Consider the following 227469-nt stretch of genomic DNA (forward strand, 5'->3'; position numbering starts at 1 on the left):
CACGCGCACACGGTGCCCGCCGGGGACGACGCCGTGCTCGTCCGCGTCGCGCAGCGCGGAGAGGACCGCCCGGTGGGCGGGGCGGCCCGGTGAGTGCGTGGCGACGACGACGTCGACGGCGGGTCCGTTCACGCCAGCCCCGAGAGCCGGGCCTGTGTGGCGAACTCCGGCTCGGCGGCGACGACCTCGTCGAAGCTGCCCCGTGCGGCGATCGTGCCGTCGGTCATGAAGCACACCTGGTCGGAGTGGCGCACCGTGGAGAGGCGGTGGGCCACGGCGATGACGGTCACCTGGCCGTGCAGCTCGCGGATGGCGCGGGCCACGGCGTCCTCCGTGGTGGTGTCCAGCGCCGAGGTCGCCTCGTCGAGGACCAGCACGAGCGGGTCGGCGTAGAGGGCCCGGGCGATGCCCAGGCGCTGGCGCTGCCCCCCGGACAGCGCCAGCCCGCGCTCGGCGACCCGGGTATGGAGCCCGCCGCGCTCGCGGACCACCTCCAGCAGCTGCGCCCGGGCCAGGGCTCGCTCCACCGCGTCCTCGTCGAGGTCCTCCCCCCAGGTGAGCGCGACGTTCTGGGCGATGGTGCCGTCGAAGAGGTTGACGTCCTGCGGGACGTAGCCGACGCGCGAGCGCCACGCGGCGAGCACGTCGGCCAGCGGCTGGTCGTCGATGCGGATCTGGCCCTCCTGCGGCACGAGCAGGCCGAGGAGCACGTCGACCAGCGTCGACTTGCCGGCTCCTGAGGCACCCACGAGGGCCACGGACGACCCGAGCGGGATGTCCAGGTCCACCTCGCGCAGCGCCGGCTCCCGGGACCCGGGGTAGGTGAAGCCGACCCCGCGGAGCGCGAGCAGCGACGGGTCCTGCGGCAGCGGCTCCTGCCCGAGCCGCTCGGCGTCCTCCACGTAGCCGCGCGCCTCCAGGATGTCGCTGATGACCGCCTCGGCGTGCGGCAGCGTGCTCGAGGTCTGGGTCATCACCGACTGGAACCGGTTGACGCTGGGGATCATCCGCATCCCGGCCACCGCGAAGAGCGCGATCGCCTCGAAGGCCTGACCCGCCCCGCCGAGGAGGAACGCCATCCCCCCGACGAGGGCGAAGCCGAGCACCAGGCCGGTGTCGGTGACGAACTTGGGGACGGAGTTGAGGAACATCAGGTTGGTCCGCGCGCGGACGGCGTGCACCCGGTTGGCGTGCACCTCGTCGGCGACCTCCTGCGCCTTGCCACGCAGGGTCACCTCCTTGAGCGCCCCCATCATCTCGGTCATCAGCCCGGCGACCTTGAACGAGTAGTCGCGCCCGACCCGGCCCGCCACGACCGCGCGCGGGGAGATCACGACGTACATCAGCACGGCCAGGCCCCCCAGGTAGGCGAAGGTCATCAGCGCGGTCAGCGGCTGGGCCACCAGGAGCACCACCAGCACCGCACCGAAGGTGGCCAGCTCGGCGGGCAGCGAGGCCGCCGGCAGCAGCAGGCCGGTCGTGGTGTTGGCGATGCCGACGTCGGCCAGGCGCACGAGCTGGGCGGTGTTGCGCTTGAGCCGCTCGGTCCACGGCGCCCGGATGTAGGCCCCGAAGAGCCGGTCGCCGATGACCAGGTCGTAGGCGCCGAGGCGCCGGGACACCGCCCACTGCAGCGCCAGGGTGGCCAGGCCCTTGAGCACCACGAGGAGGGTGATGCCGCCCAGCAGCCAGGGGTAGCCCTCCGGGGGCACCTCGCCGAGCAGGGGGATGGTGACCGGCCGGTCCTGGACCATCGGGGCCAGCGTGAGCGCCAGCAGCGAGAGCGCCAGGATGTCCACGACCGCGAGCAGGCTCGAGAGCACGGCATACCCGACGAGGAACCAGCGCGTCGAGGGAGGCAGCAGCGGCAGCAGCCGGCGCAGCGCGCGCAGCAGCCTGATCACGCGCACCGCCTCGTCATGCGGCCCATCGTAGGCTGCTGACGTGGCCGAACCGCTGAACGACCTGCGCCGGCTGGCCTGGGCCGCCCTGGCCCGGATGCCCCGCCCCGTGCGTGACCTCGCCACGGCGCCGGTGCGCCGCCGGGCCGACGGGGAGCTGCGCGCGCTGGCTCCCATGCGGCCCGCGGAGCGGGCCCTCTACGTCGGTCCCTGGAACACCGCGGGCCAGGCCTGGGAGTGGGCCCGGGCCGCCGAGCAGCACCTGCCCGGCACGGCCGCGCAGAACCTCTGGGCGCAGCGGTCCCTGACCCAGGCCCACTACGGCTTCCGCGCCGACCACCGGATCTCGGCCCTGGCCCAGCGCGGTCGGGTGCGCGAGATCCACGGCGAGCGGGTGCTGCGCGAGGCGACCCACGTGCTGCACGAGTCGGGCCGACCGGTCCTGGCCGACTTCCACGCCGCCTCGATGCTCGACGACCAGCCGGCCCTGCGCCGGGCCGGGGTCTCCTCCGCGGTGCTCTACCACGGTAGCGAGATCCGGGACCTGCGCGAGCACGCCGAGCGCTACCCGGACAGCCCGTTCCGTCGCCCCGAGCGGGCGTGGGGTGACTACCTGCGCACCCTGCAGCGCATCGTGGAGAAGAACCGCGCCGACCTGGCCCGCTGGCACGATGCGGGCGGCGGCCCGGTGCTGGTGTCGACACCGGACCTGCTCGACTTCGTCCCCGGCGCGCTCTGGCTTCCGCTCGTCGTGGACGTGGACCGTTTCGCCCGCGCGGCGCAGGAGGCGGCCGTCGAGCCGCTCGCGCGCGACCGGCCCGTGGTGCTGCACGCGCCCTCCAACCCGCTGCTCAAGGGCACGGACGCGGTGGAGGAGGTGCTGAGCGGTATGGAGCGCGACGGGCTGGTCGAGTACCGCCGCCTCAGCGGGGTCCCTCACGCGCAGATGGCGGGCTTCGTCGCGGACGCCGACGTCGTCGTCGACCAGGTCGTGCTGGGCAACCCGGGGGTCCTGGTGGCGGAGGCCCTCGCCGCCGGCCGCCTGGTCGTGGCCCACCTCTCCGAGGAGGTGCGCGACCGCTTCGCCGCTGGCCTGCCGGTGGTGGAGGCGGGGCCGCAATCCCTGCGCGAGGTGCTCGGGCAGGTGCTGGCCGACCGTCCCGCGCACCAGGCGGTCGCCGCCCGGGGCCCCGGATGGGCACGCGAGCACCACGACGGCAGCAGGGCGGCGCGGGTCCTCGCCCCCTGGCTCGGCGCCGCGTCAGGGACCGGCTGACCCCCTCCCGGTCCTCAGCCGGACCGGCGCCGCCACCAGCGGCGCCGGGGACGGGGCTCGAGCGGCTCGACCACCGTGACCTGCGGCTCCGGCGCCGGCGCGGGGCGGGCGGCGCGCGCGGCACGCCAGGCCTCGAGCGTCTCCTCGACGTCGACCCGGCCGACCACCGGTGGCGGGTGGGGGCCCACGTGGGGCCGCCGGCGGTCGGCGAGCACCCGGTCGTTGAAGTCCTCGAGCCGCTGCCGGACGGCGGCCTCGTCAGGCAGGTCCAGCAGGGAGTCCGGGAAGGCGGCCTTCTCCCGGCGCAGCTGCATCACGCCCGGCAGCGCCTCGGACAGGTCGAGGTTCTCCCGCTCGATCAGCCCCCGCACCCACCAGTCGGGATCGGTGCGCACGTCGACGTCCTGCAGCGGCCTGCCGGCCCCGGGCAGGTCGTCGAAGGCGCCCTGGCGCTGCGCCTGCTGGATCTGCTGGTCGACCCAGGTGGCGACGGCGTTGGCCGTCCGTGCCGCGGACGGGCGTGGCCGCACGCCCTGGTCGGCGAGCTGGTCCTCGGCCCGCGGGGCACCCGGACGCTGTCCCGGACGGCCCCACGTGGGGCCCTGCTGCTCGTCATCGGTCATACCGGCCTCCTCCCTCTCCAGGGTAGGACCCGCGCCGAGGGCGCGCCCGTCCCGGCGGCGCGCCGCCGGTGCCCGGCTCCGCGCGGCCCGCGCGACCTTGTGGCCCGGCCCGCGGCGGCGCGATCATGAGAGCGGAGGAAGGACGCGCGTGGGCGACGGCAGGGTGTTCGCGGACCGCCGGGAGGCTGGCCGGCTGCTCGCCGCCCGGCTGGGGCACCTGCGTGGGCGCGACCCGGTCGTGCTGGGTCTGCCCCGCGGCGGGGTGCCCGTGGCCGCCGAGGTGGCGCGCGTCCTCGGGGCGCCGCTGGACGTGCTCGTCGTCCGCAAGCTCGGGGTGCCGACCCAGCCCGAGCTGGCCATGGGAGCGGTCGGCGAGGACGGCACCGAGGTGCTCGACCGGATGCTCATGACCCGGGCGGGGGTTGACGAGGCCCAGCTGGCCGCGGTCGAGCGCCGGGAGCGGGCGGTGGTCCGCGAACGCGCGGAGCGGCTGCGGCGGGGCCGCCCCGCGATGGACCTCACCGACCGGCTGGCGCTGGTCGTCGACGACGGCGTCGCGACCGGTGCCACGGCGCGCGCCGCCTGCCAGGTCGCCCGGCACCGCGGTGCGGCCGAGGTCGTGCTGGCGGTGCCGGTGATGCCCGCCGGCGCCGAGGACGGCCTGCCGGAGGCGGACCAGGTCGTCTGCGTGGAGGCGCCGCGCAGCATGCGTGCGGTCGGCGCGTTCTACCGCGACTTCACCCCGACCACGGACGAGGAGGTGACGGCCCTGCTCGCCGGGCACCCCGGCTGAGGCCTCAGGCCTCCTCCGCCCCCTCGGGCAGCACCACCGCCGCGGCCCGGCGGCCGGTGGCGGACAGGCTGCGGTGCTCGCGGACCCACGCGACGCGGCGTGCCGCATCGGCGGTGCTGTGCGGTTCCCGCCCGGCGCGCACGGCGCGGAGCATGGCCGCCGCGACCTGCATGACGTCATACCCCACCGCCTCGCCCAGGTCGTGCGCGGCGACGTCGGCAGCGGCGGGGCCCGGACCGGCGAAGACGACCGGCGTGCCGCAGGCGAGGGCGGCGATCACCTTGGTGGGGTAGGCGAAGTCGTAGCCGACACCAGGCCGGACCGACACCAGCGCGGCGGCGGCCCCCCGCTGCCAGGCGGCAGCCTCCTCGACCGGGGCGAGCGGCCGCAGCTCGAGCGCGCCGCGCGGCAGCTCGTCCGCGACGCGCCGCAGCACGGGCCAGGACGATCCCTGCCCGAGGAAGACCAGGCGGGCCCCGGGCTCCTCGCGGACCACCTCGCGCATGGCCTCGGCGAAGATCTCGGCGCCCTGCCACTCCGAGGCCGTCCCGGCATAGACCAGGTATGGCGTCGCCGGCGCCTCGGGGTGCCGCGGACCGTCCGGCGTGAAGACGTCGGTGTCGATGCCGTTGGGCACGACCGTCACGGGCGTGTCACCGCCGGCGATGGCCCGCACCCGCTCGGCGACCCCCTCCGAGACGGCGACGACGTCGCGCGCCCCCCGCAGGGCGAACCGCTCGACCCACCTCATCGCGGTGACGACGGGCGCCGGCGCCCCCATCGACGCGGTGGCGTCGGACCAGACGTCGGCGGCGTAGTAGACGTAGGGCACGCGGTCGTGTCCTCGCGTGCGGCCCGGCAGCGCGCGGACGCCCAGCGCGACCCGGGTGACGGCGCCGGTCGTGGGCGGAGGCTCGACGACCACGACGTCGGGGCGCCGCGCCCCCAGCAGCCGCAGCGCGAGCGGCAGGTCGAAGGACAGGTAGGGCAGGTAGCCGCGCACGTAGCCCGTCGCGTCCCGCAGCGCGGGCCACCGCGACACGGTGACCCCGTCGGGGGCGGGCGCAGGCCGTCGGCCCGCGGCTCCACGCGCGCGCAGGGCCGGGGGCGGCGTCGTGGTGAGCACGCCGACCCGGGCCCGCCCGGACAGCGCTCGGACCAGCGCCCCCAGGCGGAAGGTGGCCGCCGCCGACTCCGGCGCGTAGATCCGGCTCACGAGCAGCACCCGGGGGCGGGCACCGGGCCGACGGGCGACCTGCACGTGGGCGGTCAGATCGTGACGGTCTGGCCGGTGGCGGCGGAGGCGAGGATGGCCTCGACGACCTCGAGGGTGTGCACGCCCTCGGCCATGGAGACCACGTCGGAGGGCCGGCCCCACAGGGCGTCGCGGAAGTTCTCCTGCTCGGCGCGCAGCGGCTCCCGGCGGGCGATGGCATAACGCACGGAGTCGCCCTCGGAGACGCCGCGGAACTGCCGGTCGGTCTCCCACTGGGACCGCACGTCCCCGTTGGCGATGAACGTCAGGTCACCGGTCAGGGTGTTGGCCACGAACGCGCCCAGCTCGCCGGTGACCACGGTCTGGCGCACCTTCAACGGGCTGAGCCAGTTGACGGTGTGCGCCACGATCACGCCGTTGGCCAGCCGCCCGGTCGCGACCACCATGTCCTCGTGCTCACGCCCCGAACGATGCGTCACCTGTCCCGAGACCCGCTCGTACGGCGAGCCGGCCAGCCACGCGGTCAGGTCGATGTCATGGGTGGCCAGGTCCTTGACCACGCCCACGTCGGCGATCCGCCCCGGGAACGGGCCCTGCCGGGAGGTCGTGATCTGGAACACCTCACCCAGCTCACCCTCGGCGATCCGACGCCGCAGCTCCAGCAGCGCCGGGTTGCACCGCTCCACATACCCCACCGCACCGACCAGGCCCGCACCCTCGAACGCCTCGGCGACCCGCCGGCCCTCGGCGACCGTGGCCGCGATCGGCTTCTCCACCATCGTGTGCACCCCGGCCTCGCACAGCGCCAGGGCCACCTCCTCGTGCAGATAGGTCGGCACCGCCACCATCGCCGCGTCCAGCCCCGCCCCGATCAACGCCGCCACGTCCGGGAGCACCTCCAGCCCGCCGGCGACCCCGTGCCGGTCACCGACCGGGTCGGCCACCGCGACCAGCTCCATCCCCTCCACCTCACGGATCACCCGCGCGTGGTGGCGGCCCATCGAGCCCAGCCCGATCAGCCCCATCCGGACCGTGCGACCCTCCTGGACCACCCCGGCCATGTCCATCGGCTCGCTCGCCATCAGGCGCCCGCCCCGACCACCGCGTGCACGGCCGCGGCGATCCGCTCCAGGTCACCCTCCGAGAGCGAGGGGTGCACCGGCAGGGAGATCACCTCCGCCGCCGCGCGCGCGGTCTGGGTCAGCTCACGCTCCGGGGCGAACCGCGCCAGGGAGACCAGCTCGTGGTTCGGCGTCGGGTAGTACACCCCGCACCCCACCTTGTGCTCCTCCCGCAGCGCGGAGACCACCCGGTCCCGCTCCGCACCCGAGGCACCCTCGACGCGGACCGTGTACTGGTGGTAGACGTGCGTGCAGCCCTCGCGCACCGGCGGGGTCACGACCACATCACCCAGCGCCGCATCCAGCCACGCCGCGTTCGCCTGCCGCTGCTGCGTCCAGCCCCACACCTTGCCCAGCTGCACCCGCCCGATCGCCGCGTGGATGTCGGTCATCCGGTTGTTCAGCCCGACCACCTCGTTGGCGTACTGCTTCTCCATCCCCTGGTTGCGCAGCAGCCGCACCCCCCGCGCGATGTCCTCGTCCGCGCACGCGACCATCCCGCCCTCGCCGGAGGTCATGTTCTTCGTCGGGTAGAGGCTGAACATCGCGAACACCCCGAAGGAGCCCACCGGGGCCCCGCCGTAGGACGCCCCGTGCGCCTGCGCGGCGTCCTCGAACAGCTGCAGACCGTGCTCGGCCGCGACCGCGCCGAGGCCGTCCATGTCGGCCGGATGACCGTACAGGTGCACCGGCATCACCGCCGCCGTGCGCTCGGTCACCGCCTCGGCCACGCTGGCCGGGTCCAGGTTGAAGGTGTCCGCGCTGATGTCGGCGAACACCGGCGTCGCCCCCGTCAGCGCCACCGCGTTGGCGGTCGCCGCGAACGTGAACGAGGGCACGATCACCTCGTCCCCCGCACCGATCCCGGCCGCCAGCAGCCCCAGGTGCAGCCCCGAGGTCCCCGAGTTCACCGCCACGCACGTCCGACTACCCACCAGGACCTGCGCGAACTCCGACTCGAACGCCGCCACCTCCGGGCCCTGCGCCACCATCCCCGAGCGCATCACCCGGTCCACCGCCGCCCGCTCCTCATCACCGATGATCGGCTTGGCCGCAGGGATCAGCGGCAGCTCGGTCGTGGGTCCAGTCATCAGTCGTCACCTTCCATCGTCAGGGTCCCGCGGTGCTCGTGGTAGAGGGTGCCACTCGTGGGGCACCGCCACTCGCCAGGGGTCGTGGTCTGCTCGAGCGGGTGGCCCGCACGGCCGACCCAGCCCACCTGGCGGGCGGGCACGCCGACCACGAGCGAGTAGGCCGGGACGTCGCGCGTGACGACCGCGCCGGCAGCCACCGTCGCCCACGGGCCGACCGTCACCGGTGCGACGCACACCGCGCGGGCCCCGATCGAGGCGCCCTGGCCGATGGTGACGCCCACGGCGTCCCAGTCGGAGGCGCTCTTGAGCGAGCCGTCGGGGTTGATCGCCCGGGGGAAGGTGTCGTTGGTCAGCACCGCCGCGGGTCCGACGAACACCCCGTCGGCCAGCTCGGCCGGCTCGTAGACCAGGGCGTAGTTCTGGACCTTGCAGTGGTCGCCCAGCCGGACGCCCGTGCCCACGTAGGCCCCGCGCCCGATGACGCAGCCCTTGCCCAGCACCGCCCCCTCCCGCACCTGGGCGAGGTGCCAGACGGAGCTTCCGTCACCGACGGTCGCCTCCGGCGACACGTCGGCGCTGTCCACGATACGAGTCGTCACACCACTCCTAGATCGGGGCGTTGCCGGTCATCCCGCGACGGGTGCGGGACAATGTCGGGTATGACCTTAGCTGCTCGGCTCGACGACGCCTGGTTGGTCGTGCCGCTGTTCAACGAGGCGACGGTCATCGAGGGGGTCGTGCGCCGCGCGCGCCACACCTTCCCGCACGTCGTCTGCGTCGACGACGCCTCGACCGACGACTCCGCCGCCCGAGCCGAGGCCGCCGGGGCGGTCGTCGTGCGCCACCCCTTCAACCTCGGTCAGGGCGCCGCCCTGCAGACGGGTATGCGGTACGTCCTCGAGGCCACGGATGCGGCATACCTGGTGACCTTCGACGCCGACGGACAGCACCGGGTCGAGGACGCCGCGTCGATGGTCGAGCGGGCCCGCGCCGAGGACCTGGCGGTGGTCTTCGGCTCCCGCTTCCTGGACGACCGCACCCGCCCGGGCCTGCTGAAGAAGCTGGTGCTCAAGGCCGCCGTCTTCGTCACCAACCAGCAGACCGGCATGCGCCTGACCGACGCGCACAACGGCCTGCGGGTGCTGCGGCGGGACGCCGCGTCGGCGCTCGACCTGCGGCAGAACCGGATGGCCCACGCCACCGAGATCGTCCTGCAGCTCGGGCGCACGGGTCTGCCGTGGGCGGAGCATCCGGTGCACGTGCTCTACACCGACTACAGCAAGGCCAAGGGCCAGTCGCTGATCAACTCGGTGAACATCCTCGTCGACACGCTGCTCAAGTGAGGGAGGCGTCATGCTCGACCAGCCGCTGATCAAGATCGTCCTGCTCGTCGCCGTCGTGGTGGTCACGGCGATGCTCAACCGCTCCACCGCCGACTCCCGCCACCAGGCCGTGCGGCGCCTGCTGCTCGTGGGGTTCGTGCTGCTGGCGGCCGCTGCCGTCCTCTTCCCACGGCTGCTGACCCAGGTCGCGCAGTTCCTCGGCGTCGGCCGCGGCGCCGACCTGCTCCTCTACGGTCTGACGGTGGTCTTCCTGGGCTACGTCGCCTCCTCCTACCGCCGGATGCGGCACATGGAGCAGCAGGTCACGACCCTCGCCCGCGAGCTCGCGCTGCGGGCCGCGGTCCACGACACGACAGAGCACCCGCGGGCCTCGCCCCCGCCGCCAGCCGACGGCTGAGGGCCGACGCGCTACAGGTGCTGGAGGAGGGTCCGGAACACGTGCTCGCTCGCGGCGCTGACGATCCCGCCCGGGCGGGCGCGCGGGCCGTACGCCTCGCCCTCGGTGGTGCCGGCGAAGCCGCCCACCTCGGTGAGCATGAGCGAGCCCGGCACGTGGTCCCACGGCATCGTGCCGCGGTAGACGAGCCCGTCGCAGGCACCGGTCGCCAGCTTGGGGTAGTCGATGCCGCAGCTGACCCAGGTGAGCTCGAGCGGACCGACCGGGCCGAGCATCGTGCCGATCATCCGGCGCGCCGAGGTCCGGACGTCCCAGCTCTGCGGCGCGCGGGACGCACCGTCGAGCTCCGGCACCCGGACGCCGTTGCACCACAGCCCGGCGCCGCGCTCGGCCACGTAGGCCAACCGGTGCTGCGGCTGCCAGATCCAGGCACGGACGGTCACGCCCCCGCGCACCTCCGCAGCCATCACCGCGTGGTCGGCCGAGCCGTGCACGAAGTTGCGCGTCCCGTCGACCGGGTCGACGGTGAAGGCGTGGTCGGCGGCCCGGAACTGCTCCAGCAGCCCGGCGTCGTCGGCATAGGCCTCCTCCCCCAGCACGAGCGCCTCCGGGTAGGCGGCGCGCAGGGCGGCGGTGATGATCACCTCGGCCTCCCGGTCGGCGACGGTCACGAGGTCACCGGGATGGGTCTTGGAGGACACCTCCTCCTCGGTGAGCGCGCGGAAGCGTGGGTCGATGACCTCCTCGGCGGTGTCCTGCAGGAGGGTCAGCACGGCGTCGGTGTCCAGGGGCACGCCGCACAGCCTGTCACGGCCGGGCGCGCCGGCGTCAGCCGCGGGAGGGCTTGACCGCGATCACGGGCACCGTCGCCTCGATCAGCACCTGCTGGGCGGCCGACCCCAGGAGCAGCTTGCCCACCGGGGAGCGGTGCCGGATGCCGATCACGATGCAGCTGGCCCCCGTCCGCTCGGCGAGGTCGAGCAGCTGGCCGACCACGTCGTCCTGCCCCTCGTCCGGCCGCACCACGGTCGTGGTGACGCCCTGCGCGACGGCGTCCTGGTCCGGCTCCTCCGGCCCCATGGCGAAGACGACCACGTCCTCCCCGCCCCGGCGCGCCGCCTCCTCGCCCGCGGCGGCCAGGGCTGCGCGGCCCTCCTCGGTCGAGGTGTGCGCCACCATCACGGTCATCAGCGGCCCTTCCTGCTGCGCCCGCGCCGTCACCGACGGCACCTGGCCATCGTAGGCGTCCGGCCCGCAAAAACCCGTTGCGTCGCGTCACCGGGCACCGACATCCTGTTCGCGAGCGCACGGCATACCGCCGGTGCCCCGAGGAGGAAGGAGACGCAGATGTCCGTCGCTGTCCGCGGCCTGCCCGCTGCCCCTCTCCTCTTTCCTCCCAGGAGCACCGTTGCCCCTTCCGCAGTCCTCCCCCTCCGCGGGTGACCTCGACCCCTTCTTCACCTTCGACTACCGACCGATCGACGAGCCCGACGCGGCCGCCGGTGACCGCCGGCCGACCACCTACTGGGACGTCGAGCGCGGCGACCGCGGGCCGGAGCCACGCCCCGAGTGGGTCGTCGTGGACGCCGGTGCCGTCGACACCGAGCTCGGCGTGCTCAAGACCGGCAAGGAGGCGGACGTCTTCCTGCTGGAGCGTGCCGCCGAGCTGACCGGCGAGACCGCCCTGATGGCGGCCAAGCGCTACAGAGACTCCCACCACAGCTCCTTCCACCGCAGCACGGTCTACACCGAGGGCCGCGGCGTGCGACGCAGCCGCGACCAGCGGGCGCTCGCCAAGGGCACCGCCTACGGCCGCGAGGTCGCCTCCGGCATGTGGGCGCGCGCCGAGTGGCAGGCGTTGTGCACGGCCTGGTCCGCGGGCGTGGCCGTCCCCTACCCGGTGTCCGTCCAGGGCACCGAGCTGCTGCTCGAGTTCCTCGGGACGCCGGACGGGGTCGCCGCGCCCCGCCTGGCGCAGGCCCGCCCGGAGCCGGACCTGCTCGAGCACTGCTGGCAGCAGGTGCGCGAGATCGTCCTCGGCCTGGCCGGCCTCGGCTGGGCGCACGGGGACCTGTCCCCCTACAACCTGCTGCTGCACGAGGAGGTCGTCGTCGCGATCGACCTGCCGCAGGTGGTCGACGTCGTCGCCAACCCCTTCGGCACCCAGCTGCTCCACCGCGACTGCGCGGTCGTGGCGGCCTGGTTCGCCGGACGGGGGTATGCCGCCGATGGCGAGGCGCTCTTCGCCGAGGCCGTCACCGAGGCGCTGTAGGCCGTACCGGGCGAGGGCGGGCCCGGCACGGTGCCGGGCCGCCTCGCCCTCGTCGTCAGGCCAGCTCGGCCGTCAGGGTGATCTCCGTGCCCGTCAGCGCCTGGGACACCGGGCAGCCGACCTTGGCCTCCTCGGCGATGCGCCGGAAGTCCTCCTCCCCGATGTCCGGGACCTGCCCGTGGACGGTGAGATGGATGCCGGTGATGCCCTCACCACCGACGAAGGAGACGTCGGCCCGCGTGTCCAGCTGCGTGGGCGGGGTGCCGTTCTTGTCCAGCATGTTGGACAGCGCCATGGAGAAGCACGCCGCGTGCGCGGTCCCGATGAGCTCCTCAGGGTTGGTGGTGCGCTCCCCCTCCTCGGTGCGCCCCTTCCACGTCATGTCGAAGCTGCCCAGCCCGGAGGTCTCCATCCGCGCCGTGCCGGAGCCCTCGAACAGGCTCCCCTTCCAGGTCGCGCTGCCCGTGCTCACCTTGGGTGCCATCTGCGTCCTCCTCCTGCCCGGCCGGGCCGTCCGGCCGCGCTCCCATCGTGCCCTCCGGAGCGCGGTCCTGCCACAGCACCGGCCTCAGGACAGCGCGGCCACCGACTCCGAGTCGGCGGCGAGGTCGCGCTCCAGGCGCGTGCGCTGCTCCTCGGTGAGGTCGACGACCTCGAGCCCGCGACGGGTCGCCTCGACCACGGTCCGGGCCTGGTCGGCACGGATGAGACCCAGCCGCAGGGCGTGCGCAGCCGCCCCGGCGTAGGTGTCGAAGACGTGCACCCCCTGGGCCGCCCACTCCTCCCGCTGCTCCTGCGTCAGGTCGGTGACGTTGTGCAGCAGGGTCGCGACGATGTGGTCGGGGTCGATCCGGTGCATCTCGGCACCCACCTGCCCGTCGGCCTGGCCGCTGTCACCGATGAAGACCATGCGGCACTCGGGGAAGAGCTGGCGGTCACGGTGCATGTTCTGCAGCTTGCGCTCGGCCATGACGGTCTTGGTGTGCAGGTTGAGCAGCGACCCGCCCAGCACCGAGTGCGGCGGCAGCCCGAGCTCGGAGAGGTTGTTGCGGGTGTACTGCTCGACCAGCCCGCGCGGCCCCCCGGGGCGGGCGGTGACGAAGGTCAGGTCACCGGCGCGGCCCGGCTCCTCGGCGGCGCCGTCGTCGAGCGCGTGCAGCAGCTCGACGACCCCGGGGTAGATGGTGCCGCGGGGATAGCGGTCGTCGTGGATCGCGCACGTGAGGGTGTCGTCGATGTCGCACAGCACGCGCAGGTCGGAGGTGGGGTCGACGAAGGCCTGCTCGGCGAAGTGCCGCAGGAGCCGTTCGCGGAGGTCCTCGTCCAGGTCGTCGAAGACGAGGTGCTCGAGGTCGTGGTGGTCCTTCGTGGCGTTCAGCCGGTATTTCAGGTCGTGGAACGGGGCCCCCTCCAACGACACGAGCAGGTCGGTGACCAGCTCCTGGTGGTCGCGCGCCATGCCGCCCTGGTGCAGCGCGGAGATGACCAGGGCGACGGAGTCGGTGGACAGCTCGCCCACCCGCTGGCGCAGCAGCAGGTCGAGCAGCTCGGTGCGGTGCTGGGCGCCCCAGAGGTGGTCGTCGACGTCCCCGACCACCGTGTCGACGTCGAGGTCGGCCAGGACGGCGTCGAGCTCTCCCTCCAGCGTGTCGCGCAGGACGCGCAGGACCTGGGCCTCCGCCCGGGTCCCGGTGCGCCACCCGTCGGTGAGGCTGATGATCTGCTGCGCGCGCGGGTCCATGGGGCTCCTGGCCAGGGTGGGGAGGACGGGTCAGCGGGCCACGTCGAGCGCCCCGGGGAGCACCGTGACCCGGGCCCCCACGATATCGGGGACCACGTCGCCGTCGACCTGGGCCAGCACCGGCTCGGGGGCGTCGACGACCAGCTCGCGCCCGGTGCGGTAGCGCAGGGCGGGGTGGTCGCCGGGCGTGACGCGGCCCATGCCCGTCACGGCGATGCGGCCCCAGTCGAGCAGGGTGCGGGGCGAGACCAGCACGGTATGGAGCAGGCCGTCGTCCAGGTGCGCACCCGGCACCACGCGGATGCCGCCGGGCAGCCGCGCGGCGTTGACCGCGAGGACGGTCCACAGCGGGCCGGCGTGCACACGCTCGCCGTCGACGACCAGGCGTAGCGCGTGCCCCGGCCGGCCCAGCCGCAGCACACCGGGAAGGAAGTAGGCCAGCCAGCGCACGTTGGCCTTGTGCGCGGGGCGGACCGCGGCCAGGGTGGCCGCGTCGTGCCCGACACCGGCGACGACGAGGAAGGCGTGCTCCGAGACACCGCCCGTCGCGCTCGTCAGCCGGGCACGGCCCAGGTCGGTCGGCCGGGCGCCACCGGTGACGGCCCGCCGTGCGGCCTCGCGCACGTCACCGACCGGCAGCAGGGCGCTGCGGGCGAAGAGGTTGGCCGTGCCGACGGGGACGACCCCCAGGGGGACGCGGTGCGAAGGTGAGGACTGCAGAATCGCCAGGGACAGTGCCCCGGCCACCTCCCGCACCGTCCCGTCGCCACCGGCGACGACGACGCGCTCGACCCCGCGCGCGACGGCATACCTGGTCTGCGGCCCGCCCGGCTCGTGCGGCGTGGTGGAGAGCACGAGGGGCTCGCCGAGGCCGGCCTCCTGCACGGCGGCGCTGACCGCACCCACCGCGTGGTGGGCGGCGCGCGAGGAGGGGTTGACCACGAGGGCGAGGCGGGTCACGGTGCTGGCGCGCGGCCGGGGCTGTCGACCGGCACGGGTCGGGTCAGGCCAGGCGGGAGACGAGCGAGGTGGCCACCGGGTCGGCGGTGAGGCCGACCCGGTCGAGGACCTGGTCGCGCGAGCCGTGGTCGAGGAAGGCGTGCGGCAGCCCGTAGGCGTGCACCGGGACGTCGACACCGGCGTCGGCGAGGGCCTGGGCGACCCGGTCGCCGACGCCGCCCACCAGCCCGTCCTCGATCACGGCGACCGCGCGGGCGGCACGGGCCAGGTCGACGAGGTCGGCGCTGACGGGGAGCACCCAGCGGGGGTCGACGACCATGACGCTGCGTCCCTGCGCGGCGAGCTTGTCGGCGACCTCCAGCGCCGTGGCGGCCATCGCCCCGACGCCGACCACGAGCAGGTCCACCCCCTGGTCGGCGTCGTCGCCGGCGGGGTCGACGTCGCGCAGGACGTCGACCTGCCCGGCGGTGCGCACGGCCTCGAGCGGCTCAGCCACCGTGCCCTTGGGGAAGCGCACGACCGTCGGGGCGTCCGCTACGTCCACGGCCTCGCGCAGCGCCAGCGCGACCTGGTGACCGTCGCGGGGCGCGGCGACCCGCACGCCCGGGACCAGGCCGAGCAGGCGCAGGTCCCACATGCCGTTGTGGCTGGCGCCGTCGGTGCCGGTGACCCCCGCGCGGTCGAGCACGAAGGTCACGCCCTGGCGGTGCAGGGCGCAGTCCATGAGCAGCTGGTCGAAGGCCCGGTTGAGGAAGGTGGCGTAGACGCACACCACCGGGTGCAGGCCGGCGTAGGACAGGCCCGCCGCCATGGTCACCGCGTGCTGCTCGGCGATCCCGACGTCGAAGACGCGGTCGGGGAAGCGCTCGGCGAAGGGCTGCAGGCCCACGGGGATGAGCATGGCGGCCGTGAGCGCGACGACGTCGTCACGCTCCTTGCCCAGGCGCACCAGCTCGTCGCTGAACTCGTCGGTCCAGCTGCGGCCCGACAGCTCCAGGGGCAGGCCGGTCTCGGGGTTGATCTTGCCCACGGCGTGGAAGCGGTCGGCCTCGTCCGCGGTGGCGGGGTCGTAGCCGTGGCCCTTCTCGGTGATGGCGTGGACCAGGACCACGCCGCCGAAGTCGTGGGCGCGGCGCAGCGCGGTCTCCATCGCCTCGACGTCGTGGCCGTCGACGGGCCCGAGGTACTTCAGGCCGAGGTCCTCGAACATGCCCTGCGGGCTGACGATGTCCTTCAGGCCCTTCTTCATCCCGTGGAGGGTCTCGTAGACCTGGCGGCCGACGACCGGGGTCCTGTTGAGCTGGCGCTTGCCCCACATGAGCACGTTCTCGTACTGCGGCTTGGCCCGCAGGGAGGCGAGGTAGTCGGCCATCCCGCCGCGGGTGGCGGCGTAGGAGCGTTCGTTGTCGTTGATGACGATGATCAGCGGCAGGTCGCGGTGCTCGGCGATGTTGTTGAGCGCCTCCCAGACCATGCCGCCGGTCAGCGCACCGTCACCGATCACCGCGACCGTGTGGCGGTCGGTCTCACCGCGCAGCTTGCGCCCGCTGGCGATCCCGATCGCCCAGGACAGGGAGGTCGAGGCGTGGGAGTTCTCGATCACGTCGTGGTCGGACTCGGCCCGGGAGGGGTAGCCGGACAGACCGCCCTGCTTGCGCAGCGAGGAGAGGTCGTGCCGGCCGGTGAGCAGCTTGTGCACGTAGCCGATGTGGCCGGTGTCGAACAGGATCGTGTCGCGCGGGGAGTCGAAGACGCGGTGCAGGGCGATGGTGAGCTCGACCACTCCGAGGTTGGGGCCGAGGTGGCCGCCGGTCCGGGAGACGGAGTGGATGAGGTAGTCGCGGATCTCGTCCGACAGCTGGTCCACCTGGGCCGGGGACAGCCGCTTGAGGTCGCTCGGCCCGCTGATGGTGCGCATGAGTGCCACTGCTGTCGTCCTTCTCGTCGTCTCGACCACGTCGGCGCCTGAATCCTCGCCAGTGTAGGCGCCGCACGCTGGGGAGTCGCTGTGCGAGGCGGCTCTACCGCAGGGGGGCCCGCAGCCGCAGCGCCTCCAGCAGCAGCCCGGCCGCCCGGTGCGCCGCCCGCAGCCGCAGCCCCTCACGGGCGAGCGAGTCGAGCACGTCGCCGAGGCTGCCCGGCGGCAGCACCGGCCCCAGCTCGGGGCGCACATCGCGCCAGGCGCCGCGCATCGCGTCGAGCTGGGCCTCCAGGTGCCGGGTGGCCACCCACGCCAGGGCGGCGGGGTGCCGGCGCCAGGCGTGGTAGGCCCGGTAGTCGGCCGGGCACTGGTCCAGCAGCCAGGACACCGCCGCCTGCTCCCACCCCGGCACCCCGGCCGGGGGCACCCGGTCCGGCCAGCCAGGAGGTCCGCTCATGCGAACAAGTGTACGACTCGATGTCGACGCCGGCACGGGACGCCTGCGCCGGTGCACCATGGGCACATGGCCAGACCCCAGCCCGACGCCCCGCCCCGGCTCCCCCGCAAGGCCTACGAGGCCGAGCTGTTCCGGCTCCAGGGCGAGCTCGTCAAGCTGCAGGAGTGGATCCGCGAGACGGGCCGGCGCCTCGTGGTCGTCTTCGAGGGCCGCGACGCCGCCGGCAAGGGTGGGGCGATCAAGCGGGTCACCGAGTACCTCTCGCCCCGGCAGACCCAGATCGTGGCGCTGCCCGCCCCCACGGAGCGGGAGGCGACGCAGTGGTACTTCCAGCGCTACGTCGAGCACCTGCCCGCCGCCGGGGAGATCCGGCTGTTCGACCGGTCCTGGTACAACCGCGCGGGCGTCGAGCGGGTCATGGGCTACTGCACGCCCGAGGAGCACCGGCGCTTCCTGCACCAGTGCCCGATCTTCGAGCGGATGCTCGTCCAGGACGGGATCATGCTGCGCAAGTACTGGTTCTCGGTCTCCGACGCCGAGCAGGAGCGCCGGTTCCGCTCCCGCCTGGAGGACCCGATGCGGCGCTGGAAGCTGTCCCCCACCGACCTGGAGAGCCTGACCCGGTGGGAGGCCTACAGCCGGGCCAAGGACGAGATGTTCGTGCACACCGACATCCCCGAGGCACCGTGGCTCGTCGTCGAGAGCGACGACAAGCGCTCCGCCCGCATCAACATGATCGCCCACCTGCTCTCGAGCATTCCCTACGAGGAGGTCGACCTGCCGCGGCTCAGGATGCCCGACCGACCGCCCTCGACCGGCTACGTCCGCACGGACCGGTCGCTACAGACCGAGGTGCCCGACCACGCGGCTGCCCTGGCCTCCCGGGCGGGACGGGGCAGGGCGCCGAAGCACCGTGAGGACCTCGGATGACACGTCCGGGCATCACCGGCGTCAGACCCACCCGACTCCGAGGTTAGGCTTGCCTCACCACCCGCTGCCAGGAGAGCACCGACCATGACCGACGTCCCGACGACCTCCTCGACCGCCCGCACCGCCCTCGTCCAGACCCCGACGCCGGGCCGCTGGGCCAAGCAGCTGGCCTCCCACCTGGGGCGCCCCGGCAAGATGTCGGTCGAGCCGACCTCTGCGGGGCCCCGGCTGTCGATGACCTTCGACGGCGTCGAGACAGCGTGCCTGATGGACACGTCCGCACCGGACGTCCTGGCGCTGCACGCCACCGCCGGCGACGAGGCCGCGCTCGACCGGATGACCCAGGTCGTCGGCTCGCACCTGGAACGGTTCGGCGAGAAGGCCGGCCTGCAGGTCGTCTGGGCCTGAGCCTCGCGGCGACCCGGCGTCGCCTCTAGGAACCCACCGGCGCACGGGTCACACTGGAGGTCCCGCACGTCCCGCACGTCCCGCCCGGCCGAGGAGGCACAGCATGACCACCGTCGACCTCAACTGCGACCTCGGGGAGGGCGCGACCGAGGCCGTCCACGGTGGCGACGAGGCGCTGCTCGGCGTCGTGACGAGCGCCAACGTCGCGTGCGGCTTCCACGCCGGCGACCCCTCGACCATGCGGGTCCTCACGGCCCAGGCGGTGGCCCGGGGGGTCGCGATCGGCGCGCACGTCGCCTACCGCGACCTGGAGGGGTTCGGCCGCCGCTTCGTCGACGTCCACCCGCACACGCTGCGGGACGAGGTCGCCTACCAGATCGGTGCCCTGGCCGCGTTCGCCCGGATAGCGGGCGGCGCGGTCACCTACGTCAAGCCGCACGGCGGCCTCTACAACGCGATCGTGACGCACGAGGAGCAGGCCGCCGCGGTGGTGGGGGCGGTCGCCGACTACGACCCCTCGGTGGTGCTCATGGGGCTGCCCGGCTCGGCCGTGCTGCGCCTGGCCGAGCAGGCGGGCCTGCGGACCGCCCACGAGGCCTTCGCCGACCGCGCCTACACGCCCGAGGGACATCTCGTGCCGCGCTCGCAGCCCGGCGCCGTCCTGCACGACCCGGCCGAGATCGCGCGCCGCTGCCTGGCCATGGCCACCGGTGAGCCCGTGCCGGACGTCAACGGTGACCCCCTGCTCCTGCGCCCGCACTCCATCTGCGTGCACGGCGACACCCCTGGCGCCCTCGCGATCGCCCGCGCGGTGCGGCGGCTCCTGGAGGAGTCCGGTGTGCGTCTGGCGCCCTTCACCCGGCCGGCCTGACCGTGCGCATCCTCCCCAGCGGGACGGGGGCCCTCCTGCTCGAGCTGGACAGCCTGACCGAGGTGCTGCAGCGGTATGCCGCGCTCCGCGAGTCGGGCCTGCCCGTGCTCGACCTCGTGCCCGCGGGCCGCACCATCCTCGTCGTCGCCGACCGCGGCGCGGACCTGACCGACCTCGCCGCCCGCGTGCGCGAGGTGGAACCGGTCGAGCACACCCGGGTCGAGGCAGCCACCGTCGAGGTGCCCGTGCGCTACGACGGGGAGGACCTGGCCGCGGCGGCCGGCCTGCTTGGGTGCACGCTCGAGGAGCTCGTGCGCCGCCACCGCGAGGAGCGCTGGACCGTCGCCTTCTGCGGCTTCGCCCCCGGGTTCGGCTATCTCACCGGGTCCCGGTTCGACTGGGACGTGCCCCGACGCGCCACGCCGCGGACCAGCGTGCCCGCGGGCTCCCTCGGCCTGGCCGGGGAGTTCACCGGTGTCTACCCGCGCAGCTCCCCCGGCGGCTGGCAGCTGATCGGCCGGGCGCTCGTCGACGTCTTCGACCTGGACCGAGACCCACCCGCGCTGCTCGTGCCCGGTGCCCGGGTGCGTTTCGTGGAGTCGACGTGAGCACCCGCCGCACGACGGTGACCGTCGTCGAGGCCGGCCCGCTGACCACCGTGCAGGACTTCGGCCGTCCCGGCCTGGCCGCGATGGGGGTGAGCCGCTCGGGCGCCTGCGACCGGGCCGCCCACCGCCTGGCCAACGCCCTCGTCGGCAACCATCCCACGCTGGCCACCCTGGAGGTGACCCTCGGGGGCCTGGCCCTGGAGGCGGCCAGTGACGTGGTGGTCGCCACCGCCGGGGCGCGCTGCCCGGGAGCACCGCACGCCGCACCCTTCGTGCTGCGCGCATCCCAGCGCCTGACCCTCGGGCAGCCGGCTGCCGGGCTGCGCTCCTACGTCGCCGTGCGCGGCGGCATCGACGTGCCGCCGGTCCTCGGCAGCCGGTCGACGGACGTGCTCTCCGGGCTGGGCCCGAAGGTCGTCGAGGCCGGCGACGTGCTGCCCGTCGGCACCACCGACCGTCCCGTCCCGGGGGTCGACGTCGCCCCGGTGCCGGTCCCCACGCTCGGGCCGCTGGTCGTCCCCGTCCAGCCCGGGCCCCGGCGCGACTGGTTCGAGGACAGCGCGTGGTCCGGGTTCCTCTCGGCGAGCTTCACGGTCGACAGCAGGTCGAACCGCATCGGCGTCCGGCTCGCCGGGCACCCGCTCCCCCGTCGCCGGCAGGGCGAGCTGACGAGCGAGGGCATGGTCCGCGGCGCCGTGCAGGTGCCGCCCTCGGGTCTGCCCGTGCTCTTCCTCGCCGACCACCCCGTGACCGGGGGTTATCCCGTGATCGCCTACGTCGACGACGCCGCGGTCGACCGGTGTGCCCAGCTGCGCCCCGGCCAGCAGGTGCGCTTCAGCGACCGCCCCGCCCGGTGACGCACAGCGCTCCCGTCGGCGAGGTTCGGCTGAGACCGGCGTCAGGCAAACCCGTGACGGGCCAGGGGCCCGCTCAGCTCACGCTCCTCGTAGGACAGGTGCGACAGCAGGGTGTCGGTGAGCAGGTCGACGCTGTGCGCGAGCTCGTCGAGGGCACCGCGCCCCGCCTGCCCGTAGGCGTCCTGGGCGGCCAGCGCGACGAGCGCCCGGTCGAGGCGGTCGAGCACGTCCGCGATGACCTCGTGCTCCTCCTCGAGCCGGTCGAGCACCGGCCCGACGGTCGGCTCCGCCCGCCGTAGGTGCGGGAAGACCGACCGGTCCTCGAGCGTGTGGTGCCCCGTGACGGCACGGCAGTAGGACTGGCAGAACGCGCCGAGCGTCCAGGCGTTCTGCCGCATGGCCATGGTGTTGATCACCGACCGGGCCTGGCCGACCTCGAGATGGCCACGCCGCACCTGGTCCACGACGTCGCGGACCCGGGCCAGCTCTCCGCGCAGGTGGTCGTGGACGTCGATGAGGTGCTGGGGTGCTGCGAGCCGCTCCGGAGGGTATGCCGCAGGTGCGCCTGGCGGGGTGGGCGCGCTGGGGCGGGACGGCTCGTCCCAGTCGAGCCGGCCGGTGAGCCGGGTGCCGTCGTCGGGCGTGGGCCGGACCTCGCCCCCGAGCGGCGCCGTGGTGACGCCGGAGGCGGGACGGCCCGCCCCTCCGGGGAGGACGGTCTTCTCGGGGCCCGCCCCGGTGGCACCCGACCGCCCTGCCTCGACCAGGTCCCGCAACGCTGGCCCGACCTCCTCGCCGAGCACGCGCACCGTGTCGGCGTCGTCGGTGGCCAGGATGAAGGTGGACATCCCGTGACCCAGCGCCAGCTCGGCGAGCTGCTCGGCCCAGTCGGCCGCGCTGCCGTGGAGCCCGCCGCTGCCCCGTTCGCCGGTGCCGAGGCGACCGTGGACGTTGTAGAGGCGCACGACGTCCTGGGGCGCGCGGCCCGCCCGCAGCGCTGCCTCGTCGATCCGGGCGTTGGCCTCGCCCAGCCCCTCGGGCGGCAGGTAGGCCATGCTCGGCAGCCAGCCGTCGGCGAGCCGCCCGGTGACCCGCTGCATGCGAGGGCCGTAGGCCCCGACCCAGAGAGCCGGGTCACCGGCCGGCGCCGGGCCGGCGTGCAGCCCCCTCACGCGGTAGTGCTCGCCGTCGACGCGCACCGACCCTTCGCCGCGCCATACCTGCCGGATCACCTCGACCGCCTCGACGAGCGCGTCCACGGCCTCGCCGGGGGCGCGCCGCGGACCGCCCGCGGCGACGATCGCGTCCCAGAAGGCCCCCGTGCCGAGCCCGAGGTCGGCGCGCCCGCCCGAGAGCAGGTCGAGCGTGGCGACCGCGCGGGCCAGCACGACGGGCTGGCGCAGGGGCAGGCTGGCCACGTTGGGCCCCACCCGCACGCTGCTGGTGCGCGCGGCGATCCACGACAGCAGCGTCCAGGTGTCGACCTGGCGGGCGTTGTAGGGATGGTCCTGGACGGTGACGAGGTCGATGCCCGAGGTGTCGGCGACCACCGCCAGCTCGACCGCCCGGTGCGGCGCTGCGGCGTCCGGGGTGGGGAAGATGCCCAGCCGGATGTCGTGGCCGTAGTCGGTCATGACGGTCAACCTACGGCAGTCAGGAGCCGGCGACGGTGACCCGGATGAGGTTGGCCCAGGGGTCCTCGAGGGAGACCGTGCGACCGTCGTCGACCGAGCGCACGCCGAAGTGGCGCATCCGTTCGGTGAGCTCGCCCACGTCGTCGCTGCTGGGCAGCTCGATGTCGACCTGGCCCAGGCCGAGGGTGGAGAAGCGGCGCCCCGCCCCGCGGCTGTTCCACACGTTCATCGCCATGTGGTGGTGGTAGCCGCCCGCGCTGACGAACAGCGCCTGGTTGCCCAGCTCGGCGGTCGTGTCGAACCCGAGACGGTCGACGTAGAACTCCTTGGCGGAGCGGGTGTCCCCGACCGAGAGGTGGACGTGGCCGACGACCGCGTCGCTGCTGCCGGGCACCTCGAGGGCCTGAGGCGTCAGGTGCTCGCGGAGGAAGTCGTTGGGGTCGAGGTAGAGGGTGGCCATCTCGACCTGCCCGTGGACCCAGCTCCACTGGGTGCGGTCACGGTCCCAGTAGAGCTCGATGCCGTTGCCCTCGGGGTCGTCGAGGTAGAACGCCTGGCTGACCAGGTGGTCGGCGCTGCCTGTGAACCGCTGCGGCGCCTGCTGCGCGACCGACGCCAGCACGGCGGCCAGGTCGGTCTGCGTCGGGAAGAGGATCGCGGTGTGGAACAGCCCGGCCGACCCGGGGGCCGCGTGCCGCAGCTGCGGGCTGTGCCGGAGGATCACGACCGGCGTCGTGCCGCGGCCCAGGGTGACGACGGGCCCGTCCTCCGACAGCACCTGCAGCGTGATGACGTCGCGGTAGAAGGCGGTCATGCCGGCGAGGTCGGCGACGTCCAGGGTCACCGGCCCCATCGCCGTGTCGGCGGCGAGACGATCGGGGCGGGCGGTGGGTGCGGTCATGGTGGATCCTCCAAGATGTATGACGTGTCACCTAGTCTAACGCAGGTGCCAGGGCCGCCCATTCCCACCGCTCCCGGACGCGACGACGCCCCGCCGGACGACGAGGTCCGACGGGGCGTCGCGGAAGGTCGTGCACCGCCCGGTGAGGGGCGACGCGTCGCCTCAGGCGTTCACGAGGGAGCGCAGGACGTACTGCAGGATGCCGTCGTTGCGGTAGTAGTCCGCCTCACCGGGGGTGTCGATGCGGACCACCGCGTCGAACTCGACGGTCTCACCGGACTCCTTGGCGGCGGAGACCTTGACGGTCTTCGGCGTGCTGCCCTCGTTGAGAGCGGTCACCCCGGTGATCGAGAAGGTCTCGGTGCCGTCCAGGCCGAGCGACTCGGCGTTCTGGCCCTGCGGGTACTGCAGCGGCAGCACGCCCATGCCGATGAGGTTGGACCGGTGGATCCGCTCGTAGGACTCGGCGATGACGGCCTTGACGCCGAGCAGGCGGGTGCCCTTGGCGGCCCAGTCGCGCGAGGACCCCGAGCCGTACTCCTTGCCGGCCAGGATGACGAGCGGGGTGCCCTCGGCGGCGTAGTTCTGCGCCGCGTCGTAGATCGTCTCCTGGGGGGCGCCGTCCCGGGTGAAGTCCCGGGTGAAGCCACCCTCCACCCCGTCCAGCAGCTGGTTCCTCAGCCGGATGTTGGCGAAGGTGCCACGGATCATCACCTCGTGGTTGCCGCGGCGCGAGCCGTAGGAGTTGAAGTCCTTGCGCTCGATGCCGTGCTCGGACAGGTAGCGGCCCGCCGGGCTGTCGGCCTTGATGGAGCCCGCCGGGCTGATGTGGTCGGTCGTGACCGAGTCACCCAGCTTGGCGAGCACGCGCGCCCCGGAGATGTCCTCCACCGGCGCCGGCTCGGCCTGCATCCCCTCGAAGTACGGGGGCTTGCGCACGTAGGTCGAGTCCTCGGCCCACTCGAAGGTGTCGCCGGCCGGGGTGGGCAGCGACTGCCAGCGGTGGTCGCCGGCGAAGACGTCGGCGTAGTCCTCGGTGAACATGTCGCTGCTGATCGAGGTCGCGATGGTGGCCTCGACCTCCTCGGCCGCCGGCCAGATGTCCTTGAGGAAGACGTCCTGCCCGTCGGTGTCCTTGCCCAGCGGCTCCGCCTCGAAGTCGAAGTCCATGGTCCCGGCCAGGGCGTAGGCGATGACCAGCGGCGGGGAGGCCAGGTAGTTCATCTTCACGTCCGGGTTGATCCGGCCCTCGAAGTTGCGGTTGCCCGACAGCACCGAGACCACCGCCAGGTCGGCCTCGTTGACGGCCGTGGACACCTCGTCGATGATCGGGCCGGAGTTGCCGATGCAGGTGGTGCAGCCGTAGCCGACCAGGTGGAAGCCGAGCTTCTCCAGGTAGGGCGTCATGCCGGACTTGTCGAAGTAGCCGGTGACCACCTTGGACCCGGGCGCCATCGAGGTCTTCACCCACGGCGGCACGGTCAGACCCCGGTCGACGGCGTTCTTGGCGAGCATCGCGGCGGCCATCATCACCGAGGGGTTGGAGGTGTTGGTGCACGAGGTGATCGACGCGATCGCCACGTGGCCGTGGTCGATCTGCACCTGCTGCCCGCCGATGGAGGCCGGCGTGGGGTGGCTGGCGCGGTCGCCGTTCAGCAACCTGGAGTGCTCCGGACGGCCCGCCTCCTCGGACTCCTCGTGCGCGTCGTGCGAGGGCGAGTCGGAGGCAGGGAAGGTGTCCTGCAGCTCCTGGTCGACCGAGCTCTTCACGATGCCGTTGCCGTCGACGACGTAGTTCTGCAGGTCGGCGCGGAACTGCTTCTTCGAGGCGGACAGCGAGATGCGGTCCTGCGGGCGCTTGGGGCCCGCGATGGAGGGCACCACCGTCGACAGGTCCAGCTCGAGGAACTCGCTGAAGCGGGGCTCGGGGCTGTTCTTGTCCAGCCACATGCCCTGCTCCTTGGCGTAGGCCTCGACCAGGGCGACCTGCTGGTCGGAGCGACCCGTCAGGCGCAGGTAGTCCAGCGTCACGTCGTCGATGGGGAACATCGCCGCGGTGGAGCCGAACTCCGGGCTCATGTTGCCGATCGTGGCGCGGTTGGCCAGCGGGACCTGGGCCACCCCCTCGCCGTAGAACTCCACGAACTTGCCGACCACGCCGTGGTCGCGCAGCATCTCGGTGATCGTCAGCACCACGTCGGTCGCGGTCGCACCGGCCGGGATGGAGCCGGAGAGCTTGAAGCCGACGACACGCGGGATGAGCATGGAGACCGGCTGGCCGAGCATGGCCGCCTCGGCCTCGATGCCGCCGACGCCCCAGCCGAGGACGCCCAGGCCGTTGACCATCGTGGTGTGCGAGTCGGTGCCTACGAGAGTGTCGGGGTAGGCAAGGAGCTCACCGTCGACCTCACGGGTCATGGTGACGCGCGCCAGGTGCTCGATGTTGACCTGGTGCACGATGCCGGTGCCCGGGGGCACGACCTTGAAGTCCTCGAACGCGGTCTGGCCCCAGCGCAGGAACTGGTAGCGCTCCCCGTTGCGCTCGTACTCGATCTCCACGTTGCGCTCGAAGGCATCCGGGCGGCCGAAGACGTCGATGATCACCGAGTGGTCGATGACCAGCTCGGCCGGGGCCAGCGGGTTGATCCGGGTGGCGTCGCCGCCGAGGTCGGCCATCGCCTCGCGCATCGTGGCGAGGTCGACCACGCACGGCACCCCGGTGAAGTCCTGCATGATGACGCGCGCGGGGGTGAACTGGATCTCGGTGTCCGGCTCGGCGTCCTGGTCCCAGCCGGCCAGCGCGTTGACGTGGTCGGCCGTGATGTTGGCGCCGTCCTCGGTGCGCAGGAGGTTCTCCAGCAGCACCTTCAGCGAGTAGGGCAGCGTGTCCGCACCCTCCAGGCCACCGATGCGGTAGATGCCGTAGCTCTGGCCACCGACCTCCAGCGTGCCCTTGGCACCGAAGCTGTTCGGGTTCGTGCTCACGTTCGCTCCTTCGACTCGCCGTGCGATTTATCTCGACATCAAGATATCTGACCGGGCGTCCGGAGGCAAAACTCCGACACGCGCACCTCGCGACCATCCTGCCGCATGGTCAAGCCGGGCGCAGGGCCGCCCACCGCGGGCGCAGCCGTGCTCAGCGGTCGGCGGGCCGCAGCAGGGCGAGGCACTCCACGTGATGCGTCATCGGGAAGGCGTCGAGCACCCGCAGCCCGTGGAGCTCCAGCCCGTGCTCCCGCGCGATGCCGACGTCGCGGGCCAGCGCGGCGGGGTCGCAGGCGACGTAGACGACGGCCCGGGGGCCCAGCGCCACGAGCGCCTCCATGACGGTCCTCCCCGCGCCGGTGCGGGGCGGGTCAAGCACCACGAGGTCGACCGTCTCCCCCGCCGTCACCAGCTGGTCGAGGGCGCGCTCGGTCGGCACCGCCTCGGCCCGCGCCCAGGGGTATGGCGTGAGGTGGCGTGCGGCGGCCTCCGCCGCCTGCCGGTCCGCCTCGACCGCCAGCACCGACCCCGTGACACCGACACGTTCGGCGAGCGGGACCGCGAACAGGCCGACACCGGAGTAGAGGTCCAGCACCCGCTCCCCCGGCCCCGGGTCCAGCCAGGCCAGCACCTGCTGGGTGAAGGTGCTCGCGGCACCGGGGTGCACCTGCCAGAAGCCGCGGGCGGACAGGGTGAACTCGTGCTCACCGACCCGCTCGGTGACCTCCGGGACCGGGCCGACGGGCACCGGCGGCCCAGACCGGCCGCGGGGGCTGTGGTCCCTGCCCGGCTGCCCCGGGCCGCGCGGACGCCGTCTGCCCCTGCGGTCCCGTCCACGCCCCGCGCGCTGCGGGGGCCCCAGCGGCACGACGACCGGGTCGCCCGTCGCCGGCGCGACCACGTCGAGGCCGACGACGCCCTCGGGGACGGGCTCGCCGAGGACACCGGCAGCGACGACCCGCTCGTCGGCGATGAGGCAGTCCTGCACGGGCAGGACCTCGTGGGAGCGGTGCACCCGCAGACCCGGCAGGCGCCCGCCCCCGCCCGCGGCGACGGCGAGCTCGACGCGCGTGCGCCACCGCAGACCCTCGGCATCACCGGGGACGGGCTCGCACACGACCTCCTCGAGCTGCGTCCCGGCGAGCCGCCGGAACTGCTCCTGGACGACCTGGGCCTTGAGGGTCCGCTGCTCGGCCAGCGCCACGTGCTGCCAGTCGCACCCGCCGCACAGGCCCGGCCCGGCGTAGGGGCAGGGTGGCTGCACCCGCGCCGCCGAGGCGGTCAGCACCTCGACGGCGTCGGCCCGCACGAAGCGCCCGCCCCCGCCGACCTCGGTGACCTGCGCGCGCACCCGCTCCCCGGGCAGGCAGTGCCGGACGAACAGGACGAGGCCGTCCTCCTCCCGGCGGGCGACGCAGTGCCCCCCGTGGGCGACCGCGCCGACGTCGACGGTCAGAACGTCGCCGACCGCGGGCACGGCCGGGTGCAGGGTCACGCCCCGGTCCCGTCCCCGGGCTCGGCGGGGCGCCGCTGCGGCCCCTTGTGCTCGTGCTCGTGCTGGACGTGCGCCTGGAGCATCCGCTCCGTCACGTCGTCGGACCCGTCGGCCGTCTGCACGGTGCGCCCGGTCGCCAGCAGCATCCCCATGACGACGACCGCCACCAGGTAGGCCGGCCAGCCGAGCGCGACCTTGGCCACCCCCAGCCAGGCCACCTCCCCGGCCAGGTAGAGCGGCAGCATCACGGCCACCCGCACGGCGAACAACGCCACCAGCACCCAGGTCAGCCGGCTGCAGACCGCCACCAGGCCCTTGTCCCGGCGCCAGGCCGTGGGGCGCTCGGCGTAGTCGGGGTCGCCGATGGCCACGATAAAGCCCACGAGCGGCCAGCGCCCGAGGATCGAGACGACGGCAGCCACGCCGTAGAGGGCGCTGGTGATGATGCCCGGCAGGAAGGCGTCCTCGGCCTGCCCGGAGCGCAGCGCGAAGAACGCCGCGACGGCCGTGGCCACCAGCGCCGAGCCGAGGAACCGCCAGGACCCGCCCACGAACCGGCGGACCACGGCCATCACGACGAGCAGCGCGCCCGAGGCGAGGACGGCCGTGCGGACGGAGTCGGTGAGCACCCAGGTGAGGACGAACGCGACCGTCGGCAGGGCGGTCTCGAGCGAGCCGTACCACCCGCCCAGGGCGTCGCTGACGCGGCGCCGGATGACCTGCTCGACGGTGACCTCGGCGTTCGTCACGGCGCTCACGTGAACTCGGGGTTGCTGGGCGCCTTGGGGGCGTCCGGGACCTCCGGGGGGCGATGCCGGCCGGCGTCGGCCGGCGGGCCGGTCGGCGCGCTCGGGGAGACGCCGCTGACAGCGGTGGCGTCGGCGCTGCGCAGCACCTGGGTCGGGCGCGCACCCTGCTCGGCGGCGGCCTTCTGCGCCGCCTCCCGGCGGGCCTGCGCCTGCTTGGCCGCGGCCTCCACCACACCCTCCGGTGCGGTCAGCTCGAGCAGCTCGCGGGGCGGGCGCGGCTCGTCACCGCGCCGCACGACCGTGCCGCGCAGGAAGGTGAGGATGGGCCGCAGCTGCGCGTCGTCGGTGGCGGCCGGCCCGTTGACGACCACGCGCAGGAACCACCGGGGACCGTCGATGCCCAGAAAGCGTGCCGGCTGGAAGGCCACGCGGCCGTCGGGTGCACGACCGGGCATCCGGGCGCGGATCTCCTTGCCCAGCACCCCCTGCACGACCTCGGCGGCGCCCCCGGCCTCGACGAGGCCGCGGGCGATGTCGGGACGCAGCTCGTCCCACAGGCCCAGAGTGCGGGGCGCGGCGAACACCTGCAGCTGCGCCTGAGAGGCGCCGAAGCCGAGGGTGGCCCCGACGACCCGGCCGCTGCCCTGCTCCAGGTCCAGCCGCATCTGCATGCCCGGCACCGCCGGCAGCCGCAGCGCGCCCAGGTCGATCCGGCCGTCGAGCTCGGGCCACTCGGCCACGTCGTAGGGCCCGTCACCGGCCCGGTCCCAGGCGCGGTCGACGCCGGGCTCGCCCTCGGCGGGCTCGGGGCGCACGGCGTCGAGGTCCTCGGGCTCCTCCGTGAGGGGCTCGCGCTTCTTACGGCCAAACAGTGCCACGGGCGGGTCAGTCCTTCGGTCGGTTCGGGTGCGGGTGCGGGGCTGCGGTGCCGCTGTGGCCGTGCCCGCCCTCACCCCGCTCGGACGGGGGCAGCTCGTCGACGACGTCGAAGACGGGCGTGGCCACCTGCTGCACGACGAGCTGGGCGATACGGTCGCCCCTGCGCAGGGTGAACGGCTCGGCGGCGTCGGTGTTGACCAGGTTCACCAGGATCTCGCCGCGGTAGCCGGCGTCCACGGTGCCCGGGGCGTTGACGATCGACACCCCGTGCCGGGCGGCCAGCCCCGAGCGGGGGTGGACGAAGGCCGCATACCCGGGCGGCAGCGCGATCGCCACACCGGTCGGCACCAGGGCACGCTCCCCCGGTGCGAGCGTCCGGTCCTCCCGGGCGTGCAGGTCCACGCCGGCGTCGTCGGGGCGGGCCTGCCGCGGCACCGGCAACCCGCCGTCCAGGCGCCTCAGGGCGACGTGGACGGTGTCGGTGGTGCTGGGCTGGGCAGGAGGCATCGTCAACGAGGGTACGCCCCGGCCACCGGGGTGGCCGAGGCGCGCGGGGCCGCCGGGGTCGACGACCGGGGGGCGGTCACGACGCCGGTCAGGCCGCACACTCGGTGCAGACCGGCAGTCCGCCGACCTCCTTGGCCAGCTGGCTGCGGTGGTGCACCAGGAAGCAGCGCGAGCAGGTGAACTCGTCCTGCTGCTTGGGCAGCACGTGCACCGACAGCTCCTCGTTGGACAGGTCCGCGCCGGGCAGCTCGAAGCCCTCGGCCTGCTCGGTCTCGTCGACGTCGACGCTGCCGGACGACTTGTCGTTGCGGCGGGCCTTCAGCTCCTCGATCGAATCCTCGTTGAGCTCGTCGTCCGTCTTGCGCGGGGCGTCGTAGTCCGTCGCCATCCTCATCCTCCATCGGTACCGGGATCGTGCGTCTAGCCGTCCAGAACGCACGGGGGCCCGGATTTGTGCCCGGTCCCTGCAGACCGCCCGTACGAGCGTGTCGGCCCGGATTGTGCCCTATCCCGCAGGTGCCGCGCGAACCGGGTCGCCGCGAGTCGCGCGCGGCGCCTCGGTGCGGGTCACCCCGGCAGCTCGGCCGCCGTCAGCGCAGGGTCGCCCGCCTCCAGGCGAGCCAGCTCGGCACGGACCAGGGCGTGGGCGGACGCCCCGGCGGCCACCACCATCGCGCGCGAGGGCGCGCTGCCCTCCGCCAGCCCCGACACCACGCCGCCGGCCTCGGTGACGACGAGCACCCCCGCCGCGAAGTCCCACGGGTGGGTCCCCCACTCGAAGTAAGCGTCCACCCGCCCGGCCGCGACGTGACACAGGTCGAGGGCGGCGGCGCCCATCCGGCGCAGGTCGCGCACCCGGGGCAGCAGGTCGACGGTGACGGCGGCCTGCCCCTCGCGGCGTCCACGGTCGTAGGAGAAACCCGTGGCGAGCAGCACCTGGCCGAGGTCGTCGACGTCGGTCACCTCCAGCCGCTCGGGCGGCCGGTGCTCCAGGGTCCCGTCGTGGGCGACGCGCCGCAGGTAGGCGCCTCCCCCTGCCCGGGCGTGGAACAGCTCGCCGGTCGAGGGGTTGACGACGGCCCCGGCCACCGGCGCCCAGGCACCGGCCCGGGAGGGGTCCCCGACGACGACCGCCACCGACACCGCATACGCGGGGAGCCCGTAGAGGTAGTTGACGGTGCCGTCGATCGGGTCCAGCACCCAGGTCAGGCCGGTGGTCCCCGGCGAGACCCCGGCACCCTCCTCGCCCAGGACCGCGTCGTCGGGCCGCTCCGCGGCGATGCGCTCGCGCAGCAGCGCCTCGGCCCGCTCGTCCATCACGGTGACCACGTCGAGGTCGGTCGACTTGGTGCGGTGCACGTCGATGCGCGCCGGTCGCCCGGCGCCGATGAGCCGGCCGGCCTCCAGCGCCATGGCGACCGCCAGGCGCTCGAGCGCGGCCCGGTCCTCCTCCGGGACCCGGAGCGGGTCGACGCTCCCGGCCCCTCTCGCGCTCCTTGGCGCTCCGGGCCTCGCTCGTCCCTCGCTCGTGTCCTCACGCACGTCGTCGCCGCTCATGCCCTCTGGCGCGCTCCTTGGCGCTCCGGGCCTCGCTCGTCCCTCGCTCGTGTCCTCACGCACGTCGTCGCCGCTCATGCTCAGTCCGTCCCGCAGGCGGCCGGCTTGGCCACCCGCAGGTTGGGGCAGCACCCGGGTCGGCACACCGACGGGCGCGGCTCGTCGCCGGGCCAGCAGGGCGGGGCCACCATCTCGCCGCGGGCCTCGGCGGCCCGCTCCAGGACGAGGTCGACAAGGCCGGAGACGAACTCGGCGTCGGTGCCCACGGTGGGCACGCGCGACAGCTCGATCCCGACCTCCTGCGCGGTCTCGACCGCCTCCGTGTCGAGGTCGAAGACGACCTCCATGTGGTCGGAGACGAAGCCGATCGGCGCCAGCACCACGTGCCGCACGCCGCGTGCGGCCAGGGCCCTCAGGTGGTCGTTGACGTCCGGCTCGAGCCACGGCTGGCTCGGCGGGCCGGAGCGGGAGCAGTAGGTCAGGTCGTGCTCGAGCTCCACCCCGAGGGTCGCCCCGACCTCGCCGGTGATGGCGTCGGCCAGCTGCAGGTGCTGGGTGGAGTAGAGGTTGCCCTCGTCGTCGCCGGGCCCGGAGGTGTCGTCCATGGTGACCGGCAGGGAGTGGGTGACGAACACCAGGTGCGGCATGCCGCCGCCCTCCATCACGGAGCGGGCCGCCTCGGTCACCAGACGGGCGTTCGCGCGGGAGAAGCCGGGGTGGTTCCAGTACTGGCGGACCTTGTCCACGTTGACCGTGCGGCCCTCCGCCGCCAGGGTGTCGATGGCCGCGGCGATGTCCTCCCGGTACTGGCGGCAGGAGGAGTAGCAGGAGTAGGCGCTGGTGGTGACCGCCAGCAGCCGGGTCATCCCCTCCTCGTGCGCCTGGCGCAGGGTGTCGTCGAGGAACGGCTCGGAGTTGCGGTTGCCGAAGAGCACCGGCAGCGTCAGGCCGCGCCGCTGCATCTCCTGGCCCAGGGCCTCGATGAGGGCACGGTTCTGGTCGTTGATCGGGCTGCGGCCGCCGAAGTGCAGGTAGTGCTCCGCCACCTCCTCGAGCCGCTCGTCGGGGATGCCACGCCCGGCGGTCACCCGGCGCAGGAAGGGCATGACCTCCTCCGGACCCTCCGGGCCGCCGAAGGAGGTGAGCACCACGGCCTGGTAGGGGAACAGGCGGCTGTCCTCCTCCTGCTGCAGGCTCTCCTCGAGCTCGGCGACGACCTCGTCCTGGGCCTGCGCCACCGGGTCGACCGGCGGCACCCCAGCGGTGCCGGCCGAGGTCGTGCCCTCGGGGCCGACGGGCACCTCCTCGGGACGCGGCTCGGCCGGGGGCTGGGCATCGGTGGGGTGGTTCACGGGCGTGCTCCTTGCTGTGGGGCGGTGGGGACCTGCAGGTCGAGGACGATGGCGGCGACCCGGATGCCGAGGACGAGCAGCACGGCGGACCAGATGACGACGAAGGAGAGCACCTCCAGCTGCGCAGCGACCACGACGACGGTCGCGCCCAGGAGGGCGGGCACGGCATACACCTCGCGGCGCAGCACCTCCGGCACCTGCCCGACGAGCACGTCGCGCAGCGCCCCGCCGCCGACCGCGGTGATCGCGCCGACGAGGATGCACGCGAGCGGCGGGGCACCCAGCAGCACGGCCTTCATCGAGCCCGAGACCGCGAAGACGGCCAGGCCGACGGCGTCGAGGTACTTGACCGCGCGGCCGATGACGCCCAGCCGCAGCTGCGGCCTGCGGCGGCGCAGGTCGACGAGGAAGGGGTGGGCGACCACGACGACGAGCCCGGCGGCCAGGACGGTCCCGAGGTACCACGGCTCGAAGATGCCCGGCGGCGGGACGTCGCCGAGGAAGACGTCACGGATGATGCCGCCGCCGAGGCCGGTCACCCAGGACAGCACCGCGATGCCGAACAGGTCGAGCCGGGCGCGCAGGCCCACGAGGCCGCCGGAGATCGCGAAGGCGAAGATGCCGATGACGTCCAGGGCGAGGCTCAGGTCGGCGTGGGCGGTCAGCATGGCGTTGTCAGCGTATCCCGCGGCCCTGCCGCGCGGGCGGCGTGCCGTCCCGGCGCGGACCCTGCCGGGTGGCACAGTGGGTGTCCATGCAGGAGCTTGAGTTCGCCGAGCGTGACGAGGGTGGCCGCCTGGTGGTCGTGGCCCAGGACGGGACCCGGTATGCCGTGCCCGTCGACGACCGGCTGCGCGCCGCCATGCGCCCGCGCCGCCCGGCGGGGACGGCCGACGGCTCGCCGTCCGCGACCGCCACGCCACGGGAGGTCCAGGCCATGATCCGGGCGGGTCAGACCGCCGAGGAGGTGGCCACCGCCACGGGCTGGGAGATCGCGCGCGTGCGCCGCTTCGAGGGCCCGGTGCTGGCCGAGCGGGAGCACGTCGTCGGTCTGGCCAAGGCGGCGCACGTGCGGGCGCAGGGCCGCACCGACGGCTCGCACACCCTCGAGCGACGGGCCCGTGAGCGGCTGCAGAGCCGCGGCGTGCCGCCGTCGGACACCCGGTGGGACGCCGCCCGGACCGGGGGCCAGGGACCGTGGACCGTGGTGGTCTCGTTCGTGGCCGGTGGTCGGGAGCGCCAGGCCACCTGGCACTACGACGTGCAGGACCGGTCCATCGAGGCGCTCGACGACGAGGCCCGCTGGCTCAGCGAGGACGAGCAGGCGCTGCCCGGCGGCCTCGCCGGGCATCCGCTCCTGGGCACCAGCCACGCCGAGGACGAGACAGCCGACCTCATGGCCACGATGCGCGAGCGCCGCCAGGCACGCGGCCGTCGTCACCGCCGGCCCGACGCCACCCGCGTCGAGGAGCGGGTCAAGGAGGCCGGGATCGACAACGAGCCCCTGCCCCTGGAGGACCTGCAGTACGACCCCAGCACCATGGGCGATCCGCCCGCCGCGCACCCGCGAGGATCTGCCCCCGAGGCCCCCGCTCCGCTGACCCCGGTCGAGGACGACGCGGACGAGACCGAGTCGCTGCCCGTGGCCGGCTCCGACGCCGCGGACGGCGCGCCCGCACGGCCCTCACGACGGGAGCGGCGTCGGCTGCGGCTGCCCAAGCTGCCGCCCGTGCTGGGCGACCCCGACGAGGAGAGCGAGGACGGCGACGGCCCTGCTCCCGAGACCGCCTACGCCCGCACCCACGACCCCGACGAGGTCACCTTCGAGGAGTTCTTCGGCGCCGACGACGAGCTCGAGGACGCCGAGCTCGAGCACGCCGACGCCGAGCTCGAGGACGCCGAGGAGCAGGGCCTGCACCTCGTCGAGGTCGAGGACGAGGACGAGGACGAGAACGAACGGTCCGCCGACGCGGAGGACGCCACGGCCGAGGGCGGCCAGGACCCCGAGCCGGACACGCAGGACGCAGACGTGCCGGACGGCCCCGTGGACCCGGAGGAGACCGACGATGCCGACGTGCGGCCGCTGCGGACCGCCGACGAGGCGGGCCAGGACGAGGAGGTCGCCGTCGAACCCGTGGGCGCGGGACGGCGCAAGGGTCGCCCGAGCGTGCCCAGCTGGGACGACATCATGTTCGGCGGCGGCTCCCGGCGCGGTTGAGCCGGCGGCGGCCCTCGTCGGTCACGCCTCCCTGAGCTTGGCGACCATCTCGTCGAGCCCGCGGCGGGCCGACGCCTCCGCCTCCCGGACCCGGTCGTGCATGGCCCGCGCGGCCTCCAGCGCGGCGGTGGCCCGACGCAGCGACTCCCGGCACGCGTCCACGCCGGACTCGTGCTGCTCGCGCTCGGCGGCCCGGTCGTCGTGGAACCCCTGCACCTCGGCGGCGGCCAGCTCGACCGCCCTGTCCAGCAGGAACCGGTAGGAGGTCCTCACCTTCTTCGGCGTCGTCTTGCGGCCGAGCGCCTCGACCTCCTCGCGCACCGAGTCACGCATGAAGGGCAGCGGGTCGGAGGTGTAGCCCCGCTCGGCCGCCGCGCGCTCCGCGCGGGCAAGCTGCTCCTGCGCCTGCGCCACCTCCCGCTCAGCGTCCCGCAGGGCGGTCGTGGCAGCCTCCCGGTGCGGCGCGAGACGCGTCCCCAGGGCGTAGAGCAGCTCCTCCGGCTCCCCCGGGGACAGCGCGTCGGCTGTCGAGGTCCTGCCCGCGCCCGGTCGGTCCTGCTCAGCCACACCCGCACACCTCATACCTCTGGCTCATCGCCACCACTGTCTCATCCGCCCGGGGACCGCGGCGGGCTGGGCACCGGGCACAGGTCGAGGTCGAAGGGCAGCACGTCCGGCGACAGCGCCTGGGCCCGTGCGGCGGAGGCGTTCATCCGGCGCATGTAGTGGCGCCGGCAGAGCATCTCGTACTCGACCAGCGGCGTCGTCCCGTCCGGCCCGGCGACGTCACCGACGACGACCTGCTCGCCCTCGACCACCATGACGCCGTCGACCACGCGCGCGTTGACGGTCGCGGCCTTGCCGCACCAGCACAGCGCCTGCACCTGCAGCTGCTGGGTGCGGTCGGCGAGCTCGATGAGGCGGCGCGACCCGGGGAACAGCTCGGTGCGGAAGTCGGCGGTGATGCCGAAGGCGAAGACGTCGACACCCATCTCGTCGACCAGGCGGGCCAGCTGCTCGACCTGGTCGGGGGTGTAGAACTGGGCCTCGTCGCAGATGAGGTAGTCGACCTTGCGCCCCGTGGTGACCTGGGCCGTGACGAAGTCCCAGAAGTCCAGGTCGTCCCCGACCTCCAGCGCGGACTTCGTCAGCCCCAGCCGTGAGGAGAGCACCGCCTCGCCCGACCTGTCGTGCTTGGTGAACAGCAGCCCCGCCCGCCCGCGCGTGGAGTGGGTGTGGTCCATCTGCAGCGCCAGGGTCGACTTCCCGCAGTCCATGGTCCCGGTGAAGAAGACGAGCTCAGCCACCCGGGCAGTCTACGAGGCGGGCGGCCGTGACCGACCGGCAGTCCGCCCCCGCGTTCAGACCTGGTGGACCAGCAGCGGGATCGCGGTCTCGGCCTCGGTGACGCTGCCGTGGTGGCCCTTGAGGCGCAGCACCTCCGGGCGCAGCGACCGGGAGTCGAGCACGGTGCCCTGACCAAGCATCGCGACGACGACCTCGCCGATCCGCTGCGCGTAACCCTCGCGGACGGGGCCGAACCACCCGGCCTCGATCGCCTCCTCGCGCCGCAGCACGAGCGCGCCCTCCCCCAGCTCCTCGCGCCACGTGGCGACCACGTCGTCGATGGCACCCCGCTCGCACCAGGCCTGCGGCGCCCGGGGCTCGCCCGCCAGCAGCCGCACGCCCGCCTCCAGCACCTCGTCGACGGCCAGGTCGCGCCGCTGGAGGACCGGCGCCTCGACCATGCCGTGGTCGGAGGTGACGACCACCACGGTGCCCTCAGGCACCCGTTCGGCGAGACCGGCGACGAAGGCGTCGACCGCCTCGACCGCCTCGCCCCACTCCAGGGTGTCCGGGCCGTGGACATGACCGGCCTTGTCGACCTCGTCCCAGTAGGCGTAGACGAGGGCCCGTCCCCGGCGTCCGGCCTGACCGAGGGCGTGCAGCACGCCGTCGGTCCGCTCCTCGACGGTGTCGGCCGGCAGGTAGGCACCGCCGCGCTGGGCGGCGCGGGTGAAGCCGGAGGTCTCGAACATGGCGCGGGAGACCGTGGTGGCGGTGACGTTGCGCCGGCCCGCCTCCTGCAGCAGCGTGCGCAGCGGCTGGTGGCTGTGCGGGTCGGGCCCGTCCCGCCACCCCAGGTGGTTGAAGAGCCGCTCGCCGCGCAGCGCGGTCTGCCACCCGATGATGCCGTGGTCACCCGCCCGGCGGCCGGTCCCCAGGCTCGTCAGGCTCGTGGCGGTGGTGGACGGGAACCCGCAGTGGGCCACGGGCACCGGCGAGGTCATCGTGCGCAGGAACGGCGCGTGGCCGGTGCGGCGCTCCAGCTGCCGGGCGCCGAGCCCGTCGACGAGGACGACCACGACGCGCCGGGTGGCGGGCAGCGACCACGTCGGCTCCGGGATGTCGGGGGGCAGCCCGGCCCCCAGCGCGACGAAGGCGGCGGGCAGGACGGAGGCCAGCCCCTCCCCGGGGCCGGGCGGCTGGTAGAGCGCCGCGGCTCGGGCGACCTGCGCCGACGTGGGCGCGCCGGTGGGCCCGGGTCCGGCGTGCACGCTCAGCGTCCGAGGCGGGCGGACAGCTCCTGGGAGAAGGTGAGCGCCCGCTCCAGCTGCTCCACGCCGTCGGCGTCGGCCGAGACCCGCAGCGAGATGTCGTCCCCGGCCACCGTGCCCTCGTAACCGTGGTCGCCCTCGCACTGGGGGTCCTCGCACATCGCCGGGACCAGGTCGACGCGCGCGACCGCGCCCCAGCCCAGCGTCAGCGTGACGGCCCGGCCCTCGAGGCTGCCGTCATAGGTCTCCGGGTCGGCGACGACGTGCGTGAGCATGACCCCCCGCACCTGGCGCAACGGGACCGTCTCGCTCGTCGCGGTCGCCATCCGCTGCCGCTCCGGGCCCTCGTGGTCGTCGGCGTGGGCGATGACCAGCCGCCGGTCGGTGAGGACGAGCACCGTCAGGTGGTTGCGGACCGCCTGCTCGTCGAACGTCGTCTCGGCGTGGACGAGGTGGGCGACGACCTGGTCGCGCCCCACCGCGGTGACCACCACGTCGTGGACGACGGCCGGCAGGTAGCCGGCGTGCTCGATGTCGGCCACGAGGGAGTCGGGCAGGGGGGACCTCAGTCGACGGACCATACGGCCCATCGTGCCACCTGACCGCGTCACGACAGCATCGCCCGCCGCTCGGCGTCGGTGCGGGTGGGCGCCGGGGCGATCTGGACCGAGGCCCCCAGCACGTCGACCCCGTCCTGGTGGGCCATGACCGGGTTGAGCCGGAGGGAGGCGATCTCGGGGTGGTCGTCGGCCAGCACGGAGACCCGGGCGATGAGGTCGTAGAGGGCGCCGTGGTCCACCGGCATCGCCCCCCGGTAGCCGTCCAGCATCGGCGCGGCCCTGATCGAGGTGACCATGTCGACGATGTCGACGTCGGTGAGCGGCGGGAACCGGCTCGACATGTCGCCGAGCAGGTCGATCGGCACCCCGGCGACACCGAAGCCGACGACCGGGCCGAAGAGCGCGTCCTCGGTGCTGTGGACCTCGACCGCCACCCCGCCGGGCGCGGCCATCCGCTGCACCGCGATGCCCTCGGCACCCACCGGCTCCATGAGCGCCCTGAGGTCACGGTATGCGGCGCCGACGGCCTTGGGGTGGCGCAGCCCGGTGCGGATCCAGCCCTGACCCGGCTGGTGCTGCAGCAGGGGGGAGGTCGCCTTGAGCACGACCGTGCCCTTCATCTGCCGGTAGACCTCGACGGCCTCCTCGTCGGAGTGCACCGGGACCGAGGACCACACCTCGATGCCGTAGGCGGCCAGCAGGGCGGTGGTCTCCTCCTGCGGCAGCGCCTCACCACGGGGCGAGCGCTGCAGCACGGTGGCCACCAGCTCGTGCACCGTGCGCCGGTTGATCCGGTCCGGGCGCACCCGCGTGCCGCGGTCGCTGCGCAGCCAGTCGGCATACCGGGTCGCCGACGCCAGCGCCCGCACGGCGTCCTCCGGTGTGGCGTAGGTGGGCACCGCCCCGCCCGGGCTGACGCCCCGCATGCCGAGGAAGTTGGCGACGCAGGGCTTGCCCCGGCCGGCCACCGCCGCGCCCACCGCCTCGACCACCTCGGGGTCGATCGAGGCCACCGGCGGGATGAAGCAGGCGACGAGGGAGTCCACGTCGTCGCGGGCCAGGGCCTCCTCGACGACCCTGCGGAACTCCTCGACCCGGGCCTCGGCGTTGACGCTGACCGGACCGTGCACCACCTCCATGCCCCACGACAGGGCGGCGTCGGCGGCGAGGGAGCCCAGCGCGTCGCTGTTCGTCACCACACCCACGCGGCGCCCTCCGGGCAGCGGCTGGTTGACGACCAGCTGGGCGACGTCGAAGAGCTGATGGGTGTTCTCGACCCGGATCACTCCGGCCTGCTTGAGCATCTGGGCGAAGGCCTCGGGCCGCTCGTGCGTGGCCCGCACCCGGTGCCCCCGCGGCGTGCCGAACTTGCCCACGCCCGACTTGACGACGATGACCGGCTTGACCGAGGAGAGCTTGCGGGCGATGCGGGAGAACTTGCGGGGGTTGCCCATCGACTCCAGGTAGAGCCCGACGGCGCTGGTGGCGTCGTCGTCGAGCCAGTACTGCATGAGGTCGTTGCCGGAGATGTCGACACGGTTGCCGGCCGAGGCGAAGGTGGAGATGCCCAGCCGGCGACGCTGGGCCGAGGCGAGCACCGCCACCCCCAGCGCCCCGGACTGGGCGAAGAGCCCCAGCCGCCCGTGCGGCGGCAGGTGCTCGGGAGCGGCGAGGGAGGCGTCCAGCGCCACCTCCGGGTCGTTGTTGATCAGCCCGAAGCTGTTGGGCCCCAGCACCCGCATGCCGTAGCTGCGCGCCCGGGCGAGCAGACCCTGCTGCAGCTGCTCCCCCTCCGGGCCTGCCTCGGCGAAGCCCTCGGAGGCGACGACCAGCGCCTTGACGCCCGCGTCGGCGCACTCGTCGACGATCCCGAGGACGTCCGTGGCCGGCACCGCGATGACGGCCAGCGCGACCCCGCCCTCGATGTCGCAGACGGTCCGGTGGGAGGGCAGCCCACCGATGTCGGTGCCCGGCTCCGCCCGGTTGTTCACCGCGTACAGGGCACCGGTGTAGCCCCCGGCGACGATGTGCTCCAGGAAGGCCCGCCCCACGGTGTCGCTGCGCCGGCTCGCCCCGATGACCGCGACCGAGGCGGGGTGCAGCACCTGCCGCACGGAGCGGGCCTCGGAGCGGTGCTCCCGCGACATGCGCACCGCCCGGGAGGCGTCCGTGGGCTCGATGTCGAAGGACACCGCGATGACCCCGTCGTCGAACTCGTGGGAGGCGTCGTAGCCGGCGTCGCGGAAGACGCCGATCATCTTGCGGTTCTGCGGCAGCACGTCGGCGACGAAGCGGCGCACCCCTGCCTCCCGCCCGATGTCGGCCAGGTGCTCCAGCAGGACCGAGCCGATGCCACGGCCCTGGTGGTGGTCGGAGACGTTGAACGCGACCTCGGCGACCTGGCCGCCGCGCTCGATGCGGTCGTAGCGTCCGATGCCGGCGATCTTGTCGCGGATCGTCATGACGAGCGCGACCCGGTCGACGTAGTCGACGTGGGTGAAACGGTGGACGTCCTTGTCCGAGAGACGCTTGATGGGGGCGAAGAACCGCAGGTAGATGGACTCCTCGGACTGCCCGGCGTGGAACTCGTGGATGAGCTCGGCGTCGTCCGGGCGGATCGGGCGCACGTGCGCGACCATGCCGTCGGCCAGCACGACGTCGGCCTCCCACTCCTGGGGGTAACCGGGGGGCAGTCCGTCCTGCTCGGTCATGGGCCAACTATGGCAGGTGGGAGGGTGCGGGGGTGGTGACGCCCCGGGTCCGCGGCGGAGCGGCCGACGCGTTCAGCCTCCGGCGCCGACCTCGATGCCCGGCAGCTCGGTCCAGGTCTGCCAGTCGTCGTCGGTGACCCACCGCTGGGAGGAGCGGTGCGCTCCCTGCGGGTCGTAGCGGTAGGCGCCGCCGAAGCTCATGGAGCTGCCGCCGTGGGCGTCCAGCAGGGTACGGCCGGGTGACCAGGGCAGCACGGCCTCCCAGCCCTCGGCGCCGCCGACCCAGAGCGTGTCGTCCGTGGCCAGGGCCAGCCGCCGGCCGTCGTTGCTGGCCACGCGGCGGGTGGTGCCGCCGGGACCGGCGACCTCCTCCCAGGTGGCACCACCGTCGTGCGACAGCTGCACGGCGTCGGAGCCGTGGCACCAGTGCACCAGGGTGTCCTGGCTCTCGGGAGCGGTCCCCAGCTCGCACTCCTCCGCGGGGCGCCGGACCACGGTGGCCGTCTCCTCACCGTCGGCGATCCGGTACGTCGTGCCGGCGTAGGTGACGTAGACCGCGTCGTAGGTGGCAGCCAGCTCGGCCCCCAGGAGGCCCGGCGGGGCGTAGCGCGGGGTGGGCAGGTCGGGCAACTTCACCAGGCGCCGCCCGGTGGTGGCGTCGTCGGTGTCCACGTCCGTGACGACGACCTCGGCGCAACCGCCCGCGGCCCCGCCCTCGCAGCCCTCGGTCACCACCACGAGCGTGGACCGGAAGGCCTGGACCGCCATCGGTACCCCCCGGGTGGGGACCGGGGTCCACGTGCGCCCCGCGTCGTCGGAGCGGACCAGGCCGCCGCTGGGGTCGGGAACCCCCGGTCGGTCCTGGGCGGCGTCCTCGCCCGGGCCCCACATCCAGGCACGGTCGCGGGAGGCGGCCGACCAGTAGTAACCGGCCTCGAACATGTCCACCCGTGCCGTCCAGGTCCGGCCCGCGTCCTCGCTGACCGCCAGGCCGGGGCAGTCCCACTCCATCGCCGCGGCGGCGCAGTCGTAGGTGAGCTGGGCGACGCGCAGGTCGCTCTCCTCGCCGCTGGGCTCCGCCACCAGCAGGACCTGGGCTGCCGGGTCGGGCGCGGGCAGCACGAGCGGCCCGGCGGAGGCCCCCGTCACCGGGGCGGACGTCACCTCGGAGGAGGCCCGGGGCGTCGGCTGCGCGGTCGACGTCGCGCCGTCAGCGGTCCGGGTCGGCGCGGCCTCGACCGGCCCGCTCCGGTCGGTGGCGGTCGCCTCCGACGGTCCCGGCGCGGTCGCCGTCACCGGCGCCCGGTCGTCACCGCCCGTGGCGGCCGGCCCGGCCACGGGCCCACCGAGACCCTGACCGGCGAGCACCGCCACGCCCACCGCGGACGCGGCGACCGCTCCGGCGAGGAACCACATACCCCTGGAGCGGCGCGGGCCGCGCCCGGCACGCTCCCGGATCACCTGCCAGGTGTCCTCGTCGGAGCCCTGGTCCACGATCCGGCTGCGGTGGGCGGCGAAGAAGTCCTCGACGACGCGGTCGTGCTCGTCGCCGGGTGGGCGCTGGGGGTTGCGGTCGTTCATCGGGCACTCTCCAGGGTGCGCGCGAGCCGTGCCCGCGCCTCGAACAGGTCGGACTTGACGGTGCCCTCGGCCTTGCCGAGGGAGCGGGCGACCTGGGCCACGGTCAGGTCGCCGAAGTAGTGCAGCAGGACGGCCGCGCGCAGCCGTTCGGGCAGCGACTCGACGGCGTCGCGCACCGACACCCGCTGGGCCAGGTCGTGCGAGGGCGCCGCGCCGTCCGGGTCCACGCCGGAGGCCTCCCGCTGGTATGCGGCACGCTCCCGCCCGCGCTTGCGCCAGTGGTCCTTCACCAGGTTGGCGACGGTGGTGTAGAGCCAGGGCCGAGGCTGCTCGACCCGCTCCCAGTGGGCGAGCAGGCGCACGAACGCGTCGGTGGCCATGTCGTGCCCCAGGTCGGGGTCGCCGACCAGGTGGGTCGCCCATCCGGCCAGTGCGCCGAAGTGCGCGAGGTAGACCTCGTGGACGGTCTGCTCCACCGGGTCGGCGTCGCGGGACCGGTCCCCCGGGGGGCGTCTGCGCGTGGTCGGTGCTGTCACATCAGCTGAGACGCCGCTGGGGCGTGTCTGGTTGGACGTCATCTGCTCCGGTCTCTCCCCCGGGCCGGACGTCGTCGTCGCGGCCCTGGCGTGGCGACGTCCGAGCCTGCCACAACGCACGGGGCCGCGACGGGGCAGACACGCGTGCCACCATGCGCGTATGGAGCTGCGTCAGGTGATCCGCTCGCGCCGGATGGTGCGCGCCTACGACCCGGCACGGCAGGTGCCGCCGGAGGTGCTGGACCGGGTCCTGGACCACGCGGTGCGGGCGCCCAGCGCCGGGTTCTCCCAGGGGTGGGACTTCGTCGTGCTCACCTCGGCGCAGGAGCGGGCGCGCTTCTGGGACACGACCGCGGACCCGGACGCCGGGCCCGACGCGGTGCCGGACCCCTGGCTGCGCGGGGTCTCGACGGCACCGTGCCTGGTCCTGTGCCTGTCCGACCGGGACGCCTACCTGGACCGCTACGCCGAGCCGGACAAGGGCTGGGGCGACCGGGACGAGGCCCGCTGGCCGGTCCCCTACTGGGACGTCGACACGGGGATGGCGGCGATGCTCATGCTGCTCACCGCCGTCGACGAGGGCCTGGGCGCGCTGTTCTTCGGGGTGCCGCCGGCGCGGCACCCCGTCGTGCGGCGCGCCTACGGCATACCGGAGGGGCGACGCATCGTCGGGGTGGTCGCGATGGGGTATGCCGCGCCCGACCGCCGCTCACCCTCGCTGCGGCGTGGTCGGCGCCCGGTGCGCGAGGTGGCCCACCGGGGCAGGTTCGGCGTCCCCTGGGAGACCGGGGCCTGACCGGGGTCAGTCGGCGGGGCCGCGCAGCAGGTGCCGCGTGGCCACCACGGCGAGCACGACCCCGGCCGCCAGCAGCAGCGCGCTGGCGGCCGCCACCCAGCCGGTGTGCGGCGCGAACGAGCGCGCCACCGGCCCCGCCAGGACCACCAGGACGGCGGCGAGTGCGAGGAGGACCTCCGGCGCGTGGTCGACCGGGCTGGCTGCGGCGGTGCGCTCGAGCCGGCGGCTGCGACGCAGCTGCCTGTCGAGCGGGCGGAAGGGCGCCCGGTGGGCGTGTGCGGTCATCTCGGTCCCCTGTCTGCTCGTGGCGTGAGCCCCGGTGCTCCGCCCTTGACACCTACACGTCGCGGAGGCGACGAAAGGTTGCACGCTCCCGCCCATCGTGACCAGATCGTGACGTCACCGGGGTCGCGAAACCCTCGCGCCCACTCTCCTCCGGCCGGCGGGTGCTGGCAAGGGTCACAGGGGTGGTGGTCGGGGACCCTCAGAGCGCCCGTGCGGCGGGGGCCGGCTGCACGTCCTGCCGCGTGGCCAGGAAGTCGTCGACCTCGGCCCTCGTGGGTGCCGTCGACGGGCCCCTGCGGGTCACCTTGACGGCGCCCGCGGCGTTGGCCCGGCGGGCCGCCTCCAGCCAGGAGGTGCCCAGCGCCCGTTCCGCGAGGAGGACACCGGTGTGCGCGTCCCCGGCGCCGTTGGTGTCCACGGGCACCTGCGGGTAGCCGCGCACGTAGGCCGTCTCGCCGCCGACCCGCACGAAGCAGCCCTCGGGGCCGTCACGGACCACGACGACGGCACCGGCGGGCAGGTGCTCGGCCACCGCCTCGCAGGCGGTGAAGGGGTCGCCGACGCCGGTCAGCTCCCGCGCCTCCTGGGCGTTGGAGGTCCACACGTCCGTGACCGCGAGCATCCGCACGCCCAGCTCCCGCGGCAGGTCGGCGAGGGCCGCCCCCGGGTCCAGGACGACGGACACCTCCGCCGGCAGGCTCTCGACCCACTCCAGCAGGGGGTCGCGGGTCGGCTCGTAGAGGCTGTATCCGGTGACGCACACCAGGTCGCCGCCGGCCGGCGCGCTGGTGGCCAGCGACTGCGCGGTGATGTCCCGTTCGGCGCCGTAGGTGGTGACGAAGGTGCGCTCGGCGGTCGGCTCGACCATGACCACGCAGATGCCGGTGTCCCGGTGCGGGACGGCCGGTGACACCAGCTCGATGCGCTCCTGCTCCATCGCGGCCCGCAGGAGGTCGCCGTTGGGGCCTGTGCCCACCGCCCCGGCGTGGACCGCCCGTGCGCCCGTGCGCGCCGCGGCGACGAGCGTGCTGACCGCACCCCCGGCGTAGCGCGTGTAGCTGGCGGCGTTGACGTTGCTGCCGCGCAGCGGCAGGTCCGGGACCTCCAGCACGACGTCGACCAGCGCCTGACCGGTGTGGATCACCCTCGAGCTCACACGGCATACCTTGCCACGACCTCCGCCGGACCACCCCCTCCGAGGAGGCCAACACCTGTCGTAGCCTCGGCGCAGGTGGCTCGCCGTCGCCACCTGCAGCCCACGAAGGAGCACCAGCCCATGCCCACGCCCACCGCCTCCACCGCCGCCGTGCTGTCCGGTCTCGACGCCGCCCGCCCGTGGCTGGAGGACCTCTACCGCCACCTGCACGCCCACCCCGAACTGTCCATGGACGAGCACGGGACGGCCGCCCGCGTGGTCAGCGAGGTGCAGGGCATGGCCGGCGGCGAGGAGCTCGAGGTCGTCCCGGGCATCGGCGGCACCGGCGTGGGCGTGGTGGCCCGCAACGGCGACGGCCCGACAGTGCTGCTGCGGGCGGACATGGACGGCCTGCCCGTGGCCGAGGACACCGGGCTGGACTACGCCTCCACCGTGTGGGCGCAGAACCGCCAGGGCGAGTCGGTCCCGGTGATGCACGCCTGCGGGCACGACACCCACGTCGCCACCCTGCTCGCCGCGCTGCGCCTCCTGCTCGAGCGGCGCGAGGCCTGGTCGGGGACGGTCGTGGCGGTGTTCCAGCCGGCCGAGGAGCAGTACAACGGCGCCGAGGCCATGGTCGAGGACGGGCTGGTCGACCGCCTGCCGCGCCCGGACGTCGCGCTCGGGCAGCACGTGCTCCCCGGGCCCGCGGGGTCGGTCCAGGTGGCCGCCGGACCCATCATGGCCAGCTGCGACGACTTCCGCATCACCCTGCACGGGCGCGGTGGGCACGGGTCCGCGCCGCACCAGACCATCGACCCGGTGGTGATGGCCGCGTCACTGGTCCTGCGCCTGCAGACGATCGTCTCCCGCCAGGTCGCGCCGACGTCGACGGCCGTCGTCACCGTCGGCCGCATCAACGCGGGGACGAAGACCAACATCATCCCGGCGACAGCGGTGCTGGAGGGCACGGTGCGCACCTACGACGCGGAGGTGGCCGCCACCTGCCTGGCCGCCATCGAGCGCACGGCCCGGGCGGAGGCCGCGGCCTGGGGCGCACCCGAGCCGGAGATGGAGACCTACGACCACCTGCCGGTCACCGACAACGACCCGGCCGTCACCGACCGCGTGCGCGCGGCGCTGTCCGCCGAGCTGGGTGCCGAGCAGGTCCGGGTCTTCGAGCCCGAGAGCGGCTCGGAGGACTTCTCCGTCCTGCCCGACGCCTGGGGCGTGCCCTACACCTACTGGGGTTTCGGTGCCTTCGACGCCCAGGAGTGGGCGGCAGCGGAGGCCGCCGGCACGGTCGACGACCTGCCCTCCAACCACTCCGCCCACTTCGCCCCGGTGCTCCAGCCGGTGCTCGACACCGGGGTGCGCGCGATGGTCGCCGCCGCGATGGAGTGGCTCGGGCGCTGAGCGGGCACCCGGACTCACAGGCCCAGCAGCCGAGCCTTGGCGGCGCTGAACTCGTCCTCGGTGAGCAGGCCCTCCTCGTGCAGCCGGGCGAGCTCGCCGAGCTGCTGCGGGAGCGGGTCGGCGCCGACCGGACCGCCCTCGTGCGCACCGTGCACCACGCCCTGGGGTCCCGGAGGTGCAGGTGTCGGGATCGTGGTCATCGCACCGGTCCCGGAGCGGGCCTGCTCGACCACCGACTCGAAGAGGTCGAGCGCCGCGCCGCCGCGGCCGGGGTCGAGACAGCCGAGGTATGTCGTGACGCCGGAGGTGTCGCGGGTGCGGACCTCGCCCGACCTGAGGAGCGACCGCCGGTCGAGCAGCACCTTCTCGACGACCGAGTGCCGCACCGAGTCGACGACGGGGTGGTCCTGGTGGCGGAGCCCGAGCGTGACCAGCCGGACGTCGGTCACCACCAGGTAGGAGACCAGGCGCCTGAGCCGGGACACGGCGAAGACCCCGAGCGGCCGCTCCCCCGTCCCGAGACGTCGGGCGAGGATGGTCCGGACCTCCAGGAGCGCATCCTCGGGGATGCTCGGATCGACTCGCACCCGGCCATTCTGACCCCCCGCGCTACTGGGCGGTCCAGCCGCCGTCCATCGCGTAGGAGGTGCCGGTGACCATGCCGGCGTCGTCGGACATGAGGAAGGAGGCCAGGGCCGCCACCTCGGCCGGCTCGATCATCCGCTTGATGGCCGCGCGGGTGAGCATGATCTTCTCCACGACCTCGCTCTCGGGGATGCCGTGGGTGCGTGCCTGGTCGGCGATCTGCCGCTCCACCAGCGGCGTGCGCACGTAGCCGGGGTTGACGCAGTTGGACGTCACGCCGTGGGCGGCACCTTCCAGGGCCGTCACCTTCGACAGCCCCTCCAGCCCGTGCTTGGCGGACACGTAGGGGGCCTTGAACTCCGAGGCCCGCAGCCCGTGCGCCGAGGAGATGTTGATGACCCGCCCCCAGCCCTGCTCGTACATGTGCGGCAGCGCGGCGCGCACCAGCAGGAACGGCGACTCCAGCATGAGGCGGTGGATGAGCCGGAAGTCCTCCGGCGCCAGCTCGTGGATCGGCGAGACCCGCTGGACGCCGGCGTTGTTGACGAGCACGTCGCACTCCAGGCGCAGGTCCTCCAGGGCGGCCGTGTCGGCCAGGTCGACCACCCACGCCTCGCCACCGATCTCACCGGCGACCCGCTCGGCCGCGGCCCGGTCCCGATCGGCCACGACGACCCGGAAACCGTCCTGGGCCCCCCGCCGCGCGACCGCCTCCCCGATCCCGCTGCCCCCACCGGTCACCAGCACCGTACGTGTCGTCATGCCTCGCCTCTTCTCGCTCGCGTCGGCCACCTCGCCCGTGCAGGGAGTGACCTATGGTCTCGACATCCTTAACTGACGAGCTGTTCATGTCGATGTGTCTTGTGTCCATATGAACCCGACCTATTGTGTCTTGGCTGCACATAGGCCGGCCCGTTCCCGGACCCTACGGTGAGTCGTCATGACCCACGCCGATCTCGAGACCGCCGCGGAGGACGCGCCCCGGGGCACCGTCGCCCTCTCCGCCCGCGGCCTGACCAAGGACTTCCGCGGCTTCCGAGCCGTCAAGGAGGTGGACCTCGACGTCGCCGAGGGCGAGGTGCACGCGCTCGTCGGCCCCAACGGCGCCGGCAAGACCACGCTGTTCAACCTGCTCACCGGTTTCATCAAGCCGACCGCGGGCACCATCACGGTCCACGGCACCGACATCACCGGCAAGCTGCCCGAGCAGATCGCCCACGAGGGCGTCGCCCGCTCCTTCCAGATCACCAGCCTCTTCGACAACCTCACCCCCCGCGAGCACCTCGAGCTGGCCCTGCAGGGCATGGCCGGCGGGGGTATGCGGTTCTGGCGCTCGGACCGCACGCTGCTGCGCTACCGCGGCCGCGCGGACGAGCTCGTCGAGCAGGTCGGCCTGACCGCCCTGGCCGACCGCCCGGCCGGCGAGCTGGCCTACGGCCAGAAGCGCGCGCTGGAGATGGCGCTCGTGCTGGCCCTGGACCCGAAGGTGATGCTGCTGGACGAGCCGACCGCAGGCATGGGCCGCGAGGACGTCGAGCGCACCATCGAGCTCGTCCGCCGCATCGCGGCCGGCCGCACCGTCGTCTTCGTCGACCACAACATGCATGTGGTCGGCAGCCTGGCCCACCACGTCACGGTGCTCATGGCCGGCGAGGTGCTGGCCCGGGGCACCTACGAGCGGGTCCGGACGGACCCCCGCGTCATCAGCGCCTACCTCGGGGAGGAGAGCCATGCTTGAGATTCGCGGCCTCGACGCCTTCTACGGAGAGGCCCAGGCGCTGCACGCGGTCGACATCACCGTCGGCGAGGGAGAGGTCGTCACCCTGGTCGGGCGCAACGGCGCCGGCAAGACCACGCTGCTGCGCTCGATCATGGGCCTGCACCGCGACGTCAGGGGGTCGGTCACCCTCGCCGGGAAGGACCTGACCCGTACGCCCGCCCACCAGCGGGCCCGCCTGGGGCTGGGGTGGGTGCAGGACGACCGCGGGATCTACGCCTCGCTGAACGTCGAGGAGAACCTCACCCTGCCGCCGGTCACCCACGTCGACTCGGCCTGGTCGCTGCGGCAGGTCTACGACGCCTTCCCGGTCCTGGCCGACCGCCGCCGGGCCCCGGGGACCACCCTCTCGGGCGGTGAGCAGCAGATGCTCGCGGTGGCACGGGTGCTGCGCACCGGCGCCCGGGTCCTGCTGCTGGACGAGCCGAGCGAGGGCCTGGCGCCGGTCATCGTCCAGCGCATCCGCGACATCGTCCTGGAGGTCAAGCAGCGCGGCTCGACGGTGCTGCTCGTCGAGCAGAACGTCGCGTTCGCCGCCAGCGTGGCCGACCGCCACTACGTGCTGGCCGAGGGCACCGTGGCCGCCGACCTCGACAACGCCGAGTTCACCGCCCGTCAGGGTGAGCTGCTGGAGTACCTCGGCATGTAGGACGGCTCCGCCGTCCCGGTGCCGCCGCCCCACCCCATACCCCGTCCACACCCTTTGTCCCGAAACTCGAAGGAGAGATTCACCCATGTCCAGCAAGCGTCTCGTCGCGACCGCCGTCGTGAGCTCGGCCGCCCTCCTCCTGTCCGCCTGCGGAAGCGGCGGACCGGGGGGTGGTGACGGAGAGTTCACCGACGGCAAGGTCACCCTCGCCGTCCTCAACGACCAGAGCGGCGTCTACAAGGACCTGTCCGGCCCCAACAGCGTCAAGGCCGTGGAGATGGCCGTCGCGGACTTCCAGGAGAAGTACGGCGACGACGCCGTGGTCGAGGAGGTCGAGGTCGTCTCGGCCGACCACCAGAACAAGCCGGACATCGCCAACACCAAGGCCCAGGAGCTCTACGACCGCGAGGGCGCCGACATCATCCTCGACGTGCCGACCTCCTCCGCCGCTCTCGCGGTGGCCACCCAGGCCGCCGAGCAGCAGAAGCTCTACATCAACATCGGCGCCGGCACCACCGAGCTGACCAACGGCCAGTGCAACAAGTACACCTTCCACTGGGCCTACGACACCTACCAGCTGGCCCAGACCACCGGCACGGCCATCGCCGAGGCCGGTGGCACCGACTGGCAGATCATCTACCCCGACTACGCCTTCGGCCAGGACATGGACAAGTCCTTCACCGCGGCCGTCGAGGGCGCCGGAGGCACGGTCGGCGACCACATCGCCACGCCGTTCCCCAACGACAACTTCACCACCTTCCTGACCAAGGCGGCCTCCGCGGAGCCGGACGTCATCGGCGCCATGCAGGCCGGTGGCGACCTGATCAACCTCGTCAAGCAGTACAACGAGGGCGGCTACGCCGACGACGGGATCGACCTGGCCGTGGGCCTGATGTTCATCACCGACATCCACTCCCTCGGGGTCGAGGCCTTCGAGGGCGTGCAGTTCGCCGAGGCGTGGTACTGGAACCTCGACGAGGAGAACCGCGCCTGGGCCGACCGCTTCCTGGACGAGACCGGCACCCGCCCGTCCTTCGCGCACGCGGCCAACTACTCGGCGGCGCTGCAGTACCTCGAGGCCGTCCAGGCCGAGGGCACCGACGACGCCGACACGGTCGTGGGTCACTTGGAGGGCAAGGAGATCGACGACGTCTTCCTCAAGAACGGCAAGGTCCGTGCCGAGGACCACCGCGTCATCCACGACGTCTACCTGGCCAAGGTCAAGTCGCCCGACGCCGTCGAGGAGGAGTGGGACTACGAGGAGATCGTGAGCACGATCCCCGCCGAGGACGCCTTCATGCCGCTGGAGGACTCCTCCTGCTCGATGGGCTGACGCCCACCCTCGCACCACGAGGCCGGGCGTCCTCACCCCCCGTCCCGGGGACGCCCGGTCTCACCCCCCGCCCGAGGAGAGGCATTGAACGAGATCCTGCAGTACACGGTCCAGGGCCTGGCCGCCGGCAGCTTCTACGCGCTGGCCGCGCTGGGGCTGGCGATCATCTTCGGCGTGCTCGGCGTCGTGAACTTCGCCCACGGCGCCTGCTACATGCTCGGCGCCGTCACGGCCGCGGTCCTGCTCGACCTGGTCGGCATGAACTTCTGGGTCGCGCTGCTGGTCGTGCCCGTCCTGATGTTCGTCTTCGGAGTCCTGCTCGAGCGGCTGCTGGTCAGCCGGCTCACCGCGCTGGACCCGCTCTACAACTTCCTGCTCACCTTCGGGCTGTCGCTGCTGCTCGTCGACCTGGTCAAGCGGCAGTACGGCGTCTCCGGGCTGCCCTACACCCGCCCGGAGATCCTCACCGGCCAGCTGAGCGTGGGCGACGTCCGCCTGCCCACCTACCAGGTCTTCGTGCTGGTGTTCTCGCTGCTGGTCTGCCTTGGCGTCTGGCTGCTGATGACCCGCACCCGGATCGGGATGATCGTGCGGGCCTCGACCGAGAAGTCCGAACTGACCCGGGCGCTGGGTGTCGACGTCAGCCGCTGGGTCACCCCGGTGTTCGGCTTCGGCATCGCCCTGGCCGGTCTGGCCGGCGTCCTGGCCGCCCCGTTCCGGGCGATCACGGCCGACATGGGCTCGAGCTTCATCATCATCCTGTTCGCCGTCGTCGTCATCGGCGGGCTGGGCTCGATCGTCGGCGCGGTCGTGGCCGGCTTCCTCGTCGGCCTGGTCGAGGCCTTCGGCCAGGCGTACGCGCCGACCCTGTCCCAGATCGTCATCTTCGTCCTGATGGCGGTGGTCATCCTGATCCGGCCGGCCGGCCTGTTCGGACGCGAGGAGAACGCATGAGTGCACCGACCCAGACCACGGCGCGCGGCGCCGCGGCGTCCTCGCCCGACGCCGCGCCCCGAGGCTTTCTCGGCCGGTCGACCCGGCGCTGGCTGCTGCTGGCCGCCGGCCTGGTCCTCGCCCTGGTGCTGCCCTGGGTGATCTACCCGCCGGTGGCGATGGACATCGCCGCGTGGGCGCTGTTCGCGGTGGCGCTCGACCTGCTGCTGGGCTACGCCGGGCTGCTCTCCTTCGGCCACGCCGCCTTCTGGGGCGGCTCCGCCTACGTCGCGGGCCTGACCGCCGTCCACTGGGGGCTGCCGTTCCCGCTCGCGGTGCTGGTCGGCGCGGTGTTCGCGATGGCGCTGGCCTGGCCGATCGGCATGCTGTCCGTGCGGCGCAGCGGCATCTACTTCGCGATGGTCACCCTCGCCTTCGCCCAGATGCTGTTCTTCGTCGTCAACCAGTGGCGGGGCCTGACCGGCGGCGAGAACGGCCTGCAGGGTGTCCCCGCCGGATTCTTCGGCGTCGAGGCGGTCGAGCGCGAGGCCTTCTGGTTCTACTACGCGGCGCTGCCGATGATCATCGGGGGTATGTGGCTGGCCTGGCGGGTGGTCCACTCCCCCTTCGGCAGGGTGCTGGTCGCCACGCGGGACAACCCGGCCCGCGCGCGGGCGCTGGGCTACGACGTGGACAGGTACCGCGTGATGGTCTTCGTCATCTCCGCCGGCCTGGCCGGTGTGGCGGGCGGGCTGTTCGCCATCAGCCACGGTTTCGTGTCGCTGCAGGAGGTCGCCTGGCAGACGTCCGGCAAGGTGGTGCTGATCACCGTCCTCGGGGGCATCGGCACCCTCTGGGGCGCGATCGTCGGCGCGGTCGTCATCGTCATCCTCGAGGACCAGCTCGCCTCCTCCGGCTTCGACGGCATCGGCATCATCACCGGCTCGGTCTTCATCATTGTCGTGCTGCTCTTCCGCCGGGGTGTCTGGGGCACGGTCGCCGACGCGGTCGCGCGTCGCACCGGCCGCAGGCCTGCCGACGAGGCGGTCGGCGCCGCCGACGGCGAGGACGGCCGCTAGGGTCCGGCCCTTCTCTCCCCTCCTCTCTCGTCGCGCCACGCAGTCCCGTCCCGGGCCGCGTGGCGCGACGGCGTCCCGGGGGCGGGCCCCAGGCGCGGCCGCCCCCTCAGGACAGGACGCGTCGCAGCTGCAGCGCGAGCGCCAGCTCCAGCAGACGCCCCGGAGACTGCCACCCGTCGCCCAGGAGCTGGCCGACCCGGTCCAGCCGCTGCGTGACGGTGTTGGGGTGCACGTGGAGCCGGTCCCCGGTGCGTGACAGGTGCCGGTCCTCGGCCAGCCAGGCCTCGAGCGTCTCGACCAGGGACGTGCCGCGGAGCTCGTCGTAGTCGAGCACCGGTCCGAGCCGGGCCCGCACGTGGTCACCGGGGTCACCCCGGCCCAGGAGCAGCCCCACGAACCCGAGCGTCGCCGCGTCGGCGACGTCACCGCGCCGCCCCAGGGCCAGCAGCGCGTCCAGGCACCGGGTCGCCTCGTGGTAGGCCGCGCGCAGCCCCTCGACCCCGGTCACCGGACCGGCCGCGCCCACCGTCGGCCGGGCGCGGCCGACCGTCCGGGCCGTGCCCGCCGCACGCCCCGGGACGACCCCACCGCCCGCCCCGCCGGCGCGCTGCACCACGGACCGACCGACCTCGACCGGGTCGCCGTCGGGCACGACGACGACCAGCCGCTCGCCCACCTCCGCGCTGAGGCCCGCGCGGGACGCCGCGAGGTCCCCGACGAGCTGGACGAGCTGGGGGTCGGCGCCGTCGACGACCAGCACGGCGTGCGGCTCGGACAGGTCGGTGCCGAGGAGGCTGGCCCGGGCGGCCAGGGACCCCGGCCCCGCCCGGCCCACCACGATGTCGAGGAGCAGGTCGCCGCGCAGGCGGCTCTGGCTCTCGGCCGCGCTGCGCTGCACCACCATCAGCAGAGCGGCCGTCGAGGCCGCCCGCTCCAGGATGCGGCGCCCGGAGTCGTCGACCTCGCCCCGGAGCAGGACGGCGGCCAGCGGGGCACCACCGGCCCACACCGGCGCGATGCTCACGCCGTCCTCGACGTGCGCCCGGTTGTCGTCCAGGGCCCGCGCGACCAGGCCCAGCTCCTCCTCGGTCGGCGCCCGGTCGAGGTCGCTGGCCGCGAGCATGCTGCCGCGGCTGTCGATGATGTGCACGTGCTGCTGCAGCACGTCCTGCAGCTCGGTCGCCACGTCCTGCAGCGAGCCGCCCTGGAGCACGACGTGGGCCAGCCGGTCGTGGGCGTCCGCGGCACGCTGCACGCTCTCCACGTTGCGTCGCAGCAGCCGGCCGGTCTGCTCCAGCTCGGCCAGCGCCGCGTCGGTCTGCTCGATCCGCCGGGCGTTGTCCAGGGCGACGGCGGCGTGCGCGGCGAAGCTGGTGAGCAGGTCGACGTCCTCACGGGAGAACGGCCTGGCGTCGTGGTTGGCGGCGTAGAGGACACCGATGACGGTGCGCCCCAGCAGGAGCGGGACGCCGAGGATGGCCGTGAGCTCCTCGCTGCCCACGGCGCTGTCGATCGTCCCGGTGTGGTTGAAGCGGTCGTCGGAGAAGTAGTCGGCGGTGGCGTAGGGCCGCGCCGTCTGCGCGACGAGGCCGCCCAGGCCCTCGCCGAAACCGAGCCGGACGTTGCGGAACTCCTCGCTGTGGATGCCCTGGGTGATCCGCATGTAGGTCTCCCCCGCCTCGTCGTCATTCAGCGAGAGGTAGGAGACGTCGCAGCCCAGCAACGTGCGCGCCCTGCGCACGATGGCCTCGAGCACGTCGTCGAGGTCCTTGAGGGCGGCCAGGTCGGCCACGGTGTCGAAGAGCGCCGACAGCTCGCTCTCCCGGCGACGGCCGAGCTCACGCGTGCGCAGCGCCCGCAGCGCCAGGCCGTGCATGCGGCGGACCCCCTCCGGGGCCAGGTCCTTCTCCCCCCGGGCCCGGGCCAGCAGCCGCTCGAAGTCGGCGGCGGGCCGGTCCTCGGCCAGCAGCGTGAGGTAGCGCTCGCCGTAGTCGGTCCGGTCCATGGCGCCACACTGTAGGCGCCCGGGCCTCAGGCGCCCGACGCCGCCTGCCAGACGATGCGCGCCGCAGTGAGGTCCTCCAGGGCGGTGCCCACCGACTTGAAGACGGTCACCTCCTCCTCGTCGGTCCGCCCGGGGTGCCGTCCCGCCGCCAGGTCGGCAAGGGTGGCCCGCACGTCGGACCGCCTCAGCGCGCCCCGGCGCAGCGGCTGCACCAGGTCTCCGGGTTCCTCCAGCGCCTCCGGCACGTCGACGAACAGGCTGCCCGAGGTCACCAGCGCCTCGTCCGCCTCGACCATCGCCGGCGTGAAGGCGCCGACCAGGTCGACGTGCGTGCCGGGCCGCACGTCCTCGGCGAGCACGAGCGGCTCGGTGGCGGAGGTCGCGGCGGTGACCACGTCGGCGCGGCGGACGGCTTCCCGCAGGTCCGGCGCCGCCTCGGCCCGGACTCCCTCCTGCCGCAGCCGGTCCACGAGGCCCTCGGCCCGCGAGGGGTCCCTGGCCCACACCCGGGTCAGCCCCACCTCGCGCACGGCGGCGTAGCAGTGCGGCACGGCGTGCGCCACGTTGCCCGCGCCCACGAGCAGGTGCTCCTCCACCACCTGCGGGGCCAGGTAGCCGGCGGCCAGCGCGCTGGCGGCCGCCGTGCGCCACCGCGTCAGCTCGGTGCCGTCGAGCACCGCGGCCGGCCGGCCCGTCGCGGCGTCGAGCAGCAGGTAGGACCCGTGGATCGCCGGAAGGCCCTGCTCCCCGTTGCGCGGGAAGTGCCCCACGACCTTCACCCCGATCCAGGCGTCCGTCTGCCAGGCGGGCATGAGGAGCAGGGTGGCGTCGCGCTGCTCGTCGACGCGGTGGTGGGCCCGGTGAGGCACCACCACGCGCTCCTGCTCGGCGAAGGCCGCGCGCAGCGCCTCCACGAGATCGGCCGGGACGAGCAGGGCGCGCACCCGCGCGGCGTCGAGCAGCTCCATACCCGCCACCCAAGCACACCGTCGAAAACCGGGTGGGGCACGTCGGTGGTCGGTCGTACGATCGCTGTCGTGGCGATGATCGAGGCGCACGACCTGCGCAAGACCTACCGTTCGCGCAGCGGGGAGGTCCGGGCGCTGGACGGGCTGAGCCTGTCGGTGCCGGAAGCGACGGTCAAGGCCCTGCTGGGCCCCAACGGGGCCGGCAAGACGACCGCGGTCAAGGTGCTCAACACGTTGATCGGACCCGACTCCGGGCGCGCCTCGGTCGCCGGGGTCGACGTCCTGGCGGAGCCCGCGCAGGTGCGGCGGGTCATCGGGGCCAGCGGGCAGTACGCCGCCGTGGACGAGAACCTCACCGGCAGGGAGAACCTGGAGATGGTGGGGCGGCTCTACCACCTGGGCCGTCGGCGCGCCCGGGAGCGGGCCCAGGAGCTGGTCGACGCCTTCGACCTTTCCGACGCCGGCGACCGCCCGGTCAAGGGTTTCTCCGGCGGGATGCGGCGGCGCATCGACCTGGCGTGCGCGCTGGTCAACACCCCGCCGGTGCTCTTTCTCGACGAGCCGACCACCGGCCTGGACCCGCGCAGCCGGATCGGGCTGTGGGACGTCATCGCCGACCTCGTGCGGGACGGCACGACCGTGCTGCTCACCACGCAGTACCTCGAGGAGGCCGACTACCTGGCCGACCACATCAGCGTGGTCGACCACGGGCGCGTCATCGCCGAGGGCACCGCCGACGAGCTCAAGGCCCAGGTGGGCGGCCACCGGGTCGTCCTGACCCTGGTCGAGCAGGCCGACGCGGGGCTGGCCAGGTCGGTCCTCGCGCGGCGCGGCACCGGCGAGGTGCGCAGCGACGCGTCGGGCAGGACCCTCGACGTCGCGGTCGAGGCCGGGCCCTCCACGCTGCAGGGCGTGCTCACCGAGCTCGACGACGCGGGGGTCCGGCTGCACGACGCGGGCATGCGGCGTCCCACGCTGGACGACGTCTTCCTCACCCTGACCGGCCGCGAGCAGGCCGACGACGACGAGAGTGAGCAGAGCGCATGACCACCGACCTCGACCGTCCCCCACCGGCCGCCCGCCCGACCGGCGACCGGCCCGCACCCGACGCACCGCGAGGGGTGGTGGCCACGTGGTTCTCCGACGGGTGGACGGTCACCTGGCGCAACCTGCTCAAGCTCAGGCGCAACCCCGAGGTCATGGTCTTCGCCGTGCTGCAACCGATCATGTTCGTCGTCCTCTTCTCCCAGGTCTACGGCGGGTCGATCCGCATCGACGGGGGTGACTACACCGACTACCTCATGGCAGGAATCTTCGGGCAGACGGTCCTGTTCGGCTCGACCTTCTCCGGCTACCTCATGGCCCAGGACCTCAAGGAGGGGCTGATCGACCGCTTCCGGACCCTGCCGATGCACTCCTCCGCGGTCCTGGTCGGCCGCACGAACGCCGACCTCGTGCTCAACACGGTCTCGATGGTCATCATGATCGGCGCCGGCGCCGTGGTGGGGTGGCGCTTCTCGGACGGGGTGCCGCGCTTCCTCGCCGGGGTGGGCCTCCTCCTGCTCTTCAGCTACGCGTTCAGCTGGGTGATGGCCCTGCTCGGCATCATGGTCCGCACCCCCGAGGTCATCAACAACGCGGCCTTCATGGTCCTCTTCCCGCTGACGTTCATCTCCAACGCCTTCGTCCAGTCCTCGAACCTGCCGGGCCCGCTCGAGGTCTTCGCCAACTGGAACCCGGTGTCGGCCCTGGTCCAGGCGGCGCGCGAGCTCTTCGGCAACACCGGGTCCGCACCCGTCCCGGACACCTTCCCGATGCAGCACCCGGTGCTGACGGTCGTCGCGGGGTCGGCCGTCATGCTGGCGGTCTTCGTCCCGCTGGCGGTCGCCAGGTTCCGCCGCTCCTCCTCGCGCTGACACTGCACCTTTCGGTCCGCTCCTGCGACACAGGGGTATGGGGCCGCTCGCTCCGGGCGACCCCGGGCGCAGCGAAGGAGCGTGCCATGAGACCGACCCACCTGCTCACCGCCGCGGCGGCCGTCCTCGGACTGGTCGTCGGACCGACCGCAGCCGCCTTCCCCCCCACGACCGAGGTCGTGCCCTCGGCACCGGTGCTGACGGCGCCGACCCTGCAGGACGGCGACCTGGACTTCAGGGTCGAGCGGCTGGCGGGCAGCGACCGCTACCTGACCGCCGCCGCGATCAGCCGTCGTCTCGTCCCGGCCGGGACGGCGGTGGCCTACGTCGCCGGCGGGGGGGACTACCCGGACGCCCTGAGCGCCGGCCCGGCCGCCTCGCGCACCGGCGGCCCCGTGCTGTTCGTCCGGCCCACCACGGTCCCCGCACCCACCGCGACGGAGCTGCGCAGGCTCCGCCCCGGCCGCATCGTGGTCGTCGGCGGCACCGGCGTGGTGGGCAACGCGGTGCTGACCGCGCTCGACGAGTACACGACCGGGACCGTCACCCGGCTCAGCGGGACCGACCGCTTCGCCACCTCCGTGGCGGTGAGCCGGGCCGCCTTCCCGGGCGGCGCCGCCACCGTCTACGTCGCCAGCGGGCGCGACTTCCCCGACGCCCTCTCCGGCGGCGCCGCGGCGGTGGTCCAGGACGCACCCGTCCTGCTCACCGACGACGCCTCGCTGCCCGCCGCCGTGCGCGAGGAGATCGTCCGGCTCGCACCCAGCCGCATCATGCTGATCGGTGGCCCGTCCGCGGTCTCGGAGACGGTCGCCGGGCAGCTGCGCGCGATCACGACGACCGAGCGGATCTTCGGCACCGACCGCTACGCGACCGCCCTGGCCGTCTCCCAGCGGGTCTTCGGCACCTCGCGGCCCGGCGTGATGATCGCCAGCGGCCGCACCTTCCCCGACGCCCTCGCCGGGGTGCCCGGGGCGGAGTACACCCGTGGACCGATCATGCTGGCGCGGCCCACCAGCCTGCCGTACGCCGGCGAGCTCGACCGGCTGACGCCGACGACCGCCTACGTGCTCGGCGGCACCGGGGTCCTGTCCATCGAGGTGCCCAAGGCCGCCCAGCGCGAGCGCGGCGTCTGCTGGGCCGGGCCCGACTACACGGGCGGCTCGCCGCAGATCCTCACGACGGTCTCCGGCACCACCAGCCGCAAGATGGCCTTCACCCTCGACATGGGCGGACGGCTCACCGGCGCCGAGGGGATCGTGGACTTCCTCGTGGCCAACCAGGTGTGCACCACCTTCTTCCCGAGCGCCTACATGGCCGACACCACCGAGGGCCGCAGGGTGGTGGCCAAGATCGCGGCGCACCCCGAGCTCTTCGAGATCGGCAACCACACCGTGCACCACTGCGACTTCGTCAACGGCGGTGGCGGCTCACCGCTGTCGGCCCCGTGCCAGCGGGACATGACGGCCTCCTTCATCCGGCAGGAGCTGACGGACGCCGAGGCGATCCTGCTCCGGCTGACCGGGCTGTCGACGAAGCCCTACTGGCGCCCGCCCTACGGAGCGCACAACACCTTCGTCCGGGAGCAGGCGACCGCCGTCGGCTACCCCGTCACGGTGATGTGGGCACGCGACACGATCGACTGGGACACGGCGACCACGACCGCCCAGATCGTGTCCCGGACCACCAGCCCGCTCCCGGCCTCCGGGTCGATCGTGCTGGCCCACCTGGGCGGCTACAACACCGGCGCCGCCCTGCCGCAGATCGTCGACGTCCTGCGGAACAACGGCTACACGATGACGACGGTGTCCGACATGCGTGACGGCTGACGAGCCACGGGACCGGCGGGGCCTGTGCACGCGCGGCGGGCCCCGCTCTCCCGTGCCCGCCGCCGACGCCCGCCGCGCCTGCGCAGGGCGCGGGCACGCACCGCATACCCTGTGACCACCTGTCACTCCCCCCGCACCCGAGCAGGAGCGCACGCACACCGATGGCCCGCCGCAAGCCGCCGCAGAGCGAGGACCTCTTCGCCGTCGAGGAGAAGATCGTCGAGGTCGACGTCCAGGAGGAGATGGAGGGGGCCTTCCTGGAGTACGCCTACTCGGTCATCTACTCCCGGGCCCTGCCCGACGCGCGCGACGGCCTCAAGCCGGTGCAGCGGCGCATCCTCTACTCGATGCACGAGCTGGGGCTGCGCCCCGACAAGGGGCACGTGAAGTGCTCGCGCGTGGTCGGCGAGGTGATGGGTAAGTACCACCCGCACGGCGACACGGCGATCTACGACGCGATGGTGCGCATGGCCCAGCCATTCACCATGCGCCTGCCGCTGGTCGACGGGCACGGCAACTTCGGCTCCCTCGACGACGGACCGGCGGCGAGCCGGTACACCGAGGCCCGGATGGCCCCCGCGGCGCTGCTCATGGCCGGCAGCCTCGACGAGGACACGGTCGACTTCGTCCCCAACTACGACGACCAGCTGACGCAGCCGGAGGTGCTGCCCGCCGCCTTCCCCAACCTGCTGGTCAACGGTGCCTCCGGGATCGCGGTGGGCATGGCCACCAACATGGCTCCGCACAACCTCGTCGAGGTCATCGGTGCCGCGCGCCACCTCATCGCCAACCCCGACGCCGACCTCGAGGCGCTGATGCGCTTCGTCCCCGGGCCCGACCTGCCGCTGGGCGGGCGCATCGTGGGCCTGGACGGGATCCGCGACGCCTACGAGACCGGCCGCGGGTCCTTCCGCACCCGGGCGACAGCCAGGATCGAGAACGTCACGCCTCGCAAGAAGGGCATCGTCGTCACCGACCTGCCCTACCTCGTCGGCCCCGAGAAGGTCATCGAGAAGGTCAAGCAGCTCGTGCAGTCCAAGAAGCTGCAGGGCATCTCCGACATCATCGACCTCACCGACCGCACCAAGGGCCTGCACCTGGTCATCGAGATCAAGACCGGCTTCAACCCCGAGGCAGTCCTGGAGCAGCTCTACCGGCTGACGCCGATGGAGGAGTCCTTCGGCATCAACAACGTCGCGCTCGTCGAGGGGCAGCCCCGCACGTTGGGCCTGCGCGAGCTGCTGGCTGTGTATGTCGACTTCCGCACCTCGGTCGTGCGCCGCCGCACCGAGCACCGGCTCGGGAAGAAGAAGGACCGGCTGCACCTGGTCGAGGGCCTGCTCGTCGCGATCCTGGACATCGACGAGGTCATCCAGCTCATCCGCGCCGCCGAGGACGTCGCCACGGCCCGCACCCGCCTGATGCAGGTCTTCGACCTGACCGAGATCCAGGCCAACCACATCCTCGACCTGCAGCTGCGCCGGCTGACGAAGTTCTCCCGGATCGAGCTCGAGTCCGAGCGCGACGAGCTCATGCGCGAGATCGAGCGCCTGCAGGCCATGCTCGACGACCCGCAGCTGCTGCTGCAGGTGGTCAGCGAGGAGCTCGCCGAGGTGGCCAAGGAGCACGGCACCCCGCGCCGCACGGTCCTGCTGGAGTCCGACGGCGCCACGGGCACGACGTCCGCCGCCGCGACCGGTGCCAAGGGAGGCGCCTCGCTCGAGGTCGCGGACGACCCGTGCTGGGTGCTGCTGTCCTCCACCGGCCTGCTCGCCCGCACCACCGGCGAGGAGCCGGTGGAGACCGGCGGCCGTCGCGCCAAGCACGACGTCATCACCTCCCGGACCCGCACGACCGCGCGCGGGCACGTCGGCCTGGTGACCTCTGCCGGCCGCGTCGTCAAGCTGTCGGTCGTCGAGCTCCCCAGCCTCCCGCCGACCGCCGGGGCGCCGTCGCTGTCCGGCGGCGCACCCCTGTCGGCCTTCGTCGACCTGCCGCCCGGGGAGTCGGTCCTCGCGCTCGTCCCGCTCACCGGCGAGGGGCCTGGACTGGCCCTGGGCACGCGCCAGGGCGTGGTGAAGCGGGTCAACCCCGACTTCCCGGGCAACAAGGAGTCCTTCGAGGTGATCAGCCTCAAGGACGGCGACCGTGTCGTCGGGGCCGCCCAGCTGGCCACCGGGGAGGAGTCCCTGGTGTTCGTCACCTCCGACGCCCAGCTGCTGCACTACTCAGCATCCCTGGTGCGCCCCCAGGGCCGCTCCGGCGGCGGCATGGCCGGCATCAAGCTGGCCCCGGGTGCGACGGTCGTCGGCTTCAGCACGGTCGACCCGGCCGCCGAGAACGTCGTCGTGACGGTCTCCGGGTCCGCCGACGCACCGCCCGGCACCGAGGTGGGGTCGGTCAAGGTGACCGACATGTGGGCCTACCCGCCCAAGGGCCGGGCGACCGGCGGCGTGCGCTGCCACCGGTTCCTGCGCGGCGAGTCGGTCCTGACCCTGGGGTGGGCCGGTGCCGCTCCCCCGCTCGCCGCCTCGCCCAACGGGGTCGCCGTCGACCTGCCCGAGACCAACGACAAGCGGGACGGCTCCGGCGTCCCTGCCGCAGCACCGATCAGTGCCGTGTCGTCCTGAGGGCACGCCCCGAGGTCCGTCGACGCGCGCCGTGACCTGCGATGACGCCCGCCGGGTGTGACGCACGTCTCGGTGCGCCGGAGCCTGCGTGGGTGGGACGCTGACCTCATGAGGAACAGGGCCGGCGTCGTGCTGGCGGTCGCGGTGGGGGTGCTGCTGCTCGTGGCCGTCGTGGCCGCGGTGCTGTCGGCGACGCGACCGGGACCGCAGCTGACGGAGGGATCCCCGGAGGCTGCGGTGCGCGACTACGTCGCCGCGGTCGTCGAGGGTGACCGGGAGGCTGCGGCCGCCCGTCTGGACCCTGAGGGGCCCTGCACCGAGGAGGACCTGCGTCTGGTCGGGGAGCCCTCGGACGGACGGATCGTCCTGCGCGACGTCGAGCTGGACGGTGCCGAGGCCACGGTGCGCGTCGACGTGGTCCATGACGGCGAGGGACCGTTCGGCGCCGGCGAATGGCGCGACGAGCTGCGCTTCGACCTGCGCCGCGACGGCGAGCACTGGGTCGTCACCGGCGAGCCGTGGCCGATGTACGGCTGCCAGGCCCCGAGGCCGGCACCGTGATCATCGGCATCCTGGGCAGCCTGGTCCCCCTTGCCCTCCTGGCGGGCGTGGCGGCGGTCGTGGTGACGGTGGTGCGGCGCCGGGGCACGGGTGAGCACGCGGCCGGTGACGAAGGACTGGTCAGCGGCCACGCGGTCCGCCGGTTCTTCCAGTACCTCCTGCTCGCGGGGCTGCTCTTCTCCGCCGCCAGCGGGGTGGCGGGGCTGCTGGGGCGGCTGCTCGACCGCGACCCGGTCCTGGTGCGCGACGACTCCGGGCTGGCGCTGCAGCTCACCTTCACCCTCATCGCGCTGCCGATCTGGGCCGCCCTGGCCTGGTGGACCTACCGCCGCCTGCGCGAGGACGCGCAGGAGTCACGCTCGCTGGGCTGGGCCGCCTACCTGACGCTCGTGGGGCTGGTCTCCCTCGTGGTGGCCATGGTCGCCTGGCACGGGGCCCTGGCCGGGCTGCTCACGGAGGCCCCCTACCGCGGGACGCAGCTGGCGACGGCCGTGGTCTGGACCGCGATCTGGGCGGCCCACCACTGGTGGGGCCGTTCGGTCACCCCCGGCGGGCACCTGCGTCCGCTGCTCCTCGTCGGCTCGCTGGTCGGGTTGGGCACGGCGGCGACCGGCCTGGCCCAGACCCTGTCGCCCGCCCTGCGCGAGCTGCTCGGGCTGACCCGCGACACGCTCGTCGGCGGCACGGTGGACGACATCCTCACCGGCGCCCCGACGTTCCTGGTCGGCGCCGCGGCATGGGTCGTCTACTGGGCGCTGGCCACCGCGCGCGGCCCGCGCGACACCGGCTGGCTGGCCCTCGTGCTGCTCGCCGGGGTGGCGGGCGGGCTGCTCGCCGCGGTCGTCGCGGCGAGCCTGCTGGGGTATGCCGTGCTCGTCTGGCTGGTCGGCGAGCCGGCGGCACGCACCGCCACGGACCACTTCTCCACGGTCCCGGGCGAGCTGGCCGTGCTCGCGGTCGGCCTGGTCGTGTGGTGGTACCACCGGGAGGTGCTGGGGGCCACCCGCGAGCGGCGCACCGAGGTCCGCCGGGTCTACGAGTACCTGCTCTCGGCGGTCGGGCTGCTCGCGGCGGCGGCGGGCCTCGTCATGGTGCTCGTCACCGTCGTCGAGGCCATCGCCAGCGGCAGCGACCTGGTCGTCGGGGGCAGCGCCCTCAACGCCCTCCTCGCCGCACTGGTCCTGCTGGCGGTGGGGGCACCGGTGTGGTGGTGGCACTGGCGCCAGGCCGAGCACGCGCGCGCCACCGCGGCTGCGGCCGAGCTGCGATCGCCCACCCGGCGCAGCTACCTGCTGGTGCTCTTCGGCCTGTCGGGGGTCGCCGCGGTCGTCACCCTCATCACGCTGGTCTACCTCCTCCTCGAGGACGCCCTGGCCGGTGGCGTCGACCTCGAGACGATGCGCAGCATCCGCTTCCCGATCGGCATCCTGGCCACGACGTCCCTGCTGTCGGCCTACCACTGGACCGTCTTCCGCGCCGACCGCGCCGCGCTCTCCGGGACGGCCTCGCAGGAGCGCCCGGTGACCGCCAGTGCGCCCCCGCGTCAGGTCCTGCTCGTCGGGGCGGCCGACCCCGCGGTCGTCACCGAGCTGCAGGAGCGTTCCGGCGCGCGGGTCCAGCTCCTGCGACGCACCGACCTGCAGCCGGCGCCCTGGTCCGTGGACGACCTCGTGGCGGCCCTGGACGAGGCACCGGCCCCGGCGGTGGTCGTCCTCGCCGGCACCGACGGAGTGACGGTCGTACCGGTCGAGCTGACCAACTACACTATGTCGTAGAGGCCCGGTCCCTGTCCGGCCACCATGGCCGACACACCGGCCCTCTCTCACCGAGGAGGCCGTGATGCGTGCAGTCGTGTTCGAGGGGTACAAGACCTTCCCCGTGCTCCGGGAGGTCGAGCGACCCGTTCCCGGTCCCGGTGAGGTGCTCCTCAAGGTCGCCGGGGCAGGAGCCTGCCACTCCGACGTCGGGCTGTTCCACGACTTCGAGGGCGACCCCACCGGGCTGCTGACCCCGCCCTTCATCCTCGGCCACGAGACCTCCGGATGGGTCGAGGAGGTGGGACCGGGCGTGACCGGGTTCAGCCAGGGCGAGGCCTACCTGGTCTACGGCCCGACCGGCTGCGGTCGCTGCCCCGCCTGCTCCCGGGGTCAGGACACCTACTGCGCGCGGCCCCACGAGGTCGGGTACGCCGCGATGGGCCTCGGTCGGGACGGCGGCATGGCGGACTACCTCGTCGCGCCCGCCCGCAACCTCGTCCCGCTGGGGGACGCCGACCCCGTGGCTGCCGCCCCGCTGGCGGACGCGGGTCTGACGCCGTACCACGCGATCAGACGCGCGATGCCCCACCTCGCCGGTGGCGGGCGGTCCGCCCTGGTGATCGGGCTGGGCGGCCTGGGCCTGGTCGCCGTGCAGATCCTGCGTGCCCTCACGGGGGCGACCGTCATCGCGACGGACCTCAAGCCCGAGGCGATGGAGCAGGCCGAGGCGCACGGCGCGCTGACCGTGCCGGGCGGTGAGGGCCAGGTCGAGCGCATCAAGGAGCTGACCGGCGGCCGGGGCGTGGACGCGGTGTTCGACATGGTGGGCGTCGACGCCACGCTCGCCCTCGCCGCGTCGACCGTCGCGCAGCTGGGCGCGCTGACCGTGGTCGGCATCGGCGGCGGCACCTACCCGTGGAACTTCTTCACCGTCCCCTACGAGGTCACCTTCTCCTCGACCTACTGGGGCACGATCGAGGACCTGCACGAGGTCGTGGCGATGTACCGCGCCGGGCAGATCACCCCGGTCGTCGAGCGCTACCGGATGGACGACGCGCTCGACGCCTACGCGAGGCTGCGCGACGGTGAGCTGAGCGCCCGGGCGGTGGTCGTGCCGCACGGCTGGTGACGCGCGGCGGGGCGATGACGGCCGCGGGGCGCCGGTGCGGGTAGACTGGTCGCAGCGCCCCGCACCGTCTCACCTCGGGGCGCATGATCATGTCGGCCCTTCTCGGCCGGCCAAGGTCGCGCCGCCCCCGGGCCTGCGCGCCGGGTGGGACACCCCGACCGTCCCGAAAGACCATCTCTGTGACTTCCAGCTTCGCCGACCTCGGCGTGCCCGCCTCCCTGACCTCCCCCCTCGCCGAGCTCGGCATCACCACCCCCACGCCGATCCAGGCGGCCACCCTGCCCGACTCCCTGGCCGGACGCGACGTCCTCGGCCGCGGGCGCACCGGCTCGGGCAAGACCTACGCCTTCCTGCTGCCGCTGGTGGCCCGCCTCATGGCGGACCGTGCGGCGACCTCACGACGCGGCCGTGCCCCCCGAGCCCTCGTGCTCGCCCCGACGCGCGAGCTCGCCCGTCAGATCGACGAGTCCCTCGCCCCGCTGGCCGCGGCGGCCGGGCTGCGCAGCCTGACCATCTTCGGCGGCGTCGGCCAGAACCCGCAGGTGCGGGCCCTGCAGTCCGGTGTCGACGTGCTCATCGCCACGCCGGGCCGTCTGGAGGACCTGATCGGCCAGGGCCACGCCGACCTCTCGCGCATCGAGGTCACGGTCCTCGACGAGGCCGACCACATGTCCGACCTGGGCTTCCTGCCCGCGGTCAAGCGGCTCCTCGACCGGACGCCACGGAGCGGGCAGCGGATGCTCTTCTCCGCCACCCTCGACGCCGGCATCGACGTGATCGCCAAGCGCTACCTCGACCGGCCCGTCACCCACCACGCGGACTCGGCGCAGTCTCCCGTCTCGACCATGAGCCACCACGTGCTCCACGTCGACGCGGCCGAGCGGCTCCACGTCCTGACCGACCTGGCCGCGGCCCCCGGCAAGGTCATCATGTTCACGCGCACCAAGCACGGCGCCAAGAAGCTGGCCCGTCAGCTCAACGCCGCCGGCGTCCCCGCGGTCGACCTGCACGGCAACCTGAGCCAGAACGCCCGCGTGCGCAACCTCGACGCGTTCTCCTCCGGGTCGGCCCCGACCCTGGTCGCCACCGACATCGCCGCCCGCGGCATCCACGTGGACGACGTCGGACTGGTCATCCACGCCGACCCGCCGGTGGAGCACAAGGCCTACCTGCACCGCTCGGGCCGCACCGCCCGCGCGGGCAACGAGGGCACGGTCGTGACCCTGATGACCGACGACCAGGTCAGGGACGTCCGCTCGCTGACCCGCGCCGCGGGCATCAAGCCGGTCACGACCCGGGTCGACCGGCGTCACCCGCTGCTCGGTGAGCTCGCCCCGGGTGAGCGCGCGCTCGTGCCGGGCGGGTATGCCACCGACGTCACCGCCGGAGCCCCCCGGGCCGACGGCTCCGGCCGGCCGGGCGGTGGCGGCCAGCGCTCCGGAGGCGGTCGGGGCCGGTCCCGCGGCCAGGGTCAGGGCCAGGCCCCGGCGCGCGGTCGCGGCCAGGCCCGACGTCAGGGCGACTCCCAGGGTGGCGGCCGCGGCCAGACCGCCGGCCGCGGCCAGGGCACCGGTCGCGGCCAGGGCACCGGCCGCGGCCAGGGCGGCAGGGGCCGCCAGGGCGCCGGCACCGGCGGCTCGGTCGTGGCGTTCTCGACCTCCTCGCGGGGCGGCGGCCGCCGGGGCTGACCCGCCGGCCCCACCCCGCACCCGGCCCCGGCCCGTGGTCCGTCAGGGCCGGGGCCGAGGCCTCGTGCACCCGGGCATGACCGGTCACTCCACGGAGAGGTCCTGGCGGTGGTGGGTCTCGTACATCCGCACCGCGACCCCGACCGCCGAGACCAGGCTGATCGCCGCGGCGACCCACACGGCGGCCCGCAGGCTCCACAGGTCGGCGACCACGCCGCCCAGGACCGCGCCGACGGCATACCCGAGGTCCCGCCAGACCCGGTATATCCCCACGGCCCGTCCCCGCCACCCGGGGTGGGCGACGTCGCCGACCACGGCGAGCAGGGTCGGGTAGACCATGGCCGTCCCCGCACCCAGCAGGACCGTGCCGACGGCCCACACGGCGAACGAGTCGCCGAGGGCGACGACGACCAGGGCGCCGGCCTGCGTCAGCATGCCGGCGGTCACCAGGTGCTTGCGCCCGACCCGGTCCGACAGCGCCCCCGTGACCAGCTGCCCGACTCCCCAGACCCCGGGGTAGAGGGCGAACAGCAGCCCGATCTGGTCCACCCGCAGGCCGGCTCCCGCGAACAGCAGCGGGAACAGCCCCCAGGACAGGCCGAAGTTGAGGTTGTTGACCAGGCCCGCCTGGCTCGCCGAGGACAGAGCCGGCTCCCGGTAGCTGGTCTGCGCGAACACCTCGCCGCTGCTCAGCCGCCCGTGCAGGTGGTCGTGCCGCCCGTCCGGGCGCGGGGTGTGCTCGACCGCCTCCGCCCGGGCGTGCTCGCGGGTCTCCCGCACCGCCAGGGTCGACAGGCCGAGCGCGAGCGCGGTGTAGGCCAGCCCCAGCAGGAACGGCGCGGGCCGAAGCCCGTGCTCGGCGGCCAGGTAGCCGGCCGCCAGGGAGGTGACCGCCACCGCGCCGTAGCCCGCGGCCTCGTTGAGCCCCATCGCCAGGCCCCGCTGCCGGGGCCCGACGAGGTCGATCTTCATGATGACCGTCGTGGACCAGGTCAGCCCCTGGTTGAGGCCGAGCAGCACGTTGGCCGCGATCACCCAGCCCCAGCTCGGGGCCCAGATCAGCAGCAGCGGCACCGGGATCGCCAGCAGCCAGCCGGCCACCAGGACCGGCTTGCGGCCGTACCGGTCCGACCACGTCCCCGCGACGTAGTTGGCTGCTGCCTTGGTCACCCCGAAGGCGGTGACGTAGGTGAAGATGAAGGTGTAGCCGACGAGCCCGAACTCCTCCTCCGCCAGCAGCGGCAGCACGGTCTGCTGCTGGCCGACCATGCCGCCGACCAGGGCGTTGACCGCCACCAGGAGGGCGAACTGCGCGGCGTTGGCACCCAGGCCGAGGCGGACGGGTCGGACGGCACGGTCGTCGGGCGCGGGCTGCGGCATGTTATGACACTACGACCGTCGCCGGAGGCGACGTGCACGCCATCCGCCCGAGAGGACACCCATGCCCACCCTGCCCGGCAGCACCGTCGAGATCTTCCCCGTCAACCTGGGCGGCAACGCCTTCGGCTGGACGGCCGACGAGTCGACCTCCTTCGCGGTCCTGGACCGTTTCGTCGAGCTCGGCGGGACGTTCGTGGACACCGCCGACTCCTACGCGGCCTGGGTCGACGACGTCGGCGGTCAGTCCGAGACGATCCTCGGCCGGTGGCTGGCCGCGCGCGGGTCGCGCGACGACGTCGCGGTCGCGACCAAGGTCGCCCGCAAGCCGGGCCGGGAGGGGCTCGCCCACGACACGGTCGTCGCCGCCCTGGAGGAGTCGCTCGACCGGCTGCAGACCGACCACGTGGACCTCTACTACGCCCACTACGACGACGAGGAGGTCCCGGTCGCCGAGCAGGTCGCCACCTTCGACGGGCTCGTCCGGGACGGTCGCGTGCGTGCCGTCGGCCTGTCCAACTTCTCGCCCGAGCGCATGCGCGAGTGGTTCGAGACCGCCCGGCGGGAGGGCGCCAGCGTCCCCGTCGCCGTCCAGCCGCGCTACAGCCTCGTCTCCCGGGCCGGCTACGAGCGCGACTACGCACCCCTGGTCACGGAGTTCGGCGCGATGGTGTTCAGCTACCCGGCGCTCGCCAGCGGTTTCCTCACCGGCAAGTACCGCTCGGAGGCCGACCTGGAGGGCCAGCCCCGCGGCGCGGCGGCCCGTCGCTACCTCGAGGCGGGCGGCCTGCGGGTGGTCGAGGAGCTGGTGCGCGTCGCCGAGGGGTATGGCGTGGAGCCGGCCACCGTCGCCCTGTCCTGGGTGCTGGCCAAGGGCGTCACCGCCCCGATCGCCTCGGTCTCCCGACCCGGTCAGCTCGACGCCCTGATGGCCGCGCCCGGGCTGCAGCTGTCGGCCGCCGACGTCGCGGCGCTCGACGAGGCGTCAGCAGACTTCTGACGGCGCCCTCGCACTAGGCTGGCGACATGGACGAGTTCGACCTGGACCGCACCACCGAGGTGGGCTGGGCGAGCTTCCTGAGCCGGCTGGCCGACCACCTGGCCACGCTTGCCGGGCCGCTGACGCTGCGACCGCTGGGCGGGGAGGACGACGGCTCGCCGGTGCTCGAGGTGTCGGTCCGCGACGACGGACCTGGCGAGGCGGGGTTGCACGCCGAGCTGCGGCCCGCCGCGGGCGCCCCCTGGGCCGACGACGACCGGTCCCGGCACCTGATGGCGCTGGGCTGGACGGCCGACCCCGACCGCACCGCATACCTGCTCGAGCTGCCGCGCTCCCACGCCCACCTGCTCGCGGCGGTGATGACCGACACCCTGCGCGAGGTGGTCGGGGTGCCGCACCCGGCCCTCCTCGACGCCGGAGAGCTGACCATCGCGGCCCCCGCCGAGGACGAGCAGGGCGAGCGGGATGCGCAGCCGGTGCCCGACCTCGACCTCGACACGGCCGTGACGGTGCGCACCCCGGCCGAGCTGCGCGGGCTGGTGGACGCCACCCTGCACGCCGCGCTCGGGCACGCGCCCCGGCACGACCACGACGGCGACGTGCCGATCCTCTTCGGCAGCGCGCTCGTCTACGTCCGGACCGCCGACGCGCAGCCGGTGGTGACGGTCTTCGCCATCCCGGTGCAGGACATCGGCGACCTCGAGGCCGCCCGGCACGAGGTGGAGATCTTCAACCGCCGGTCGGTGTTCGGCAAGCTCCACCTCGTCGGTCGCCAGCTGGTCGCCAGCGTCTCCATCCCCTGCCTGCCGTTCGTGCCGCGCCACCTCGTCGGCATGGTGGAGCTCATGGGGCGCGAGATCGACCGTCTCGACGAGGACCTGGCCCTGCGTGTGCGCGGCCGCCGGTGGATCGACCTGCTGGCCGGCACGACGCCCGCCGGCCCTGGCGGTGCGCCGGCGGGCACCGACGGGGGCGCACCCTCGGCCCCCGGACCGGCGCCAAGAGCGTCCCAGCCTCCCGAGGAGGAGGCTCTGCCGGGCGAGCTCGCGACGATGCTGCAGCTGGACGCGTCGGGCACCGCGCTGCCGCCTGCCCGTGTCGCCGAGATCTGCCACCACGACCGAGACCTCATCCTGCGGCTGATCCGGCTGGCGGAGGAGCGCACCATCGAGGCCCGCGCCTCCGTCGGCCGTGCGGGTGCGGCGGGCGACGCGGACGCGGCCCGGTCCGCGGGCGACGAGGTGCGCCGCTGGTCCCGGACCGTGCGGGTCCTGCGGGCCGCGCTGCGGCACGTCGTGACCTTCGGCGGCCCGGGCGAGGGCTGACCGCGCCGGACCGGTCCTTCCGGCTCGCCCGGCCTGCCCGGGCCGCGCAGAATGGGCAGATGGGATCCGGAGAGGTCCAACCCATCCTCGACGCGCTCAAGACCGTCGCGGTGGCGCTGAAGGAGGAGTCTGTGCCGTTCGCGCTGGCGGGCGGGTATGCCGTGTACGCGCGGGGTGGCGCGGACAGCCGGCACGACGCCGACGTGGTGATCCTCGAGGAGGACGAGCACCGCGCCCGGACCGCTCTGAGGGGTCGCGGGCTGGAGGTGCTCGAGCCGCCGGAGGACTGGCTGTTCAAGGTCCGGCACGGCGGGGAGCAGGTCGACGTCATCTTCCGCCTGGCGAGCGGGCCGGTCGACGCCGCTTTGCTGGGCAGGGCGACGGAGATGAGCGTCGACTCCGTCCGGATGCCGGTGATGTCGGCCACCGACCTGCTCGTCTCCAAGCTGTCGGCGCTGACCGAGCACTACTGCGACCTCTCCCCCATCCTCGCCGCGGTCCGTAGCCTGCGCGAGCAGCTGGACGTCGAGCTGGTCCACAGCGCCTGCCGGGACAGCCCCTTCGCACGGGCCGCCCTCGGCCTGGCCTGCGACCTCGACCTGCTGCCGCCGGTCACCACCGGCCCCCTGCCCGACCGGCGCGAGGAGACCAGACCATGACCGGCACCTACCGGCTCAAGGACGTGGAGCGACGCCTGGCCGAGGAGGCCGGCACCGCCGAGCTCGGCGTCCACCTCACCCAGCACGGCGGGACGGTCGTGGTCCACGGCGCGGTCTCCAGCGAGGGCAGCCGCCGGGCGGTCCTGGACCGGGTCGCCGACCTGTGCCCCGGCCAGGAGGTCGTGGACGAGCTGACCTGTGCCGAGCGGACGCTGTCCAGCCCGCCCCACCCCGCGGAGGACCTGCGGTGATCCGGGTGGCCGCCGTCGGCGACGTTCACCTGGGCCCCGACCTGGCCGGGCGCCACCGTGCGGGGCTGGCCGACCTGACCGCGCACGCCGACGTCCTGCTCCTGGCCGGTGACCTCACGCGGCACGGGACCGTGGAGGAGGCACGCATCGTGGCGGCGGAGTACCGCGACCTGCCCGTGCCGGTGGTGGCCGTCCTCGGCAACCACGACCACCACAGCGACTGCGCCGACGAGCTGGTCCAGGTCCTGGGCGAGGCGGGCGTCCGCGTCCTGGAGGGCGAGGGCGTCGTGCTGGACCTTCCCGCCGGACGGCTGGGGGTGGCCGGGGCCAAGGGCTTCGGCATGGGCTTCGCCGGACGGTGCGCGAGCGACTTCGGCGAGCCCGAGATGAAGGACTTCACCCGCACCGGGAGGCACAGCGCACAGCTGCTGGAGGAGGCGCTGGCGGACCTGGCCGTGGCCGGCCCCGACGTCACCGTGGCCCTGACGCACTACGCACCGGTCGACGAGACGCTGCTCGGCGAGCCCCCGGAGATCTGGCCGTTCCTGGGCAACTACCTGCTGGGCCAGGCGGTGGACGAGGCCGACGTCACGGTGGGGCTGGCCGTGCACGGGCACGCGCACGCCGGGACCGAGAAGGGCGTGACGGAGGGCGGTGTCCGGGTCCGGAACGTGGCCCAACCGGTCATCCGGGCGGCCTACGCGGTCTACGACCTGCACCCCGAGGGGACCTCGCGGGCGCGGTCGCGCGCCGGCAGGCACGGGGTGGTCACCCCGGGCACCGGCGCCTGACCCTCACCAGCGCCACCGGAAGCCGGCCGGACCTGCTGCGCCGGTGAGGACCCGGTGCGCGTCGTGGTCGGGCCCGAGGGTCACGGGGACGGGGGGCGGGCCGGGCTGCTCGTCGTCGGGGGCCTCCTGCCACCACCACAGCTGCCCGGGGAGCCGGCCGGGGTGGAAGCGGACCTGGACCACGGCCGTGCTGCCGTCGGCCATCGACGGCAGCGGCGTGCGGGCCTCGGTGGCCGGGCCGCCGGCGGCCGGCGCGACGTCATACTCCAGCACCGCGGTCTGACCCGGCGCCAGCTGCTCGACAAGGCGGAGCTGCACGACGTCGGCCGCGCCCTCGGCGCGACCGACGGAGCCCGCCACCGCCCCGTGACGCACCTCGACGGTGGTCCCGGCGCCGGCGAGCGGGAGGGCGAGCGTGCCGAGCGGCTCCAGGGCACGCACGACGTGCAGCAGGCGAAGCCGCACCGTCCCCCCGACGCCGACGGTGTGGACGGCGTGGATGCTCGCGGACTCCCACGCCCCTGCGAGCTCCGGGCCGTCCGGCGGGGTCACGGCCCCACGGGGCCCGGCGACCGCCCGGGTCCTGGCCTCCTCGGCCCCGATCTCCCGCTCGAGATAGGTCCACAGCAGCGTGCGGTGCGCCGACCCCATCTCGAAGGCGTCCATGAACATGCGCAGGGTGCGCGGTGACACGTGCCGTCCGGACAGCGCCCGGGCGACCGTGTCCTTGAGCCGCCGCGGCAGCGCTTCGTCCTCCTCCTCCGCCTGGCCGGTCTCCCACAGGTGGTCGGCGAGGACCCGGGCGACGGCGCTCTGCTGCACGTCGGCGGTCGGTGTGCGGTCCATGCGCGCGCGCCAGGCGCGGCGGTACCGCTCGTCCTCACGGAGCAGACCCACCAGCAGCGCCGCCGTCCGCCCCATGGGCACCTGTCGGCCACGGGGCGTCTGACGGGAGACGCTGCGCACCGTCCCGCTGGCCGGCACGGCACCACCTCCTCGGACGCTTTCCGGGCACGACGTCCTTCCGACTGTAGCCACGGCGACCGAAGGACGACACCGGAACGTGACCCGCACCGCAGGACGGGCGCGCAGCAGCGCCGCCCGGGGAGGACTCCGGACGACGCTGCCGCTCGTGGGGCCTAGCCGATGTAGGGCGCGAGGGCCACCTCCACCTCGGCCGAGACGGCACCGGGGCCGCCCAGGACGACGATGCGTGCCGGGTTGAGACGCTCCAGCTCGGCCCTCGTCCGCTGCGGCAGCTGGTCGGAGCGGGTGAGCAGGACCGGCCCGGGCGCCCGGACCGCGGCCGGACCGGAGGTCAGCGCGTCGGGGAACGCCTGGCCGGTCGCGATGAACACCACCGGCACGGGGGCCGGGTGGTCGGCGGAGCCCAGCGCCGCGGTGTCGTAGCGGTCCGTGCCGCCGCGTCGGACGACCTCGCCGTCGGTGTAGCCCTCCAGGGCGGTCAGGACCGCGTCGTCGACCACGCCGCTGCCGCCGAGGACGACGATCCTGGAAGGCGCTGCCGCGGTGAGCGCGGCACGGGTCGAGGCCGGCAGGCCGTCCGGCCGGGTGAGCAGCACCGGCCCGCCCTCGAGACCTGCACGGGCCGCGCCGCTCAGGGCGTCGGGGTAGTCGCGACCCGTCGCCACGTAGACGACCGGCACGTCCGTGCCGAACTCCCCGGCCACCGCGGCCGCGGTGCCGTAGCGGTCGATCCCGGCCAGCCGTGTCACCTCGTCCGCGGTCCCGGCCGTGGCGTGGGCGGCGAGCGCGTCCTCCACGGCGGTGGACACCGCGTTCGGGCCACCCAGCACCACGATGCGCTGCGGGGCCAGCCGGTCCAGGGCGTCCGCGGTGACGTTCGGTATGCCGTCGGGCCGGACCAGCAGCATGGGTGCGTCGAGCATTCCCGCCAGGGCCCCCGCGCTCAGCGCGTCGGGATAGGTCCTGCCCGAGGCGACGTAGACGAGCGGGACACCGGTGCCCCACTGCTCCGCGACCGCGGCGGCCGTGCCGTAGCGGTCGATGCCGCTCCAGCGCTCGACCTCGGCCGGAGGCGGTGCGACGTCGTCGTCGGTGATCGTCAGCGTCGCCGTCGACGGCGTGCCGAGGACGCCGCCGGTGGCGTTGCTCAGGGTCACCTGGACCGTCTCCGGCCCCTCCACGACGGTGTCGTCGATGATCGGCACGGTGATGCTCTGGGCCGTCGTGCCGGGCGCGAAGGTGAGGGTCCCCGACGTCTGCGTGTAGTCGGCACCCGCCGTGGCCGTGCCGGCCGAGGTGGCGTAGTCCACGGTCACCGGGACGGTCGCCGCCGCACTCAGCTGCACGCCGACCGTGGCGCTGCCCGCGGACTCCGCGACCGAGGACGTGGCCGCGGTGAGGGAGACGGTCGGGGGGGCCGGCGCGGCGCCGACCCGCCCCACGGCGTAGACGAAGGTGTTCGGCGAACCCGCGGAGGGCCCGGTGGAGGTGCTCGGCTGCGCGTAGGCGTGCGCGGCGGCGTTCACCGCGGCCACCGCCGTGTCCGCCGCGGCCTCGGTCGCGGCGGCGCCGTAGTAGGTCGTGAACGACAGGGTGCCGCCCGCGGCGATCGGGTCGAAGCCCAGGTCGAAGAGCGAGCCGTGGTCCATCGGCCCCTGGTCCTCGAAGTCGCCGACCAGTCCCAGGTCGGACGGCCCGGCGAGCGGGTCGGTGGCCGCGAAGCCGTCGTTGCTGGCGAACCGGACGTGCGCCGTCGCGTCGGCGCCCTCGATCGTCATCCACTCCGCCCCCGCGGTCGGCTGGGCGCCCCAGTCGGTGACCCGGCGGTAGCGCGGGTCGACCGGCGCACCGCTGAGGTTGGTGAGCGTGACCCGGACCTCGTAGAGGTTGGGGGTCGAGGACGGGTGGTAGTCGTGCTGCACGCGCAGGACGTCCGCTCCTGCGCCGTCGTCGATCACGACGGTGGAGACGGCACTGTCCGCCGTGGCGGTGAAGGACTCGACGCGCAGGTTGGCCGGTCCGCCGAGCTCGCGGTCGGTGAAGCCGGAGACACCGCTGGTGGCGTCGGCCGCTCCCCAGCCCTCGCACAGGCAGCCGATCGAGGTGGCCTCGTTGCCGGTGGGCACGAAGCGCAGCCCGACGTCGGTGGAGCCGCCGGAGTCCGTGGCGCCGGCGGGCACGTTGAGCTCGCCGGTGTTCCAGACGCCCAGCGTCACGGTGCCGTTGGTGATCGTCACCCAGTCCGGCAGGTCGGCCGGGGCCAACCCGGGCGCGGCGGCCTGCGCCGCCTGCGGGTCGTCGGGCCCCGCGGCCTGCGCGCCGGCGAGCGGCGCGAGGACGAGGAGCCCGACGCTGACGAGTGCGGCGACGTCACGGTGTCGCCCGCGGAGCGGTAGAGACATATCGGTCCCCCTGTAGACCGGAGATGGTGGCCTTCACGACCCTGGTCCCGCCTGCTCTACCGCAGGTGTGTCGCTCCTGTGTCGCAGGGACCGGCCACGCCGGCCCGCTCGATCACCGCGCGGGCCACCAGCTCTGCCTGACGCTCGGGCAGCCAGTGCCCCGCGTCGACCTCGAGGAAGAGGTAGTGGCCCGTGACGTGCTCCGCCGTGCGCTCGGCCGCCGCCCGGCCCAGGAACGGGTCCCGGTTGCCCCACAGGTAGGTGGTCGGGACGGTGACCGTCCGGGACCCGGCGGGGCGCGGCACCCCGGCCGGCCGGTTCCCGCGCCGCCCGGCCCGGCGCAGCGGGGCGCGGTACCAGTTGACCGGTCCCCGCAGCAGCGCGGGCCGTCCCAGCCGCGCGGCATACCTGCGGCAGCACTCCTCGGGCAGTCCGGTCCTGCGCAGGTCGCCCCTGCGCAGCATCCGGGCGAGCAGCACCTCGGGCACCACCGGCAGCTGGAGGCCCAGCACGTACCAGCTGCGCCGGGCCTGGTCCCCGCGCCGCAGCGCCCAGCGCAACGCGTCGAGGTGGGGCGTGGACAGCACCACCAGGCTCGCGACGCGCTCGGGATGGCCCTGCGCCAGCGCCCACGCGACGCCCCCTCCCCAGTCGTGACCGACGACGTGCGCCCGCTGCACGCCGGCGGCATCGAGGAGCGCGAGCACGTCACCGACCAGGTCGGGCAACCGGTAGTCGCGCGCCCGGCGGGGCCGGGCGCCCGGCGAGTAGCCGCGCTGGTGCGGCGCGAGGGTGCGCAGTCCCGCCTCGTGCAGGTGCGGGGTCACCAGGTCCCACGCGGAGGCGTCCTGGGGGAAGCCGTGCAGCAGCACCACGACCTCTCCGTCGGCCGGGCCGCCGTCCACGACGTCGAGGACCAGGTCGCCGCTGGCGAAGGTCTCCATCCCGGTCAATCTAGCGCCGCCCGGGCCCTCCCCGAGGACCGTCAGGAATTACCGGTATGTAGTTCAACCTTCACTCTTGTCACACCTGTCACACGTCGCGCAGGATGGTGCCCGCCGTCACCGTCCCGAGGAGTCCCCCCGTGCGCCGCTCGATCCTTGCCCTCTCGACCGCCCTTGCGGTCACGCTGTCCCCGATGGCCGTCGCGGTCGCCGAGCCGGACCCGGTCGCCACGACCGCGGCGCCGACCGAGGAGGGCACGACGGTGGAGCCGTCCACGGACGCGACGGTGTCGCCGGAGGCGGGTGCCGGCCCCTCCGTGGACGACGGCTCCGCGGACGCCGCCGCACCGGCGGCCGACCCGGTGGACCCGGTCGTCCTCGACCCGGACGCGCCGGTGCTCGAGGTGGACCAGCGGTTCGGCTTCGTCGAGGCGCAGGCGGACCTGCTCGGGGAGCCCGAGACGGTGGTCGAGGCCGAGGTCACCGCGCTCCCGGCCCCCCAGCCCGGCGCCGAGGTCTACCCCCGGCCGGCCGACGGCTCCTACGACGTGCAGGGCGGCGGCTTCGGGCACGGGGTCGGCATGTCCCAGTACGGCGCCGACGGGGCGGGCAGGGCCGGCCTGACCCACCGGCAGATCCTGTCCTTCTACTACCCCGGCACCGTGCTGGAGGAGCGCCCGACCGGCACGATCCGCATCGGTGTGACGATCGACAACGACGGGGTCACCCGGGTCGACCACCGCGCCGGCCTGGTCGTCAGCGGCGCACCGGGCAGCAGGACCTACGCGCTGCCCCCCGGCCACACCCAGTGGCGGGTCACCGCCTCGAGCACCTCCTCCTCCAGCTGCACCCTGGAGGGCCTGACGACCGCCGGGACGTGGCGCACCGCCTGGCCCTCGGGGATGCCGCGGTCCTGCCCGGTCTCCTTCAGCTCGCCGAGCGAGGGCACGGTCGACCTGTTCCTCCCCTCCGGGCAGCGGCGCATCTACCGGGGCACGCTCACCGCCACCCACCGCGGCACCACCAGCCTGGCCACCGTCAACCACCTGCCGATGCAGCACTACCTGCGCTCGGTCACGATGGCCGAGATGCCGGTCTCCTTCCACGCCCAGGCGTTGCGCGCCCAGGCCGTCGCGGCGCGGACCTACGCCCTGCGCGGCGCCGGCGGCACCGGCTACTACGACACCTGCGACACCACCGCCTGCCAGGCCTACCGCGGGTTCGGCGTGCGCAACAGCAACGGCACCGTCACCTCCTACGAGCACGCGAACAGCACCGCGGCGGTCGACGCCACGGACCGCCAGGTCCTGACCTACGACTTCGGCAGCGGCGTCCGGCAGCTGGCCACGACCATGTACTCCTCCTCCACCGGCGGGCACACGACCGTCGGCGGGGCGGGCCACGGCTACCTCACCGCCCACCCCGACCCCTACGACGCGGTGGCGTCCAACCCCCGCAGCTCGTGGGACGCCCAGCTCCCGGTCTCCCGGCTGGAGGCCCGCTACGGCATCCACCGCGTCGAACGCGTGCAGATCCTGCGTCGCGACGGTCACGGCCGCTGGGGCGGCCGGGTGCTGGACGCCCGGGTCGAGGGCTTCACCGCCTCCGGTGCCTACACCTGGGCCTACGCCAGCGGTGGTGGTCTGCAGATGGCCAACGCCTGGCCGGGCAACGCCGACGGCCTGTCCTCGACCTACTTCACGATCGCCCAGCAGGGCACGGTCGACCGGATCGCGGGCGGTGACCGCTACGCCACCGCGGCAGAGGCCAGCCGGGCCTGGGGCCCGGGCACCGGCGTGGTCTACGTGGTCAACGGTGGGGACTACCCCGACGCCCTGACCGCTGCGTCCCGGGCCGGGGTGTACGACGCGCCCGTCCTGCTCACGCGGCCCGGGACGGTCCCGGCGCAGACCCGGGCGGCGCTGCGCCGCCTCTCCCCCGCCCGCATCGTCGTCGTCGGTGGCACCGGCTCGGTCTCCACCGCCGTGGCCGAGGAGCTGCGCGGCTACACCACCACCCGCGACCTGACCCGGGTCGCCGGCGGGGACCGCTACGCGACGGCGGCAGGCCTGGCCGCCTACTACCCCGCCGGCGCCGCACGGGTCTACCTGGCCAGCGGGCAGGACTACCCGGACGCGCTGGCCGGGGCCGCCCTGGCCGGGCACGAGCGGATGCCGCTGCTGCTGACCCGCACCGACCGGCTCAGCGTCGACACCGCCGCCGCCCTGCAGCGGCTGAACGCCCGGGAGGTCGTCGTGCTGGGCGGTCCGACCGCGGTGTCGGACACCGTGGCGCGCCAGGCCGCCGAGCACACCTCCTCCGGGTCCTACCGGCGGCTCGCCGGGACCGACCGCTACGGCACCATGTCCCAGGTCGCCGCGCAGTTCCCCGCCGGCCGGACCCCCGCCTACGTCGCCTCGGGCCAGTCCTTCCCCGACGCCCTGGTCGGTGCTGCTCTGGCCGGCGGCCTGCGCGGGGTGCCGATCGTGCTCACGGCGCAGGACCGGGTGACCAACGCCACCGGCACGACGCTCACGCGGCAGAGCCCGCAGGCCATCTTCGTCCTCGGCGGCCCGGGGGCGGTCGACGGCACGGCGGTCGCGCGCCTGGCCGACCTGCTGCGCTGAGGCGGCCCGCCCGGGACCGGACGGGACACGGTGCCCCCGTCCGGGCCCCTCAGCGACGCACGCCGGACGGCGTGGGCGAGGAGGCGCGCTGCACCAGGCGGGCGACGGCATACCCGACCCAGAACAGCGCAAGCGTCGCCGCGACCGAGGCGAGCAGGAACCAGGGCTGGGCCAGGAACGGCAGCACCGGCTTCTCCCGCTGGTAGAAGTAGTTGCCCCCGGTCACCAAGTTGGCGGCCACCGCAGCGGCGACGTAGACGAGGAACCACCCGAAGGCCCGCCACAGCGCCGGCCGCGACGGGCGCCACCCGGTGGTGACCCAGGCCAGCGCCGGCAGGAGCAGCGTGACCGCGTGGTTGACGAAGAAGCTCCAGCCCAGGATGTTGGTCACCGGCTGGACGTTCTGCGGGTAGCAGAAGCTGGCCCAGGCCCACAGCCCCAGGTAGAACAGCACGTCCATCACCCGGCGGCTGCCGGTGAGGAGGTAGACGAGCCCGAGCAGCGCCGAGACGCGGGAGATGTGCAGCGGGAGCGACTCCGCGGCGTCCCAGCCGGTGGCGGCGTAGAAGCCGTAGAGCGTCAGCTGCTGCGCCACCACGACCACCACGAGCGCCCTCCTGACCGCCACGGCGTGCTCGCGCACCTGCTCACGCCGGGTCACGAGCAGCACCGCGAGCAGCGCCACGCCGGCGGCGTAGGTCAGGTGGTCAGGACCGCCGACGGCGATCCACCCGGGGTGCGGGTCGAGGAAGGCGTCCACGGCAGCAGAGGCTATGCGGTGGACGCCCTCCTCCCGTGGACGTCAGGGCACGAGGATGAGCTTGCCGGTGGTCCGGCCGCCCTCGAGGTCCTCGTGCGCGCGGCGCGCCTCGGCCAGCGGGTAGCGGCCGCCGACGCGGATCTGCAGCCGCCCGTCGGCGACCGCACCCAGCACCTCGCGGCCCCGCCACAGCAGCTCCTCGCGCTCCGCGGCGTAGTGGGCCAGCGAGGGACGGGTCAGGTAGAGGGACCCGGCGCTGTTGAGCACCTGGGGGTCGACCGGGGGGACGGGGCCGCTCGCCGCGCCGAAGAGGACCATCATGCCGCGCGGCCGCAGCACCGACAGGCCCGCGTCGAAGGTGTCCCTGCCGACGCCGTCGTAGACCACGTGCACCCCCTGGCCGTCGGTCAGCCGGCCCACCTCGGTGGCGAGGTCGACCTCGCGGTAGAGGACCGTCTCGGCCGCGCCGTGGGCGCGGGCCAGCTCGGCCTTCTCGGCGTTGCCGACGGTGCCGATGACCCGCACGCCCTTCTCACGCAGCATCTGGCACAGCAGGAGGCCGACCCCGCCGGCCGCGGCGGTGACGACCGCGGTCTGCCCCTCGCGGGCCTCGAAGGTGGAGTTCACCAGGTAGTGCGCGGTCATCCCCTGCAGCATCGCTGCGGCCGCGGTCTCCAGGTCGACCCCGTCGGGCACGGGCACGAGGCGGGCGGCGGGGACGAGGGCCTGCTCGGCATACCCGGTGCCCGGGGTCATCGCCCACGCGACGCGGTCACCGGGGACGACGTCGAGGACGTCCTCCCCCACCGCCGAGACCGTGCCGGCACCCTCGTTGCCGGCGACGAACGGCGTCGGCACGCGGTAGGCGCCGCTGCGCTGGTAGATGTCGATGAAGTTGACCCCGCCGGCGGCCAGGTCGACGCGGACCTCCCCGGGGCCTGGCTGCGGGGCGTCCCGCTCGACGACGGTGAGGGCCTCCGGCCCTCCGGGCTGCTCCACGATCACGGCACGCATGGGACCGACCCTAGTGCCGGACCCGTTCGGTCCTGCCGCCAGGTCAGGCTCCGCCGGCCTCGCGCGCGAAGACCTGCTCACCCGCCAGGTGGACCGACCGGACCCGGCCGCGCAAGCCCTCGAGGTCGTCGAAGGCGCCGTCGAGCACCACCACGTCGCCGACCTTGCCCGGCTCCAGCGTGCCGTGCTCGTCGGCGACACCGAGCAGCTCGGCCGCCGAGCGGCAGGTCGCCTCCCACGCCTGCTGCGCCCCCAGGCCCAGCTCGGCCATCAGGCGCACCTCCTCCAGGTTGGTGCCGTGCACACCGACACCGGAGTCGGTGCCCATCGCGACGCGCACACCGGCGTCGACCGCCCGGCGGAAGGAGTCGTCGTGGACCTCGGCCACCATCCGCGCCTTGGCCAGCACCCGGTCGGAGATCGCGGCCCCGGCCTCGGCCTGCGCCAGGACGGCGCGCGGCGCCGACAGCGTCGGCACCAGCCAGGTGCCGTGCTCGAGCATGAGCCCGATGGCCTCGTCGTCGAGGTAGATCCCGTGCTCGACCGACCGGACGCCGCCGCGGACCGCGGTCTTGATGCCGTCGGTGGCCTGGGCGTGCGCCATCACGTGCAGCCCCGCAGCCCGGGCCTCGGTCACGAGCGCGGCGATCTCGTCGTCGCGGAAGTGGCCGTGCAGCGGGTTGCTGAGCGGGGAGAGCACACCGCCGCTGGTGGCCACCTTGATGACGTCGGCGCCCGCGCGGACGAGCTCGCGGACCCGCTTGCGCATCTCCTCCGGCCCGTCGACGACCGCGTCGGGCATCCCGGGGTGGGTGGCCAGCAGGCCGAGCTCGGCGCCGCACACGTGCCAGTCGTCGCCGTGCCCGCCGGTCTGGCTGAGCATGGTGAGCGCGATCTGCATCCGCGGACCGGGCGTGACGCCGCGGCGCACCGCCTCGGCCACCCCCAGGTCGGCGCCGCCGGCGTCGCGGACCCAGGTGATGCCGGTCTCGAGGGTGGCCCGCAGGCGGTGCACCGCCTGGAAGAACGGCAGCGAGAACGGCGTCTGCAGGACCCGCATGAGGTCGGGCTGCTCGAACATCACGTGCACGTGGCAGTCGAACAGGCCCGGCAGCACGGTCGCACCGGCGCAGTCGACGACCTCGTCGGCCTCGACGCCGAGCCCAGGGCCAACCTCCGCGACCCGCCCGTCCACCACGTGCACGTCTCCGACGGAAGGGGCGGCGCCGGTGCCGTCGAGGACCGTGCCGCCGCGGAAGAGGATGCTCGTCATGCGCACACGGTAGGGGGTGCGCGGCCCGGGCCGGGGCTAGAGTTCCGGGGTGTCCGCCAGCACGTCCACCCAGACCGCCGGGGTCGCCAGCCCGTGGCCGGCCCTGTGGGCGCTGGTCATCGGCTTCTTCATGATCCTGGTCGACTCCACGATCGTGTCCGTGGCGACCCCCACCCTGATGGACGCCTTCGGCGCCGGGGTGAACGAGGTCCTGTGGGTCACCTCGGCCTACCTGCTCGCCTACGCCGTGCCGCTGCTGGTCACCGGGCGGCTGGGCGACCGGGTGGGGCCCAAGCGCGTCTACCTCGTCGGGCTCACCGTCTTCACCCTCGCCTCGCTGTGGTGCGGCCTGTCCGGCGAGCTCGGCCTGGGCATCACCGGTCTGGTCGCGGCGCGAGCCGTCCAGGGGCTGGGTGCCTCGATGATGACGCCGCAGACCATGGCGGTCATCACGCGCACCTTCCCGGCGGAGCGCCGCGGTCAGGCCATGGCCCTGTGGGGCGCGACCGCCGGGGTCGCGACGCTCGTCGGTCCCCTCGCCGGCGGGCTGCTCGTGGACACCCTCGGCTGGGAGTGGATCTTCTTCGTCAACGTCCCCGTCGGGATCGTCGGCCTCGTGCTCGCCGCCCGCCTCGTCCCCCGGCTGGAGACCCGTGTGCACCGGTTCGACCTGCTCGGGGTTGGGCTGAGCGCTGCGGGGCTGTTCTGCGCGGTCTTCGCGCTCCAGGAGGGGCAGACCTTCGGCTGGGGCCAGGTCTGGGGTCCGGTCAGCGTGCCGGGGCTGCTCGTCGCAGGGGCGGTGCTGCTCGTGGCCTTCGTGTGGTGGCAGGCCCGCAACCCCGGTGAGCCGCTCGTGCCCCTCAGCCTCTTCGCCGACCGCAACTTCTCGCTGGCCAACGGCGCGATCATGGCCATGGGCCTGACGGTCACCGCGCTGTTCTTCCCCTTCTACATCTGGGCGCAGAGCGTGCGCGAGCTCACGCCCACGACGGCCGCGCTGCTCATGGCGCCCTCCTCGGTGATGTCCTTCCTGCTCGCCCCGGTCGCCGGGCACCTGACCGACCGGGTGCACCCCCGCCTGCTCGTCGGCTCCGGCACCACGCTGCTGGCCCTCTCCATCTGGCTGCTGACGCGTGCGATGACCCCGGACGCGCCGCTGTGGCAGGCGGTCGTCGCGGCGGTGCTCATGGGGGTGGCCAACCCGCTCATCTGGGGCCCGCTGTCGACCACCGCCACCCGCAACCTGCCCATGGACCGCGCCGGCGCGGGGTCGGGCGTCTACAACACCACCCGGCAGCTGGGGGCGGTGCTGGGCAGCGCGGCGATCGCCGTGCTCATGCAGGCTCGCATCGACGCCCGGCTCGGCCCGGACGGCGTCGCCGCCTCCGAGGGTCTGGAGAACCCCGGCGCCAGCCTGCCGGCGGCGGTGGCCGAGGGGCTGTCGCAGGCGATGTCGGAGGCGCTGCTGCTGCCGGCTGCCGTCATCCTCGTGGGCGCGGTCCTGTCCCTGTTCTTCGAACGACCCCGGCACCTGGTGCGGCGATGAGCCGCGCGCCGGACCCGGACGGCGCGGCCCGCGCCGTGGACGTCCTCGTGATCGGCGCCGGGCAGGCCGGGCTGTCGACCGCCTACCACCTGCAGCGGCGGGGCTTCGCGCCGTGGACCGCCCCGCCGCCCGACGGTGGGGGCACGCCCGGCAGCTATGCCGTCCTGGACGCCGAGGAGGGCCCTGGTGGGGCCTGGCGGCACCGGTGGCGCTCGCTGCGGATGTCGACCGTCAACGGGATCAGTGAGCTGCCCGGCCTGCCGACGCCCGACGTCGACCCGTGCGAGCCCAGCTCGGAGTTCATCACCCGCTACTTCGCCGACTACGAGGACCAGCTCGCTCTGGCGATCGTCCGCCCGGTGCGGGTCGCTCGCGTGGAGCGGGAGGACGATGACCCGCGGGGCCGGCTGCGGGTGGTCTCCTCGGCCGGCGACTGGTCGGCCCGCGCCGTGGTGAACGCCACCGGCACGTGGACCAAGCCGTTCTGGCCGATCTACCCCGGCCAGGACACCTTCGCCGGACGACAGCTGCACGTCGCGGACTACGTGGCCGCCGAGGAGCTCCGCGACCGGCACGTGGCCGTCGTGGGCGGCGGCATCTCCGCGGTGCAGCTGCTCGACGAGATCTCCCAGGTCACCACGACGAGCTGGTTCACCCGGCGTGAGCCGGTCTGGCGCGAGGCGCCCTTCGACGCCCGGGCGGGGCACGACGCCGTCGCGATGGTGGAGGAGCGCGTCGCGCGCGGGCTGCCCCCGCAGAGCGTCGTCTCGGTGACCGGGCTGGTCTGGACGCCGTCGCTGCGCCGGGCCGCGGCCCGTGGCGCCCTGGACCGCCGCCCGATGTTCACCGAGATCGTGCCGGAGGGCGTGCGCCAGGCCGACGGCACGGTGCTGCCGACCGACGTGATCCTGTGGGCCACCGGCTTCCGGGCGGCCCTGGACCACCTCGCCCCGCTCCGGCTTCGCGGGCACGGTGGTGGCATCCGGATGGACGGCACCCGGGTGGCGGACGAGCCGCGGGTGCACCTCGTGGGCTACGGGCCGTCCTCGTCGACGATCGGGGCCAACCGGGCGGGACGGGCCGCCGTGACCCAGCTGGTCGCGCTGCTCGGCGGGGCCGGGGCCTGAGGGTCGGTGACAGACTGCGGCGTATGGAGCAGCGCGGCTACGTCGGCGTCGTCGGACCCGGCACCGGGGCGGGCGCCGGGCAGGTGCGGCTCGCCGAGGAGGTCGGCGCGCTGCTGGCCGCCGAGCGGCTGGTCGTCGTGACCGGTGGCCTGGACGGCGTGATGGCCGGCGCCGCACGGGGGTGCGAGCTCGCCGGTGGCACCAGCATCGGCCTGCTCCCCGGCGGCGCGCGCGAGGCCGGCAACCCGTACAGCACCGTGACCCTGCCGACCGGGTTGGGCGAGCTGCGCAACGGGCTGCTGGTGCGTGCCAGCGACGTCCTGGTCGCGATCGCGCCCAGCTGGGGCACGCTCAGCGAGGTCGCCGTGGCCGTCCGCACGGGGGTGCCCGTGGTCCTGCTCGCCTGGGACCCCGCCGTCCTGGACGGCCTGCCCCCCTCGACGGACCCCGCGCCCCTGCACGCCCGGACCCCGCAGGAGGCGGTCCGGCTCGTCGTCGACCACATCGGTGACCACCACCCGCCCGAGGAGAGCACGTGAGCAACCCAGAGCCGCCCGCGGACCTGCCGGGCACGCTGACCGCCGAGCTGGACGACCTCCTGCGGGAGTCCGACGCCCGGCTGGTGGCCCGCTACCCCGGTGATGCCGCGACCCGGCAGCCGGTGCACACCGTCTACGTGCCGGCCGACCGTTGCACCCCCGGCCTGGTCCGGCGCTGGGGCGAGGAGGCAGGTCAGGCCCTCACCGACCACGAGGGAGTGCTGGCCGACCTGCTCGGGGACCACGCACGCGCCGTCCTGCCGCTCGTGGCGCACAAGCTGGCGACCGAGCCGGTCGAGGACCTGCGCATGGACCTCGAGGACGGCTACGGCTCGCCTCCCGACGACGTCGAGGACGCCGACGTGGAGGCCGCCGCGCGGACGCTGGCGCGTGCGCAGCAGGACGGCAGCGCCCCGCCCTTCGCCGGGATCCGGTTCAAGAGCCTCGAGGCCCCGACCCGTGCGCGCGGCGTGCGGACCCTGGCCCTGTTCGTCCGCCACCTGACCGCGGCCGGCGGTGACCTCGACGGCGTCGTCGTGACGCTGCCGAAGGTCACCAGCCTGGACCAGGTCACCGCGATGGTCCACGCCTGCGAACGCCTCGAGCACGCGGTCGGCCTGGCCCCGCGCACGCTGCGCTTCGAGATCCAGGTCGAGACCCCGCAGTCGGTGCTCGGCCCGGACGGCACCGCGCTGGTCGCCCGGATGGTGCACGCCGGCAGCGGTCGCGTCACCGGCCTGCACTACGGCACCTACGACTACTCGGCCTTCTGCGGCATCCCCGGGCCCTACCAGTCGCTGGAGCACCCGGTCGCCGACCACGCCAAGCTCGTGATGCAGGCGGCAGCCGCCGGCACCGGGGTACGGCTGTCCGACGGGTCGACCAACGTCCTGCCGGTGGGCACGCCCGAGCAGGTGCACGAGGGCTGGGCGCTGCACCTGCGGCTGGTCCGCCGCTCCCTGGAGCGGGGCTACTACCAGGGCTGGGACCTGCACCCGGCCCAGCTGCCCAGCCGGTTCGCCGCCACCTACGCCTTCTACCGGGAGCACCTGCCCGGTGCGGCGCGCCGGCTGCGGGACTACCTCGGGCAGACCGGTGGCGCGGTGCTCGACGAGCCGGCCACGGCGCGCGCGCTCGCCGACCTGCTCGTGCGGGCGCTGGACTGCGGCGCGGCACTGCCCGCGGAGGTGGAGGAGGCGACCGGCACGTCCGTGGAGGAGCTGACGGCGCTGGCCCGTCCGCGACGGCGCTGACCTGCGCAGTCCTTGACGCGGCCAGACCGCGTGCCTAGGGTCACGCCATGGCGATCGTGCTCGGCAGCAACCGCTACGGCAAGGCCGAGAACCGCGTGGTCCGCATCTACCGCGACACCGGGCGCCACACGATCCGCGACCTCAACGTCTCGACCGCGCTGCGCGGCGACTTCGCGCGGGCGCACACCGACGGCGACCAGGCCGACGTGCTCCCCACCGACACGCAGAAGAACACCGCCTTCGCCTACGCCAAGGAGGTGGGGATCGCCTCCCCCGAGGAGTATGCCGTCGCGCTGGGGACCCGCCTGCTCGAGGCCGCGCCGAGGGCCACCGGCGCCCAGGTCCGGGTCGAGGAGTACGCCTGGGACCGCATACCCGTCGGCGAGGACGACCAGGGGGACGGGGGCGGGCACGACCACAGCTTCGTGCGCCGCGGCACGGAGGTCCGCACCTGCGTGGTGACGGTCGAGGGCCGAGGGGACGGGCGCGAGGTCCAGGTCCTGTCCGGGATGGAGGACCTGGTGGTCCTGAAGTCCACCGGGTCGGAGTTCCGCGGTTTCCTCAAGGACCGCTACACCACCCTGGAGGAGACGACCGACCGGGTGCTGGCCACCTCGCTCACCGCGCGCTGGCGGTGGGCCGGGGCGCACGTGCTCGACGGCGGCACCGACATGGACGCGGGCTACGCGTCGGTGCGTCAGACGCTGCTGAGCACCTTCGCGACGACCTACAGCAGGGCGCTGCAGGAGACGCTCTACGCGATGGGCCGGGCCGTGCTGGAGACGCACCAGCAGATCGCGGAGATCCGCTTCTCCGCCCCCAACAAGCACCACGTCCTCTACGACCTGGAGCGCTTCGGGCTGGACAACGACGGTGAGGTCTTCCTCGCCGACGACCGCCCCTACGGCCTCATCGAGGCCAGCGTGCTGCGCGACGACGCCCCTGACGCCGGCTCGGCGTGGACCGACGTCCGGGCGTTCCTGTGAGCAGGGGCGCGGCACCGGGCGAGCTCCCCCTCGACCGGCTCCCCGACGACGAGGTGCGGACGCTGCTGCGCGGCTGCCTCGACGTCGGGCGCTGGGTGGAGGAGGTCGCGGCCGGCCGTCCCTACGGCGACCGCGACAGCCTGCTGGCGGCGGCCGACCTGGCCGCGCGCTCGCTGTCCCCCGCGGAGGTGGAGCAGGCGCTGGCCGGACATCCCCGGATCGGCGAGCGCCCGGGCTCCGGCCACAACGTCGAGGCGTCCGCACGGGAGCAGGCCGGGGTCGACCCCTCCGCCCCGGACGTCGCCGCCCGGCTGGCGGCGGGCAACGCCGCCTACGAGGAGCGGTTCGGGCACGTCTTCCTCGTCCGCGCCGCCGGCCGGTCGGCCGAGGAGATCCTCGCCGAGCTCGACCGCCGGCTGCGCAACGACCCGCAGACCGAGCGCGGCGAGGTGGCGGACAACCTGCGGCAGATCGCGCTGCTGCGGCTGCAGGAGGCGGTCTGAGCCATGGCGACGCTGTCCACGCACGTGCTCGACACCGCCCTCGGACGGCCCGCGAGAGGGGTCCGCGTGGAGCTGACCACCCTCGACGGGGCACCGCTCGGTGAGGGCACCACCGACGAGGACGGCCGGGTCGGGAGCATCGGACCGGCGCTGCTCCCCCCGGGTGACTACGTGCTGACCTTCGGCACCGGCGCCTACCACGCGGCCACCGGGCAGGAGGGCTTCTACCCCTCCGTCCCCATCACCTTCACGATCGGCGCCGACGAGCACTTCCACGTCCCGCTGCTGCTCAACCCCTTCGGCTACTCCACCTACCGGGGCAGCTGAGCACGGCATGGCGGGCAGGCAGGGAGCCGACCTGGACCTGGTCGTCCGCGCCCGCCGGGCGGTGGTGGACGGGCGTGAGCGCCCGGCCGTCGTCGGCGTCCGTGCGGGCAGGGTCGTCCTGCTGGAGGTGGACGCCGCGGCGGGCCTCGCCGACGTCCCACCCGCCACCGAGGTCGTCGCCCTCGCCGACGACGAGGTGCTGCTCCCCGGTCTGGTCGACACCCACGTGCACGTCAACGAGCCCGGGCGCACCGAGTGGGAGGGCTTCGCCTCGGCCACCCGTGCCGCCGCGGCAGGTGGCGTGACGACGGTCGTCGACATGCCGCTCAACAGCATCCCGCCGACGGTGACGGTGGCCGCCCTGCGGGAGAAGCAGGAGGCCGCGCGCGACCAGGCGTGGGTCGACGTCGGCTTCTGGGGCGGAGCCGTCCCCGGCCACCTGCGCGACCTCGAGGAGCTCCACGCGGCCGGGGTCATGGGTTTCAAGTGCTTCCTGGCCGACTCCGGCGTCGAGGAGTTCCCCCACCTGGATGCTGCGACCTTCGCCCGCGCGATGGCCGAGACCGCGCGGCTGGGTGCGCTGATGGTGGTGCACGCCGAGGACGCGGAGGCGCTCCGCGCAGCCGCCCCCGCGAGCAGGCTCCCATCGGCCTACGCCGACTTCCTCGCGTCCCGCCCGGCGACGGCGGAGGTGGTCGCGGTGCAGCGGGTGGTCGACGAGGCGCGTCGCACGGGCGGGCGCGCGCACGTCCCGCACCTGTCGGCCGCGGACGCCCTCCCCGTCCTGCGGGCCGCGCGCGAGGCCGGGGCCGACGTGACGGTCGAGACCTGCCCGCACTACCTGACCCTGGCGGCCGAGACCGTGCCCCCCGGCGCCACCGAGCTCAAGTGCTGCCCACCCATCCGCGAGCGGTCCAACCAGGACCGGCTGTGGACGGCGCTCGAGGAGGGGGTCGTCGACATGGTCGTCACCGACCACTCACCCTCGACCGTCGACCTCAAGCACCTGGACACCGGCGACTTCGCCACCGCCTGGGGCGGCATCTCCTCCCTCCAGCTCGGTCTGCCCACGGTGTGGACCGAGGCGCGGCGGCGCGGCATACCCCTGGCCTCCGTGGTCCGCTGGATGGCGACGGCCCCGGCCGACCGGGTCGGCCTGACCACCAAGGGCCGGCTGCGCGTCGGCGCCGACGCCGACCTCGTCGTGCTGGCACCGGAGGAGGAGTGGCAGGTCGACGTCGCGGCGCTGCACCACCGCAACCCGGTCTGCGCCTACGCAGGGCACCGGCTCACGGGCCGGGTCCGCAGGACCTGGCTGCGCGGCACACCCGTCACCGGCGACGGCCCGCCTCTGGGCAGGCTGCTGCAGAGAGGACATCCATGAGCACCTTCGCGACGCCACCGGGCGGGCTGCCCCCGCAGACGCACCTGACCACCAACGGCGCCCCCGCGCGGTTCACCCAGGCCTACGCGGTGCTCCCCCGCGCCACGATGACCGACATCGTCAGCAGCCTGCTGCCGCTCTGGGAGGGGACGCGGCTGTGGGTGCTCGCCCGCCCGCTGTCGGGCTTCGCCGAGACCTTCTCGCAGTATGTCGTGGAGGTCGCCGCGGGCGGCGGGTCGCAGCGACCGGAGGAGGACCCGCGCGCCGAGGCGGTGCTGTTCGTCACCACGGGGACCCTGACCCTGACCCTGGACGGGAGCGACCACGAGCTCACCCCTGGCGGTTACGCCTACCTGCCCGCCGGGGCGTCCTGGAGGCTGCGCAACGACGGTGGTGCCACCGCTACCTTCCACTGGGTGCGCAAGGCCTACGAGGAGGTCGAGGGCGTCGCCGCGCCCGAGGCCCTCGTGACGCACGAGTCGGCGGTGGAGGCCGTCGCGATGCCCGGCACCGACGGCGCGTGGCGCACCCAGCGCTTCGTCGACCCCACCGACCTCAGGCACGACATGCACGTCAACATCGTGACCTTCGAGCCGGGCGGTGCGATCACCTTTCCCGAGACCCACGTCATGGAGCACGGGCTCTACGTGCTGGAGGGCAAGGCGGTCTACCTGCTCAACGAGGACTGGGTCGAGGTGGGCGCCGGTGACTTCCTGTGGCTGCGCGCCTTCTGCCCGCAGGCCTGCTACGCCGGCGGTCCGGGGCGCTTCCGCTACCTGCTCTACAAGGACGTCAACCGGCACGCGCGGCTGCGGTGGTGACCCCCGGGGCCGGCACCCGGTCCCGGGGCGCCCCCTGTCCTGAGCCAGAAGGCGCGGGCCGTCGCTCAGCTCGGGTGACCCGCCAGCGTGTCGTCCTCGGCGGTGTCCGGCGGCCGGACCGTCGCCTGCCGGTCACCCCGGTCGCGTCGATCACCCCCGTCACGCCGGTCCAGCACGGCCCTGGTGACGGCGCCGAGCGCGACGAAGGCCAGGGCGGAGCCGAAGATCCAGGCGAAGGGCGAGGCGTCCTCCCAGCGGTCGGTCGAGCGGCTCATGTCGAGCTCCTCCCGTTCGAGATCCGTGCTCCCAGTGTCCCCGCCGGGGGCGCCCCGCGCATCACACGTCGAAGGTGACCCCCTGGGCCAGCGGCAGCTCGCCGGAGAAGTTGACGGTGTTGGTCGCGCGGCGCATGTAGGCGCGCCAGGCGTCCGAGCCGGACTCACGGCCGCCGCCGGTCTCCTTCTCCCCACCGAAGGCGCCACCGATCTCGGCCCCGGAGGTGCCGATGTTGACGTTGACGATGCCGCAGTCCGAGCCGACCGGCGAGCAGAAGATCTCGGCCTCGGACTGGTCCTGGGTGAAGATGCTCGACGACAGCCCCTGCGGCACGGCGTTGTTGAGCTCGATCGCCTCGGCGAGGTCGTCGTAGGGCACCACGTAGAGGATCGGGGCGAACGTCTCGGTGTGCATGACCTCGGTCTGGGACGGCATCCGGATCACGGTCGGCCGCACGTAGTAGGCGTCCTCCGCCAGCCCGGCCAGCTCCCGCTCGCCGCCGGCGACGACCTGCCCGCCCGCCGCCGTCGCCTTCTCGATCGCGGTGGTGAACGCCTCGTAGGATTGCCGGTCCAGCAGCGGCCCCACGAGCGTGCCCTCGGCGGTGGGGTCGCCGACCGGCAGCCGGCGGTAGGCCGCGGCGACCCGGTCGGTCACCTCGTCGATGACCGAGGTGTGCACGATCGCCCGGCGCATCGTCGTGCACCGCTGCCCGGCCGTGCCCGCGGCGGAGAAGACGATGCCGCGGGTGGCCAGGTCGAGGTCGGCCGAGGGGGTCACGACCGCGGCGTTGTTGCCGCCCAGCTCGAGCAGGCTGCGGCCGAACCGCTCGGCGACGACCGGGCCGACCTGCCGGCCCATGCGCGTCGACCCGGTGGCGCTGAGCAGCGCGACGCCCGGGTCGGCGACGAGCGCCTCGCCGACGTCGGGTCCGCCGAGAAGCACCTGCGAGAGCGCTGCGTCATACCCGCCCTCCTCGAGCGCGCGCAGCAGCAGCGCGTTGGCCGCGAGCGCGCACAGGGGCGTCCGCTCCGAGGGCTTCCACACCACGGGGTCACCGCAGACGAGCGCGACGGCGGTGTTCCAGGACCAGACCGCGACGGGGAAGTTGAAGGCGGAGACGACCCCCACCACGCCCAGCGGGTGCCAGGTCTCCATCAGGCGGTGCCCGGGGCGCTCGGAGGCCATCGTGCGGCCGTAGAGCTGGCGGGACAGCCCGACGGCGTAGTCGCAGATGTCGATCATCTCCTGCACCTCGCCGAGCGCCTCGGAGGTGATCTTGCCCGCCTCGAGGCTGACCAGGGTGGCCAGGTCGGCCTTGTGCTCGGTGAGCAGCTCGGCGAAGCGCTTGACGACGGCCCCGCGGGCGGGCGCGGGCACGGTGCGCCACGTGCCGAACGCCTCCCCGGCACGGGCGACCGCCTCGCGCACGTCGGCGGCCCCGCTCCAGGCCACGGAGGAGATCGTGGCGCCGTTGACGGGCGAGCGTCCCTCGTGGTCGCCCTCGTGCGCAGCCAGGTCGGCACCGCAGGCCCGCGCGGCCCGCTCGGCGCGGGCACGCAGGTCCTCGGCCGACGGCAGGAGGGCGGGCTGGCTGGTCCGGTGGGTCACTTCGGCTCCTGACGGGTGGGGCGCTGCTAGACGATGTGCTTCTCGGGCACGAGGCTACGGGCGTCGGCGAACCGGTCGACCGACAGGGCGGAGACGTCGACCCGGGGCGGACGGTCCAGGACGAGGTCGGCGACGGTCTCGCCGACCGACGGGCCCATGAGGAACCCGTGGCCGGAGAACCCCGTGGCGTACAGGACGCCCGGGACGGCGCCGGAGCGCCCGACGAGACCGTTGTGGTCCGGGGTCATCTCGTAGAGGCCGGCCCAGCCGGAGCGGAGCTCGACCTCCGCGAGGGCGGGCGCGCGTCGCTCGACCGCGGCGGCCAGCCCGGTGAGCCACGCGTCGTCGCGGTCGAGCCGGAAACCGGGCTCCTCGTGCGGGTCCGACATGCCGACGAGCAGACCGGGCCCCTCGTCGTGGAAGTAGAAGGAGGTGGAGAAGTCGATCGTGAACGGCGTCCGCGGTCCTCGGCCGGGCACCGGGCCGGTCGTGAGGATCTGGCGCCGCAGCGGCTCGACCGGCAGGTCGACGCCGAGCCAGGACCCGACCTCGCGCGACCAGGCACCGGTGGCGACCACCACCTGCTCGGTGCGCACCACCCCTGCGGCGGTCTCGACGGCGCGCACCTGACCGTCGAGCACCTGCGCGCCGGAGGCGGCCACCCCGGTGACCAGTGTCGCGCCGCAGCGGCGGGCGGCCCGGGCGTAGCCCTGGACCACCGACTCGGGAGCGCAGTGGCCGTCCCCGGCGTGGAAGGTCGCGGCGAGCAGCCCCTCGGTGCTGATCAGCGGCGACAGCTGCCGGGCCTCCGCCGGGTCGAGCACCCGGGTCGGCACGCCCAGGGAGTTCTGCAGGGCCACGGCACGCTCGAAGTCCGCGACGTCGTGGGCGTCGTCGAGCAGGAAGAGGTAGCCGACGCGGTGCAGGTCGACCGCCTGGCCGATCTCCTCCTCGAAGCGGTCGAGAAGCTCCAGCGACCGCTGGGCGAGCCGGATGTTGACCTCGTCGCTGAACTGGGCCCGGACCCCTCCGGCGGCCCTGCAGGTCGAGCCCGAGCCGAGGGCGTCGCGCTCCAGCAGCACGACGTCCGCACCCGAGCTCGCCAGGTGGTACGCCGTGCTCAGGCCGACCACGCCCCCGCCGAGGACGACCACGTCAGCGTGGGCGGGCAGGTGCCGCGTCATCGTCGACCGCCCCGCTGGTGCACGTGCCCTCAGACCACCAGGACGCGGCCGCCCATCCCGAGCAGCCCGTCGGACCAGAACATGTCCATGGCCGCGACCGAGATGCGGGCGCAGCCGTGGGAGGCCGGCACGGGCGGGATCGAGGCGGAGCCGTGGATGGCGAAGTTGCCGTCGTAGAACATCGGGCGGTAGAGCTCGCCGAGCTCGCCCTCGCGCCAGCCGCTGCCGTCCATGTAGCCCACGACGAAGTCGCCGGTGGGGGTGTGGGCGTGGTAGCTCTGCTCCTGGTACTCGTAGGGCTCGCCGTTGCCGGTCGAGGTGTTGAGCACCATCGTGCTGCTTCCCCCGCGGACGACGAGGAGCAGCTGCGTGGTCAGGTGGACCTCGACGTGGTTGCCGCCGGCCACGGGTGCCGGACGGTGGCCGGTGGCCAGCGCCTGCTGCGTCAGCGGGCCCGCGACGCCGTCGCGGTAGAGGCCGTGCGCCTTCTGCACCGCCCAGACGGCCTGCTGGGTGAGGTGGCCGAACCCTCCGTCGGGGGCGCCGCACCAGTAGCCGTGCGTGTTCAGCTGCTCCTGCAGGGCCCAGACGCCCTCCCCCGCGTCCCCGCGCTGGAAGGCAGCAGGTGGTTCGGGTTCGGGCTCGGGCTTGGGCTCCACGGGAGGCTCCGGCTCGGGCTCGGGCTCGACGGGAGGCTCGGGCTCGGGCGGCGGCGGGACGACGTAGCGCTCGACGTCGTCGGCCAGGCCCCCGACCACCGCGCCGGTGACGAGCCCGAAGCTGCCCTTGAGCAGGTCGCGCCGGCGCAGCGCCAGGCGTCCGACGGACGTCGACCACCCGTCGTAGCGTTGTGTCCTCACCCCAGGTCCCCTCACGCGCGCTGATCAGTGTCGCCAGTAGACGCACCGCCCCGGACCCGAGGTTGCCCGCCACGCCCGCCCTTTGTCGAATCGTGACCTTCGGCGGTCGCCTGGTCAGGACACCTGGACCCAGACGCCGCCCAGCTCCTCGTGCAGCGAGCATTCGGCGGACTCGAGGGTCATCTCCAGGGACGGGGCAGGCGCCGGCGGGGCCGCGCCCGCGATCCCGCGCAGCTGGAGCCCGCCGAGCACCGCGGACGACCCCTCCGGGCAGCCCCGCGACCCGTCGCCGCTGGTCAGCCGGAGCCGGCCCGTGGCGTCGCGCGTGACCGTGCCCGTGTCGTCCGGGTTGACGAACAGCTCCCCGCCGTCGTCGAGCACGTACTGCCCGTCGTCGACGCCCCCGGGGGTCACGATGCTCAGCAGGCGCCCGGTCCCCTGCTGCAGCCACGTCCGGCTGATGCGGGCCACCGACTCCACCGCGGTGGGGGCTTGGTGCCAGCGGGCGGCCTCGGCGTTCTCGACCGGCCCGGAGCCGGTCCAGACCAGCCCGGCGCCGACCTCCGACAGGGGCGAGACGCGGACCCAGGTCGCGATGTCCACGCCCCCGCACGGGCTTCCTGGCGGGTCGGGGGCTCGCACGACCCGGCCGACCATGTGCCCGTCGTCGGTGATCCGCACCTGCCAGTCGCACAGCTCACGGGGGAGCTCGACGACGCCGTCGCCGACCGAGTAGTCGACCGGCTCGCCGCTCTCCAGACCGCGGTGGCTCGGGTTGGCGAAGCTGACCGTGCCGTCCCGGTGGAAGGACCACAGCCACCCGGAGGCGTCGGAGGTCAGCAGCCAGATGCCCGCGAGGCTGTCGACGCTGGTCGGCAGCACGGTCGCGGGAGGCTCGACGACCGGGCGGCCGGCGGGCTGCGGCTCCGGCGACCGCTCGGCGAGCTCGCGCCACCCGAGCGTCCCGCCGAGGGCCAGCGCGCCGACCACGGCGGCGGCCACGAGCCCCTGGGCCCGGTGGTGCCGCCGCTCCAGCTGCTCGCGCCGGTGGATGAACCGGTGCTGGGCGTGCGCCAGGTCCTCCTCGGAGACCTCGACCTCCCGGGCCACCGTCCGCAGCGAGCTGCGCAGCATCTCGTCCAGGTTCATGGGGTCTCCTCCAGTCGGGTCGACAGCGTGGCGCGGGCCCGGTGCGCGTGCCTTTTGACGGAGCCGGTGCCGATGCCCAGCAGCTGCGCCGTCTCGGTCTCGCTGAGCTCGAGGTAGTAGCGGCAGACAACGACCTCCCGCTGGCGCAGCGGCAGGGCGCGGACGGCCTCGGCGAGTCGGTGCGCCTCGTCGCGGGCGATCACCGAGGAGCTGCTGGTGTCCACCGGCGGCGGCTCCACCCAGCTGGTGCGGGTCCGCTCCCGGACCAGTGCCCGGATCCGGGACCGGGCACCGTTGAGCACGGCCGCGCGCAGGTAGCCCACCGGCCAGGTGGTGTCCCGCACGGCGGACCAGCGGACGTAGAGGGAGCAGAAGGCGTCCATGACCACGTCCTCGGCGCTGCAGCGGTCCCCCAGGATGCAGTAGGCGAGCCGGAGCAGCCCCTCGTACTCCTCACTGAACAGCTCCTCGACGACGTCGTCGCGTCCACGCTCCACGGCCCGGGGGCCCGCGTCCCGGACGCGGACCGGCGGGAGCACCTGCGGCTCACCGGACCCCGGCTGCGACAGCCCCGTCACCGTCTCCTCGGCTGGGTGTCTCATGCCCTCTAGTCGCCCCCGGCCGCGCAAGGTTGACACCCTCCCAGACTGGCATCAGCCGAGCACCCCGCCAACTACCCGGCGGGGGCGCGCAGCCCTTCGCGCCCGGCCACCAGGCCACTAGGGTCGGCGAGGTGGAGAACTACCTGCGCTACCCGCACCTGCACGCGGACCTGGTCACCTTCGTCGCGGCCGACGACGTGTGGATCGCACCGGTGGGTGGAGGCCGGGCATGGCGGTTGACGCACGACTCGGTGCCGGCCGCCTTCCCCCGCTTCTCGCCCGACGGCGCGCACGTCGCCTTCGTCTCGCACCGCGACGGGCACCCCGAGGCGTATGCCGTGCCGGTCACCGGGGACGGGTCTCCGCGACGGCTGACCTGGTGGGGTGCGAAGAACACGCGGCTCCTGGGCTGGGACGGCCCCGACCGCGTGCTGGTCGCCTCGCACGCCGGTCAGCCCAACCTGCGGCACCTCGTCGTCCGCTCGGTGGGTCTGGACGGGTCGGTGCGCACGCCGCCGTACGGGCCGGCCTGGGGCGTGTCGGTCCGCGAGGACGGCGTCGTCGCGCTGGCGACCCCCGGGAGCCGCCCGCCGGCCCACTGGAAGCGCTACCGGGGTGGCACGGCCCCGCGGCTGTGGCTCGGCCGCGGTGACGGGTCCGGCGGACTGGAGTGGGAGCGCGTGCTGCGCCAGGACACCGCGGGGCTCGTGGACCCGATGTGGGTGGACGGCAGGCTGGTCTTCGTGTCCGACCGGGCCGCGGTCTTCCCCGGCACCGCAGGGGAGGCGGACCGGCAGGCCGACCTGTGGGCCTTCGCCGTCGGGGAGGTCACCGCCGACAGCGTCCCCGAGCAGGTGACGGACCAGGGCCCGGACCTGGGTTACGTCCGGGACGCCACCACGGACGGGCACCGGGTCGTCTGGCACAGCCGCGGCCGGCTGTGGGTGCTGGACAGCCTGTCCGCGACGCCGCGCGAGGTGCGCGTGAGCCTGCCCGGCGCGGCGGCGACGCCATACACCCTCTCCCCCACCGACCAGCTCGGGGCGCTGCGTCCCGACCACGGGGGCGACGCGAGCCTGGTGGGCTGGCACGGCTCGGTCTACTGGCTGGCGCACCGCGAGGGCCCTGCGCGTGCGCTGGTCGCGCAGGACGGCGTGCGGGCGCGGGAGCCCCAGCTCCTCGGGCGCACCGGCCGGGCCGTCATGGTCACCGACGCCGACGGCGAGGACCGGCTCGAGGTGCACGACCTGGAGTCCGCTGCCGGGGTCGGGCCGACCGTGGTGGTCGCCGCCGGCCGGCTGGCCCGCGTGCTGCACCTGGCCGCCGACCCGGCCGGCGAGCGGGTGGCGCTCGTCTCCCACGACGGCGCCGTGCGGCTGGTGGACCTTCCCGCGCGCGGCTCGGAGCGGTCCGAGGGCACCGTGCGGGAGGTGGCGCGCTCGGAGCAGGGTGAGGCGCTCTCCCCCGGGTTCTCCCCCGACGGGCGCTACCTGCTGTGGTCGCAGCCGACCGCGGGCGAGTCCGAGCTGCACCGGCTGATGATCCTCGACACCCGCGACCCCGCCGCGCAGGCCCGCGCCCTGACGTCGGGGACCTTCCACGACCACGACCCGGCGTTCACCCGCGACGGCCGGCACGTGGTGTTCCTGTCCGAGCGGACCTTCGACCCCGACTACGACGCGCACGAGTTCGCGCTGTCGTTCTCGGGCTCGACCCGTCCCTGGCTGCTCCCGCTGGCCGCCGACCAGGCACCGCCGTTCGGGCCGACCGCGCAGGGCTGGCGGCTGAGCGGGAGCAAGGATGACGGCAGGGGCGGGCACCACGACGGCCAGGGCGAGCCGGAGGATGAGACGCCGCCCGTCTCTCCCGACCTGGACCTCGAGGGCGCCGAGCAGCGGGTCGTGCCGTTCCCGGTGCCGAGCGGCCGCTACCGCGACCTGCGCGTCGTCAAGGACGGGGTGATCTGGGTCAGCGAGGCCGGGGACACCGGCGTGCTCGGCACCCGCCGCGCGGGCGTGTCCGGAGAGCCGGGCTGCGACACCGTCGAGCTCTGGTCCTTCCCCCGACGGACCGTCGAGGTCGTCGTGGACAAGGTGGACGAGGTCGAGGTGTCGGGCGACGGCGAGCGCCTGGTCGTCCGTCACAAGGACTCCGTCACCGTCACCCCCGCCGACCACAAGCCCGAGGACGACGACCCGGCGGTGGTCAAGGTGGACCTCGACCGGCTCCGGCGCGAGGTGCGGCCGCAGGAGCTGTGGCGCCAGATGTTCGAGGAGAACGGCCGCATCATGCGTGACCACTACTGGCGCCCCGACATGGACGGCGTCGACTGGGAGGCGGTGCTCGACCGCTGGCGCCCGGTGGTCGGGGCGGTCGCGACGCACGACGACCTCGTCGACGTGCTGTGGGAGACGGTGGCCGAGCTCAACACCTCCCACGCCTACGTGCTGCCCGCCGAGCCACCGGGTTCGGAGATCGCCGAACGCCGGCTCGGCCTGCTCGGGGCCGACCTGACCCGCACCGCGGAGGGCTGGCGCATCGAGCGGATCCTGCCCGGGGAGTCCAGCGAGCCCGAGGCACGCTCGCCGCTCGAGGCGGCAGGCGTCGGCGCCCGCGTGGGCGACCTGGTCGTCGCCGTCGACGGCGCCCCCGTGGACACGGCATACGGGCCGGCGCCCCGCCTCATGGGGGCGGCGGGCAAGCCGGTGGAGCTGACCCTGCGCCGCGACGGCGCCGACCGGCGGGTGGTGGTCGTGCCGCTCGCCGACGAGGAGGTGCTGCGCTACCAGGACTGGGTGCGGTCACGGCGCGACTACGTGCGCGAGCGCTCCGGCGGCCGGCTCGGATACGTGCACGTCCCTGACATGACCAGCTACGGCTGGGCCCAGCTGCACCGGGACCTGCGGCACGCGAGCGAGCGCGAGGGTCTGGTCGTCGACGTCCGCTACAACCGCGGCGGGCACACCAGCCAGCTGGTGCTCTCGCGGCTGCTGGCGCCCGCGGTCGGGTGGGCGCCGGCGCGGCACTACGCGGTGGCCGGGCGCTACCCGGCGACCGCCCCGCGCGGTCCGGTCGTGCTCGTCGCCAACGAGAACTCCGGCTCCGACGGCGACATCGTCAACGCCGCCGGGCAGGCCATGGGTGTCGGCCCGGTCGTCGGCGTGCGCACGTGGGGCGGCGTGGTGGGGATCGACGGGCGCTTCGACCTCGTCGACGGCACGTCGATCACCCAGCCGCGCTACGCCTTCTGGCTCAAGGGCAAGGACTGGGGCGTGGAGAACCACGGGGTCGACCCCGACATCGAGGTCGAGCACACCCCGGCGGACTTCTTCGGGGCCGACGACCCGCAGCTGGACCGGGCGATGGCCGAGGCGTTCCGGATGCTCGAGGAGCGGCCCGCCGCCAGCGCACCCGACCTGCCGGCGCCACGGGTGCGGCGCTGACTCCCTACGACGTCGGCCGCGGCGGACGGCGTCCGCACCCCGGCGCCCGTCCCCGGTCCAGCTAGGAGGACGACGCCCGCTGGCACACCATGAGCGGGGTGCCGTCCGGGTCCTCGAACTGGACGAAGGACACGCTGCCGATGTCCTCCACCGAGGAGGTGATGCGGACGTCGAGGCGCTGGAGGTGGCCGACGGTGGCCTCCATGTCGTCGGTCCAGAAGAAGAAGCGCGGCGGACCGTCGGTGCTGAAGTCCGGCCGGTTGGCGTCCAGGGCCAGGGTGGGCCCCTCCTCCACCGGCACGTCCAGGATGGTGCCCCCGTGCGAGGGCAGCTCCGGTGTGAACCCCAGGAGGGCGCCGTACCAGCGGGCAGCCTTGCGCATGTCGCGGACGGGGATGAAGACCTGGCCGACGTGGCGGCGTACGGGTGAGTCGGGCATGGGCGAGGACGGTAGCAAGGAGGCCGGGGTCAGCGCAGGTGGCTGGCGCCGTTGAAGTCGACCACCGCGCCCGAAGCCCACTCGGCGCCGGGCTGAGCCAGCGCCACGATCGCCGTGGCGACCTCCTCGGGGGTCGCGACCCGCCCGAAGGGGCTCTGACCGCGGATCTGGTCGCCGCCAGGGCCGTCCAGGAGCGCGGCGGCCATCTCGGTCGCGATGAAGCCGGGGGCGATCGAGACCACCCCGATGCCGTGGGGCGCCAGCGCCACGGCCATCGACTGCCCGAACGCGTGCAGGCCGGCCTTGCTGGCGCCGTACGCGGGGACGTCAGGCTCACCGCGGTAGGCGCCGCGCGAGCCGACGTTGACGACCCGCCCCACCGGCTGCCCGTCTGCCGGGGCGACCTCCATCATGTGCCGGGCGACGCAGAAGGTCAGGTTGGCCGGGCCCATGAGGTTGGTCGCCAGGGTGGTCTGCCAGGCCCGGACCCAGCCGTCGTAGTCGGTGTCGGTCAACCGGTGGTCGCCCCGCCGGCTCACCCCGCCGGCCGGGTCGAGGAAGAGCGCGGCGTTGTTGACCAGCACGTCGACCCGCCCCAGCGCCTGCACCGCGGCCTCCGCCAGCCGGGCGGTCGCAGCCGGGTCGGCCAGGTCGGCCTGCAGCACCGCATGCCCCTCGCCGGGCAGGTGTGCGAGCACCTCACGGGCCCGCTCCTCGGCCCCGCGGTAGTGGACGACGACGCGGTCCCCACGCTCCGCGAAAGCCCGGGCCGTGGCCGCCCCCACCCCGCGGGAGCCACCGGTCACCAGCACACCACGTCCTGAGCTCGTCATGGCGACACTGTACGGAAGGGCCGCCGCGGCCGTCCGCCCGCTCCTGACCTGCGGTGGGTAGGGTGAGCGACGTGGACACCGACGCCAGCAGCACGACCCGCATCGCTGTGCTCATCGACTGCGACAACGTCTCGGCCAGGCACATCGGCGCGGTGCTGGAGGAGCTGGCCAGCTACGGCGTGCCGACGGTCAAGCGGGCCTACGGCGACTGGACGACCACGCAGCTGACCAGCTGGAAGCCGGAGCTGCTGCGCAACGCGATCCAGCCGATCCAGCAGTTCGCCCACACCGTCGGCAAGAACTCCACCGACTCCGCCCTGATCATCGACGCGATGGACCTGCTGTGGCTGGGCAACGTCGAGGCGTTCGCGATCGTCTCCTCCGACTCCGACTTCACCCGGCTCGCCACGCGTCTGCGGGAGTCGGGCAAGCGGGTCTTCGGTCTGGGCCGCCGCAAGACGCCGGAGTCCCTGCGGCGGGCGGTCGACCAGTTCATCTTCCTCGAGGTGCTGCAGGACCAGGACCGCCGCGACGAGGAGCAGGCGGCCGGCGCGGGTGAGGGCTCGACCGTCCAGGACGACTCGACGAGCACCGAGGACGGCTCCGCATCGACCGCCGTCAACCTGCAGAGCGCGCTCACCAAGGCCGTCAACGCGACGTCCGGGGACGACGGCTGGAGCAGGCTGAGCCAGGTCGGTCAGCACCTGAGCCGGGCCCACGCCGACTTCGACCCCCGGGAGTTCGGCCACCAGAAGCTGGGCTCCCTCGTCGACGAGCAGCCCTACCTCGAGACGCGGGCCGAGGGCTCGGGGGTGCAGGTGCGGCTGCGCCAGAAGCGCACCACCAGGCGCACCACCAAGAGCGCGGCGACGAAGACGAAGCCGGCGGCAGAGCCCGCGACCAAGGCGGCTACGAAGGCAGAGCCGACCACGAAGGCGGCCACGAAGACGGAGCCGAGCGCGAAGGCGGCCACGAAGGCGGCCACCAAGGCCCCACCGAGGAAGACGACCGCGAAGCGGACCGCGAAGAAGGCCACGCCCCGCACCCAGGAGCCCGTACCGGCACCCGAGGACGACCCGACGCCGCCCCCGGCGACGGGACGGGAGGAGCCGAGGACCGGCGGGGCGACGGAGCCGAAGAGCCGCCGGGCGACCCGGGGCCCCAGCGCGCCCTGATGGACGCGGCGCGTGAGCACCCCGTGCTCGTCACCGTCGGGCACGGCACCCTCGACAGCGACGGGCTGGGCGCCCTGCTGCAGGACGCGGGTGTCCGTCGGCTCGTGGACGTGCGCCGCTTCCCCGGCAGCCGGACCAACCCCGCGGCCAAGCGGCCCGCGCTGGAGGACATGGCCGCCGACCGCGGCGTCGACTACCGCTGGGACGAACGGCTCGGAGGACGCCGCCGGCTGGCGCCGGACGAGCCAGGGCCGGACAGCTGGTGGCGGGTCGCACAGTTCCGTGCCTACGCGGCCTGGACCCGCACGCCGGACTTCCGCGCGGGGCTCGAGCGGCTGCTCGACGACGTCCGCGCCGCCCGCACCGCGGTGATGTGCTCGGAGTCGGTGTGGTGGCGCTGCCACCGTCGCCTGGTCGCCGACGTGGTGCTCGCCGAGCAGGACGTGCCCGTCCTGCACCTCATGCACGACGGCCGGCTCACGCCGCACACCGTGAGCGACGGTGCGCGCGCGGGTGAGGACGGGCGGTTGGTGTGGGACGGCCCGCCGGGGCCGGGCGACTCGTGACGGAGCACCTCGGCGGTCAGGTCGCCGCAGGCCAAGGTGGTCCGCGACGGGTCTGTCGGTGGTGGATGGTGGGGTCGGGGTATGTCGCGCACGAGCACCTGGGGCGGGGGCGAGGACAGGGTCCTGGACGTCGCTGACCTCGTGCTCGAGCCGGTGACCGCGGCCGAGGCTGCGGACGTCGAGGCGGTGCTCGAGGCGCAGTGGGCGACGCTCGGCCCCGAGCACGACCCGCACAGCGCGGAGTCCTGGGCGCGTTTCGAGGACATGGTGGCGGCGCTGGAGCCGCACGACCCCGACCGGCTCGCGGCCGAGGAGCTCGCCGGCGGCCTGGCGACGGCCACGCGCGGCCTGGGTCGCGCCGGCCTGGGCGCCGACGAGCTCGCTCGGGTGCTGGACGCCGACGTGGTCGAGGCGCTGGAGGCCGCAGGCCGGGCCCGGGTCGCGCTGGACGCCGTGGCCTTCAGGCTGGCGCGGGAAGCAGCCGGCCGCGGCCTGCACACCGAGGTCGGCCTGTCGCTGGTGGACTGGCTGAAGGTGCACTGCCCGTGGCTCTCCCCCGCGCAGGCAGGCCACCTGCTGGCGATGGTGAGGGCGGCCGACACCCACTGGGGCGCACCGCTGGCCGAGGCGCTGCTGGAGGGCCGTACGGGGCTGCACCGGGCCGCCAGGGTCGCCCGCACGATCACCCGCCTGGCGTCCTCGCTGGACGTCGACCAGCAGGAGGCCTACGCGGCCATCGCGACCGATGCCGCGACGAACGCGCAGATCAGCGACGCCGACCTGGGCAAGGTCTGCACAAAGCTGCTGGTCGACCTGCTCGACGACAAGCCGGAGGACGAGTCCGGGCAGACCGCCCAGCAGCAGCGCTGCATCACCCGTCGCCCGCTGGGCCAGGGCATGGTCCGTTACACCGTCGACGTCCCGGAGCCCGACGCCGCCCTGTTCGACGGCATCCACAACGGCCCGCTGGCACGCCCGGTCCCCGCGGAGGACGGCTCGCCGGACGATCGTTCGGCCGCCAACCGGCGCTACGACGCGCACCTGGCAGTCCTGAACCGGGGCCTGGGCAACCCCGGCGCACCACCGTCGAGCGCCCGGGCGTCGGTCATGCTCACCCTCAGGGCCGACCCGCAGACCGGGTGTCCCACCGGCGCAGCGTTCACGGCCACGGGCCAGGTGCTCGACGCGGCGCAGGCCGGTCGGTTCGCCTGCATCGGCGACGTGACGCCGATCGTGCTCGGCGAGCACGGCGAGCCGCTCGACCTGGGGCGCACCGTGCGGTTGGCCACACCGGGGCAGTTCAAGGCGCTCATGGTCCGCGACGGGTCCTGCACCTACCCGGGGTGCAGCGTGCCCGGGACCTGGTGCGACGCCCATCACGTGCTGTGGTGGTCACGCCACGGCGGCACCGACCTCCTCAACCTGGTCCTGCTCTGTCCGCGCCACCACACCCTCGTGCACGACAAGGACCTCACCGCGACGGTCGCCGGCTCGGTGGTCGTCTGGCACGTCTGACTGCCCCGCCCCGCAGCCCGGCCGCTCCGGCCGGGCGCACCAGCATGTCTCGACGCTACGCCGGCAGCTGCCCCTCGAGCAGCCGGATCTCCTCGTCCACGAAGCCGTCACTCTGGCCGGCCGCCTCGATCTCGGCCTTGAGCTCGCGCTGCATGTGCAGTGCCTCCGCTGTGCGTCCGAGGTTGCGCAGCGCCCAGGCGACCATCCATCGCGCGATCCGCGTCGTGGACGGGTCCCCGATGCGTTCCCGAGCGACGAGTGCATCCTCGAAGATCTCCAGCGCCTGCTCGAAGTCCCCGTCGTCGGCGTGGATCAGCCCCAGGTTGTTGAGCAGGGACGCGTCCCAGTCCCGGGCACCACGGTCCTCGGCGGCCCGCGCGAACGCCAGCGCCTCCTCGGTGGCTGCGAGCCGCTTCTCGCGGGGCAACACCAGGGCCAGCATGTGCAGGGCGTCGACGTGCAGCTCCTCCAGCCCGGCTCCCCTGGCCCGGTCGGCAGCTGCCTCGAAGCACGGCAGCGCCGCGTCGTCGTCCCCCGAGGAGCGCAGCAGCCGTCCGCGCTCGAGCTCGCGGCGCGCCCCCACCTCCGCGTCGTCGCAGACCAGCCCGTCGAGCACCGCGTGCGCCTCGCCGAAACGGTCCTGGAGCCCGAGGGCTCGCGCCACCTGGGTGAGCGCCCGCTCCCGCGCGACAGGGCCGCCGGCCTCCTCGGCCGCCTCCCGGAAGCGTTGCTCGCTGCCGGCCGGGTCGTCGAAGTCCCAGAGTTCCCGCAGCTGCGCCCCGATGCCCATGGGGGTCGACGTTACCCGGGAAGCGACCGCAGTCGCACCGACAGGCAGGTGACGCAGCCCTCGAGCTTCTCGAACTCCGAGATGTCGACCTCGACCACCTCCAGGCCCCGCTCGCGGAACCGCCGCGCCGAGCGTGGGGCGTCGGCGGCCATGAGGACGCGGTCCCCGCCGAGGAGGACGACGTGCGCCCCGGACTCCTCGGGCACCGCCAGGAATCGCTCACCCCAGACCGAAGGGTCCTGCACCAGGGGCTCGTGGCCGACGACGGTCCCGTCCGGCAGGGCCGTCACGGCGCTCTTGAGATGCAGGACCCGCGTCTGCGGCACCGTGCGGACGTCCGCGCCGAGCGGCTCCAGATGGGCGCGCAGCTGGCTCGCCCCCTCGACGTCGGTGCGTCCCCCGACGCCCACCCACACGGTGCCGCCGTGCTTGAGCACGTCTCCCCCGTCCAGGGTCCCGGGTGCCTCGATCTCCACCAGCGTGTACCCGTGCTCCTCGAGCACCTCCGCGGTGCCGGCGACCTCCGGGCGACGCTCCGGCGCACCCGGGTTGGCCAGCACCGCCACGCTTCCGTAGACCACCACGGTGTCCTCGACGAACACGCTGTCCGGGCAGTCCTCGGCCGGCTCCACCTCGACGGTCGTCCAGCCTGCGTCCTGCAGCGCCGCGGCGTAGCCCTCCCACTGCCGCACCGCCAGGTCGAGGTCGACGGGTGACCGGTCGATGTGTGTGACGAGCCCCTCGGGCAGGCGCGGGCTGGGGCGGCGCACGAGCGCTCTGGGGATGGTCATCTCACGGTCCTCCACCGGTCAGGTCCTCGGGTATGACGTTACGCCGCGGCGCACGGCACCGGTCTCACGGGAGCGCCCGGACACAGATTGGCCCCGGGTTCCCGGTAACTCCCGGCGGAACCCGTCTGGGTCGGCGACGTAGCCGGTGCAGCCGCCCCGCGTTGCTCCACGCGCTCACCGTGGCACACGCGTGGGCCCGACAGGCACCCGTCGGCCGCCTCCGCCACCCTCAGCGCGTGAGGGCGCGGGCGATGACGACCCGCTGGATCTGGTTGGTCCCCTCGTAGATCTGGGTGATCTTGGCGTCGCGCATCATGCGCTCGACGGGGAGGTCGCGGGTGTAGCCCGCTCCCCCGAGCAGCTGCACCGCGTCGGTGGTCACCCGCATCGCCGTGTCGGAGGCGAAGCACTTCGCGGCGGCGCCCGCCAGCGACAGGTCGGGGACACCTGCCTCCGCCGCCTCGGCGGCGGCATACGCCAGGAGCCGGGAGGCCCGGACGCCCGTCTCCATGTCGGCGAGCATGAACTGCACACCCTGGAACTGCGCGACCGGCTGACCGAACTGCCGGCGCTCCTTCGTGTAGGTGACGGCGGCGTCCAGCGCACCCTGGGCGATGCCGACCGCCTGGCCGGCGACGACGGCCCGGGTCCGGTCGAGGGTGCCGAGCGCGATCCGCAGCCCCTGGCCCTCCTTGCCGAGGAGACGGTCGGCCGGGACCCGCACGTCGTCGAGGGTGACCTCGCAGGTGGGCGACCCCCTCAGCCCCATCTTGCGCTCCGGCGCGCCGAAACCGAGGCCCTCGTCGCCCGCCTCGACGACGAAGGCTGAGATGCCGCGCGAGCCCGCGTCGGGGTCGGTCACGGCGAAGAGCACGTAGACCCCGGCGACACCGGCGTTGGTGATCCACCGCTTGGTGGCCCCGCAGGACCCAGTCGGTGCCGTCCCGCCGGGCCCGCGTGGTCATCGCCCACCGGCCACGGCGGGGCATGCCTCAGCTCTGCGAGGGCCAGCCGGTGTAACCCTCCGCCAGGTAGCGGCTGCCCGCCTGCGACTGCACCAGCGAGGTCAGCTCGCCGACCTGCCGCGCGGCGTCGAAGGCGTGGAACTCCCCCGGCAGGGTGTGCAGCATCGAGCTCATCCAGTAGGAGAAGTGCTGGGCCTTCCACACGCGCTCCAGGGCGCGGGGGGAGTACTCGTCCAGGGCGGAGTGCTCGCCGCCCCGGACGGCGCGCCGCAGCACCTCGGCCAGGACCTTGACGTCCATCAGCGCCAGGTTGAGCCCCTTGGCACCGGTCGGCGGCACGGTGTGGGCGGCGTCCCCGGCCAGGAAGAGGTTGCCGTGGCGCATCGGCTCACAGACGAAGGAGCGGAAGCGCAGCACGACCTTCTCGGTGATCGGCCCCTGCCGGAGCTCGAACCCGTCACCGGCGGTGCGGCGGGTCAGCTGGTCCCAGACGCGGTCGTCGGTCCAGTTGCCGGGGTCGTCCTGCGGGTCGCACTGGAAGTACATCCGCTGCAGCGTCTCCGTGCGCTGGCTGATGAGGGCGAAACCCTGCGGGCTGTGGGCGTAGATGAGCTCGGGGGCGCTCATCGGCGCCTCGGTCATGATCCCGAACCAGGCGAAGGGGTACTCGCGGAAGTGGTGCCGCGCCACGTCTGCGGGCACCAGCCCGCGGCACATGGACCGCGACCCGTCCGAGCCGACCACGTAGTCGCACGCCAGCTCGTGCTGCTCCCCCTGCGCGTCGGTGAAGCGCAGGGTCGGCGTCGGCGTCGTGACCCCCTCGACGACCGGTTCCGTGACCCCGAAGTGGACGGTGCCGCCGTCACGCTCCCGCGCGCCCGCAAGGTCGATGAAGACGTCGGTCTGCGGGTAGAGCCAGACCGCCTCCCCCACGAGCCGCTCGAAGTCGATGCGGTGCCCCCGGCCGCCGAACCGCAGCTCGATCCCCTCGTGCCGGTAGCCGTCCCGGTGGACGCGGTCGCTGACCCCCTGGTCGACGAGAAGGTCGACGCTGCCCGCCTCGAGGATCCCCGCGCGGTGGGTGTGCTCGATCTCCTCGCGGGTGCGGATGTCGATCACGACGCTGTCGATCCCGTCGCGGTGCAGCAGGTGGGACAGCATCAATCCGGCGGGGCCTCCGCCCACGATGCCGACGGTGGTGCGGCTGCGGGTGACCTCGGTCATCTCGGGGGTCTCCTTCTGGTGGGACGAGGGGTGGGCATGTGGGGGGGTCAGCCGCCGAGGGCGAGCTCCTCCTCGATGCGGGCGACGGCGGTGCGCAGGCCGTCGAGGACGTCCTCGTCGTTCCAGGGGGTCCGACCTGCGTGCACGGGCATGGAGCAGTTGGCGGCGGCGACCACGCGCCCGCGGTCCCTCAGGGGGACGGCGATGCTGCGCAGGCCGAGCGCGAGCTGCTGGTCGTTCACGGCATACCCCTGCTCGCGCGCACGGGCCAGCTCGGCCCGCAGCTCCGGCTCGTCGGTCGTCGTGAAGGGCGTGAGCGGCTGCAGCCGCGTCGTCGCCAGGTAGGCGTCGAGCTCCTCGGGCGGAAGCGCCGCCAGCAGCACCTTGCCCATCGACGTCGCGTAGGCCGGGAAGCGGGTGCCGACGGGGATGGGCGTGCTCATGATGCGGTGCGTCGGGACCCGCACGACGTAGAGGATGTCGGGGCCGTCGAGCACGCTGACCGACGTGGACTCCCCCAGCCGGGCCGAGAGGGTCTTGAGGTGAGGCTGGGCGATCTCCGACAGCGGCAGGCCGGCCACGAAGGCGTAGCCGAGCCGCATCACGCGCGGGGTGAGCGCGAAGCGCTGGCCGTCCGCACGCACATACCCCAGGGCGAGGAGGGTGTGCAGGAACCGGCGGGCCGTCGCACGGTTGAGGCCTGTGCGCTGGGCCACCTCGCTGAGCGTCAGCTCACGGTGCTCGGCGTCGAAGGCGGTGATGACGTCCAGGCCGCGGGCCAGCGACTGGACGAACTCCCCTCCTGCGGCGTGCTGCGGCGCGGCGCTCACGGCTCCTCCTGCGCGCCCGGTTCGGGGCCGCCGGCGGTCTCCTCCTCCATCACCCGCTGGGCGACGGCGAAGGCGTGGTTGGCGTCGGGCACGCCGCAGTAGATGGCCGACTGCAGCAGCACCTCCCCGATCTCCTCGAAGGTCAGACCGTTGCGGCGGGCGGCGCGCACGTGCATCTCCAGCTCGCCCCAGTGCCCCCGGGCGACGAGCGCGGTGAGCGTGATCGCGCTGCGGGTGCGCCGGTCCAGGCCGGGACGCGTCCAGATCTCGCCCCAGGCGTAGCGTGTGATGAGGTCCTGGAAGTCGGCCGTGAAGGCGGTCTTGCGACTCTCGGCGCGGTCGATGTGCTCGTCGGAGAGCACCTGCCGGCGCACGGTCATGCCGGCATCGTGGCGCTGGCCCGCGGTCACGCCCGGCCCGGTCAACCCCTCGCCGGGGGCGGCGGGCTGCTCCTCGACCGGGAGCTGGGTCTGCGTCGGCTCACCACCGGGGACGGCGTTCACCGCAGGCCCGCCATCCAGGACGCGAGGACCTCGCCGACCTCGGTCGGGCTCTCGGCGGGTGCCAGGTGGGCGGCGTCCTCGACGATGACCAGCGAGGCGTCCGGGATCCGGGCTGCGAGCTCCTGCTGGGACTCCGGGTCGACGACGGCGTCGTGCCGCCCGCCCATCACCAGGACGGGCACGGGGATGCCCGCGAGGTCCGGGCGCAGGTCGGCTCGTCCCAGCGCATCGCACACGCGGGCGTAGCTGTCCTTGTCGGCGTGCTGCAGGGTCGTCAGCAGCGCGGTGGCGGTGCGCGGCTCGCGCTCGATGAAGCCGGGTGCGAACCAGCGCTGCGCCGACCCCTCGACCATCACCGGGGTGCCGGCGCGGCGGACGAGGTCGGCCCGCTCGGCCCACCCGTCCGCGGTGCCGATCTTGGCGCCGGAGCAGATGACCGCGCTGCCGCGCACCCGGCCACGGCCCGACCCGTCCGTCGTGCTGCCGTGGCCGGCGGCCAGCGCCAGCCCCACGGCACCGGCGACGCTGACACCGGCGTGCACGAAGTCTGCGCCGGGACGGGCGCGCTCCACCAGGGCCACCACTCCCTCAGCCAGGTCCTCCAGGCCGAAGGGCTCGTCGAAGGGGTCTGAGCCGCCGTGCCCCGGCAGGTCCCAGCCGAGCACGTCCACCTCGACGTCCGCGGACCGGCTGACGACCCGGGCGCAGTCGTCCCAGAGGGCGACGACACCCGTGCCCAGCGACGGACCGACGACCAGCAGGGGGCGTCCCCGGTCGGGCGTCAGCCAGTGGCCCCGGAGCGTCGGGGTGGACGTCGTGCGGTCGGGCGCGGTCATCGTGGGGTCCTCTCCCGCCAGCGGCGGATCGTCTCGTCGGTCATCGGCCCGGAGTCCCCGAGGTAGTCCCCCGCGCGGGCCCCGCGGGGCGGCTGCGGGGCACCGGGCAGGTCCCGGACCAGGCCGCGCCACTCGGACAGCGCCAGGCCCCCCGCCTCCTCGACCCGTCGGCGCATCACGTCGGCGTGCACCTGGAGGCCCTCGGCAAGCGCTGCGGTCTGGTCGGCAGCGGTCGCGGCGAGGCACAGGAGGCGCTGCAGGGTGGGCCACTCGGCGTGCCAGGCGCCGTCGGGCCGCTCGTCCACGGTGAGCGCGGCGCACTGGTGCAGCGTGCCGGCCAGCGGCCCTGCCTGCACCGCCGAGGCCCGCACGAGCACCGCGCGCACGGGATTGCGCTTGTGCGGCATGGTCGACGACCGCCCCTCGCCTGCGGCCAGCCCCTCGGAGAGCTCACCGATCTCCGGTCGGGACAGGGTCGTGACGTCGGTGGCGACATGGCCCACGGCGGACAGGACCGCAGAGAGGGTGTCGCCGAGCCGGGTCACCGGGCGCCGCCGCGTGTGCCAGGGCAGCGACGGCGCAGACAGACCGACGAGCTCCCCCCAGCGCCCCGGGAGGTCGAGACCCTCCCCACCGCTTCCCGTGCCCGTGGGCCGCGCCGTGTCGTCGGCCTCGACGTGCGTCGCACCGGCCACCAGCACGCCGGCCCGCGTGCCCGCCGCACCTCCGCACTGCACCGGCAGCGCCGCCCGGCACTCGTGGACGTCGCGCAGGGCGTCGTGCACGGACGCCAGCCACTGGGCGGCCCGCAGGCCGAAGGTGACCGGCACCGCGTGCTGGGTGAGCGTCCGTCCCATCATCACGCTGCCGGCGTGCGCCTCGGCGTGCACCGCGAGCGCGTCACCGGCGCGCACCAGCGAGGCGGCCACGTCGTCGAGGGTGTCGGCCGCGACCAGCATCAGCGCGGTGTCCAGGACGTCCTGGCTGGTGAGTCCCCGGTGGACGAACCTCGCCGCCCGCTCCCCCCCGGCCCGGGCGCGCAGGTCGTCGACGACGGGGATCACCGGGTTGCCGCCCTCTGCGGCGCGGTCCGCGACGGAGACGAGGTCGAGGGGGTCGACGGACACCGCTGCGGCCAGGGCGTCGGGCAGCTCCGCGGGCGCCCGGCCGGCATCGGCCAGGGCACGCACCCAGGCGAGCTCGGCACGCACCATCGCGGCGAGCACCGCGGCGTCCCCGGCCAGCGCGAAGCCGTACGCGGCGCCGGGGTCGAGCAGACCGTGCACCCCCGTCGCCGTCATCGGCGAACCACCGCGGTCCCGCTCACGGCTCGTGCCGGGGATAGGTCAGGAAGACCGTCTCGTCCTCGCCCTGCAGCCGGATGTCGAAGCGCAGGGAACCGTCGTCCTCCCGGACGGCGACGAGGCTGCGCCGGGCCACCTCGTCGAGGCCGGACAGGAGCGGGTCGGCCGCGAGGGCGGCATCGTCGCCGGGCACGTAGGCGCGGGTGAACAGCCGGTTGAGCAGGCCGCGGGCAAAGACGGTGACCGCGAAGAAGGCGGCCCGGCCGTCGACGGCGCCCGGCTCGACGGTGGTGAAGGAGTAGGTCCCGGCGCGGGTGGTCGCGCAGCGGCCCCAGCCGCTCCACGTCATACCGTCCCGGGCGAGGGTGCCCTCGGCACCGTGGACCCTGCCGTCGGCGTCCGCCTGGGTGATCTCGACCAGGGCGTCGGGCACGGGGTCGCCGGCGCCGTCGTAGACGGTGCCGTGAAACCGGATCGCCCCCGGGGTGGTGGGAGGCACCAGCTCGTGCCCTCGCTCGTAGGGCAGGGCGAAGCCGAAGAACGGCCCCACGGTCTGCCCGGGGGTGGGCACAAGGTCGCCGGAGGCGTTCGCGATTTCGCCGCTGCGGTCGGTGGGCTCGGGCGTGGTCATGCGTGCTCACCCTCCTCGGGCTCCATCGGCGTGCTGTGCGTCCCGGTCAGGACGATGTCCCACCGGTAGCCCAGCAGCCACTCGTGCTCGGAGACGTCGTGGTCGTAGACCGACACGAGGCGGTCGCGGGCCCGCTGGTCGGTGATCGCCTGGTAGATCGGGTCCAGCGCGAAGAGCGGATCGCCGGGGAAGTACATCTGGGTGACCATGCGCTGGGTGAACTCCGTGCCGAAGAGCGAGAAGTGCACGTGGGCGGGGCGCCAGGCGTTCTGGTGGTTCTTCCACGGGTAGGGACCCGGCTTGATCGTGACGAACTCGTAGCCGCCGTCGGGGCCGGTGATCGCCCGCCCGACGCCCAGGAAGCTGGGGTCGAGCGGTGCCGGGTGCTGGTCGCGCTTGTGCACGTAGCGCCCCGCGGCGTTGGCCTGCCAGATCTCGACGAGCTGGCCCGCCACCGGGCGGCCGTCGCCGTCGAGGACCCGGCCACGGATCCGGATCCGCTCACCGATCGGCTCACCACCGGGGTTGAGGGTCAGGTCCGCCTCGATCGGGTCGACGTCGCGGTGGCCGAAGACGGGCGCGAAGAGCTCGATCTCCTCCGGGTCGGCGTGCCGGAGGTCCTTGGTGGGGTGGCGCAGCTCGGAGCTGCGGTAGGGGCGGAAGTCGACGAGCGGCTGGCGCAGCCCGGCGGGCGCCGCCTCCTGCGCAGCGGCCATCTCGTCGTCGATCTCGTGCTGGGTCGCGACGGGCACGTCGAGCGGCGCGGGCGCAGGCGCCTGGCTCCCCCGCTCGTCGGCCCTCGTGACGTCGTCGTTGACTGCCATGGGCCCACAGTAGCGACGTGTTCGCATGTTGACTAGACGTTCGCAGGACGAACACCGGGTGACGTCGGTCACACGGGTATGGGGTGCGGGCTCAGGCGATCACGCGGTCGCGTCCGGCCGCGGCAACGCTGAGCGCCATGAGCGCCGACACCCCGCAGAGCACGCCGAGCGGCACGGGTGGGCGACAGAGGGGCCGAGACGTCAGGATGCCGTCATGACAGCCGAGCTCGACCACCTGGTGCTGGCGGTGCCCGAGCTGGGCCGCGCCGTCCGCGACCTCGCCGGGCGGACGGGGGTCGAGCCGGTCGCGGGCGGCTCCCACCCGGGGATGGGCACGCACAACGCCCTCCTCGGGCTCACCTGGCGCGGCAGCCGCCGCTGCTACCTCGAGCTGCTCGCCCCCGACCCCGCCCAGCGGCACGTGCCCGCCGGGGCGACGATGCTGCACCTCGGCGCCCTGGGTGCCGGGTTCGAGCCCCGGATGCTGGGCTGGGCCGTGCGCCCGGACGACCTGGACGCCACGGTCTCCCGCGCCCGCGAGGCGGGTGTCGACGCTGGCCGTCCCGTCCCGGCCTCGCGCACGACCGCCGCGGGGCAGCACCTGTCCTGGCGGCTGGCCGCACCCCGACCGCTGGGGCTGGGCGGCGTGCAGCCGTTCCTTCTCGACTGGGGCGACGGAGCCCACCCCGGCGACGCGCTCGAGCCGGCCCTGGAGCTGGACGAGCTCGAGCTGCGTCACCCCGACCCGGTCACGGCGGCACGGGTCCTCCGGGCGCTGGGCGTCGACCTGCCCGTCGCGCCCGGGCCCGCACCTTCGCTGCGCGCCACCCTCACCGGGTCCGAGGGTCAGGTGCTTCTGTGACCCGGCCCGAGGGCCTGGTGCTCCTGCGACCCCCGGGGAGCGCGCGGGCGGCCGACAGGGACCGGGGTCAGTCGGCGAGCAGCCCGCGGATGTCCTCGGCGGTGATCGTGCCCGAGCCGAGCTCTCCCGAGTCGACCACCGTCGCGAAGAGCTGGCGCTTGCGCTCCTGCAGCGCCACGACCTTCTCCTCGATCGTGCCCGTCGACACCATGCGGTAGACGTTGACCGGCCGGGTCTGCCCGATGCGGTGGGTGCGGTCCACCGCCTGCGCCTCGGCCGCCGGGTTCCACCACGGGTCCAGCACGAAGACGTAGTCGGCCTCGGTCAGGGTCAGCCCGAAGCCCCCGGCCTTGAGGCTGATGAGGAAGACCGGGTCGTCACCCTCGCGGAAGGCCGCCACCCTGGCAGCCCGGTCCCTCGTGCGGCCGTCGAGGTAGGAGTAGGTCAGCCCCGCGTGCTCGAGGGCGGCGCGCACCAGCGCCAGGAAGCCGGTGAAGCTGGAGAACACCAGCGCCCGGTGGCCCTCCGACGCCAGCTCCTGCAGCTGCTGCACCAGGGCGGCCACCTTCGCCGAGGTCGCCAGCCCGACGTGCTCCTCGGACACCAGTGCCGGGTCGAGCGCGAGCTGGCGCAGGGCGGTCAGCGCGCGGAAGATGGCCATCCGGTTCTTGTCCATGTCCTGCAGCAGGCCGAGGACCCGCTGGCGCTCCCGGTTCAGGTGCCGGTCATAGACGCGCCGGTGCGCCGGGTGCAGCTCGACGTGCAGCGTCTGCTCGGTCTTGGCCGGAAGCTCGGTGGCGACCTCGGCCTTGGTGCGCCGCAGCATGAACGGGCGCACCCGGCGACGCAGCCGGTCCAGCTCCTCCGGCGCGCCGCCGGCCTCGATCGGCCTGCGGTAGCGCTGGGTGAAGGTCTCCGGCCGCGGGAACAGTCCCGGCGCGGCCAGCGACAGCATCGACCACAGGTCCATCAGGCTGTTCTCCAGCGGGGTGCCGGTGATGACGAAGGAGCGCACGGCACCGACCCGCCGCACCGCCTGGTAGGTCGCCGACCGGTGGTTCTTGACGAACTGCGCCTCGTCCAGGAACAGCGCGGCCCAGGGCAGCGCCCGGTAGTGCTCGGCCTCCAGCCGCAGCAGGGTGTAGGAGGTCACCACCAGGTCCGCCCCGCCGACGGCGGTCGCCAGGTCCGTGCCCCGGCGCCGCTGGGTGGCGGTCACCGTCGCCACCCTCAGGCCCGGAGCGAAGCGCTGGGCCTCCTCGGCCCAGGTCGCGACCACCGTGGTCGGCGCGACCACGAGCACCGGCCCCTCGGCCAGGTCGCCCCGGGCCTCGCCCCGCACCACGGTCGCCAGCGCCTGGAGGGTCTTGCCCAGGCCCATGTCGTCGGCGAGCACCCCGCCGAGCCCGGCGTCCCACAGGGCGCTCAGCCACCGGTAGCCCTCGAGCTGGTAGGGACGCAGCTGCGCCTCGAGCCCCTCCGGCGCGGCGACCGTGCCCCGGTCGGCGTCACCGAGCGCCAGCAGGGAGTCCACCGAGCGTTGCCACCGCTCGCTCTGCCGCCCCGGCACCCCCAGGCGCACCAGCTCCTCCCACAGGCCCGCCTGGTAGGGCGTGAGCCGCACCGTGCCCTCGGGTCCGGTGCGGTCGTCCAGCTCCCGGGCCTCGTCGATCAGCCGGCGCAGCTGGTGCAGCTCCGGGGCGTCGAGCGGGAACCACGTGCCGGAGTCGAGCAGCATCACCTCGTCGCCCCGGGCCAGCGCGGCGAAGAGCTCCTCGAACGGCACCGCCTGGCCGTCGACGGTCACCGTGACGTGCAGGTCGAACCAGTCCTGCGCCTCCCCCTCCGAGGTCTCCAGGGTCACCACCGGGGCCTCGGCGGCCTCCCCGTAGGTGGCCAGGTCGCCGAGCACCTGCACCTCGACGTGCTCGCTGGCCTCGAGGCGGGGCAGGACCGCGGCGACGAAGCGAGCCGTCCGGTGCCCGGTCAGCCGGGTCCGCGGGTAGGGCCTGGGCGTGCGTCCGCGGTCGTCGACCAGCGCCGGCAGGGAGTGCAGGAGCGGCACGGCCCCCGCGACGGCCTCGTCCTCGGCGGCGTGGTCGCGCGGCGGGTCCTGCGGACCGCGCTCGAGCGGCACCGTCGCCGAGACGGTTCCCCCGGTGGCCGAGGGCACCGAGTAGCGGAACGACCAGGCCAGTCGCAGCACGTGCCCCGCCTCGGGGGTCACCTCCAGCCGCAGCCGTGGCCGGGACCGCTCGACCCCCGGCACGCTGCCGTCGACCGAGCTGAGGCCGAGCTGACGGGAGATGCCGGGGTAGTAGAGCGTCAGGAAGCGCTCGACGTCCTCCGGCGGGACACGGACCGGCTCCCCGCGCTCGACCAGCGGCACCACGGCGTCCGTCAGCATCGTGCGGAGCGGGTGCAGCACCAGGTGGCCGTCGTGGCCCAGCGACGCCAGGCCGTGGGGCGGTCGGCCCACCAGGTGCAGGCTCGAGGCGGTCGGCACCACCACCGGCTCGTCCCCCTCGTCGTCCACCACCGGCACGAGCCGCGGCGCCAGCGTGAGCCCCCCGTCGTCACCACGGGCCAGGTCGATCACGACCTCGACCTCCGCACCCGCCAGCGCGACCGACCCGACCCCGTCACCGGCGACGAGCTCCACGCCCACGTCGGCGCACCTGCGCAGCAGGTGCCAGACGAGCGGCCCGGCCTCCCCGAGGGGCAGGTCGGCGCTGCCGTAGAGGTGGTAGGAGGACGGGCCCTGGGCGGCCGCGTGCAGCTGGGCCAGCACCGCCCGCTGGGCCGGCTCGACGTCGGGCGACGCCCACGGGGAGGACAGGTCGCGCCAGCGCACCCCCGTGCGGACCCACCGCCCGCTGCGCCCCTGCCGCAGGGGTCGGAGGAGCACCACCAGGCTCTCGCCGCGGCTCGGCAGGCCGCGGCGCACACCGACCTCCAGCCCCAGCTGCGCCGGCGGCCGTCCCGTGGTCGGCGCGGAGGCGACCGACCGCACCAGCGGGGCGAGCGCGGCCTCCCAGCCCGGTGTCCCGTCCCCGCCGGCCGCCCCCAGCCGCTCCTGCGCCGCCAGCACCACCGCCGCGGCGTGCTTGCAGTCGACCGACACCGGGCAGCTGCACCGCCCCACCCAGTCGGACCCCTCGTCGCCGAGCCGCCGCACGATCGTCTGGTAGAGCTGGCGCCCGGAGCCGGCCACCGTCGCCAGCAGCTGCTCGCCTCCGGGCGTGCGACCAGGGTGCGCACCCGGCCCTCCGCGGCATACCCCTCCGCGCGCGCCACCGTGATCACCCCGAGCTCGCGGACCAGGTCGTCGTGGGAGACGCCGAGCACCCACGAGGCGGCGCGGAGGTCGGTGGGCATGGGCGTCACTCTAGGCAGGACCGCCGACAGGAGGATCCGGCCGTCCACAGCGTCCGGGCACCTTGACAGCACCCGTCGCTGACGCGCCATAGTGCTGTTGTGGTCGACGGGGACACCACGGGCTCGTTCGCGACGCTCGTGGGCGTGGTGGAGGACATGGCGGGCGCGGCAGGGAGCCCCGTCGTCCGCCTGGGCGCGGCCGTCGCCGTGCTCATGCGCGCGGTCGACGCGACCGTCGGTCTGGTCCTGCACGGCGACCCGGACGGCATGGACGTGCGGGTGGTGCGGACCCCCGAGGTCCCCCCGACCGACCGCCCCGACGCCTCCGAGGTGCGGGTCCTGGCCGGGGAGCAGCCACTCATCGACCCCATCCAGGAGGGTGCCACCGAGGTGACCACGGCAGCCCGCGCGTTCGGTCCCGCCGTCTGGCTCACCTCGCCGCGCAGGCAGGCCACCGTTGACGACTGGGGCGTCGACCAGCTGCTGGCCCTGCCGGTGCGGGCCGGGCCGTCCTGGGTGGTGTTCCTGCTCGGCCGCTCCGGCGAGGACTTCACCGATATCGACCTCGCGCTCCTGATGAGCCTGCAGCCGGCCGTCACGGCCCTGGCCGCCATCCTGGAGCCCGAGCTGCTCCCGGAGCCCGACCGCCGGGTGCTGCGGCTGACCCGCCGGGAGAGCACGATCCTGGCCCTGCTGGCGCACGGCCACACGGCCGTGCGCATCGCCCACCTGGCCGGGTGCTCACCACGCACCGTCCACCACCACCTCGCCAACATCTACGCCAAGCTCGGCGTGCGTGACCGTCTCTCCGCGGTCAACCGCGCCCGCGAGCTGGCGCTCGTGCCGCCCGGGGGGGCCGACGGCCCCGGCTAGCTCTGGGCCTCCGGCATACCCCAGGTATGCGGCGAGCCTCGCCAGGCACCGCCGCAGGCTGGCCCCTCAGACGTTGCGCCGGTACTGCCCACCGACCTCGAAGAAGGCCTCGGTGACCTGCTGCAGCGAGCAGACCCGGGCGGCGTCCATGAGGACGGCGAAGACGTTGTCGCCGTTCATCGCCGCCTCCTTGAGCCGGCGGATCGCCTCGCCCGCCTCGTCGGCGTGCCGCTGCTGGAAGTCGGCCACCCGGCGCAGCTGCGACTGCTTCTCCTCCTCGGTCGCCCGCGCCAGCTCGACGGTCTTCTCCTCCTCGCCCTCCGACGGCGGGCGGCGGAAGGTGTTGACGCCGACGATCGGCAGCGAGCCGTCGTGCTTGCGGTGCTCGTAGAGCAGCGACTCGTCCTGGATCTTCCCTCGCTGGTAGCCGGTCTCCATGGCGCCCAGGACGCCGCCGCGCTCGGAGATCCGGTCGAACTCGGCCAGCACCGCCTCCTCGACCAGGTCGGTGAGCTCGTCGATGATGAACGCCCCCTGGTTGGGGTTCTCGTTCAGGGCCAGGCCCCACTCCTTGTTGATGATGAGCTGGATCGCCAGCGCCCGGCGCACCGACTCGGTGGAGGGGGTGGTGACGGCCTCGTCGTAGGCGTTGGTGTGCAGGCTGTTGGCGTTGTCGTAGATCGCGATGAGCGCCTGCAGCGTGGTGCGGATGTCGTTGAAGTCCATCTCCTGGGCGTGCAGGGAGCGCCCGGAGGTCTGCACGTGGTACTTCAGCTTCTGGCTGCGCTCGTTGGCCCCGTACTTCTCGCGCATCGCGACCGCCCAGATGCGGCGGGCGACGCGGCCGATCACGGAGTACTCCGGGTCCATCCCGTTGGAGAAGAAGAAGGAGAGGTTGGGCGCGAAGTCGTTGACGTCCATCCCGCGGGCCAGGTAGGACTCGACGTAGGTGAAGCCGTTGGCGAGCGTGAACGCCAGCTGGCTCAGCGGGTTCGCCCCGGCCTCGGCGATGTGGTAGCCCGAGATCGACACCGAGTAGAAGTTGCGGACGCCGTTGTCGATGAACCACTCCTGGATGTCGCCCATCATCCGCAGCGAGAACTCGGTGGTGAACAGGCAGGTGTTCTGCCCCTGGTCCTCCTTGAGGATGTCGGCCTGCACCGTGCCCCGCACGTTGGCCAGGGCGTGGGCGCGCAGCTCGTCGGCCTCGGCCCCGGACGGCTCGCGCCCCTCGCGCTCGCGGAAGGCGTCGAGCTGCTGGTCCATCGCGGTGTTGAGGAAGAACGCCAGCACCGTCGGGGCCGGCCCGTTGATCGTCATCGACACCGACGTGGTGGGCGAGAGCAGGTCGAAGCCGTCGTAGAGCGCCTTCATGTCCTCCAGCGTGGCGATCGAGACCCCGGACGTGCCGACCTTGCCGTAGATGTCGGGCCGCTCGTCGGGATCGCGGCCGTAGAGCGTCACCGAGTCGAAGGCGGTCGACAGCCGGGTGGCCGGCTGCCCCTCGGAGAGCAGCTTGAAACGTCGGTTGGTGCGGAACGGGTCGCCCTCCCCCGCGAACATGCGGGCCGGGTCCTCGTTGTCCCGCTTGAAGGAGAAGACGCCGGCGGTGAACGGGAAGTGCCCGGGCAGGTTCTCCCGCCGCCAGAAGCGCACCATGTCGCCCGCGTCGCGGTAGCGCGGCAGCGCCACGCGCGGCACCTTGGTGCCGGAGAGCGACTCACGGGTCAGCTTCGTGGTGATCTCCCGGTCGCGGACCCGCACCGTGTGCTCGTCGCCGGAGTATGCGGTGACCGTCGCCGGCCACCGCTCCTGCAGCTCGACGACCTCGTCCGGCAGGTCCTGGCGGGCCGCCTCGAGCAGCTCGTCGACGCCGTGGTCGGTCTTGCCCGCGGCCGCGAGCTCGTCGTCGACCAGCTCCAGGCGCTGCACGCGGCTGGCGGCGTCGGCATACCGCTCGGTGTCGGCGTGGTAGCCGCGCACGGTGTCGGCGATCTCGGACAGGTAGCGCACCCGCGTCGGCGGGACGACCTGGCGGATCATCGAGGAGTGCCGCACGTCGACGCGCGGGAGCGTGCCCTCCTCCGCCTTCAGGCCCTGGTCCTGCAGCCGGTCGAGCAGCTCCTGGTAGAGCGCGGTCACGCCGTCGTCGTTGAAGGTGGCCGCGGAGGTGCCGTAGACCGGCATGTCCTCCGGTCGCTTGCCGAACGCCTCCCGGTTGCGCACCATCTGCCGCCCCACGTCGCGCAGCGCGTCCATCGCCCCGCGACGCTCGAACTTGTTGATCGCGACCACGTCGGCGAAGTCGAGCATGTCGATCTTCTCCAGCTGGCTGGCCGCGCCGAACTCCGGCGTCATGACGTAGAGCGAGACGTCGACGAAGGGGACGATGCCGGCGTCACCCTGCCCGATGCCGGGGGTCTCGACGATGATGAGGTCGAAGCCCGCCGCCTTGAGGATGTCCAGCGCGGTCGGCAGCGCGTCGGGCACCTCGCGCTCGCCGCGCGTGGCCATGGACCGGAACATCGGCCGGGTGCGCTCGTCGCTCTCCTGCCCGCCGGCACCGGCCCCGTCCCCGATCGACTGGCTGATGGAGTTCATCCGGATGCGGTCGCCGAGCAGGGCCCCGCCGCCCTTGCGCCGGGTCGGGTCGATCGCGAGCACCGCGACCCGCAGACGGTCGCCCTGGTCGACCCGGAAGCGGCGCACCAGCTCGTCGGTCAGCGACGACTTGCCCGAGCCGCCGGTGCCGGTGATCCCCAGCACCGGGACCGTGCCCGCGCGCCCCTGCGCCTCCTCGGCATACCTGCGCCGGTCCTCCTCGGGCAGCCGACCGGTCTCGGCGCCGGTGATGGCCCGCGCGAGCGCCGCGCGGTCGCCGGCGACGACGGCGTCGACGTCCGCGGAACCGGCGCTGTCCCACAGGTCCGTGTCCGACTCGGCCAGGACCTGGTTGATCATGCCGGGCAGGCCCAGGCGCTGACCGTCCTCCGGGGAGAAGATCGTCACGCCGGAGCTGCGCAGCCGGGCGATCTCCTCGGGGACGATAACCCCGCCACCGCCGCCGACGACGTTGACGTGCGGCATCCCGTGCTCGGCGAGCTGCTGGACGAGGTACTCGAAGTACTCGACGTGGCCGCCCTGGTAGGACGAGATCGCCACCGCGCCGGCGTCCTCGTCGACGACCGCCTCCACGACCTCCTGCACCGAGCGGTTGTGGCCCAGGTGGATGACCTCGGCCCCCTGGCTCTGCATGATCCGCCGCATGATGTTGATCGAGGCGTCGTGCCCGTCGAACAGGCTCGCCGCGGTGACGATGCGGACCGGGTTGGTGAGGGTGTGCAGCGTGCGCTCGGCCATGACGTTCCTTGGGTCGCGTGCGGGGACGGATCAGATACTAGGACATCCAACTATCTGCCGGGACGGCCGGCGGCTGGACGTGGTCGCCGGCGTCGGCGCGCAGGGCGCCCAGCAGGTCGGTGAGCTCGCGGACCCGCGCCACGGACAGCCCCGGCCGCTCGAAGACCGCCCGGTTGAGGCCCTCGGTCGCCTCCTCGACGACCGCGCGCCCGGCGCCGGTGAGGGAGGTCAGCACGACGCGGCGGTCGGTGGCGCTGCGCACCCGCTCGACGTAGCCCTGGCGGACCAGCCGCTCGACGGCGCTGGTCACGCTCGTGGGGTGCACCTGCAGGAGCGAGCCCAGGCGCGTCATCGGCATCTGCCCGCCACCCTCGGCGACGAACGCCAGCAGGCGCAGCACCTCGTAGCGGGCGAAGGTCAGCCCCAGCGGCCGCAGCACCGCGTCGATGCGCTCCATGAGCAGCTGGTTGACGCGGGCCAGCGAGGTCACCATCGCCATGCCGTCGGCGGCGTCCGCCCACCCGTGGCGGACCCACTGCTGGTGGGCCAGCCGGATCGGGTCGCGGTCGACGGTCACAGGGCCCAGGCTACGGCGTCGGCGGAGCCTCGTCCCGGTGCCCGTCGTCCGTGCGGCGGCGCCTGCGCAGCTCGGCCCGGGCGAGCACCGCGGCCAGCGCGACCGGCAGGAGGTATGCCGCGACGCCGGCCGCCCGGCGCACCCACCACGGCACCTGCCAGCCGGGGAGCGTGGGCAGCGGCACGTCCGGCCAGGGCAGCGACGGCAGGCGCACCTGCGGCAGCGGGACCGCGGGAAGCAGGACGGTGGCCAGCAGCCAGGTGACCTCATGGACCCGCTCGGCCACCTCCAGGCGCCAGCGCTCGACCTCCCCCACCGGGCTATCGTAGGCACCTCGACAGCCGGTCACGTGCGCCTCTGCGAGGCCGCCGGGCGCACGGGCGGGCACGGCCACCCTCGATCACCTAGCGTGCCGGGTATGGCGCGCACGCTCACCGACCACCTGGGCACCACCGTCACCCTCCCCGACGGCCCCGTCCGACGGGTGGTCTCCCTGGTGCCGTCCCTGACCGAGGCGGTCGCCGTGACCCGTCGCGAGGCGCTCGTGGGTGCCACCGACTGGTGCACCCACCCGGCCGACCTCGACGTCGCGCGCGTGCGCGGCACCAAGAACCCCGACCGCGCCGCGGTCGAGGCCCTCGCCCCCGAGCTGGTGCTGTGCGTCCAGGAGGAGAACCGCGAGCTGGACGTGGAGCGCCTCCGCGCGGCCGGGGTCCCGGTCTGGGTCAGCGTGGTGGAGTCGGTCCCCCAGGCGCTGGCGTCGATGCACCGGCTCTTCGAGGAGGTGCTCGCGTGGGGCGTGCCGGACTGGCTCGCCGACGTGGAGGAGGTCTGGGGCGGGGGTGCTGGTGCGGACGCCGCGGAGCACGGGTCGGTCGAGTCGCACGACGCCGCGCGGCCGCCCGTCCGGGCCCGTGTCGCCGTCGCCGTGTGGCGGGATCCCTGGATGGTCGTCGGGTCGCGCACCTTCACCGGCGACCTGCTGCGACGCTCCGGGCTGGCGAACGTCCACGAGGACCACGAGGAGCGCTATCCCACGGTGGCGCTCGAGGAGCTGGACTCCGCCGGGGCGGACGTCATCCTGCTGCCCGACGAGCCCTACGAGTTCACCCCCGAGGACGGGCCGGAGGCGTTCGCGAACACCCCCACGCAGCTGGTCAGCGGGCGGCTGCTCACCTGGTACGGCCCGTCCATGCTCGAGGCCGCCGACCTGCTCGCGGCGGTCCCGGCGCAACCCTGACGGCGCGGACGAGACTCACGTACTCATCCTGTCAGTGACTCGTGATGCATCACGAGTCACTGACAGGACGAGCGCGTGAGTGAGTCGGAGGCGGGTCGGCGCGTGCCCGTCAGCCCTGGAGCCGCTCCTGCGGGACCGGGCCGGCGTCGACGACACCCGGCTTGCGGAAGGAGAGGGTGGCCAGGGCCACCGCGCCGAGGAGGAAGAGGACGCCGACCGCGATGTGCGCGGCGCGCAGCCCCATCTCACCGAGCGCCACCTGGGCCAGGGCGATGACGGCCATGCCCGCGGCGTGCATGAACAGACCCTTGTTGCCGCTGCGGCGCATCCACAGGAAGGCCGCGACCGCCGCGACGAGCGCCACGACGAAGGTGATGTTGCCGATCATCCCGTGCGACTCCACCCAGGTGCCCGCGACGATCTGGAAGCCGAGCACGGCCTGGACCACGGACAGCAGGGCGGCGAGGGCGGCGGAGATCTGGAGGGTCAGCAGGACCGGGTGCTTCGTCATACCCACCAGTCTCCCAGACCGGCCCGAGGCTGCCACGAGGTGGCAGGCGTCGACGCGGGGGCCGCTCCGCGGCCGGGCCCCCGCGCGCGCCGTGCCCCGGTCAGGTCAGGTCAGGCGGACGTTGACCTGCTGGATCTGGGTGAAGCCCTCGAGCATGCCCTCCAGGGAGAACTCCCGGCCCTGGCCGCTGGCCTTCATCCCGCCGTAGGACTGTCCGGGCAGCTGTCCACCACCCTGGTTGACCTGCACCCAGCCCGACTCGATCCGGTGGGCGGTGCGCATCGCGGCGCCGATGTCGCGGGCGAAGACGAACGCCGCCAGCCCGTAGTGCGTGTCGTTGGCCATCCGCACGACCTCGTCCTCGTCCTTCCAGCGCAGCACGGAGAGCACCGGGCCGAAGATCTCCTCGCGCGCGATCCGCCAGTCGTTGGAGACCTGGGTCAGGATCATCGGCGCGTGGTACAACCCCGGCTCGCCCACGGCCAGCGACGCCCGCCCGTCGTAGGCGACGCCCACGCCGTCCTGGGCCAGCCCGTCCTCGATGTAGCCCTGCACCCGCTGCCACTGGCGCTCGTTGATGATGCAGCCGATGTCGCTGGACTCCTCGCGCGGGTCGCCGACCCTCAGCTCGGAGGCCCGGGCGACGAGCTTGTCGAGGAAGCTGTCGTGGATGTCCTCGTGCAGGAAGAGCCGCGACCCCGAGGTGCAGCTCTGGCCCTGGCGGGCGAAGCGGGTGGCGAGCAGCACCTGCTCCACGACCGCGTCGGTGTCGGAGTCGGGGAAGACCACGCACGGCGACTTGCCGCCCAGCTCCAGGGACACGTGCGCGAGCCGCTGACCCGCCCGCGAGGCGACGCCCGCGCCGACGGCCGTCGACCCGGTGAAGGACACCTTGTCGACGTCCTCGTGGACGACGAGCGCCTCGCCGACCTCGGCGCCGTAGCCGGTCACCACGTTGAGCACGCCCGGCGGCAGGTGCCGCGCGCAGACGGCCGCCAGCTCCAGGATCGTCAGCGGGGCGTCCTCGGCCGCCTTGAGCACCATCGTGTTGCCGGAGACGAGCGCCGCGGGCAGCTTGAACGCGGCGATCATCAGCGGGGAGTTCCACGGCAGGATCCCGGCCACGACCCCGAGCGGCAGCCGGCGCGTGTAGGACAGCGCCTCGTCCCCCGTCGGCAGGGTCACCCCCTTCACCTCACCGGCCAGCCCCGCGAAGTAGCGGAAGGCCTGGACGAGCAGCGCCGCCTCGGGCCGCGCCTGGGTCCGGAGGGCGTTGCCGGTGTCGAGCGCGGTGAGCCGCGCCAGGTCCTCCACCAGCGGCTCGAGGTCGTCGGCGATGCGCAGCAGCGCCCGCTGACGCTCGGCGAAGGGCAGCGCGGCCCAGGCCGGGTATGCGGCACGCGCCGCCCGGACGGCGCGGTCGGCGTCCTCGGCACGGCCCCGGGGCGTGCGGGCGACCACCTTGAACCGGTCGACGGGGGTGATGACGTCGATGGTCTCCCCCGACGCGGCCGGGACCCACTCGCCCCCGACGAGCATGCCGTAGTCGCGCGGCTGCTCGTCGTCGTACGAGGGGTAGGCTCCGGCGGACGTCGCGCGGTCGCGGGCGGTGGTGGTCATGGGTACCTCCTGAGGGGGGCGGGGCGGGTCGGGGCGACGTCCGCTGCCGGACGTCGCCCGGGGTCAGACGTGGATGGCGGCGGGGATGCCGTCGGAGAAGGTCTCGGGGGACTCCGGGAAGGTGCGGGCCTGCCCGGCCTTGACCCGGTGCGCGCTCCAGGCGGCGGCGCACGCGTCGATGACGTCGTCGACGCCGGCGCCGACCGGGTGGGTGCCGGGGACGACGACGCCGCCGCCGGCGAGCACCCGACGACGCTCCTCGGCGCCCTGGGCGGAGCGCTTGCGCGACTCCAGCGGCCCGCCGGCCAGCTGGGCGAAGGAGGCCTCGGGGTTGACCTCGCAGACCGCGAACGGCAGGTCCTGGCGCAGCCACGCGTCGACCTCGAGGATGCGGGAGCGCAGCCCGTAGGCCTGCTGGGAGACGCCCGAGCCGACCCGCTCCCGGTTGAGCTGGTTGGCCCGGCCGAAGGAGGGTGCGTAGACCGCCTCCCGCACCGGGGTGGAGAAGACCGAGGTGCCCCCGGCCCCGAGGAAGCGTCGGGTCTGGACGTCGGCCTCGCGGCGCGTCTCGTCGGGCAGCCCCATCGGCACGTGGACGGCCACGACGGCCAGTGGCCCGGCCTCGGCGACGAGCTCGGCGACGGTGGGCCGGACGAGGAGGTGCGGGGTGCCGTGGCCCGAGGCGTCCAGGACGGCGCCGACCCAGCCCGCCTTGCAGGCGTCGACCCCCATGACCGGCAGCGAGGCGTCAGGCTGCGGGCGACGTCCGGGCCTGCCCGTGGGCTGGCTGACCCCGGTCGACCTGGGCCCGGCCGTGCGCACCGTCGCCGGGTCTGTGTCCGTGCCGCGCCCGCCCTTGCCGGTGAGCCGGCGCCACCACTGTGTGACTCCCATGCGCCCCACTGTAGGACGGGGCTCTCGTCGCGGGCTCAGCGGGCGGAGCGGGTGGCGAGGAGGTCGACCGCGTAGCGGTAGCCGTCGGCCCCGGCGCCGGCGATGACCGCGAGCGCGACGGGCGAGAGGTAGGAGGTGTGCCGGAAGGCCTCACGGGCGTGGGGGTTGGACAGGTGCACCTCGACGACGGGCAGCCGGGTGGCCTTCACGGCGTCGAGCAGGGCCACGGAGGTGTGGGTGTAGGCCCCCGCGTTGAGGACCACGCCCACGACGTCGCCGGCTGCGGCGGCCTCGTGCAGGGCGTCGACCAGTCCGCCCTCGTGGTTGGTCTGGGTGCAGGTGAGCTTCAGCCCGTGCCGCTGCGCCTCGCCCGCACACAGGGCCTCCACGTCAGCCAGCGTCGTCGTGCCGTAGATCTCCGGCTCACGGGTGCCGAGGAGGTTGAGGTTGGGGCCGTTGAGGACGAGGATCCGCCGGGTCATGGGCCAAGGGTGGCACACGCGCCCCACCGCGGACCCGGACACCGCCGCCACATTCATTCCTGCCACGCATCAGTCGATGCCGAGTCGTGCCTTGCAGGGCGACTGTCAGCGGCCCTACTGTCGGACGTGGCAGGCATCAATGCCGGCCGACCAAGACCGGAGGAGACGGGCGATGGAGCTGCGGCACCTGCGCTACTTCGACGCCGTCGCCCGCACCCTGCACTTCGGCGAGGCCGCCGAGCAGGTCCACGTGGCCCAGCCGGCCCTGTCGCGGGCGGTGCGTCAGCTCGAGCGCGAGCTGGGCGTCACGCTGCTGCGGCGCACCACCCGCCGCGTCGAGCTGACCAGCGCCGGACGGGTGTACCACGACGAGGTGCTGGCCATCCTGGCCCGCATCGACGACGCCACCCGGGCAGCCCGGCGCGCCGACGGCGGGGTCACCGGCACCGTGCGGGTCGGCCTCACCGGGTCCGCGTCCTACGGCTACCTGCCGCGCGTGGCACGTGTGCTCTCCGAGGCCCTCCCCCAGGTCGACATGCGCGTGCGCACCGAGATGCTCACCCCGGAGCAGGAGCGCGCGCTCGTCGAGGACGCCCTCGACCTGGCGGTGCTGCGCACCCCCCTGACGACGGCCGCCCTGGAGCACGTCGTGGTCCGGCGTGAGGAGCTGCTGCTCGCGGTCCCCGAGGGGCACCCGCTCGCGTCCGGCGAGGGGCCGGTCGCCGTCGCCGACCTGCAGGACGTCCCCCTGGTCATGTACGCAGCCTTGACCGGGTCCGTGGTCCTCGACGCGGTCCGCCGTGCGTGCCGGGGCGGAGGCTTCGAGCCCACGCCCGCCCACCAGGTGGGTGAGACCTCCACGATGCTGGCCCTGGTCGCGGCCGGCCTGGGGGTCGCGCTCGTGCCGGAGTCGGCGGGTGCCCTGACCCTGACGGGGGTGGTCTTCCGGCGCACCGACAGCCCCGTCACCGTCGACCTGGCGCTGGCCTGGCGCCGCGACGACCGCTCCCCCGTGCTGCGCCAGGTCCTGGCCGCGCTGCGCGAGCACGGCCTGCTCACCCCCCTCGACGAGGAGCCGGACAGCCCGTTCCCGTCCCCCGACCGTCCTGCCCAGGAGGCGAGTTGAGCGACCTGACGATCAGCCGCGTGGAGGCCGTCCCCTACGCGATCCCCTACCGCAAGCCGCTGCGCTTCGCCTCCGGCGAGGTGCGCACCGCCGACCACGTCGTCGTGCGGGTGCACACCGCGGGCGGGCTCGTCGGGACGGCCGAGGCACCGCCCCGCCCGTACACCTACGGCGAGACGCAGGCCTCCATCGTGGCCGTCGTCGACCAGGTGATGGCCCCCGCCCTCGTGGGGACCTCGGCCCTGGACCGGTCGGTGCACCGCGCACGCCTGCACCGCACGATCGGCAACCCGACGGCCAAGGCGGCGCTCGACATGGCGGTCTGGGACGTCCTGGGCCAGGCCCTCGGGCAGCCCGTCCACCGGCTGCTCGGCGGGTGGACCGACGGCATGCGCGTCAGCCACATGCTCGGTTTCGACGACCCGGCGGCCATGGTCGCCGAGGCCCACCGGATGCGGGACACCTACGGGATCTCCACCTTCAAGGTCAAGGTGGGCCGGCGGCCCTACCGGCTGGACGTCGACGTGGTGCGCGCCCTGCGCGAGGAGTTCGGCGACGCCGTCGAGCTCTACGTCGACGGCAACCGCGGCTGGACCGCCGCCGAGTCCGCCCGCGCGCTGCACGAGATGGCCGACCTCGGGCTGACCCTGGCCGAGGAGCTGAACCCGGCCGACGACGTGCTGGGGCGCCGGTGGCTCGTCGGGCGGTGCCCCGTGCCGTTCGTCGCCGACGAGAGCGCACCTGACGCGGCCTCCGTGACCCGCGAGCTGCTCGGCGGCTCCGCGACCGCCGTGAGCATCAAGACCGCACGGACGGGCTTCTCGGAGAGCCAGCGCGTCCTGCACCTGGCCGAGGGCCTGGGCGTGGAGGTCGTCGTCGGCAACCAGATCGACAGCCAGGTCGGCACGCTGTGCTCCGTCGTCTTCGGCGCCGCGCACGAGGCGACCTCCCGGCGCGCCGGCGAGCTGTCCAACTTCCTGGACATGACCGACGACCTGCTCGCCGAGCCGCTGCAGATCCGCGACGGACGCCTCCTGGCCCCCACCTCTCCCGGGACGGGCGTGGTCCTCGACGAGGAGCGGCTGACCCGTTACCGCCAGGACCGCTGAGCCGGCGAGCACCCCATACCCCCGCAGCACGACGCACGCACGACACGACCCTCACGAGAAGGAGCAGGCAGATGAGCCAGACCCGCACCGAGTTCGAGGCGAAGGCCGCCGAGTCCGGCGCCGGCGCCACGGAGGCGTTCCGCAGGAAGCAGAGGTCCGGCGGCGCCGCCGTGCCTGCCGAGCGCGTCAGCGCCATGGCGCGCGACGCCCTGGAGGCGATCCACGACGTCATCCGCAAGCACGAGATGACCTACGAGGAGTACGACGCCCTGAAGGCGTGGCTCATCCAGGTCGGCGAGGACGGCGAGTGGCCGCTCTTCCTCGACGTCTGGGTCGAGCACGTCGTCGAGGACGTCAACACCTCGCACCGGTCCGGCTCCAAGGGCTCCATCGAGGGCCCCTACTACGTCCCGGACGCCCCGGCGCTGCCGCACGACGGCACCATCCCGATGCGCGAGGACGAGCCCGGCACCCCCCTGACGTGGAACGGCCAGGTGACCTCCACCGACGGGTCCGCCCTGGGCGGCGCGACGGTCGAGCTGTGGCACGCAGACAGCAACGGCTTCTACAGCCAGTACGCCCCCGGTCTGCCCGAGTGGAACCTGCGCGGGACGTTCGTCACCGACGAGCAGGGCCGGTTCGCGATCCGCACCGTCCAGCCCGCCCCCTACCAGATCCCCACCGACGGGGCCTGCGGCACGCTCATCGCCGCCGCCGACTGGCACGCCTGGCGGCCCGCGCACCTGCACGTGAAGGTGTCGGCACCGGGGCACGAGCTGCTGACCGCCCAGCTGTACTTTCCGGGCGACCCGCACAACGAGGACGACATCGCCTCGGCGGTCAAGCCCGAGCTGGTCCTGGACCCCCAGGACGCCGGCGACGGCTCCGTCACCGTGGACTACGGCTTCGTCCTCGACCCGGTCTCGGCCGACGCGCCGAGCACGCGCTGACGGGAACCGGATGCAGTACATGGTCCGGATGACGGTCACCCTGCCCCCGGACCTCGACCCCGAGGTCCGGGAGCAGCTGGTCGCCGCCGAGAAGGCCTACTCGCAGCGGCTGCAGCAGGAGGGTCGCATCGCCGCCATCTGGCGGGTGGCCGGGCAGTTCGCCAACTACTGCCTCTTCGACGTGGCCAGCCACGACGAGCTGCACGAGCTCGTGTCGGGCCTGCCCATGTTCGGCTACATTCAGGCTGAGGTCGAGGCGCTGGCCACGCATCCCAACTCGATCCGATAACCGCATACCGCACACTCACGAGGAGGCTCGTCGTGGCAGAGACATCACCTGGCCGCGTCGCTCCCGAGCAGCGCGAGACGTGGACCCACAACACCGGGTTCATCCTCGCCGCGATCGGGTCGGCGGTCGGACTCGGCAACATCTGGCGGTTCCCCGGCGTCGCCTACGAGAGCGGGGGCGGGGCCTTCCTCATCCCCTACCTCGTCGCCCTCCTGACGGCCGGCATCCCGATCCTGTTCCTCGACTACGCCATCGGTCACCGCTACCGGGGCGCGGCCCCGCTGGCCTACCGCCGCATGCGCAAGGGTATGGAGCCCCTCGGCTGGTTCCAGATCATGCTCTCCTTCGTCATCTCGGTCTACTACGCCGCGGTGATCGCGTGGTCGCTGAGCTACTTCGTCTTCGCCTTCGACCTGCGCTGGGGTGAGGACACCGCCGGGTTCTTCGTCGGCGAGTACCTGCAGGTGGGTGACCCGGAGGTCTCGACCACGATCGTCTCCGCGGTGGCGATCCCCCTGGTCCTCGTCTGGCTGGCCGTGCTCGTCATCCTGGCGCTGGGCGTGGCCAACGGCGTGCAGAAGGTCAACATGGTCTTCATCCCGCTGCTGGCCGTCGCCTTCGCGGGCCTGGTGGTGCGCGCGCTCACCCTGGACGGGGCGATGGACGGGCTCGACGCCTTCTTCACCCCCGACTGGGGCGCGCTGACCGACCTGAGCGTGTGGATCGCGGCCTACAGCCAGATCTTCTTCTCGCTGTCGATCGCCTTCGGCATCATGGTGACCTACGCCTCCTACCAGCGGCGCAAGGCCAACATGACGAGCTCGGGACTGGTGGTGGCCTTCGCCAACTCCTCCTTCGAGCTGCTCGCCGGGATCGGCGTCTTCGCCACGCTGGGCTTCCTGGCCTTCCAGCAGAACGTGGCGATCGACGAGCTGGAGGGGCTGACCGGCCCGATCCTGTCCTTCGTCACCTTCCCCGCGGTGATCTCCCAGATGCCCGGCGGCAACATCTTCGGGATCGTCTTCTTCGCCTCCCTGGTGATGGCCGGCTTCACCTCGCTCATCTCGATCCTGCTCGGCGTCGCGGCGACGGTGCAGGAGAAGTTCGGGCTGTCGCGCCGGGCGGCGGCGATCTCGGTGTCGGCGGTCTGCGCGGTCATCTCCATCGGCCTGTTCTCCACCACCTCCGGCCTGCTGGCCCTGGACACCGTCGACCAGTTCGCCAACAACGTGGGCATCGTGCTCTCGGCGATCCTCATGACGGTGCTCGTCGTCTGGGTGGTGCGCAAGGGCGAGCTGCTGCGCAGCCACCTCAACGCCGTGTCGACCTTCCCGCTCGGCCGCTGGTGGCTGGCCCTGCTCGGCATCGTCTCGCCCGTCTTCCTGCTGGTGATGCTCGGCCAGAAGCTGGTCTCGCTCATCCAGGACGGCTACGAGGGCCTGCCCGCGTGGTACATCGGCGTGTTCGGCTGGGGCACGATCGCCTTCGTCAGCGTCATGGCCGTGGTGCTGGCTGCCCTACCCTGGAAGGGCCGGGACGAACCTGACTTCCGGCCGTGGCCCGCCCTCGAGGAGGAGCACCGCTCATGAGCACCACGTCAGTCGTCATGATGATCGTCGCCATGGTCGTCGTCTGGGGCGGCCTGGTCGCCGCGATCCTCTACCTGCGCAGCCGGCCCGAGGTCGTGGGCGGCCCGCACGAGGACCCCGACCTGGTCCGCGACGACGAGGAGCGGTTCCAGCAGCCGCACCCCTACCGCGACACCTGACCGGTCGCCGGCCGGCCCCGAGGGGGCGCTCCCGCGCAGGGAGCGCCCCCTCGTCGCGTCAGGACTCGAGCACCGCGCGGGCGGCGTGGTAGCCGCCCAGCGCGCTCACGCCGCCGCCGCGCCGCGAGCCGGCCCCCGCCAGGAGCACCCCCGGGTATGCGGTGTCCACGCCCCACCGGCGCGCGGGCGTGTCGAGCGGGGCGTCGTCGTCGGCCCAGGGCCAGGTCAGCGGGGCGTGGAAGATGTTGCCGCCCGGCATCGCGAGCGTCGCCTCGAGGTCTCGCGTGGTCTTCGTCTCCACGCAGGGACCGCCGTCGGGGTCGCGCAGCAGGACGTCCTCGACCGGCTCGGCGAGCACCGAGCTGAGCGAGTCGAGCACCGCACGCTCCAGGCGGTCGCGCATCGTCGGGTCGGCCCCGTCCAGCAGCCGGTCGGGCGTCTGCAGGGTGAAGACCGTCAGCGTGTGCGCCCCCGCCGCACGCAGCTGCGGCGAGAGGATCGAGGGGTCGGACAGGGAGTGGCAGTAGATCTCGGCCGGCATCGGCTCCGGCACCCGGCCGGACACGGCGGCCTCGTGCGCCGTCGCCAGCTGGGAGTAGGTCTCGTTGATGTGAAAGGTCCCGCCGAAGGCCGCGGCCGGGTCGACCGTGGTGTCCCGTAGACGCGGCAGGCGGGACAGGAGCAGGTTGACCTTCACCTGCGCGCCCTCGACGCGCTCGTGCTCCCGGCCCGCGAGGTCGTCGAGCACCGTGGGAGCGGCCGCCCACAGGACGTGGCCCGCCGTGGCGCGGTGGACAGCGCCCTCGGCGTCCTCCCAGGTGACGGCCCCGTCCTCGACGCCGGTGACCGCCGCGCGCGTGCGCAGGTCCACCCCGGCCCCGCGGGCGGCCTCGGCGAGCTGGCCGGACACCTGCCCCATACCCCCGATCGGGACGTCCCAGTCCCCCGTGCCGCCGCCCATGACGTGGTAGAGGAAGCAGACGTTGTGCCGCAGGTCGGCCTCGTGCGGGGAGGCGAAGGTCGAGATCAGCCCATCGGTGAGGACGACCCCGCGGACCAGGTCGTCGGTGAACGTCGCCTCGACCACCTCGCCCAGCGGCCGGTCGAGGAAGTCGCGGACCAGCGCAGGGTCACCGACCCGCTCCAGGACCTCCGAGCGCCGCAGCAGCGGGTCGGTCACCGTGGGCCAGATCGCCCGCGCCAGCTCACCGGTCCGCGCGTAGAACTCCGTCCAGCGCGGGGCGTCGGCGGCGGCACCCACGGCGGCGAAGGACCGCGCGGTCGCCTCGGCGTCCTCGTTGTCCACGAGCAGCCCGACCCCGGTGTCACCCGGCACCGGGGTGTAGGAGGAGTACCGGCGCCGCGCCAGGCGCAGCGACAGGCCGAGGTCCTCGACCACCCGCGAGGGCAGCAGGCTGACCAGGTAGCTGTAGCGCGACAGCCGCGCGCCCATCCCGGGGAACGCCTCTGCCGAGACGGTCGCGCCGCCGAGCGCGTCCTGGCGCTCCAGCAGCAGCACCGAGCGCCCGGCGCGGGCCAGGTAGGCGGCTGCGGTGAGGCCGTTGTGGCCGCCACCGACCACCACCACGTCGTGGGAGGTCGTCGTCATGGACGACGATCCTAGGCGACCGCCTAGATGACGCCCATCGCCAGCATCGCATCGGCCACGGCGGTGAACCCGGCGGCGTTGGCGCCGAAGACGTAGTCGCCGGGCCGGCCGTAGTCCTCGGCGGTGGTGACGACGCTCTCGTGGATGTTGCGCATGATCTCCCCGAGCCGCTCGTCGGTGTGCTCGAAGGACCAGCTGTCGCGGGAGGCGTTCTGCTGCATCTCCAGCGCGGACGTCGCCACGCCGCCGGCGTTGACCGCCTTGCCCGGCCCGAAGAGCACGTCGGCCTCCTGGAAGACGCGGACCGCACCCGGAGTGCACGGCATGTTGGCGCCCTCGGCCACGATGTGGGTGCCGTTGCGCACCAGCGTGGTGGCGGCCTCCTCGTCGAGCTCGTTCTGGGTCGCGCAGGGCAGGGCCACCTCGCAGGGGACGTCCCAGATGTTCCCGCCCTCGACGAAGCGGACGTCCCCGCCCTTCTCCTCGGCGTAGCGGGAGATGCGCTCGCGGCGGACCTCCTTGAGGTCCTTGAGCAGGTCGAGGTCGATCCCGGCCTCGTCCACGACATACCCCGAGGAGTCGGAGGCGGCCACGACCGTCCCGCCGAACTCGGTGACCTTCTCGATGGCGTAGATCGCCACGTTGCCCGAGCCGGAGACGACGACGCGCTGACCGTCGAGCGAGCGCCCGACGTGACGCGCCATCTCGTTCGCGAAGTAGACGGTGCCGTAGCCGGTCGCCTCGGTGCGGGCGCGCGAGCCGCCCCACGCCAGGCCCTTGCCGGTGATGACTCCGGCCTCGTAGCGGTTGGTGATGCGCTTGTACTGGCCGAAGAGGTAGCCGATCTCCCGGCCGCCGACGCCGATGTCGCCGGCGGGGACGTCGGTGTACTCCCCCAGGTGGCGGTAGAGCTCGGTCATGAACGACTGGCAGAAGCGCATGACCTCGGCGTCCGAGCGACCCTTGGGGTCGAAGTCCGAGCCGCCCTTGCCGCCGCCGATGGGCAGCCCGGTCAGCGCGTTCTTGAAGATCTGCTCGAACCCGAGGAACTTGACCGTCCCCAGCAGGACGCTGGGGTGGAAGCGCAGGCCGCCCTTGTAGGGGCCGAGGACCGAGGAGTACTCGACGCGGAAGCCGCGGTTGATCTGCACCTGGCCCGCGTCGTCGGTCCACGGGACCCGGAAGATGATCTGCCGCTCGGGTTCGCAGAGCCGCTCGATGACCCGCTCGGCGAGGTAGTGCGGGTGCCGCTTGACGACGGGCCCCAGGCTGCCGAGCACCTCCTCGACCGCCTGGTGGAACTCGTGCTCCCCCGGGTTGCGGCGCAGCACCTCCTTGTAGACGTGCTGCAGGGCGCGGTCGATCGTGGTCGCGGGCGTCGTCATACTGCCTCCGGTGGGGGGTTGGTCCGGCGGGGCGCCGTGGCTGCGGTGCGCCACCGCCCGGCACATCTTATGCCTTGTCCTGCATAGGTATGCCGTGCGGCAGGGAGCTCCGCGCGCCGGGCGGCCCGGGGACGTCCGGGCCGCCCGCGGGACGGTCAGCCGCGGGGGCGCCAGTCCGGCCGCGTGTCGCGGGCCGGGGCGTCGGGGTCGCGGCGGGGACGGCGCGAGGGGCCGCCCCGACGGTCCCCGCCGTCGCGGGAGCCGGAGCGCTGACCGCCGCGACCGCCGCCGTAGCCGCCACGGCCACCCCTGCTGTCGCGGTCGCCATACCGGCCGCGACCGCCCCGGCCCTGCGGGCGCGGGGGACGCAGGATGTCGTCGAGCTGGCTCTGCGGGATCGGGTCGGCCTCGGGCACCGAGCCGCCGGCGGTCTCGATGACCGCGACGTCCTCGGGAGCGACCACCTGCGGGTCGGTCTGCACGCCGGCGGCGTCGAGGAGGCGGCCCACCTGCTTCTTCTGGTGCGGCAGCGCCAGGGTGACCACGACGCCCTCGTCACCGGCGCGGGCGGTGCGGCCCGAGCGGTGCAGGTAGTCCTTGTGGTCGGCGGGCGGGTCGACCTGCAGCACCAGCGAGACGTCGTCGACGTGGATGCCGCGGGCGGCGACGTCGGTGGCGACGAGCACCGGCAGGCTGCCCTTCTTGAAGGCGTCGAGCACCCGGGTGCGCTGGGCCTGGTTGAGCCCGCCGTGCAGCGCCGCGGCGAAGACGCCGGAGTCGCGCAGCTGCAGCGCGACCCGGTCGGCGCCGAGCTTGGTACGGCAGAACACCACGGTGCGGCCCGGCCGGTTGGCGATGGCCGCGGTGATCGGCTTCTTGTGGTGCGGGTGCACGAGGAAGACGTGGTGCTCCATCGTGTCGACCGAGGCCGCCACGTCGTTGGTCGAGTGCGTGACGGGGTCGCTGAGGTAGGCCGCGGCGAGCTGGTCCACGCCGTGGTCCAGCGTGGCGGAGAACAGCAGTCGCTGCCCGTCCGTGGGGGTGAGGTCGAGGATCTGCTTCATCGCCTCGGCGAAGCCCATCTCGGCCATGTGGTCGGCCTCGTCGAGCACGGTGACCTCGACGTCGGAGAGGTCGGCGGCCGAGCGCTCGATGAGGTCGATGAGCCGGCCCGGGGTCGCGACCAGCACGTCGACACCACGCTCCAGCCCGGCGAGCTGCGGCGTGTACGACATACCGCCGGCGACGAGCAGGAAGCGCTTGTCGATGGCGCGCATGAGTGGGGCGAGCGCGTCGACGATCTGCATCGCCAGCTCGCGCGTCGGCGTCATGATGAGCGCGCGCGGGCGGTGCGGAACGGCGCGGGGGCGCCCGGCCAGACGGTGCAGCATCGGCAGGCCGAAGGCCATCGTCTTGCCCGAGCCGGTCTGCCCGCGGCCGAGCAGGTCCTTGCCCGCGAGCGCGTCGGGGATCGTGGCCGCCTGGATGGGGAACGGCTGCGTGATGCCGGTGCGGGCCAGCGCCGAGACGAGGTCCTCGTGCAGCCCGAGCCGCGCGAAGCCGTTGTCCTCGGTCACCGTGGCGGTCGCGTCCTCCTTGGTGCTGCTCGCCAGGTGCTCCTGGTATGCGGCCTCCGCCGCCTCGCGCTCCTGCTCGCCGTCGGGGGCGAGGTCGGCGCCGCGGTTGCGGCGGTCGAACCCACCGGTGCTGCGGCGGTCGTCGAAGCGGTCACCGCGGTGGCGACGGTCCTCCCAGCCGCGGCCCTCGTGGTGGCCCCGGCGTGCCTCACGGCCGTCACGCTCGTCGCGGTGGGTGCGCCAGGTGTGCTCGCTGCGGCTGCCCTGCTGCCGCTGCTCGCGCACCTCACGGTCACGGCGCTCCTGACGCCAGTCGCTGCGGTCCTCGTCGGCCCAGCGGGGGCGGGCGGGCCGGTCGTCGCCACGCTGGAAGCCACCGCGGTCGTCACGGCGGTCATTGCGGCGCTGGTAGCCGCCACGGTCGTCACGACGCTGGTAGCCCCCGCGGTCATCACGACGCTGGTATCCACCACGGTCGTCGCGGCCCTGGTAGCCACCACGGTCATCGCGCTTCTGGTAGCCACCACGGTCGTCACGACGCTGGTAGCCGCGGTCGTCGCGGCCCTGGAACCCACCGCGGTCGTCCCGCTTCTGGTAGCCACCACGGTCGTCACGACGCTGGTAGCCGCGGTCGTCGCGGCCCTGGAAACCACCGCGGTCGTCCCGCTTCTGGTACCCACCACGGTCGTCGCGGGACTGGTAACCACCACGGTCATCGCGCTTCTGGTACCCACCACGGTCATCCCGACGCGGGTAGCCGCCACGGTCGTCCGCGCGCTCGTCCCTGCGGGGGTAGCCGCCCCGGCCACCGGGCGCGTCGCCCCGGTCACGGGTGTCGGAGTACCTGCCCTCGGGACGCGGGCGCCGGCCCTTGAGCTGGGCGCGGGCCTGCTTCTCACGGGCCTCGCGGGCGGCCTTCTTCTGGGCGGGGGTGTGTCGGGACTTCTTGCCGGGGTGCCCGGCGCTGACGGATTTGGCCATGACGGCTCAGCTCACTCTTCGGGTTGATCGAGGTCGGTTCTCGCCTCGACGCCCTCTGGCGTGATCGGACCTACCTCCAGGCGCGCATAGACAGGCGCCCGCGGACCCCAGGATCGGATCGTCCTGAGATGTGAACACCCGGCCGGGGCGGCGCAGGTGTCTCTCAAGGCTACAGCATCTGGGCAGGTGCACCCAAAAGGGCGAAGCGGCTCTTGGGGTTGCGGTTCCCCGGGAGCGGTGGTGTCCTCCGAGAAGGTGGCCGGAGCGACCGGTGCCGGAGAGGAGCTGGGTGCGATGCGCAGGACGGCGATGCTGGTGGCGGCGGGGGCACTGACGGTGAGCGGATGCGCGCAGGGCTCGGGCGGCGGCACCGCCGAGCCGTTGTCCTCGGACGACTTCGCCGAGACGGCCACCGCCGAGGGGCCGCTGACCGTGATGGGCTTCGGCACCGCCGACGACGAGATCGCCCAGCAGCGGCTCCAGCGCGCCGAGGAGGCGCTGGGCGACACCGAGGTGCAGCTCATCGAGGGTGAGCTCGACATGCAGCAGTTCCTCTCCTCCGTGGCCTCCGGCGACGTGCCGGGCATCATCAACGCCGACCGCGCCCAGATCGGCACCCTGGCCTCCCGGGGGGCGGTCATGCCGCTGACCGAGTGCCTGTCCCAGCGCGGCGTCGACACGTCGGTCTTCGTCGAGTCCGCCCTCGCGCAGGTGACCTTCGACGGCCAGGTGTACGGCATACCGGAGTTCAACACCGTGCAGCTGACGATGGCCAACCAGGAGCTCCTGGACGAGGCGGGCCTGACGGTCGAGGACGTCAACGGGTCCAGCTGGGAGGACGTGACCGCCGCGACCGAGCAGCTCTTCGTCGAGGAGGGGGGGCGGATCGAGGTCATCGGCTACGACAGCAAGCTGCCCGAGTTCCTCCCGCTGTGGGTGCACGCCAACGGTGGCTCGATGATCTCCGACGACGGCCGCACCGCGACGCTGGACAGCCCCGAGGTGGTCGAGGCGCTGGAGTGGGCCGTGTCGATCTACGACCTGCAGGGGGGCTTCGGCGACGTCAAGGCGGCGCGGGAGATCCCCGACTTCTTCGGTGACACCAACCAGTTCGCCACCGGCGTGCTGGGGGCCATGCCGATGGAGCAGTGGTACGTCAACGTCCTCAACGAGGTCTCCGCCGACGCACCGATGGCCTTCGACACCGTCTACAGCCGGCAGGGCGAGCCGATCGCCTTCGCCAACGGGGCTGCCTGGGCCATCCCGGTCGGCAGCGCCAACCCGGCGGCGGCGTGCACCTTCGCCACGACCATGGTGGAGACGGAGAGCTGGATGGCCGCGGCCGAGGCGCGCGCGACGGCGCGCGAGGAGGCCGGGCTGCAGTTCACCGGCCTGCTGACCGGCAACCAGGAAGCCGACCGGCAGATCCAGGACGAGCTCGTGCAGCCCAGCGGCGAGGAGAACTGGGACCACGCGGTCGAGGTCCTCTACGCGGCCAACGACAACACGGTGGCCTTCCCGGCCAACCCGGCCGACGCGGAGTTCAAGCAGGCGTGGCAGGACGCCGTCAACCGCGTCCTCAACGGTCAGCAGGAGCCCCAGGAGGCGATGTCGCAGGCCCAGGAGGAGGCCCAGGAGGCGCTCGACGAGCGCTGGGCCGCCTGGGACGAGGAGCAGGACGGCTGATGGCCGTCGGGACCGGGCGGGCGGTGCCACCCTCCGCGGCGGAAGAGGACCCGGTCGCGCCACCCGGGCGCGCCCGCCGGCGGCGCTCCCGCCCGGAGTCGGTGCGGCGCGGGGACCTGCGTCCGGCGCTGCTCTTCCTGTCGCCGTGGATCGTCGGCTTCCTCGTCTTCACCGCCTGGCCCGTGGGCTACACCTTCTACCTGTCGCTGACCGACTACGACGTCATCAACGACCCGTCGTTCGTCGGTCTGGACAACTACCGGGCCGTCGCGCAGGACGACGACGCACGCCGGGCGATGGCCAACACGATCTTCTACACCGCCTTCCAGGTACCGCTCTACGTCGTGGTCTCCCTCGGGCTGGCGATGCTGCTCAACCAGGCCGGGCGGGCGTCCGGCTTCTTCCGGACGGTGTTCTTCCTGCCCAACATGACCCCGCCGGTGGCCACCGGGGTGCTGCTCCTGTTCCTGTTCAACGGGCAGAACGGTCTGGTCAACGACGTCCTCGGGTGGGTGGGGATCGACGGGCCCAACTGGACCAGCGACCCGACCTGGGTCAAGCCGGGCCTGATCCTCATGAGCCTGCTCAGCGTCGGCGGCTCGGTCATCATCCTGCTGGCGGCGCTGCGCAACGTCCCCGAGGAGCTCTACGACGCGGCCCGGGTGGACGGCGCCGGGTTCCTGCGCCGCACGTGGAGCGTCACCGTGCCGATGATCTCCGGATCCCTGCTGTTCGTCTTCATCGTCAACACGATCGCCGCCCTGCAGTCCTTCACGGAGGCGTACACGGCCTTCTTCGGCGTCGGCAACACGACCTACAGCAACGAGGCCGCGGAGTTCTACGTCATCCACGTCTTCCGCCAGGCCTTCGAGTTCCTGCAGATGGGCTACGCCTCGGCCCTGGCGTGGGTGCTCTTCGTGGTCATCATGGGGATCACGGCGGTCCAGCTCTACGTCTCCAAGCGGCTCGTGTTCTACCAGGGGGACCAGTGATGGGGTCGCAGCCAGCCGCCCCGACCCTGCCCGGCACCCTGGCCGCGGAGGCGCGCGAGCCCAGCCCGGGCAGACCTCTGCGCAGCCGCGTGGGCCGCGCGGTCGTGGTCGCCCTGCTCGTGGGCTTCAGCATCGTCTTCCTCTACCCCTTCGTCTGGCTCGTCAGCGCCTCGCTCAAGCCGCGCTCGGACGTCTTCGACAACCGGCTGATCCCCGAGACCGTCACCTTCAGCAACTACGTGGCGGTCTGGCAGGAGGCCCCCATGCTGCTGTGGCTGGGCAACACCCTGCTGGTGACGGTGCTCGCCGCCCTCGCCGTCACGCTGTCCAGCGCGATGGTGGCCTGGGGCTTCGCCTACTACCGCTTCCGCGGGCGCAACCTGCTGTTCGCCCTGGTCCTGGGCTCGATGATGCTGCCCGGCGCCGTCACGATGATCCCGGTCTTCCTCATCTGGAACTCCCTGGGCCAGGTGGACACCCTGACGCCGCTGTGGGCGGCCAACCTCTTCGGCAGCGCCTTCTACATCTTCCTGCTGCGCCAGTTCTTCCTCGGCCTGCCCCGTGAGCTCTTCGAGGCGGCCAGGATCGACGGCGCCGGGCACTGGGCCATGTTCTGGAGGATCGCCCTGCCGCTGTGCCGCCCGGCGCTGGTGGTCACCCTGCTCTTCGAGTTCCAGGCCGCCTGGACCGACCTGATGCGTCCGCTGATCTACCTGCGCAGCTCGGAGAACTTCACCATCCCCCGCGGCCTGAAGGCCCTGGTCGACCAGTTCGGCACCGGCGGCGAGTTCCGCTGGGAGATCATCGTGACGGCCAGCGTCATCACCACCGTGCCGATGATCATCCTGTTCTTCATCGGCCAGCGGCACTTCGTGGCGGGCATCGCCACCGGCGGCACCAAGGGCTGACCCGTCGAAGGGCTCTCAGGCGTCGATGCGCTCGCGGTCCAGCTCGTGGGCGGACTCGACGATGAAGTCCTTGCGGGGGGCGACGCTGGAGCCCATGAGGAGGTCGAAGACACCGTCGGCGCGTGCGGCGTCGGCCAGGGTGATGCGGCGCAGGGTGCGGTGGCGCGGGTCCATCGTGGTCTCGGCCAGCTGGTCGGCGTCCATCTCCCCCAGCCCCTTGTATCGCTGCATCGGCTGCTTGATGGTGCGGCCCTTGCGCTGCAGCTCCCCGACCGTCCGCCGCATCTCCGGCTCGGTGTAGGTGTAGATGTACTCGCGCCCGGCCTTGCCCCGGCCGCCGGACACCTCGATCCGGTGCAGCGGCGGCATCGCGGCGTAGACGCGGCCGGCCTCGACGAGCGGACGCATGTAGCGGAAGAACAGGGTCAGCAGCAGGGTGCGGATGTGGGCACCGTCGACGTCGGCGTCGGTCATGATGATGACCTTGCCGTAGCGGGCCAGGTCGAGGTCGAACGAGCGCCCCGACCCGGCCCCCACCACCTGGATGATCGCGGCGCACTCGGCGTTGGACAGCATGTCCGAGACCGAGGCCTTCTGGACGTTGAGGATCTTGCCGCGGATGGGCAGCAGTGCCTGGTGGTCGCTGGAGCGCGCCAGCTTGGCGGTGCCCAGCGCGCTGTCGCCCTCCACGATGAACAGCTCGCTGCGCGCGACGTCGTTGCTGCGGCAGTCGGCCAGCTTGGCCGGCAGCGAGGAGGACTCCAGCGCGTTCTTGCGTCGCTGCGTCTCCTTGTGCAGCCGCGCCGAGATCCGTGACTTCATCTCGGCGACGACCTTGTCCAGCAGCAGGGAGGCCTGCGCCTTGTCCCCGCGGTGCTTGGAGGTGAGCCGCTCGGTCAGCTCCTTCTCCACCACCCGGGAGACGATGGAGCGGACGGCGCTGGTGCCCAGCACCTCCTTGGTCTGACCCTCGAACTGCGGCTCGGGCAGGCGGACGGTCACGACCGCGGTGAGGCCCGCGGTGATGTCGTCCTTCTCCACCTTGTCGTTGCCGACCTTGAGGCGCCGGGAGTTGAGCTCGAGCTGCTTGCGGAACACCTTCATCAGCGACTGCTCGAAGCCCGCGAGGTGGGTGCCGCCCTTGGGAGTGGTGATGATGTTGACGAAGCTGCGCAGGGTCGTGTCGTAGCCGGTGCCCCAGCGGACGGCGACGTCCACCTCGCACTCGCGCTCGACCTCCCTGGTGACCATGTGCCCCAGCTCGTCGAGCACGGGGACGGTCTCGGTGAAGCTGCCCGACCCCTGCAGCCGCCACACGTCGGTGACGGCGGTGTCCGGGGCGAGGTACTCGGCATACTCCGTGATCCCTCCGGAGTAGCTGAAGACCTCCTCGTGCGGGCCGTCCTCGCCCGGGGTGCCCGGCAGGCGGCGCTCGTCGCGGATGACCATCGTCAGGCCGGGCACGAGGAAGGCCGTCTGGCGGGCGCGGGCGACCAGCTCGTCGTAGTCGAACTGCGCCTTCTTGATGAAGATCTGGGGGTCGGCCCAGTAGCGGACCCGGGTGCCGGTCACGCCTCGCTTGGCCTTGCCGACCACCGCCAGCTCGCTGCTCCTCTCGAAGGGGGAGAACGACGCGTCCGGCGACGGCGCCCTGCGCCCGTCGTCGAAGGTGCCGGGCTCGCCGCGCCGGAAGCTCATCCCGTAGGTCTTGCCCGCGCGGTCGACCTCGACGTCCAGCCGCGAGGACAGCGCGTTGACGACGGATGCGCCGACGCCGTGCAGGCCGCCGGAGGCGGCGTAGGAGGTGCCGCCGAACTTGCCGCCGGCGTGCAGCTTGGTGAAGACGACCTCGACACCCGACAGGCCGGTGCGCGGCTCGATGTCCACGGGGATGCCGCGAGCACGGTCGTGCACCTCGACCGAGCCGTCCGCGTGCAGGACGACGTCGATCCGGTCGCCGTGCCCGCCGAGCGCCTCGTCGACGGCGTTGTCGATGATCTCCCAGAGGCAGTGCATGAGGCCGCGGCTGTCGGTCGACCCGATGTACATGCCCGGGCGCTTGCGGACGGCCTCCAGGCCCTCGAGGACCTGCAGGTGCCGCGCGGAGTAGTCGGTGCTGGTGCTCACGGGCTGCTCGCTCCACTCGTCGTCATCGTCTGCACCCGGCAGGGTAACCCGCGCGGGGGACACTCCCCCGCAGGCGCACGGCGTGCGGCCCCAGCCGACCGCGGAGTTGTTCCCGACTACGCGGTGAGCGAAACCTCGGGCACTCCGGGCACAAAGACCGGGTATGGCTGCGTTGGCATGCTTGACTGTGACGCACCAGCCCGGGCCGTCCCCGGACTGGGCAGGAGAGGAGACCGCCCGTGAACGCCACCCTGACCCCCGAGCTGACCGCCTCTGACCGCTGCGACCGTTGTGGTGCCCAGGCCTACGTCCGGGCCCGCCTCGGTGACGGCCTCGAGCTGCACTTCTGCGCCCACCACGGCCGCGAGCACCTCGACAAGCTGCGCCACCTGCAGGACGTCGACATCCTCGACGAGACCCACCGCCTGCACGCGGAGGAGTCCCCGGCCATCTGAGCCGGCCGACCGACTTCGACCGCCCGTCCGCGCCCCGGCGTGGGCGGGCGGTCGTCGTCTCGCGGCACCGCGGGCTGGCAGACTGAGCCGCCATGAGCCTGATGGAGATCGTGGTCGCGCTGCTGATGGTCCTCGGCGTGGTCGGGATCGTGGTCCCCGTGCTGCCCGGCCTCATCGTCATCGTCGGCGCGGTGCTGCTGTGGGCCCTGGAGGAGCGGTCCACGACCGGCTGGGTGGTGCTGGCGGTCGTCGTCGCCCTCTACCTGGCCGGGCTGGTGCTGCAGTGGCTGGTCCCGGGCAAGCGGATGCGGCGTGCCGGGGTGAGCACCAGCACGCTGCTGGCGGGCGTCGCCGCGGCCGTGGTCGGGGCGTTCGTCATCCCGGTGGTCGGCCTGTTCGTCGGCTTCCCGGTGGGGATCTTCCTGGTGTCTCTGGCCCGCACCCGCGACCGGCGGGAGGCCGTGCGCGCCACCGGCCACGCCCTCAAGGCGGTCGGCGTCAACATCCTCGTCGAGCTGGCGACGGCGTTCACGATCATCGCCGTCTGGGCGGTGGCGGTCCTCTTCCTCACGTGACCTGAGTCACATTCGGCAATCCGCGCCGGCCACGGCGCCGAAGTCCTCCCGACACCCACGGCGGGCCGACCGGCCTGCCGCCGACGAGAGGAGCCGTGTCATGAAGTTCTCCACCAGGCTGGCCGCGATGGCCGTCCCCGGGCTGGTCGCCCTCCCCCTCCTGGCCGCCCCCGCGGTCGCCGACGACCACGGAACCGAGCTGATGGCCACGCTCGGCGAGCTCAACGACAGCGGCGGCAGCGGCACCGCCTGGGCCAAGGTCGACGGCACCAGCGTGTGGCTCTCGGTCGAGGTCCAGGGCCTGCTCGACGGGGCTCCCCACGCCCAGCACATCCACATCGGCGGGGCCAACAGCTGCCCCGACCCGATGATGGAGGGCACCGGGCCCGACGGGGCGATCCGCACCACCGACGCCGCCGACTCCTACGGCGCCGTGGCCGTGTCGCTCACCAACGACGGCGGGATGACCGGCCCCGACCACGCCCTGGACGTCGCGAACTTCCCGGCGACAGGGACCTACACCTACGAGCGCACGATCGAGGTGTCCGAGGAGGTGGCCGCCCAGATCGCCGACGGGCAGGGTGTCGTGGTCGTCCACGGCGTCGACCACGACGGCAGCGGCGCCTACGACGGCGAGCAGATGTCCGACCTCGACCCGTCGCTGCCGACCGAGGCCACCGACCCCGCGCTGTGCGGCGAGCTCGCGGTCGGCCAGATGGACGCCCCCAGCGGCGGCGTGCAGACGGGCGGCGCGAGCACCGAGGGTATGGAGTACTCGGGCTTCGCCATGGGTGGCGCTGTGCTGGCGGCTGCCGGGATCGGGGGTCTCCTCCTGCGCAACCGTCGCGCCGAGGGCTGACCGGCGTGACCACGAAGCATCAGGGCCGCGGGGCCGTGCGTCCCGCGGCCCTGGGGCTGCTCCCCGTCGTCTGCCTCGTGCTGGGCGTCCTGCTCGTCGTCGTGGCTATAAACCGGCAGGTGCCGGACCCGCCACGACCGGCGAGCGCCACGTCCGCCGTCGACGCACCTGCGGGGCGCGGCGGCCAGACCGGTCCGGCGGACCGGGCCGGACGGGAGACCGCAGCACCGGTCGCGGACGCCGGGAAGACTGCAGCACCGGGCACGGCAGCACGGGGCACGGCCGCCCCGGAGGGCACAGCGTTGACGACCGGGCCACAGTCGGCCACCGCGCCGGGCGCGGACGTCGGACCGGAGACCATGGCCGCCCTTCCCGCGGCCGAGCCGGTCAGCGTCCGGGTGGACGCCATCGGGGTGGACAGCCCCCTGCACGCCCTCGGCCTGGCGGCGGACGGCACCCTCGAGGTGCCCTCGGGAGCGCTCGTGGACCAGGCCGCGTGGTACTCCGGGTCACCGACGCCCGGTGAGTCCGGCCCCTCGGTGCTGGAGGGCCACGTGACCGGCCCGGGCGGTCGGCCCTCGGTGTTCTTCGAGCTGGGCGCCCTGGTCCCGGGCGACCGGGTCGAGGTGGACCGGGCCGACGGCAGCACCGTGGCCTTCGAGGTCTACCGCGTCGACAGCTACCCCAAGGACGCGTTCCCCACCGTGGCGGTCTACGGCCCGACCCCCGGACCGGAGCTGCGGCTGATCACCTGCGGCGGCGAGTTCGACACCACCACCGGCCACCACGTCGACAACACGGTGGTCTACGCGCGCGCGGTCGCCGCGGACTCCTGACCCTCGCGCACGCGTGCCGGGCCCGTCGCTGACGACGGTGCCCGGCACTGCTGTCAGCCGAGGGGCACGACGACGAAGGGCTCGCTCGTCGGCTGCTGCGAGCCACCCTCGGGCTCGACCGTGACGGCGACGGCGACGGCACCGGTCAGCGCACCCTCCAGCACGGTCTCGCCGTCCTCGAGATCGTCCGGCCCGAGCACCCCGGCCGAGCGCGCCGACCCGTCGCTGCCGACGTACCAGGCCTGGTAGGCCTGCCCGCCAGGAGGTGCGTCCAGCTCGGCCGGCAGCCGCAGCACCGCGGCGTCCTCGGCGGCCGAGGCGACGACCGTCAGGTTCCCGTCCGGGGTGGTCGCGTCATACTCCCGCGCGTCCTGCGCCTGGACGATCTGGGTGGCGGGATCCTGGGGGCCCAGCAGCTCGACAGCACCCCAGGCACCCGCGCCGACGACGACCGTGGCGGCCGCAGCCAGCCACCAGGTACGTCGAGGGTGGCGTCTCAGGCGGGCCGGTCCGCTGGTGGTGCTCGGCTCCGCGTCCTCGACGGGCGCGTCGACGCTGTCGTCGCCCACCCGGGCTCCGGTGCCGCCGGCCTCCGTCGCCACCTGCTCCAGCACCCTGCGGCGCAGGTCGGCGGGGGGCGCGACCTCGATTCCCTCGGACAGGGCGACCGCCGCCTCGTGCAGCTCGGCGACCTCCGCCCGGCAGGCGGCGCACGCCGACAGGTGCTCCTCGAAACGCTCGCGCTCGACGTCGTCGAGGGCGTCGAGGGCGTAGGGCGCGGCGAGGTCGTGCAGGTCCTCACCCGGCTCGTGCGTTCGCCGGTCGTTCATCGCTCACCTCCTGTCATCGCGTGCCTGAGCTTGCCCAGCCCGTCCCTGATCCTGGTCTTTGCGGTGCCCAGCGGGACACCGGTGCGCTCGGCGACCTCCTGGTGCGTCAGGCCCTCGAGGTAGGCCAGCTCCAGCGCGCTGCGGTGGGGCTCGCCGACGCCGTCGAGCGCCCGACGGACGCGCCCCGCCTCGAGCCGCTGCGTCGCCTGCTCCGCCGTGGTGTCGTAGGGGGTCGTGCTCGAGCGTGATTCGTAGCGGTGGAGCCGGTCGGATTGGGCCTGCTCGGCCCGCACCCGGTCGACAGCCCGGCGATGGGTCAGGGTGAGCAACCAGGAGAGGGCCGACCCGCGGGAGGGGTCGAAGCGCCGGGCCTCGCGCCAGACCTGGAGGAAGACCTCCTGGGTGACCTCCTCCGCCATGGCGGGGTCGCGCACGACCCGGCGGGCGAGCCCGTGGACCCGTGGGGCGATCGCGTCGTAGAGGTCGGCGAACGACTCCTGGTCACCTTCCGCCACCTGGGCCAGCAGCTCCGCGAGGTCGTTCCGGGCGGGTGGCGGGACAGCAGCGAGCCGGGCAGCTGTGCCCGGCTCGTGGTGGTGCGTGGGGTCAGGGGTCAGGAGGGACCCTGCTCCCGACGCTTGTCCCACTGCTGCTCCATACGCTCCATGAAGCTGCCGCCTCCGGTGGGGCGCGGGCCCTTGGGCCCTCGGCCGCCCCCACCGCCACCGCCACCGCGCCCGCCGGGCCCGGGGCGCCTGCCCTCGGAGCCGACCACTCCCAGGTGCGGCCGCCCGTGGGGCTTGGCGGCCCAGGCACCGCCGAGGACCATGAGCAGGAAGCCGGCCGCGCCGACCCAGATCAGCTGCGACATGACACCCACGACCACGAGAGCGAGGCCGACGAGGGCGCCGAGGACGCCGATCGCGACCCTGCGACGGTCGAGGCCGTGCCCGGCCGCCGACGCAGTGCTCTTCAGCGTGCTCGCCAGGCGTGGGTCCTCGGCGTAGAGGGCCTTCTCCATCTGGGCCAGGACACGCTGTTCGTGTTCGGAGAGCGGCACGGGTGACCTCCGGTGGTTGAGGGCCGGTCACGGACTGCAAGCCGACGACCAGATCTAGGGTCTCAGGATATGACGGTAACGCCTTGAGCGGTAGCCGGAGTTCCCCGCCTCCGCTCGAGCAGGCTCGCCGGTCGCACCGCGTCGGAGCCGAACCGGGCGGCGGCCCGGTCCATGGCCCGCTCGGCCTCCCGCCACCCGTGCTCCGGCTCGTCCAGGCGTCCCTGGACGAGGGTCTCGTCGGCGGTGGTGATGCCCTCGACCCGGACCCCGAGCATGCGGATGCGGGCCCGCTGCAGCCCTAGCGCCTCGTAGAGCGCGCAGGCCGTCGCGTGGACCTCGCGGGTCACGTCCGTGGGGACGGCGACGGTGCGCGACCGGGTGATCGTGGTGAAGTCGGAGAACCGGACCGTGAGCACGACCGTGCGCCCCATCACGCCCCCGTGCCGCATCCGGCTCGCGGTCCGCTCCGCCAGGTGCAGCAACCGGCGACGGATGACGTCGGGGTCGTCGACGTCGGAGGAGAAGGTCTGGGAGGAGCCGACGCTGCGCTCGACCCGCGCCGGGGTGACCTGGTCGTCGTCGCGGCCCCAGGCCAGGGCGTGCAGCCGCGCCGCCCCCTGCTCGCCGAAGGCCCGGCGCAGGGTCGCCGCCGGCACGTGCGCCAGCTGCCCGACCGTGCGCAGCCCGAGCCGGTGCAGCTCGCCCTCGGTGGCCTCGCCGACGCCCCAGAGCGCACCGACCGGCATCGGGTGCAGGAACGGCACGACCTCGGCCCGGCCGACGAGCCGCATCCCGTCGGGCTTGGCCGCGCGGGAGGCCATCTTGGCCACGGCCTTGGTGGGCGCTCCCCCGACGGAGCAGGTGATCTGCTGCTCGTCGGCGACGGTGTCGCGGATCCACTGGCCGACCGCGGCGGGGCCGCCCCACTGGCGGCCGGTGGCGGAGACGTCGAGGAACGCCTCCTCCATCGACACCGGCTCCATCCGCGGGGTGACCTCCGCGAAGATCGCCATCACCGCCTCGGAGACGCGCGCGTAGCGGTCGTGGTCGGGCCGCACCACCACCGCCTGGGGGCACAGCCGCCTGGCGGTGGCCATCGGCATCCCGGACCGCACCCCGAAGGCGCGGGCCTCGTAGGTCGCGGACAGCACCACGCTGCGCCACCCGCCGCCGACCACCACCGGCAGCCCACGCAGCTCGGGGTGGTCGAGCAGGGAGACCGAGGCGTAGAAGGCGTCCATGTCGACGTGCAGGACCGTGACGTCGTCGACGCGGGGGGAAGGCACCGGCGCGGGCACCGGCGCGGCGGTCACCATCCGGAGCTCCCGGGGCTGGAGTGCCACAGCTTGCCGCCGGGGGTGCGGGCACCGTCCCCGGCCGGCTTGATGTCGGCGTAGGGGGACTGCCGGAACCCCGAGGCGTGCACCAGGACCCGTCGTCCGCCACCGCCGGCCTCCGCGGCCTGCTGCCGGGCGGCGGCCTCGGCCTGGGCGACCAGGGCGTGGGCCTGCTCCTCCGTGGCGGCCATGAACGCGCGGGCTGCCTCGGCGCCACCCTCCTCCCAGGCCTGGCTCAGGGCACCCAGCTCCCAGGCGCCGGTCGCCCGCACCGAGACCCCCCGCGGCCCGGTCCGGCGCACCACGCCCCGCACGAGCAGCAGCCAGGAGTGGAAGACGGTCGCGGCGAACGGCCCCTGGACGTCCTCGAAGAAGGTGGCGTCGGCGGGGCCGGTGCCGTCGTCGAGGGTCAGGAACACCACGCGCCGCCCCGAGCGCACCGGCGGGGTCTGCGTGGCCACCTTGGCGCCCGCCAGGAGCACCTCGGAGGCGTTGCGGCGGGACAGCAGGTCGCGGGAGCGGGTGACCCCGAGGTCGGCCAGCATCGGGGCGAAGCCGGTGACGACGTGCCGGCTGACGTCCAGGCCCAGCACGTCCAGCTCGGCGCGCAGCTGCTCCTGCTCGGTCATCTCGGGCAGGCCGCTGCCGGTGACCGGCGCCGGCTCGTCGCCGAGCTCGAGGGTGAGCTGGGTGGCGGTCGGCTCCTGGACGTGCCAGGTGCGCCGGCCCACGGCCTGGGAGCGGGTCCGGGCGGCGACCTCGCCCTCGACGGCCCCGGCGAGGGTCGGTGCGGGCACGCGTCGACCGGCCCGGCTGCGACCGGCCCCGGTCGCGGCGTGCCGGGACCACCGGTCGAGCTCACGCACGTGGAGCAGCAGGTCGCGGCGGGTCAGCCCGCCCCGGGCGCCGGCGTGCCCGTGACGCCCGACCCGGTGCAGCGCGTCGAACCCGCCGGCCAGCACGAGGCGCTCGGCCGTCGGGCGGCTGGGCCGGGCGCGTTGCCACAGGTCGGCGAGCGAGGAGTAGGGCTGCCCGGCGACGATCCGTCGCACCTCGTCGTCGCTGATCCCCTTGACGTCGGCCAGCGACAGCCGGATGCCGTAGCGCCCGGCCCGCCGCTCGACCCGCGCCATCACCTCGTCGACGTGGTCGGGGCCGGCGAGGTGGTCGGCACTGCCGATCTGGTCGGTGCGCCGGGCCGGGACGCCGTGGTGGCTCTGCGCGACCGTGGTGACCTCGTGCTGCCCCAGCGGCACGAGGTCACCACGCCCGCGCTCCACGGCATACCCCGTGTCCTCCTCGACCCGTTCCACCCGGTAGGTCTCCCCCGAGCGGTTGACGTCGAGCCCGAGGACGTGCACGCCCATCGTGCGGGCCTCGTCGAGGATGAGGCGCTTGGGGTACATGCCCGGGTCGTGGGTGAGCACGCCGGCGAGGAAGGCCGCGGTGTGGTGGGTCTTGAGCCACGCCGACTGGTAGGTCGGCAGCGCGAAGGCGGCGGCGTGGGCCTTGCAGAACCCGAAGGAGGCGAACGCGGCGAGCACCTCCCAGATCCGGTCGACCTCCTCGGGGCGGTAACCGCGGGCGGCCGCGGCGGCGCGCCACCACACCTCCACCTCCTGCTGGCCCTGCGGGCTGCCCATCGCCCGGCGCACCTCGTCGGCCTGGGCCAGGCTGACGCCGGTCGTCTCGGCGACGATCTGCAGCACCTGCTCGTGGAAGACGACGACGCCGCAGGTCTGCTCCAGGTAGGGCACCAGGCTGGGGTGGAGGTACTCCGGCTCGCCCCAGCCCTGCCGGGCGTGCAGGAACGGGCGGATCATGTCCGACTTCACCGGGCCGGGCCGGAACAGGGAGATGTCGATGATGATGTCGGCGAAGCAGTCGGGGGCGAACTTGCCGACCAGCTCGCGCTGCCCCGGCGACTCGATCTGGAAGCAGCCCAGGGTGCGGGTGGACTGGATCAGCGCGAAGGTCTCGGGGTCGTCCAGGGGGACGTCCGCCCGGTCGTCGAGGTCGACGCGGACACCGTCGACGCGCTGGACCTCCTCGACGGCGTGCGCCATCGAGGACTGCATCCGGATGCCGAGGACGTCGAGCTTGAGCAACCCCATCTCCTCGACGTCGTCCTTGTCGAACTGGCTCATCGGGAAGCCCAGCCAGCTCGCCTCGACCGGGGTGCGGTCCAGCAGGGTCGTGCTGGACAGGATCACCCCGCACGGGTGCATGGCGATGTGCCGCGGCAGCCCGTCGAGCGACTCGACCAGCTCCAGCAGCATCTGCATGCGGGGTGCGTCGAGGCCCTGGGCACGCAGCTCGGGCAGGTCGCGGATGGCGGCCCGGGCGTCCCGGGCGCGGATGTGCGGGAACGCCTTGGCCAGCACGTCGATCTCCCCCGGCGGCATGCCGAGGGTGGCGGCGACGTCGCGGATCGCGTGCCGCACCCGGTAGGTCTCGGCCATCGACACGCAGGTGACCCGGTCGGAGCCGAAGCGCTCGAGGATCCGTTCGTACATCTCGGTGCGGCGCGCCGACTCCACGTCGATGTCGATGTCGGGCAGCTGGGCGCGCAGCGGCGAGCAGAACCGCTCCATCAGCAGGCCGTGCTCCATCGGGTCGACGCCGCTGATCCCGAGCAGGTAGGTGACCAGGCTGCCGGCGCCGGAGCCCCGCGCCGCGACCCGCACCCCGTTGTCGCGGATGAGGTCGCACACGGCGGCGACGGTGAGGAAGTAGGTGGGGTAGCCCAGCCCCGCGATCACCCCCAGCTCGTCGGCGAGCCGGGCGCGGACGCGGTCGAGGTATGCGGTGGACGCACCGGGGTAGCGGGTGGCCACCGCTGCGTCGCACCGCTGGGTGAGCACGAAGTGGGCCTCGCCGACACCGCTGACGCCCAGCACCTCCGGCTCGGGCAGGTGGACCGCCCCGATCCCCAGGTCGGAGCGGGGGTCCTGGCGGCACTCGCGGGCGAGCGCGAGCGTGTCGCCCAGCAGGTCGGCCGCGCGGGCGTCGCTGCCGCCGGCCTCCTCCAGCCGGCGGGCCAGGGCGTGCATGGTCGCGGTGTCGGCGAGGTGACCGGCCGTGCTGACCCGGTCGAGGTGCCGTTCGTCGAGGGCGACCATCCGGCGTGCGGCGTCGAGGACGTCCACCACCCGCGCCTGGTCGGGAGCGGCGTGCCGGACCGCCGCCGTGAGCACGGCCGGCACGCCACACTCACGGGCCAGCGCCCACATCCGGCTGGCGTGACCGAGGCTGGCGGGCGTGCCCTCGGGCCCGCCGTGGCAGACGACCTCCACCCGCAGGGCCCCTGCCGGCACGACCGCCTGCCAGGCACGCAGCAGGGTCCGGGCGGCGTCGTGCCGCCGGGCCAGCACGGCCCGGCCGACGTCGGAGTCGGGGCCGAGCAGGACGACGACCGGGGCCCGGCCGTCGACGGGCGCCGCGGCGCGGGCGAGCAGGTCACGACGGGTGCGCGGCAGCCCCCGCTCCCCCGCCAGGTGGGTCTGGGTGACGAGCCGGCACAGGCGTGCCCATCCCAGTCCCGGCTCCAGCCCCGACTGCTGGCCCCGGGCGAGCACGACGACGCGGGGGTGCTGGTCGTCGACGAGCGCCCCGCCCTTGACCGGCTGGGCCCGTCGGCGGCCGGACAGCCCGGCGGCCCAGGCGGTGCCGCCGTCGGTCCAGGTGCTGTCGCCGACCCACGCCCCGGGCGCCTCCGGACGCCGCCACACCGGCCCGCCGGGCACCCCGTGGGCACCGCGGCCGGCCGAGCCCGGCACGCCGGCCCTCGCCGGCCTGGCCGCTGCCAGGGCGTCCTCACCGCCCAGCGCGACCCGCCCGGACCGCGCCGGGTGCACGTCGTCGAGGTCCAGGGCGAGGTCGACGCCGAGCACCGGCGCGACACCGGCGTCGCCGCACGCCCGGGCGAACCGGACGGCACCGTAGAGCCCGTCGCGGTCGGTCAGCGCGAGCGCCGGCTGGCCCAGCGCGGCGGCCCGCCGGACGAGCTCGGCGGGGTGGCTCGCGCCGTAGCGCATCGAGGCGCTCGAGGCGACGTGCAGGTGCACGAAGTCGTCGGTGGGCATGGGTGTCAGCTCTCTCGTCTCAGGTCGTGGTCGTACGGGCGTGGCCGGCGGGGGTGGCGGAGCGCGCCGGCCGGCTCAGCCGTGGCCCAGGGGTGCCAGCTCGGTGGGCAGCGGGGGCCCGCACGGCAGGTGCAGCGCCCCGCGGACCAGCTCCAGGAAGTGCTCGGCCGAGCGGACCAGGTCGTCGGCGTCCCGTGCCGACACCGCCTGGGCGCCGCGCTCCACGGCCAGCCTGCGCCGGCCGGAGGTGGCGAAGAAGGCCGCCCACTCGGTCAGCTCGGGCGCGACCGTGGGAAGCACCTCCCACACGCTCCGTGGCCTGGAGCGCCGGCTGGGGGCGCTGCGGGCCGCCAGCAGCGCGGCGCCGGCCCGCAGCGCGGCCAGGTGGGCCTGGGTGTACCGCTCGCCCGCGGTGCCGCTGTGGCACGCGAGCAGCAGGCCGCCGCGCGCCCGGTCGAGCAGGTCCAGCACGGTCCCTGCGGATGCCGGCGGGGGCGCGGGGACGGTCGTGCCGGTCCCCGACGTCGTGCCCGCCTGCCTGTGGGTGATGGTCGTCATGCCTGTCCTCTCCTCGTGCGCCGATCCGTCCATGAGGTGCTCACGACCGTCAGTCGCTGACCCGCTCCAGGAGCCAGCGCTCGCCGCTGACCAGGTCGTAGACCCCCGACCCGTGCGACCGCCCCGCGCTCGCCTCCACACGCCATACCTGCTGCTCCAGCGCCGGGAGCGTCATCGTGCAGCCCTCCTGCGTCGTCCCGCCGTCACCCGCCCCTCGCCACCAGGGCACCCGCTGGCTCCACTGCGCCAGCACGCCCCGGACGAGGTGCACCCGCCCCTGCCAGAGGAACTGCGTGGGGACGCGGACCAGCGTGTCGGGCGGCTGCGCGCCGCGGCACCAGCCCGGCTCGAGCCGCACCCGGTGCTCGAGCGGGTCACCGAGCCTGACCTCGACCAGGTCCTGGTAGCGCCTGCTCATCCGTGTCTCCCTCCGCCGGGTCCGAGCGGCAACCCGCCACTCGTTCGAACTCGTGTTCGATACAGACAAATGTACGAGCCCGCACCGACAAGCTCAACCGCACCGGCCGACGCCTGTGGACAAGACCCCCGTCCCGCCCCGGCCGCCGGGCAGGATGAGGTCCGGCCCGGGCCACGGAGGGGACGGCCCGGGCCACGGAGGGGACGGCCCGGGTCCGCGGGCCCCGCGGGTTAGGCTCGGGTCGGACGGCAACCCGCCCCCGAGATCAGGAGGTCATGTGGCGCACGCCCACCCGCTGGACGGCGGCCTGCGCCCCCGCGTGCAGCAGGCGCTCACCGACCACCTCGACCGGCAGCGCGAGGTCCTGGCCGAGCTCGGCGCCCCCATGGGCCCGCTCGTCGACGCCGTCGACGAGCTGCTCGCCGGTGGTAAGCGCCTGCGCGCAGCGTTCTTCTACTGGGGCTGGCGAGCCCTCGGCCACGACGAGGCCCACGACGAGGCCGCCGTCCGGGCGGCCAGCTCGATGGAGATCTTCCAGGCGGCCGCGCTGCTGCACGACGACGTCATGGACAACAGCGACCTGCGGCGCGGCCGGCCCACCGCCCACCGCGCCTTCGCCGCCGACCACCGCCGCAACGGCTGGAACGGCGACCCCGCCCGCTTCGGCCACGCCGCCGCGATCCTGGCCGGGGACCTCTGCCTCAACTGGACCGACGAGGTCTTCTCCACCAGCGGGCTGCCGCCCGAGGCGCTGCGGCGCGCCCGCCCGGAGTTCGACCGGATGCGCACCCAGCTGATGGGCGGGCAGTTCCTCGACATGCTCGAGGGCGCGCAGGGCTGGTCCGACCTCGCCTACGAGGAGCGCGTGGCGCGCTCGCGGACGGTGATCCGCTACAAGAGCGCGAAGTACTCCGTCGAGCAGCCTCTCCTCATCGGTGCGCACGCGGCGGGGGCGACCGCGGCCACGCTGAGGTCGCTGTCCCGCTACGGCACCAGCCTGGGCGAGGCCTTCCAGCTGCGCGACGACGTCCTGGGGGTGTTCGGGGACCCCGACCACACCGGCAAGCCGGCCGGGGACGACCTGCGCGAGGGCAAGCACACCGCGCTCGTCGCGCACACCCTCGAGCTCGCCGACGGCCAGGACGCCGAGCTCGTCGCCGCGAGCCTGGGCGACCCCGACCTCGACGACGCGACCGTCGAGGCCTGCCGTCGGGTGATCCGTCGGTCGGGGGCCCTGGAGCGCACCGAGCGGATGATCGCCGACGGCGCCGAGGAGGCCCGCCGGGCGCTCGCGGACACCGAAGGACCCACGGACGAGGGCCGGGCGGCGCTGCACGAGCTGATCGCCATCTGCACCGACCGCCAGACCTGAGCCCGGGGCGCGGACGCCAGGGCGGGTGGCCTCACGCCCCGGACGGTCGGGTCAGCACGACGGGGTCGCCGGTGGTGATGGCCACCGTGTGCTCGCTGTGCGCGGCGCGGGCGCCCGTCCGGCTCCGCAGGGTCCAGCCGTCGTCGTCCACCGTGAGCTGGTCGGTGTCGGCCATCACCCACGGCTCGATCGCGAGCAGCATCCCGGGCCGCAGGCGCGGTCCGGTGCCCGGCCGGCCCTGGTTGGGCACGTGCGGGTCCTGGTGCATCGTCGAGCCGACGCCGTGCCCGCCGAAGTCGGTGTTGACCCGGTAGCCGGCCCCGGACAGGACGCGGCTGACCGCGTGCGAGAGGTCGCCGACCCGGTTGCCGGCACGGGCGACCCGGATCGCCGCCTCCAGCGCCCGCTCCGTCGCCTCGACCATCCGCCGGTCCCCCTCGCAGGCCCACCCGCCGACGCTGAAGGTGACGGCCGCGTCCGCGACCCACCCGTCGACCGAGACGGCCAGATCCAGACTGAGCAGGTCACCCTGCTGCAGCGCGTAGTCGTGCGGCAGGCCGTGCAGCACCGCGTCGTTGACGGAGGTGCAGATGACGTGGCCGAACGGGCCGCGGCCGAAGGAGGGGGCGTAGTCGACGTAGCAGGACACCGCCGCTCGCGCCTCGATCATCCGGGCCGCCCACTCGTCGATCTCCAGCAGGTTGGTGCCGACCCGGATGCGTTCGCGCAGCGCCTGCAGGGTGTCGCCGACGAACCGTCCGGCGGGACGTGCCCGCTCGACCTCCTGGGGGGTGAGCAGCTCGATCATGGCTCTGCCTTCCTGTCCTCGTCCGTCCTGGCATCGTCGTCCTCGAGGGCCTCCAGGGTCAGCACGACGAGCGCGCTCGTCCACCCGAGCGGCGCAGGCCCGCCGGGTCGGCCCTGCGAGTCCACCTTCTCCGGCAGCGAGCCCCACGGGGCGCGGTGCTCGTCGAGCCACCGCAGCCAGCGGTGGGCGATCTGCGTCTCGCCCGAGGCGGCCGCGGTGTAGGCGACCAGGGCGACCTCGGGGGTCCAGGAGATCCCGTCCTGCTTCCACGCCGACCCGGGCGCGAGGCCACCGCCCGGCCGGAGCGCCGACACCTGGTAGTCCAGCCAGGCCGCACGGACGCCGGGGAGCGGGTCGGGATCGAAGGGCGGCATCAGCATGGCGGTGGCGGCGTCCACGCCGCCGTGGGTCCCGGCCCGCAGGAAGCCGGGCCCGAAGACGCGGTCGACCTCGGCCCGCACACCTGCGGCGGCCGCCGCGACCTGCTCCGCCCGCACGTGCTGCCCGAGCGAGCGGTAGTCGGCCGCGGCGAGGCGCAGCCCGGCCGCGACCGGGGCGCTCGCGCCCAGCAGGTGGTCGAAGGTGGTCTGCTCCCAGTAGTCCTGGCCGGGGGCGGGCAGGTGGCTGCCACCGCCGGTCGCCCGCAGGAGCTGGTCGGTGCAGCGGTCGCGCAGGTCGTCCACCCGCGCGGCGACGTCGGCAGCCCGCGACCGCCCGGTCTCGTGGACGGCCCAGAGCACCCAGCCGCAGCCGTCGACCTGGGCGCGGCGGGGGTCGTGGGACACCCGGTCCCCGTCACGCAGGTAGCGGGCGTCGAAGCCGTACATAGGGTCCAGGTAGAGGTCCCCCGCCAGCGCGAGCAGCTCGGCGGCCTGCTCCGCCTGCCCGGTGCGCGCGAGGGCGACCGCCACGAACGCACCGTCGCGGGGCCAGAAGTAGTCCCAGTTGTTCGACGGCCCCGCATAGGGCAGACCCGGGCCGCCGTCCACGCCGGCGGTCAGCAGGCGCAGGTCGCGCAGGGCGGTGCGGCTCATGTCCTCGTAGGGCGTCCCCTCGCCCGGGACACCGCCGCTCTCCGGCCAGGCAAGAGCGTCCGCACCTGCGGGTGCGTCCCGGCCCGGCACGTGGAACGCCTCCCCCTCCAGGGCGACCCGGGCGTGCGGGTCGACCACCGGGTCGGTCCGCAGGGTCCAGGCACCCAGCGTCGTGACGACCACCGCTCCCACCGCCAGCGCCGCCGCCCTGCGTGCACCCCTCCCCCGCAGCAGCCGGCGTCCTGCGGCCCGCACGCAGATGCCGACGGCAGCACCGATGGCCAGCGCCGTCAGCGCGGGGACGACGTCCGGCACCGAGCAGGCGCGGGCGAGGGAGGGAACCGCATACTGGACCACCTCGACGAGCACCGGCACGGCGGCGGCCACCGCGACCCATCGCGCCCGTGCGGCCACCGCCACGCCGACCAGGAGCAGCAGCGCGACCGCACCCGCCCGTGGGTCCTGCCTCACCCACTCTGTCGGCCAGAGCAGATGGTCCGGACGCAGGTCGCAGGTGCGGGCAAGTCCCGGGACCGGGCCGCCCCGCGGTGGGACCAGGGACACCACGGACAGCGCCCCGAGGGCCCAGAGCGCCACCGCACGACCGTCGAGGGGCCTGCGTGCCACCAGGAGGAGCAGGAGCCCCGCCGCCCACAGGGCCGTCCAGAACCCCAGAGCCGGGTGCGCGTGGAGCAGCAGGCTCAGGGACGGCACACCCGAACGCTACCCGCTGGGGCGCGCCGGCACGGACGTCGGCCCGCGAGCGCTAGAAGGCGACCTCCTGGGCGCGGCGTCGCACCTCGGTCTTGGATCCGGCCCGCAGGGAGGCGATGGCGCTGCCGCCGGCGAGGGTGTCGTCCGGCTCGTGCAGCCAGGCGATGATCTCCTCGTCCGAGAGGCCACCGTCGGCCAGCACGGTCACCGTGCCCCGCAGGGAGGACAGCGGCCCGTCCTCGCCCAGGAAGTCGGCGGGCACCATCACCGCCCGGTTGGGTCCCCGGCGCAGGCCGACGAGCTCGCGCTCCTGCAGCCAGCGCTTGACCTCGCCGAGGCTCGCGCCGGTGCGTTCCATGATCGCGGGGACGGTGAGCCACTCGCCGCCGTGAATTACATCGCTGTCACTTACCACATCTTCTAGTCAATCACACATAGCGACACGCGGTCGGACTGGTGCGATCGCCTGCGGACGGGTACTGTCCCTTCTGCCTCATCGGTGTCATCGCTCACACGAGTCACATGACCCCCGTGAGCTCGGCCTGTCCCGCTGCTGTCGATGGTCCCCGGAGGTCCCCCACCGTGCCGCTCTTCGCCGCCCTGCCGCCCACCGACCTGCCCACGGTCGCCTACGTCCCGACCGCCCTGCACACCGCCGAGCTCGTGACCGAGCGCAGCGCGGAGCGCCACACGGTGCGCTCGGGTGACACCGTCTACGGCATCGCCGCACGGTATGGCGTCTCGCCGACCTTGATCGTGCACGCCAACAACCTGTCCGAGGGCGGCCGCTGGATCCTGCCGGGGACGACGCTCGTGGTCCCCGGAGCCGACAGCGCGACCTCCCCCGGCACGACCGCCAAGGCCGGCACCAGGGCCAAGGAGCCCGCCGGCACCCGCGTCACCGTGCGCCAGGGCGACACCCTCTCCCACCTCGCCGCGCGGCACGGGACGACGGTGTCCGCCCTGGCGTCCGCCAACGGGCTGCGCGACACCCGCCTCATCTACCCCGGCCAGGTGCTCGTGCTCCCCGGGTCCGGTGACGGGGCGGCTCGCGGGAAGGCCACGCCAGGGTCCTCGCCCGCTGCCCGCCCCGCCACCGGTGCACCCGCCGCGACCGGCGGCACGGTGACCGTCCGGTCCGGGGACACGCTCACCGGGATCGCCGACCGCAACGGCATCAGCGTGGCAGCCCTCGCCAAGACCAACCGGCTCTCGACGGCCGACTTCATCCACCCGGGGCAGAAGCTGCGGCTGCCCGGCGGTGCGACCCCCGAGCCGCGCGACCGCGCCTACGACCCCAGCACCGTCGGCGACTACAAGGCCGGTGAGAAGGTCGAGGACACCTTCCTGCACTATCGGTACAGCGACGGGGTGGCCCGATCGGCCGCCGCCAACCGCGACTACCTGGCCGCCGTCGACGTGCCGTCGCGCGAGGCGATGAAGCAGCTGATCGTGGAGACCAGCAAGCGCCACGGCGTGGACCACACGCTCATGCTCGCGCTGTCCTACCAGGAGTCTGGCTGGAACATGCGCGCGGTCTCCCCCGCCAACGCCATCGGCGCCATGCAGGTCATCCCGACCTCCGGCGACTGGGCCAGCGCCCTCGTGGGTCGCCAGCTCAACCTGCTGGACCCCGCGGACAACGTCGAGGCCGGCGTCGTCATCATGCGGGCGCTGCTGCACGCGGCGGACAAGGACGACCACGCGATCGGGGGCTACTACCAGGGCCTGGCCAGCGTCCGCGAGCACGGCCTGTTCGCCGACACCAAGCAGTACGTGCGCAACATCCGCCACCTCATGGGGACGCTGTAGAACCGGTCGACCTCCCACGCAACGCCGTCCCCGCTCCGTAGAGTGGGGCCGTGAGTGCCCCGACCAACCCCGTGATCGACCGTGTCGTCGACGGTCGTTACCAGGTCGAGGCCGAGCTCGCCCGCGGCGGCATGGCCACGGTCTACCGGGCCCGGGACCTGCGCCTGGACCGCCCGGTCGCCCTCAAGGTCATGCGCGAGGACCTCGCGCGCGACGACACCTTCGTGCGCCGCTTCGTCCACGAGGCACGGGTCGCCGCCCGGCTGCAGCACCCCCACATCGTCAGCGTCTACGACCAGGGCGAGGACGACGGCGTCGTGTTCCTGGCGATGGAGCTGGTGGAGGGCAGCACGCTGCGCGACGTCATCTCCCGCCGGGCGCCGCTGTCCGCCCGCGACGCGCTGACCCTGCTGGTGCCCGTGGTGGAGGCCCTGGCCACCGCGCACGCCGCCGGCCTGGTGCACCGCGACGTCAAGCCCGAGAACGTCCTCCTCAGCCGCCGCGGCGGCGCGGTCAAGGTGACCGACTTCGGGCTGGCCCGCCTCGAGGGCAACCCGCACGTCACCACCGAGATGCTGTGGGGCACGGCGGCCTACCTGGCACCGGAGCAGGTGGAGACGGGCAGCTCGGACGCGCGCACCGACGTGTATGCCGCCGCGCTGCTCTTCTTCGAGCTCCTCGCGGCACGCAAGGCCTTCCCCGGTGACGACCCGCTGCGCGTGGCCTACGAGCACGTCCACGGCGGGGTCCCGCACGTCCGCGAGCTCGTGCCGACCGTCCCGCCGGCCGTCGAGGACCTGATCCTGCGCGCTGCCGCCACCGAGCCCGCCGACCGGCCCGCCGACGCGGCGGAGCTGCTCGACGAGCTGCGCCACCTCGAGCGCTCGCTCACCGCCGCCGAGCTCGACAGCGTGCCGCAGGTGCGCGACCACCCCGACCACACGGTCCCGGTCTACGTCGACGGCGCCCATCCCGACCGGACCCAGGTGGTCCGGCACGACAGGGGCCGGCCGCCCCGCGGCCACGGGACCGGCCGGTCCCGCCCCGGGCCCTCCGCCACCCGGCAGATACCCGTGCGCCGCGACGGCATACCCGCCGCCTCCACCGCCCGACCCTCCGGGGACGCGCGCTTCGCCCGCACCAGCGGCAACAGGACGCCCGCGCCGCGGCCGCGGCGCCGCTCCGGCAGCGGCGCCGCCTGGGTGCTCAGCCTCCTGCTGGTCCTGCTGGCCGCCGCCGGCGGGTACGGCTTCTGGTACCTCACGCAGGGCCCGGCCGTCCACTCGGCGATGCCGACCGTCGTCGGCCTCACCGAGCAGCAGGCCCGGACGGCGCTCGACGCCGAGGAGCTCGACCCCGTCGTGGTGCTGGCCTACTCCGAGGAGGTGCCGACGAACGTCGTGGTGTCCGCCGACGCCGAGCCGGGCACCGAGCTGCGCCACGGCACGGACGTCGAGCTCGTCGTCTCCCGCGGGCCGGAGCGGTATGCCGTGCCCACGCTGCGGGGGGCCACGGCGGAGGAGGCGCGCTCCGCGCTGGAGGAGGTCAACCTCGCCCTGGGCGCCACGACGCAGGAGTACGACGAGACGGTCCCGGCCGGGCAGGTCCTCAGCTCCTCGCCCGCGGCCGGCGAGCAGCTCCCGCCGGGCACGTCCGTGAGCGTGGTCCTCAGCCGGGGGCAGGCGCCGGTGGACGTCCCCGACGTGACCGGACGCACCCAGCAGGAGGCCTCCGCCCTGCTGACCTCCGCCGGGCTGACCGTGCAGGTCGCCCCGGAGCAGGTGTTCGACGACGAGGTGCCCGCCGGCTCGGTCGTCACGCAGAGCCCCGGTCCCTCCTCGGTCGCCCGCGGCACCCCCGTCACGCTCACCGTCTCCAAGGGGCCGGAGACCGTCGCCGTGCCCGACGTCGTGGGACGGCAGTTCCGCTCCGCCGAGGAGGAGCTGGTCGGCCTGGGCCTGACGGTGAAGCGGGAGGACATCGCCGGGGGCTTCTTCGAGACGGTGCGCGAGCAGTCGGTCGAGGCCGGCACGCAGGTGCCCAGGGGCACCGAGGTCGTCCTGCGCGTCGTCTGAGGGCTCACCCCTGGTGGGCCCAGCGCTCCTCCAGGTCGACCCGGCCGCGGGGGTGATAGCCGTGCGACTCCCAGTAACCCTGCTGCGGGGTGTGGTGGAAGCTGATCTCGGCGATCCACTTCGGGCCCTTGAAGCCGTAGAGGTGGGGCAGGACGACGCGCGCCGGCCAGCCGTGCTCACGGGTCAGCGGCCGGCCGTCGGCCGTCGTCGCCAGCAGGGCGTCCGGGTGCAGCAGGTCCTCGACGAGGGCGCTGGAGGAGTAGCCGCGACGGGCCGCCAGCAGCGCGTGCACGGCGCCGTCCTCGGGCGGGGCCAGCGCCACGACGTCCCGCAGCCGCACGCCGCCCCACGTGATCGCCGGCACGGAGTGCCGGTCGACGCAGTGCAGGCCGGCGGTGACCTCGACGTGCGGCAGGCTCTCGACCGCGGCCAGGTCGAGCACGAGGGCCCCGGGGTCACGCACCGCGCCGCACAGGGTCAGCGTCCAGGTCTCCGCGTCGACGACGGGCACCTTGCCGTAGTGCGACGCCCGCCACCGCGGCGCGGGGCGCTGCCCCGGGGGGAGCAGACCGGCATCGCGCCCCGTTCCCCCGGCCCCGTCCACGGGAACGACCCTACCTCCCGGTTCGTCGGGCCAGCAGGTCGCTGAGCCGGTCGGTCGCCCGGTCGGTCATCTCGTCGTCGACGTCCAGGTGCCACACGAAACGGGCGCGGCGAGGGTCGGTGGGGTAGCCCAGCACGCCGCGCTCCGCGGCCGCCTGCACGAAGTCCGGCCCGGTCCACCCGGCGGCGGACACGTCGAGCACGAGGATGTTGGTGTGCACGGCGGCGGGCTCGACGACACCCGCCGCGGCCTGCGCCAGGGCTTCGGCGGTCCGGCGCGCACGGGCGTGGTCGTCGGCCAACCGCTCCACGTGGTGGTCGAGCGCGTGCAGCCCGGCAGCGGCCAGGATGCCGACCTGGCGCATCCCGCCACCCAGGCGCTTGCGCCATACCCGGGCCTGGGCGATGTGCTCCCGCGAGGCGGCCAGCACCGACCCCACAGGCGCCCCGAGGCCCTTGCTCAGGCACACCGAGACGGTGTCGGCGCAGGCGCCGTAGTCGGCCAGCGCGACACCGGCGGCGACGTGGGCGTTCCACAGCCGGGCGCCGTCGAGGTGGACCCCGACGCCGGCCGCCGCGGTCCGCTCGCGCAGCCGCCGCATCTCCTCGAGGGGCTGGACGGTGCCGCCGCCGAAGTTGTGGGTGTTCTCGACCACGACGCAGGCGGTGCTGACCTGGTAGGGACCGCCGTCGGCGACCATCATCTCCAGGGCGGTGTCAACCTCCAGCAGCCCGCGCTCGGCGACCCAGCTGCGGGTGGTGATGCCGGAGTAGGCGGCGGCTGCACCCAGCTCGGCGCGCAGCACGTGCGCCAGGGAGTCGGTGATGACCTCCTGGCCGGGGCCGGCGTGCAGGCGCAGCCCCACCTGGTTGGCCATCGAACCGGTGGGCATGAACAGCGCCGCCTCGTGCCCCAGCAGCCCGGCCACCCGCCGCTCCAGCTCGGCGACGGTCGGGTCCTCGCCGTAGACGTCGTCCCCGACCGCGGCGTCGACCATCGCCTGTCGCATGGCGGCCGTGGGGCGGGTGAGGGTGTCGGAACGCAGGTCGGCGACGACCTCGGGAGCCACGGTCATCTAGCGGACCCCCTTCTCCAGCATCTCGGCCACGACGAACGCCAGCTCCAGGCTCTGCTGGTGGTTGAGCCGGGGGTCGCACAGCGTCTCGTAGCGCAGCCCCAGGTCGTCCAGGTCCACCGGGTTGACGCCTCCGACGCACTCGGTGACGTCGTTGCCGGTCAGCTCCACGTGGATGCCGCCCGGGTGCGTGCCCGCCTCTGCGTGGGAGGCGAAGAAGCCGCGCACCTCGTCCACGACGTCCTCGAAGCGACGGGTCTTGTGCCCGCTGGGCGAGGTGAAGGTGTTGCCGTGCATCGGGTCGCACACCCAGCTGACGCGGTGCGCCTCCTCCCCGAGGGAGGTCAGCAGCGCCGGCAGGACGTCCCGCACGGTCCCCGCACCCATCCGGGTGATGAACGTCAGCCGACCGGGCTCGCGCTCGGGGTCGACCTTGTCCATGAGCCGCAGCACCGTGTCTCGGTCGGCGGACGGGCCGAGCTTGACGCCGACGGGGTTGCGGATGCGCGAGACGAAGTCGATGTGCGCGCCGTCCAGGTCGCGGGTGCGCTCCCCCACCCAGACGAAGTGGCTGGAGGTGTCGTAGAGCAGGCCGGTGCGGTGGTCACGGCGCACCATCGGGCGCTCGTAGTCGAGCACGAGCGCCTCGTGCGCGGAGTAGAACTCCACCCGGCGCATCTCCTCGGCCTCGGCCACGCCGGAGGCCTCCAGGAAGCGCACGGCGCGGTCGATCTGGTGGGCCATCTGCTCGTAGCGGGCCTGCGCGGGTCCCTGGATGAAGCCCTTGTTCCAGGCGTGCACGCTGCGCAGGTCGGCGAAGCCGCCGCTGGTGAAGCCGCGGACGAGGTTGAGGGTGGCCGAGCTGGCGTGGTAGGCGCGCAGGAGCCGGTCCGGGTCGTGGCGGCGGGAGGCCTCGGTGAACTCGAACCCGTTGACCATGTCGCCGCGGTAGGCGGGCAGGGTCACCCCGTCGCGGGTCTCGGAGTCGCTGCTGCGCGGCTTGGCGAACTGGCCGGCCATCCGCCCGACCTTGACGATCGGCATGCCGGCGCCGTAGGTCAGCACGACCGCCATCTGCAGGATCGTCTTGATGCGGTCGCGGATGTTGGGGCCCGTGACGTCGGCGAGGGTCTCGGCGCAGTCGCCGCCCTGCAGCGTGAAGGCGCGCCCCGCGCTCACCTCGGCCATGCGCTGGCGCAGCAGGTCGGCCTCACCGGCGAAGACCAGGGGCGGATAGGTGGAGAGCACCGCCAGCACCTGCGCGAGCTCGGCAGGGTCCCAGGAGGGCTGCTGCCGGGCCGGCAGGTCGGGCCAGTCGATGGACGGGGTGCTGCCGACGGGCGTGCCGGCGATGTCGGTGCTCACCCGCACCATGATAGGAGCCGGTGGGTGCTGCCTCTGACGCAGCGTCAGGTGAGGGCTCAGACCTGACGGGTATGCGGTCACGCGCCGGGAGCGCGGCCCCCGGTCTCCTCGCCGTCCTGGGTCTGCGCGGTGCCGGGGGTCCCCTCGACGTCGGGGCTCTCCTCGTCCTGCCGCTCCTTCTGCCGGGCCGCGAGGTTCTCGCGCGCCTTGTCGGTCGCGTCGGCGATGCCCGCCCGGGCCCGTTCGGCAGCCTCGCTCAGCCCGGCCCGGGCGTGGTCGAGCCCTTCGCGGGCGTGCTCGAGACCCTCGCGGGCGTGCTCCAGGCCGGTCCGGGCCCGGTCCGCGAGCCGCTTCTTGACGGTCGCGGCGTACTCGTCGACGTACTCCTGGCCGGAGAGCCGCTGCAGCTCGCGCATGACCTCGTCGGTGATCTCCCGCAGCGCCTGGTGGTTCTCGGTCTGCCCGGCGTACTCCGGGTGGTGGATCGGCCGTCCGATCCGGACCCCGACCTGCACGATGTTGGGGATCGTCTGGCCGGTGGGCTGGGCCTTGTCCGTGTCGATCATCGCGCAGGGGACGATCGGCACGTCGGCGGCGACCGCGAGGCGGGCCATCCCGGTCTTGCCGCGGTAGAGGCGGCCGTCCGGGGAGCGCGTCCCCTCGGGGTAGATGCCGAAGAGCTCGCCGCGACGCAGCACCTCCAGGCCCTGCTCGAGCGCCGCCAGGGACGCCTTGCCGCCGGAGCGGTCGATCGGGATCTGACCGGTGACGGTCATGAAGGTCCGGGTCGCCCAGCCCTTGACCCCGGTGCCGGTGAAGTACTCCATCTTGGCCGGGAAGGTGATGCGCCGGTCGACCATGAGCGGCAGGAAGACGGAGTCGGAGAAGGACAGGTGGTTGCTGGCCAGGATCGCCGCACCGTGGTCGGGGACGTGCTCCTTGCCCTCGATCCAGGGGCGGAAGGCCAGGCGCACCGGCGGGCCGACGACGAGGTGCTTGAGGATCCAGTAGATCACCGGTCGTGCTCCTCTCGCCGGGGGTCGTGCAGACGGTCGCGCCGACTCTACCGCCCGGACGCGTGCGAGGATGGCGATGTGGAGGTGAAGGGCGCATGACCGACCGCGGACCGCACCAGCCGGACGACCGGGACGACGTCGACCGGCGCTTCCGCGAGATCGTCGCCGGCCTCGAGGCCCCTCCCCCCGCCGGGGCCGCGGAGGGCGAGGAGACGCCGACCGGGACCGCGGTCCCCGACGGGTCCGCCCCGGAGGACACGGCAGCGCCCCCGGACCCCACCTCGACCGGCACCCCGGCAGGACCGGCGCCCAACCCGTGGCCGAGCCACCTCGGTGCGGGCACCCCGCACGGGATGGCCACCGACCACCGCTCCTACGAGCCGCCCGAGGAGGACGACCACTTCGTCCCGCCCCGGCCCGACCCGCTGCCCGCCGGCGACCTCCACTTCTGGGCCATCCTGACCGGGCTCGTCGTCGGCCCGCTGCTGGTGTTCCTGTCCGCGATCGTGCCGGTCCTGGACCGGGCGTGGACGTTCGTGGGGGCGGCCCTGACCATCGCGGGGTTCGTCCTGCTCGTGCTGCGTCAGCCCCGCCACCGCCGGGACGACGACTGGGGCGCGCGGGTCTGACCGGGCCCGGGCGCCCGCCCGGTCAGAAGACGAGGTCCACCCAGACCGGCACGTGGTCGCTGGCCGCCGCGAGCTCCATACCCTCCAGCAGCGCGGGATCTCCGGGCACCGCCTCCTGGTGCCCCCGCGCGAAGACCGCGTCGATGCGCCGCTGCGGGCTGGCCGCCGGGAAGGAGGGCCGGTCGTCGGAGACCTCGGCGAGCTCGGCGGCCACGAGGCCCCACGCCGGGCCGGCGCTGTCCTCGTTGAGGTCCCCGCCGATGACCAGGGGCGCCCCGGTGGGCAGCCCGAGGTCCTCGGACAGCTCGCGCAGGACCGTGCCGACGTGGTCGACGCGCTGCTCCCCCTTGAGCGGCAGGTGGACGGAGACGACCGTGACGGTCGGGCGCCCGGGGGCGGAGACGCGGGCGACGGTGTAGCTGCGGGGGTTCTCCCGCAGACCGACGCGCAGCCTGCGGTCCTGGGAGTCGCTGGCGAGCACCCGCAGGCTGGTCATCAGGCTGGTACCGCTGACCAGGCGGGTCCGGCCGGACCAGAGCATCCCGGCCTGTCGGGCGAAGGCGGAGATGGCGTAGTCCGAGCCCGGGTAGCGCGGGACCTCCTGCAGCAGCAGCACGTCGGGGGCGATGGCCCGCACGACCGCGGCCGCGGCGTGCGCGTCGTCCTTGAGCCCGCGCAGGTTGTAGGTCGCGACGCGCAGGCTGGAGGGGTCAGGGGTGTGCGGCATGGGCACATCCTCGCGCACCTGGGGTGCGGGTCCGCACATGCCCTGCGCGGTTGCGCCGGCCCGCTCGGTCAGCCTCCCCGGGCGCGGTCAGCCTCGCCGGGCGAGGTCGGCGGCGCCGACGAGGCCGGCGCCCACGCCGAGGGCCGCGGCACGCACCTGCGGGACGGGGCGGTGACCGCGACCGGCCAGGTGCCGGGCCAGCGCCTCACGGGCGGGCGCGAGCAGCAGGTCACCCGCCTCGCTGGCGCCGCCCCCGACGACGACGGTGCCGGGGTCGAGCGCCGCGACCAGGTTGGCCAGGCCGACCCCGAGCCACCGGCCGACCTCCGCGACCAGCTCGACGGCGACCGGGTCGCCCTCCCGCGCCGCCCGGGTGACGTCCTCGCCCTCGATGAGCTCTGGACGTCCGTCGCACCGGCGCAGGAGGGCCGTGGCGAAGGTGCTGCCGGCGTCGAGCAGCTCCAGGGCGTCGCGCCGCAGGACCGCACCGGAGGCGTACTGCTCCCAGCACCCGCGGTTGCCGCACTCGCACCGGCGCCCCTCGGGCACCACCGTCATGTGCCCGAACTCCCCGGCCAGCCCGTGGCGCCCCCGCTGCAGCTCGCCGTCGACCAGAACCGCCCCACCGATCCCGGTGCCGAGGGTGACCAGGAGCAGGTGCGACTCGCCGCGCGCGGCGCCGAAGCGGTGCTCGGCCCAGGCGGCCGCGTTGGCGTCGTTGTCGACGACCACGTGCACACCCAGACGGGCGCTGACCTTCTCCTGCAGCGGCTCGTCCCGCCACGACAGGTGCGGGGCGAAGACGACGGTGCCTCGGTCCGCGGCGACGAAGCCGGCGGCACCGATGCCGACGCCCACGACGCCCCGCTCCTGCGCCTCCGGGCGGGCCATCAGCTCGGTGACGGCGCCGACGACGGCGTCCTCGACGACCCGGGGCAGCGTGGTGCGGTCGGGGGTGTCGTGGCGGGTGGCGTGCACGACCCGGCCGCGGTCGTCGACGAGCCCGGCCTTGATCCGGGTCCCGCCGACGTCGACGCCGACCGAGAGCGCGCCCGCGCTCATCCGTGGGCGCGGGCGGCCAGGTCCGCGGCGCCGATCATCCCGGCGTCGTTGCCCAGCAGGGCCAGGGTCATCGGGGTGGTCTCGCGGTGCCCCCGGCCGGTGAGGTGACGGGCGAAGGCCGAGCGCGCGGGGCTCAGCACGAGGTCGCCCGCGGCGCTGACCCCTCCGCCGATGACGAACAGCGCGGGGTCGAGGACGGCCGCCAGACTGGCGCAGCCCTCCCCCACCCACCGGCCGATGTCCTCCAGGAGCTCGGTGGCGGCCGGGTCGCCGGTGCCGGCGACCTCGGTGACCATCCGGCCGTCGAGCCGTCCGGGGTCCCCGCCGCAGCGGTCGGCCAGCGCGCCGGCGTGCGGGCTGCCACCGGCCACGAGGGCCCGTGCCTCCCGCACGAGCGCCGAGCCGGAGGCGTACATCTCCCAGCAGCCCTTGTTGCCGCAGCCGCACCGGTGCCCGTCCGGCACCACCCGCAGGTGGCCCACCTCGGCGCCCATCCCGTGGGCGCCGCGCAGCAGCTGGCTGTCGTCGATGATGCCCCCGCCGACCCCCGTGCCCAGGGTGATGAGGACCATGTCGTCGACGTCGCGCGCCGCACCGAACCGGAACTCCCCCCAGGCGGCGGCGTTGGCGTCGTTCTCCAGCACGATGGGCAGCCCCACCAGGCTCTCGAGGCGGGCCTTGAGCGGCTCGTCGCGCCAGGCGAGGTTGGGGGCGAAGACCACGGTCTCCCCCGCCCGGTCGATCAGCCCGGCGCACGCCACGCCCACGGCGGCGACGCCCTCCCCGTCGCCGACGGCGCCGACGAGCTCGCCCACGACCTCCGCGACGGCCCGGGCGATCTGGTCGGGGTCCTGCGCCGGGGTCTCGCGCCGGGCGCGCCGCAGTACGGTGCCGCGCCCGTCCACGACGCTGGCGGCGATCTTGGTGCCGCCGATGTCCACTCCGACGCACGTGGTCACGGGTCCTCCTCGGACGGGCTGGTGGTCTGCCTCGGTCAGGGTATGGGGTGGGCCACCACCCTGCGCCGCCAGCCTAACGACCCTCGGGCGCGGCGACCCCTCGCAGGTATGGTTGAGCCCGCCTGACCGCCCGTGCCGCCCCCAGGAGGCCCCGTGACGGATGTCACCGTCCCGCCGCTCATCTCGTCGCCGTCGGCCACGAGCATCTCCGACTACGTCGTGGGGTGGGCCGAGCGCGAACCCGGACGGGTGCTGGTCGGACGGCAGGGTGCTGACGGCTCGGGGTGGGAGGACGTGACCGCCGGGCAGCTGCGGACCGACGTGGACGCTCTGGCCAAGGGCCTGATCGCCGCCGGGATCGAGGTGCGCGACCGCGTCTGCATCATGTGCCGTACCCGGTACGAGTGGCTGCTGGCCGACCTGGCGCTGTGGAGCATCGGCGCCGTGCCCGTGCCCGTCTACGAGACCAGCTCGCGGGACCAGGTGTCCTGGATCGGGCGCGACAGCGCGGCGGTGGCGATGATCGTCGAGGACTCCTCGATGATGGCCACCGTCGCGGCGGTGCGCGACGAGCTGCCGCAGCTGCGTGACCTGTGGTGCGTCGAGGCGGGCGGGCTCGACGAGCTCGTCGCCGCGGGCCGGGAGGTGCCGGACGCCGAGGTCGAGCGGCGGCGCGCGGGCGTGGGCCGGGACGACCTCGCGACGATCATCTACACCTCCGGCACGACGGGCAGCCCCAAGGGCTGCGAGCTGACCCACGACAACTTCATGGCGCTGTCCGAGAACGCCGCCGAGCGGCTCTCGGTGGTGGTCCGGGCCGAGGGCGCCTCGACGCTGCTCTTCCTGCCGCTGGCGCACGTCTTCGCCCGCTTCATCCAGGTGGTGTGCCTGCACGCCGGCGCGCGGATCGGGCACACCCCCGACCCCCGGACCGTGCTGGCCGACCTGGAGGCCTTCCGGCCCACCTTCCTGCTGTCGGTGCCCCGGGTCTTCGAGAAGATCTACAACTCCGCCGAGCAGAAGGCCGAGAACGGCGGGCGCGGGCGCGTCTTCCGGTGGGCCGCCCGCGTCGCCCAGGACTGGAGCCGCGCGCTCGACGACGGAGGCCCCGGTGTGCTCCTGCGCAGCCAGCACCTGGTGGCCGACCGGCTGGTCTTCGGCAAGCTGCGGGCCGCCATGGGTGGGCGGGTCGCCTACGCCATCTCGGGCGGGGCCGCGCTGGGCGAGCGCCTCGGCCACTTCTACCGCGGGATCGGCCTGGTGGTCCTGGAGGGCTACGGGCTGACGGAGACGACGGCACCGGCCACGGTCAACACCCCCGACATGATCCGCATCGGCACGGTGGGCCGCCCGCTGCCGGGCGTCGGGGTCCGCGTCGCGGAGGACGGGGAGATCCTCATCTCGGGGGTCAACGTCTTCCGGGGCTACCACGGCAACCCCGAGGCGACCGCCGAGGCGCTGCAGGAGGGCTGGTTCGCCACGGGCGACCTCGGCGAGCTGGACCAGGACGGCTTCCTGCGGGTCACGGGCCGCAAGAAGGAGCTCCTCGTGACCGCGGGGGGCAAGAACGTCTCGCCCGGGCCGCTCGAGGACCGGCTGCGGGCCTTCCCGCTCATCTCCCAGTGCATGGTCGTCGGCGACGGGCGGCCGTTCGTGGGCGCCCTGGTGACCCTCGACGAGGAGATGCTGCCCGTGTGGGCCGAGGCCAACGGGCTGGACGGCATCAGCATGGAGCAGGCGCGCACCCACGACCTCGTCCGCGCCGAGGTGCAGAAGGCCGTGGACGAGGCGAACACCTCGGTGAGCCGGGCGGAGTCGATCCGCAAGTTCGTCATCCTGCCCGAGGACTTCACCACGGACAACGGGCTGCTCACCCCCTCGATGAAGCTCAAGCGCGGGCGCATCACCGATCTGCTCCAGGAGGAGATCGAGGCGCTCTACGGCAACGCCGGCACGGGACGGGGCCGCTGACGCCGGCGCCGCCCTCCTAGCCCGCGGCGTAGCGGCCCGTGGTCGTGAGCCGGGCCCGCGCCGTGGACGCCTCCTCCGGGTCGACGAGGCCGGCGCGCACGAACGCGCTGACCGCGGCGAGCTCGTCGGAGTCGAGCGGGGCCCCGGCGAGGACGGTCCGGCTCTCCTCCTCCCCGGGTGCGGAGCGCTCGGGGCGCGGCGCGGGGTCCTCCAGCCAGAGTCGGCCGAGGACGGGGACGAAGCAGTCGCCGCAGTGACGGCCCCGCACCGGGCAGGTCTGGCAGTCGATGGTGGTCGTGGTCATGTGGTCCACCTCCTTGCCGACGACGCTAGGGCGAGCCTCCGACAGACCCGTCGGCCCGCCTGCGACGGTCTGTCGGTGGCCGCATCTACCTTCGTCGGCATGCAGATGGTGCAGGAGACGTTCGACGACCTGGGGCTCGCCCTGGCCGACGTCACCTTCGTCGTCGTCGACCTGGAGACCACCGGCGGTTCGCCGTCCGGCTCGCAGATCACCGAGTTCGGCGCGGTCAAGGTGCGCGGTGGGCAGGTGCTCGGCGAGTTCCAGACCCTGGTGCGGCCCACCAGCCCGATCCCGCCCTTCATCAGCGTGCTGACCGGCATCACCAACGCGATGGTGGCCGACGCGCCGGGCATCCGCACCGTGCTGCCGCAGTTCCTGGAGTTCGCCGCCGGGTCGGTGCTCGTGGCCCACAACGCCGGCTTCGACGTCTCCTTCCTCAAGGCGGCGGCGGCCGAGACCGGGCGCCCGTGGCCAGGTTTCGCCGTGATCGACACCGTGCGGCTGGCGCGCCAGCTGGTGCACAAGGACGAGGCACCCAACCACAAGCTGTCCAGCCTGGCCAGGCTCTTCGGGGCGGCCACCACACCCGACCACCGGGCGCTGCACGACGCCCGCGCGACCGTCGACGTGCTGCACGGGCTGATGGAGCGGGTCGGCAATCTCGGCGTGCACACGCTGGAGGAGCTGCAGTCCTACAGCGCCCGCGTCAGCACCGCCCAGCGGCGCAAGCGCTTCCTGGCCGACGCCATGCCGGCGGCGCCCGGGGTCTACGTCTTCAAGGACGGCCGGGGTGAGCCGCTCTACGTCGGCACCGCCACCGACCTGCGGCGTCGGACGCGCACCTACTTCACCGCCTCCGAGACCCGCCGCCGGATGGCCGAGATGGTGGGCCTGGCCGAGTCGATCACCCCGATCGTGTGCGCCACCCCGCTCGAGGCGTCGGTCCGCGAGCTGCGGCTGATCGCCGAGCACAAGCCGCGCTACAACCGGCGCTCGCGCCACCCCGAGAAGGCGGTCTGGGTCAAGCTCACCGACGAGCCGTTCCCACGGCTGTCGGTCGTGCGCAGCGTGGGCGGCGACCGGGCGCACTACGCCGGACCTTTCGCGAGCCGACGGACGGCCGAGGCCGCCGTCACGGCGCTGCACGAGGTGGTGCCCCTGCGGCAGTGCACCGGGCGGCTGCCGCTGCGCGCCACCCGCGACTCCGCCTGCATGCTCTTCGACCTGGGACGCTGCGGCGGCCCCTGCATCGGCCGGCAGTCGGTCGAGGACTACGCCGCTGTCGCCGAGCAGGCGGTCGAGGCGCTCAGCGGGAGCTCCCGGGAGGTGATGTCCACCCTGCGCTCACGTCTGGACGCGCTGGCGGCCCAGGAACGGTTCGAGGAGGCCGGCACCCTGCGTGACCGGATGATGGCCCTCGTGCGGGCCGCCGCCCGCGCGCAGCGGCTGAGGCCGCTCACCGCGGCCGCCGAGCTGGTCGCCGCCCGGCGCAGGGACGCCGGAGGCTGGGAGGTCGTCTGCGTGCGCTACGGGCGGCTGGCGGGCACGACCGTCACCCCGCACCGGGCCGACCCACTGCCCTACATCGCCGCGCTGCGCGAGACGGCCGAGGTCGTCGAGCCGGGCGCGGCCCTGGCCGAGGAGACCGAGCTGGTGCTGCGCTGGCTCGAGACACCCGGGGTCAGGCTCGTCGACCTGGACGGGTCGTGGACCTGCCCGGTCGACGGCGCCGGGGCCAGCAGGGCCGAGCTGGAGCCGCAGGCGAGCACCTGGTCCGGCATCGACCACCTCGACCCCAACCACCGGGCCTGGGACCGACCCGCGGGCGCCGTGCCGGCCGGGGTGCCCTGAGCAAAGCCCGGCCCAGGGCGGCGTGGCTGTGGGCGCGTGGCCGCCCCAGGACCCCGGTCCGGGTCGTCAGCCGCCGAGACCGAGGTCGAAGCCGGCCTCGAGGTCCTCGTCGGAGTAGGTGCGAAAGGCGATGTGGGTGTTGGTCTCCAGCACTCCGGGCACCTTGTTGAGCCGGTCGGCGATGACGTCGTGGAAGTCCTCGTGCCGGCTCACGCGCGCCACCGCGACGAGGTCGATCTCACCGGTCACGGAGTAGACCTCGCGGATGCCCTCGATCTCGGCGATCTGCTGCGCCGCCTCCGGGATGCGTGCTACTTCGACCTTGATCAAGACGATGGCTGAGATCACGGCGCCACTCTATCGCCGCCGCTGACGCGCCACGTCCTCGGTCGGTGAGATGGCGTGCGCGCCACGTCCTCGGTCGGTCAGATGGCGTGCGCACCGCGTCCTCGGTGCGGGTGGTCAGCCCCAGCCGAGGTCGTGCAGGGTGTCGTCGTCGATGCCGAAGTGGTGAGCGATCTCGTGCACCACCGTCACCGCGATCTCGTCGAGCAGGTCGTCCCGGTCCTCGCACATGCGCACCAGCGGCCCGCGGAAGATCGTGATCCGGTCGGGCAGGTGGCCGCCCCAGGTCAGGTCGCGCTCGGTCAGCGGGACGCCGTCGTAGACGCCGAGCAGCTCGGGGTCCTCCGGCGGCGGCTCGTCCTCGACGAGGAAGACCACGTTGTCGAGCTGGTCCATCAGCGCCACGGGCACGAGGTCGAGGGCGTCCCCGACCGCGATCTCGAAGTCCTCGCGCGACATCTCCAGCGGAGGATGCCCGCCCGCCGCGTCCGGCAGCGGCTGCCCGTGCCGGTGGTCGTCGTCCCCGCCGGTCTCGGCAGGGCCGGCGGACGACGGCGCCCCGTCCCCCTGGTGAGGGACGGGGCGCTCGTCGTCGTGCACGTCAGGAATCGCGGACCGCTCCGACGTTCTCGTCCTCGACGTGGCCCGAGACCGGGGCGCCGGGGATGTCGGAGACCGCCTCGCCGTGCTGGCCGATGGCGGCGGCCGCGCCGGGGGTGTCCAGCGCCTCGTGCTCACCGTGGTGGTGGGCCGCGGCGAGCTCGGCGGGGGTGACGGCCGGGATCGAGTCCTTGTAGAAGAAGTTCGACAGGCTGCGACGCAGGCCGCCGGCCAGGGCGGCCGGACGGCGCACCCCGTGGACGTCCCGCTCCGCGCCGTCCGTGAGGGCGAGCGGCGTGGGCGTCTCGTGGTTGACCAGGTGCCAGCGCTCGTACTCGTCCAGCGGCTCGTGCACCTCGAAGAAGCGACCCTCCGGGGTCCGCACGATGCGACCGGTCTCCCGACCGTGCAGCACCTTCTCGCGGTCGTGGCGCTGCAGCGACAGGCACAGCCGCTTGACCACGAAGAAGACGATCACCGGCAGGACGAAGAAGGCCGTCCGGAGAATGATCGTGATGTCGTTGATCGACAGCTGCAGCTTGATCGCCAGGATGTCGTTGATCGTGGCCAGCGACAGCACCAGGTACATCGAGATCGCCGCCAGGCCGATCGCGGTGCGCACCGGGGCGTTGCGCGGACGCTGCAGCAGGTGGTGCTCGCGGCGGTCGCCGGTCACCCACGCCTCGATGAAGGGGTAGACGCCCATGATGATGAACACCAGCGGGAGCAGCAGGAGCGACCCCAGGAAGATGTTCATGCTCCACACGGTGTCGAAGAGCGTGAACTCCAGGAAGCCCGGCAGCAGACGCAGCGCGCCGTCGGAGAACCACATGTAGAAGTCCGGCTGCGAGCCCGCCGTGACCTGCGAGGGGTCGTAGGGGCCGAACACCCAGACCGGGTTGATCTGGACGAGCGCGGACACCAGGGCGGTGACACCGAAGACGACGAAGAAGAACCCGCCGGCCTTGGCGGCATACACCGGCATCACCGGGAAGCCGACGACGTTGCCGTCGGTGCGCCCCGGCCCGGGGAACTGGGTGTGCTTGTGGATCACGACCAGGCTGATGTGCGCCACGAACAGGCCCACGAGGATGGCCGGCAGGAGCAGCACGTGCGCGATGAAGAGGCGGGGGATGATCGCCTCACCGGGGAACTCGCCGCCGAAGATGAAGAAGGTCATCCAGGTGCCGATCACCGGCGCCGACATCATGAAGCCGTTCATCGCCCGGATGCCCGTGCCCGAGAGCAGGTCGTCCGGCAGGGAGTAGCCGGCGAAGCCCTCGATGATCGCCAGCAGCGCCAGGACGACGCCGATGACCCAGTTGAGCTCGCGCGGCTTGCGGAACGCGCCGGTGAAGAACACGCGGGCGGCGTGCAGCGCCAGGCCGACGATGAAGAACAGCGCGGCCCAGTGGTGCAGCTGACGCATCAGCAGCCCGCCCTTGACCTCGAAGCTGATGTCCAGCGTGGAGGCGTAGGCCTCCGACATCCCCACGCCCTTGAGCGGCACGTAGGAGCCGTCGTAGGTGATGTGGCCCATGCTCGGGACGAACCAGAAGGTCAGGAAGGTGCCCGTGATGAGGCAGATGACCATGGAGTACATGGCGATCTCGCCGAGCAGAAAGCTCCAGTGGTCGGGGAAGACCTTGCCCAGGCCGAAGCGCATGGCCTTGACCAGGCCGGTGCGCTCGTCGACCGGTCCCAGCACCCCGGGGAACTTCGCGTCGCGTGAGGCCTGGTCGGGCGAGTAGGCCGGCGGAGGGGCCTCGTCGACCACCGGACCGTCGGTGCGCACGCCGTCGGCGCCCTGCGGCACGTGGCGGGTGGTGCTCATGCGTCATCTCCCATCAGGAGGCCGGGACGCTCGCGCTCGAAGAAGCTCGGGCCGACCGGCTCGCGGAAGTCGTCGGCCGCGACGAGGTAGCCCTCGTCGTCGACCGTGATCGGCAGCTGCGGCAGGGGCCGCTTGGCCGGACCGAAGATGACCTTGCAGTCATCGGTCATGTCGAAGGTCGACTGGTGGCACGGGCAGAGCAGGTGGTGGGTGTTCTGCTCGTACAGCGCCACCGGGCAGCCCACGTGCGTGCACACCTTGGAGTAGGCGACGATGCCGTCGACGCCCCAGTCGCGCTGCTTCTGGCTCTTGATGATCGAGGGGTCGAGCCGGACCAGGATGACCTGGTCCTTGCTCTTGGAGATCATCGCCTCCTCCGCGCCGTGCTCCTCGAAGGCCTGGTGCCCCACCCAGCCCTCCGGCATGACGTGGAAGACCGAGCCCTGGGTCACGTCGGCGGCCCGGATCGGCGCCCCGGAGGGGTCGATCATCAACCGCAGGCCGTCCTGCCAGTGCGTCCGGTACAGCTCGCCGCGGGGCCGCGGGCCCAGGCCGGCGGCCACCGGCACGATGAGCGGCAGCGCGAACAGGCCCAGCGCACCGCCGGCGGAGCCGAGGATGGCCGTACGGCGGTTGAGCTGGGAGCTGCGCCAGCCGTGGGAGAGCTGCTGGGCGACGGCGGCCTTGTCCTCGTCGGAGGCGGCCGGCGGGTGCCGGTCCTCGGCGACCTCCTCGTCGGGCATCAGGGTCTTGGCCCAGTGGACCGCGCCCAGACCGATGCCCAGCAGGGACATCGCCATGGTGACCCCGAGGGCGGCGTGGAAGAGGTTGATCTCCCCGATGCCGATGATCGTGCCCTTGAGCTCGGGGTCGATGACGTAGTAGGCCACCAGGAAGGCGATGGAGCCCAGCGCCGAGAGGGTGAAGAAGATGACCACCTGGAGGGCGGCCCGGCGGGAGGCCCGCTCGTCCACGTCCGCGCGGCGCGGGCGGTGGGGCGGCATGCCCGGGTTCGGGAAGCGGTCGTGCGTGGTCTGGTCCACGACGGCCGGCGTGTTGTCGTGCGTGCTCACCTCAGGCTGCCTTCCGTCCGATCCAGACCGCCAGGGCGATCATGGTGCCGATCCCGATGGTCCAGATGAAGAGGGCGTCACCGGCCGGGCCGACGTTGCCGATGCCGGCTCCGCCGTGCGCGTTGCCACCCTCCTCGATGAACTTCAGGAACGCGATGATGTTCTCCTTCTCCTGCGGCGTGAGGTTCTGGTCGTTGAAGACCGGCATCGCCTGCGGGCCGGTCAGCATCGCCTCGTAGATGTGCTCCTCGTCCACGCCCATGAGGGTGGGGGCGAACTTGCCGCGGGTCAGCGCGCCGCCGCTGCCCGAGGAGTTGTGGCACATCGCGCAGTTGGTGCGGTACGCGGCGCCGCCGGCGGCGATGTCGGCGCCCTCGAGGTCGAGGTACTGCGCGTCGGGGCGCTCCGGGCCGGGCGCCAGGGAGGCGACGTAGGCCGCCATCTGCTCGATCTCGCGCTCGGAGAACTTCACCTGGTCCTCGTTGCGGCTGGCCTGCACGTCCGGGGCGGGAAGCGGCATACGCCCGGTGGCCACCTGGAAGTGGACCGAGGCGGCGCCGACACCGTGCAGGGAGGGACCGACCTCGTCGACCCCCTCGGCGTTGGTGCCGTGGCAGGTCGCGCAGTTGGCCAGGAAGAGCTTGCGCCCCTCCTCGACGTCCTCGGCCTGCGTCGCGGCGGCCGCCACGTCGGTGGTGGGGGCGGTGGGCTGGAGTGCGGCGTAGGCCGTGCCGGTGAAGGTCAGGCCCAGGAGAAGCACGACCAGCAGCGCGATCGGGCTGCGTCGCAGTGCGGCGAGGGAGGTCACTCGGCGGTCCTTCCGGGGGTGATCAGGGCTGTCGTGGTGGCCGTCGTCGGCCGCTGCGCAGGATGCCGGCATCGCGGTCACTGGAGGACGTAGATCACGAAGAACAACGCGATCCACACCACGTCCACGAAGTGCCAGTAGTAGGAGGTGACGACCGCCCCCGTCGCCTGCGCGTGGGTGTAGCGCCTGGCGGTGTAGCTGCGGCCGACGATGAGCAGGAAGGCCAGCAGGCCGCCCGTGACGTGGAGACCGTGGAAGCCCGTGGTGATGTAGAAGACCGACCCGTAGGGGTCGGCGGTCGGCGTGACCCCTTCGCTGGTGAGCGTGGCGTACTCCCAGACCTGGCCCGCGATGAAGACCGCCCCGAAGATGTAGGTGAGGACGTACCACTCGCGCATGCCCCAGCCGGTGCTGCCCAGCGGGTTGCCGATGTGGAGCAGGCTGCCCGTGCGGTGCGGGATGCCACGCTCGGCCTTCCAGACACCGAACTGGCACCACACCGAGGAGATCACCAGGATCGTGGTGTTGATCAGCGCGAAGCGCACGTCGAGGAACTCGGTGCGCTCCGCCCACATGTCCGGCGACACCGAGCGGATGGTGAAGTACATCGCGAAGAGGCCGGCGAAGAACATGATCTCGCTGGAGAGCCAGACCATCGTCCCGACCGCGGTCATGTTGGGCCGGGTCGCCGGCCCGTGCATCGTCGCGTGGAACCGATCCGCGTCGGTCATGGTTGCTGCAGGTGTCGTCGCCACCCGGTCATTATGGCCCACGCGGTTCGTCAATGCGCCACCCCCCGTGCGCGCGCCGCCACCCGTGGTCGTGGCCGCAGCCCCTGGCTCGCTACCATCGTCGGCATGACCGCGAACTCCGCCGCCGACCAGCAGGCCACCTCCACCGACGCCCGCGCGATCTCGGTGCTGCTCTACAGCAACGACCGGGCCGTCCGTGACGCGGTGCGCCTGGGCGTGGGCGACCACCCCGCGGACGACGTCGTGGTGGAGCGGTGGATGGAGGTCGCGACCCCCGAGATCGCGGTGGCCGAGGCCAAGGGCGGCGGCTACGACGTGCTCGTCCTCGACGGTGAGTCCCAGCCCTACGGCGGCATGGGCGTCTCGCGCCAGCTCAAGAACGAGATCTTCCAGTGCCCGCCGATCATCGTCCTGACCGGGCGCCCGGTGGACGGCTGGCTGGCCACCTGGTCCCTGGCCGACCTCTCCGTCCCCCGCCCGCTCGACCCCGCCCGCCTGTCGGCCGCGGTCGCCGACCTCGCCCGCCGGTGAGCGTCCCGGCGCTCCGACACCCCGGCGATGACGCCGGCACCACCTGGCCCGACCTCCTCTCCGCGCTCGTGCGCGGGGAGGACCTGACTGCAGCACGGACGGCCTGGGCGATGGACCGGGTCATGTCGGGTGAGGCCACCCCCGCCCAGCTCGCCGCCTTCCTCACCGCCCTGCGCAGCAAGGGCGAGACCGTGGAGGAGATGACGGGGCTGGCGAGCATGATGCTGCAGCACGCGAACCGGTTCGAGGTCGACGGCCCCACGATCGACATCGTCGGCACCGGCGGCGACCGCGCCATGACCGTCAACATCTCCTCGATGTCCGCGGTCGTCATGGCCGCCGCGGGTGCCGTCGTCGTCAAGCACGGCAACCGCGCCTCCTCCAGCCGCTCCGGCTCGGCCGACATGCTGGAGGCTCTCGGCGTGCGGCTCGACCTCTCCCCCGACCGGGTCGCGGCCCTCGCCACCGAGGTCGGCATCACCTTCGCCTTCGCCAACGTCTTCCACCCCTCGATGCGCCACGCGGCCGTGGTGCGCCGCGACATGGGGATCGCCACCGCGTTCAACTTCCTCGGCCCGCTGACCAACCCGGCCCAGCCTCGGTATGCCGTCGTCGGCTCGGCAGACGCTCGGATGGCACCGCTCATCGCGGGCGTCTTCTCCGGGCGCGGGACACAGGCGGTCGTCTTCCGCGGGGACGACGGCCTCGACGAGGTCACCCCTGCGACCACGACCCGGATGTGGTGGGTCGACGAGGACGCCGCCGTCCAGGAGTGGGTCCTCGACCCGGGCCGCCTGGGCGTGCCCCTGCACCCGGTCGACGCCCTGCGCGGCGCCGACGCCGAGCACAACGCCCAAGTCGCCCGCGAGCTCTTCGCCGGTGCTCCCGGCGCGGTCCGCGACGCGGTCCTGCTCAACGCCGGCACCGCCCTGGCGCTGCTGGAGGCCGGTGAGGGCGCGGGCCACCCGCGCTCGCAGGCCGAGCTGCACGAGCGCGTCTCCGCCGGTATGCGGCGCGCCGCCGCCGCCATCGACGAGGGCGCCGCGCAGCGCGTCGTCGACCGGTGGGTGGCCGCCACCCGCGAGCCCGCCTGAGGCCGGCGGCACCGCATACCCCTTGGGCCTGCCCCCGCGACCGGGCCGCCCGCGCCGGGGACCGTGTCCCGCGCGGGCGTCAGCTTCTCGTGCGGGGGAAGCTTCCCCCGCACGGGATCGCTACGCCCGCGGCCATAGGCGTGCCGCGCACGGCCAGCCCAGCCGTAGGCCGACCGGACCCACCCTGGAGCGTCATCCCCCGAACCACGAGCGGGACGACGAAGGCCCCCGGGGCGAACCCGGGGGCCTTCGTCGTGCGGGGCGTCGTCAGACGGCGCGCTCCCCGCGGAAGTACTCGAACGTCCAGCCGATGGTGGAGATCGCCACGAACGGGACGGCGATGACGAACAGCCACCAGCCGACGCCGACGCCCAGGACGGCCGTGGTCAGGGACAGGCCCAGCCACAGCGGCCACCAGGAGTAGGGGGCGAAGTGGCCGTAGTCACCGCTCTGGTCGCTGATCTCACCCTCGAGGTCGTCCTCGGGGCGGGCGTCGACAGTCTTGCCCGAGAGCCAGAAGAACCAGGCGACGAACCCCACCATGATGGAGGTGAGGTAGAGGGCGACGATGCCGACCCACTCGCTCCAGTCGGTCCACAGCGCGTAGATGGTCGCGACGATGAGGAAGAAGGGGACGAGGACGAGGAAGACCTTGGTCTCGTTGCGCACCGGTCAGCTCTCCTTCCCGGTGTAGCCACCGGTCTCGGTCCCGACCCGGCCGGCGGGGTCGGTGTCGGGGCCGCCGAGCAGCTCCTCGGCGATGGACTTGTCAGGCTCTGGCGACTCCAGCGTGCCGACCTCGGGGTGGTGCAGGTCGAAGGCGGGACGCTCGGACCGGATCCGGGGCAGGGTCTCGAAGTTGTGCCGCGGGGGCGGGCACGACGTCGCCCACTCCAGCGAGCCGCCCCAGCCCCACGGGTCGTCGACCGTGACGCGCGGGGTCTGGTAGCTCTTCCACACCGCGTAGAAGAACGGCAGCATCGAGATCGCCAGGACGAAGGAGGAGACCGTCGACACCTGGTTCATCCAGGTGAAGCCGTCCTCCGGCATGTAGTCGGCGTAGCGGCGCGGCATGCCCACCACACCCAGCCAGTGCTGGATGAGGAAGGTGCCGTGGAAGCCGAGGAAGAGCAGCCAGAAGTGCACCTTGCCCCAGGTCTCGTCGAGCATGTGCCCGGTGAACTTGGGCCACCAGAAGTAGAAGCCGGCGAACATCGCGAAGACGACGGTGCCGAAGACCACGTAGTGGAAGTGCGCCACGACGAAGTAGGAGTCGGTGACGTGGAAGTCCAGGGCCGGGCTGGCCAGGATGACGCCGGTCAAGCCGCCGAAGAGGAAGGTGACCAGGAAGCCGATCGCCCACAGCATCGGGGTGTCGAGCTTGACCGACCCGCGCCACATGGTGCCGATCCAGTTGAAGAACTTCAGGCCGGTCGGCACCGCGATGAGCATCGTCATGATCGCGAAGAACTCCAGCAGCACCGCGCCGGTGGCGTACATGTGGTGCGCCCACACCGACATCGACAGCGCGGCGATGGCCAGCGTGGCGAAGACGAGGGTCTTGTAGCCGAACAGCGGCTTGCGGGAGAACACCGGGATGATCTCGGTGATGATGCCGAAGAACGGCAGCGCGATGATGTAGACCTCGGGATGGCCGAAGAACCAGAACAGGTGCTGCCAGAGCATGGCGCCACCGTGCGCGGGGTCGTAGATGTGCCAGCCGAAGATGCGGTCGACGGCCATGCCGAAGAAGGCGGCGGCCAGGACCGGGAACACCATGAGCACCAAGATCGAGGTGACCAGGATGTTCCAGGTGAAGATGGGCATCCGGAACATCGTCATGCCCGGCGCGCGCATGCACACGATGGTGGTGATGAAGTTGACGGCACCGAAGATCGTGCCGAAGCCGGTCACCGCCAGGCCGAGGACCCACAGGTCACCGCCCAGGCCGGGGCTGTGCGTCGGGCCGGCCAGCGGCTGGTAGGCGAACCAGCCGAACGAGGCGGCGCCGCTGGGGGTCAGGAAGCCGCCGACCGCGACGAGGCTGCCGAAGAAGTACATCCAGTAGGCCAGCATGTTCAGCCGCGGGAAGGCGACGTCCGGCGCACCGATCTGCAGCGGCACCAGCGCGTTGGCGAACGCGGCGAACAGCGGCGTCGCGAACATCAGCAGCATGATCGTGCCGTGCATCGTGAACAGCTGGTTGAACTGGTCAGGGTTGGTCACGACCTGCAGGCCGGGCGTGAACAGCTCGGCGCGGATGATCAGCGCCATCAGGCCACCGACGATGAACCAGGCCATCGTGGTGACGAAGTAGAGGTTGCCGATGACCTTGTGGTCGGTGGTGGTCAGGATCGCCACCGTCTTGCGGATCCAGGCGCTGGGCTCCGCCGGCGGCTTGGGGCTGGTGTCCTGCCTGGGAGGTGAGGTGATGGTCGCCATCAGTTGTCCCCTTCTGGGCGTCCGAGCGTGTCAGGCAGCCGCGGCTCCTGGTCGACCTGGAGCGGGTACTGGTCCAGGTCGTGGCCCAGCTGGCCGGTGTTTCCGGAGGCGCGCAGCGCCTCGATGTGGGCGTCGTAGTCCTCCTGGGAGACGACCTCGACCTGGAAGAGCATCTGCGCGTGGTAGGCGCCGCACAGCTCGGCGCACTTGCCCTGGAAGGTGCCTTCCTCGGTGGTGGTCACCTGGAAGATGTTGACGCGGCCGGGCACCATGTCCAGCTTCTGCAGGAACTGCGGGACCCAGAACGAGTGGATGACATCGCGGGAGGTCAGCACGAACTCGACACGGCTGTCGACGGGCAGGACCAAGGTCGGCAGCGTCTCCGGCACCCCGGGCTCGCCCTCGTGCAGGTCGGCGGCCTGGATGCCCGCGATGTAGACGTCCTCGTTGACGTAGTTGAAGTCCCAGCTCCACTTCTTGCCCGCGACGTTGACGACGACGTCCGGGTCGTCCTCGACGCGCAGCATGGAGTTCTGGACCTCGACGGTGGTCCCGAAGATCGCGGCGACCATGAAGATCGGCACGACGGTGTAGAGGATCTCGATCGGCACGTGGTAGCGGAACTGCGAGGGCAGGTCGTCCTCGTGACGACGCCGGTAGGCGAAGATCGACCAGAGGATCAGCCCCCAGACCAGGACGCCCACGACCAGCGCGACGATCCACAGGTTGGTCCAGTAGGACGCGACCTCCGAGGCGGCCTCGGTGACGGGCTCGGGCATGTACCCCCGCTGCACGGCCTCGCCGCAGCCGGTGAGCAGCAGCGCCGCAGCGCCTCCGATGGCGGCCAGGCCCCAGCGCCGCACGGTCCGCGGGGACCTCGTCTCCTCATGCCGTTGCACTCGGCCACCTCACACTTCTCACACTGACCAGGACGTGGTGAACCATACCTGCACCACTGTTGCAGTGTCGCACGTGGGATCCCTCTCAGGAGGGCCTCCCACGCCAGCGGCTGGGCAGTTCCTGGGCGACCACGGCGCGCAGCAGCTCGAGGTATGCGGTGCGCGGCACCTCGCGCACCCCGAGGGTGGCCAGGTGGTCGGTGCGCCACTGCACGTCGAGCACCCAGGGCACCCCGTCCTCCTCCAGGGTCCTGACCAGCGCGACGACCGCGGCCTTGGAGGCGTCGGTGGCCCGGTGGAACTTGGACTCGGCCGCGAACAGCCGGCCGACCGCGAGACCGTACAGCCCCCCGACGAGGTGACCGTCACCCCATACCTCGACCGAGTGCGCCCAGCCCAGCTCGTGCAGCCGGTGGTAGGCCGCGACCATCGTGGGCGTGATCCACGCACCCTGGCGGGAGGGGTCGGCGCACGCCAGGACCACGTCGAGGAAGGCGGTGTCGTAGGTGATCTCGAAGCGGCGCATCGACCGCTGCAGGGACCGGCTCACGTGGAGGTCGCCCGGCAGGAGGACCCCGCGCGGGTCGGGCGACCACCAGCCCAGCGGCGGCCCACCCCCGACCCCCAGCCCCATGGGGAAGATGCCCTGGCGGTAGGCCTCCAGGACCGTGCCCGGCTCCAGGTCAGCCCCGATGCCCACGAGGTCCTCCCCCGGCGCCGCGCGCTCGACCGTGAGGTCCCACGGCGTCGGCGCTGGCTCCACTGGCATACGGGTCATTGTGGTGGCCGGACGCGAGAAAGCCCCACCGCCACACGGTGGCGATGAGGCTCCTCGGACTGCTCCGTGCTCGCTTCGCTCGCGCTCAGCGCCTGTTTCCGTCGAACAGGCTCGCTGCGCTCGCGTTCGACGGTCAGCTGAAGCTGTCGCCGCAGGCGCAGGAGCTGCCCGCGTTGGGGTTGTCGATCGTGAAGCCCTGCTTCTCGATGGTGTCGGCGAAGTCGATCGTCGCGCCGTCGAGGTAGGGGGCGCTCATCCGGTCGACGACGACCTCGACACCGCCGAAGTCGGCGAACAGGTCACCGTCGAGGGTGCGCTCGTCGAAGTAGAGCTGGTAGATCAGGCCCGAGCAGCCGCCCGGCTGCACGCCGATGCGCAGACGCAGGTCGTCGCGGCCCTCCTGCTCGAGCAGGCTCCTGACCTTGCCCGCGGCGAGCTCGGTCAGCGTGACACCGTGGGTGGCGGTGCTCTGGGTGGTGTCGGTCATGCGTCCGGTCCTCTCGTGAGGGAAGTCGTTGCCGGGAGCAACGTCGCGGCGGGGCGAGGTTGTTCCCGCCGTCAAGACTACGTCAGCCGGTGCCGGCCGCTGACCCGGGCGGGGGCGTCGCGGGCGGCGGTGGTGTCCAGGTCCGCGCGACGCGCGCCGCGAGGGCGGGCAGGTCCTCCCCCGGCCGCAGCTCGTAGGACCCGCTGACCCCCAGCGACATCCCCTCGCGGCGCCCGACCGACACTGAGCGGGCCAGGACGACCGTCGGCGTCGCCGTCTCGAGGGCGGCGCGGGCGGTGTCGGCGACGACGCCCTCGTGCACGGTGTCCTGGTCGTAGGCGTCGGTGACGAGCACGAGCAGCGCGCCAGGGAGCCGCCTGCGGATCCCCAGCTCGTCGAGAAGGAGACGGGGCGCGGTGTCGGTGCGCGCACCGAGCAGCTGCAGGGCGTAGCCCACGCCTCCCCCGGCGCCGGACCCCTGCTCGCGCTCGGGGCGGCGGGCCAGCCCGGTGAGCAGGTCGCGGGCCGGCGGCAGCAGCTGGTTGACCCGGTCGGTCAGCTCGCCGAGCTCGGTCTCCAGCCGTTGCGAGACCTCCGGGGCGACGCCGTGGCGCTCGGTGAGCGTCGCGCTGGCGCCGTGGAAGCCCAGCAGCGACCCCTCGGTGGTGGTGGCGAGCACGAGCCGGGTGCCGGACCAGTCCCGGCGCACCGCGGGCAGGTGCTCCAGGTCGTCGCCCGCACCGAGCTCGCGCAGCAGGCCCACACCGCCGTCGTGGCAGGCGAGCGGCCCCACGCCGACGACGATGCGCTCGACCCCGGTCTCCCGCGCCAGGGCGAGCAGCCTGCCCACGCCGGCACTCGTCATACCCGCGGGGTCGAGCAGTGCGTCCTCCCCCACGAGGTGACGCCCGCAGACCTGCGCGGTGTCGAGGTATGCCGTGCCGCCGGCACCGTCGTCGTCCCGCACCAGCGCGAGGCTGGCGGGGACCTCCTCCCCCCTGGGCCCGGGGACGACGACCGGCAGGAAGGAGGCGCGGAGCGTGCGCCCGACGACCTCGGCGAAGCCGGCCGCGCCCGAGGACGAGGCGTGGACCTCGACGTCGGCGTGGGGCGCCCGCTGCGACCACCCGGCACCGACCTGGTGGGCGGCCTCGACGGGAGGGAGGTCGCCGCAGCCCTCGGCCACGACGACGACGCGCGGCGCCGGCCTGGTCATCGTCAGGCGTAGACCATCTGCATGGCCTCGCGGACCTCCGCGAGCGTCGCCTCGGCGACGGCGTCGGCCCGGGCGTTGCCCTCGGCGAGGACCCGGCGCAGCTCGGCGGGGTCCTGCTCGAGCTCGGCGCGCCTGGCGCGGAACGGGGCGAGGTGCTCGTTGACGGCCTCGGTGACCAGCTTCTTCAGCGTGCCGCTGCCGCCGTCGCCGATCTCCTCGGCGATCAGGTGCGGGTCGCGCCCGGTGGTCAGCGACGCGAGCAGGACGAGGTTGGACACCTCGGGCCGTGTCGCGGGGTCGTAGGTGATGTGGCGGTCGGCGTCGGTGACCGCCTTCTTGATGGCCTTGGCGGTCTCGTCGGCGCTCATCCGCAGCTCGATGACGTTGCCCTTGGACTTGCTCATCTTGGTGCCGTCGGTGCCGAGCAGGTTGGGCACCTCGGACAGCAGGGCGTCGGGCGCGGGGAAGACCGGTGCGCTCCTGTCCCCTGCCCGGCCGTAGCGCTCGTCGAAGCGGCGGGCGACCACGCGGGTCTGCTCCAGGTGCGGCAGCTGGTCCTTGCCCACCGGCACCACGTTGGCCTTGCAGAAGAGGATGTCGGCCGCCTGGTGCACCGGGTAGGTGAGCATGAGGCCGCTCATCGGCCGGCCGCCGGTGGCCTCCTGCTCGGCCTTGACCGTGGGGTTGCGGCGCAACTCGCTGTCGGTGACCAGGGACAGGAAGGGCAGCATGAGCTGGTTGAGCGCCGGGATCTGGCTGTGCGTGAAGATCGTCGTGCGCCGCGGGTCCAGGCCGACCGCGAGGTAGTCGGTCAGCAGGGAGAACACCCGCTCGCCGATGCTGTCCACGCTGTCGCGGTCGGTGATGACCTGGTAGTCGGCGATGAGGACGAACGTCTCCACACCCTTGTCCTGCAGGGCGACCCGGTTGCGCAGGCTGCCGAAGTAGTGGCCCAGGTGCAGGTGGCCCGTGGGGCGGTCGCCGGTGAGCATCCGGAACTGCCCGGGGTCGGTCTCCAGCTGCCGCTCGATCTGCGCGGAGCGCGCGAGGCTGCGGGCCAAGGAGGCGTCGGAGGTCGAGTCGGCGAGGGCGTCAGAGCTGTCGTCCTGCAGGATGTCGGGCGCTGTGGTCACGGAGGCTGATGCTACGGGACGAGGTGACGTATGCTGTTCGCGGTACCGGGCTTTGACGGGGGTCAGAAGGCTCGGGACCGGCAACGATGTCGTCGCACTGTGTGGTCAATCTCTCGACGTTGATGGTTGACGTGGGGGCAGGTCCGGATAGTCTTGTTACATCGTTCGCGACCCGTGAACCGTGGACAAAAGGGGAGCTTCCTCATGACAACTCAGAACACCGGCGAGGCCCTGAAAACCACCCGTCGGACCTTGGTCAAGGGGGCAGCCTGGAGCGTCCCTGTCGTGGCGATGGGGTCGACGGTGGCAGCGGCCAACGTCACGTGCTCGCCCAACTCGTGCCCGATCGTCTTCAACCTCGGGGAGTCCTGCAAGAACAGCTCGGGCGGCGGAGCGAACCAGTACTACTTCGTCTTCAACACGACTCTCCCCGCCGGCACGTCGGTCACCGTGACCAGCTGGACGTGGACACCGAACGCCGCGGACCATGCCTTCGTGCAGTTCACGCCGATCACGGCCGCCGTGACGGCTGAGGGGCGCCTCGTCTACCAGTTCACGGATAACGAGAAAAGCGCGACCAACGGCAACCTGCTGATCTGCTTCTCGTGGTCCGGGCCTGACGTGGAGAGCGACTCTGACTGCCTCAACACCGGAAACAACAACTACAGCAGCTGTGGCAACCGCACCCCGACGACGACGCCCGGGGCGGGGTCGGGGACCCTGCCGGCCACGAAGGTGTGGCCGCTGCTTTAGGCAGTTCCGCAGCGCCCAGTCACCTTTCGAGCCGCACGACACAGGGCCCGGTCCGCACGGACCGGGCCCTTCGGCATACCCCCCGGAGTCGTCCCGTGAAAGTGCCCAGCGTGTCGACACTTCCACGGGACGCGCTCGTCAGCTGAGCGCCTCGCGTCCAGCGGGCACGTCCCACCCGGACGTGTCCGGCCCCTTGGGAACAACCCCGGTCGGGTTGATGTCCAGGTGCGTGGCGTAGTAGTGCGCCTTGATGTGCTCGAAGTTCACGGTCGAGCCGAAGTCCCACGTCTGCCACAGGTCGCGGGCGTAGGCCCACAGCACCGGCATCTCGGTCAGCTTCTGACGGTTGCACTTGAAGTGCCCGTGGTAGGCCGCGTCGAAACGCACCAGCGTCGGCCACAGCCGCACGTCCGCCAGCGTCAGCTGGTCACCGACCAGGTATCGCTGCGTCGACAACCGCTCCTCGAGCCAGTCCATCCGCGCCCACAGCGCGTCGTAGGCCCTCTCGTAGGACTCCTGCCGGCCGGCGAAGCCGCACTTGTAGACCCCGTTGTTGACGTCGTGGTAGACGAGCTCGGAGACCTTCTCGATCTCGTCGCGCAGGTGCTCGGGCCACAGGTCGGGGGCGTCGGGGCGCTGGTGGTCGGTCCACTCGGTCACCAGGTCCTTGACGATCTGGTGGAAGTCGTTGGTCACCACCATCCCCGACTGCGTGTCCACCACCGCCGGCACCGTGATCCCCGACTCGGGATAACCGTCGGGCCGCTTGTCGTAGGCGTCCTTGAGCTTGGGGATCCCCAGCACCGGGTCGACTCCGCCGGGGTCGAGGTCGAAGGTCCAGGAGTCCTCGTCGTGGACCGGGCCGGCGACCGCCATCGACAGCACGTCCTCGAGCCCCAAAAGCTTGCGGGTCAGGATCGTGCGGTGCGCCCAGGGGCAGGCGCGCGAGACGGCGAGGCGGTAGCGCCCCGGCTCGACGCCATACCCGTCATGACCGTCCCTCGTGATCCGGGTCTCGATGTAGCGGGCCTTGCGCTCGTAGCTGTCCTGCACGTACGAGCCGCTGCGGGTCTCCTGCTCAGTCATGGGATCCATCCTTGCCCAGGGCGCCGAGCCGTTCCAGCAGGAGCGCCTCGGCCAGGCACACCCGCTCGAACTCGCCGAGGTGCAGGCTCTCGTTGGCGGCGTGAGCCCGGGTGTCGGGGTCCTCGACGCCGGTGACCAGGATCGCCGCCTGCGGAAAGCGCTCGGCGAAGGCCGCGACGAACGGGATCGACCCGCCGACGCCGATGTCGACCGGCTCCACCCCGCCCCAGGCGTCGCGGAAGGCCGCGCGCGCCGCGTCGTAGACCGGCCCCTGCGCGTCCGCCGCGAAGCCGCTGCCCTCGTCGTCGAGGGTGACGCTGACCTGGCAGCCCCAGGGGGCGTTGCGCTCCAGGTGCTCCTTGAGGGCCTGGTATGCCGTGCCCGGCGCCTCGGCCGGGTGGATGCGCATCGAGAGCTTGGCGCGCCCGACCGGGGTCAGCAGGTTGGCGGCGCGGTCGACCGAGGGGGCGTCGATGCCGATGACGGTGACCGAGGGTTTGGTCCACATGCGGGAGAGGAAGGAGCCGGTCCCGATCGGCGAGACGCCGTCGGCCAGGCCGGAGTCGGCGCGCAGGTCGTCCTCGGAGTAGTCGAGGTCGGCGGCCTCCGAGCTCATCAGCCCGGGGACGGCGACGTCACCGGCCTCGTCGTGCAGCGTGGCCAGCAGCCGCGCGAGCGCGGTGAGGCCGTCAGGCACCGCCCCGCCGTAGAGGCCGGAGTGGACGCCGTGGTCCAGGGCGCGCACCTCGACGACGACGCGCACCATCCCGCGCAGGGTGGTGGTCAGGGCCGGGACCCCGATCTTCCAGTTGTGGGAGTCGGCCAGCACGATCGCGTCGCAGGCGAGCCGGTCGCCGTGCCGCTCCAGGATGTGGGGCAGGCTCTCCGAGCCGACCTCCTCCTCCCCCTCGACGAAGACGGTGACGCCCACGGGCGGGCGGCCGCCGTGGGCGCGCAGCGCCGCGACGTGGGCCATGACCCCGGCCTTGTCGTCGGCGACGCCGCGGCCGTAGAGGCGCTCGCCCACCTGGGTGGGCTCGAAGGGGTCGGTGTCCCACCCGCTCTCCCCGGGCGGCTGCACGTCGTGGTGCGCGTAGAGCAGGACCGTCGGGGCCCCCTCGGGGGCGGGCAGGTGCCCGATGACGGCCGGCTGACCGCCCTCGCGGACGACCTCGACCTGCAGCCCCTCGGCCTGGAGCAGCTCGGCGACGGTCCGGGCGCTGTCCTCCACGTGGTGCTGGTCGAAGGACGGCAGCGACACGGACGGGATGCGGGTGAGGGTCTCAAGGTCCGAGCGCACGCCGGGCATGAGGTCGCGCACCCGGGCGGCGAGGTCGGCGGCGCGGGGGTCGGCAGGGGTCTGCTGCTGTTCGGTCACCTGCCCGACCCTATGGTGCGGGAGCGGGGAGCAGCGAGCGGGCCGCACCCTGGCCACGCATTACTACATACCGTAGGATCGAGGGAGGAGGTGGTGTCGATGGCGACATCCCAGACGTCCACCCGCTGGCCCTCGGTCGGCCTCGGCCTGGTCGCCGGCGCCGCGCTGGCGGTGCCGGCCGCGGCCCTGATGGACTGGCCGCTCGCGCTCGCCGTCGCGGCCGGGGCCGCGCTCGGCGTCGTCGCCGGTGCGGTCGCAGCCGCGTCGGGCTCGTCGGGCTCGTCCGGTTCGTCGGACTCTCGGTCCTGACCGCCCCGCGCGCCGCCTACACTGGACGGGTGCGTTTCGGGAAGAAGTCGGAGCCGGTCGAGCTGACCGCGAGCCAGTCCACCACCGTGGAGGAGGCGGCCGTCACCGACCGGTCCCGTCCCCAGGGCAAGGGGCGTCCCACCCCGCGGCGCCGCGAGGCCGAGGCCGCCAACCGGCGCCCGCTCGTGCAGTCGACCAAGGGCAGGTCGCCCGAGGACAAGGCCAAGATCCGCGCCGAGCGCGCCAAGGCCCGCGACGGCATGATGCGCGGCGAGCAGAAGTACCTGATGGAGCGCGACCGCGGGCCGGAGCGCCGCTTCCTGCGTGACGCCGTCGACCGCCGCTGGAACGTCGGAGAGATCCTGCTCCCCGCGATGGTCGTCATCCTGGCGCTGTCGTTCCTGCCCTACGACTGGGCCCGCCAGCTCTTCGTCGGCGCCTACGCCCTGATCCTCTTCGGCATCCTCGACGGCTGGCTGCTGTGGAAGCGCACGAAGGCCAGGTTCATCGAGACCTTCGGCACGGAGCCGGGCCGGGGGTCCGCCTGGTATGTCGTGCTCCGCTCCTTCCAGATGCGCGCCTCGCGCGTCCCGCGTCCGGCGGTCGCCCGCGGCGAGGAGCTGCGCCGGCACTGAGCCGAAGGCGGCTCCCGACCTGGCGCCGGGCTACTCCGCGGGGCTGAGGCTCATCGGGCCGTAGACCACGTCCTCGCCGCGACGCAGGGTCACGGTCTGGACGCCGGCGTCGGCCAGGGTGGGCCACTCCTGCGACAGCCACGCCTCGGCGTCCGCCTGGGTGGGGAAGGTCACCGAGGCCATGGCCAGCTCGCCCATGGGGGTGCCGTCGTTGTTCTCGTAGCTCCAGGTGTAGTTCTCGCTCATCCCTCAACCGTATGCGGCGACTCCGACGGTGTCCTACTGTCGTGGGGGACGAGGTCTCGCCGAGGCCGACGACGAAGGGACGCCCCATGATCGAGCAGCTGATGAACGCCATCCCGACCCGGCAGCTCGCCGAGGCCGTGGGTGAGGACGAGGCGACGACCCGCCAGGCGGTGCAGGCCGCGCTGCCGGCCCTTCTCGGAGGGCTGAGCGCCAACGCCCAGCAGGGCGACGGCGCGCGGTCGCTGCTCGACGCGCTGGGCCAGCACCAGGACGGCCTGGCCGACGACGTCCGGCTGGACTCGATCGACACCCGCGACGGCGAGAAGATCGTCGGCCACGTCTTCGGCGGCAACACCGACGCCGTCGTCACCCAGCTGGGCGGGCTGGGCGGCGGCCAGTCCTCGGCCCTGGTCCGCAAGCTGCTGCCGATCCTGGCCCCGATCGTGCTGTCCTGGCTGGCCAAGCAGGTAGGTGGTGCGACCGGCGGGCAGGCCTCCGCCGGCCGCGCCGAACCGACCTCGGTCCTGCAGGACATCCTCGGCTCCGCCCTCGGGTCGGCGACTGGGCGCCAGCCCCAGTCCGGGGGCGGGGGCATCCTCGGCGACGTGCTGGGCGGCATCCTGGGTGGCCGGCGCTGACGCTGCCCGGTTCGGCAGGGGTGTGTTCCCCGACGGGGACCGCCTCTGACCGGTCGCTATGCTGACGCCCAGGCGCGCACCGGCTCCGCGCGTCGGCCCCGGCAGGACGTAGGAGACCTTCCATGACCGCGACCCTCGTGCTCGGTGGCCCCTGCAGCGGGAAGTCGCGCCACGCGGCGGCGCTGCTGGCCCGCCACCCCAGGGTGACGGTCGTCTCGACCCGCCCTGCCCCGGCCCAGGAGCACGACGACGGTGCTCCTGCGCGCTCCCCGGAGCAGCACCCCGCGGAGTGGCGGACCCTGGAGACCCTCGACCTCACGCAGGCCCTGCTCGCCTCACGCCACCCGGTCCTCATCGACGACCTCAGCGGTTGGCTGCAGGGGCTGCTGGACGAGGACGCGCTGGCCGACGACCCGCAGCGGGCGCGCGCCTTCGTGGAGGATCGGCTGGACGAGCTGAGCGTGGCGCTGCGGGCGATGCCGTTCGAGGTCGTCACGGTCTCCCAGGACACCTCCTGGGTGCAGGTCCCCCAGGACCCCCGTGAGCGGCTCACCCTCGAGTTGATCTCCCACGTCAACCAGCGTGTGTCTGCCGCCTGCCCGCACGTCTACGCCGTCATCGGCGGCCGCGTGCTGGACCTCAGCAGGGCTCCCCTGCTCGGCAGCGTCTGACCCGCGGGTGCGGCGGGCGCCCCCGCGGGGGGGCCCGCCGCAGACCCGGTCCGACCCACCTGTGCCCGGCGGCCGTCCGTCACAGGGCGACGTGATGGGTAGGCCCGAACCCTCTGCCCTCGGCCTGCTCCCCCGGCTGGACGGACCCGCACACCACCGTGGGGTGGGCGCCTGCCTGGGGCGCCGGGCCGTGACCGGCGTAGGCGATGCCGGTGCCGGCCAGCAGACCGGCCACGGTCCCTGCCCCGACGACGGCCAGCAACCGGGTACGCACGCGCGTGTTCATGTCGATCCTCCTGTGCCGGGCCCCCGCCCCGTCCGGACGACCGGGCTGTGAGTGCTGGTTCCCACGCTGCCCCCCGGGCGCGTCCGACGGAATACGACGTTCTTCGTAGTACGCGGATGCGCGTATGGCGCGCCCGCACGGACCGGGCCTACGCTGGGGACAACGTCGCAGGAGGCCCGCATGGGCGAGAAGAGCATCACCGGTCACGACATCTCCCTGCTGCGTGACATCCTCGCCCTGGGCCGGGCCGGCGCACCCGGCTCCACCGCCACGGGGCCACCTTCCAGCTGCTCGAGCGGCTGGACCGGCTGCTGGGCAGCGACTGGTCCTCCTTCGGCGACATGACGGTGGCGTTCGGCCGACGGTTCTCCCGCTCCCACCTGCAGCTCGTCGAGCAGGGCGAGCGGGAGCTCCTGCTCGCTCCCCAGGTCGCCCAGCTCGACGCGCTGGGCGGCTCGGACGTCATGGAGCAGTACTGGTGGCAGCTGGACTGCAGCCTCGTCGACCGCACGGGCCTGGCCTGCGTCACCTCGACCCGGACCTTCTTCACCGCCGGGGAGTGGGCCAACCACCCCGTGGCGGCCGAGTACCCGTGCGTCGACGAGATCTTGCTCGCCTATCCGCTCCCGGGAGGACGGTCACTGCGGCTGCGCACCGGTCGGGACTCCGGGCAGCCCTACGGGGAGCGCGAGCTCACGCTGACGCAGCTGCTCCTGCCCCACCTGCGGCCGTTGCTGCAGGCGACGCTGGCCGATCACGCGGACACCTCCCGGCCCGCGGAGCCGCACGACCTGACCGTGCGGCAGCGGGCGATCCTGCAGCTGGTCGCCCTCGGCATGCCCAACCGGACGGTCGGGCGACGGCTCGGCATCTCCGAGGGAACCGTCCGCAAGCACCTGGAGAACGCCTACGAGCGCATCGGTGCCCAGAGCCGCACCGAGGCCGTCCTCTGGCTCCGCGAGCACCAGGACGTGGCGACCGGCTGACCGCCGGCCGGGTCAGGAGCTGGCGCCGCCCTCCACGAACGGCGGCTTCTTCACCTCGGCCTCGACCGCGCGGCCACGCACGTCGATGGTCACGGCCGTGCCCTCCTCGACGCCGCGGTCGAGCAGCGCCAGCGCGACACCCTGCTTGAGCGTCGGGGAGAAGGTGCCGGAGGTGACCTCGCCGACCTGGTTGCCGTCGGCGTCGAGCACCGACTGCCCCGCGCGCGGGATGCCGCGCCCGGTGACCAGCAGCCCGTTGGACAGGCGGCCCTCCTTGGCCTCGCGCTGGGCCGAGAGGGCCTCCTTGCCCCAGAACGAGTTCTTCTTCCAGCCGACCGCCCACCCGGTGCGGGCCATGACAGGGGTGATGTCGAGGGAGAGCTCGTTGCCGTGCAGCGCGTAGCCCATCTCGGTGCGCAGGGTGTCGCGCGAGCCGAGGCCGCAGGGCAGCCCGTCGAAGGGCTGCATCGCCTCGACGACCGCGTCCCAGACCGCCGGGGCGTCCTCCACCCGGCACACCAGCTCGTAGCCCTTCTCCCCCGTGTACCCGGTCCGGCACACCGAGAGCGGGTGGCCCTGCCACTGCGTGTCCACGAAGCTCATGTACTCGTGGCCGGTGGGCAGCCCCATCGCCTCGACCACCTCGTCGGCCCGCGGGCCCTGCACGGCGAGGATCGCGTGCTGGCCGTGGACGTTCTGCACCGTCACGCCCTCGGGGGCGGCCTCGGTCAGCCGGCGCACCACCTCGGCGTTGTTGGCCGCGTTGGGGATGAGGAAGACGTCGTCGTCCCCGCGCAGGTAGGCGATGAGGTCGTCCACGACGCCGCCGCTCTCGTCGCAGCACATCGTGTACTGCGCCTTGCCCGCCTGGATCCGCTCCAGGTCGTTGGTCAGGCAGGAGTTGAGGAAGTCCTTGGCGCCCGGGCCGGTCACCGTGGCGGTGCCCAGGTGCGAGACGTCGAAGACGCCGACGCGCTCGCGCACGGCCGTGTGCTCGGCGACGACCCCGCCACCGGGGTACTCGATCGGCATCGACCAGCCGCCGAAGTCCGCCATCTTGGCCCCCAGCGCCACGTGCTTGTCGTGCAGCGGGGAGGTCTTCGTCGTGGAGTCGCTCATGTCCGCCACCCTAGCCACCCCGCGCGTGACATACCCTCGTGGGCGGTAACCATCACGGCACGTGAACACAGACAAAGGACGTCGTACATGCCCGACCGCAGCCCGACCACACTTCTGCTCACCGACCAGGCCCCCAGTGCGGTGGAGGCCGACGCCCTGGTCGTGGGCGCCCGGAAGAACGACGACAAGCAGGTCACCCTCGTCGCCGACCACGGCCTCGACGCGGAGACGGCCGCCCACCTGGAGGAGGCGCTCGCGGCCGTGGGGGCCGAGGCCTCGGCCGAGGAGGCCACCCGGCTCGCGGGCGTCCCGGGCGTCGCGGCCCGTCTCGTGGTCGTCGTCGGTATGCCGTCCGGCGGCGTCCTCACGCGCACCGAGCAGCTGCGCCGCGCGGCGGGCGTGGGCGCCCGTGCGCTGGCCGGCCGGTCCCGGGCCGTCTTCGCTCTCGGCCAGTCCGGCACCGACGAGGCGACCGCCGTCGCGCAGGGCGCGGCCCTCGGCGCGTACACCTTCGAGGAGCACCACGGCGTCGGGAAGGCCGACTCGGCCAGGGCGCCCCTCGGCGAGGCCGTCGTCCCCGGCGTCCCCGCCGACGAGGCCGAGGCCGGCACGGCCGCCGCGACGGCCGTGGTGGACGCCGTCCGCTTCGCCCGCGACCTCGTCAACACCCCGCCCAACGTGCTCTACCCCGAGTCCTTCGCCGACACCGTCACCGGCCGCCTGGGTGACACGGTCACCGCCGAGGTCTGGGACCCCGAGCGGCTGGAGCAGGAGCGCTGCGGTGGCATCCTCGGCGTGGGCCAGGGCTCGGCCCGCGGCCCGCGCCTGGTCACCCTGACCTACGCGCCCGAGGGTGCGACCAAGCACCTGGCCCTGGTGGGCAAGGGCATCACCTTCGACTCCGGCGGCCTGTGCATCAAGCCCGGCGCCTCGATGGTCACGATGAAGATGGACATGGCCGGTGCCGCCGCCTGCGCCGCGGCCGTCCTGGCCGTCGCCGAGCTCGGCCTGCCGGTGCGGGTGACCGCATACCTGTGCCTCGCCGAGAACATGACCGGCGACCTGGCCCAGCGCCCCGGCGACGTCGTCACCATGCGCGACGGGCGCACCGTCGAGATCATCAACACCGACGCCGAGGGCCGCCTGGTCATGGCCGACGGGCTGGCGCTGGCGACCGAGCAGGGCCCGGACGCCATCGTCGACGTCGCGACCCTGACCGGTGCGTGCATCATCGCGCTGGGCGACCGGACCATGGGCGTCATGGGCAACGACGACGAGCTGCGCGAGACCGTCACCCGCCTGGCCAACGCGGCCGGTGACACCGCCTGGCCGCTGCCGCTGCCCGAGGAGATCCGCCCGACGCTCGACACGCCGGTCGCCGACCTCAAGCACACCGGTGAGCGGTCCGCCGGGGCGAGCGTCGCGGCGACGTTCCTCAAGGAGTTCGTCGGCACGCGCGGCGAGGGCGAGGGCGCGAGCCAGATCCCGTGGGCGCACCTGGACATCGCCGGCCCGGCGTTCAACGAGAAGGCGGCGTGGGGCTACAGCCCCAAGGGCGCGACCGGCGCCGCGGTCCGCACGCTGGTGGAGCTGGCGCGGAGCTACTCCGGCTGACGCGCCACCCGCGCGTGCACGTCTCACTCACCTGAGTGGCGCGTGCGCCCCATACTCGGCCGGCGCGTGCACGTCTCACTCACCTGAGTGGCGCGTGCACGCCGGACATGCACGAGGGGCACCTCCCGATCGGGAGGTGCCCCTCGCGTCCGCGACGGACGGCGTCCGTCAGCCGCTCTTGCGGCGGAACATCTGCTGGGTCCCGGAGGTCTTGGCTCCGCGCTCCCTGCCGACCTTGCCGTGCTCGGAGTGGTCCGAGACGTCGGTGCCGCCATGGGCCCGCTTCTTCGCCAGCGCCTCTCGGAACTTGGCCTTGACGTCGTCCGTGACCGGAGAGTCGTTCACGGCCACCTCCTTTCTCCCGGGGACAGGGTCGGTGCCACTGTGACACGGCGCCGTCCCGCCTGTCACCAGGTTTGCGGCGGCGTGGCTACCCGCACCGGCCCCCCGGCGGCCGGGATGGCAGGATTGCCGCCATGCCTGCGGAAGAGTTCGACATCGTCATCCTGGGTGCCGGCAGCGGAGGCTACGCCTGCGCGCTGCGCGCCGCACAGCTCGGCAAGCGCGTGGCGCTGGTGGAGAAGGACAAGCTGGGCGGGACCTGCCTGCACTGGGGGTGCATCCCGACGAAGGCGATGCTGCACACCGCCGAGGTCGCCGACAGCGTCCGGGACGGGGCACGGTATGGCGTGAGCGCAGCGCTCGAGGGGATCGACATGGCCGCCGTGCACAGCTACAAGGACGGTGTCGTCGGCCGGCTGCACAAGGGGCTGCAGGGTCTGGTCAAGGCTGCCGACGGGATCACCTACGTCGAGGGCAAGGGCCGGCTGACGTCGGCGACCACGGTCACCGTCGGTGACCGTGAGCTCACCGGGCAGCACGTCGTGCTGGCGACCGGCTCCTACGCCCGCACGCTGCCCGGCGTCGAGGTCGGCGGCCGCATCATGACCAGCGAGCAGGCGCTGCAGGTCGACCACGTGCCCGACCGCGTCATCGTCCTCGGGGGCGGGGTCATCGGTGTGGAGTTCGCCTCCGTCTTCCGCAGCTTCGGGGCCGAGGTGACCGTGGTCGAGGCGCTCGAGCGGCTGGTCGCCGTGGAGGACCCGGCGGTCTCCAAGGCCCTGGAGCGCGGCTTCCGCAAGCGCAAGATCGCGGTGCGCACCGGGGCGAAGGTGGCCTCCGCCACGCAGGACGACGCCGGGGTGCGCGTCGAGCTCGAGGGCGGCGACGTGCTCGAGGCCGACCTGCTGCTCGTCGCCGTCGGACGCGGGCCGCGCACCCAGGACCTGGGTTACGAGCAGGTCGGCGTCACCCTCGACCGCGGCTACGTCCCCACCGACGAGCGGCTGCGCACCAACGTCGAGGGCGTCCGCGCGGTCGGCGACCTGGTGCCCGGCCCGCAGCTGGCCCACCGGGGCTTCGCCCACGGGATCTTCGTGGCCGAGGACATCGCCGGGCTCGAGCCCACGCCGGTCGACGACACCCTGGTGCCCAAGGTGACCTACTGCGACCCCGAGATCGCCACCGTCGGCCTCACCGAGGAGCAGGCGCGGGAGAAGCACGGGGAAGGTGTGTCCGTCTACGAGTACAACCTCGGCGGCAACGGCAAGTCCCAGATCCTGGGCACCGCCGGCTTCATCAAGCTCGTGCGCTCGGCACCCGACGGCCCGGTCGTCGGCGTGCACATGGTCGGCGCCCGGATGGGCGAGCAGGTCGGCGAGGCCCAGCTCATCGTCGGCTGGGAGGCGCTGCCGGAGGACGTGGCGCAGTTCGTCCACGCCCACCCCACCCAGAACGAGGCCCTCGGCGAGGCGCACCTGGCGCTGGCGGGCAAGCCGCTGCACGCCCACGCCTGACCTGACCTCGCGGCAATCCACTGCGTAGACTTCCAACCCCCGGACGAGGAGAGACAACAGATGTCGGAACGTGTATCGATGCCGGCCCTCGGTGAGTCCGTCACCGAAGGGACCGTGACCCGCTGGCTCAAGAACGTCGGCGACAGCGTGGAGGTCGACGAGCCACTGCTGGAGGTGTCGACCGACAAGGTCGACACCGAGATCCCCTCCCCGGTGGCCGGCACGCTGCTGGAGATCCTCGCCCAGGAGGACGACACGGTCGAGGTCGGTGCCGACCTGGCCGTCGTCGGTGACTCCTCCGAGTCCTCCGGCGGTGACGGCGGCTCCGACGACGAGTCCGGGTCGCAGGAGCAGGCCGAGGAGCCGCAGGCCCAGGAGGAGCCCGCCGACGAGCAGGCCGAGGAGCCGCAGGCCCAAGAGGAACCCGCCGAGGAGCCGCAGGCCGAGCAGCAGTCCTCTGGGTCCGGCGGGTCCGGCGGGTCCGGTGGCGGCGAGGTCAGCGGCGGCGAGACCGTGACCATGCCCGCGCTGGGTGAGTCGGTGACCGAGGGCACCGTGACGCGCTGGCTGAAGTCCGAGGGTGACACGGTCGAGGTCGACGAGCCCCTCCTGGAGGTCTCCACCGACAAGGTCGACACCGAGATCCCCTCCCCCGTCGCCGGTGTCCTGACCAAGATCCTGGTCGGCGAGGACGACGTGGTCGAGGTCGGGGGCGAGCTGGCGATCATCGGTGGCGAGTCCTCCGGCGGCGGCTCTGCCGACGCCCAGGAGGAGCCCGCCTCCGAGTCGGAGCAGGAGTCCACGCCGGAGCCCGAGCCGGAGTCCCAGGCGCCCACCGAGGAGCCCGAGACCCACGACTCCGAGACCGACGACGGCGGCAGCGACGACCTTGCCGAGGAGCAGCGCACGCACCAGGTCGCCGCCGAGGAGTCGGCCTCCAAGGGTGGCTCCGGTGACGTCAAGGAGCCCGAGGAGGCCGTCGGTGTCGGCACCACCTCGCCGGAGACCGGGTCCTCCTCCCACAAGGACGTCTCGGAGGCCGTGCCGGCCGAGGGCGGCCAGGACGTCTCGGCCTACGTGACCCCGCTCGTGCGCAAGCTCGCGGCGCAGCACGGTGTCGACCTGGCCAGCCTCACTGGCACCGGGGTCGGCGGGCGCATCCGCAAGCAGGACGTGCTCGACGCCGCCAAGGCCAAGGAGGCCCCGGCAGCCGAGGCCGCGCCGGCGCAGCAGGAGGCCCCGGCCCAGGCCCAGGCACCGGCCGCGTCCACGCCGGCCGCGAGCGCTGAGTCGCAGGCCAAGCGCGGCACGACCGAGAAGATGTCGCGGCTGCGCAAGGTCATCGCCCAGCGGATGGTCGAGTCCCTGCAGACCAGCGCGCAGCTCACCACCGTCCTGGAGGTGGACGTCACCAAGGTGGCCCGCCTGCGCAAGCGCTCCAAGGACGAGTTCCTCCAGCGCGAGGGCACCAAGCTGTCGTTCCTGCCGTTCTTCGCGCAGGCGGCGATCGAGGCGCTCAAGGCCTACCCGATCGTCAACTCCAGCGTCGAGGACGACACGGTCGTCTACCACGGCTCCGAGAACCTCGGCGTCGCGGTCGACACCCCGCGCGGTCTGCTCGTGCCGGTCATCAAGGACGCCGGCGACCTCAACATCGCCGGGCTGGCCCGCAAGATCGCCGACCTGGCCGCGCGCACGCGCGACAACAAGGTCGGTCCGGACGAGCTGTCCGGCGCGACGTTCACGCTGACCAACACCGGTTCGCGCGGCGCGCTCTTCGACACGCCGATCATCAACCAGCCCAACGTGGCGATCCTCGGCACGGGCGCGGTCGTCAAGCGCCCGGTCGTGGTGACCGACGAGGACGGCGGGGAGACCATCGCGATCCGCGACATGGTCTACCTGGCGCTGAGCTACGACCACCGTGTGGTCGACGGCGCCGACGCCGCCCGCTTCCTCGTCGCCATGAAGGAGCGCCTGGAGGACGGCAACTTCGAGGTCTGAGACGCACCCGTCCGGGAGACGAGGGCGCGGCCCCAGGGATCGACATGGTCCCTGGGGTCGCGCCTTTCCCGCGCCGGCTGCCCCCACCCCGGCGCACGGCATACCGGGTGAGGCCTCGGGCGGAATGGGGCCCGAGCGCGGGGTGTTCTCCCGTCGTGACGTCGGAGCCCGTGCTGCCGCTGTTCGAACCCCCACCCCCGACCCCGCTGGACGATGCCGCCTGCCGGCTGCTGCAGGTCCGGTCCATCTACGCCGAGCCCGAGGCCCTGGCCACCCCGCGCGGGCAGCAGGTCCTCGGCCGCTTCCCCGACGCCCGCGTCGTGGAGGTGCCCTCGCACTGGCAGATCCCCGAGCTGCACGGCAACGAGGGCAACGTCGAGCGGTGGGTGCGGGTCAAGACCGAGACGCTCGTCCTGGGCGTGAAGAAGTCGCTGTCCGCCCGCCTCAACGGGCGCTCCTCCGACTTCATCGCCCCCTCCACCGCCAACGGCTGCGCCATGGCGTGCGCGTACTGCTACGTGCCGCGCCGCAAGGGCTACGCCAACCCGATCACGGTCTTCACCAACATCGAGCAGATCACCCGCTACCTGCGCGGCCACGTGGGCCGGCAGGGGATCAAGACCGAGCCGGACCAGGTCGACCCGGTCGCCTGGGTCTACGACATCGGCGAGAACAACGACTGCTCGGTCGACGCGCTCGTCAGCGACAACGTGGCCGACCTCGTCGCGACCTTCCGCACCCTGCCCACCGCCAAGGCCAGCTTCGCGACCAAGCTGGTCAACCGACAGCTGCTCGACCTCGACCCGCAGGGCCGCACCCGCATCCGGTTCTCGCTCATGCCCGAGCAGGACGCACGGGTGCTCGACCTGCGCACCAGCCCGGTCGGCGAGCGCATCGCCGCCATCGACGACTTCGTCGAGGCGGGGTATGAGGTGCACCTCAACTTCTCCCCCGTCGTGCTGCGCGAGGGGTGGGAGCTCGACTGGGCCGAGCTGCTGCGGCGGCTCGACGACGAGGTCGGCGCGCCCTTCAAGGCGCAGGCCGCGTGCGAGGTCATCATGCTGACGCACAACCGCGACCTGCACGAGGTGAACCTGGGCTGGCACCCGAAGGCGGAGGAGGTGCTCTGGACGCCTGCGCAGCAGCAGCCCAAGCGCTCGCAGAGCGGCATGTGGAACGTGCGCTACCGCAACGACGTCAAGCGCCAGGGCCTGACGCGGCTGCAGGAGCTGATCGGCGAGCACGCGCCCTGGCTGCGTGTGCGCTACGCCTTCTGACAGGTCGGATGCACCGCGAGGAGAGACGCGTGAGGACGGACGGTGACCGGGTCGACCGCGCGGAGCGGGTCGTCGCCGCCGGGCCAGGGGCGGTCTATGCGGCCCTTCTCGACCCCGTCGCGCTGGAGTCCTGGCTGCCCCCGGCCGGAGCGACCGGGAGAGTCACCGGCCTCGACGCGAGACCGGGCGGCGGCTTCCGGATGGAGCTGCGGTTCGCGGACCCCGTGGACCCCAAGACCACGGCGGACTCCGACGTCACCGTCGTCCACCTCGTCGCTCTGCGTCCCGACCGACTCGTCGAGCAGGCCGTCACCTTCGAGTCCTCGGACGCGCGGTTCGGCGGGACGATGCGGATGACGTGGCAGCTGCAGCCGGAGGTGGGCGGGACCCGAGTGACCGTCACGGCGCGCGACGTGCCGGCCGGCATCGGCCATGAGGAGCACGAGGCCGGCCTGGCCAGCTCGCTTGGCCAACCTCGCCGCCTACCTCGCGTCCTAGCCCGGCCCCCAGGACCACAGCCGCCACGGCTCCGCGTCGCCCTCCCGGGTCAGCACGAGGCGGACGTCGTCGGTGGTGGCCGGATGCTCGGCCACGGTGCCGCCGTCGGACCCGACGGCCCGCAGACCGTCACGCAGGACCAGCGCGTCGACCGTGAGCCGCGCGTCGTCCTGGCCGACCACCTCGGCAGCCTCGACCCTGAAGCGGACGTCGGGATAACGCACTCCCTGGTCCCGGGCGTCGGCGAGCGCGGCCGTCTCGGTGTCCAGGGCGGGTGACCCGTCGGCTACGACGCCGTCGAGCAGGGCCGGGTCACCGGTCCGCCACGCCTCCGCGCGTCCGTCCACCAGGCCCTGGAGGGCCGGGGCGAGGTCGACAGGCCCCTGCTCAGGCAGGGGCGACCGCGTCGGCGATGGCGGTGCCTCCGCGTCGGCCGCGGCTCCCGCGACCCCGGTGACCGCCTCGTCCTCGGTTGCCGACGGCGGGGCCATCGACGGCGGGGCCATCGACGGCGGGGGCGACGGGACGGCGGACGGGGACTCTCCGGAGCCCGCCCGGGCCAGGTCCAACACCCCGGGCCCGAGGCGGGTCCCGGCCACCACGGCGCCGAGCACGAGAACCACGGCGACCACCGCGGCGGCGAACAGGCGGGCCCGGTCGGGCGACGCAGCGCCCTCCCTCAGACGCTTCCGCCGGTGCGTGCCCGATCGGGCGGACCGCCCGGTCGGCGGGCGTCCCCGCGCGGCGGCGCCCGCGTCGGGCCGCGACCGCCGCCAGGGCGCCCGCCACCTCGGCCGCGACAGCTCCTGGCTCTCGGGCCCCAGGTCCTCGTGCGCCTGGCGTCGAAGGCGCTCGGTCAGGTCGTGGCCGGAATCGGCGTCCGGCGCCACCTCGACCGGCTCCGGCGTGGCCACCGCCAGCAGCCCGAGCGCGACCTCCTCGGCGTCGGGGCGGTCGCCGGGCTCGGGGGCGAGGCACTGGGTGACCAGGTCGGTCAGCCCGGCGGGTAGCCCCGGTGCGAGCTCCTCCAGGGTGCCGCGCGACCACGGCGGTCCCGGTGGCTCACCGGCCAGGCACAGCCAGGCGACCGCCCCCAGCTGGTAGACGTCGGACTCCTGCGTGGGCGAGAACCCCTCGACCACCTCCGGCGCGACCAGCCCTGACCTCACGCCGGTGCCCTGGGGGTCACCGGCCGGTGCCCCGGTGATCCGGGCGGCACCGAGGTCGGCCAGCAGCGGCATGCCGTCCCGCAGGAACAGCACGTTGCCGGTCGACAGGTCGCCGTGCACGACCCCCTGGGCGTGCAGGTCGGCGAGCGCCCCGGCGACCGGCTGGAGAGCCGTCACCAGCTCACCCGCCGACAGGATCCGCCGGCGGGTCAGCACCTGCCCCAGGGAGCCACCGCCGGCCAGCTGGGTGGCCAGGGCCACCGCGACCGGCCGGCCGGTCGCGGGGTCGGGCAGCGGAAGGACGTCGTAGAGCCGCACGACGTGCCGGTGCCGCACCCCGGCCAGCAGCCCGGCCTCCCGGAGACCCTCCGTCACGTCCCCACCAGCCGGCGTGAGCACCTTGAGGGCCACGACGAGCCCGTCGCCGAGGCGACGCGCACGCCATACCGTCGCGCTGGCCCCCTGCCCCAGCGGACCGAGCACCTCGTAACCCGGCACCTGCGGCGCGTGCTCCATACCCTCCATGCGTCCTCCCTCCGACGTGCTCCACCGTGCCAGCGACCGCCCACCGCCCGCAGAACTTGTCCACAGGCCCCGGCGTAGAGTGACCGTCATGCGTTTCGAGCACCTCGGCTTCGCCCCGGACTACGTCGACTACCTGCAGGCGTGGGACCACCAGCGCGAGGTGCACCGGCAGGTCGTGGCGGGCGAGCTGCCGGACACCGTGCTGCTGCTGGAGCACGCTGCGGTCTACACCGCGGGCAAGCGCACCGAGGCGCACGAGCGACCGCTGGACGGCACGCCGGTCATCGACGTCGACCGCGGCGGCAAGATCACCTGGCACGGGCCGGGGCAGCTGGTGGGCTACCCGATCGTGCGGCTCGGCCAGCCGGTCGACGTCGTCGGTCACGTCCGCCGGCTCGAGGACATGATGATGGGGGTATGCCGTGAGCTCGGCGTCCAGACCCGTCGCGTCGAGGGGCGCTCGGGGGTCTGGGTCGACGCCGACGAGCGCGGGCCGGAGCGCAAGATCGGCGCCATCGGCATCCGCGTGAGCCACGACGTGACGATGCACGGCTTCGCGCTCAACTGCGACAACGACCTGGGTTACGCCGACGTCGTCATCCCGTGCGGCATCACCGACGCCGGTGTCACGTCCCTGAGCAAGGAGCTCGACCGCGACGTGACCGTCGCCGAGGTGCTGCCGGTCGTGACCGCCCACCTGGAGCGGGTGCTGGAGGGCGCTGCCGCGCACTGACCCTCCTCCCGCAGGTGCCGCCCACCGTCGCGGTCGACCTGCCTGTGGACAACGGCTGCCCGCGCCGGCGGGGCACGGCTAGCGTCGCGCCCCATGGTGACGTGGAGCGATGTCGACGAGGCGGTCCTGCACGTGGGCGGCCGCCGGTCCGCCGGCAAGCAGCGGCCGATGGTGGTGTTCGTCGAGCTCACGGCTGCTCTCACCGCGGGTATGGTGCTGGGCTCGCTGGAGTCGCCGCCCGCGAGACCGGGCCTGTTCGTGGCGGTGTGGGCCGCGTTCACCCTCTACACCTTCGTCGTGTGCGCGTGCTGGGGCTACGGGCGGGTGACCGTCACCGACCGTGAGCTGCGCATGCGGACGTGCCGCGGTGAGACGTGCATCCCCCGGGGCGCCGTGGCCACGGCCGTCCACGTGGAGGCCCTCGCGCTGCCCACCTCGGTCGACGGCTACCTCATCCTGCTCGACGCCTGGGGCACCCCGCTGTGGCAGAGCCTGACCGGCTGCTGGACCGACGAGACGGTGGAGGCGCTGCTCGCCGTCGCCCCTGAGGTGGTCACGATGCCCGTCGCGTCACCGGCCCTGCTCGAGGCAGAGTGGCCAGGGGTCCTGCCCCGGAACTGGGCGGGGCACCCCCGCAGGTTCTGGACGATCGCCGCGGGCACGGCGGGGGTCCTGGCCGCCGGCATCGGGGTCGTCGCCCTGGTGAGCACGTGAGACACGCTGCAACAGATGGTGCACCTGCGACACAGACGCGGTGTTGACTTGGTGCGCAGGGTCCGGGCGAGCACGTCCGGGCGGACGAGGAGAAGCACGGATGGGTGTCGCCATGTCGGCGGACGAGGGGCTGGCGGTCGCCACCCGGGGGCTGCGCAAGACCTACCGGACGGTCAGAGGCCGGCGCGTCGCCGTGCACGGCCTCGACCTCGACGTGCCCGCAGGGGGCGTGCACGGCTTCCTCGGCCCCAACGGGTCGGGCAAGACGACCACGATCCGCATGCTGCTGGGCCTGACCCGCGCCGACGGCGGCACCATGCACCTCTTCGGCACCCCGGTCCCCCAGCGGCTGCCGGAGGTGGTCGGCCGTGTCGGCGCCATCGTGGAGTCGCCCAAGTTCTTCCCGACCTTCTCGGCCGAGCGCAACCTGACCCTGCTCGCCGACGCCATCGGCACCCCCCGCACGCGCGTGGGCGAGGTGCTCGACAGCGTGGGCCTGGGCGACCGCGGCAAGGACCACTTCCGGGCCTACAGCCTGGGCATGAAGCAGCGTCTGGCGATCGCCGCGACGCTGCTGAAGTCGCCCGACCTGCTCATCTTTGACGAGCCCACCAACGGCCTGGACCCGGCGGGCATCTCCGAGATCCGCCAGACCATGCGCCGCCTCGGCGACGAGGGCCGCACCGTGCTGGTCAGCAGCCACATCCTCTCCGAGATCGAGCAGATCGCCGACACCGTCTCCATCATCGGTCGCGGGCGGGTGCTGGCCCAGGGGTCGGTCGCCGGTCTCATCGGCGGGGGCGGCGAGACGGTCGAGGTGGGCGTGCGCCACCCCGGCGCGGCGATCAGGGTCCTGCGCGAAGCAGGGTTCACCGCGGAGTGGATGGCCCGCCCCACCGGCAGCGACGCGGCCGAGGGCCTGCGCCACCGCTACGAGAGCACCGAGGAGGCCGGCCTGCTCACCGTCACCGGCGCGGAGCCGGCGGAGATCTCCCGCCTGCTGGGACAGCAGGGCCTGTGGGTCGAGCGCCTCGTTCCTAGCCGGCGCGGCCTGGAGCAGATCTTCCTCGAGCTCACCCAGGGCGAGGGCCTGCCCGCCCCGACCGTCGACGCCGGCGCCGTGGGACAGCAGCCCGAGGCACCGCATACCCGCACCGACCGGGAGGAGGCCCGATGATCCGCCTGACCCGGGTCGAGCTGCGGCGCCTCGCCGCGCGCAGGATCGGCTGGTTCACCCTCTTCGGCGTCCTGGCCATCGTCCTGGTCACGCTGGCCGGGGTCTTCTTCCAGGCGCGCGACCTCGACCTGGCCCGCGCCGGCATGAACGAGGACTACGCCCAGGTCCTCGCCGACCACGAGCGCTTCGAGGCCCAGTGCCTGCAGGAGGAGGCGCTCGAGCGGCGCCGCACCGGTGACCCCGCGGTCGACTTCGGGTGCACCGACATGCAACCGCCGACGATCGAGGAGATGTACGGCACGATGCCCTCGCTGGCCGAGCAGTACGGCTTCCTGCTGCAGGGGCTGGTCTACCCCTTCGCCTTCCTCGCCCTGGTGATGGGCTCGACCGCCGTGGCCGCGGAGTTCTCCCACCGCACGATGGGCAGCTGGCTGACCTTCGAGCCGCGGCGCACCCCCGTGGTGGTCTCCAAGATCGTCGCGCCGGCGCTCGCGGCGCTGCCGGTGACCGTCGCCGGTCTGGCCCTCGTCCTGGTCGGCGTGCCGGCGGTCTTCCGCTGGTTCCGGCTCGACGACGGCGTCAGCGGGCAGGAGTGGGTCGACCTGGCGTGGACGGCGGTCCGGCTGGTCGTCGTCGCGATGGCCGCCGGGGCGCTCGGCGCTGGCGCCGCCTTCCTGGTGCGGCACAGCGGGGTCGTCGTCGGCGTCGTCGTGGGATACCTCGTGCTCGTCGAGGGGATGCTCGGTGGCGGGCTGTCCGCGGTCCAGCCCTACCTGCTCGGACGCAACATCAGCGCCTTCGTCCAGGACGGGACCACCTGGGAGACCTGGACCAACTGCACCGGCTTCGACGGCTGCGAGCCCGTCCGGCACAGCCTGTCCATGGCGCACGGGGCGACCGTGCTCGCAGCCCTTGTCGGCGTCGTGCTGCTCATCGCCTGGGCCCGCTTCCGCACGGCCGACATCGACTGACAGGTATGCGGTCGCCCGGGTGCAGATGCACTCACGGCCCACAGCCCAGTGAGGAGCCGTGGGCCGTGAGCGCAGCGATCACCGCGTTGCGATGGGTGCGCGGCGGACGTTCCCGAGGACGAGTGCTCCGAGGAGGGCAACCACCATGCCGATGACCGGCGGGATGAAGAAGCCCACCTCGTTGGCTGCCCAGGCCACGAGGCACGCCGCCGCGTACACCGCGACGTTGTCCCAGCGCACGCTGGCGACCGTCATCGAGACCCCGTCTCGCCACTCCGCACGTCGGGCAAGGTGGTCCCCCAGAATCACGCCGCCGAGCGGTGGGATGAGGATGCCCAACCACACCAGGTAGGTGATCAGGCTGTCGTAGATGCCAGTCACGGCGAGCAGCGTGCCGATGACGACGCCCGCCACGACGAAGGGCTTGCGCGTCCGCACGTCGAACAGCTCAGCACCGGCGACCCCGACGTTGTAGGCGGTGTTGTCGTTGGTGGTCCAGATGTTGGCCACCAGGAACAGCAGGCCCCAGACCACCAGCCCGAGGTTGAACAACACGACCACGAAGTCACCCTCGCCGAAGGCCAGCGCCCCGATCGCGCCCGAGAAGAGCATGAGCAGCTGGGCGCCGAGGAAGGCAGCGATGCAGGTCCAGAAGCCGGCTACCGGGGTGCGCGCGAAGCGTGTCCAGTTGGGTGCTTGCGTGCCTCCTGAGGCAAAGGTGCCCACGATCAGCGTGACCGCCATGGCCATGCCCATGGACGATTCCGGACGGATCTGCAGCATCCCGCCGAGCCCACCGACCTCGTCGAACGCACGCCACGCCACCCAGGCACCGAGAATCAGCATCAAGGGCAGTGCCACCAGCGAGAGCACGTACATGCCTCGGTAGCCGATGTAGGCCGTGATCCCCATCAGCAGACCTGAGCCCAACATCAGCCAGCGGACCGCGCCCTCGCTCTCCCAGCCCAGTGCCTGGCCGGTGAGCAGAGCCAGTGTTGCCACCGAGACTCCGTACCAGCCGATCTGTGTGCCACCGAGGAGGAGCGAGGACAGCTTCGCGCCACGGCGACCAAAGGTGTTCCGGGCCATCATGGCGGTCGTGAGGTTGGTGCTGGCGCCCAACCACCCGAGGGCGCTGACGTAGACACCCAGCACCAGGCTGCCGAGCAGCAGCACGCCCATAAGCGGGAGGAAGGCATAGCCTGCACCGATCTGCGCGCCGGCCAGCATGGTCGGGGTGAACATGGTGAACCCGACAAGGACCACGGCCAGGGAGAACGTGGACTTCCTGGCGTGACGGGGCACCGGGTCTACCGGGTAGTCGGGGTCGACCGCCCCCGGTTGCAGCTCCGCCACCTGCTCCTCACCCGTCGCGCGAGTCATGAACGCTCCTCCCCGATGTCCTCGGCCCACAGCTCCGGGCTCCGCTGGATGAAGTCGGTCATCAGCCCGACGCAGCTGGGGTCATCCACGACCGTCACCTCGATGCCGTGCTCTTCCAGCCAGTCGTGCCCGCCGTGGAAGGTGCTGGCCTCTCCCACGATGAGCCGAGAGATGGCGAACTGGCGCACGAGGCCGGAGCAGTACCAGCACGGGGACAGGGTCGTCACCATCGTCATCCCGCGGTAGTGCGGCTGCCGTCCGGCGTCGCGAAACGCTTCTGTCTCCGCGTGTGCGGAAGGATCACCCGCCTGAACCCGCCTGTTGTGTCCTCGGCCGATGATGCGGCCGTCGGCCGCCAGCAGAACTGCGCCGATCGGCACCCCGCCCTCCTGCTGACCCTGACGGGCCTCGTGCAGAGCCGCCTCGAGCCCAGCGCGGTCCGAGGGGCTGAGCTGCGCGCTCGGACTGTCGTCAACTACCGCGTGGTCGGTCATGAGTGAATACCTCCGTCGTCCGGCGTCCTCATCGACGCCCGTGTGGACGAGCGTCCCAGCACCGTCGGCGTCCGGCAACGGGCGGAATGTCTTGCCTGGACGGGTCCGACCCCGACAGGATGTCCGGTACCCCACCTTGTGTCAGGAGGCACACGAGTGCTCACTCTCGCCGAGTTCCTCAGCCACGAGAGCGTCTGCCGCGCGGACCCGCAGTTCCTGGGGCGGGACTACCACCTAGAGCGCCCAGTGCACTGGGTGCATTCGAGCGAGATCTACGAGATCGCGCCCCTCCTGTCCGGAGGTGAGGTCCTGCTCACCACCGGACTGGGGTTGGCGGGGGCGGACGCGGGGTCCCGACGGCACTGGGTGCGCGATGTCGCAGCGCGAGGCGTCGCAGCCGTGGCCCTCGAGCCTGGCCGCTCGCTCTCCGAGATGCCGCCGGAGATGATCGCAGAAGCACGGCGCGCCGACCTTCCGCTGGTGGTGCTTCGGCAGGTCGTGCCCTTCGCCGAGATCTGCAGGCAGGTCAACTCGGACCTGCTCTCCACGGAGCTGACCAGGCTCCGCCGCAGCGACTCGCTCGTGCAGCAGCTGCACGACGACGCAGCCGACGGAGCCGGGGTCGAAGAGGTGGTCGCCAGGATCGCGCGGACCGCCGGCCTACCCGTCGAGGTGTGCACGCTCTCGGGACAGGTGGTCGCCGCCTCGGCCACCCCAGGCGCACCAGGCCACCGCCCGGACGAGCGCCCGGCCACCGCGGTCGTCCGGACGGCAGGGTCACCATGGGGCCACGTCTTCGTCGGAGCGCGGGCCACACCGGACACCCAGTTCCTCGCCGATCGGATCGCGGCTGTGGTGGGCCTGGTCGTCGAACGCTCCGCCCTCGACGGCGTCAGTCCCGCCCGGCCTGGAGTGGCACTGCTCAACGACCTGATCGAGAGGGGGCCCTCGGCAGGTCCAGCACGCACCAACCTGCTGGCGCGGGCAGCGGTGTGCGGCTTTCACCCGACGCCGAGGCAGCGGGTCGTCGGGCTGGCCGGTGTCAGCGCCGACCCCAGACGCAGCGCGATGCTGCTCTCGCGCACGGAGGGCCTGGCAACGCACCTTGTCGAGGCCGTGCGCGGTCAGGTGGTGGGGCTCGTGGCTGTGAGCTCCGAAGGGGACGCTTCGGGCCGGATCGCGCAGCTCCTCGACGAGGCCGCGATCCGGTCGGGCACAGAGGTCGTCGTCGGCCCGCCCGTCGACCTGGCTACGGCTGCACGGACCCTGGCGCGGGCTCGGGCTGGCCTGTCGGTGGCTGCGGGGGTCGAGGGTGCCCGCACCTGGCGGGGTTCCACAGTCCCTCATCTGCTCACGCACGTCCCGACGGACCAGCTGGACACCTTCGTGGAGGACGCACTAGGACCGCTGCGCCGGTGGGACGAGGTGCACTCGGGGCACCTGCTGCGGACCCTGGCGACCTGGATCGAGCACGGACTCAACATCAGCTCCACGGCCGGGGCTCTCCACGTCCGGCGCCAGACCGTCCACGAACGGATGTCCCGGATCCACCGCCTGCTGGGGTACGACCCCACCGCCGGCTCAGAACTGAACCACCTCGTGACCGCGGTCGCGGCGGCCCAGCTTCGCGCGGCCGGTGACGGCCGCACCTGACCGGCGCGAGGTCACCGAGAGGAAGGCTCTCGGCTCAGCCTGCCCAGCCACCCGCGTTTCGGCATACCCCGGTCCGCGCTTAGGCTGATGGGGTGCATGCCCGCCGTGGCGGGCGCCGTTCCAACGCTAGGAGCAGCCTGTGACCATCGCACCGGAGGGCCGTCGCCTGCTGCGGGTCGAGGCCCGCAACGCCGAGACGCCCATCGAGCGCAAGCCCTCGTGGATCCGCACCACCGCCAAGATGGGGCCGGAGTACCAGGAGCTGCACTCCATGGTGCGCAAGGGCGGGCTGCACACGGTGTGCCAGGAGGCCGGCTGCCCCAACATCTTCGAGTGCTGGGAGGACCGCGAGGCCACCTTCCTCATCGGCGGAGACATCTGCACCCGCCGCTGCGACTTCTGCGACATCGCCACCGGCCGCCCCAACCCGCTGGACATGGAGGAGCCGCGCAAGGTCGCCGAGTCGATCCGGACGATGGACCTGCGCTACGCCACCATCACCGGTGTGGCCCGCGACGACCAGAAGGACGGCGCGGCCTGGCTCTACGCCGAGGTCATCCGCAAGGTGCACGAGCTCAACCCGAACACCGGCGTGGAGATCCTGCCGCCGGACTTCGGCGCGGTCCCCGAGCTGGTCCAGCAGGTCTTCGACGCCCGGCCCGAGGTCTTCGCGCACAACCTGGAGACCGTGCCGCGCATCTTCAAGAAGATCCGCCCGGCGTTCACCTACGACAAGTCGCTGCGGGTGCTGTCGATGGCTCGCGAGAACGAGCTGGTCACCAAATCCAACCTCATCCTGGGCATGGGCGAGGAGGAGCACGAGATCGAGCAGGCGATGCGCGACCTGCACGACGCCGGCTGCGACATCCTCACGATCACCCAGTACCTGCGCCCCTCCAAGCTGCACCACCCGATCGACCGGTGGGTCAAGCCCGAGGAGTTCGTGCACTGGTCCGAGCTGGCCGAGGAGATCGGCTTCAAGGGCGTCATGGCCGGCCCGCTGGTGCGCAGCTCCTACCGCGCCGGCAAGCTCTACGCCTCGGCCATGACCAAGTGGGGCCGGCCCATCCCGGAGAACCTGTCGCACCTGCGCGAGCAGTTCGAGGCCGCCGTGCCCGCCCGCCAGGAGGCCGCCTCGCTGGTCTCCAAGGGGCTCGTCGGCGACCCGCGCGGCGACCTGGGCACCGTCCGGCGCAGCGCCTGCTGAGCCTCCGGCACCCCGTATCCTGATCCCTATGTCCTCCAGCACCCCCGACGGCGGCGAGCCGACGAAGAAGGGCCTGTTCGGCCGCCGCGCCACCAAGGCCAAGGACCCCAAGAAGCCGGGTCGTATGGCGCAGGTCCGCCAGGTCTTCACGATGACCCGCAAGGCCGACCCGGCCGCGGTCTGGTGGATGATCCTCGCCGCGCTGGCCGTGCTGGTCGTCGCGGTGCTCGTCGGCATCTGGATCGACCAGGTCGTCTACACGCTGATCATCGGCCTGCCGCTGGCCATCCTGGCCGCGACGGTCGTGCTGGGCCGACGCGCCGAGAAGGCTGCCTTCGCCCAGATCGAGGGCCAGCCGGGCGCCACGTCCGCCGTGATGGGGCAGCTGAAGCGGGGATGGTTCTACGACCAGGAGCCCGTCGCGGCCGAGGCCGGTGGCCAGATGCGCGGCATGCGCGACCTGCACAACGCCGCGATGGTCTTCCGCGCCGTGGGCAAGCCCGGCGTCGTGCTCATCGCCGAGGGCCCCCGGGGTGCCGCCCAGCGCCTGGCGGCCGCCGAGCGCAAGCGCGTCAGCCGGGTCGTCGGCGACGAGGTGCCGGTGCACACGATCACCGTCGGCTCGGGCGAGAGCGACACCACCCTGCGCAAGGTCGTCCCCACCATCAAGAAGCTGCCCAAGAAGCTGTCCAACGACGAGGCCCTCGTCGTCCAGCAGCGGCTCAAGGCGCTCGGTGGCAAGAACCGCCCGCCGATCCCCGCCGGCATCGACCCGAGCCGTGCCCCGCGGATGAGCCGCAAGGCCCTGCGCGGCCGCTGAGGCGTGGAGCGGCCGCGGTCACCCCGACACCCGGCCGTCCGCGGCCGCCTGTGGTGACCTCGTGTCGCCCTGGCAGCACGTAGTCACCACGGTCTACTCGCCCTCCCCCACCCCGACGAGCCCGCTGCGGTAGGCCAACGCCGCCACCTGCACCCGGTCGCGCAGGTCCAGCTTGGTCAGCAGCCGTGAGACATAGGTCTTGACGGTCGCCTCGCTGAGGAACAGCGTCGCCCCGATCTCGGCGTTGGACAGGCCGCGCGCGACCAGCCGCGCCACCTCCAGCTCGCGCTCGGTGAGCTCGGCCAGCTCGGGCGGGGGCGCTCCCGGCAGCGGGCGGGCGGTGAACCGCTCCAGCAGCCGGGAGATCAACGCCGGGGCCAGCATCGACTCACCCCGGGCGACCACCCGCACCGCGTGCACCAGGTCCTCGGGCGAGACGTCCTTGAGCAGGAAGCCGGAGGCCCCGGCCCGGACCGCCTCGTAGACGTACTCGTCCAGGTCGAAGGTGGTCAGCACGAGCACCCGCGGCCGGGGCCCGGCGAGCTCCATGACGCGCCGGGTCGCCTCCACCCCGTCCAGCCGGGGCATCCGGATGTCCATGAGCACGACGTCGGGGCGGACCTCCCGCACGAGCTCCACCGCCTCGAGACCGTCACCGGCCTCCCCCAGCACCATGAGACCGGCGCGCTCGAGGATGAGCCGGAAGCCCATCCGCACCAGCTCCTGGTCGTCGACGACCACCACGGTCGTGGCGGCACCCGGCGAGGGCTGCGTCATACCCGCTCCAGCGGCAGCACCGCGCGCACGGTGAACCCGTGCTCCCCCGCGTCGGCCTCGACCCGCCCGCCGAAGAGGGCGACGCGCTCGCGCATCCCGACCAGCCCGTGCCCAGGCTCAGCCCCCGGCTGCCGCGCGGGTCCGGCGTCGGTGACCCTGATCTCCAGCGACTCGGGCGCGAACTGCATCGCCACCCGGGCGCTGGTCGCCCGGGAGTGGCGACGCACGTTGGTCAGGGCCTCCTGGACCACCCGGTATGCGGTGAGGTCGAGGCCCGCGGGCAGGGTGGGCGGCACACCGCTCACGTCGAGGTCGACCGACAGACCCACGCCACGGGCGGCCTCGACCAGGTCCGGCAGGGCGGCGATGCCCGGCTGCGGTGCGAGGTCGTGGCCCAGGCCGGGGTCCGGGTCACGCAGCATGCCCACGAGCCGGCGCATCTCGGCCAGGGCGCCTGACCCGGTCGTGCGGATGGTGGCCAGCGCCCGGCGGGCGAACTCCGGGTCGTCCTCGACCACCTGCTCCGCGGCGCCGGCCTGCACGACGATGACCCCGACGGAGTGGGCGACGATGTCGTGCAGCTCGCGGGCGATCCGGGCCCGCTCGTCGGAGATCGCGGCCAGCTCCCGCTCCCGAGCCGTCGTCTCCGCGACATGGGCCCGGACAGCCTCGGCCGCCGCCCGGTCGGCGGACACCCGCAGCCCGTGCCCGACCAGCCACACGAGGGTGAGCACGCCCCAGTGGAAGAGCAGCTCGTTGGGCGACTGCAGGAGGGGGACGAAGAGGTCCGCGAGGGCGATGAAGGCGATGGCCGCGCCGGTCCCCACCCGCCGGTAGGTGCCCGTCCCGTGCCGGGCGATGGTGAAGACCAGCACGAGCACCGGCACGAGCTGACCGAAGAAGAGCAGGTGCAGGCCCTGCCCGCCCTCGAACACCCCGAGCAGGGGCCAGACCAGCAGCCCCGCCAGCGCCACCCACGGCCGGGCCCGGCGCACGGCCAGGTGCGCGGCGAACCAGACCACCCCGACGGTGCTCACGAACGGTGAGCCGTCCCCGGACAGCGACTCGAAGGGCACCCACACCTCGAGCAGGCCGACCGCCGCGACCAGGCCGGCGACGGCCACGTCGACGGCCCACCCGCGCCTGCTCAGCGGCTCCACGAGCACAATCTAGGGCCCGGTGGCCCCGGCCGTCGTCATCCTGGGGTTGACCGGCCCCACCCCTCAGGGATGACACGGTCCGGAGCCGTCATCCTTGCGTCGCTGCACGCACGACCTCAGGCCGATCCGCGGCGTCCCCCGGGTGCCTAGCGTCGGGGCAGACGGACCGCAGGGGTCCGCCACCTGGCAGGGAGGACCACCATGAGCACCGCATCACTCACCCGCACGGCCGTCGCCGCGGCCCTGGTCGTCGGGGTCGCGCTGACCGTCGTCAGCGTGGCCACGATGCCTGACTTCTCCGGGGACCAGGCCGAGAGGCTGCAGGCGGTCGCCGCCAGTCCTCGGGCACCCCTGTCAGCGTGGACCTGGGTCCTGTCCCAGCCGCTGCTCGGGATCGGGGTCGTCGGTGTGGCCCATCTGGCCCGCCGGTCCGCACCCGTCCTGGCCACCCTCGCCGCGGTGGCCTTCGGGCTCGGGGTGCTGGGGCACGCCGTCTACGGGGGCATCAACCTCGCGATGCTGGCGATGGCCGAGGACCTCGGCGCGCTCGAGGCCCACGTCGCCGTGCTCGACCGCCTCGAGGGTGGCCTCATGCTGCCGTTCATGGCCGCCGGGCTGCTCGGGACCGTGCTCGGCGTCCTGCTGCTGGCAGCCACGACCTGGCGTGCCGGCCTCGGCCCGCGCTGGGTCGGCCCGGCCCTGGTGGTGTGGGTCGTCGTGGAGTTCGTCGGGTCCGGCCTGGTCGAGTGGGCCGGCGTCGCCTCGGGAGCGCTGCTCACCGTGGCGTTCGGAACGCTGGCGGCCACCGTCTGGCGCTCCTCGATCACCCACTGGCAGACGGCCGCCGAGACGACGGCGGCCGCCCCTGACGCCGTGACGGTCTGACTACCGCGGCCGGGCGAACCAGTCGCCCGTGACCGCCAGGTCGGACACGGCATACGCCTCGCGCAGCAGCTCGGCGCCGTCGGCCCCGGGGAGGACCTCCCCGTCGGAGCTGACCGCCGAGCCGCTGTGCGGACCGAGCAGCGTGCGGCCCATGACCGCACCGGCGTAGCGCTCGGCGGGGATCCCCAAGAGCTGGGCCAGCGTCGGCAGCACGTCGACCTGGCCCCCGGACGTGGAGATGCGACGCCCGTCCATCCCGGGGACGTGGACCAGGAAGGGCACCCTGTCCTCGTTGTCGTCCAGCCACAGCTCGTCCTCCGCGACGTAGCGGCTCGGGCCCTGGTGGTCGCCGACCACGACGATCGCCGACCGCTCCAGCAGACCCCGCTCCTCCAGCTCGCGGGCGAACTGCCCCAGCTGGGCGTCGGTGTAGTGCACGGTCTGCAGGTAGCGGCTGGTCGCGTCGTCGCCGGGCAGCTCCAGCCCCTGCAGAGGCTCCGGCAGGTGCCAGGGCGTGTGCGACGTGGTGGTGATCAGGTGCAGGAAGCGCGGCGCGGGCAGGCGGTCGATCTCGCGCAGCGCCTGGTCGAAGAGGTCCTCGTCCGCCAGGCCCATGCCCAGCTCGGTGCCGTGGGCGAAGTCCCGTTCGGCGACGTAGCGCTCGTAGCCCAGCCGCGGGAAGACCCGGTCGCGGTTCCAAAAGGTCCGGACGTCACCGTGCAGCGCCACGGGCCGGTAGCCCTCAGCCTGCAGCAGCCGGGGCAGGCTCGTGTAGCCGGCGTTGTCCGGGAAGCGCATGAAAGCCGCCCCGGAGCGCAGCGGGTAGACACCCGCGAGCATGAGCAGCTCGGCGTCGGAGCTGGTGCCGTCGCGGACCTGCTCGACGACGTGGTCGAAGACCAGGCTCTCCTCCATCCAGCCGTTGAGCGTCGGCGTGACCTCCTGACCGAACGGCTCGGCCTCGAGCACCACCTCCTCCAGCGACTCGAACTGCACGAGGTAGACGTCGCGGCCCTCCAGCAGGCCGACCAGGTCGGCGTGCTCAGGCGCGACCTCGCGCTGGTATGCGGCGTTGCCGGCGAGCCAGTCGCCCACCCGCTCCCGCTCGGCCGGCGTCAGCGCGCGGTTGATGTCGACCAGCTCGTCGTAGGCCTCGTGGGCATGGGCGCCGAGCGGGGACAGGGCCACGACCCGCAGCCCGGGGTCGGAGCTCTGGGCGAGCACCTGCACGGCGAAGGCCAGGGCCGCACCGCCGGCCACCAGTGCCGCCGTGCGCGGACGCACCCTGCGGTGCTGCTTCCGCGGGTGGCTGCGCCGCCACCGCGCGGAGGCCGCCAGCGCCCCCAGGGCGAGCAGGTCCGCGAAGAGCACCACGTCATACCAGCGGACCATGGCCAGCACCGAGGACCCGAGGCCCTCGAAGCTGCCGGCCGCGGCGACCATGTGCAGGCTGAGCAGGCGGCCCGACGCGCGGGCGTTGAGCAGGTCGGCGACCAGCAGCAGCGTGACGAGCACGTCGGCACTCACGAGGTATGCGGTGCGCGACCGCCCGTGCAGGAGCAGCGCGGGGCTGACCAGCAGGGCGATCAGCGGCAGCGCGCTGAGGGCGACCAGCGCCGCCCACCGGTCCATCTCGAGGACCGCCGCCGCCACGAGGACGGACTTGGCCGCCAGCGCGGCCGTGACCAGAAGGAGCACCGGGGTCTGTCCGCTGCCTCAGCGGGCCCGGACGACGACCGTGCGGGCGGCCTTGTCGTGCAGACCGCGGCCGTCGGCATCCATGATGATGGCGGGGACGAAGAGGACGATGAGCGCGGCCCGGGCCACGGACCGCAGCGGCGGCGGTGGAGCCGCCTGCTCCAGCGCGTCGACCGACACGACCCGGATGCCCAGGAGGCGGTGCCCGATGGTCGTCCCGAGGGTGGTGACGAGCAGGACGTTCATGGCGAGCAGGATGCCGAGCGGCAGGAAGGCGTAGGCGCCCTCCACCTCGCCCCACGGCATACCCAGCCCGACGGCGATGAGCAGGCACAGCGCCCAGTCGACGCAGAAGGCGGCGGTGCGGCGCAGGAGCGGCGCCACCGACCCCCCACCGGCCGGGGGCAGACCGAGGGACTGTCCCTGGTAGGTGGGTGCGCTCACGCCACCCAGGGTATCGATCGGTGAAACACTTCTGAAACATCGGGTTGACCGAGCCGAAACCGCTGCCCGGTAACCTCGTGCGGGACCGAGACGGGTCCATCTAGGAGGCACCATGTTCAGCAACGCGGAGGAGGTCCTCGCCTTCATCAAGGACGAGGACGTGAAGTTCATCGACATCAGGTTCTGCGACCTGCCAGGGGTCATGCAGCACTTCAACGTGCCGGCGGCGTCGTTCGACGAGGACGCCTTCAACACCGGGCAGATGTTCGACGGCTCCTCGATCCGGGGTTTCAAGTCGATCCACGAGTCCGACATGAAGCTCATCCCGGACCCGCAGACGGCCTACCTCGACCCGTACCGGACCGAGAAGACGCTGATCATGAACTTCTCGATCGTCGACCCCTTCACCGACGAGCCCTACGAGCGCGACCCGCGGCAGATCGCGCGCAAGGCCGAGGAGCACCTGCGCTCCACCGGCATCGCCGACACCGCCTACTTCGGCGCCGAGGCCGAGTTCTACGTCTTCGACGACATCCGCTTCGCCTCCCAGCCCCAGGGCAGCTACTACTACATCGACTCCATCGAGGCGGCCTGGAACACCGGGCGCGCCGAGGAGGGCGGCAACCGGGGCTACAAGACCCGCTTCAAAGGTGGCTACTTCCCCGTCCCGCCGGTCGACCACTTCGCCGACCTGCGCGACCGGATGTGCCTGGACCTGGCGCACGTCGGCATCGACGTCGAGCGCTCCCACCACGAGGTGGGCACCGCGGGCCAGCAGGAGATCAACTACCGCTTCAACACGCTGCTGCACTCCGGCGACGACATGATGAAGTTCAAGTACGTCATCAAGAACACCGCCTGGGCCGCCGGCAAGACCGCCACCTTCATGCCCAAGCCCCTCTTCGGCGACAACGGCTCCGGGATGCACACCCACCAGAGCCTGTGGAAGGACGGCGAGCCGCTCTTCTACGACGAGAACGGCTACGGCGGCCTGTCCGACATCGCGCGCTGGTACATCGGTGGCCTGCTGGCGCACGGCCCGTCGCTGCTGGCGTTCACCAACCCGTCGATGAACTCCTACCACCGTCTGGTCCCCGGTTTCGAGGCGCCGATCAACCTGGTCTACTCCGCGCGCAACCGCTCCGCCTGCGTGCGCATCCCGATCACCGGCTCCTCGGCGAAGGCCAAGCGCATCGAGTACCGCGTGCCGGACCCCTCGGCCAACCCCTACCTGGCCTTCTCCGCGCAGCTGATGGCCGGCCTGGACGGCATCCGGAACCGCATCGAGCCGCCGGAGCCGGTGGACAAGGACCTCTACGAGCTGCCGCCGGAGGAGCTGCACGACATCGCGCAGCTGCCGACGTCGCTGCCAGAGGTGCTGGACGCCCTCGAGGACGACCACGCCTACCTCACCGAGGGTGACGTGTTCACCGAGGACCTGCTGGAGGCGTGGGTCGACTACAAGCGCGTCAACGAGGTGCAGCCGATCCGCCTGCGCCCGCACCCGCACGAGTTCGAGATGTACTTCGACATCTGACGAAGCGCGTCAGCGGGTGGGACGGGTGAGGAACGAACCCGCCCCACCCGCAGCGCGAGGAAGGTGTCGCGACGGGTTCGACATCTGACGAAGCGCGTCAGCGGGTGGGACGGGTGAGGAACGAACCCGCCCCACCCGCAGCGCGAGGAAGGTGTCGCGACGGGTTCGACATCTGACGAAGCGCGCCAGCGGCGCAGGGTGGAGCGGACCACCCTCCGCCGCTCGCGTCCACCACCTGGTGCGCAGGGGGCAGCACGTGACGGACGTGGCGGACGAGCGAGCGGTGACAGGAGCTCAGCGCTACGGTTGATCTCGGCCCGGCAGTCCTTCTTCGGACGGCACCGGGCCGCCAACATGTCCGGGGTCAGACAGCAGCGGGGCCCCGCCCGGTCCGCGAACGCGAACGCTCGTGCAGCTCTGTCGTGTCACGCCTGTCGCTGGGACGACGGGCGTGTCACGACAGAACGGCACGAGGCTGTGCGGCACTCTTCCGCTGCCCGCTCCCTCCTCCGCAGCCGCCACACCCTCACCCTGCCGGCCGCTCCTCGCTCCCCTGCCGGACGACCCGGACAGCTGGGCCAGGACCGGCGAGGCCGAGGTCGACGACCTTGCGCAGCCTGGTGAGGAACCGGGCGGGGCAGGTGTAGAGGGTCCATGGGGAGACTCCGATGACCCGGACCCCTGCGGCGACGAGGTCGCTGTCCTTCTCGACCGTGCTGCCCCAGCGGTCGCCACCCTGGTCGTCGATCCCCTGGTGGTAGGTCCGGGAGTGCACCTAGATCGCCACCCCGGCAGCCTCGAAGTATCCGTCCGGCGTCCCGATCGGCACGCCGGCGAGGGTCGTGAGCCGACAGTTCGTGATGAGCTCGGGATAGCTGCCCTGGCCGTCCACGACCTCCCGGAGCACCACCTCGGGGCGCGACCACGCCCCGTCGACGAACGCCTCGAGGCCCTTCCAGACCGGAGCGACCTTCCTCGCCGGGCGCAGCCACAGCTCCCTCTCGAGGGCGTCGGGCGTGGCCAGCCCCCGCTGCAGGACACTGATGGCCAGGTGCTCCAGGTCCTTCCGGTCGTGCACCTCATACACAGCAGCGTCTGCGAGGGCGCGTGCCGCACCCGCGAACCGGGCCGCCTCGAGACCATGGGTGACCTGCACCGGCCGCAGCGACCGGACGCAGCGCACCGTCTTGTGCTCCCTCGCCCGTGACGACTCCGGTATGACGAACGTCGTCCGGTCCTTGCGCCGCACCTTCACGCCGTGGCAGCGGAGGGCCACACCGCCGGTCAGGACCGCTTTGTCGCCCGCCCAGAGCGCGGCAGCTACCACGCGGGTGGGCCCGTCGACCGGACCGCGATGGGGTGCGACCACCCTGGGCATGGGCTCCTGCCAGATGGTGGCGCGGGCGTGGCGCAGGGCGGAGGCGGTCCAGCCTGCCCGGAGGAGCTGGACCACGGTGGCCAGGCCCCGCTGTCCGGGGAGGTCAGGGAACGGCGGCCGCGAGGGCCTGGCCATGGGCGACGTGGTGGACGCGACGGTCGACATGACCGCCAGCATGGTCGTGGGGCCACTACCTGCGCAGGCGTGCGGCAACGTCCTGTGGACAGAGGAGGTCGGGCCGCCATCTCAGGCATGCCGTCGAGAACCGTCGTGCCGTTCTCTCGTGTCACAGCCGTCGCTGGGACGACCGCCGTGTCACGACAGAACGGCACGGGGGTATGGAGCCCGGTGCGCGGACAACGTGGGGACCGTGTGGCGGGCAACGGCGTGGCGGCGCCACGTCACGCACCTCCGCTGCCCAGGACCCTTCCGATGCCACGATGCACCCGTGAGCTACGACATCACGCTGATGCCGCGCCGGCCCGGCCAGAGCTGGGACGAGGCGCTGGAGGAGTCCAACGACACTCAGATCGCCGACCGCACCGGCCTGCTGCGGACCTGGGAGCGGATCGAGGAGCGGCTGGGCGGGGTGCTGGACGGACAGGTAGAAGTCTACCGCAGCGCACCGGACTCCCCGGAGCTGACGGTCGGCGAGCTGTCGGCGCTGGACACCGGCATCCAGGTCCAGCTCTTCCCCGGTCAGGCCGCGGTGTCCTTCGCCTACTGGGAGCAGGCTGACCCCGAGGACTTCCACCGCCAGGTGCGCGAGGCGGTCCGGGTCGTCGTGGAGGAGACGGGGTATGCGGCGTACGACCCGCAGACGGGTGAGGGGTTCGACGGCTCGTTCGACGACGAGACGGGCCTGACGTTCACCCGTCAGCTGCAGCAGGACGGCGGAGGGGCCAGCGGTGCGGCCCTGCCGGTCGACCCGGCGGGCACGCACGGGCAGCCTTCGGCCGAGCTGGACGCCTACCTGCAGCGGGCCTCCACCGAGCAGCCGCGCCGACGCTTCTCCGGTCGGCGCCGGGCCGGCACCTACCTCGCGGTCGGGGCGGTCGTCACCATCTTCGCCGTGTGGTCGCTCACCTCGGGCAACGGCGGCGCGCTCTCCTGGGTGGCGCTCGTCATCGGCGTGGTCGACCTGCTCGTCGGCGTCGTCTCGTGGCGTTCCAGCACCTCGGACTCGGTGACCACTCCGCCGCCCGGCACGTAGGCACAGCTGGGATCCTCCCCCAGCGGGTCACCGGTCACCGCGTAGGCGTGAGAGCGCGAGCCGCCGCACACCTCGCGGAACTCACAGACGCCACACCTCCCGCCGAACCCGTCCGGCGTCCGCAGCGCCCGCATGACGGGTGCGTCGCGGTAGATCTCCGTCACCGGCGTGACCCGCACGTCCCCGGCGACCTGCGGCAGGAAGCCCGAGGGGTAGACCTTGCCGGTGTGGTCGACGAACATGAAGCCGCGCCCGGAGTTGACGTCGATCGGCGGCCGGGCGGGCCGCTCGCGGACCGCGACACCGGCCAGGGTCTCGCGGGTGGCGGCGACGAGCCGGTGGTAGAGGTCACCGCGGCCGGCGGACGGGTCCTCGCCCCTGGCGACAGCGGCCTCGCGCTGCAGCACCACCCGGCGGAAGTGCGGCGCCTCCGTCGTCTTGACCGCGATGAAGCGCGACACCTCGGCGAGCCAGTGCAGGACGTCCTCGACCTCGTCGGCCGACAGGGCCTGCAGCCGCTGACCACGGCCCGTGGGCACCAGGAAGAACACGCTCCACAGCAGGGTGCCGAAATCGATGACGTCACGCAGCAGCGCGGGCAGCTCCTCGACCGTCGACCGCGTCACCGTCGAGTTGACCTGCAGGCGGAACCCAGCGGCCTTGACCTGCTCGGCGGCGACCCGCGTCGCGGCGTAGGTCCCCTCGAAGCCACGGAAGGCGTCGTGCGTCCCCGCCCGGGCACCGTCCAGGGACAGCGACACCGCCTTGGCGCCGGCATCGCGCAGCTCGGCGAGACGTCCGGGCGTCAGGTTCGGCGTCACCGACGGCGACAGCGACACCGACAGCCCGAGCGAAGACCCGTGCCGCACCAGGTCGGCGAGGTCGGGGCGCTCGAACGGGTCGCCCCCGGTCAGCACCACCAGCGGGTATGGCGCCGGGAAGCTCGCGATCCCCTCCAGCAGGGCCTTGCCCTCCTCGAGCGTCAGCTCCCCCGGGTTGCGCCGGGTGATGGCGTCGGCGCGGCAGTGCAGGCAGGCCAGCTGGCAGGCGCGCGTCACCTCCCAGATGACGATGAAGGGACGGTCGTGGACGTCGTGCCGCTGCCGCCGGACGGCGCGGGAGGGAGCCAGGGTCACGGCGCAATACTACACTTTGTAGGATTTAGCGGACGCCGCTCAGCCGCCTGGTTCGCGCAGGGCCGCTCCCCGCAGGTGGGCCCATGCGGCCACCAGGCTGACGACCACCACGACCGAGACCATCACCGCGGGCACCACCGCACCGCTCTGGCCGGCGGCCGTGGTCAGCACCATCGCCGCCACGATGCTCGAGCCCATGAGCACGGAGAAGGCCAGCCACGTCCCCACCCAGAACAGACCGGCCTCCCGCCCCCGCAGGACGGACACCCCGGACAGGACGAACGCCGGCAGCACCACCGACAGGTCGATCACATGGACCGGGTTGACCACGAGCCCCGCCCCGGTCAGGGTCGCCGGCACCTGGCCCGAGACGGTCGCCGGCACCAGCTCGGCCAGCCACAGACCCGCGAAGAGGACGCCGATCGCCACCAGGGCGACAGCCGGCCAGGTCCGGGCCCCTTCGCCCGGGTGCAGCACGACCGACCGGCGCAGCACAGGGACGTGCACCAGCACGCCCCACGCGCTCAGCCCCAGCACCGCGACATACACGAGGAAGAGGTAGTTGAGGTGCACCGCCATCGCGTAGATGACGAAGGCGTAGACGAGGTAGAGCAGCGTGCCGAGCCACACCAGCCCGGCGGGCGCCGACCCGGCCGCCCAGCGGCGGGCGGCGAGCGCGAGGACGACGACCGCCAACAGGTTGCCGACGTCCTGGCCCTGCGCCTGCAGCGCCCAGTTGGCGGTCTCCTCCTGGTAGACGCGGGGGTCGAGCAGACCGGCGACACTGGTGACCGTCACCAGCACGACCAGCGCACCGGTCCAGGTAAGGACCGAGCGCGGCGCCACCGGGCCGCCCGGTGCCGGGGGCTGCGGGGAGGCAGCACCCGGCACCGACGGTGCCCTGGTGGAGGTCACCGGTGCTCCCTGGCGGAGGCCGTCCGCACGCCCAGCGTCACGGCTGCGGCGCCGCCCAGGAGGAGGATGATCCCTACGGTCAGGAGCGCACCGGCGGCCGGCTCGAGCCACGGGAACGTGGCGGCGACGTCGACCTTCGCGCTCACACCCGCGCTGCCGTCGGTCGGCATGACGACCGCGACCCAGCTGCCGGGACGCGCCTCGATCTCGACGGCCTGCCGACCCGGGCCGGACGCGCTGGCCAGCCAGGCATCGGTCTGCTGGGGCAGCGTGGCCGGGGCCGCGCCGGACCGCTGCAGGTCGCCTCCGGGCAGGGCCCCGCGCAGGACCGTGTGCCGCACGCCGGCGAGGTAGGCCTGGGCCTCCCGTGCCTCGGCGATGCCGACGAAGACCTCTCCGCCGTCCGTCGCCTCGGCGCGGATGCGGATCAGACCGAGCGCGTCGTCGACCGCGGCGCCCTCCAGGAGGGCGGTCTCGGTGGCGACGGCATACCCAGGGCTGTCGACGGTGAGCGTCGGACTGGTGACGAAGCCGTCGTCCGGCGCCGCCAGGAGCACGCCACCGGTGGTGGTCGTGCCCAGTCCGAGGAGGACGGCGACCGCGCCGGCGACCACGGTGGCGACCGGGCCGGCCGTCCAGACGGACGCAGGGCGCGCCGGCTGTGCAGCCGGTGCCGCGACGGGCTCACCGAGGGGCGGCGGGTATGCGGTGTCCTCCGGGGCCGGCCGCGGCTCGACCTGCCCGCCCTGGTCCAGCCGGAACGGCGGGTAGACGTCGGTCATCAGCGCCGCGTAGCCGGTGACGCGCATGGTCCAGCGGTTGATGCCGAGCAGCAGGTCGTAGAGCCCCTGCGGGTAACGGCCCGTGAAGAGCAGCGCCACGCCGACGATCAGGGCGATCATGCCGATGAGGCCGCCCTCGAAGATCAGCTCTCCCCGCCCCCGCTCGTCGCCGAGGGTGATCGTCGCGTAGGAGATCGCCCCGGCGAGCAGGTAGTGCGGCAGCACGAGGAGCCACCACTTGACCAGCGCCTTCCCGCGCGAGAGGTGCTCGGGGTAGTCCACGTCCAGGTGCGCCGGGTAGTCGGGGACGTCGTGCAGCGTGAACGGCGGGTAGCGGTCGGTGGCCAGCGCGCCGTAGGAGTAGTAGGAGACACGCCAGCCCCACCGCATCACACCGACGTTGAAGTCGAAGATCGCCCGCGGGTAGCGGCCGGTCGCGAGGATCGAGACGAGGGCCACCACGCTCAGCACGAGGAAGGCCGCCCAGAGGAGGGCGAGCACGACCACGTGCGGGATGACCAGAAGCCACTTGACCAGCCACAGTCCTCTGGACGGACGGTCCGGGGTGGGTGGGGCCGTGAGGTGGACGGGGTATGCGGGAACCGTTCCCGTAGCGAGGACAGCAGTCATCGCCATCACCTTCTTCTCTCTACTACTTAAGGTAGCGAGAGAGGCGGCGGCGCATAACCCCCTTCCGGTGTGACGAGGCAGACACTGCTGCCTAGGGGCTCAGTAGCGCAGCACCGCCGCCACCGGCGCGCCGTCGGGCAGCTCCTCGAGCATGCGCACCGCTCCCCCGTTGCGGAGGGTGGCGCGGGCGGCGGAGTCGACGACGCCGCAGACGTCGCCGTCGCGCAGCGGGCGGACGACCTCGGGCCCGTCGAGGCCACCGGTGTAGCAGCCGTCGGCGGTCATGAGCAGGGTG

At 73.5% G+C, this 227469-nt stretch carries 212 protein-coding genes and 2 pseudogenes (2 of these 214 only partly in view); 89 read left to right on the top strand and 125 right to left on the bottom strand.

Annotated elements, in window-relative coordinates; genetic code table 11:
- Both K330_RS24030 and K330_RS0107780 read right to left on the bottom strand, forming a co-directional pair.
- Positions 1-132, bottom strand: the 5' end (the start) of a protein-coding gene (locus K330_RS24030) for a glycosyltransferase (RefSeq protein WP_022921271.1). 2238 nt of this gene lie to the left of the window's left edge; only the first 132 of its 2370 coding nucleotides appear in the window; the start codon lies at positions 130-132; the stop codon falls past the left edge of the window.
- Entirely contained in the window at positions 129-1904 is a 1776-nt protein-coding gene (locus K330_RS0107780; protein ID WP_029202441.1) for an ABC transporter ATP-binding protein, read from the bottom strand. Before K330_RS0107780 ends, K330_RS24030 begins: the two co-directional genes overlap by 4 nt.
- Positions 1905-1944: 40 nt before the next feature.
- Here K330_RS0107780 and K330_RS19990 point away from each other — a divergent pair, with 40 nt between their 5' ends.
- Positions 1945-3177 (top strand): glycosyl transferase family 1, encoded by a 1233-nt coding sequence (locus tag K330_RS19990; protein WP_022921273.1) that lies wholly within the window; start codon positions 1945-1947, stop codon positions 3175-3177.
- A 14-nt stretch (positions 3178-3191) separates the two neighbouring features.
- Here the strand turns inward: K330_RS19990 and K330_RS19995 are convergent, their stop codons facing one another.
- Complete coding sequence (locus tag K330_RS19995; protein WP_022921274.1) at positions 3192-3800, bottom strand: DnaJ family domain-containing protein; 609 nt, start codon at positions 3798-3800, stop codon at positions 3192-3194.
- 148 nt (positions 3801-3948) lie between these two features.
- Here K330_RS19995 and K330_RS20000 point away from each other — a divergent pair, with 148 nt between their 5' ends.
- Entirely contained in the window at positions 3949-4593 is a 645-nt protein-coding gene (locus tag K330_RS20000; RefSeq protein WP_022921275.1) for a phosphoribosyltransferase, read from the top strand.
- Between the two features lie 4 nt (positions 4594-4597).
- Here K330_RS20000 and K330_RS0107800 read toward each other — a convergent pair whose 3' ends face one another.
- From K330_RS0107800 to K330_RS0107815, 4 genes are read right to left on the bottom strand one after another with little or no spacing between them, the layout of a single operon-like run.
- A complete protein-coding gene (locus tag K330_RS0107800; protein ID WP_022921276.1) occupies positions 4598-5854 on the bottom strand; it encodes a glycosyltransferase in 1257 nt (418 codons plus the stop codon).
- Positions 5855-5862: 8 nt separating this feature from the next.
- The gene (locus K330_RS0107805; protein WP_022921277.1) at positions 5863-6891 is read right to left on the bottom strand and encodes a Gfo/Idh/MocA family protein; all 1029 of its coding nucleotides are present in this window, start codon (positions 6889-6891) and stop codon (positions 5863-5865) included.
- Positions 6891-8021, bottom strand: a complete 1131-nt coding sequence (locus K330_RS0107810) for a DegT/DnrJ/EryC1/StrS family aminotransferase (protein ID WP_022921278.1) — start codon at positions 8019-8021, stop codon at positions 6891-6893. Before K330_RS0107810 ends, K330_RS0107805 begins: the two co-directional genes overlap by 1 nt.
- Positions 8021-8623 carry an acyltransferase gene (locus K330_RS0107815; protein WP_022921279.1) on the bottom strand — a complete coding sequence of 201 codons (603 nt, stop codon included), beginning with the start codon at positions 8621-8623 and terminating at the stop codon, positions 8021-8023. Before K330_RS0107815 ends, K330_RS0107810 begins: the two co-directional genes overlap by 1 nt.
- A 60-nt stretch (positions 8624-8683) precedes the next feature.
- Between K330_RS0107815 and K330_RS0107820 the strand changes: the two genes are divergently transcribed.
- Entirely contained in the window at positions 8684-9367 is a 684-nt protein-coding gene (locus K330_RS0107820) for a glycosyltransferase family 2 protein (protein ID WP_202804510.1), read from the top strand.
- Positions 9368-9377: 10 nt separating this feature from the next.
- Positions 9378-9764: a DUF2304 domain-containing protein gene (locus K330_RS0107825; protein ID WP_022921281.1), complete on the top strand. Its 387-nt coding sequence runs from the start codon at positions 9378-9380 to the stop codon at positions 9762-9764.
- A gap of 11 nt (positions 9765-9775) precedes the next feature.
- Here the strand turns inward: K330_RS0107825 and K330_RS0107830 are convergent, their stop codons facing one another.
- Entirely contained in the window at positions 9776-10558 is a 783-nt protein-coding gene (locus tag K330_RS0107830) for an inositol monophosphatase family protein (protein ID WP_022921282.1), read from the bottom strand.
- A gap of 34 nt (positions 10559-10592) precedes the next feature.
- Positions 10593-10994 (bottom strand): universal stress protein, encoded by a 402-nt coding sequence (locus K330_RS0107835; RefSeq protein ID WP_022921283.1) that lies wholly within the window; start codon positions 10992-10994, stop codon positions 10593-10595.
- A gap of 178 nt (positions 10995-11172) precedes the next feature.
- Here K330_RS0107835 and K330_RS0107840 point away from each other — a divergent pair, with 178 nt between their 5' ends.
- Entirely contained in the window at positions 11173-12036 is an 864-nt protein-coding gene (locus tag K330_RS0107840) for a serine protein kinase RIO (protein WP_022921284.1), read from the top strand.
- A 55-nt stretch (positions 12037-12091) separates the two neighbouring features.
- On the opposite strand, the gene K330_RS0107845 is transcribed toward K330_RS0107840, so the two are convergent.
- The 5 genes from K330_RS0107845 to K330_RS0107865 all read right to left on the bottom strand — a co-directional run bounded on the left by K330_RS0107845 (position 12092) and on the right by K330_RS0107865 (position 17115).
- A complete protein-coding gene (locus K330_RS0107845) occupies positions 12092-12520 on the bottom strand; it encodes an OsmC family peroxiredoxin (RefSeq protein ID WP_022921285.1) in 429 nt (142 codons plus the stop codon).
- A gap of 84 nt (positions 12521-12604) precedes the next feature.
- Positions 12605-13777 (bottom strand): phosphatase domain-containing protein, encoded by a 1173-nt coding sequence (locus K330_RS20005; protein WP_022921286.1) that lies wholly within the window; start codon positions 13775-13777, stop codon positions 12605-12607.
- Positions 13778-13807: 30 nt separating this feature from the next.
- Positions 13808-14737, bottom strand: coding sequence for a diacylglycerol/lipid kinase family protein (locus K330_RS20010; protein WP_022921287.1), 930 nt, complete (start codon positions 14735-14737; stop codon positions 13808-13810).
- Positions 14738-14780: 43 nt separating this feature from the next.
- A complete protein-coding gene (dxs, locus tag K330_RS0107860) occupies positions 14781-16664 on the bottom strand; it encodes a 1-deoxy-D-xylulose-5-phosphate synthase (protein WP_022921288.1) in 1884 nt (627 codons plus the stop codon).
- A gap of 94 nt (positions 16665-16758) precedes the next feature.
- Positions 16759-17115, bottom strand: coding sequence for a hypothetical protein (locus K330_RS0107865; protein ID WP_040657902.1), 357 nt, complete (start codon positions 17113-17115; stop codon positions 16759-16761).
- Between the two features lie 66 nt (positions 17116-17181).
- Here K330_RS0107865 and ppk2 point away from each other — a divergent pair, with 66 nt between their 5' ends.
- From ppk2 to K330_RS0107890, 5 genes are all read left to right on the top strand, one after another.
- Entirely contained in the window at positions 17182-18045 is an 864-nt protein-coding gene (gene ppk2, locus K330_RS20015) for a polyphosphate kinase 2 (RefSeq protein WP_022921290.1), read from the top strand.
- A gap of 84 nt (positions 18046-18129) precedes the next feature.
- A complete protein-coding gene (locus K330_RS0107875; protein ID WP_022921291.1) occupies positions 18130-18453 on the top strand; it encodes a DUF2218 domain-containing protein in 324 nt (107 codons plus the stop codon).
- Positions 18454-18556: 103 nt separating this feature from the next.
- Positions 18557-19324 carry a LamB/YcsF family protein gene (locus K330_RS0107880; protein ID WP_022921292.1) on the top strand — a complete coding sequence of 256 codons (768 nt, stop codon included), beginning with the start codon at positions 18557-18559 and terminating at the stop codon, positions 19322-19324.
- A 2-nt stretch (positions 19325-19326) separates the two neighbouring features.
- Positions 19327-19932 carry a 5-oxoprolinase subunit B family protein gene (locus K330_RS0107885; protein WP_029202449.1) on the top strand — a complete coding sequence of 202 codons (606 nt, stop codon included), beginning with the start codon at positions 19327-19329 and terminating at the stop codon, positions 19930-19932.
- On the top strand, positions 19929-20789 hold the full coding sequence (locus K330_RS0107890) for a 5-oxoprolinase subunit C family protein (RefSeq protein WP_029202450.1): 861 nt from the start codon (positions 19929-19931) through the stop codon (positions 20787-20789). Before K330_RS0107885 ends, K330_RS0107890 begins: the two co-directional genes overlap by 4 nt.
- A gap of 41 nt (positions 20790-20830) precedes the next feature.
- Here the strand turns inward: K330_RS0107890 and K330_RS0107895 are convergent, their stop codons facing one another.
- From K330_RS0107895 to K330_RS0107945, 11 genes are all read right to left on the bottom strand, one after another.
- On the bottom strand, positions 20831-22423 hold the full coding sequence (locus K330_RS0107895) for an LLM class flavin-dependent oxidoreductase (RefSeq protein ID WP_022921293.1): 1593 nt from the start codon (positions 22421-22423) through the stop codon (positions 20831-20833).
- A gap of 19 nt (positions 22424-22442) precedes the next feature.
- On the bottom strand, positions 22443-23324 hold the full coding sequence (locus tag K330_RS0107900) for a VOC family protein (protein ID WP_022921294.1): 882 nt from the start codon (positions 23322-23324) through the stop codon (positions 22443-22445).
- A gap of 162 nt (positions 23325-23486) precedes the next feature.
- A complete protein-coding gene (locus K330_RS0107905; RefSeq protein WP_022921295.1) occupies positions 23487-26309 on the bottom strand; it encodes an aconitate hydratase in 2823 nt (940 codons plus the stop codon).
- A 151-nt stretch (positions 26310-26460) separates the two neighbouring features.
- Positions 26461-27804, bottom strand: coding sequence for a class I SAM-dependent RNA methyltransferase (locus tag K330_RS0107910; RefSeq protein ID WP_022921296.1), 1344 nt, complete (start codon positions 27802-27804; stop codon positions 26461-26463).
- Positions 27801-28562, bottom strand: coding sequence for a DUF3159 domain-containing protein (locus K330_RS20020; protein WP_022921297.1), 762 nt, complete (start codon positions 28560-28562; stop codon positions 27801-27803). Before K330_RS20020 ends, K330_RS0107910 begins: the two co-directional genes overlap by 4 nt.
- Positions 28559-29431 (bottom strand): DUF3710 domain-containing protein, encoded by an 873-nt coding sequence (locus K330_RS22605; protein WP_022921298.1) that lies wholly within the window; start codon positions 29429-29431, stop codon positions 28559-28561. Before K330_RS22605 ends, K330_RS20020 begins: the two co-directional genes overlap by 4 nt.
- A gap of 7 nt (positions 29432-29438) precedes the next feature.
- Entirely contained in the window at positions 29439-29939 is a 501-nt protein-coding gene (dut, locus tag K330_RS0107925) for a dUTP diphosphatase (RefSeq protein WP_029202452.1), read from the bottom strand.
- 88 nt (positions 29940-30027) lie between these two features.
- Positions 30028-30327: a DUF4193 domain-containing protein gene (locus K330_RS0107930; protein ID WP_022921300.1), complete on the bottom strand. Its 300-nt coding sequence runs from the start codon at positions 30325-30327 to the stop codon at positions 30028-30030.
- A 179-nt stretch (positions 30328-30506) separates the two neighbouring features.
- Positions 30507-31496 carry an inositol monophosphatase family protein gene (locus K330_RS0107935; RefSeq protein WP_022921301.1) on the bottom strand — a complete coding sequence of 330 codons (990 nt, stop codon included), beginning with the start codon at positions 31494-31496 and terminating at the stop codon, positions 30507-30509.
- 80 nt (positions 31497-31576) lie between these two features.
- The gene (locus tag K330_RS0107940; protein ID WP_373288741.1) at positions 31577-32848 is read right to left on the bottom strand and encodes a ferrochelatase; all 1272 of its coding nucleotides are present in this window, start codon (positions 32846-32848) and stop codon (positions 31577-31579) included.
- Positions 32845-33516 carry a trimeric intracellular cation channel family protein gene (locus tag K330_RS0107945; RefSeq protein WP_029202455.1) on the bottom strand — a complete coding sequence of 224 codons (672 nt, stop codon included), beginning with the start codon at positions 33514-33516 and terminating at the stop codon, positions 32845-32847. The genes K330_RS0107940 and K330_RS0107945 overlap by 4 nt, the downstream gene beginning before the upstream one ends.
- 86 nt (positions 33517-33602) lie before the next feature.
- Here K330_RS0107945 and sepH point away from each other — a divergent pair, with 86 nt between their 5' ends.
- Positions 33603-35066: a septation protein SepH gene (gene sepH / locus K330_RS22610; RefSeq protein ID WP_156875739.1), complete on the top strand. Its 1464-nt coding sequence runs from the start codon at positions 33603-33605 to the stop codon at positions 35064-35066.
- 21 nt (positions 35067-35087) lie between these two features.
- Here sepH and K330_RS23640 read toward each other — a convergent pair whose 3' ends face one another.
- The 7 genes from K330_RS23640 to K330_RS0107985 form a co-directional block, all read right to left on the bottom strand.
- Positions 35088-35633, bottom strand: a complete 546-nt coding sequence (locus tag K330_RS23640; RefSeq protein ID WP_022921304.1) for a hypothetical protein — start codon at positions 35631-35633, stop codon at positions 35088-35090.
- Positions 35634-35674: 41 nt separating this feature from the next.
- Entirely contained in the window at positions 35675-36373 is a 699-nt protein-coding gene (locus tag K330_RS0107960; protein WP_022921305.1) for a thymidine kinase, read from the bottom strand.
- Between the two features lie 54 nt (positions 36374-36427).
- The gene (locus K330_RS20035) at positions 36428-37624 is read right to left on the bottom strand and encodes an alkaline phosphatase family protein (RefSeq protein ID WP_022921306.1); all 1197 of its coding nucleotides are present in this window, start codon (positions 37622-37624) and stop codon (positions 36428-36430) included.
- Positions 37625-37626: 2 nt separating this feature from the next.
- A complete protein-coding gene (locus K330_RS0107970; RefSeq protein WP_022921307.1) occupies positions 37627-38205 on the bottom strand; it encodes a DUF5998 family protein in 579 nt (192 codons plus the stop codon).
- Positions 38206-38231: 26 nt separating this feature from the next.
- Positions 38232-40895, bottom strand: a complete 2664-nt coding sequence (locus K330_RS0107975; protein WP_022921308.1) for a bifunctional acetate--CoA ligase family protein/GNAT family N-acetyltransferase — start codon at positions 40893-40895, stop codon at positions 38232-38234.
- A 72-nt stretch (positions 40896-40967) separates the two neighbouring features.
- Entirely contained in the window at positions 40968-42476 is a 1509-nt protein-coding gene (locus K330_RS0107980; RefSeq protein ID WP_022921309.1) for a beta propeller repeat protein, read from the bottom strand.
- Positions 42473-42952 carry an RNA polymerase sigma factor gene (locus K330_RS0107985; RefSeq protein WP_022921310.1) on the bottom strand — a complete coding sequence of 160 codons (480 nt, stop codon included), beginning with the start codon at positions 42950-42952 and terminating at the stop codon, positions 42473-42475. Before K330_RS0107985 ends, K330_RS0107980 begins: the two co-directional genes overlap by 4 nt.
- Before the next feature lie 220 nt (positions 42953-43172).
- On the opposite strand from K330_RS0107985, the gene K330_RS0107990 reads away from it, so the two are divergent.
- Complete coding sequence (locus tag K330_RS0107990) at positions 43173-43808, top strand: nitroreductase family protein (protein ID WP_022921311.1); 636 nt, start codon at positions 43173-43175, stop codon at positions 43806-43808.
- Positions 43809-43814: 6 nt separating this feature from the next.
- Here the strand turns inward: K330_RS0107990 and K330_RS0107995 are convergent, their stop codons facing one another.
- A complete protein-coding gene (locus tag K330_RS0107995) occupies positions 43815-44093 on the bottom strand; it encodes a hypothetical protein (protein WP_022921312.1) in 279 nt (92 codons plus the stop codon).
- A 199-nt stretch (positions 44094-44292) separates the two neighbouring features.
- Entirely contained in the window at positions 44293-45249 is a 957-nt protein-coding gene (locus K330_RS20040) for a PfkB family carbohydrate kinase (RefSeq protein WP_229665786.1), read from the bottom strand.
- 120 nt (positions 45250-45369) lie between these two features.
- Here K330_RS20040 and K330_RS0108005 point away from each other — a divergent pair, with 120 nt between their 5' ends.
- A complete protein-coding gene (locus K330_RS0108005) occupies positions 45370-46644 on the top strand; it encodes an amidohydrolase (protein WP_022921314.1) in 1275 nt (424 codons plus the stop codon).
- A 14-nt stretch (positions 46645-46658) separates the two neighbouring features.
- Here K330_RS0108005 and K330_RS24530 read toward each other — a convergent pair whose 3' ends face one another.
- Complete coding sequence (locus K330_RS24530) at positions 46659-47231, bottom strand: SHOCT domain-containing protein (protein WP_022921315.1); 573 nt, start codon at positions 47229-47231, stop codon at positions 46659-46661.
- 22 nt (positions 47232-47253) lie between these two features.
- Complete coding sequence (locus K330_RS0108015) at positions 47254-47991, bottom strand: 3-hydroxybutyrate dehydrogenase (RefSeq protein ID WP_029202457.1); 738 nt, start codon at positions 47989-47991, stop codon at positions 47254-47256.
- A gap of 178 nt (positions 47992-48169) precedes the next feature.
- Between K330_RS0108015 and K330_RS0108020 the strand changes: the two genes are divergently transcribed.
- The 5 genes from K330_RS0108020 to K330_RS0108040 all read left to right on the top strand — a co-directional run bounded on the left by K330_RS0108020 (position 48170) and on the right by K330_RS0108040 (position 53000).
- Entirely contained in the window at positions 48170-48967 is a 798-nt protein-coding gene (locus K330_RS0108020) for an ABC transporter ATP-binding protein (protein WP_022921317.1), read from the top strand.
- On the top strand, positions 48960-49655 hold the full coding sequence (locus K330_RS0108025) for an ABC transporter ATP-binding protein (protein WP_022921318.1): 696 nt from the start codon (positions 48960-48962) through the stop codon (positions 49653-49655). Before K330_RS0108020 ends, K330_RS0108025 begins: the two co-directional genes overlap by 8 nt.
- Before the next feature lie 85 nt (positions 49656-49740).
- Entirely contained in the window at positions 49741-50988 is a 1248-nt protein-coding gene (locus K330_RS0108030; protein WP_022921319.1) for an ABC transporter substrate-binding protein, read from the top strand.
- Positions 50989-51072: 84 nt separating this feature from the next.
- Positions 51073-51942 carry a branched-chain amino acid ABC transporter permease gene (locus tag K330_RS0108035; protein WP_022921320.1) on the top strand — a complete coding sequence of 290 codons (870 nt, stop codon included), beginning with the start codon at positions 51073-51075 and terminating at the stop codon, positions 51940-51942.
- Positions 51939-53000, top strand: a complete 1062-nt coding sequence (locus K330_RS0108040) for a branched-chain amino acid ABC transporter permease (RefSeq protein WP_022921321.1) — start codon at positions 51939-51941, stop codon at positions 52998-53000. The genes K330_RS0108035 and K330_RS0108040 overlap by 4 nt, the downstream gene beginning before the upstream one ends.
- Before the next feature lie 106 nt (positions 53001-53106).
- Here K330_RS0108040 and K330_RS0108045 read toward each other — a convergent pair whose 3' ends face one another.
- Both K330_RS0108045 and lhpI read right to left on the bottom strand, forming a co-directional pair.
- Complete coding sequence (locus K330_RS0108045; RefSeq protein WP_029202460.1) at positions 53107-55005, bottom strand: helix-turn-helix domain-containing protein; 1899 nt, start codon at positions 55003-55005, stop codon at positions 53107-53109.
- 26 nt (positions 55006-55031) lie between these two features.
- Positions 55032-55973, bottom strand: coding sequence for a bifunctional Delta(1)-pyrroline-2-carboxylate/Delta(1)-piperideine-2-carboxylate reductase (lhpI, locus tag K330_RS0108050; RefSeq protein ID WP_022921322.1), 942 nt, complete (start codon positions 55971-55973; stop codon positions 55032-55034).
- A 69-nt stretch (positions 55974-56042) separates the two neighbouring features.
- Between lhpI and K330_RS0108055 the strand changes: the two genes are divergently transcribed.
- From K330_RS0108055 to K330_RS0108090, 8 genes are all read left to right on the top strand, one after another.
- The gene (locus K330_RS0108055; RefSeq protein ID WP_022921323.1) at positions 56043-57020 is read left to right on the top strand and encodes a daunorubicin resistance protein DrrA family ABC transporter ATP-binding protein; all 978 of its coding nucleotides are present in this window, start codon (positions 56043-56045) and stop codon (positions 57018-57020) included.
- Positions 57017-57889: an ABC transporter permease gene (locus K330_RS0108060; protein ID WP_022921324.1), complete on the top strand. Its 873-nt coding sequence runs from the start codon at positions 57017-57019 to the stop codon at positions 57887-57889. The genes K330_RS0108055 and K330_RS0108060 overlap by 4 nt, the downstream gene beginning before the upstream one ends.
- A gap of 86 nt (positions 57890-57975) precedes the next feature.
- Positions 57976-59718 carry a cell wall-binding repeat-containing protein gene (locus tag K330_RS0108065; RefSeq protein WP_022921325.1) on the top strand — a complete coding sequence of 581 codons (1743 nt, stop codon included), beginning with the start codon at positions 57976-57978 and terminating at the stop codon, positions 59716-59718.
- A 161-nt stretch (positions 59719-59879) separates the two neighbouring features.
- Complete coding sequence (locus tag K330_RS0108070; protein ID WP_022921326.1) at positions 59880-62348, top strand: DNA gyrase/topoisomerase IV subunit A; 2469 nt, start codon at positions 59880-59882, stop codon at positions 62346-62348.
- A gap of 108 nt (positions 62349-62456) precedes the next feature.
- On the top strand, positions 62457-62909 hold the full coding sequence (locus K330_RS0108075) for a hypothetical protein (protein ID WP_156875741.1): 453 nt from the start codon (positions 62457-62459) through the stop codon (positions 62907-62909).
- The gene (locus K330_RS0108080) at positions 62867-64684 is read left to right on the top strand and encodes a DUF5671 domain-containing protein (protein ID WP_022921328.1); all 1818 of its coding nucleotides are present in this window, start codon (positions 62867-62869) and stop codon (positions 64682-64684) included. The genes K330_RS0108075 and K330_RS0108080 overlap by 43 nt, the downstream gene beginning before the upstream one ends.
- 64 nt (positions 64685-64748) lie before the next feature.
- On the top strand, positions 64749-65795 hold the full coding sequence (locus K330_RS0108085) for an NAD(P)-dependent alcohol dehydrogenase (RefSeq protein WP_022921329.1): 1047 nt from the start codon (positions 64749-64751) through the stop codon (positions 65793-65795).
- A 179-nt stretch (positions 65796-65974) separates the two neighbouring features.
- Positions 65975-67483 carry a DEAD/DEAH box helicase gene (locus tag K330_RS0108090; protein ID WP_022921330.1) on the top strand — a complete coding sequence of 503 codons (1509 nt, stop codon included), beginning with the start codon at positions 65975-65977 and terminating at the stop codon, positions 67481-67483.
- An 84-nt stretch (positions 67484-67567) separates the two neighbouring features.
- Here K330_RS0108090 and K330_RS0108095 read toward each other — a convergent pair whose 3' ends face one another.
- On the bottom strand, positions 67568-68863 hold the full coding sequence (locus K330_RS0108095) for an MFS transporter (protein ID WP_022921331.1): 1296 nt from the start codon (positions 68861-68863) through the stop codon (positions 67568-67570).
- A gap of 61 nt (positions 68864-68924) precedes the next feature.
- On the opposite strand from K330_RS0108095, the gene K330_RS0108100 reads away from it, so the two are divergent.
- The 5 genes from K330_RS0108100 to K330_RS20055 are packed head-to-tail and all read left to right on the top strand — an operon-like array spanning position 68925 to position 72886.
- Positions 68925-69860 (top strand): aldo/keto reductase, encoded by a 936-nt coding sequence (locus K330_RS0108100; RefSeq protein ID WP_022921332.1) that lies wholly within the window; start codon positions 68925-68927, stop codon positions 69858-69860.
- A 26-nt stretch (positions 69861-69886) separates the two neighbouring features.
- A complete protein-coding gene (locus K330_RS0108105) occupies positions 69887-71185 on the top strand; it encodes a T3SS (YopN, CesT) and YbjN peptide-binding chaperone 1 (protein ID WP_022921333.1) in 1299 nt (432 codons plus the stop codon).
- Between the two features lie 59 nt (positions 71186-71244).
- The gene (locus K330_RS20045) at positions 71245-71844 is read left to right on the top strand and encodes a nucleotidyltransferase family protein (RefSeq protein WP_156875742.1); all 600 of its coding nucleotides are present in this window, start codon (positions 71245-71247) and stop codon (positions 71842-71844) included.
- Complete coding sequence (locus K330_RS20050) at positions 71841-72095, top strand: hypothetical protein (RefSeq protein ID WP_040657903.1); 255 nt, start codon at positions 71841-71843, stop codon at positions 72093-72095. Before K330_RS20045 ends, K330_RS20050 begins: the two co-directional genes overlap by 4 nt.
- Positions 72092-72886: a metallophosphoesterase family protein gene (locus tag K330_RS20055; RefSeq protein ID WP_051145525.1), complete on the top strand. Its 795-nt coding sequence runs from the start codon at positions 72092-72094 to the stop codon at positions 72884-72886. The genes K330_RS20050 and K330_RS20055 overlap by 4 nt, the downstream gene beginning before the upstream one ends.
- 3 nt (positions 72887-72889) lie before the next feature.
- On the opposite strand, the gene K330_RS0108125 is transcribed toward K330_RS20055, so the two are convergent.
- The 3 genes from K330_RS0108125 to K330_RS0108135 form a co-directional block, all read right to left on the bottom strand.
- Positions 72890-73870 carry a hypothetical protein gene (locus K330_RS0108125; RefSeq protein ID WP_156875743.1) on the bottom strand — a complete coding sequence of 327 codons (981 nt, stop codon included), beginning with the start codon at positions 73868-73870 and terminating at the stop codon, positions 72890-72892.
- Between the two features lie 155 nt (positions 73871-74025).
- Positions 74026-76275, bottom strand: a complete 2250-nt coding sequence (locus K330_RS22615) for a cell wall-binding repeat-containing protein (RefSeq protein ID WP_022921336.1) — start codon at positions 76273-76275, stop codon at positions 74026-74028.
- Between the two features lie 56 nt (positions 76276-76331).
- Positions 76332-77219, bottom strand: coding sequence for an alpha/beta fold hydrolase (locus K330_RS0108135; RefSeq protein WP_022921337.1), 888 nt, complete (start codon positions 77217-77219; stop codon positions 76332-76334).
- 140 nt (positions 77220-77359) lie between these two features.
- Between K330_RS0108135 and K330_RS0108145 the strand changes: the two genes are divergently transcribed.
- Positions 77360-79846 (top strand): cell wall-binding repeat-containing protein, encoded by a 2487-nt coding sequence (locus tag K330_RS0108145; protein WP_040657904.1) that lies wholly within the window; start codon positions 77360-77362, stop codon positions 79844-79846.
- A gap of 49 nt (positions 79847-79895) precedes the next feature.
- Here the strand turns inward: K330_RS0108145 and K330_RS20065 are convergent, their stop codons facing one another.
- The 3 genes from K330_RS20065 to K330_RS0108160 are packed head-to-tail and all read right to left on the bottom strand — an operon-like array spanning position 79896 to position 82893.
- Entirely contained in the window at positions 79896-80606 is a 711-nt protein-coding gene (locus K330_RS20065; RefSeq protein WP_022921340.1) for a TMEM164-related integral membrane acyltransferase, read from the bottom strand.
- 42 nt (positions 80607-80648) lie between these two features.
- Positions 80649-81620 (bottom strand): quinone oxidoreductase family protein, encoded by a 972-nt coding sequence (locus K330_RS0108155; RefSeq protein WP_022921341.1) that lies wholly within the window; start codon positions 81618-81620, stop codon positions 80649-80651.
- A 43-nt stretch (positions 81621-81663) separates the two neighbouring features.
- Complete coding sequence (locus K330_RS0108160; RefSeq protein ID WP_022921342.1) at positions 81664-82893, bottom strand: metal-dependent hydrolase family protein; 1230 nt, start codon at positions 82891-82893, stop codon at positions 81664-81666.
- Between the two features lie 130 nt (positions 82894-83023).
- On the opposite strand from K330_RS0108160, the gene K330_RS20070 reads away from it, so the two are divergent.
- From K330_RS20070 to K330_RS0108205, 9 genes are read left to right on the top strand one after another with little or no spacing between them, the layout of a single operon-like run.
- Entirely contained in the window at positions 83024-84439 is a 1416-nt protein-coding gene (locus K330_RS20070) for a DHA2 family efflux MFS transporter permease subunit (RefSeq protein ID WP_084617368.1), read from the top strand.
- Positions 84436-85566 (top strand): NAD(P)-binding domain-containing protein, encoded by a 1131-nt coding sequence (locus tag K330_RS0108170; protein WP_029202462.1) that lies wholly within the window; start codon positions 84436-84438, stop codon positions 85564-85566. The genes K330_RS20070 and K330_RS0108170 overlap by 4 nt, the downstream gene beginning before the upstream one ends.
- A gap of 23 nt (positions 85567-85589) precedes the next feature.
- A complete protein-coding gene (locus K330_RS20075) occupies positions 85590-86105 on the top strand; it encodes an SLOG cluster 4 domain-containing protein (protein WP_022921344.1) in 516 nt (171 codons plus the stop codon).
- On the top strand, positions 86102-87358 hold the full coding sequence (locus K330_RS0108180) for a DUF6986 family protein (RefSeq protein ID WP_022921345.1): 1257 nt from the start codon (positions 86102-86104) through the stop codon (positions 87356-87358). The genes K330_RS20075 and K330_RS0108180 overlap by 4 nt, the downstream gene beginning before the upstream one ends.
- A gap of 47 nt (positions 87359-87405) precedes the next feature.
- Positions 87406-88344, top strand: coding sequence for a factor-independent urate hydroxylase (gene pucL / locus K330_RS0108185; protein WP_022921346.1), 939 nt, complete (start codon positions 87406-87408; stop codon positions 88342-88344).
- Positions 88341-88847 carry a 2-oxo-4-hydroxy-4-carboxy-5-ureidoimidazoline decarboxylase gene (gene uraD, locus K330_RS0108190; protein WP_022921347.1) on the top strand — a complete coding sequence of 169 codons (507 nt, stop codon included), beginning with the start codon at positions 88341-88343 and terminating at the stop codon, positions 88845-88847. Before pucL ends, uraD begins: the two co-directional genes overlap by 4 nt.
- Before the next feature lie 3 nt (positions 88848-88850).
- Complete coding sequence (gene uraH / locus K330_RS0108195) at positions 88851-89174, top strand: hydroxyisourate hydrolase (protein WP_022921348.1); 324 nt, start codon at positions 88851-88853, stop codon at positions 89172-89174.
- A 7-nt stretch (positions 89175-89181) separates the two neighbouring features.
- Positions 89182-90558: an allantoinase AllB gene (gene allB, locus K330_RS0108200; protein ID WP_022921349.1), complete on the top strand. Its 1377-nt coding sequence runs from the start codon at positions 89182-89184 to the stop codon at positions 90556-90558.
- Positions 90555-91379, top strand: coding sequence for a bifunctional allantoicase/(S)-ureidoglycine aminohydrolase (locus K330_RS0108205; protein ID WP_022921350.1), 825 nt, complete (start codon positions 90555-90557; stop codon positions 91377-91379). The genes allB and K330_RS0108205 overlap by 4 nt, the downstream gene beginning before the upstream one ends.
- Before the next feature lie 65 nt (positions 91380-91444).
- Here the strand turns inward: K330_RS0108205 and K330_RS0108210 are convergent, their stop codons facing one another.
- The 6 genes from K330_RS0108210 to K330_RS0108235 form a co-directional block, all read right to left on the bottom strand.
- Positions 91445-91654 carry a hypothetical protein gene (locus tag K330_RS0108210; protein WP_022921351.1) on the bottom strand — a complete coding sequence of 70 codons (210 nt, stop codon included), beginning with the start codon at positions 91652-91654 and terminating at the stop codon, positions 91445-91447.
- Positions 91655-91715: 61 nt separating this feature from the next.
- Positions 91716-93266, bottom strand: a complete 1551-nt coding sequence (amaB, locus tag K330_RS0108215; protein ID WP_022921352.1) for an L-piperidine-6-carboxylate dehydrogenase — start codon at positions 93264-93266, stop codon at positions 91716-91718.
- 26 nt (positions 93267-93292) lie between these two features.
- Positions 93293-94450 (bottom strand): NAD(P)/FAD-dependent oxidoreductase, encoded by a 1158-nt coding sequence (locus tag K330_RS0108220; protein WP_022921353.1) that lies wholly within the window; start codon positions 94448-94450, stop codon positions 93293-93295.
- Between the two features lie 29 nt (positions 94451-94479).
- Positions 94480-95310 (bottom strand): L,D-transpeptidase family protein, encoded by an 831-nt coding sequence (locus K330_RS20080; RefSeq protein WP_022921354.1) that lies wholly within the window; start codon positions 95308-95310, stop codon positions 94480-94482.
- A gap of 114 nt (positions 95311-95424) precedes the next feature.
- Complete coding sequence (locus K330_RS0108230; RefSeq protein ID WP_022921355.1) at positions 95425-96459, bottom strand: hypothetical protein; 1035 nt, start codon at positions 96457-96459, stop codon at positions 95425-95427.
- Complete coding sequence (locus tag K330_RS0108235; protein ID WP_084617318.1) at positions 96456-97061, bottom strand: RNA polymerase sigma factor; 606 nt, start codon at positions 97059-97061, stop codon at positions 96456-96458. Before K330_RS0108235 ends, K330_RS0108230 begins: the two co-directional genes overlap by 4 nt.
- Positions 97062-97192: 131 nt before the next feature.
- Between K330_RS0108235 and K330_RS0108240 the strand changes: the two genes are divergently transcribed.
- Complete coding sequence (locus K330_RS0108240; RefSeq protein WP_022921357.1) at positions 97193-100504, top strand: S41 family peptidase; 3312 nt, start codon at positions 97193-97195, stop codon at positions 100502-100504.
- A 61-nt stretch (positions 100505-100565) separates the two neighbouring features.
- On the opposite strand, the gene K330_RS0108245 is transcribed toward K330_RS0108240, so the two are convergent.
- Together K330_RS0108245 and K330_RS0108250 are read right to left on the bottom strand one after the other, a co-directional pair.
- On the bottom strand, positions 100566-100943 hold the full coding sequence (locus K330_RS0108245; RefSeq protein ID WP_022921358.1) for a VOC family protein: 378 nt from the start codon (positions 100941-100943) through the stop codon (positions 100566-100568).
- A gap of 29 nt (positions 100944-100972) precedes the next feature.
- A complete protein-coding gene (locus tag K330_RS0108250; protein ID WP_022921359.1) occupies positions 100973-101776 on the bottom strand; it encodes an SDR family NAD(P)-dependent oxidoreductase in 804 nt (267 codons plus the stop codon).
- 71 nt (positions 101777-101847) lie between these two features.
- On the opposite strand from K330_RS0108250, the pseudogene K330_RS20085 reads away from it, so the two are divergent.
- From K330_RS20085 to K330_RS22620, 3 genes and pseudogenes are all read left to right on the top strand, one after another.
- A pseudogene (locus K330_RS20085) lies at positions 101848-102633 on the top strand (NYN domain-containing protein); the annotation flags it as partial.
- A 317-nt stretch (positions 102634-102950) separates the two neighbouring features.
- On the top strand, positions 102951-103517 hold the full coding sequence (locus K330_RS0108260) for a DUF488 domain-containing protein (protein WP_022921361.1): 567 nt from the start codon (positions 102951-102953) through the stop codon (positions 103515-103517).
- An 81-nt stretch (positions 103518-103598) separates the two neighbouring features.
- On the top strand, positions 103599-105032 hold the full coding sequence (locus K330_RS22620) for an HNH endonuclease signature motif containing protein (protein ID WP_022921362.1): 1434 nt from the start codon (positions 103599-103601) through the stop codon (positions 105030-105032).
- A gap of 55 nt (positions 105033-105087) precedes the next feature.
- Here K330_RS22620 and K330_RS24535 read toward each other — a convergent pair whose 3' ends face one another.
- The 10 genes from K330_RS24535 to pcaH form a co-directional block, all read right to left on the bottom strand.
- Positions 105088-105822, bottom strand: coding sequence for a tetratricopeptide repeat protein (locus K330_RS24535; protein WP_022921363.1), 735 nt, complete (start codon positions 105820-105822; stop codon positions 105088-105090).
- Positions 105823-105833: 11 nt separating this feature from the next.
- The gene (gene ddaH / locus K330_RS0108275) at positions 105834-106613 is read right to left on the bottom strand and encodes a dimethylargininase (RefSeq protein WP_029202465.1); all 780 of its coding nucleotides are present in this window, start codon (positions 106611-106613) and stop codon (positions 105834-105836) included.
- 229 nt (positions 106614-106842) lie between these two features.
- A complete protein-coding gene (locus K330_RS20100) occupies positions 106843-107475 on the bottom strand; it encodes an acyl-CoA dehydrogenase family protein (RefSeq protein ID WP_308423436.1) in 633 nt (210 codons plus the stop codon).
- A gap of 130 nt (positions 107476-107605) precedes the next feature.
- Positions 107606-108802 (bottom strand): 4-hydroxybenzoate 3-monooxygenase, encoded by a 1197-nt coding sequence (locus K330_RS0108285; protein WP_022921365.1) that lies wholly within the window; start codon positions 108800-108802, stop codon positions 107606-107608.
- A gap of 47 nt (positions 108803-108849) precedes the next feature.
- The gene (locus K330_RS0108290; protein WP_022921366.1) at positions 108850-109632 is read right to left on the bottom strand and encodes an IclR family transcriptional regulator domain-containing protein; all 783 of its coding nucleotides are present in this window, start codon (positions 109630-109632) and stop codon (positions 108850-108852) included.
- Entirely contained in the window at positions 109629-110135 is a 507-nt protein-coding gene (gene pcaC, locus K330_RS0108295; RefSeq protein ID WP_373288740.1) for a 4-carboxymuconolactone decarboxylase, read from the bottom strand. Before pcaC ends, K330_RS0108290 begins: the two co-directional genes overlap by 4 nt.
- A complete protein-coding gene (locus tag K330_RS0108300) occupies positions 110132-110971 on the bottom strand; it encodes an alpha/beta fold hydrolase (protein WP_029202467.1) in 840 nt (279 codons plus the stop codon). Before K330_RS0108300 ends, pcaC begins: the two co-directional genes overlap by 4 nt.
- Complete coding sequence (locus K330_RS20105; RefSeq protein WP_022921367.1) at positions 110968-112272, bottom strand: lyase family protein; 1305 nt, start codon at positions 112270-112272, stop codon at positions 110968-110970. The genes K330_RS0108300 and K330_RS20105 overlap by 4 nt, the downstream gene beginning before the upstream one ends.
- A 22-nt stretch (positions 112273-112294) precedes the next feature.
- Positions 112295-112906: a protocatechuate 3,4-dioxygenase subunit alpha gene (pcaG, locus tag K330_RS0108310; protein ID WP_022921368.1), complete on the bottom strand. Its 612-nt coding sequence runs from the start codon at positions 112904-112906 to the stop codon at positions 112295-112297.
- The gene (pcaH, locus tag K330_RS0108315) at positions 112903-113730 is read right to left on the bottom strand and encodes a protocatechuate 3,4-dioxygenase subunit beta (RefSeq protein WP_022921369.1); all 828 of its coding nucleotides are present in this window, start codon (positions 113728-113730) and stop codon (positions 112903-112905) included. The genes pcaG and pcaH overlap by 4 nt, the downstream gene beginning before the upstream one ends.
- Positions 113731-113944: 214 nt before the next feature.
- Between pcaH and K330_RS20110 the strand changes: the two genes are divergently transcribed.
- The gene (locus K330_RS20110) at positions 113945-114592 is read left to right on the top strand and encodes a VOC family protein (protein ID WP_022921370.1); all 648 of its coding nucleotides are present in this window, start codon (positions 113945-113947) and stop codon (positions 114590-114592) included.
- Positions 114593-114659: 67 nt separating this feature from the next.
- On the opposite strand, the gene K330_RS20115 is transcribed toward K330_RS20110, so the two are convergent.
- Positions 114660-117806 (bottom strand): DEAD/DEAH box helicase, encoded by a 3147-nt coding sequence (locus tag K330_RS20115; RefSeq protein ID WP_022921371.1) that lies wholly within the window; start codon positions 117804-117806, stop codon positions 114660-114662.
- 263 nt (positions 117807-118069) lie between these two features.
- Between K330_RS20115 and K330_RS22625 the strand changes: the two genes are divergently transcribed.
- Positions 118070-118843, top strand: a complete 774-nt coding sequence (locus K330_RS22625; protein ID WP_022921372.1) for a LuxR C-terminal-related transcriptional regulator — start codon at positions 118070-118072, stop codon at positions 118841-118843.
- 66 nt (positions 118844-118909) lie between these two features.
- Here K330_RS22625 and icmF read toward each other — a convergent pair whose 3' ends face one another.
- The 3 genes from icmF to K330_RS23275 are packed head-to-tail and all read right to left on the bottom strand — an operon-like array spanning position 118910 to position 123096.
- Positions 118910-122203, bottom strand: a complete 3294-nt coding sequence (gene icmF / locus K330_RS0108335; RefSeq protein ID WP_022921373.1) for a fused isobutyryl-CoA mutase/GTPase IcmF — start codon at positions 122201-122203, stop codon at positions 118910-118912.
- Between the two features lie 37 nt (positions 122204-122240).
- Positions 122241-122780, bottom strand: a complete 540-nt coding sequence (locus K330_RS20125) for a MarR family winged helix-turn-helix transcriptional regulator (RefSeq protein ID WP_022921374.1) — start codon at positions 122778-122780, stop codon at positions 122241-122243.
- A 10-nt stretch (positions 122781-122790) separates the two neighbouring features.
- Positions 122791-123096 carry a hypothetical protein gene (locus tag K330_RS23275; protein ID WP_022921375.1) on the bottom strand — a complete coding sequence of 102 codons (306 nt, stop codon included), beginning with the start codon at positions 123094-123096 and terminating at the stop codon, positions 122791-122793.
- A gap of 102 nt (positions 123097-123198) precedes the next feature.
- On the opposite strand from K330_RS23275, the gene K330_RS0108345 reads away from it, so the two are divergent.
- Complete coding sequence (locus K330_RS0108345) at positions 123199-124020, top strand: helical backbone metal receptor (protein WP_022921376.1); 822 nt, start codon at positions 123199-123201, stop codon at positions 124018-124020.
- Between the two features lie 109 nt (positions 124021-124129).
- On the opposite strand, the gene K330_RS0108350 is transcribed toward K330_RS0108345, so the two are convergent.
- The 4 genes from K330_RS0108350 to aroQ all read right to left on the bottom strand — a co-directional run bounded on the left by K330_RS0108350 (position 124130) and on the right by aroQ (position 127527).
- Entirely contained in the window at positions 124130-124531 is a 402-nt protein-coding gene (locus K330_RS0108350) for a hypothetical protein (protein WP_022921377.1), read from the bottom strand.
- 105 nt (positions 124532-124636) lie between these two features.
- Positions 124637-126070, bottom strand: coding sequence for an aldehyde dehydrogenase family protein (locus K330_RS0108355; protein WP_029202469.1), 1434 nt, complete (start codon positions 126068-126070; stop codon positions 124637-124639).
- A gap of 144 nt (positions 126071-126214) precedes the next feature.
- Positions 126215-127045, bottom strand: a complete 831-nt coding sequence (locus K330_RS22630; RefSeq protein ID WP_022921379.1) for a DUF429 domain-containing protein — start codon at positions 127043-127045, stop codon at positions 126215-126217.
- 35 nt (positions 127046-127080) lie between these two features.
- Entirely contained in the window at positions 127081-127527 is a 447-nt protein-coding gene (aroQ, locus tag K330_RS0108365) for a type II 3-dehydroquinate dehydratase (RefSeq protein WP_022921380.1), read from the bottom strand.
- A gap of 172 nt (positions 127528-127699) precedes the next feature.
- On the opposite strand from aroQ, the gene K330_RS20135 reads away from it, so the two are divergent.
- The 6 genes from K330_RS20135 (at position 127700) to K330_RS0108395 (ending at position 132769) form a co-directional block, all read left to right on the top strand.
- Positions 127700-128653, top strand: coding sequence for a LysR family transcriptional regulator (locus K330_RS20135; RefSeq protein WP_022921381.1), 954 nt, complete (start codon positions 127700-127702; stop codon positions 128651-128653).
- Positions 128650-129762 (top strand): mandelate racemase/muconate lactonizing enzyme family protein, encoded by a 1113-nt coding sequence (locus K330_RS0108375; RefSeq protein ID WP_022921382.1) that lies wholly within the window; start codon positions 128650-128652, stop codon positions 129760-129762. The genes K330_RS20135 and K330_RS0108375 overlap by 4 nt, the downstream gene beginning before the upstream one ends.
- Before the next feature lie 71 nt (positions 129763-129833).
- The gene (catA, locus tag K330_RS0108380; protein ID WP_022921383.1) at positions 129834-130712 is read left to right on the top strand and encodes a catechol 1,2-dioxygenase; all 879 of its coding nucleotides are present in this window, start codon (positions 129834-129836) and stop codon (positions 130710-130712) included.
- 19 nt (positions 130713-130731) lie between these two features.
- Positions 130732-131001 (top strand): muconolactone Delta-isomerase family protein, encoded by a 270-nt coding sequence (locus tag K330_RS0108385; RefSeq protein WP_237740626.1) that lies wholly within the window; start codon positions 130732-130734, stop codon positions 130999-131001.
- 32 nt (positions 131002-131033) lie between these two features.
- Positions 131034-132590 carry a sodium-dependent transporter gene (locus K330_RS0108390; protein WP_022921385.1) on the top strand — a complete coding sequence of 519 codons (1557 nt, stop codon included), beginning with the start codon at positions 131034-131036 and terminating at the stop codon, positions 132588-132590.
- Entirely contained in the window at positions 132587-132769 is a 183-nt protein-coding gene (locus K330_RS0108395) for a methionine/alanine import family NSS transporter small subunit (RefSeq protein WP_022921386.1), read from the top strand. The genes K330_RS0108390 and K330_RS0108395 overlap by 4 nt, the downstream gene beginning before the upstream one ends.
- 58 nt (positions 132770-132827) lie before the next feature.
- Here the strand turns inward: K330_RS0108395 and K330_RS0108400 are convergent, their stop codons facing one another.
- The 3 genes from K330_RS0108400 to K330_RS20140 form a co-directional block, all read right to left on the bottom strand.
- Entirely contained in the window at positions 132828-134378 is a 1551-nt protein-coding gene (locus tag K330_RS0108400) for a phytoene desaturase family protein (RefSeq protein ID WP_022921387.1), read from the bottom strand.
- Positions 134379-134401: 23 nt separating this feature from the next.
- Positions 134402-135763: an NADP-specific glutamate dehydrogenase gene (gdhA, locus tag K330_RS0108405; RefSeq protein WP_022921388.1), complete on the bottom strand. Its 1362-nt coding sequence runs from the start codon at positions 135761-135763 to the stop codon at positions 134402-134404.
- Between the two features lie 155 nt (positions 135764-135918).
- Positions 135919-138321, bottom strand: a complete 2403-nt coding sequence (locus tag K330_RS20140) for a DEAD/DEAH box helicase (protein WP_022921389.1) — start codon at positions 138319-138321, stop codon at positions 135919-135921.
- Between the two features lie 240 nt (positions 138322-138561).
- On the opposite strand from K330_RS20140, the gene K330_RS0108415 reads away from it, so the two are divergent.
- Genes K330_RS0108415 through K330_RS0108425 form a run of 3 tightly spaced genes read left to right on the top strand, consistent with a single transcriptional unit; the run spans position 138562 to position 141907 of the window.
- Complete coding sequence (locus K330_RS0108415; protein WP_022921390.1) at positions 138562-140007, top strand: ABC transporter substrate-binding protein; 1446 nt, start codon at positions 138562-138564, stop codon at positions 140005-140007.
- Positions 140007-140999, top strand: coding sequence for a carbohydrate ABC transporter permease (locus tag K330_RS0108420; RefSeq protein WP_022921391.1), 993 nt, complete (start codon positions 140007-140009; stop codon positions 140997-140999). Before K330_RS0108415 ends, K330_RS0108420 begins: the two co-directional genes overlap by 1 nt.
- Positions 140999-141907 (top strand): carbohydrate ABC transporter permease, encoded by a 909-nt coding sequence (locus K330_RS0108425; RefSeq protein WP_022921392.1) that lies wholly within the window; start codon positions 140999-141001, stop codon positions 141905-141907. Before K330_RS0108420 ends, K330_RS0108425 begins: the two co-directional genes overlap by 1 nt.
- A 15-nt stretch (positions 141908-141922) precedes the next feature.
- Here the strand turns inward: K330_RS0108425 and K330_RS0108430 are convergent, their stop codons facing one another.
- Positions 141923-144034, bottom strand: a complete 2112-nt coding sequence (locus K330_RS0108430; RefSeq protein WP_022921393.1) for a DNA gyrase/topoisomerase IV subunit B — start codon at positions 144032-144034, stop codon at positions 141923-141925.
- Between the two features lie 239 nt (positions 144035-144273).
- Here K330_RS0108430 and K330_RS0108435 point away from each other — a divergent pair, with 239 nt between their 5' ends.
- The 4 genes from K330_RS0108435 to K330_RS24290 all read left to right on the top strand — a co-directional run bounded on the left by K330_RS0108435 (position 144274) and on the right by K330_RS24290 (position 146759).
- On the top strand, positions 144274-144489 hold the full coding sequence (locus K330_RS0108435; protein ID WP_022921394.1) for a DUF7455 domain-containing protein: 216 nt from the start codon (positions 144274-144276) through the stop codon (positions 144487-144489).
- 92 nt (positions 144490-144581) lie between these two features.
- On the top strand, positions 144582-145064 hold the full coding sequence (locus K330_RS0108440) for a DUF456 domain-containing protein (RefSeq protein WP_029202475.1): 483 nt from the start codon (positions 144582-144584) through the stop codon (positions 145062-145064).
- Positions 145065-145164: 100 nt separating this feature from the next.
- Entirely contained in the window at positions 145165-145923 is a 759-nt protein-coding gene (locus tag K330_RS0108445; protein ID WP_022921396.1) for a CHRD domain-containing protein, read from the top strand.
- 5 nt (positions 145924-145928) lie between these two features.
- Complete coding sequence (locus K330_RS24290; RefSeq protein WP_022921397.1) at positions 145929-146759, top strand: class F sortase; 831 nt, start codon at positions 145929-145931, stop codon at positions 146757-146759.
- A gap of 53 nt (positions 146760-146812) precedes the next feature.
- Here the strand turns inward: K330_RS24290 and K330_RS0108455 are convergent, their stop codons facing one another.
- The 7 genes from K330_RS0108455 to K330_RS20150 form a co-directional block, all read right to left on the bottom strand.
- Positions 146813-147589, bottom strand: coding sequence for an anti-sigma factor (locus K330_RS0108455; protein WP_022921398.1), 777 nt, complete (start codon positions 147587-147589; stop codon positions 146813-146815).
- Entirely contained in the window at positions 147586-148236 is a 651-nt protein-coding gene (gene sigK, locus K330_RS0108460) for an ECF RNA polymerase sigma factor SigK (RefSeq protein ID WP_022921399.1), read from the bottom strand. The genes K330_RS0108455 and sigK overlap by 4 nt, the downstream gene beginning before the upstream one ends.
- Positions 148203-148649 carry a DUF3040 domain-containing protein gene (locus K330_RS0108465; RefSeq protein ID WP_022921400.1) on the bottom strand — a complete coding sequence of 149 codons (447 nt, stop codon included), beginning with the start codon at positions 148647-148649 and terminating at the stop codon, positions 148203-148205. The genes sigK and K330_RS0108465 overlap by 34 nt, the downstream gene beginning before the upstream one ends.
- Positions 148650-148711: 62 nt before the next feature.
- Positions 148712-149965, bottom strand: a complete 1254-nt coding sequence (gene dinB / locus K330_RS20145) for a DNA polymerase IV (protein ID WP_022921401.1) — start codon at positions 149963-149965, stop codon at positions 148712-148714.
- On the bottom strand, positions 149959-154071 hold the full coding sequence (locus K330_RS0108475; protein ID WP_022921402.1) for a DNA polymerase III subunit alpha: 4113 nt from the start codon (positions 154069-154071) through the stop codon (positions 149959-149961). Before K330_RS0108475 ends, dinB begins: the two co-directional genes overlap by 7 nt.
- Positions 154072-154146: 75 nt before the next feature.
- Positions 154147-154629, bottom strand: a complete 483-nt coding sequence (locus K330_RS0108480) for an SAV_6107 family HEPN domain-containing protein (RefSeq protein WP_022921403.1) — start codon at positions 154627-154629, stop codon at positions 154147-154149.
- 49 nt (positions 154630-154678) lie between these two features.
- The gene (locus K330_RS20150) at positions 154679-155047 is read right to left on the bottom strand and encodes a DUF6504 family protein (RefSeq protein ID WP_022921404.1); all 369 of its coding nucleotides are present in this window, start codon (positions 155045-155047) and stop codon (positions 154679-154681) included.
- Positions 155048-155324: 277 nt separating this feature from the next.
- On the opposite strand from K330_RS20150, the gene K330_RS0108490 reads away from it, so the two are divergent.
- Entirely contained in the window at positions 155325-156419 is a 1095-nt protein-coding gene (locus tag K330_RS0108490; RefSeq protein WP_022921405.1) for a polyprenyl synthetase family protein, read from the top strand.
- 31 nt (positions 156420-156450) lie between these two features.
- On the opposite strand, the gene map is transcribed toward K330_RS0108490, so the two are convergent.
- From map to K330_RS0108505, 3 genes are read right to left on the bottom strand one after another with little or no spacing between them, the layout of a single operon-like run.
- Positions 156451-157227 (bottom strand): type I methionyl aminopeptidase, encoded by a 777-nt coding sequence (gene map / locus K330_RS0108495; RefSeq protein WP_022921406.1) that lies wholly within the window; start codon positions 157225-157227, stop codon positions 156451-156453.
- Positions 157224-158975: a hypothetical protein gene (locus K330_RS22635; protein ID WP_022921407.1), complete on the bottom strand. Its 1752-nt coding sequence runs from the start codon at positions 158973-158975 to the stop codon at positions 157224-157226. The genes map and K330_RS22635 overlap by 4 nt, the downstream gene beginning before the upstream one ends.
- A gap of 52 nt (positions 158976-159027) precedes the next feature.
- A complete protein-coding gene (locus tag K330_RS0108505; protein WP_051145527.1) occupies positions 159028-159333 on the bottom strand; it encodes an Rv2175c family DNA-binding protein in 306 nt (101 codons plus the stop codon).
- Between the two features lie 224 nt (positions 159334-159557).
- On the opposite strand from K330_RS0108505, the gene K330_RS20160 reads away from it, so the two are divergent.
- Together K330_RS20160 and pknB are read left to right on the top strand one after the other, a co-directional pair.
- On the top strand, positions 159558-160787 hold the full coding sequence (locus K330_RS20160) for a lytic transglycosylase domain-containing protein (RefSeq protein ID WP_022921409.1): 1230 nt from the start codon (positions 159558-159560) through the stop codon (positions 160785-160787).
- Between the two features lie 50 nt (positions 160788-160837).
- On the top strand, positions 160838-162862 hold the full coding sequence (pknB, locus tag K330_RS0108515; protein ID WP_156875745.1) for a Stk1 family PASTA domain-containing Ser/Thr kinase: 2025 nt from the start codon (positions 160838-160840) through the stop codon (positions 162860-162862).
- Between the two features lie 4 nt (positions 162863-162866).
- On the opposite strand, the gene K330_RS0108520 is transcribed toward pknB, so the two are convergent.
- The 4 genes from K330_RS0108520 to K330_RS20165 all read right to left on the bottom strand — a co-directional run bounded on the left by K330_RS0108520 (position 162867) and on the right by K330_RS20165 (position 166922).
- A complete protein-coding gene (locus K330_RS0108520; protein ID WP_022921410.1) occupies positions 162867-163466 on the bottom strand; it encodes a molybdopterin-dependent oxidoreductase in 600 nt (199 codons plus the stop codon).
- A 10-nt stretch (positions 163467-163476) separates the two neighbouring features.
- A complete protein-coding gene (locus K330_RS0108525) occupies positions 163477-164541 on the bottom strand; it encodes a threonine aldolase family protein (protein ID WP_022921411.1) in 1065 nt (354 codons plus the stop codon).
- Complete coding sequence (locus K330_RS0108530; RefSeq protein WP_022921412.1) at positions 164542-165915, bottom strand: class II 3-deoxy-7-phosphoheptulonate synthase; 1374 nt, start codon at positions 165913-165915, stop codon at positions 164542-164544.
- Positions 165916-165983: 68 nt separating this feature from the next.
- Positions 165984-166922 (bottom strand): lysophospholipid acyltransferase family protein, encoded by a 939-nt coding sequence (locus K330_RS20165; protein ID WP_022921413.1) that lies wholly within the window; start codon positions 166920-166922, stop codon positions 165984-165986.
- A 95-nt stretch (positions 166923-167017) separates the two neighbouring features.
- Here K330_RS20165 and K330_RS0108540 point away from each other — a divergent pair, with 95 nt between their 5' ends.
- Entirely contained in the window at positions 167018-167551 is a 534-nt protein-coding gene (locus K330_RS0108540; protein WP_022921414.1) for a hypothetical protein, read from the top strand.
- A 22-nt stretch (positions 167552-167573) separates the two neighbouring features.
- Here the strand turns inward: K330_RS0108540 and K330_RS0108545 are convergent, their stop codons facing one another.
- The 3 genes from K330_RS0108545 to K330_RS0108555 all read right to left on the bottom strand — a co-directional run bounded on the left by K330_RS0108545 (position 167574) and on the right by K330_RS0108555 (position 170299).
- Positions 167574-168278 (bottom strand): endonuclease/exonuclease/phosphatase family protein, encoded by a 705-nt coding sequence (locus K330_RS0108545; RefSeq protein ID WP_022921415.1) that lies wholly within the window; start codon positions 168276-168278, stop codon positions 167574-167576.
- 87 nt (positions 168279-168365) lie between these two features.
- Positions 168366-169340 (bottom strand): ROK family glucokinase, encoded by a 975-nt coding sequence (locus tag K330_RS0108550; protein ID WP_022921416.1) that lies wholly within the window; start codon positions 169338-169340, stop codon positions 168366-168368.
- Positions 169337-170299 carry an ROK family glucokinase gene (locus tag K330_RS0108555; protein ID WP_022921417.1) on the bottom strand — a complete coding sequence of 321 codons (963 nt, stop codon included), beginning with the start codon at positions 170297-170299 and terminating at the stop codon, positions 169337-169339. Before K330_RS0108555 ends, K330_RS0108550 begins: the two co-directional genes overlap by 4 nt.
- A gap of 153 nt (positions 170300-170452) precedes the next feature.
- On the opposite strand from K330_RS0108555, the gene K330_RS0108560 reads away from it, so the two are divergent.
- Positions 170453-172270, top strand: a complete 1818-nt coding sequence (locus K330_RS0108560) for an AMP-dependent synthetase/ligase (protein ID WP_022921418.1) — start codon at positions 170453-170455, stop codon at positions 172268-172270.
- 16 nt (positions 172271-172286) lie between these two features.
- Here K330_RS0108560 and K330_RS20170 read toward each other — a convergent pair whose 3' ends face one another.
- Positions 172287-172574 (bottom strand): hypothetical protein, encoded by a 288-nt coding sequence (locus K330_RS20170; RefSeq protein WP_022921419.1) that lies wholly within the window; start codon positions 172572-172574, stop codon positions 172287-172289.
- Positions 172575-172673: 99 nt separating this feature from the next.
- On the opposite strand from K330_RS20170, the gene K330_RS20175 reads away from it, so the two are divergent.
- A complete protein-coding gene (locus K330_RS20175) occupies positions 172674-174425 on the top strand; it encodes a DEDD exonuclease domain-containing protein (RefSeq protein WP_022921420.1) in 1752 nt (583 codons plus the stop codon).
- A gap of 66 nt (positions 174426-174491) precedes the next feature.
- On the opposite strand, the gene K330_RS0108575 is transcribed toward K330_RS20175, so the two are convergent.
- The 6 genes from K330_RS0108575 to ctaE all read right to left on the bottom strand — a co-directional run bounded on the left by K330_RS0108575 (position 174492) and on the right by ctaE (position 179816).
- Positions 174492-174773: an Lrp/AsnC family transcriptional regulator gene (locus tag K330_RS0108575; RefSeq protein ID WP_022921421.1), complete on the bottom strand. Its 282-nt coding sequence runs from the start codon at positions 174771-174773 to the stop codon at positions 174492-174494.
- A 114-nt stretch (positions 174774-174887) separates the two neighbouring features.
- On the bottom strand, positions 174888-175229 hold the full coding sequence (locus K330_RS0108580; RefSeq protein ID WP_040657968.1) for a metallopeptidase family protein: 342 nt from the start codon (positions 175227-175229) through the stop codon (positions 174888-174890).
- 142 nt (positions 175230-175371) lie between these two features.
- The gene (gene qcrB / locus K330_RS20180; RefSeq protein WP_022921423.1) at positions 175372-177204 is read right to left on the bottom strand and encodes a cytochrome bc1 complex cytochrome b subunit; all 1833 of its coding nucleotides are present in this window, start codon (positions 177202-177204) and stop codon (positions 175372-175374) included.
- Complete coding sequence (gene qcrA, locus K330_RS20185; RefSeq protein ID WP_022921424.1) at positions 177201-178277, bottom strand: cytochrome bc1 complex Rieske iron-sulfur subunit; 1077 nt, start codon at positions 178275-178277, stop codon at positions 177201-177203. The genes qcrB and qcrA overlap by 4 nt, the downstream gene beginning before the upstream one ends.
- A gap of 1 nt (position 178278) precedes the next feature.
- Positions 178279-179085, bottom strand: a complete 807-nt coding sequence (qcrC, locus tag K330_RS0108595) for a cytochrome bc1 complex diheme cytochrome c subunit (RefSeq protein WP_022921425.1) — start codon at positions 179083-179085, stop codon at positions 178279-178281.
- Between the two features lie 77 nt (positions 179086-179162).
- Positions 179163-179816, bottom strand: a complete 654-nt coding sequence (gene ctaE / locus K330_RS0108600) for an aa3-type cytochrome oxidase subunit III (protein ID WP_022921426.1) — start codon at positions 179814-179816, stop codon at positions 179163-179165.
- Positions 179817-179942: 126 nt separating this feature from the next.
- Between ctaE and K330_RS0108605 the strand changes: the two genes are divergently transcribed.
- Positions 179943-180368, top strand: coding sequence for a response regulator transcription factor (locus tag K330_RS0108605; RefSeq protein WP_022921427.1), 426 nt, complete (start codon positions 179943-179945; stop codon positions 180366-180368).
- On the top strand, positions 180365-181462 hold the full coding sequence (gene trpD, locus K330_RS0108610) for an anthranilate phosphoribosyltransferase (protein ID WP_022921428.1): 1098 nt from the start codon (positions 180365-180367) through the stop codon (positions 181460-181462). The genes K330_RS0108605 and trpD overlap by 4 nt, the downstream gene beginning before the upstream one ends.
- A 267-nt stretch (positions 181463-181729) precedes the next feature.
- On the opposite strand, the gene K330_RS0108615 is transcribed toward trpD, so the two are convergent.
- The 7 genes from K330_RS0108615 to trpS form a co-directional block, all read right to left on the bottom strand.
- Positions 181730-182131, bottom strand: a complete 402-nt coding sequence (locus K330_RS0108615; RefSeq protein ID WP_022921429.1) for a cytochrome c oxidase subunit 4 — start codon at positions 182129-182131, stop codon at positions 181730-181732.
- Between the two features lie 3 nt (positions 182132-182134).
- The gene (gene ctaD, locus K330_RS20190; protein WP_022921430.1) at positions 182135-183904 is read right to left on the bottom strand and encodes an aa3-type cytochrome oxidase subunit I; all 1770 of its coding nucleotides are present in this window, start codon (positions 183902-183904) and stop codon (positions 182135-182137) included.
- Positions 183904-184803 (bottom strand): aa3-type cytochrome oxidase subunit II, encoded by a 900-nt coding sequence (gene ctaC / locus K330_RS0108625; protein ID WP_029202484.1) that lies wholly within the window; start codon positions 184801-184803, stop codon positions 183904-183906. The genes ctaD and ctaC overlap by 1 nt, the downstream gene beginning before the upstream one ends.
- An 85-nt stretch (positions 184804-184888) precedes the next feature.
- Complete coding sequence (gene aat / locus K330_RS20195) at positions 184889-185572, bottom strand: leucyl/phenylalanyl-tRNA--protein transferase (RefSeq protein WP_040657905.1); 684 nt, start codon at positions 185570-185572, stop codon at positions 184889-184891.
- Between the two features lie 142 nt (positions 185573-185714).
- Positions 185715-186068, bottom strand: a complete 354-nt coding sequence (locus tag K330_RS0108635) for a HesB/IscA family protein (protein WP_022921433.1) — start codon at positions 186066-186068, stop codon at positions 185715-185717.
- Positions 186069-186150: 82 nt separating this feature from the next.
- On the bottom strand, positions 186151-187284 hold the full coding sequence (locus K330_RS20200; protein ID WP_022921434.1) for a glycerate kinase: 1134 nt from the start codon (positions 187282-187284) through the stop codon (positions 186151-186153).
- A 2-nt stretch (positions 187285-187286) separates the two neighbouring features.
- A complete protein-coding gene (trpS, locus tag K330_RS0108645; protein ID WP_022921435.1) occupies positions 187287-188417 on the bottom strand; it encodes a tryptophan--tRNA ligase in 1131 nt (376 codons plus the stop codon).
- Between the two features lie 285 nt (positions 188418-188702).
- Here trpS and K330_RS0108650 point away from each other — a divergent pair, with 285 nt between their 5' ends.
- The gene (locus K330_RS0108650; protein ID WP_029202485.1) at positions 188703-189170 is read left to right on the top strand and encodes a hypothetical protein; all 468 of its coding nucleotides are present in this window, start codon (positions 188703-188705) and stop codon (positions 189168-189170) included.
- A gap of 138 nt (positions 189171-189308) precedes the next feature.
- Here K330_RS0108650 and K330_RS0108655 read toward each other — a convergent pair whose 3' ends face one another.
- The gene (locus K330_RS0108655; RefSeq protein WP_022921437.1) at positions 189309-190256 is read right to left on the bottom strand and encodes a glutathione S-transferase family protein; all 948 of its coding nucleotides are present in this window, start codon (positions 190254-190256) and stop codon (positions 189309-189311) included.
- Positions 190249-191565: a dipeptidase gene (locus tag K330_RS0108660; protein ID WP_188791451.1), complete on the bottom strand. Its 1317-nt coding sequence runs from the start codon at positions 191563-191565 to the stop codon at positions 190249-190251. The genes K330_RS0108655 and K330_RS0108660 overlap by 8 nt, the downstream gene beginning before the upstream one ends.
- Before the next feature lie 168 nt (positions 191566-191733).
- On the opposite strand from K330_RS0108660, the gene K330_RS0108665 reads away from it, so the two are divergent.
- Both K330_RS0108665 and K330_RS0108670 read left to right on the top strand, forming a co-directional pair.
- The gene (locus K330_RS0108665; RefSeq protein ID WP_156875748.1) at positions 191734-191943 is read left to right on the top strand and encodes a hypothetical protein; all 210 of its coding nucleotides are present in this window, start codon (positions 191734-191736) and stop codon (positions 191941-191943) included.
- 29 nt (positions 191944-191972) lie between these two features.
- Positions 191973-192578, top strand: a complete 606-nt coding sequence (locus tag K330_RS0108670) for a DUF3043 domain-containing protein (RefSeq protein ID WP_022921440.1) — start codon at positions 191973-191975, stop codon at positions 192576-192578.
- 30 nt (positions 192579-192608) lie between these two features.
- Here K330_RS0108670 and K330_RS0108675 read toward each other — a convergent pair whose 3' ends face one another.
- A complete protein-coding gene (locus tag K330_RS0108675; RefSeq protein WP_022921441.1) occupies positions 192609-192824 on the bottom strand; it encodes a hypothetical protein in 216 nt (71 codons plus the stop codon).
- An 86-nt stretch (positions 192825-192910) separates the two neighbouring features.
- Here K330_RS0108675 and K330_RS0108680 point away from each other — a divergent pair, with 86 nt between their 5' ends.
- A complete protein-coding gene (locus tag K330_RS0108680) occupies positions 192911-193462 on the top strand; it encodes a DUF937 domain-containing protein (protein WP_022921442.1) in 552 nt (183 codons plus the stop codon).
- A 122-nt stretch (positions 193463-193584) separates the two neighbouring features.
- Complete coding sequence (locus K330_RS0108685; RefSeq protein WP_022921443.1) at positions 193585-194133, top strand: bifunctional adenosylcobinamide kinase/adenosylcobinamide-phosphate guanylyltransferase; 549 nt, start codon at positions 193585-193587, stop codon at positions 194131-194133.
- A 79-nt stretch (positions 194134-194212) separates the two neighbouring features.
- Here the strand turns inward: K330_RS0108685 and K330_RS0108690 are convergent, their stop codons facing one another.
- The gene (locus K330_RS0108690; RefSeq protein WP_022921444.1) at positions 194213-194419 is read right to left on the bottom strand and encodes a hypothetical protein; all 207 of its coding nucleotides are present in this window, start codon (positions 194417-194419) and stop codon (positions 194213-194215) included.
- A gap of 341 nt (positions 194420-194760) precedes the next feature.
- Here K330_RS0108690 and K330_RS0108695 point away from each other — a divergent pair, with 341 nt between their 5' ends.
- On the top strand, positions 194761-195405 hold the full coding sequence (locus K330_RS0108695) for a response regulator transcription factor (protein WP_022921445.1): 645 nt from the start codon (positions 194761-194763) through the stop codon (positions 195403-195405).
- Positions 195406-195417: 12 nt separating this feature from the next.
- On the opposite strand, the gene gcvT is transcribed toward K330_RS0108695, so the two are convergent.
- Positions 195418-196524: a glycine cleavage system aminomethyltransferase GcvT gene (gcvT, locus tag K330_RS0108700; RefSeq protein ID WP_022921446.1), complete on the bottom strand. Its 1107-nt coding sequence runs from the start codon at positions 196522-196524 to the stop codon at positions 195418-195420.
- 87 nt (positions 196525-196611) lie between these two features.
- Here gcvT and K330_RS0108705 point away from each other — a divergent pair, with 87 nt between their 5' ends.
- A complete protein-coding gene (locus tag K330_RS0108705) occupies positions 196612-198138 on the top strand; it encodes a leucyl aminopeptidase (RefSeq protein WP_022921447.1) in 1527 nt (508 codons plus the stop codon).
- Between the two features lie 168 nt (positions 198139-198306).
- Here K330_RS0108705 and K330_RS23895 read toward each other — a convergent pair whose 3' ends face one another.
- Complete coding sequence (locus K330_RS23895) at positions 198307-198483, bottom strand: DUF5302 domain-containing protein (RefSeq protein WP_022921448.1); 177 nt, start codon at positions 198481-198483, stop codon at positions 198307-198309.
- Positions 198484-198614: 131 nt separating this feature from the next.
- Between K330_RS23895 and lpdA the strand changes: the two genes are divergently transcribed.
- The 4 genes and pseudogenes from lpdA to K330_RS24670 all read left to right on the top strand — a co-directional run.
- Positions 198615-199994 carry a dihydrolipoyl dehydrogenase gene (gene lpdA / locus K330_RS0108715; protein WP_022921449.1) on the top strand — a complete coding sequence of 460 codons (1380 nt, stop codon included), beginning with the start codon at positions 198615-198617 and terminating at the stop codon, positions 199992-199994.
- Between the two features lie 60 nt (positions 199995-200054).
- Positions 200055-201998 carry a 2-oxoglutarate dehydrogenase, E2 component, dihydrolipoamide succinyltransferase gene (gene sucB / locus K330_RS0108720; protein WP_022921450.1) on the top strand — a complete coding sequence of 648 codons (1944 nt, stop codon included), beginning with the start codon at positions 200055-200057 and terminating at the stop codon, positions 201996-201998.
- 155 nt (positions 201999-202153) lie between these two features.
- A complete protein-coding gene (locus K330_RS0108725; protein ID WP_051145528.1) occupies positions 202154-203275 on the top strand; it encodes a spore photoproduct lyase family protein in 1122 nt (373 codons plus the stop codon).
- An 8-nt stretch (positions 203276-203283) separates the two neighbouring features.
- Positions 203284-203733: pseudogene (locus K330_RS24670) on the top strand (SRPBCC domain-containing protein); the annotation flags it as partial.
- A gap of 36 nt (positions 203734-203769) precedes the next feature.
- Here the strand turns inward: K330_RS24670 and K330_RS24040 are convergent.
- Positions 203770-205467, bottom strand: a complete 1698-nt coding sequence (locus tag K330_RS24040) for a serine/threonine-protein kinase (RefSeq protein WP_202804511.1) — start codon at positions 205465-205467, stop codon at positions 203770-203772.
- Positions 205468-205555: 88 nt separating this feature from the next.
- Here K330_RS24040 and lipB point away from each other — a divergent pair, with 88 nt between their 5' ends.
- The 4 genes from lipB (at position 205556) to K330_RS0108750 (ending at position 209062) form a co-directional block, all read left to right on the top strand.
- Entirely contained in the window at positions 205556-206200 is a 645-nt protein-coding gene (gene lipB / locus K330_RS0108735) for a lipoyl(octanoyl) transferase LipB (protein ID WP_022921453.1), read from the top strand.
- 93 nt (positions 206201-206293) lie between these two features.
- Complete coding sequence (locus K330_RS0108740) at positions 206294-206914, top strand: hypothetical protein (protein WP_022921454.1); 621 nt, start codon at positions 206294-206296, stop codon at positions 206912-206914.
- Between the two features lie 100 nt (positions 206915-207014).
- A complete protein-coding gene (locus K330_RS20210) occupies positions 207015-208091 on the top strand; it encodes an ABC transporter ATP-binding protein (RefSeq protein ID WP_022921455.1) in 1077 nt (358 codons plus the stop codon).
- Positions 208088-209062 carry an ABC transporter permease subunit gene (locus K330_RS0108750; RefSeq protein WP_022921456.1) on the top strand — a complete coding sequence of 325 codons (975 nt, stop codon included), beginning with the start codon at positions 208088-208090 and terminating at the stop codon, positions 209060-209062. The genes K330_RS20210 and K330_RS0108750 overlap by 4 nt, the downstream gene beginning before the upstream one ends.
- Positions 209063-209140: 78 nt before the next feature.
- Here the strand turns inward: K330_RS0108750 and codB are convergent, their stop codons facing one another.
- Both codB and K330_RS20215 read right to left on the bottom strand, forming a co-directional pair.
- A complete protein-coding gene (codB, locus tag K330_RS0108755; RefSeq protein ID WP_022921457.1) occupies positions 209141-210445 on the bottom strand; it encodes a cytosine permease in 1305 nt (434 codons plus the stop codon).
- Positions 210442-210939: a nucleoside deaminase gene (locus tag K330_RS20215; protein WP_022921458.1), complete on the bottom strand. Its 498-nt coding sequence runs from the start codon at positions 210937-210939 to the stop codon at positions 210442-210444. The genes codB and K330_RS20215 overlap by 4 nt, the downstream gene beginning before the upstream one ends.
- A 156-nt stretch (positions 210940-211095) precedes the next feature.
- On the opposite strand from K330_RS20215, the gene K330_RS0108765 reads away from it, so the two are divergent.
- The 3 genes from K330_RS0108765 to K330_RS0108775 all read left to right on the top strand — a co-directional run bounded on the left by K330_RS0108765 (position 211096) and on the right by K330_RS0108775 (position 214619).
- Positions 211096-212592 carry a PucR family transcriptional regulator gene (locus K330_RS0108765; RefSeq protein WP_022921459.1) on the top strand — a complete coding sequence of 499 codons (1497 nt, stop codon included), beginning with the start codon at positions 211096-211098 and terminating at the stop codon, positions 212590-212592.
- Between the two features lie 139 nt (positions 212593-212731).
- Positions 212732-213799 carry a lipoyl synthase gene (gene lipA, locus K330_RS20220; protein WP_022921460.1) on the top strand — a complete coding sequence of 356 codons (1068 nt, stop codon included), beginning with the start codon at positions 212732-212734 and terminating at the stop codon, positions 213797-213799.
- Between the two features lie 28 nt (positions 213800-213827).
- Positions 213828-214619 (top strand): DUF4191 domain-containing protein, encoded by a 792-nt coding sequence (locus K330_RS0108775; RefSeq protein ID WP_022921461.1) that lies wholly within the window; start codon positions 213828-213830, stop codon positions 214617-214619.
- A 93-nt stretch (positions 214620-214712) separates the two neighbouring features.
- Here the strand turns inward: K330_RS0108775 and K330_RS0108780 are convergent, their stop codons facing one another.
- Positions 214713-215396, bottom strand: a complete 684-nt coding sequence (locus K330_RS0108780; protein ID WP_022921462.1) for a response regulator transcription factor — start codon at positions 215394-215396, stop codon at positions 214713-214715.
- Positions 215393-216556 (bottom strand): sensor histidine kinase, encoded by a 1164-nt coding sequence (locus K330_RS0108785; protein WP_169448527.1) that lies wholly within the window; start codon positions 216554-216556, stop codon positions 215393-215395. The genes K330_RS0108780 and K330_RS0108785 overlap by 4 nt, the downstream gene beginning before the upstream one ends.
- Before the next feature lie 201 nt (positions 216557-216757).
- Between K330_RS0108785 and K330_RS0108790 the strand changes: the two genes are divergently transcribed.
- Entirely contained in the window at positions 216758-217441 is a 684-nt protein-coding gene (locus K330_RS0108790) for a hypothetical protein (protein ID WP_022921464.1), read from the top strand.
- Here K330_RS0108790 and K330_RS0108795 read toward each other — a convergent pair whose 3' ends face one another.
- Positions 217442-219139, bottom strand: coding sequence for an LTA synthase family protein (locus K330_RS0108795; RefSeq protein WP_022921465.1), 1698 nt, complete (start codon positions 219137-219139; stop codon positions 217442-217444). It abuts the gene before it with no gap.
- Positions 219140-219157: 18 nt separating this feature from the next.
- Entirely contained in the window at positions 219158-219583 is a 426-nt protein-coding gene (locus tag K330_RS0108800) for an RDD family protein (protein ID WP_022921466.1), read from the bottom strand.
- A gap of 112 nt (positions 219584-219695) precedes the next feature.
- On the opposite strand from K330_RS0108800, the gene glnA reads away from it, so the two are divergent.
- The gene (gene glnA / locus K330_RS0108805) at positions 219696-221120 is read left to right on the top strand and encodes a type I glutamate--ammonia ligase (RefSeq protein WP_022921467.1); all 1425 of its coding nucleotides are present in this window, start codon (positions 219696-219698) and stop codon (positions 221118-221120) included.
- Between the two features lie 526 nt (positions 221121-221646).
- Here the strand turns inward: glnA and K330_RS0108810 are convergent.
- The 6 genes from K330_RS0108810 to K330_RS0108840 all read right to left on the bottom strand — a co-directional run.
- Positions 221647-221895 carry a hypothetical protein gene (locus K330_RS0108810; RefSeq protein WP_022921468.1) on the bottom strand — a complete coding sequence of 83 codons (249 nt, stop codon included), beginning with the start codon at positions 221893-221895 and terminating at the stop codon, positions 221647-221649.
- Positions 221896-222663 (bottom strand): hypothetical protein, encoded by a 768-nt coding sequence (locus K330_RS0108815; protein WP_156875750.1) that lies wholly within the window; start codon positions 222661-222663, stop codon positions 221896-221898.
- 870 nt (positions 222664-223533) lie between these two features.
- The gene (locus tag K330_RS20225; RefSeq protein WP_022921471.1) at positions 223534-224847 is read right to left on the bottom strand and encodes a TIGR04053 family radical SAM/SPASM domain-containing protein; all 1314 of its coding nucleotides are present in this window, start codon (positions 224845-224847) and stop codon (positions 223534-223536) included.
- Positions 224848-224886: 39 nt separating this feature from the next.
- Positions 224887-225762 carry a hypothetical protein gene (locus tag K330_RS22650; protein ID WP_022921472.1) on the bottom strand — a complete coding sequence of 292 codons (876 nt, stop codon included), beginning with the start codon at positions 225760-225762 and terminating at the stop codon, positions 224887-224889.
- A complete protein-coding gene (locus K330_RS0108835) occupies positions 225759-227174 on the bottom strand; it encodes a DUF4389 domain-containing protein (protein ID WP_022921473.1) in 1416 nt (471 codons plus the stop codon). The genes K330_RS22650 and K330_RS0108835 overlap by 4 nt, the downstream gene beginning before the upstream one ends.
- A gap of 99 nt (positions 227175-227273) precedes the next feature.
- A protein-coding gene (locus K330_RS0108840) for a baeRF3 domain-containing protein (protein ID WP_156875751.1) crosses the window boundary here: on the bottom strand, positions 227274-227469 show its 3' portion. Its footprint extends 944 nt past the window's final position; the window shows 196 of its 1140 coding nt (coding positions 945-1140); its start codon lies off the right edge, out of view; it ends in the stop codon at positions 227274-227276.

Origin of the sequence: Ornithinimicrobium pekingense DSM 21552 (assembly GCF_000421185.1) — a bacterium.
In the GTDB taxonomy this organism is placed as follows: Bacteria; Actinomycetota; Actinomycetes; order Actinomycetales; family Dermatophilaceae; genus Ornithinicoccus; species Ornithinicoccus pekingensis.

Coding starts and splice junctions, on each gene's coding strand:
- K330_RS19995 (WP_022921274.1), bottom strand. CDS start 3,800: ATGACCGATGACGAGCAGCAGGGCCCCACGTGGGGCCGTCCGGGACAG.
- K330_RS0107805 (WP_022921277.1), bottom strand. CDS start 6,891: ATGGCGAGCGAGCCGATGGACATGGCCGGGGTGGTCCAGGAGGGTCGC.
- K330_RS0107810 (WP_022921278.1), bottom strand. CDS start 8,021: ATGACTGGACCCACGACCGAGCTGCCGCTGATCCCTGCGGCCAAGCCG.
- K330_RS0107820 (WP_202804510.1), top strand. CDS start 8,684: ATGACCTTAGCTGCTCGGCTCGACGACGCCTGGTTGGTCGTGCCGCTG.
- K330_RS0107825 (WP_022921281.1), top strand. CDS start 9,378: ATGCTCGACCAGCCGCTGATCAAGATCGTCCTGCTCGTCGCCGTCGTG.
- K330_RS0107845 (WP_022921285.1), bottom strand. CDS start 12,520: ATGGCACCCAAGGTGAGCACGGGCAGCGCGACCTGGAAGGGGAGCCTG.
- K330_RS20005 (WP_022921286.1), bottom strand. CDS start 13,777: ATGGACCCGCGCGCGCAGCAGATCATCAGCCTCACCGACGGGTGGCGC.
- K330_RS0107865 (WP_040657902.1), bottom strand. CDS start 17,115: ATGAGCGGACCTCCTGGCTGGCCGGACCGGGTGCCCCCGGCCGGGGTG.
- ppk2 (WP_022921290.1), top strand. CDS start 17,182: ATGGCCAGACCCCAGCCCGACGCCCCGCCCCGGCTCCCCCGCAAGGCC.
- K330_RS0107875 (WP_022921291.1), top strand. CDS start 18,130: ATGACCGACGTCCCGACGACCTCCTCGACCGCCCGCACCGCCCTCGTC.
- K330_RS0107880 (WP_022921292.1), top strand. CDS start 18,557: ATGACCACCGTCGACCTCAACTGCGACCTCGGGGAGGGCGCGACCGAG.
- K330_RS0107895 (WP_022921293.1), bottom strand. CDS start 22,423: ATGACCGACTACGGCCACGACATCCGGCTGGGCATCTTCCCCACCCCG.
- K330_RS0107900 (WP_022921294.1), bottom strand. CDS start 23,324: ATGACCGCACCCACCGCCCGCCCCGATCGTCTCGCCGCCGACACGGCG.
- dut (WP_029202452.1), bottom strand. CDS start 29,939: ATGCCTCCTGCCCAGCCCAGCACCACCGACACCGTCCACGTCGCCCTG.
- K330_RS0107930 (WP_022921300.1), bottom strand. CDS start 30,327: ATGGCGACGGACTACGACGCCCCGCGCAAGACGGACGACGAGCTCAAC.
- K330_RS0107935 (WP_022921301.1), bottom strand. CDS start 31,496: ATGAGCGGCGACGACGTGCGTGAGGACACGAGCGAGGGACGAGCGAGG.
- K330_RS0107945 (WP_029202455.1), bottom strand. CDS start 33,516: ATGCTGACCGCCCACGCCGACCTGAGCCTCGCCCTGGACGTCATCGGC.
- sepH (WP_156875739.1), top strand. CDS start 33,603: ATGCAGGAGCTTGAGTTCGCCGAGCGTGACGAGGGTGGCCGCCTGGTG.
- K330_RS0107970 (WP_022921307.1), bottom strand. CDS start 38,205: ATGGTCCGTCGACTGAGGTCCCCCCTGCCCGACTCCCTCGTGGCCGAC.
- K330_RS0107975 (WP_022921308.1), bottom strand. CDS start 40,895: ATGACCGAGCAGGACGGACTGCCCCCCGGTTACCCCCAGGAGTGGGAG.
- K330_RS0107980 (WP_022921309.1), bottom strand. CDS start 42,476: ATGAACGACCGCAACCCCCAGCGCCCACCCGGCGACGAGCACGACCGC.
- K330_RS0107990 (WP_022921311.1), top strand. CDS start 43,173: ATGGAGCTGCGTCAGGTGATCCGCTCGCGCCGGATGGTGCGCGCCTAC.
- K330_RS0107995 (WP_022921312.1), bottom strand. CDS start 44,093: ATGACCGCACACGCCCACCGGGCGCCCTTCCGCCCGCTCGACAGGCAG.
- K330_RS0108005 (WP_022921314.1), top strand. CDS start 45,370: ATGCCCACGCCCACCGCCTCCACCGCCGCCGTGCTGTCCGGTCTCGAC.
- K330_RS0108015 (WP_029202457.1), bottom strand. CDS start 47,991: ATGACGACACGTACGGTGCTGGTGACCGGTGGGGGCAGCGGGATCGGG.
- K330_RS0108020 (WP_022921317.1), top strand. CDS start 48,170: ATGACCCACGCCGATCTCGAGACCGCCGCGGAGGACGCGCCCCGGGGC.
- K330_RS0108025 (WP_022921318.1), top strand. CDS start 48,960: ATGCTTGAGATTCGCGGCCTCGACGCCTTCTACGGAGAGGCCCAGGCG.
- K330_RS0108030 (WP_022921319.1), top strand. CDS start 49,741: ATGTCCAGCAAGCGTCTCGTCGCGACCGCCGTCGTGAGCTCGGCCGCC.
- K330_RS0108040 (WP_022921321.1), top strand. CDS start 51,939: ATGAGTGCACCGACCCAGACCACGGCGCGCGGCGCCGCGGCGTCCTCG.
- K330_RS0108045 (WP_029202460.1), bottom strand. CDS start 55,005: ATGGACCGGACCGACTACGGCGAGCGCTACCTCACGCTGCTGGCCGAG.
- lhpI (WP_022921322.1), bottom strand. CDS start 55,973: ATGGAGCTGCTCGACGCCGCGCGGGTGCGCGCCCTGCTCGTCCCGGCC.
- K330_RS0108060 (WP_022921324.1), top strand. CDS start 57,017: ATGACCACCGACCTCGACCGTCCCCCACCGGCCGCCCGCCCGACCGGC.
- K330_RS0108065 (WP_022921325.1), top strand. CDS start 57,976: ATGAGACCGACCCACCTGCTCACCGCCGCGGCGGCCGTCCTCGGACTG.
- K330_RS0108070 (WP_022921326.1), top strand. CDS start 59,880: ATGGCCCGCCGCAAGCCGCCGCAGAGCGAGGACCTCTTCGCCGTCGAG.
- K330_RS0108075 (WP_156875741.1), top strand. CDS start 62,457: ATGAGGAACAGGGCCGGCGTCGTGCTGGCGGTCGCGGTGGGGGTGCTG.
- K330_RS0108085 (WP_022921329.1), top strand. CDS start 64,749: ATGCGTGCAGTCGTGTTCGAGGGGTACAAGACCTTCCCCGTGCTCCGG.
- K330_RS0108095 (WP_022921331.1), bottom strand. CDS start 68,863: ATGCCGCAGCCCGCGCCCGACGACCGTGCCGTCCGACCCGTCCGCCTC.
- K330_RS0108100 (WP_022921332.1), top strand. CDS start 68,925: ATGCCCACCCTGCCCGGCAGCACCGTCGAGATCTTCCCCGTCAACCTG.
- K330_RS0108105 (WP_022921333.1), top strand. CDS start 69,887: ATGGACGAGTTCGACCTGGACCGCACCACCGAGGTGGGCTGGGCGAGC.
- K330_RS20045 (WP_156875742.1), top strand. CDS start 71,245: ATGGGATCCGGAGAGGTCCAACCCATCCTCGACGCGCTCAAGACCGTC.
- K330_RS20050 (WP_040657903.1), top strand. CDS start 71,841: ATGACCGGCACCTACCGGCTCAAGGACGTGGAGCGACGCCTGGCCGAG.
- K330_RS22615 (WP_022921336.1), bottom strand. CDS start 76,275: ATGTCTCTACCGCTCCGCGGGCGACACCGTGACGTCGCCGCACTCGTC.
- K330_RS0108135 (WP_022921337.1), bottom strand. CDS start 77,219: ATGGAGACCTTCGCCAGCGGCGACCTGGTCCTCGACGTCGTGGACGGC.
- K330_RS0108155 (WP_022921341.1), bottom strand. CDS start 81,620: ATGCGTGCCGTGATCGTGGAGCAGCCCGGAGGGCCGGAGGCCCTCACC.
- K330_RS0108160 (WP_022921342.1), bottom strand. CDS start 82,893: ATGACGAGCATCCTCTTCCGCGGCGGCACGGTCCTCGACGGCACCGGC.
- K330_RS20070 (WP_084617368.1), top strand. CDS start 83,024: ATGATCCTGGTCGACTCCACGATCGTGTCCGTGGCGACCCCCACCCTG.
- K330_RS0108170 (WP_029202462.1), top strand. CDS start 84,436: ATGAGCCGCGCGCCGGACCCGGACGGCGCGGCCCGCGCCGTGGACGTC.
- K330_RS20075 (WP_022921344.1), top strand. CDS start 85,590: ATGGAGCAGCGCGGCTACGTCGGCGTCGTCGGACCCGGCACCGGGGCG.
- pucL (WP_022921346.1), top strand. CDS start 87,406: ATGGCGATCGTGCTCGGCAGCAACCGCTACGGCAAGGCCGAGAACCGC.
- uraH (WP_022921348.1), top strand. CDS start 88,851: ATGGCGACGCTGTCCACGCACGTGCTCGACACCGCCCTCGGACGGCCC.
- allB (WP_022921349.1), top strand. CDS start 89,182: ATGGCGGGCAGGCAGGGAGCCGACCTGGACCTGGTCGTCCGCGCCCGC.
- K330_RS0108205 (WP_022921350.1), top strand. CDS start 90,555: ATGAGCACCTTCGCGACGCCACCGGGCGGGCTGCCCCCGCAGACGCAC.
- K330_RS0108210 (WP_022921351.1), bottom strand. CDS start 91,654: ATGAGCCGCTCGACCGACCGCTGGGAGGACGCCTCGCCCTTCGCCTGG.
- K330_RS0108220 (WP_022921353.1), bottom strand. CDS start 94,450: ATGACGCGGCACCTGCCCGCCCACGCTGACGTGGTCGTCCTCGGCGGG.
- K330_RS0108230 (WP_022921355.1), bottom strand. CDS start 96,459: ATGAACCTGGACGAGATGCTGCGCAGCTCGCTGCGGACGGTGGCCCGG.
- K330_RS0108235 (WP_084617318.1), bottom strand. CDS start 97,061: ATGAGACACCCAGCCGAGGAGACGGTGACGGGGCTGTCGCAGCCGGGG.
- K330_RS0108245 (WP_022921358.1), bottom strand. CDS start 100,943: ATGCCCGACTCACCCGTACGCCGCCACGTCGGCCAGGTCTTCATCCCC.
- K330_RS0108250 (WP_022921359.1), bottom strand. CDS start 101,776: ATGACGAGCTCAGGACGTGGTGTGCTGGTGACCGGTGGCTCCCGCGGG.
- K330_RS0108260 (WP_022921361.1), top strand. CDS start 102,951: ATGGACGCGGCGCGTGAGCACCCCGTGCTCGTCACCGTCGGGCACGGC.
- K330_RS22620 (WP_022921362.1), top strand. CDS start 103,599: ATGTCGCGCACGAGCACCTGGGGCGGGGGCGAGGACAGGGTCCTGGAC.
- K330_RS24535 (WP_022921363.1), bottom strand. CDS start 105,822: ATGGGCATCGGGGCGCAGCTGCGGGAACTCTGGGACTTCGACGACCCG.
- ddaH (WP_029202465.1), bottom strand. CDS start 106,613: ATGACCATCCCCAGAGCGCTCGTGCGCCGCCCCAGCCCGCGCCTGCCC.
- K330_RS0108285 (WP_022921365.1), bottom strand. CDS start 108,802: ATGACCGAGGTCACCCGCAGCCGCACCACCGTCGGCATCGTGGGCGGA.
- K330_RS0108300 (WP_029202467.1), bottom strand. CDS start 110,971: ATGACCGCGCCCGACCGCACGACGTCCACCCCGACGCTCCGGGGCCAC.
- K330_RS20105 (WP_022921367.1), bottom strand. CDS start 112,272: ATGACGGCGACGGGGGTGCACGGTCTGCTCGACCCCGGCGCCGCGTAC.
- pcaG (WP_022921368.1), bottom strand. CDS start 112,906: ATGACCACGCCCGAGCCCACCGACCGCAGCGGCGAAATCGCGAACGCC.
- pcaH (WP_022921369.1), bottom strand. CDS start 113,730: ATGGCAGTCAACGACGACGTCACGAGGGCCGACGAGCGGGGGAGCCAG.
- K330_RS20110 (WP_022921370.1), top strand. CDS start 113,945: ATGACAGCCGAGCTCGACCACCTGGTGCTGGCGGTGCCCGAGCTGGGC.
- icmF (WP_022921373.1), bottom strand. CDS start 122,203: ATGGCCGAGCGCACGCTGCACACCCTCACCAACCCGGTCCGCATCGTC.
- K330_RS0108345 (WP_022921376.1), top strand. CDS start 123,199: ATGGCGCGCACGCTCACCGACCACCTGGGCACCACCGTCACCCTCCCC.
- K330_RS0108350 (WP_022921377.1), bottom strand. CDS start 124,531: ATGACGAAGCACCCGGTCCTGCTGACCCTCCAGATCTCCGCCGCCCTC.
- K330_RS0108355 (WP_029202469.1), bottom strand. CDS start 126,070: ATGCTCGTCGGGGGCGAGTGGGTCCCGGCCGCGTCGGGGGAGACCATC.
- K330_RS22630 (WP_022921379.1), bottom strand. CDS start 127,045: ATGGGAGTCACACAGTGGTGGCGCCGGCTCACCGGCAAGGGCGGGCGC.
- aroQ (WP_022921380.1), bottom strand. CDS start 127,527: ATGACCCGGCGGATCCTCGTCCTCAACGGCCCCAACCTCAACCTCCTC.
- K330_RS20135 (WP_022921381.1), top strand. CDS start 127,700: ATGGAGCTGCGGCACCTGCGCTACTTCGACGCCGTCGCCCGCACCCTG.
- catA (WP_022921383.1), top strand. CDS start 129,834: ATGAGCCAGACCCGCACCGAGTTCGAGGCGAAGGCCGCCGAGTCCGGC.
- K330_RS0108385 (WP_237740626.1), top strand. CDS start 130,732: ATGGTCCGGATGACGGTCACCCTGCCCCCGGACCTCGACCCCGAGGTC.
- K330_RS0108395 (WP_022921386.1), top strand. CDS start 132,587: ATGAGCACCACGTCAGTCGTCATGATGATCGTCGCCATGGTCGTCGTC.
- K330_RS0108400 (WP_022921387.1), bottom strand. CDS start 134,378: ATGACGACGACCTCCCACGACGTGGTGGTGGTCGGTGGCGGCCACAAC.
- gdhA (WP_022921388.1), bottom strand. CDS start 135,763: ATGACGACGCCCGCGACCACGATCGACCGCGCCCTGCAGCACGTCTAC.
- K330_RS20140 (WP_022921389.1), bottom strand. CDS start 138,321: ATGGCCAAATCCGTCAGCGCCGGGCACCCCGGCAAGAAGTCCCGACAC.
- K330_RS0108420 (WP_022921391.1), top strand. CDS start 140,007: ATGGCCGTCGGGACCGGGCGGGCGGTGCCACCCTCCGCGGCGGAAGAG.
- K330_RS0108425 (WP_022921392.1), top strand. CDS start 140,999: ATGGGGTCGCAGCCAGCCGCCCCGACCCTGCCCGGCACCCTGGCCGCG.
- K330_RS0108440 (WP_029202475.1), top strand. CDS start 144,582: ATGAGCCTGATGGAGATCGTGGTCGCGCTGCTGATGGTCCTCGGCGTG.
- K330_RS0108445 (WP_022921396.1), top strand. CDS start 145,165: ATGAAGTTCTCCACCAGGCTGGCCGCGATGGCCGTCCCCGGGCTGGTC.
- K330_RS0108455 (WP_022921398.1), bottom strand. CDS start 147,589: ATGAACGACCGGCGAACGCACGAGCCGGGTGAGGACCTGCACGACCTC.
- dinB (WP_022921401.1), bottom strand. CDS start 149,965: ATGGTGACCGCCGCGCCGGTGCCCGCGCCGGTGCCTTCCCCCCGCGTC.
- K330_RS0108475 (WP_022921402.1), bottom strand. CDS start 154,071: ATGCCCACCGACGACTTCGTGCACCTGCACGTCGCCTCGAGCGCCTCG.
- K330_RS0108480 (WP_022921403.1), bottom strand. CDS start 154,629: ATGACGACCATCACCCACAGGCAGGCGGGCACGACGTCGGGGACCGGC.
- K330_RS20150 (WP_022921404.1), bottom strand. CDS start 155,047: ATGAGCAGGCGCTACCAGGACCTGGTCGAGGTCAGGCTCGGTGACCCG.
- map (WP_022921406.1), bottom strand. CDS start 157,227: ATGATCGAGCTGCTCACCCCCCAGGAGGTCGAGCGGGCACGTCCCGCC.
- K330_RS0108505 (WP_051145527.1), bottom strand. CDS start 159,333: ATGGAACGCACCGGCGCGAGCCTCGGCGAGGTCAAGCGCTGGCTGCAG.
- K330_RS0108525 (WP_022921411.1), bottom strand. CDS start 164,541: ATGACCGTGGCTCCCGAGGTCGTCGCCGACCTGCGTTCCGACACCCTC.
- K330_RS0108530 (WP_022921412.1), bottom strand. CDS start 165,915: ATGGTGCGGGTGAGCACCGACATCGCCGGCACGCCCGTCGGCAGCACC.
- K330_RS0108540 (WP_022921414.1), top strand. CDS start 167,018: ATGACCGACCGCGGACCGCACCAGCCGGACGACCGGGACGACGTCGAC.
- K330_RS0108545 (WP_022921415.1), bottom strand. CDS start 168,278: ATGCCGCACACCCCTGACCCCTCCAGCCTGCGCGTCGCGACCTACAAC.
- K330_RS0108550 (WP_022921416.1), bottom strand. CDS start 169,340: ATGAGCGCGGGCGCGCTCTCGGTCGGCGTCGACGTCGGCGGGACCCGG.
- K330_RS20170 (WP_022921419.1), bottom strand. CDS start 172,574: ATGACCACGACCACCATCGACTGCCAGACCTGCCCGGTGCGGGGCCGT.
- K330_RS20175 (WP_022921420.1), top strand. CDS start 172,674: ATGCAGATGGTGCAGGAGACGTTCGACGACCTGGGGCTCGCCCTGGCC.
- K330_RS0108580 (WP_040657968.1), bottom strand. CDS start 175,229: ATGTCGCGCGAGGACTTCGAGATCGCGGTCGGGGACGCCCTCGACCTC.
- qcrB (WP_022921423.1), bottom strand. CDS start 177,204: ATGAGCACCACCCGCCACGTGCCGCAGGGCGCCGACGGCGTGCGCACC.
- ctaE (WP_022921426.1), bottom strand. CDS start 179,816: ATGACCGACGCGGATCGGTTCCACGCGACGATGCACGGGCCGGCGACC.
- K330_RS0108605 (WP_022921427.1), top strand. CDS start 179,943: ATGACCGCGAACTCCGCCGCCGACCAGCAGGCCACCTCCACCGACGCC.
- ctaD (WP_022921430.1), bottom strand. CDS start 183,904: ATGGCGACCATCACCTCACCTCCCAGGCAGGACACCAGCCCCAAGCCG.
- aat (WP_040657905.1), bottom strand. CDS start 185,572: ATGCCAGTGGAGCCAGCGCCGACGCCGTGGGACCTCACGGTCGAGCGC.
- K330_RS0108635 (WP_022921433.1), bottom strand. CDS start 186,068: ATGACCGACACCACCCAGAGCACCGCCACCCACGGTGTCACGCTGACC.
- K330_RS20200 (WP_022921434.1), bottom strand. CDS start 187,284: ATGACCAGGCCGGCGCCGCGCGTCGTCGTCGTGGCCGAGGGCTGCGGC.
- K330_RS0108655 (WP_022921437.1), bottom strand. CDS start 190,256: ATGACTGAGCAGGAGACCCGCAGCGGCTCGTACGTGCAGGACAGCTAC.
- K330_RS0108660 (WP_188791451.1), bottom strand. CDS start 191,565: ATGCCCGGCGTGCGCTCGGACCTTGAGACCCTCACCCGCATCCCGTCC.
- K330_RS0108665 (WP_156875748.1), top strand. CDS start 191,734: ATGGCGACATCCCAGACGTCCACCCGCTGGCCCTCGGTCGGCCTCGGC.
- K330_RS0108675 (WP_022921441.1), bottom strand. CDS start 192,824: ATGAGCGAGAACTACACCTGGAGCTACGAGAACAACGACGGCACCCCC.
- K330_RS0108680 (WP_022921442.1), top strand. CDS start 192,911: ATGATCGAGCAGCTGATGAACGCCATCCCGACCCGGCAGCTCGCCGAG.
- K330_RS0108685 (WP_022921443.1), top strand. CDS start 193,585: ATGACCGCGACCCTCGTGCTCGGTGGCCCCTGCAGCGGGAAGTCGCGC.
- K330_RS0108690 (WP_022921444.1), bottom strand. CDS start 194,419: ATGAACACGCGCGTGCGTACCCGGTTGCTGGCCGTCGTCGGGGCAGGG.
- K330_RS0108695 (WP_022921445.1), top strand. CDS start 194,761: ATGACGGTGGCGTTCGGCCGACGGTTCTCCCGCTCCCACCTGCAGCTC.
- gcvT (WP_022921446.1), bottom strand. CDS start 196,524: ATGAGCGACTCCACGACGAAGACCTCCCCGCTGCACGACAAGCACGTG.
- K330_RS0108705 (WP_022921447.1), top strand. CDS start 196,612: ATGCCCGACCGCAGCCCGACCACACTTCTGCTCACCGACCAGGCCCCC.
- lpdA (WP_022921449.1), top strand. CDS start 198,615: ATGCCTGCGGAAGAGTTCGACATCGTCATCCTGGGTGCCGGCAGCGGA.
- sucB (WP_022921450.1), top strand. CDS start 200,055: ATGTCGGAACGTGTATCGATGCCGGCCCTCGGTGAGTCCGTCACCGAA.
- K330_RS24040 (WP_202804511.1), bottom strand. CDS start 205,467: ATGGAGGGTATGGAGCACGCGCCGCAGGTGCCGGGTTACGAGGTGCTC.
- lipB (WP_022921453.1), top strand. CDS start 205,556: ATGCGTTTCGAGCACCTCGGCTTCGCCCCGGACTACGTCGACTACCTG.
- K330_RS0108740 (WP_022921454.1), top strand. CDS start 206,294: ATGGTGACGTGGAGCGATGTCGACGAGGCGGTCCTGCACGTGGGCGGC.
- K330_RS20210 (WP_022921455.1), top strand. CDS start 207,015: ATGGGTGTCGCCATGTCGGCGGACGAGGGGCTGGCGGTCGCCACCCGG.
- K330_RS0108750 (WP_022921456.1), top strand. CDS start 208,088: ATGATCCGCCTGACCCGGGTCGAGCTGCGGCGCCTCGCCGCGCGCAGG.
- codB (WP_022921457.1), bottom strand. CDS start 210,445: ATGACTCGCGCGACGGGTGAGGAGCAGGTGGCGGAGCTGCAACCGGGG.
- K330_RS20215 (WP_022921458.1), bottom strand. CDS start 210,939: ATGACCGACCACGCGGTAGTTGACGACAGTCCGAGCGCGCAGCTCAGC.
- K330_RS0108775 (WP_022921461.1), top strand. CDS start 213,828: ATGTCCTCCAGCACCCCCGACGGCGGCGAGCCGACGAAGAAGGGCCTG.
- K330_RS0108780 (WP_022921462.1), bottom strand. CDS start 215,396: ATGACGCAGCCCTCGCCGGGTGCCGCCACGACCGTGGTGGTCGTCGAC.
- K330_RS0108790 (WP_022921464.1), top strand. CDS start 216,758: ATGAGCACCGCATCACTCACCCGCACGGCCGTCGCCGCGGCCCTGGTC.
- glnA (WP_022921467.1), top strand. CDS start 219,696: ATGTTCAGCAACGCGGAGGAGGTCCTCGCCTTCATCAAGGACGAGGAC.
- K330_RS0108815 (WP_156875750.1), bottom strand. CDS start 222,663: ATGTCGACCGTCGCGTCCACCACGTCGCCCATGGCCAGGCCCTCGCGG.
- K330_RS0108835 (WP_022921473.1), bottom strand. CDS start 227,174: ATGACTGCTGTCCTCGCTACGGGAACGGTTCCCGCATACCCCGTCCAC.